Genomic DNA, 221,314 nt, shown 5'->3' with positions numbered 1-221,314 from the left:
CCTGGATGAAGCGGCGCTTGCTCTCGCTGTTGTCCGGTTGCAGCGGCGGTACCTGGGCAGGTTTACGCTGGTCATCCACCGCGACCATGGTGAAGAAGCAGCTGTTGGTGTGGCGCACCGAACGCTCGCGAATGTTCTCGGTCACCACTTTGATGCCCACCTCCATGGAAGTGTTGCCGGTGTAGTTGACCGAGGCGAGAAAGGTCACCAGTTCGCCGACATGGATCGGCTCTCGGAAAATGACCTGGTCCACCGACAGGGTCACCACATATCGGCCGGCATAACGGCTGGCGCAGGCGTAGGCCACTTCGTCGAGGTACTTGAGCAGGGTGCCACCGTGAACATTGCCAGAGAAGTTGGCCATGTCTGGGGTCATCAATACCGTCATCGACAGCTGGGCGTTTCCGGGTTCCATAGCATTCTCACGGGTCAAGGCCAGGTTTGAGGGATGCACCTCTGCGGGTGCCTCGGCGGTTTTTTCAAACCAACAGTTATCGGGACGCCGGGTGCGGAGTCGCCGTCACGCCGGATCGATCTGTTTCCATATATTGCACCGCCTTTCTGCCAGAAGTCGCGGTGTTACCCTGCAAAAAGCCCGGAGACAGGGGTATTTCCTACGCGCAAAGCAGACTTTTGCTCGGCTTGATCAGACCATTCCTGCGTCTGTGAGTCGGGCAACTTCAATCAGGGAGCCGCTCGCCATGCATGCCATCAGTTTCATTCAGGATCTGGCAGTGATCATGTTGATCGCAGGTGTGGTGACCGTGGTTTTTCATCGCCTGAAACAACCGGTGGTGCTGGGCTACATCGTCGCCGGTTTCATCATCGGCCCGCACACCCCGCCATTCGGCCTGATCCATGACGAAGAAACCATCAAGACCCTGGCCGAACTCGGGGTGATATTCCTGATGTTCTGCCTGGGCCTGGAGTTCAGCCTGCGCAAGTTGTTCAAGGTCGGTGCCACGGCCTTCATCGCGGCATTCCTGGAAATCGTGCTGATGATCTGGATCGGCTACGAGATCGGTCGCTGGTTTGACTGGAACACCATGGATTCACTGTTCCTCGGCGCGATCCTGGCGATTTCCTCAACCACCATCATCGTCAAGGCACTCAATGATCTGAAGTTGAAGAACGAGCGGTTTGCGCAGTTGATATTCGGTGTGCTGATCGTCGAAGACATTCTGGGCATCGGCATCATCGCGCTTCTGTCCAGCATCGCCGTCAGTGGTACGGTCAGCTCCGGCGAAGTGTTTTCTACAGTGGGCAAACTGTCGCTGTTCATGATCGTCGCATTAGTCATCGGCATTCTGTTGGTGCCGCGGTTGCTGGCCTACGTGGCGAGGTTCGAGAGCAACGAAATGCTGCTGATTACCGTGCTGGGCCTGTGTTTCGGCTTCTGCCTGCTGGTGGTCAGGCTTGAATACAGCATGGTCCTCGGCGCGTTCCTGATCGGCGCGATCATGGCTGAATCCCGGCAACTGCTGAAAATCGAGCGCTTGATTGAACCGGTTCGAGATCTTTTCAGCGCGATTTTCTTTGTCGCCATCGGGCTGATGCTCGATCCGGCGATCTTGCTTCAGTACGCCTGGCCAATCGCCGTAATCACCGTAGCCGTGGTGCTCGGCAAGATGTTGTCCTGCGGTCTTGGTGCATTTATCGCCGGTAATGACGGACGCACCTCGCTGCGGGTCGGGATGGGTCTTTCACAGATTGGCGAGTTCTCCTTCATCATTGCTGCGCTGGGCATGACGTTGCAGGTCACCAGTAACTTTTTATACCCGGTGGCTGTAGCGGTGTCGGTGATCACGACCTTGCTGACGCCTTATCTGATTCGCGCGGCTGATCCATTGTCGATCAAGCTCGCGGGCGTCATGCCGGAGCGTCTGGGACGGGTGTTGGGGATGTACGGCGAATGGCTGCGCAGCATCCAGCCACAGGGCGAGGGGGCGTTGCTGGCGTCGATGATCAGGAGGATTTTGCTGCAGGTCGGGGTCAACCTGGCATTGGTGATCGCGATTTTCTTCTCGGGCGCGTACTTCGCCGAGCGCATGTCGGCTTACGTGCAAGGCTGGATCAGCGATCCGAGCTGGCAGAAGGCATTGATCTGGGGTGGGGCGCTATTGTTGTCGCTGCCTTTTTTGATTGCGGCATACCGCAAGCTCAAAGCCCTGTCGATGTTGCTGGCGGAAATGGGCGTCAAGCCAGAGATGGCCGGGCGCCATACGCAGCGAGTGCGCAGGGTGATCGCCGAAGTGATCCCGATCCTGTCGCTGCTGGTGATCTTTTTGCTGTTGGCAGCCTTGTCGGCCAGTATTCTGCCGACCAACAAGTTGCTGGTACTGATTGCCGTGGTCGCGGCCGCCGTGGCGGCGCTGCTGTGGCGCTGGTTCATTCGTGTGCATACGCGGATGCAGGTGGCGTTGCTGGAAACCCTTGAAAATCACAAGGAGTCGTCCGGGCATTGACCACCCAGCGGCGTTGACGGGATCAGCTTTCCAGCCAGACGTCCCGCGCCCAGTGCCACACCGACTCCCAGGTTTCTTCGGCGATCAGCTCCTCTTCGGCCTGCCAAAGCACCACGGTGCCGTCCTCTTCGACGCAGTAGTAGTCGTCACCGTCCTGGCAGATTGGGATCAGGCTGCGATCGACACCGGCGTCCCAGGCGTTGGCGGCAACGTCGGGCAGGTAGGTGTGGGATTGCGGGTCAGTCACGGTGACCGGTTCCAGGCTACCGTAGACCACGTCGCTGACGGTCAGCAGAAACTCTCTGAAGACGAATGGAATGTCGATGAACAGTTGTTCTTCGATTTCGACCAGCAGGTCTTCGTCAGGCAATTCCAAGGGGACCGGTACCGGTTCGTTGGCTTCACGCAGTTGTTCGATGATTTCTTCCACGTCCGGGATCCTCTTGCTTGTATGGCGCGGTTTATATGGGGCGGTTTATACAGTAGCTTGCTATAGATGCAACCGCGAAATAGAAAACCCCAGCCAGGGCTGGGGTTTTCTTTTCAGCAAGTGAAGCTCGGTGCGGGATCAGCCGTTCTGGCGGATACCTGCCACCAGCCAAGGCTGGTTTTCGCCCTGTGCACGTTCCATGTTCCAGCTTTCGCTGAAGACTTCGCCCTGGTCGAAACGCGAGGTCTTCGACACGCCGGTGAAGGTCAGGGTGGCAATGGTCTTGTCGGCGCGATCATCCACACCGTCCAGCTGTACATTGAGGTTATCAATGTAGGTGGACTGGAAACCGTCGCCCAGGTCGGCACGCTCACGCTTGAGGAACTCCAGCATTTGCGGGGTCACGAACTCGGCGATCTTGTCCATTTCATTGGCGTCCCAGTGCTGTTGCAGGGACTGGAAGTGATTGCGCGCTGCTTCGACGAAGTTTCTTTCGTTGAACCAGGCTGGAGCGTTGATCACTGGACGAGCGGCAGCAGGCGCTGGCGAACCACCGAAAATCGAACCGCCGGCAGGCTTTTGTTCGAACGCTTCACGTTGCATCGGTGCGTGGCCGGCCGGAGCGTAATGCTCCTGCTGCTTGCGACGACGGGCGGCGATAAAGCGGAAGACCAGGAATGCAATGACAGCCATGATCAGGATGTCGAGGATCTGCATGCCCTGGAAGCCGTCGCCCATGAACATGGAGGCCAGCAGGCCGCCGGCCGCGATACCGGCCAGAGGGCCGAGCCAGCGCGAAGCGCCACCGGCCTTGGCAGCGGCGCCAGCGGCACCGGCAGCACCAGCGGTCGCCGCAGCGCCGCCCATGCCTGGAGAAGAAGGAGCCATCTGGCTGGTCTGGTGCGTCGGCGCAGCGCCTGCGCTTTTGCCACCACCGAAGCGCTTGGCGGCATTGACGTCGAGACTCATCGTCAGGCCGATGCACAACGCCATGGCGATGCTAAGAAAACGTTTCATAAAGGGAATTCCCATTTGTGGAAGGCACGCGCGCCATGTTGCACAGCTGAAGTGTTACTGGCTAGCGGCAGAGTGTTTCGGGCTTTTGCCTGACAGGTTTTATTCAGCTTCAATCAGTGCAATAGGGCCTTTTGACTTTGGTCTGTCAGATGAGTGGATAAGTTCTGTAGGACGTTCGCTTAGCGACGTAATGCCAACATGACGACTCCGGCCGTGATCAGACCAATTGCGCCCCATTGGCGCAGGTCGAGTTTTTCACCCAGCAGGACTACGCCAAGTACGGCCACCAACACCACGCTGAGTTTGTCCACCGGGGCAACCAGTGACGCCGGACCTGCCTTGAGTGCACGGAAATAGCAGATCCACGACGCACCGGTGGCCAGGCCCGACAACAGCAGGAACAGGTAGCTCTTTGCCGAGATCGATCCTAATGACTGATATTGGCCCGTGGCGTACAAAATCAAGGCCAGGCTAACCAATACCACGATCGTACGCAGCAGCGTAGCGAAGTCGGAATTGACGTTTTCGATGCCGACTTTCGCGAAAATGGCGGTCATTGCCGCGAACGCCGCCGATAACAGGGCCCAGAATGTCCAGGAGGAAAAGAAGCCTGAGCCCATGTCCATCGCACCTTTAAATTCAGATATCGGCCTGGAACCTACCTACAACCTGTGGGAGCGAGCTTGCTCGCGATGACGGACTGACAACCAGAAATAATGTCGACTGATCTACCGCTATCGCGAGCAAGCTCGCTCCCACAGAAAAGCTAGATCGCTTCCAGCTTGGCGTAACCCAGCATCAGCCACTTGCTGCCTTCGCTGAAGTTCACCTGCACCCGGGCCTGAGCACCGGCGCCCTCGAAGTTGAGGATCACGCCGTCACCGAAGATCGAATGGCGTACGGTCTGACCCAGACTGAAGCCGGTTTCCGGAATTTCGCTGCCGCTGAACAGGTTGCTGCCACTCATCGACTGGTTGCCACCGAACGGCCGGCTGACGCTGTTGGACAAACGTACTTCCTGAATAAGGCCTTTGGGCACTTCGCGTACGAAGCGCGACACCTTGTTGTAGGTCTCGCTGCCATAAAGGCGTCGGGTTTCAGCGTAGGTCATCACCAGGTTCTGCATCGCCCGTGTAATGCCGACGTAGGCCAGACGACGTTCTTCCTCAAGGCGGCCGGGCTCTTCCAGGCTCATCTTGTGCGGAAACAGGCCTTCTTCCATGCCCACCAGGAACACGTAAGGGAATTCCAGGCCCTTGGCGCTGTGCAGGGTCATCAGTTGAATGCTGTCTTCGTGCTCGTCGGCCTGGGTATCGCCGGCCTCCAGCGAGGCATGGCCGAGGAACGCTGCCAATGGCGTCAGGTCTTCGTCTTCTTCGCTGTTTTCGAAGTTGCGTGCGGCGCTGACCAGTTCCTCAAGGTTTTCCACCCGGGCCTGGCCTTTCTCACCTTTTTCCGCTTCGTGATAGGCGATCAGCCCCGATTGCTCGATGACGGTCTGGGTCATCAGGTGCAGCGGCATTTCCATGCACTTGGCGGCGAGGTTCTCGATCAACTCGATAAACGCGCCAAGGGCGCCGGCCGCACGACCGGTCAGGCCTTTGTTGGCCACCAGTTGGCGCATCGCTTCCCACATCGACACATCGCTGTGGCGCGCATGGTCACGGATCGCTTCGACGGTTTTCTCGCCGATGCCGCGGGCCGGCACGTTGATCACCCGTTCCAGCGCGGCGTCGTTGCCTCGCCCTTCGAGCAATCGCAGGTAAGCCATGGCGTTCTTGATTTCGGCGCGCTCGAAGAAGCGCTGGCCGCCATAGATGCGGTACGGAATGCGTTCACGCAGCAGCGCTTCTTCCAAAACCCGCGATTGGGCGTTGGAGCGGTACAGAATCGCGATATCGCTGCGAGACAGGCCGGTTTTCAGCGCGCTTTCTATGGTTTCGACAACGTAGCGTGCTTCGTCGTGTTCGTTGAAGGCGGCATACAGATTGATTGCCTCACCGTCGCCACCGTCGGTCCACAGTTCTTTGCCCAGGCGTCCGGTGTTGTTGGCGATCAAGGCGTTGGCGGCCTTCAGGATGCCGGCGGTGGAACGATAGTTCTGTTCCAGGCGAATGGTTTCGGCGTCCGGGAAGTCTTCGGAATACTGGTAGATGTTCTCGATTTTCGCGCCACGCCAGCCGTAGATCGACTGGTCGTCATCGCCCACCACCATCAGGCTGTCGCCACCCTTGGCCAGCAGGCGCAACCAGGCGTACTGCACGGCGTTGGTGTCCTGGAACTCGTCCACGAGGATGTGCCGGAAGCGCTTTTGATAGTGAGCGAGCAGGCCTGGGTGATCGCGCCACAGATCGAGGGCGCGCAGCAGAAGTTCGGAGAAGTCGATGACACCGGCGCGCAGGCACGCGGCCTCGTAGGCCTCATAGATGCCGCGCATGGTCGCCAGGAACAGATCGCCACTGGCTTGAATGTGCTGCGGGCGCAGACCTTCGTCTTTCTGCCCATTGATGAACCATTGGGCCTGACGGGCCGGCCAGCGTTGCTCGTCCAGACCGAGTTCGCGGATCACCCGCTTGACCAGCCGTTGCTGGTCATCGCTGTCGAGAATCTGGAAAGTCTGGCTCAAGCCTGCTTCTTGCCAGTGCGCCCGCAGCAAGCGGTGCGCCAGGCCGTGGAAGGTGCCGACCCACATGCCGGCCGGGTTGATGCCCATCAGTTGCTCGATGCGCTGGCGCATCTCGGCAGCAGCCTTGTTGGTGAAGGTCACCGACAGGATGGAGTGGGGTGAGGCGTTTTCGACCTGGATCAACCAGGCGATACGGTGCACCAGCACTCGGGTTTTACCGGAGCCAGCACCGGCCAGGACCAACTGACGACCCACGGGGGCCGCTACGGCCTGGCGTTGGGCATCGTTGAGGGAGTTCAGCAGAAGGGAGAGATCATCGCGCATCGGGGCATTCTAGGGGGCTGCGACACACCGGGCAAACTCCGCTTCGCATTAACCGATGAAAGTTACGCGAGGGACGACCGGTCAGTCATCGGCTGCAGGCGTTGGCGGGGCGTGCCTTTAGGGTTTTCAGGGTGGGGCGGCGGCTGAAAAAATTGGCGATTTATTGATCAACAGCAGTTTGGTCCGGGCAATTGCTTGTGTATGCTCCGAGCAGTTTCGGGCCCATGCTCATCATTATAAGAACAAGAACATCGCCTATGACCCTCAGCTTCGACCTGTCGGGCCCCACTGTGGAGCCCCGGGTTATCAGAAAGCAATACGCCATGGAAATGGCGGTCGAACGCACGCGCCTGTTGTATCAGGGCTCGCTGCTGCCCACATTGTTCATGCTGATCAATGGCCTGGTCTGTGCCGGTTTGCTCTGGAGCCCGCAGCGCTATTTCCTGGTCAGTGTCTGGCTGGTGTGGTTGTTGTCCTTGGTGGCATTGCGGGTGATTCAGGTCGCAGCCTTCGATTCGGCCATCCCCAATCGTCAAGCCCAGCCCATTTGGCGACGGATGTTTTTGCTGGGTTCCGGCCTCACCGGTCTGACCCTGGCCGGTGCCGGTATTGCCCTGGTTCCCGCCGATAACTTCATTCAGCAAGCCTGGGTCTTCGGCCTCATCGGTGCCGCAGCGCTTTCGGCCAGCGTGGCTTATGCCGTCAGTTTGCCGGCCTTTCTGTCTTTCACCTTGCCCTGCCTGCTACCGGCCATTGCCTATATGTTTTGGGGCGGTGACGAACAGCAGCAGGGCTGGGGCTGGTTCGGGCTGATTCTGCTCGGTGCATTGAGTGTGGTTGCCTGGCAGGTCAATCGATTGATCGATCGGGGCTTGATGCGACGCTTTCAGAACCAGGCACTGATCGAGCATCTACAGCAGGCGCAAAGCTGCAGTGACCAGCTCAATCAAAAGCTGGCCAAGGAGATCGAACAGCGTCGACGCGCCGAGAACGAATTGCGAGAGATCCAGGTCGACCTGGAAAACCGCGTCGCTCAGCGCAGCCTGGAGCTGGACGCCGCCAACCAGGCGCTGAGCAAGAGCGAAGCCCGCCTGGCGCTGGCATTGAAGGCCAGCGAGTTGGGGTTGTGGGACTGGAATCTGCAAACCGACGAAGTCCATCACACGCAGATTCAGGAACTGTTCGGCCTGGAGCCGGACCAGGTCACGGCAATACTGCGTCACCTCAAACCGCGTCTTCACCCCGAGGACCTTCCAGCGCTGAAAAGGGCGCTGGTCGAGCATCTGAAGGGCCGCACCGAGGACTATCAAATCGAGTATCGCGTGCGCCATGGCGATGGCCACTGGGTCTGGATCGAGGACCGTGGGCGGGCGGTCGAGCGTGCCGAGAACGGACGGGTTTTGCGCATGGTCGGCACTCGGCGCGACATCAGTGTCAGCAAAAACCTGGAAGAGCAGCGGCAACTGGCGGCGACCGTATTTGAGGCGGCCAGCGAAGGGATTGTGATTTTCGACCCGAACTATGCCCTGATCGCAATCAATCAAGCCTTCAGTCGGGTGACCGGCTATGCCATCGAAGACATGATCGGGCGCAATGTCGTTGAGTTGCCATGCAGTCGCGATGCGCGTCGGCATTACGCCGCGATCCATCAGGCGCTGGAGCAGCAAGGCAGCTGGCAGGGTGAATTGGTGGAAACCCGCAAGAACGGCGAGATGTACCCGCAATGGCTGCAATTGAATGCCGTGCGCGATAGCCGGGGAAATGTCAGCCATATCGTGGGCTTCTTCGCGGATCTTTCTGCCCGCCGGGAATCCGAAGAGCGAATGCGCTATCTGACCCATTACGACGAACTCACGGGGCTGGCCAACCGCGCGATGTTCCGCGAGCGCCTCAGCGAGGCTCATCAACGGGTACGACAGGGCGGTTATCGCAGCCTGGCCTTGCTGCACATCAATCTCGACCGGTTCAAGCAACTCAACGACAGCCTGGGGCATGAAGTCGCCGACCAGTTGTTGCAGAAAATGGCCCGACGACTGGTGAATGCATTGCCTGAAGCAGACACCATCGCGCGCCTCTCGGGCGATGAGTTTGCCGTGCTGTTCAACTCCTACGGCAACCTTTCGAGCCTGGCCCGGGTGGCGACTCGCCTGGCGAGCAAGTTGCGTTTGCCGGTGACCATTGACGGGCATGAGTTGGTGGTCAGTGCGTCAATGGGCATCAGTCTGTTGCCGGATAGCGCCCGGGAAATTTCCGCGTTGGTCAGTCAATCGAACATGGCCATGCAGCACGCAAAGCATTTGGGTGGCAACAACTTCCAGTTCTACACCGACAGCCTGCAAGCCAGCACGCTGGAGCGTTTGCAGCTGGAAAACCACTTGCGCAAAGCCATCGGAGAGAAGCAGTTGAAGGTGTTCTACCAACCCAAGCTGTGCCTGGCCACGGGCAAGCTGAATGCTGCCGAGGCGCTGGTGCGTTGGGATCATCCGACCATGGGCCGCGTGCCGCCGGGGGATTTCATCGGTCTGGCTGAAGAAACCGGATTGATCGGCCCGATCGGTGAGTTCGTGCTGCGTCAGGCCTGCTGGCAAGCCTGTGAGTGGCAGCGGCAGGGGCTTGAGCCGATTCGGGTGTCGGTCAACTTGTCGGTGCATCAGTTGCGTCAGGGCAAGCTGGTCAGTCTGGTGCGACAGGTGCTGGAAGAGACCGGGTTGGCGCCGCACTACCTGGAGCTGGAGCTTACCGAAAGCCAGTTGCTGGACAGCGTCGAGCACATCATCGCAACCTTCCAGCAGTTGCGTGATCTGGGCGTGAAGCTGGCGATCGATGATTTCGGTACGGGCTATTCGTCGCTGAGCTACCTCAAGCGTATTCCGGTGGATTACGTGAAGATCGATCAGGCGTTCATTCGCGGCTTGGGCGAGGGCAGCGAAGATGCGGCGATTACCCGGGCGATCATCGCCATGGCGCACGGCCTGTCGTTGAAGGTAGTGGCGGAAGGCGTGGAGCGGACGGAGCAGCTCGAATTCCTCAAGAATGAGCGCTGCGATGAGGTGCAAGGCTATCTCATCAGCCGGCCGATTGAAGCGCAGGGATTGGCACGGCTGCTACGAGAGCAGCGCGCAGGTTGAAAGGGAGTTCCCGCTGGACTTTGCAGGTGGCGGGAACTCCTGGTACTAATTGTTCTTAGTGTGTGATCAACACTTTATCAATGGTGGTCACTAACACGTCGTCATGGTAAATACTTACTCCGGTAACATTGGAGTCGCCCAGTTTCTTGTATTCAACAAATTTGTCTGTCAGAACCTGTGCCGAAGGATCAAGAGAAGGAAGAAGATGCAATTCCAACCGAAGATTATTGGATTTATCCTGGATCGGACTTTCTGTTAGTAATACGCTAACGCCGCTGTTTTCAACGGTTACGGTACCGTAAGTGCGAAAAGATGCTGCGCCCGTCATACGATCGATTTGAGCAATCCAACCACTGGTTTCAAACTTCATAATATATTCCTTTAAGTTAAAGTTAATTGCGTCCTGCATGGGCAATATACGTCGAAATACTTGTTTGTGGTTTGGGGGGATAGAGTGTATTTGTAAGGTTGTATGTGTGGTCTTTGTATTGATGATTAATTAAGTCATCAGGTCTTATTTATGAGTTTTGTTTCTTGTTGGTGTGATGGTGGTGGCGTCGCATTGGGTTTTTTACCGCTACATCACGTCCGCACACCCAAAAATCGAGGGATCCGGTTACGCATTGAGCAGGCAAAAAGCCGATTCATGTAGTATAACTACAAGCGTGCTACATCCCCGGCACCTGCCAATAACAAAGAGTCCAGCCCTTTGAATCTGCTGCAACACATCGCCCAGTCTCGTCACCTGTTACGCAAGTCGGAGCTCAAGGTCGCCGACCACGTGCTGCTTGATCCGGCGGCCGTGATGCACAGCTCCATGGCCGACCTGGCCCACAGCGTGGGCATCAGTGAACCGACCATCGTGCGTTTTTGCCGTGCCATCGGCTGTTCCGGCTTTCAGGACCTGAAGCTGAAGCTGGCCCAGAGCCTGGCGGCCGGTGCGAGTTTTGGCCAGTTTGCGATCCACGAAGACGATTCGGTCGCCGACTACAGCCTGAAAATCTTCGACACCACCCTGCATACCCTGATGGAGGTTCGCGAGAAACTCGATCCGCTGGAGTTGCAGAGGGCTGTGACGCTGATGTCCCAGGCCCAGCGCGTCGAGTTCTATGGTTTTGGCGCCTCTGGTGCGGTCGCGGCGGATGCGCAGCACAAATTCTTCCGGTTGCTGCTTACCGCAGCGGCGTACTCCGACCCGCACATGCAGGCGATGTCGGCCGTGACATTGAAGCCGACTGACGTGGCCATCTGCATTTCCCAGTCGGGTCGTTCCAAGGACCTGCTGATCACCGCCAACCTGGTGCGCGAAAGCGGCGCTTCGTTGATCACGTTGTGCCCAAGCCAGACGCCATTGGCCGAGTTGTCGACGGTCAACCTGGCAATCGATGTGCACGAGGACACTGAAATCTATACGCCGCTGACCTCGCGTATCGCCCACCTGGTGGTGATCGATGTGCTGGCGATGGGCGTGGCCATGGCCCGCGGCCCGAGCCTGGTCAATCACCTCAAGAGCGTTAAACGCAGTTTGCGCAGTTTGCGGTTGTCACCCAAGTCGGTGAAAGCGCTGGACGACTGACGTCGTCGTAAGGTCGTTCCGACCTTAATCGCGAGCAGGCTCGCTCCCACAGGAGATCGCGGTCAAAGGTGGGAGCGAGCCTGCTCGCGATGGCGTCCTCGAATACGCCGCAATTTTCATCAGTCTGTAACACCCGAGCCGCCAAACCGTCATCCCTCGCGCCTATCTTGAAACTCCCGTACTCGCCTTGGGAGACTCGAAATGGCCATGCCCTACGAAGAACGCAACAGCGCTGTCAAAACCCGTCGTCAGCAGGAAGACCAGCGCCGCATGGAATTCCGTCGCGCTATCGAAGATCGCTGCGAACGCCGTCAGCTTCTGGCCGAAATTGGCGATTTTCCGGAGTTGGAACTCAACTTCTGGCAGGCATCTCCCTCGACTTCCCGTCGAAACGCTCAACCAGCGCGCTGATCTGGATCCGTTCACTGCGGATAAACGCCAGGAAGGCGTGAGCCACCGGTGACAGGCGTTTCGCCTTGGCCTGCACCAGGCACCAACTGCGGAACAGTGGCAGCTCTTCGATGGGTAGCTCGATCAACCCGCCGGTTGCCAGCTCAAGGTTCAGGGCGTGGCGCGTCAACAGCGCAACGCCCAGGCCTGCCAGTACACATTCTCGCTGAGCTTCGGCAGACGAGACTTCCTGAGTCTGGTTGAAGTGCACACGCTTCTCTTTGAAGTATTCTTCGCACGCCAGCCGCGTCCCGGAACCTGGCTCACGCAGCAACAGTGTGTAGGGCTCGAGATCCTGCAAGCGCAGCGGCCCCATGTGACACAGCGGGTGATCCGGTGGCGCCACGGCGACGATCGGGTTGTTCAGGAACGGCAGGAACTCCAGGCCCATGTCCTGAGGCACCATGGACATGATCACCAGGTCGTCGCGGTTGTCCGACAGACGCCGAATCACCTGGCCGCGATTGACTACCGTCAGTTGCAGGTTCACCTCCGGGTGCTGGCGTTTGAATGCGGCAAACAGATGCGGCACGAAATATTTGGCGCTGGATTCGACCGCCAGTTTCAGTTGCCCCTGCAACGAGCCCTGCATGTCCGACAGCTGCATGTCGAGGTTTTCCAGGCGTCCGAAAATATCCCGGCTGGCTCGCTGTAACGCTTCAGCTGCTTCGGTCATGTAGAGCTTTTTGCCGACGTAATCGAACAAAGGCTGGCCAATCAGCTCTTCGAGCTGACGAATCTGCAGGCTGACAGCAGGTTGTGTGAGCGACATTTCGTCGGCCGCGCGGCTGTAAGAGCGCAAATCACAGACCTCATTGAAGATCTGCAATTGCCGCAAAGTCATACGCATCAATGACTTACGCATTATCCGGTCACTCTGGTCGCTGGCTGGTGAATCAACTATAAGTCTTTACTTATGCACGACCCAATTTTTATTCATTTTTGTTAATCCCTTGTGGGCGCTAGTGTGGACCTGCGACCAATTTGAAACATTTGGTCACTCGTCGACCTGGTGTCTAGCAGGTTGTAGGTACCACCGGCTCAAGGGAAACTCCAAGTGATAACAAAGATCCTGATCGCCAACCGTGGTGAGATTGCCGTACGAATCGTACGTGCCTGTGCCGAAATGGGCATTCGCTCGGTCGCGATCTATTCCGACGCCGACCGCCATGCCTTGCATGTGAAGCGTGCGGACGAGGCCCACAGCATCGGTGCCGAACCGCTGGCCGGTTACCTGAACCCGCGCAAGCTGGTGAACCTGGCTGTGGAAACCGGTTGCGATGCACTGCACCCCGGTTACGGTTTCCTGTCGGAAAACGCCGAACTGGCGGAAATCTGCGCTGAGCGCGGGATCAAATTCATTGGTCCATCGGCTGAAGTCATTCGCCGCATGGGCGACAAGACCGAAGCGCGCCGCAGCATGATCAAGGCCGGCGTGCCGGTCACTCCGGGCACCGAAGGCAACGTGTCGGGCATCGAAGAAGCCCTCACCGAAGGCGATCGCATTGGCTACCCGGTGATGCTCAAGGCCACATCCGGTGGTGGTGGTCGGGGTATTCGTCGCTGCAACAGCCGTGAAGAACTCGAACAGGCTTTCCCTCGGGTCATTTCCGAAGCCACCAAGGCATTCGGTTCGGCGGAAGTGTTCCTGGAAAAATGCATCGTCAATCCCAAGCATATTGAAGCGCAGATCCTTGGCGACAGCTTCGGCAACGTGGTGCACCTGTTCGAGCGTGACTGCTCGATCCAGCGCCGCAACCAGAAGCTGATCGAGATCGCCCCGAGTCCGCAACTGACCCCGGAACAGCGCGCCTACATCGGCGACCTGTCGGTGCGTGCAGCCAAGGCCGTGGGCTACGAGAACGCCGGCACCGTGGAGTTCCTGCTCGCCGAGGGCGAGGTGTACTTCATGGAGATGAACACCCGGGTGCAGGTGGAACACACCATCACCGAAGAAATCACTGGCATCGACATTGTCCGCGAGCAGATTCGCATTGCCTCCGGCTTGCCGCTTTCGGTGAAACAGGAAGACATCCAGCACCGTGGTTTCGCCCTGCAATTCCGGATCAACGCCGAAGACCCGAAGAACAACTTCCTGCCGAGCTTCGGCAAGATCACCCGTTACTACGCACCCGGCGGTCCCGGTGTGCGGACGGACACGGCGATCTACACCGGCTACACCATTCCACCGTTCTACGACTCCATGTGCCTGAAACTGGTGGTGTGGGCGCTGACCTGGGAAGAGGCGATGGACCGTGGTCTGCGCGCCCTCGATGACATGCGTCTGCAAGGGGTCAAGACCACTGCCGCGTACTACCAGGAAATTCTGCGTAACCCGGAATTCCGTAGCGGCCAGTTCAACACCAGCTTCGTTGAAAGCCACCCTGAACTGACCAACTACTCGATCAAGCGCAAACCCGAAGAGCTGGCCCTGGCCATCGCCGCCGCCATCGCCGCCCACGCAGGCCTGTGAGGAATAGAACAATGAGCAAACAAATCCACGTTACCGACACTATCCTGCGCGACGCCCACCAATCGCTGCTCGCCACCCGCATGCGCACCGAAGACATGCTGCCCATCTGCGACAAGCTCGACAAAGTCGGCTACTGGTCGCTGGAATGCTGGGGCGGCGCGACCTTCGACGCCTGCGTACGTTTCCTGAAGGAAGACCCGTGGGAGCGTCTGCGCCAACTGCGCGCCGCACTGCCTAACACCCGCCTGCAAATGCTGTTGCGCGGCCAGAACCTGCTGGGCTACCGCCACTACAGCGACGACGTAGTCAAAGCCTTCGTCGCCAAGGCCGCGGTCAATGGCATCGACGTGTTCCGTATCTTCGACGCCATGAACGACGTGCGTAACTTGCGCGTGGCCATCGAAGCAGTGAAAGCCGCCGGCAAACACGCCCAGGGCACCATCGCCTACACCACCAGCCCGGTGCACACCATCGAAGCCTTCGTGAACCAGGCCAAGCAAATGGAAGCCATGGGTTGCGACTCGGTGGCGATCAAGGACATGGCCGGTTTGCTGACCCCGTACGCTACTGGCGAACTGGTCAAGGCTCTGAAAGCCGAGCAATCGCTACCCGTGTTCATCCACTCGCACGACACCGCTGGCCTGGCCGCGATGTGCCAGATGAAGGCAATCGAAAACGGCGCTGACCATATCGACACCGCGATCTCCAGCTTCGCCTGGGGCACCAGCCACCCGGGCACCGAGTCGATGGTCGCGGCCCTCAAGGGCAGCGAGTTCGACACCGGCCTGAACCTGGAATTGCTGCAAGAGATCGGCCTGTACTTCTACGCCGTGCGCAAGAAGTACCACCAGTTCGAAAGCGAATTCACCGCCGTCGACACCCGTGTGCAAGTCAACCAGGTACCGGGCGGGATGATTTCCAACCTGGCCAACCAGTTGAAAGAGCAGGGCGCGCTGAATCGCATGAGCGAAGTGCTGGCCGAAATCCCGCGAGTTCGCGAAGACCTCGGCTTCCCGCCGCTGGTGACCCCGACCTCGCAGATCGTCGGCACCCAGGCGTTCTTCAACGTGCTGGCCGGCGAGCGCTACAAGACCATCACCAACGAAGTGAAGCTGTACCTGCAAGGCGGCTACGGCAAGGCGCCGGGCACCGTCAACGAACAATTGCGGCGCCAGGCCATCGGCAGCGAAGAAGTGATCGACGTGCGCCCAGCCGATCTGCTCAAGCCGGAAATGGCCAAGCTGCGCGCCGATATCGGTGCTCTGGCCAAGTCTGAAGAAGACGTGCTGACCTTCGCGATGTTCCCGGACATCGGTCGCAAGTTCCTCGAAGAGCGTGCGGCCGGAACCCTGACACCTGAAGTGCTGTTGCCGATTCCGGAAGCCGGCAAGGTGGCTTCGGCGGGCGGTGAAGGCGTACCGACCGAGTTCGTCATCGACGTTCACGGCGAAACCTACCGCGTCGACATCACCGGTGTCGGCGTCAAGGCTGAAGGCAAGCGTCACTTCTACCTGTCCATCGACGGCATGCCGGAAGAAGTGGTGTTCGAACCGCTCAACGAATTCGTCGGCGGCGGTAGCAGCAAGCGCAAGCAAGCCACCGCACCAGGCCATGTCAGCACCACCATGCCGGGCAACATCGTCGATGTGCTGGTCAAGGAAGGCGACACCGTCAAGGCGGGCCAGGCCGTGCTGATCACCGAAGCGATGAAGATGGAAACCGAAGTCCAGGCAGCCATCGCCGGTAAAGTCACCGCCATTCACGTGGCCAAGGGCGACCGGGTGAACCCGGGCGAGATCCTGATCGAGATCGAAGGCTGAGTTAACAGCCTCGATACAACGCTTTAAACCTCGGGGGGGCATGTGCTCCCCTTTTTTTATCCATGGCAAAGCAAGAGTTTGTGGGCGTCAGCGCGCCTTGGATGCGTTGGGTTGGAGGCTTTTGAAGATCAAAGGATCGCAGCCTTCGGCAGCTCCTACACACCAACCCTGTAGGAGCTGCCGAAGGCTCGGTCCGCGCTCGGGCGATCTTTTGCTTTTGATGCTTTTAGCCGCGGCACTCAACGAGGCTTTTCAACTGCCCCGACCCCGTCTGGTTCTCATCACTCAACCACTTCTCAAACCCGGCCCCAATCGCCGGCCATTCCGAATCCAGGATCGAGTACCACGCCGTATCGCGGTTCTGCCCCTTGACCACCATATGCTGGCGAAACACACCCTCAAAACTGAAACCCAAACGCTCAGCCGCATATTTGGAGCGGGCGTTGGCGTTGTTGCATTTCCATTCCAGGCGACGGTAGCCGAGGGCGAAGGATTCCTTGGCCAGCAGGTAAACCGCCTCGGTGCTTTTCGGCGAGCGCTGCATCGGCGCGCCGAAGGTGACGTGGCCGATTTCGATGCGGCCCTGGGCCGGGACGATGGACATCAGGCTGAGGATGCCCTGGACCTCGCCGCTGGCGCGATCGATCACGCTGAAGAAGTACGGGTCGCTATTGGCTGCGTGGTTGTTCAGCCAGTCATTGAAGGCACTGCGCTCCGGGAAGGGACCGTATGGCAGATAGTCCCAAAGCTTTGGGTCGGCGCCCGGGCCTTGCAGCGCTTTGAACAGGTCGTCGCCGTGGCGCGCCGGGTCGAGTTTTTCCAGGCGGATGAAGCGTCCTTCGATCAGTTGCGTCGTGGGGGCCGGGACGCCTTTCCAGTTGGCGAGTGAAGTCGACATGTTGTTCTCCTTGAACCTTAAATGGCTTTGCGAAACTGGATGAAACCGGGGCGTTCTGCAAGGCGCTCGTAGAGCTGGATCGCGGTAGCGTTGGTTTCGTGGGTCAGCCAGTGCACCTTGTTGCAGCCGTCGGCCTTGGCCGTGGCGTAGACGAACTCGATCAATTGCCGGCCGACGCCGGTGCCTCGGGTCTCCGGAACCACCAGCAAGTCTTGCAGGTAGCAGGCGTTTTCGATGGCCCAGTTCGAACGATGGTAGATGAAGTGCACCATGCCCACCGCTTTGCCATCGGCCCAGGCGAGGGCGGCGTGGGTCGGTTCGTTCGGGTCGAGCATGCGTTGCCAGGTGCTTTGGGTGACGGCTTGTGGCAATTCGGTTTTGTAGAAGTGCAGGTAGGCTTGCCACAGCGGCAACCAGACCGCGTGATCACCGGCGGTGACTTGGCGAATGTCGATTTGACTCATGGTGATTTCCTTAGCGCATCAATTGGGCGAGGGTCTGGTCGTTGACGTCGGGGCTGGCGGCCAGGCCTTCGCGTACGCCGGCGATGTCGGCGGGGCTGCGGTTCTGGCTGAGCTTGCGCTTGCCTTCCAGGCGGTCGATGGGAATGGCGAAACCGACGATGGCCTTGAGCATGCCGTCGATGTAATCGGCGGGGGCGTCGGCCACTGACCACGGTTGGGCGCGGCCAGCTTCATGACGGTCGGTGAGGGTGCTGACGATGTCGAGCAGTCGCCCGCCATCGCTAAAGGTTTCGGCTCGGCCATAGGCGTGTACGGCGACGTAGTTCCAGGTTGGCACGACTTTGCCGTGTTCGGCCTTGCTCGGGTAGAAGCCGGGGCTGACGTAGGCGTCGGCACCGGCAAAAATCAGCAGGGCCTCGGCACCGTCGCGCAGGTCTTTCCACTGTGGATTGGCTTTGGCCAGATGCCCGTACAACGTGCCGTTCAAGCCTTGTTCGCAATGCAGCAGCACCGGCACATGACTGGCTTGCAGGCCGCTTTCGCCGTGGGTCACCAATATGGCGAGACGGGTGGCGAGGATCAGTTCATGCAGTTGGGACAACTCGTCGATGGCAAAAGCGCGCGGCGTATACATGGAGATATTTTCCTTGGCGAATGTCTTCATCCTAGGCAGGCTATTGGTCTGTTGTAAGAGCCATTAATGACCAATTTCATAGGTCCATTGTCATGACGGATGCGCCGCTTTCCCTGTCGTTCAACCCGGCCGGTATCGAACTCGACCGTCGCCAGGGGTTGAGTCGACAGCTCTATCAGGCCTTGCGCCTGCGCGTCCTCGACGGACGATTGGCCAGTGGAACGCGTCTGCCGGCCAGTCGTGACCTGGCCGCAGCGCTGGCGATTTCCCGCAACAGCGTGGTGCGTGCCTACGATCAGTTGTACGCCGAAGGCTTCATTGAGGGGCGAGTCGGGGACGGCACTTATGTCGCGCAACTGCCTCAGGCGGCGTTGCCGGCAAAAAAACTATCCACAAAAGTATCCACAGACTTTTCAACAGGGTTATCAACAACCTTATCCACAAATTGGCTCGATTTACCTGTGGATCCATCCAGCAAAGTTATCCACAACGATCCGTTGGCTCGGGTAAAAAACAACCATTTACCCAGTCCGCCGAGCGGACCGCCGCGGGCATTTCGGGTCGGTATTCCGGCGTTCGATCTGTTTCCATTCGAGGTCTGGGCCAAGCTGAATGCGGCTTTCTGGCGCAAGCCGGATTTGCAGCAGCTGTGCTATGGCGACCCGGCTGGCGATGCGCGCTTGCGCGGGATGATTGCTGCGTATTTGCGCAGTTCCCGTGGCATGCAATGCACGGCTGAACAAATTGTGATCACCAGTGGCGCGCAGCAGGGGATCAGCCTTTGTGCACAGCTGTTGGTGGAGCCCGGTGATGGGGTAGCGCTTGAAAATCCCGGGTATCGGGCGGCCGGTCATGCGTTCGCCGTGGCAGGTGCGAAGTTGCATGGGGTGGCAGTGGATGGCGAGGGCATCGACTGCGCTGAACTGGCACAGCTGCGTGATTGCCGTTTGACCTACGTCACCCCGTCCCATCAGTACCCCACCGGCGTGGTGATGAGCCTGGCTCGCCGCCTGGAGTTGCTGGCCTGGGCCGAGCGCACCCAGGGCTGGATCGTCGAGGATGACTACGACGGCGAGTACCGCTACAGCGGTGCGCCACTGGCGCCTTTGGCGGCACTGGATCGGCAAGGCCGGGTGCTCTACGTCGGCACGTTCGGCAAAGTGGCGTTTCCGGCGTTGCGCCTGGGTTACCTGGTGTTACCGACAGGGCTGGTGCAGGCTTTTGCCCAACGCCGTGCCGTGGACGTACGCCACTCCGAGGTCAGTACCCAGGCGGTGATGGCCGAGTTCATGGCGGCCGGGCATTTCCAGCGGCATATCCGCCGCATGCGCCGTGCGGCGTTGAGTCGCCGTAACACATTGCTCAATGGCTGGCTGCGGGAGATTCCCGGGGTCGGACCATTACCCACCGTCGCCGCCGGGCTGCACATGACCGTCCCCGTCGATAGCGTGGCGCGTGAACGTGAATTGATCGAGTTGGCGCAAAGCGTCGATGTCGAGATCAACGGCTTGAGCAGCTATTGGTTGCCCGACTCCACGACACCGATGGATCAGCGAGCGGGGCTGGTACTGGGCTTCGCCGCCGTGCCCGAAAAATCGATTGAGTCTGCGCTGGAGCGATTGCGGGCGGTGTGGCGTGCTGGCTGAAACGCGGGTAAAAAAAGACCTGCGTAAATGCAGGTCTTGATGATTACGGGAACGACGCGGTTGTCAGGTACCGGACTTGATCTTGGTCCAGGCCCGGGTCCGCGCACGTTCGGCATCGCGCGGCAGCGGTTGCAGGGTGTAGAGCGTGCTCATTGCCGCTTCGGTCGGGTACAGGTTCGGGTTGTTGCGGATCGCCGGATCGACCATTTCCGTGGCGTCCTTGTTCGGGTTCGGGTAGCCGACGAAGTCACTGACCGGGGCAATCACCTGGGGTTGCAGCAGGTAGTTGATGAAGGTGTAGGCGTCTTCCGGATTCTTCGCGCCCTTGGGTATTGCGAGCATGTCGAACCAGATCGGTGCGCCTTCCTTCGGCAAGCGCATGTCGACGATCACACCGTTCTTGGCTTCCTTGGCGCGGTTGGCGGCTTGCGAGAAGCTGCCGGAATAACCGACCGCGACGCAGATGTCACCGTTGGCAATGTCGGCCATGTACTTGGACGAGTGGAAGTAGGTGATGTACGGGCGGATCTTCATCAGCAGCGCTTCAGCCTTGTCGTAGTCCGCAGGCTTTTTGCTGTTGGGATCGAGGCCGAGGTGTTGCAGGGCCAGTGGCAAGATCTCCGAGGGCGAGTCGAGCAGGGCGACGCCGCACTGCTTGAGCTTGCTGATGTTCTCTTCCTTGAAGATCAGGTCCCAGCTGTCCACTGGCGCGTTGTCGCCGAGCACGGCCTTGACCTTGTCCGGGTTGAAGCCGATCAGGATGGTCCCGTACATGTAAGGCACGGCGAATTTGTTGCCCGGGTCGTTGGCTTCGATCAGCTTCATCAGCTTGGGATCGAGGTGGTTCCAGTTCGGCAATTTGCTGCGGTCCAGTGGCTGGAACACGCCGGCTTCGATCTGCTTGGCGAGGAACACGTTGGACGGCACCACCACGTCGTAGCCGGAGTTTCCGGTCAGCAACTTGGCTTCCAGTGCTTCGTTGGTGTCGAAAATGTCGTAGACCAGCTTGGTCTGGCTGTTCTGGGCCTTGAAGTCTTCCAGAGCCTTGGGGGTGATGTAGTCGAACCAGTTGTAGACGCGCAACGTTCGTTCTTCAGCATGGGCAACGCCACTGAGCACCAGGGCGCCCAGGGCTGGAACGATCAAACGCTTGAGTCTTGTCATTGTTCTAATCCTCATTGGGCGCTTTCGAAACCTTCGAGAACGTTCACGGCGTTGATGCCGATTTCTTCTACCGCGTAGCCGCCTTCCATCACGAACAGCGTCGGTTTGCCGAGAGCCGCAATGCGCTTGCCCATGGCCAGGTAATCCGGGCTGTCGAGTTTGAATTGCGAGATCGGATCGTCCTTGAATGTGTCGACGCCCAAGGAGACCACGACGATGTCGGCGCCGTAGCTTTCGATCTCTTTGCAGGCCTGTTCCAGCGCCGCGCTCCAGGTGTCCCAGCCTGAACCTGCGGCCAGAGGATAGTTGAAGTTGAAGCCCTCGCCGGGGCCCTCGCCCAATTCGTCTTCATAGCCGAGGAAGAACGGAAACTCGGCTTCCGGGTGGCCATGGATCGAGGTGAACAGCACGTCGCTGCGTTCGTAGAAGATCGACTGGGTGCCGTTGCCATGGTGGTAATCGACGTCGAGGATCGCGACCTTTTTGTGGCCCTGATCGAGGAACGCCTGGGCGGCGATGGCGGCGTTGTTGAGGTAGCAATAACCCCCCATCAAATCGCTGGCGGCGTGGTGTCCCGGTGGGCGGCACAGGGCGAAGGCCGAACGGGCGCCGCGCTGGATTTCCGCCTGGGCGGTGAGGGCGACTTGCGCTGCGCTATACGCCGCCTGCCAGGTACCGGCGGTGATCGGGGCGCCGCCATCGAAGCTGTAATAACCGAGTTCGCCATGCAGGCTGGCGGGTTTTATCCGGCGCAGGGTACGGGCTGGCCAGGTGTAAGGCAGCAAGTCACCGTCGGTGTTGAACTCGGTCCAGCGTGCCCAGGCGCCCTTGAAGAAGTCGAGGTAGTCGCGGCTGTGAATGCGTTCGATCGGTCCGAGGCCGAAATCCTTCGGCGCTTCGACAGGGCCGAGATTTTGATTTTGCACCCGTGCCAGCACGTGGTCGGCACGCGAAGGCATTTCGAAGCAGGGCTTGAGTTGCCCGTCTATCAATTCACAACGGCCGTGGTGCAGGTGGTGATCGTTCGAGTAGATCGTCAGCATTTTGTTGTTCTCCGCAGGCTGATTCGGTTGAACACAGTCTTGCGGCACGGACGATTTCGGAGAACGGCAGGAAAGGCCAAAAGGGGATCGATATGGCCAAAACATTTGACCGAAATTCGCCCCTTGCTCACGGCTGAGTTCCGGGTGAGTGCATCAAATGCTAAACCTGTGGGAGCGGGCTTGCCCGCGAAAGCGGTCAGCCAATGGAGATGTATTTGTTGTACCGGCCTCTTCGCGGGCAAGCCCGCTCCCACAGGGTTATCCGTGTGGCCGAAACTGACTGGGCGCCACACCGCTCCAGCGCACGAACGCATGGCGAAAACTCGCGGTCTCGCTGAAGCCCAGCGCCTCGGCAATCTGGTAGATCGGCAATTGATCCTCACACAGCATTTGCTTGGCCTGCTCGAAGCGCAGTTCGTCGAGCAACTCCTGATAGCTGCAGCCCATGTCCTTGAGATGCCGACGCAAGGTCCGCGCCGAGCAATTCATCTGCTCGGCCAGGCCCTCCAGCCCCGGCGCCGCATTCAATTGCGCGCTGAGCAATTGGCGGATCCGTCCGAGCCATGCCTGACGCCCGGTGAACTCGATGTTCTGTTTGCGGCAGCGCTCGGCCATGGCTTGATGGGTGATGACATCGGCCAGCGGCAACGGCTGGTCGAGCCAGCGTTTGTCGAAGGCGAAGGCATTGTTGCGCGCGCCGAAATCCAGCGGGCAGTTGAAGTGTTCGGCGTAGCTCGGTTCGTAGTCGGGCGCGGCATGTTCGAAGCGTGCGCCGAGCAAGGGCAGGGAATGACCAAGCAGGTCGTCGCAGGTGACTTTCAGCGATACGAGGCAGAACTCGGCGTTGAACACCGCCATGGCCGGGCTCTCGCGATAATCGGCGGCGGCGAACCAGATGCGCTCGCCGTCGTCCTCCAGGCTCAGTTCGAAAAGTGTTCCCAGCAGCGCCGGATAGCGTATCGCCAGCCGCAATGCGTCACCGAAGGTGGCACTGGTGAGCAGGGCGTAACCGAGCATGCCGTAGCAGGAAACGTGCATCCGCCGACCCAGTTCCAGGCCGATGTCGCGCTTGAGGGCAACGGCGTTGGCACAGACCTGCATTTCTTGATTGGTGGTGATGCGCGTGTCGGCCCGGTTCAGATCCGCCGCACTGATGCCGCTGCCGGCCAGCAGCGCTTCGCTGGACAAGCCTTGTGCCTTGAAGGCATCGAGCACCAGGGAGACGGCATTGAGGGTGGTGAGGTGGGAGTGGAGCATGAGGACTTCCAGCCTTGGGATGCTGGAATGCGGAGCAAGTTGTGTGCCGACGACTCCTGTGGGAGCGGGCTTGCTCGCGAAAGCGGTCGGCCTGTCACATCAATGCTGGATGTGCCGTCGCCTTCGCGAGCAAGCCCGCTCCCACAGGTTTTGTGTTTTGTCAGCTCAGTTCGCCGCAAAGGTCGAGTTCGACAAGCCGACGGACTTCGTCCGTTTCAAGCCCCGCCCCCAACAACCCATGCAACTTGCCGAACGCCGCCTCACGGGGCATGCCGCCACCGGACAGCACACCGACACCGCGCAAGCGACTGCCTGCCTCATAGACGTCCAGTTCAACCCCGCCTTCGTGGCATTGCGTCACCGCGACCACTACCACGCCGTTATCCCGAGCACGGCCGAGGCTGGCGAGGAACTCCGGGTTGTCGCTCGGCCCGGTGCCGCTGCCGTAGCACTCCAGCACCAGACCTTGAATGCCGCTGTCGAGCAGGCCATCGAGGATCTCGGCACCGATGCCGGGGAACAGCGGCAACACGGCAACCTTCGCCAGTTGTTTTGCCTGGTTGTAGTTCAACGCTGTTGGCAGCGAAGAGGCTTTCACACCACCGCCCTGACGCTCCAGGCGCTTGAACGGATGACGGCCAAAACTGCGAACCTTGGCGCACCGGGTCGGGTCCAGCAGTTCGCCGTGGAAGTACAGATGCACACCCGGCGCGAGGCCCTTGCCCAGTGCAACCAGCGCGCCGCCGAGGTTCTCCCAGGCGTCGCTATCGGTGACACCGGCCGGCAGCATGGAACCGGTAAAACACACGCGGGCATGCAGGCCGAGCAACTGGAAGCTCATGGCGGCGGCACTGTAGGCCAGCGTGTCGGTGCCATGCAGGATCAGCACGCTGTCGCAGCCCTGAACATCCACCGCATCGACCACCGCTTCACGCAACTGCTGCCAGTACGCCGGGGTCATGTTGGCGCTGTCGATCAGCGGCGACATCTCGCGAAAACGCCACTGCGGCACGACAAGTTCGGGCTGGCTGTGCAGGTATTCGCGCATCCGCGCTTCAAAACCGGACGCCGGCGCAAGGCCGTTGGCGCTGGCTTGCATGCCAATGGTACCGCCGGTGTAGAGCACCATGACGTGCTGGGCGGCAGGGTAGGTCGACGAATTCATGGAGGTGCTCCGAGAACGGTGAGTTCCTGTGGGAGCGAGCCTGCTCGCGAAAGCGGTGTGTCAGTCGACATCAATTTCGAATGTCAGTCCGCATTCGCGAGCAGGCTCGCTCCCACAAGGGATTGTGCACTTTAACCGATCAGCGTTGCGCTGCGGTCACGCCTTGCGGCTCAGCCTGATTCTGCGCGGCGGCTGGCGGGTTGGCCGGCCATGCCTGGCGATCCAGGTCCAGGTCCGGGAACTTCGCGGAGTCGAACACAGGGGTCTTGATGCCGGCGGCGCGCTGGTCATCGTAGTCACGCAGGATGCGCATGCCGACCTTGAACAGCAGGAACAGCGCGATCAGGTTGACGAACGCGAGCATGGTCATGGTGATGTCGGCGAAGGCAAATACGGTACCGAGGTTTTCGATGGCGCCCCAGAAGATCAGCACCAGTACCAGCGCGCGATAGCCCATCAGCGCCTTGCGGTTTTCACCGATCAGAAAGCGCAGGTTGTTCTCGCCCAGGTAGTAGTTGTAGAGGATCGAGGTGAATACGAACAACGCCAGGGCCACGGAGATGAACATCCGACCCCAGTCACCAACCACGGCGGCCAGCGAGTTCTGGGTCAGGGCAATGCCGTCGCCTTCGAAGCCCGGGGTGTAGAAACCCGAAAGCAGGATCAGCAGCGCGGTGCAGGTGCAGATCACGAAGGTGTCGAGGAACACGCTGAACGCTTGAACCACGCCTTGCGCCACCGGGTGCTCGACCGCCGCCACAGCCGCCACGTTCGGCGCGCTGCCCAGGCCTGCTTCGTTGGCGAACACACCACGTTTCACACCCATGACGATGGCGCTGCCGATCAGGCCGCCGAAGGCCTGATCCAGACCGAAGGCGCTCTTGACGATAGTGATCAGCATGCCCGGTACCTGGTCGAACTGCAGCACGATCACGTAGATGGTCACGCCGATATACACCAGGGTTTTCACCGGCACCAACAGGTCGGCAACCTTGGCGATACGCTTGATCCCGCCGATGAATACCAGACCCAGCAGCACGGCCAGACCGATGCCGGTGTAAGTGGTATCGAGGCCGAACGCGTTGTTCAGCGAATGGGTCACGGCGTGGGCTTGCAAACCGTTGAAGGCGAAGCCGAACGTCACCAGCAACAGGAACGCCATGAGCATGCCCAGCCAGCGTTTCTGCAGACCGTGCTGGATGTAGTAGGACGGGCCGCCCCGGAAGGTGCCGTCGGAGTCAGTGCGCTTGTACAGCTGACCGAGGGAACATTCGAAGAAGCTGCTGGACATGCCGACCAGTGCGGTCACCCACATCCAGAACACCGCGCCAGGCCCGCCGAGTGTCACGGCAATGCCGACACCGGCAATGTTGCCCGCACCGACGCGGCCGGCGAGGCTGAGCATCAGGGCCTGGAATGAACTGAGTTGCCCCGCGCTGCTTTTGAGGCTGTCGCGGAACACCGCGAACATGTGGAAGAAGTGACGCAATTGAACGAAACGCGAGCGGATCGTGAAGTAGCTACCGAGCCCGACAATGAGCACGATCAGTACTTTCCCTGAGAGGAAGTCGTTAATGACTTCGAGCATGGATTATTCCTCGCTGTTTTTTGTGTTGGCAAATGCTTGCCGGGCAGACACATCGAGTTACACCGGTGGGCGCACGGCACAACGGGCGGTTCGAAGTTCGTCCCGGTTTCCATATCGCGGGTTTGTTATTAGTTCGGGTTTCGCATGGGTTGTGGTCTCGCTACCGACGACCGCTCACGCGAAGAGGGGCGGCACTATACCGATGACAGTGCCGTCCGTCTGCACGGTTGTGGTGCATGCGGTGAAACGAAGCCCTTGAAACACCTGACATTTTTGCTGTCAGGCTATGTGGGAGCTGCTCTGGGTGGGAGCGAGCCTGCTCGCGAAAGCGGTGTATCAGACACATCATTGTTGAATGTGCCGCCGCCTTCGCGAGCAAGCCCGCTCCCACATTGGTCAGTCCCCAGACATACGGTTTTCACTGGCAAACGGTTAAAAAAAGGGCCTGGAGAATGATCTCCAAGCCCTCAAAAGGTGAGAGGTGTCTAGTCCCTCGACCTGGTGAGCGGTGCTACAAGTAACGCGTCGGGTTAGGCCTTCAGGGGCACCAGACGCGGAGCAATCATGTTTTCCGGGCGCAGGATGTCGGCGAGCATGGCTTCGTCGAGCAGACCTTCTTCGCGCACCAGTTCCAGCACGCCGCGGCCGCTTTCGAGGGCGATACGGGCGATGCGGGTGGCGTTTTTGTAGCCGATGTACGGGTTCAGTGCGGTGACCAGACCGATCGAGTGTTCGACCAGTTCACGGCAGCGGGCTTCGTTGGCGGTGATGCCGACGATGCAGTGCTCGCGCAGCATGTCCATGGCGCGTTGCAGCAGGCGGATCGAGTCGAGGATCTTGAAAGCGATCAGCGGTTCCATCACGTTCAGTTGCAGCTGGCCGCCTTCGGCCGCCATGGTCAGCGCCAGATCGTTACCGATGACCTGGAAGGCCACCTGGTTAACGGCTTCCGGAATAACCGGGTTGACCTTGCCTGGCATGATCGAGCTGCCTGGCTGACGCGCTGGCAGGTTGATCTCGTTGATGCCGGTGCGTGGGCCGCTGGACAGCAGGCGCAGGTCGTTGCAGATCTTCGACAGCTTGACCGCAGTACGCTTGAGCATGCCGGAGAACAGCACGAAGGCGCCCATGTCGGAGGTAGCTTCGATCAGGTCGGCTGCCGGAACCAGCGGCTGACCGCTGATCAGGGCGAGGCGCTGTACAGCCAAGGCCTGATAGCGCGGGTCGGCGTTGATGCCGGTGCCGATCGCGGTGCCGCCCAGGTTCACTTCAGTCAGCAGTTCCGGGGCCAGTGTCTTCAGACGGGCCAGGTCTTCGCCCATGGTGGTGGCGAAAGCACGGAACTCTTGACCCAGGGTCATCGGTACGGCGTCTTGCAGTTGGGTACGACCCATCTTCAGGACGTGGTTGAATTCTTCACCCTTGGCTGCGAACGCCTGAATCAGGCTGTCGAGGCTGGCGAGCAGGGAGTCGTGACCGAGCAACAGACCCAGACGGATCGCCGTCGGGTAGGCGTCGTTGGTCGACTGCGCCATGTTCACGTCGTCGTTCGGGTGCAGGTACTGATATTCGCCTTTCTGGTGACCCATGGCCTCCAGCGCGATGTTGGCGATCACTTCGTTGGCATTCATGTTGGTCGAAGTGCCAGCGCCGCCTTGAATCATGTCCACCACGAACTCTTCGTGGAAGTCGCCGCGGATCAGACGTGCACAGGCTTCGCTGATGGCAGCGTGCTTGGCTTCGCTCAGGTGACCCAGCTCACGGTTGGCGTCAGCAGCGGCCTGTTTGACCATAGCCAGACCGACAACCAGTTTCGGGTAGTGCGAAATCGGAACGCCCGAAAGGCGGAAGTTGTTCACCGCTCGCAGGGTCTGGATACCGTAATACGCTTGAGCCGGTACTTCGAGGGCGCCAAGCAGGTCATTTTCTGTGCGGAATGATGCAGCGGAGGACATGATAGAAATCATCTCAATATGGACCCGGGCTGTGCCGGAACGCTGTGAATGCTAGGCTTGTGCAGAATTTTGGGCCAATGCTGTTAAGCACTAGCCTATGCACATTCGGCATAATGCCGGTGTGACGCCGGCTTGGCGGCGAGCGTGTGACCTAAATTGGTGCGTGTCCGGGAGGGCGTGATGAATCTGGAAAGCAAATGGCTGGAGGACTTTAGTGCCCTGGCTGCCACCCGCAGCTTCTCCCAGGCAGCCGAACGGCGCTTCGTGACGCAACCGGCGTTCAGCCGGCGAATCCGCAGCCTGGAGGCGGCGTTGGGGCTGACCCTGGTCAATCGCTCGCGCACGCCGATCGAACTGACGGCGGCGGGACAATTGTTTCTGGTCACGGCACGCACCGTGGTCGAGCAGCTCGGCGAAGTATTGCGCCATCTGCACCATCTGGAAGGCGGGCAGGGCGAAGTGATGCAGGTAGCGGCCGCACACTCCCTGGCGCTCGGTTTCTTTCCGCGGTGGATTGCGCAGTTGCGCAACGAAGGCTTGAACATCGCGACGCGACTGGTGGCAACCAACGTCGGCGACGCGGTGCATGCCTTGCGCGAAGGTGGTTGCGATCTGATGCTGGCTTTCTACGATCCGGACGCTGCGATGCAGATGGACCCGGAAATCTTCCCCTCCCTGCACCTTGGCCACACCGAAATGCTGCCGGTTTGCGCGGCAGACGCCGACGGCAAGCCGTTGTTCGATCTGGAAGGCGAAGCCAGCGTACCGCTGCTGGCTTATAGTGCCGGGGCATTTCTCGGCCGCTCGGTGAACATGCTGCTGCGCCAACGGGCGCTGCGCTTCACCACCATCTATGAAACCGCCATGGCCGACAGCCTGAAAAGCATGGCCCTGGAAGGCCTGGGCATTGCCTGGGTGCCACAGCTCAGCGTGCGCGCCGAACTGGCGCGCGGTGAACTGGTGGTCTGCGGCGGCCCGCAATGGCATGTGCCGCTGGAAATTCGCCTGTATCGCTGTGCGTTGGTACGCAAGGCCAACGTGCGGTTGCTCTGGCGCAAACTCGAAGGTGGCGCGGCGCAGGGCATGACCGGTTCCTGAGGTCGATGAAGATCCAGTGTGGGAGCGAGCCTGCTCGCGAAAGCGTCAGGACAGTCAATGTCGATGTCGACTGCACCACCGCATTCGCGAGCAGGCTCGCTCCCACAAGGGATTCGCGGTGTGTTCCATTGACCTCAGAGTCAATAAAACCGCCGCTTTGCGGCAGATGACAGATGGTCGCAACAGGGGCTGTTTATTGGCTTCATTGAGGTATACTGCGCGGCCTTCGGCCGGTTACGACTGGCCATAATTCGTACAATCAAGCCACGCATCCTGCGTGGCTTGTTGTTTTTTGATGCGCCTGCGGGCGCCCAGAGAGAAGAGGCACGACGATGAGTGCACTGGTTGGCGTGATCATGGGCTCCAAGTCCGATTGGTCCACCCTTAGCCACACCGCCGATATGCTGGAAAAGCTCGGCATCCCTTACGAGGTGAAAGTGGTTTCTGCCCACCGCACCCCGGACCTGCTGTTCCAGTACGCCGAAGAGGCCGAAGCACGGGGCATCGAGGTGATCATCGCCGGTGCCGGTGGCGCGGCCCACTTGCCAGGCATGTGTGCAGCCAAGACCCACTTGCCAGTGCTGGGCGTACCCGTTCAGTCCGCAATGCTGTCGGGCGTTGATTCGCTGCTTTCCATTGTGCAGATGCCAGCAGGCATTCCGGTTGCCACCCTGGCCATCGGCAAGGCCGGTGCGATCAACGCAGCGCTGCTGTCGGCGAGTATCCTTGGCGCCAAGCACCCGCAGTTCCATGCGGTGCTGAAAACCTTCCGTGCTGAGCAGACAGACAGCGTCCTGGAAAATCCAGACCCACGCATCGCCTGAGGTTGTTGACGATGAAGATCGGTGTAATCGGTGGCGGCCAGTTGGGTCGCATGTTGGCGTTGGCGGGCACTCCGCTGGGCATGAACTTCGCTTTCCTGGACCCGGCGCCGGATGCTTGCGCAGCCGCGTTGGGCGAACACCTGCGAGCCGATTACGGCGATCAGGATCACCTGCGCCAGCTGGCCGATGAAGTCGATCTGGTGACTTTCGAGTTCGAAAGCGTTCCGGCGGAAACCGTCGCGTTCCTCTCGCAATTCGTCCCGGTCTACCCGAGCGCCGAAGCCCTGCGCATCGCCCGCGACCGCTGGTTCGAGAAGAGCATGTTCAAGGACCTGGGGATTCCTACCCCGGCGTTCGCCGACATCCAGTCCCAGGTCGACCTGGACGCCGCTGTGGCCTCCATCGGCCTGCCGGCGGTGCTCAAGACCCGTACCCTGGGTTACGACGGCAAGGGCCAGAAAGTCCTGCGTACCCCTGAAGATGTGGTCGGCACCTTCGCCGAACTGGGTAGCGTGGCCTGCCTGCTGGAAGGCTTCGTGCCGTTCACCGGTGAAGTCTCGCTGATCGCCGTGCGTGCCCGCAACGGTGAAACCCGCTTCTACCCGTTGGTGCACAACACCCACGAAAGCGGCATCCTCAAGCTGTCTGTGGCCAGCACCGATCACCCGTTGCAAGCTCTGGCCGAAGACTACTCCAGCCGTGTGCTCAAGCAGCTGGATTACGTCGGCGTGATGGCGTTCGAGTTCTTCGAAGTCGACGGTGGCCTCAAGGCCAACGAAATCGCCCCGCGCGTGCACAACTCCGGGCACTGGACCACCGAAGGCGCCGAGTGCAGCCAGTTCGAAAACCACCTGCGGGCCGTTGCCGGTCTGCCGTTGGGTTCGACGGCCAAGGTCGGCGAAAGCGCGATGATCAACTTCATCGGCACAGTGCCAGAGACCGAGAAGGTCCTGACCATCGCCGACTGCCATCTGCATCACTATGGCAAGGCGTTCAAGGTCGGCCGCAAGGTCGGTCACGCCAACCTTCGTTGTGCAGACCGCGAGACGCTGGCTGCGCAGATCCTCAAGGTCGAAGCGCTCATCGCCGAATAGTTTCATGTGGCAGCGGCGGAACCATTCAGGGGCCGCCGTTCTCTCATGGCAGGATGCCAAAGTCTGGCTAGGCTATAGCCAATCAATCAGAGGGAAATGCCATGGGATTTATCGGAACCATCTTTATCGGCTTGATCGTCGGTCTGCTGGCTCGGTTCCTGAAACCGGGCGATGACAGCATGGGCTGGATCATGACGATCCTGCTCGGTATCGGCGGTTCGCTGGCGGCCACCTATGGCGGCCAAGCCCTGGGTATCTATCAGGCTGGCCAAGGTGCAGGCTTCATCGGGGCGCTGGTGGGCGCCGTTGTGTTGCTGGTGGTCTTCGGACTGATCAAAAAGAACTGATCCAGACGATAAAGCCCTCTCCGCCAAGCCGGTCGGGAGGGCTAGAATGTTCGGCGTTTCCTGCTCTTCCCATTGCCGAGCACTTTCATGCGCCGTCTTTTGCTGACTCTTGTTTTACTGGGTACGGGCCTTGCCCATGCCGGCGAACTGCCGGAGACCGATTGGCTCGAACTGATGCCCAAGTCGGACCAGAAGGCCCTCGAGGCCATGCCCGAAATCGACCACGACTCCCCTGAAGCCAATGGCACCTTCACCGACAAGGGCGGGATGAAGCAGGCCAAAGGCTTGCCGGCGGTGATGTACTCGACCAAGACCGTTGCTTCGATGAACGACAAGAGCATCCGCATTGGTGGTTACCCGGTGCCTCTGGAGTCAGACGCCCAAGGCCGCAGTACGTTGTTCTTCCTGGTGCCGTACCCGGGTGCCTGCATCCATGTGCCGCCACCGCCTCCAAACCAACTGGTGCTGGTGCGCTATCCCAAGGGTTTGAAGCTGGATGATATCTACACGCCGCTGTGGGTCACCGGTACGCTGAAAATCGAAAAGGTCAGCAATGACCTGGCGGATGCGGCGTATGCGCTGGATGCGCAGAAGGTGCGGATGGTGAAAGAGTCAGACTTGTAGAAATGTAAATGTGGGAGCGGGCTTGCTCGCGAAGAGGGAGTGTCAGTCGCCATCAATGCTGACTGATACACCGCTTTCGCGAGCAAGCCCGCTCCCACATTGGTTTCAGGTGTTACTTAGAGCGGCGCGCTACCGATGCTGACACCCAAGGTGTGGCTAGCACCTGCTGCGAGCGTCACCACATCACCCAACACGTTCGCCGTCTCGATGCACAACATGCGCTGCCAGCCGTCGTCGGCCATGTCGCTGAACGCAGCGGCGCGGTCGATCCACGGGTTCCAGATCACTGCCGTGCGCGATCCGCTGCTGGTCAGTACGATGCGCCGTTCCCAGGCTGGATCGACGATGCTCAACTGTGGCGGGGCGTCGAGGTAGATGCGGTCGGTCTCGCCGGTAAAATGCAGATCACCGGTCTGGGTGACGGTTTTCCAGTTATCCAGGGTTTCGATGTAGTTGAGGCCGTCCACACCTTCGACGCGCACATCACGCACATCGCTGACGGCAAAGTAGCTGTGCAGCGCCTGGCTGATGCTGACGGTATCAGTGCCCCGGTTGTGGCTGGTCAGCTGGATGTGCAATTGCTCATCGAGGCGAATGGTCATAGTCAAATCCACCTGGTGCGGCCAGCCGGGAAAGCCGCCTTCGGGGTAGGGCAGGAGGAATTCGACCTTCAGACTTTCGCCTTCGGCTTCGATGCCACCCAGTTCCCAATCCATCGCTCGCACGAAGCCGTGAGCCGATGGCGCTTCATTACTGATGCGCATCGCCTGCACGCTTTGCGGGTTGCGCGCAAAGTTACCGAACCACGGCCAGCACACCGGTACGCCGGCGCGGATGCCCTTGCCGGTCTTGAATACGGCCTCGTCGTTGAGCCAGATCAGCGGCGGCTGGCCGGCCAGCTGATAGCTGAGGATGTGCGCACCTTGCTGGGCCACCAGTAATTCGGCTTGACCGTGGCGGATGCGCCAGCAGTTCAGTTCATCCAGTTTTACGGCTTCAACATTGGGCGTGCTCATGGGACAGCTCTCGATCAGTAACGTGGACGACTATCGACCGCAAAACGGCTACCAGGTTTAGAAACTCTTTATCGAGCCCTGGGCGGAACCGAGCGGGTACGACCGCTGCCGTCGATGGCAACGAACACAAACACCGCTTCGGTTACTTTACGCCACTCGCTGGACAGTGGATCGTCGCTCCAGACCTCGACCATCATCTTGATCGAGCTGCGGCCGATTTCCAGGGCCTGGGTATAAAAGGACAGCTGAGCGCCCACCGCCACCGGAACCAGAAATGCCATGCGGTCGATTGCAACGGTGGCAACGCGCCCGCCAGCGACCTTGCTGGCCATCGCAGTGCCTGCCAAATCCATCTGCGCCACCAGCCAGCCGCCGAAAATGTCGCCAAAGCCGTTGGTTTCGCGAGGGAGCGCGGTGATTTGCAGGGCCAGGTCGCCTTGCGGGATCGGATCTTCTTGTTCGAGCTCTATCATGCCGGGGGTGCCTCTGACCCGTGACTCTTCGTTGGTATTGCTGGTGGTAGCCGTCTTCGGGAAAAACGATTCAGCACCGAACATACTGCGTTCGTCACGTTTTCCATAAGGCGCCTAAAGGGAAACTCTGCGAAATCGCCTATGAACCTGACAGGCGTTTTCGCACAGCAACCCTCAAAAACCGGAGCAAGGCTACGAGTATATCGGTCGGTAGACTCCGCGACGACCGTCCGGTTCTCATTTTGACCGTCAAAAACGCACCTCTATGTGCCTTTTCGAACAATTTGCTATCGTGCCGGACCTGCCCAGACCTCAACCAGCGTTGTTGAGGTTGCAGATCCGACTATAAGAGAAGCCCTTGCCATGACCACAGCGCCCTCGAGCATCGCGCAGCCAGAACAACCCGCACGTCCGCTGACCCGCAACGACTACAAGACTCTATCGCTGTCTGCCCTGGGCGGTGCGCTGGAGTTCTACGACTTCATCATCTTCGTGTTCTTTGCCACGGTGGTGGGCAAGCTGTTCTTCCCGGTGGACATGCCTGAGTGGCTACGCCTGATGCAAACCTTCGGCATCTTCGCCGCCGGCTATCTGGCACGGCCGCTGGGCGGCATCGTGATGGCGCATTTCGGCGACCTGCTGGGCCGCAAGAAAATGTTCACCCTGAGCATTTTCATGATGGCCGTGCCGACCCTGATCATGGGGTTGTTGCCGACCTATGCGCAGATCGGCATGTGGGCACCGATCCTGTTGCTGCTGATGCGGGTGATCCAGGGCGCGGCCATTGGCGGTGAGGTGCCGGGGGCGTGGGTCTTCGTTTCCGAACACGTGCCGCAGCGTCATATCGGCTACGCCTGTGGCACCCTGACCAGCGGTCTGACGGCGGGCATCCTGCTCGGCTCGCTGGTCGCCACGGCGATCAACAGCCTCTATACCCCGGTGGAAGTGTCGGATTACGCCTGGCGGATCCCGTTCCTGCTGGGCGGCGTGTTCGGACTGTTCTCGGTGTACCTGCGTCGCTGGCTGCACGAAACCCCGGTGTTCGCCGAGCTGCAACAGCGCAAGGCCCTGGCCGAAGAGGTGCCGCTGCGCGCGGTGCTGCGTGACCATCGTGGCGCCATCGCCATTTCGATGCTGCTCACCTGGCTGCTGTCTGCCGCCATCGTGGTGTTGATCCTGATGACCCCGACTGTGTTGCAGACGGTCTATCACTTCTCGCCAACCACGTCCTTGCAGGCGAACAGCCTGGCGATCGTCTTCCTGAGCTTTGGCTGCATCATCGCCGGCGCGCTGGCGGATCGCTTCGGCGCAGGGCGAGTCTTCGTCCTGGGCTGCGCTGCGTTGCTGGCCGGCTCCTGGACCTTCTACCACAGCCTGGCTGACCATCCGGACTGGCTGTTCCCGCTGTATGCGCTGACCGGTCTGCTGGTCGGCACCATCGGCGCGGTGCCCTACGTGATGGTCAAGGCTTTCCCGCCGGTAGTGCGTTTCAGCGGCTTGTCGTTCTCCTACAACGTGGCCTACGCCATTTTCGGTGGCCTGACGCCGATGATCGTCAGCCTGCTGCTCAAGGAAAGCCCGATGGGGCCTGCTTATTATGTGGCGGTGCTGTGTGGGGTCGGGATTGCGGTGGGGGCATATCTCTGGAAAAAAGGGCGCTAAGCGACCTTTCTCAGCGACTGCACTGACGCCTTCGCGAGCAAGCCCGCTCCCACATTCGATCGCATTTCTCCTGGAGGAGCGCGGTCAACTGTGTGCGGGCTTGTGCGCGAAGGCAGGCGACGCGAATCATCCTGCAAAAAATCCAAATACTGGCCTTTCATCCAATTGTCATATTTCAGCCATAGAGTGTTCACACGGCCTGCTGATACTTGGCCCCGACTTAACACACCCTATCTGCTAGGAGTAAGGCATGAAACTGAAGCGTTTGATGGCGGCAATGACTTTTGTCGCTGCTGGCGTTGCGACTGCCAACGCGGTTGCCGCTGTTGACCCTGCTATCCCGAGCTACACCAAGACCACTGGTGTGTCGGGCAACCTGTCCAGCGTCGGCTCCGATACCCTGGCCAACCTCATGACCCTCTGGGCTGAGAACTACAAGAAAGAATACCCGAACGTAAACATCCAGATTCAGGCCGCCGGTTCTTCTACCGCGCCACCTGCGCTGACAGAAGGCACCGCTAACCTGGGCCCGATGAGCCGCAAGATGAAGGACAACGAGCTGCAAGCCTTCGAAACCAAGTATGGCTACAAGCCGACCGCAATTCCGGTTGCCGTGGACGCCTTGGCCGTATTCGTGCACAAGGACAACCCTATCAAGGGTCTGACCATGGCTCAGGTCGACGCGATTTTCTCCTCGACTCGTCTGTGCGGCGCCAAGACCGATGTCAAAACCTGGGGTGACCTGGGCGTGACCGGTGACCTGGCCAACAAGCCAGTTCAACTGTTTGGTCGTAACTCGGTATCCGGTACCTACGGCTACTTCAAGGAAGAAGCCCTGTGCAAAGGCGACTTCAAGCCAAACGTCAACGAACAGCCAGGTTCGGCTTCGGTTGTGCAGTCGATCAGCAGCTCGCTGAACGGCGTCGGCTACTCGGGCATTGGGTACAAGACTGCCAGCGTGAAAACCGTTGCCCTGGCCAAGAAAGATGGCGGTGAATTCATCGAAGACACCGAAGAAAACGCCCTGAACGGCAAGTACCCGCTGTCCCGCTTCCTGTACGTATACGTCAACAAAGCCCCGAACAAGCCTCTGGCCCCGCTGGAAGCCGAGTTCGTGAAACTGGTTCTGTCGAAACAGGGCCAGGAAGTTGTAGTGAAAGACGGTTACATCCCACTGCCGGCCAAGGTTGCTGCAAAAGCTCTGGCTGACCTGGGTCTCGCGGAAGGCGGCGCTGAAGTCGCAAAAAAGTAACAAATTGAGTCCGAGGTGAACCCCTCGGACTCACATGGGGGCGGCAGGAGTCGCCCCCATACACCTCTAATTCTCTATCCACTGCTGGTTACCGCCAGCGGCGGATTTGTTGCGTCACTGCATTGTCATCTTTCTGTCATACAGGATCGCTAGGGTGTGCGCATGAATGATCTGGCCAATTCCAACATGACTACTAATCCCCCCAAGCGAATTGACTTCAATACGCCTGAGCTACAACGCAAGCGTCGCATCCGCGCGCTCAAGGATCGCTTCACCCGCTGGTACGTCCTTATCGGCGGCCTGGCGGTGCTGGCAGCCATCACATTGATCTTTTTCTTCCTTGCCTACGTTGTCGCGCCCCTGTTCCAGGGTGCCAGCCTGACCGCCAAGGACGCTATTACGCCAGTCTGGATGCAAGACGCCGGCAAGCCGCTGATGATCTCCCTGGAAGAGCAGAACCAGGTGGCGATGCGGGTTTCCGACAAGGGCCAGGCATTGTTCTTCGACATCGACAGTGGCGCCGAACTCAAGCGCGTCGATTTGCCGGTTCCGGCCGGCACCACCGTGACCTCCATCGGTGAAGACCAGCCAGGCCACCCGCTGGTGGCGGTGGGTCTGTCCAACGGTCAGGCACTGGTGTTCCGTCACACCTATAAGGTCAGCTACCCGGAAGGCAAGAAGACCATTACCCCGGCCGTCGAGTACCCGTATGGCGAAGCGCCAATCTCGGTGAACGAAGCCGGAGGTGCGCTGGAGCACGTCAGCCTCAACGCCAACGATTCGACCCTGATGCTGGTGGGCTCCACCGGTTCGCAACTCAATGTTCTGTCGCTGACCAGCGAAGAGAACATGATGACCGGCGAAGTCACCAACGAGCAGAAGCGCATCGATCTGCCGCAGATGACCGAGCCGGTGAAGAGCATCTTCGTCGACCCGCGTCAGCAGTGGCTGTACGTGATCAACGGGCGTGCCCAGGCTGACGTGTTCAGCTTGCGCGACAAGAGCCTCAACGGTCGCTACAAACTGCTTGAAGACGGTGAAGCGCAAGTCACCGCCAGCACCCAGCTGGTGGGAGGCATCTCGCTGATCATCGGTGATTCCAGAGGTGGTCTGGCCCAGTGGTTCATGGCCCGCGATCCCGATGGCGAACAACGCCTGAAGCAGATCCGCACCTTCCAGATGGGCACTACGCCGATCGTTGAAATCACCGCCGAAGAGCGCCGCAAGGGCTTCGTTGCCTTGGACGCTTCCGGCAAGCTTGGCGTGTTCCACAGCACCGCCCACCGCACTTTGCTGGTGGAACCAGTCGCTGAGGGCCAGGGCGTTTTCGGTCTGTCGCCTCGCGCCAACCGCGTAATCGTTGAAGCCGGCGGCAAGCTGCATCCGCTGCTGCTCGACAACCCGCACCCGGAAGTGTCGTGGAGCGCGTTGTGGAGCAAGGTCTGGTACGAGAACTACGACGAGCCTAAATACGTCTGGCAATCGACCGCCGCCAACACCGACTTCGAACCCAAGCTGAGCCTGTCACCGCTGACCTTCGGTACCCTGAAAGCCGCGTTTTACGCCATGTTGCTGGCCGCTCCACTGGCCGTTGCCGCTGCGATCTACACCGCGTACTTCATGGCCCCGGGCATGCGCCGCAAGGTCAAGCCGGTGATCGAATTGATGGAAGCGATGCCGACGGTGATCCTCGGCTTCTTCGCCGGCCTGTTCCTCGCACCCTATGTGGAAGGGCACTTGCCGGGCATCTTCAGCCTGCTGATGTTGCTGCCGATCGGCATTCTGGTCGCCGGTTTCACCTTCAGCCGCCTGCCTGAGTCGATCCGCCTGAAAGTCCCGGACGGATGGGAAAGTGCGCTGCTGATTCCGGTGATCCTGTTTGTGGGCTGGCTGTCGCTGTACATGAGCCCGTTCATGGAGAACTGGTTCTTCGGCGGCGACATGCGCATGTGGATCTCCCACGACCTTGGCATCACCTACGACCAGCGCAACGCCCTGGTGGTCGGCCTGGCCATGGGCTTCGCGGTCATCCCGAACATCTACTCCATCGCCGAAGACGCCGTGTTCAGCGTGCCTCGCGGCCTGACCCTGGGCTCCCTGGCCCTCGGTGCCACGCCGTGGCAGACCATGACTCGCGTGGTGATCCTCACCGCGAGCCCGGGCATCTTCTCGGCACTGATGATCGGCATGGGCCGTGCGGTCGGTGAAACCATGATCGTGCTGATGGCCACCGGTAACACCCCGGTCATGGAAATGAACCTGTTCGAAGGCCTGCGCACGCTGGCCGCCAACGTCGCGGTGGAAATGCCGGAGTCGGAAGTCGGCGGCAGCCACTACCGCGTGCTGTTCCTCTCGGCGCTGGTGCTGCTGTTGTTCACCTTCGTCATGAACACCCTCGCAGAACTGATTCGTCAGCGTCTGCGCAAGAAATACTCGTCGCTTTAAGAAAGGTAGAAGTCTGTGAAACAGAACTCCCTGAAAGGATGGTTCAAGAGCGGCGCCCCCGGCGTCTGGATCAGCGGTGGCGCGGTGTCCATCGCGGTCATCATGACCATTGGCCTGCTGGCAGTGATTGCCGTGCGCGGCCTGGGTCACTTCTGGCCGGCGGATCTGATCCACGCCAGCTACGACGTACCGGGCCAGGGCCAGCACCTGGTGATCGGCGAAATCGTACAGAAGGAAGAAGTGCCACGTGCCCGTCTGAAGAGCGCCGGCCTGCCGGTGCCTGACGAAGGCCCTGAGTTCATGACTCGCGAGCTGATCAAGGTCGGCAACCGTGACCTGAACGGCAACGACTTTACCTGGGTCGTCGGCGAGTGGCTGACCAACCAGACGACGCCGCCGGAGCTGATGGCGATCGAGCGGCGTGAGTGGGGCAACTTCTACGGTTACCTGGTCAACGTCAAACAGGATGGCAAGGTCATCGCTGAAGGCGAAGCCGCATGGCCTGAGTTGCAAGCCCGTGTCGATCGCGTGAACAAGCTGGCCGCACAGCTCAAGAGCCTGGAAAAAACCGACATCGGCGCGATCAACGCCGGTCTCGAGCGCGTTCGCCTGCACGGTCGCAAGCTGGAGCTGGACGGCAAGCTCGACGCCGCCGCACAAGCGGACATGGAATCGGAGCGCGCCGAACTCAATGCCCGCTATCAGGATGTTGAAGCGCGCCTGAACGATCTGCATGCGCAGTTCAACCGCGACAGCCTGACCGCCCGTGATGCGAACGGTAAGGAAATCGAAATCGGCATCGGCAAGGTGGTTCACGCCTACCAGCCGAACGCCATGAGCACGACCACCAAGATCGGCTTCTACTTCAGCAAGGTCTGGGAGTTCCTGAGCGACGACCCGCGTGAAGCGAACACCGAGGGCGGTATCTTCCCGGCGATTTTCGGCACCGTGATGATGACCCTGATCATGGCGATGATCGTGACCCCGTTCGGCGTGCTGGCGGCGGTGTACCTGCGTGAGTACGCCAAGCAGAACACCCTGACCCGTGTGATCCGCATCGCGGTGAACAACCTGGCCGGTGTTCCGGCCATCGTTTACGGGGTGTTCGGCCTGGGTTTCTTCGTCTATGTGCTGGGCGGCTCGCTCGACCGTCTGTTCTTCCCGGAAGCCTTGCCGGCGCCGACCTTTGGCACGCCGGGCCTGCTCTGGGCTTCGCTGACCCTGGCGCTGCTGGCAGTGCCGGTGGTGATCGTGGCCACTGAAGAAGGCCTGGCGCGGATTCCTCGCACCGTGCGTGAAGGCTCGTTGGCCCTCGGCGCGACCAAGGCTGAAACCTTGTGGAAGATCGTATTGCCGATGGCCAGCCCGGCAATGATGACCGGCATGATCCTCGCCGTGGCTCGTGCCGCGGGTGAAGTGGCGCCGCTGATGCTGGTGGGTGTGGTGAAACTGGCTCCGTCGTTGCCGGTGGACGGTAACTACCCGTATCTGCACCTGGACCAGAAGATCATGCACCTGGGCTTCCACATCTATGACGTCGGCTTCCAGAGCCCGAACGTCGAAGCCGCACGACCGCTGGTGTACGCCACGGCGCTGTTGCTGGTGCTGGTGATCGCGACGCTGAACCTGTCGGCGGTGTACATCCGCAACCACCTGCGCGAGAAGTACAAGGCGCTGGACAGCTGATTTGCAGCACTGATTTCTATGTGGGAGCGAGCCTGCTCGCGAAGGCATCACCGCGGTTTCAGAGTCAAACCGCAGTGCCTGAATCGCGAGCAGGCTCGCTCCCACAAAAAACGAACCGAATTTGTTAGCACAGGGAGCCTCCCATGCAGCACGAAGCACATACCCACGGCATCAACATGTCGGCACTGGGTCGCGATAAACAGAGCCTGAGCCTCGAACAGGAAACCGTAGCCATCGAAGTACCTGGCCTGAGCCTGTTCTACGGTGAGAAGCAAGCGCTGTACGACGTCAGCATGAACATTCCGAAACAGCGCGTGACCGCCTTCATCGGCCCGTCCGGCTGTGGCAAGTCGACGCTACTGCGCACCTTCAACCGCATGAACGACTTGGTGGATGGCTGCCGCGTCGAGGGCGAGATCAACCTGTACGGCAACAACATCTACCGCAAGGGCGAAGACGTGGCCGAACTGCGTCGTCGCGTCGGCATGGTGTTCCAGAAGCCCAACCCGTTTCCGAAAACCATCTACGAAAACGTGGTTTACGGCCTGCGCATTCAGGGCATCAACAAGAAGCGCGTGCTCGACGAAGCCGTCGAGTGGGCACTCAAGGGCGCGGCGCTGTGGGACGAAGTCAAAGATCGCCTGCACGAGTCGGCACTGGGCCTGTCCGGTGGTCAGCAGCAGCGTCTGGTGATCGCCCGCACCATTGCTGTTGAGCCGGAAGTGTTGCTGCTCGACGAACCCTGCTCGGCACTCGACCCGATCTCCACGCTGAAAGTCGAAGAGTTGATCTACGAACTGAAATCCAAGTTCACCATCGTGATCGTGACCCACAACATGCAGCAGGCGGCGCGGGTTTCCGACTACACCGCGTTCATGTACATGGGCAAACTGGTGGAATTTGGCGACACCGACACCCTGTTCACCAATCCGGCGAAGAAGCAGACCGAAGACTACATCACCGGTCGCTATGGCTAGCAGCAGCTACGAGCCGCAAGCTTCAAGCGGCAAGTCAGGGTAGTTCGGGTACAACACATCAGCTTGCAGCTTGTAGCTTGCAGCTCACAGCTTTTGCGGAGCAGACAACATGATTTCTAAGGAAGGCCTTACACACCACATCTCCCAGCAGTTCAACGCCGAACTGGAGGAAGTGCGCAGCCACCTCCTGGCCATGGGCGGGCTGGTCGAGAAGCAGGTCAACGACGCGGTCACCGCGCTGATTGAGGCCGACTCCGGCCTGGCCCAGCAGGTGCGCGAGATCGACGACCAGATCAACCAGATGGAACGCAACATCGACGAAGAATGCCTGCGCATTCTGGCTCGTCGTCAGCCGGCAGCGTCCGACCTGCGACTGATCATCAGCATTTCCAAATCGGTGATCGACCTGGAGCGCATCGGTGACGAAGCGACCAAGATCGCCCGTCGCGCCATTCAGCTATGCGAGGAAGGCGAGGCACCGCGCGGTTACGTCGAAGTGCGCCACATCGGTGACCAGGTGCGCAACATGGTCCGTGATGCATTGGACGCCTTTGCCCGTTTCGATGCCGAGCTGGCCTTGTCGGTGGCGCAGTACGACAAGATCATCGACCGCGAATACAAGACCGCCCTGCGTGAGCTGGCGACCTACATGATGGAAGATCCGCGTTCTATCTCGCGGGTTCTGAGCATTATCTGGGTACTGCGTTCGCTGGAGCGTATCGGCGACCACGCGCGCAATATCTCGGAACTGGTGATCTACCTGGTACGCGGCACCGACGTGCGGCACCTGGGGCTCAAGCGCATGAAGGAAGAAGTCGAAGGAACAACCGGTGAAACCGCTAATGTTCCGGGCAAAACTGACGATAAGTAAGGTTGCCCAAGTAAAGCGCCCGGCCTGTTGGCCGGGCGTTTTTGTTTGTGGCCTACGTATTCGAAAAGCAGCACCCGTGAACGAAAAGTCCGGCGTGACTGAAGGTTTTTTGGCAATGTGCCATCAGCAAGGCAGTATGCTGGCCGGGATTTTTTAAAGGGGTGGTGGATGAGTAAGGTCAGTGTGTTGGTCGTGGACGACGCGTCGTTCATTCGTGACTTGGTGAAAAAGTGCCTGCGCAATTATTTCCCGGGCATGCGGATCGAAGACGCGATCAACGGCAGAAAGGCCCAAGCCATGCTGGCCAAGGAAGCATTCGATCTGGTCCTGTGCGACTGGGAAATGCCGGAAATGTCCGGCCTGGAACTGCTGACCTGGTGTCGTGAGCAAGACAGCCTCAAAGCCATGCCCTTCGTGATGGTGACCAGCCGTGGCGACAAGGAGAACGTCGTCCAGGCGATCCAGGCCGGGGTATCCGGTTATGTCAGCAAGCCGTTCACCAACGAACAACTGATCACCAAGGTCAAGCAGGCGCTGCACAAGGTCGGCAAACTCGATGCCTTGATCAACGTCGCCGCGACCAAAACCAGCCCTGCATTCGCCAACGACTCCCTGGCCGCCCTGACCGCTGGCAAGGCGCCCGTCACCACGCCAACAGCCGCACCCGCACCGTCCAAAGGCTTGCTCAACAGCCCGCCGATCAAGGCGCCTGCGGCCTCTTCAGCACCCGCCAGCGGCCGTGGCCAGGGTCAACTGCGTTTGCCGAACGGCATCCAGCAGTGCGTGATCAAGGCCCTGAGCCTCAAGGAAGCCCTGTTGGTGGTCAAGCGCACCGAGACCCTGCCGCAGATCCTCGACAGCGCCGTGCTGGACCTGGAGCAAGGCGACAATGCCGAAATCGCCCGCCTCAACGGCTATCTGCATGCTGTCGTGGCCCACGAACCGAAGCCCGACAGCGACTGGCTGCAACTGACCTTCCGCTTTGTCGATCAGGATGCGCAGAAGCTCGATTACATCTCGCGCCTGATTGCACGGGGGACGGCGCAGAAGCACTTCATTCCTGGCGCTTGATATAGGGTCGCCTGACAGTCCGCTTTCGCGAGCAGGCTCGCTTGTATGGTAGGACTTGAAGGGAGGAGGAGGGACAAGGCTCGATTCTGACTGTTGACGCAGTACAGACCGTGGGAGATATCGCCCCTCCTCCTTTCACCCAAGCGCCGATAAAGAATGCATCTGGCTAGACCGACGATAGGAACAAGCCTGCGCCTCTGGGTGAGCCCTTCAAGTGCTCAAACCTTATCCCGGAGGAAATCCTGTGGCAATGCCGGTCTCTCTATCAAAACCGATCGTGGGTGTGGATGTCGCCAAGAATGAACTGGTGATTTATCAGTCTGATGGTGATTTGCTTGAAGAGATTGCCAACACCAAAACATCCATCAAGCAGTGGCTGAAGGCGTTGTCGGGGACGGTGGCTATTGCCATTGAGGCGACCAACATCTACCACTTGGACTTCGCTGATCTGGCCTATGAGGCCGGTTGCACGATTTACATGGTGGGAGGCTATGAACTCAAACATTATCGCGAAGGCGTGAAAATCCGCGCCAAAACCGACGCACTGGATGCCAAGCTACTGGCTCGTTACCTGAAGAACGAAGCCGAGGAGTTGCGTCCTTGGACCCCGCCCTCACCGCTGTACCGCCAGCTCCTGAGCCTTTTCCGCCGTCGCGCAGCCTTGGTCCAGGCCAGGGTCGGCCTGGTGCAGAGCTGGTCGAATGAGCCGCTGCTCAAGGCGGCTTTTGCCGAGCAAGTGAAGTCCATGCAGCAGCTTGAGACGCTGATCGAAAAGACGATCAACGATCAGCTCAAAGAAGCCGGTTTGCTCGGTCAATTGAAGCGCTGCCTGAAAGTTGAGGGTATTGGTTTTTTGACTGGGGCCCGCTTGATAACCGCATTTCAGCGAGGGGATTTTAGAAACGCGGATGCATTTATCGCCTTCCTGGGCATGGATTTACGGGTGGCGAAATCAGGACAGAAGGACGCTCGCCGCAGTTTGACCAAGCGCGGTGACCCCGAGGCCCGCCGACTTCTGCACAATGCAGCGATGTCGGCTAGCCGTACGAAAGCCTGGAAAGGGTATTACGAAGAACAAAGAACTCGGGGGTTCAGCACCACTCAGGCGTTGGTGATGCTGGCTCGCAAGCTTGCTCGGGTGGTATTCGCCTTGCTGAAAGGGCAAAGCGAATATCAGCCAAAAGCCAGTTGAGGGCTTTCCCTCAACCATAGAATCTCCCACATTTGTAATGCGTTCTCATGTGGGAGCGAGCCTGCTCGCGAAGGGGCCGACACTGTTACCGCAAATCTGCTGAACACCTTTTCTGAAACATCTGCCGACTACCCGAGTCCATAGCAGCTGCTAGGCTCCATCTCAGTTCCCACTCGACAGAATCTTTGCCCATGTTCACGCGCCTGCTGTTTTTCTGTGGCCTGTTCATGGTCGCCACCTCGGCCGTGGCCATGACCATCTACAAGTCCAAAGACGCCAATGGCGTTGTTTCCTACAGCGACCGCCCCAGCAAAGGCGCCCATGTGTTCGTTTTCCGCGATGGCATGGTCGAGCACCTTGAGCGTCAGGTGCGCCTCATCATCATGAAGAAGAGCGGCGTGCACAGCGTGTATGTGCGCAATGACCTGTATGCGCCGGTAGAGGTCGAATTGAGTTTTGCCGGGGTGAAGAACGCCAGTGGTGTGCCGGGCAGGACGATTCGGCGCGTGATACCGATGCGCAGCAGCGTTCGCCTGGCGCAGCTCACGGCGGCCAAAGGTGGAAGGCCGCTGGCGTACGTCCCGAAGTTCAAGTATTCCCTGGGCGACCCCTCAGGACCCACGGTGGGCTATCGGTACCCGTTGCCCTGGCGTGGCGGCCCGTTCCGGATAAGTCAGGGCGCCAATGGCCCCTATAGCCACTTTGGCCCCAAGAGCCGTTACGCCATAGACATCGCGATGCCCGAGGGCACGCCGATCATTGCCGCGCGAGGCGGGGTGGTGAAGACCGAGAACAGACAGAGCGGGCGCGGCACCGATGCCTCCGGCAATTTCGTGCGGGTGCTGCACGATGACGGGACCATGGGGGTTTACCTGCACCTGAAGAAGGGCTCGGTCCGCGTTCGGGAAGGTCAGCGGGTAACGGTAGGGAGTGCTTTGGCGTTGTCCGGCAACACCGGCAACAGCACCGGGCCGCATTTGCACTTCGTGGTGCAGCGCAATACCGGGCTGGGGCTGGTGTCGATTCCGTATCAGTTCAACCAGCCGGTGGGTGCTTTGCCCAACTTTGCGTTGGGCGGGAAGTGAGGCGTTTCCTGGTCTGACGCCTTCGCGGGCAAGTCGGATCGCCGCACCGCCGCTCCCACAGGATCGCCACTGTACCTGTGGGAGCGGGCTTGCCCGCGATGGGAGCGCTGCGAATCCGGAAAGCCAGTTAATCCAGCATCAACACCTTGGCCAGGACAATCTTCGGCCCCTTCATCTTCTTGATGATGATCCGCAGGCCTTCGACTTCCAGCACCTCTTCCTCTTCCGGAACGCGCTTGAGGCTCTCATAGACCAGCCCGGCAAGGGTTTCGGCTTCGACGTGGTCGAGGTCGATGCCCAGCAGTCGTTCAACCTTGAACAGCGGTGTATCGCCCCGCACCAGCAACTTGCCCGGCTGGTACGCGAGGATCCCGCGCTCGGCCTTGCGGTGTTCGTCCTGGATGTCGCCCACCAGCACTTCCAGCACGTCTTCCATGGTCAGGTAGCCGATGATGTTGCCGTCGGCCTCTTCGACCACGGCAAAGTGCGAACCGCCCTTGCGGAACTGCTCCAGCAACTGCGACAGCGGCATGTGCCGCGACACGCGCTCCAGCGGGCGGGTCAGTTCGGCGAGGTTGAACGACTCGGGAATGTGGTCCAGCGCCGCCAGTTCCAGCAGCAGATCCTTGATGTGCAGCAGGCCGACGAACTCCTGGCGTTCGCTGTCGTACACCGGATAGCGGCTGAACTTGTGGCGACGGAACATCGCCAGGATCTGCTTGAGCGGTGCGTTGAACTCCAGGGTTACCAGGTCTTCGCGGGAGTTGGCCCAGTCGACCACTTCCAGTTCACCCATCTCCACTGCCGAGGCCAGCACGCGCATGCCTTGGTCGCTCGGGTCCTGGCCACGGCTGGAGTGCAGGATCAGTTTCAGCTCTTCACGGCTGTAGTGATGCTCGTGATGCGGGCCGGGCTCACCTTGCCCTGCAATGCGCAGGATGGTGTTGGCGCTGGCGTTGAGCAGGTAGATGGCCGGGTACATGGCCCAATAGAACAGGTACAGCGGCACGGCGGTCCACAGCGACAGCAATTCGGGTTTGCGGATCGCCCAGGATTTGGGGGCCAGTTCGCCGACCACAATGTGCAGGTACGAAATGATGAAGAACGCGGTGAAGAACGAGATGCCTTTGACCACTTCGGCCGATTCAACGCCGACCGCGCTCAACACCGGCTCAAGAATGTGGGCAAACGCGGGCTCACCGACCCAGCCCAGACCCAGGGAGGCGAGGGTGATACCGAGCTGACAAGCCGAGAGGTACGCATCGAGCTGACTGTGCACGGTGCGCAGGATGTGCCCGCGCCAGCCGTTTTTATCAGCGATGGCCTCGACTCGTGTCGAGCGCAGCTTGACCATGGCAAATTCCGCCGCAACGAAAAAGCCGTTGAGCAAAACCAGGATCAGAGCAAAAAGAATCATGCCGAAGTCGGCGAAAACTGTAGCGAGGGTCAAGCCAGGGGAAGGGTCCATGATGGAGTTTTGCGGGTTCCGTGTATTCGAGAGGGAAGAAAAATCCGCGCCTGAAGGGCAGGCGCAAGTCAGCCAATGTAGCGGCTGACCGGCCAGTTGCCTAGTGGCGCGTGCTGACCGGTATCAGTCGGCGGTGCTGATAACCCGTGATTTGGTGACCTGGGCCGGGGCAAAGTGGCAGGTAAAGGTACTGCCGTGACCCGGTACGCTGCTGATTTCCATCCGTGCCCGATGACGTAACAAAACGTGTTTGACGATCGCCAGCCCCAGGCCGGTGCCACCGGTATTGGAGTTGCGGCTGGAGTCGACGCGATAGAAGCGTTCGGTCAGGCGTGGCAGGTGTTTGGTATCGATGCCGATCCCGGAATCCTGCACGCTCAGGTGCGCCCCCTGGTCATCGCCCCACCAGCGAATGCGGATGTTGCCTTCGGCCGGGGTGTATTTCACCGCGTTGAACACCAGGTTGGAAAACGCGCTGCGCAACTCCGCCTCGCTGCCCTTGAGCAGAATCGTCGGGTCGGCTTCCAGGGTGATTTTCTGGTTTTTCTGGCCGGACAACTGCTGCGCATCGCTCTTGATCGATTGCAGCAAGCCATCGATCGGCACCGGCTGGTTGTCCGATGGGTAATCGGTGGCTTCCAGCTTGGCCAGCAACAACAGGTCGTTGAGCAGGGTCTGCATGCGCCCGCCTTGTTGCTGCATCTGCTGCAAGGCACGGCCCCAGCGCGGGTTCACCTCGTCGACGTTATCGAGCAGGGTTTCCAGGTAGCCGCAGATCACCGTCAACGGTGTGCGCAGTTCATGGGAAACGTTGGCGATGAAGTCTTTGCGCATTTGCTCAAGCTGATGGATGCGCGTTACATCACGCACCAGCATCAAGTGCTCGTTGTTGCCGTAACGGGTGATGTACAGCTGGATGCGCACGCGGTCGTTGGTCGGCGAAGGAATTTCCAGCGGCTCGGCGTAGCTGTCTTGCTCGAAGTATTCCTTGAAGCGCGGATGGCGCACCAGGTTGGTCACCGGTTGGCCGCTGTCCTGCGGGGTCTTGAGGCCCAGCAGGGTTTCGGCGGCGCGGTTCCACCATTCCAGGTTGCCGTCGGTGTCGAGCATGATCACCGCATCCTTGAGTGCGGCGGTGGATTCCTGAACCCGGTCGATCACCGCTTGCAAGCGTCCGCGTACCCGTTGGTCGCGGCGTTGCAGGTGGTAGATGCTGTCGAACACCTCGCCCCACAGGCCGTAGCCGTCGGGCGGCGCTTCATCGGGTTTGTGCAGGCGCAGCCACTCGTGCAGATGCAGCAATTGCTTGAGGGTCCAGGCCAGGTAAAGACCCAGGCCTGCGGCGAGGCTCCAGCCGTAATAGCCGGTGATCAGGCCGATCACCAGGCAGGCGGTGACCAGTAGCAGCATGTGGCGAATCAGGGTGCCATGCCAGTTTTGGTTCACTTGACGCGCGTCCTTGTCAGCTTGTCGGGCGGTAAGGGTCCGGGTCAGGCTTTGGTAGAAAAGCGGTAACCGGTGCCGCGCACGGTTTGTACCAGATTTTCGTAAGCATCGCCGAGGGCTTTGCGCAGGCGCCGAATGTGCACGTCGACGGTACGCTCTTCGACATAGACGTTGCCGCCCCAGACCTGATCCAGCAACTGGCCACGGGTGTAGGCGCGCTCCTGGTGAGTCATGAAGAATTGCAGCAGGCGGTATTCGGTTGGGCCCATCTCGGCGGGACGACCGTCGATGGTCACGCGGTGGCTGATCGGGTCCAGCAGCAGGCCGCCGACTTCGATTGGCGCCTCGCCATCGGTCGGGCCGGTACGGCGTAGTACCGCCTTCAGGCGCGCCACCAGCTCACGGGGGGAAAACGGCTTGGTGATGTAGTCGTCGGCGCCGACTTCCAGGCCCTGGATCTTGTTGTCCTCTTCACCCTTGGCGGTGAGCATGATGATCGGGATGTCCCCGGTCAGCTCATCACGTTTGAGGCGACGGGCCAGCTCGATGCCGGAGGTGCCGGGCAGCATCCAGTCGAGCAGGATCAGGTCCGGTTTGCGGTCGACGATAATGGCGTGGGCCTGCTGGGAGTTTTCCGCCTCCAGACAGTCATAGCCGGCCATTTCCAACGCAACGGCGATCATTTCGCGAATAGGCGCTTCGTCGTCGACGATCAGAATGCTCCTGCCAACCATGCCCTTAATCCTCTTGTCATTTAACTGTCTTGCGCCGCATTAGATAACGGAATTATTGCAGTCGTGTGACAGTATTTTAGTCGGTCGGCGATTGGCTGGATCCTGGGCTAAGCTCTAAGTCCGGATCCTGACAACCACAAGAGGAAGGTTTCCATGAACTGCATTGCTCAATCCTGGAAGGCGTTGCTGGTCACGGTTGCGTTAACGCTGCCGACACTGGCCTTTGCCGCCGACCCGGCGATGATGAAAGACGGCATGATGGTCGACCATAAGGGCATGACTTTGTACACGTTCGACAAGGACACTGGCGGCAAGTCGGTGTGCACCGGCGAGTGTGCAGAGTACTGGCCGCCGCTCAAGGCAGAGGCGGGTGCCAAGGCTGAAGGTAAATGGACCGTTATCAAGCGTGACGACGGGACCATGCAATGGGCCTTTGACGGAAAACCGCTGTACTACTTCCAGAAGGACAAGGCACCTGGAGAAATGAAGGGTGACAAGATGAAGGACGTCTGGCACGTCGTTCGCGAGCATATGTAACAATGCAAAAAGATCGCAGCCTGCGGCAGCTCCTACCGCAGGCTGCGATCTTTTCAACGCAACGCGTAATCCAGCACAATCCCGACGAAAATCGCCAAGCCCGCCCAGTGATTGTGCAAAAACGCCTTGAAACAACGCATCCGGTCTTTGTCGCGGGTGTACCAGAACTCCCACGCAAAACAGCCCGCCGCCACCAGTAATCCGAGGTGGAACCAGCCACCCAGGTCGAACTTCGAACCCGCCAGCAACAGGCAGCCCAGCGCCAGCCCTTGCAGGGTCAGGATGATCGCCCGGTCCGCATCGCCGAATAGAATCGCCGTGGATTTCACGCCGATCTTCAGGTCGTCATCGCGGTCGGTCATCGCGTAATACGTGTCGTAACCCACGGTCCACATCAGGTTGGCGATCCACAGCAGCCACGCAGCGGCCGGGAGTCCTCCGGTTTCGGCGGTAAAGGCCATCGGCATGCCCCAGGAGAACGCCGCGCCCAGCACCACTTGTGGGTAATAGGTGTAGCGCTTCATGAAGGGGTAACTGAACGCCAACGCCAGGCCGCCCAGCGACAACCACACGGTCGCGGCGTTGGTGCACAGCACCAGCAGGAAGCTCACGCCCATCAGCAATGCGAAGAACACCAGCGCCTCTTTCGAGCTGATCTTGCCGCTCACCAGCGGGCGCTGCTCGGTACGCTTCACATGACCATCGACCTTGCGGTCCGCCCAGTCGTTGATCACGCAGCCACCGGCGCGGGTCAGCACTACGCCCAGGACGAAAATCACAATGTTGGCCAGGGACGGCGAACCCTTGCCGGCAATCCACAGCGCCCACAGCGTCGGCCAGAGCAGCAGGTAAATGCCGATCGGCTTGTCCATCCGCGTCAGCTGAATGAAGTCCCAGGCCCTAGGGTTCAAGCGGTTCAAGGACTTGAGCAGGCTTTGGTACATCAGAGGTTCTCCGATCGGGCGCGTGCGGCGTCCCACAGGGAAGGCAGGAAGATTTCGGCCACCAGTACACTCAGCGCGCCGCGGTCAAAACGTGAACGGCGGCCCCATAGATCCGGTGCCCGCACCTCGCCCGGCAGCCATTCTTGAGGGTAATGACAAACCTCGATGGCCCGACGCTGAAACGCCTGGTCGCAGAACAGCAATTCACCCAGGGAGCGGCTGCCCAATTCGTCCATGTGCAAGCCGTCGCCTTGCAATGCACTGCGTGCCGCGACACTGCGGGCGAACACCCAGGCTTCACCATGACCGCGCAGATACACCTCGCGCACCCAACCTTCACTGCCGTCGGCCAGGTCCAGCGCTGCGCATTCGTCGGCGCGCAGGGTTTGCCAGCCTTCGAACATCGGCGAGACGCTGAAGGCATCATTCGACAGATGAATCAGGCGCCTGGTGAGCGAGCCTTCGTCGAACAGCCAGTCCAGGATGGAAGCATCGGGGAGGGGCGCCAGTTCGCTGCGCGAGAGCCAGAGAGGAGCTGGAGAGGGGGATTCTGTGTGTTGCACAATGAGTCATTATTGGCAGCAAATGAGGCGGCGAGCTTAACATGTCAGCCGCCGATATCGATTGAATTGGCCTGCCGTTGCGCCGAACAGGCTTGCATCCGGCGGCACCGATCAGTACAAAACGCGCTGAGTTGGACGGCAGTGCTACAACCATCGACCGTTCTGCCGGCAAAACGCCTGAACCCCTGAGGAAGTACCTGATGAAAAAGTGGCAATGTATCGTCTGCGGCCTGATCTACAACGAAGCCGACGGTTGGCCGGATGACGGCATTGCGCCGGGCACCCGTTGGGAAGACGTGCCGGAAGACTGGCTGTGCCCGGACTGCGGTGTGGGCAAAATGGATTTTGAAATGATCGAAATCGCTGCCTGAATAATTGAGGAGTAAGGAATGAACGCACCTGTCGTCATCATTGGCACCGGTCTGGCTGGCTACAACGTCGCCCGCGAGTTTCGCAAGCTCGACAGCGAAACCCCGCTGCTTTTGATTACCGCCGATGACGGGCGCTCCTACTCCAAGCCGATGCTCTCCACCGGCTTCGGCAAAAACAAGGATGCCGACGGCCTGAGCATGGCTGAACCCGGCGCCATGGCCGAACAACTCAAGGCCGAAATACGCACCCACACGCGCATCAGCGGCATTGACCCGGGCCACAAGCGCCTGTGGATCGGTGAAGAGGCGGTGATGTACCGCGACCTGATCCTGGCCTGGGGCGCCGAAACAGTGCGCGTGCCCATTGAAGGTGACGCGGCGGATTGCGTATTCCCCATCAACGACCTGGAAGATTACGCACGTTTCCGTGCGGCAGCTGCTGGCAAGCGCCGCGTGCTGCTGCTCGGCGCCGGCCTGATCGGCTGCGAGTTCGCCAACGATCTGACCCTGGGCGGCTACGAAGTGCAACTGGTTGCGCCGTGCGAACAGGTCATGCCGACCCTGTTGCACCCGGCGGCCGCGGCAGCGGTGCAGGCTGGCCTGGAAAGCCTCGGCGCACGTTTCCACCTCGGGCCGGTGCTCAACCGCCTGCAACGCGTGTCGGACGGTCTCGAAGCACACCTGTCCGATGGCCAGGTGATCTCGTGTGACGTGGTGGTCTCGGCCATTGGCCTGCGCCCGCGCGTCGACCTCGCGGCAGCGGCCGGTTTGCAGGTCAACCGCGGCATCATGGTCGACCGGCACCTGAAGACCTCCCATGCCAACATCTACGCCCTCGGCGATTGTGCTGAGGTCGACGGGCTGAATCTGCTGTACGTGATGCCCCTGATGAGCTGCGCGCGAGCGCTGGCGCAAACCCTGGCCGGCAACCCGACCGCCGTCACCTATGGCCCTATGCCGATCACCGTCAAAACCCCGGTGTGCCCGCTGGTGGTATCCCCGCCGCCACGGGGTGCAGAAGGCATCTGGACCGTCGAAGGTCAGGGCGCCGACATCAAGGTTTTATGCCGCGATGCCGCAGGCAAACTGCTCGGTTATGCCCTCACCGGTGCCGCCGTGATGGAAAAACTGGCCCTGAACAAAGAGCTTCCAGCCCTGTTGGCATAAATACCGGTCGTTCTGTCGGAATCACCCCCCTTTTGCCCTAACAATGGCCGCGCCGATACTGGCGCGGGGCCTCACTGCGTGCCATCCTCACTCCCGTCTGCCGCAGAGTAGAGCACCTGCGGCGCTTTTGGCGCTGCTCCGCAGAGAGCAGCACGGACATAACAACAACAAACCGTCAAAGGGGCTTCACTCACATGCGTAAACCAGACCTCGCTGCAGCCATTGCTGAAAAAGCAGACCTCACCAAAGAACAAGCCAACCGCGTTCTCAACGCCGTTCTTGAAGAAATCACCGGTGCCCTGCACCGCAAAGACAGCGTGACGCTGGTGGGCTTCGGCACCTTCCTGCAACGCCATCGCGGTGCCCGCACCGGCAAAAACCCGCAAACCGGTGAACCCGTCAAAATCAAGGCCAGCAACACCGTTGCGTTCAAGCCAGGCAAGTCGTTGAAAGACAGCGTTAATCCGTAAGCCGTTTTCGCCTCTCGCGTAGCGGGGGGTGGAATAAAAAATGGGCACGCCAACCAGGGTTGGGTGCCCATTTTTTGTACCTGAAATACCGCGCCCTCTAGGAGCCCGGCAAGCCGGCTCCTATGTATGTGTTTCTTCAGGTGCAGAAGTGGCGTGTGGAGTGGCTGGAGTGATGTGTTGATAATTGTGACTTAGTAGTCATCGTGCAGGTAATGGTAATGATCTTCTCCTAAAGCAGCTGGATACTGGCGTTATCCTCTGAAGCCGTTAAACTGCCCAAGCCGTTCATTTTTCTTCTGAGGCTGTGCGCATGAAATTTCGTTTTCTGCTGTGGATGCTGGGTTTTTTGATGGGTAAGGCCAGCCGGACCAATCCGGCGTTTCAGCAGCAGTTGGGTGACAAGGACCTGGTGTTCCAGCTGCAGACCCTGGACGGGAAAGTGGCGCGGCATTTCCGCGTGAAGGACCAGCGCATCACCAGCCAATCGGGTGTTCATGCCGAGCCTGCGTTTGCGATTGCCTTTAAAGATGCCGCGTATGGCTTTACCACGATGCAGGCGAAGAACAAGCAACTGGCGTTCATGACCGGGATTCAGGACAAATCGATTCAGATCAAGGGCAACCCGGCGCTGGTGATCTGGTTCCAGGGGCTGACCAAGTATTTGAAGCCGAAGAAAAAGCCTGTAGCTGTTCAAGGACAGCCATAAAGGTTGTTGTTTCGGACTAATCTCCGTCGATTTTAGTTCGAAGAAGACTAAATGACTGTCATTCCTGACAGGTCACAGTTGCGGTTGTTGCGTGCTCCACTGTGCTGAACATTGGGTAGTTCACCCTTACTACACACGTGGAGTGCGATCATGAGCCAGATGCAGAGTGAAACAGTGACAGCAGGAACACTTGACCCGTCCTTTGGTAAAAATGGTGTAGTGGAAATAGAAGAGTGGAGGGCTGTTTTATATTCGGTTCTTCCGATGAATGGAAAGCTGGTTTGTGCCGATAAATACCAGCGTGATGGTGTCGTGTCGATGAGGCTAAGGCGAATGGATGATCGTGGAGTCTTCGACACTTCTTTTGGTGACAATGGGTCGACGATCTTGCCAATTCACTGGAGCGTAGCCCCTAGATGTGGACTATTTCCATACTCGGAGGGCAAATTCCTTGTGAAAGGTACGTACCTTGATGAAATGGGGCAGCGAGATATGGTTGTTGCTCGGCTGAATAAGGATGGCCAGCTGGATACTGATTTTGGAGAGGAGGGTTATAAAAAAATAGACCCCTATAGACTGTTCTCTCGTGACGCAGCGTCATTACGCTCCCGGAAGTCATTCCCCCCCCGAAAAAATGTCGACAATACAAGTGAAGCAAAAAGTTTAACCATGGCAGCCGGATATATTGGCGGTTCTGTGTGCGTGCAGAAAGATGGCAGGATTCTTGTCGCGCACAGTGGGATTTACGGCCAGGACAATGGTCGATACTGGGTACGTGGATTGCTGATTCGACTTACGCCAGACGGCAAATATGACACGACCTTTGGTGATGGCGGTAAATTATTGATCAACCTTGATGGCCTTGATCATGAAGTCATCAGCATTGCGCTAACGGATGAAGAAAAAATTCTGGTGTTTGGTAGTTATCTTGAGGATGACTCTGAAAATGCAGCCTTAAACGCTTTTGTCATTCGTTTGGAAAAGGATGGGAAGAGAGATCGCAGCTTCAATGGTCAGAAGTTCGTTATTAAGAATGACGAACTAAAGCATATTAGGGCCGGGACAATTTCAGTCAGGAACAGCGATGGTGCGATTGTAGTGGCTGGCTCCGCTGCCAAGACTCATGATTTTGGTTTGCCATCTACCCCCTGGATTGCAGTTCTAAACGCCAACGGGTCTCCCAATCTTGGGTTTAATGCTGGCAAGCCATTGTTCTCCAGCATATTGCCCGATGGGGGGTTTTGGCAAAACTGTGCCTGGCAAGAGAATAACAACACAATCCTGGTTGCAAGATCAGTGGCAGCACGCTATTTGCCCACTGGTCAGCTTGATACTTCGTTCAACGGTAAGGGTTGGTTCCACCATAAAAGCACTTATCACCACATGGCGCTGACAGAGGACAGCAAGTTGGTTCTTATCGGGAACGAGGGGGGGTATCCGTTTGTTTTGCGTAGCCTGTTATAAAATCCAAAAGTGAAGTCGGTTCTGTCGCGGGCTTGCCCGCGATGCTTTCAGCCTTGGGTGAATTGCGATGCCAGTTCGCGCAGCAGCACTTCAGCTTCCAGCACTTTGCTAACCACGTCGTCGGCCTTGGCGCGGCTCAGACCGAGGCGTTCAAGAAGTGCGTCGGGGATGCCTTCGTCGGGGCCGGAGCCGATGCCTCGGCTGCGCAGCAGGCGCACCGACAGGCAGACCAGGTTCGGGTATTCGGCGTAGGTGCCGTCGTAGGCCGGGTCGTGCTGGAAGCGCAGCGCGGTCGACAGCTCTTCGGGCATGTCCCAGTAGCGCATCAGCCACGAGCCGATCTGTTCACGGCTGATGCCCAGCAGGTGTTGTTCCACGAAGCTGTGGCACAGGTGCGGGTTGACCTCCAGGTGGCGGCAGATCAGTGAGAAGTGTGGCGGGAACACGTGGGCCAGCAGCAGGTAGCCGAAGTTGTGCAGCAGGCCGGCCAGGTAGGTCAGGCCTGCTTCCGGGCGCTGGGTGCGCGGCATGGCGCGGGTAAGGCCTTCGATGACGGCGGCGGTGTAGATGGATTGCTGCCAGTACGGCGTGGTTTGTTGCGGGTGGTCCTTGGGCAGGCTCAGGGTTTTACCCAGAGCCAGGCCAAGCGCCAGGTTGATCACCAGGTCGAAGCCCAGCACGCGCACGATGGCGTCTTCCACGGAACGGATCTTGCCCGGCGAGGCGTAGTACGGCGACGCTGCCCAGCTCACGACTTGCGCGGCCAGCGCCGGGTCGGTTTCGACCACGCCGGTGATGTCGTCGATAGTGGCGTTGGGGTCGACACGCAGCTTGATGATCTTTTGCGCGGTTTCAGCCAGCGGCGGAATCTCGATGGTCTCTTCCAGACGCTGCTGGATGCGCCGCGCGGTAAACGCCTGGACGGCCTGGGTGATTTCCTTGCGGTCGTCATCGGGACGGTCGAGGTTCGGTCGGATGCTGGTCAGGTTTTCGCCAAAGTTGGCGGCGCTGGCCTTGGTCAGCATGGTCCTGAAGTCTTCGCTGGAGACTTCCAGCAGCACGCCCGGCTCACCAGAGTTGATCAACAACTTTGGCTCACGCAGCAGGCCTTCGTCGTACAGGCAGGGTGAACTGGTCAGCGCCGGCAGGCCCGGCAGCAAGCTGAGGTTGTGCTTGCCGAGCATTTTTGTCAGGCGCTCGATCGGTACGGCGGTGAGGCGGCGACCGGTGAGTTCAGTGAGGCGATTGAGGTCCAGCAACTGGCTCTGCGGGAACAACACCATCAACGCGCCGACGCTGTCATCGAGCAGAACGGCCTGCACTTTGCGTGCGGCATTGAGGCCGTGATGCTCCAGCACTTCTTCGTAGGCAATGCCCAACTTGCCCAGCATCAGCCGAATAACCGACGGAGCGTGCGGGGTATCGGGTGCGAAGGCAACGTCGGTCATGGTCTGTATCCGTGATTAAACAATTGCTGGAGTATAACCAGCTTGCCTAAGGCCACGCCCCAGAAACTGTGACGGTTGTCACACTTGGCCGTATTGTTGGCCATGACGCAGCCAACGGTCGAGTAGCGGGCTGACATGGGTCGGCCAGCGTTCGAGCAATGCCTGGGCGGCATCTCGCACGGCGGGCAGTAAATCGGCATCGCGCATCAGGTCGGCGACCTTGAATTGAAGTAGGCCGGTCTGGCGGGTGCCGAGCATTTCGCCGGGGCCGCGCAATTCCAGGTCCTTTTCGGCGATGACAAAACCATCGTTGGTTTCGCGCATGATGCCCAGGCGCTGACGGCCGATCTGTGACAGCGGAGGATGGTAGAGCAGCACGCAATGGCTGACGGCGCTGCCCCGACCGACGCGGCCGCGCAACTGGTGCAGTTGCGCCAGGCCCAGGCGCTCGGGGTTCTCGATGATCATCAGGCTGGCATTGGGCACGTCGACGCCCACTTCGATCACTGTGGTCGCGACCAGCAGTTGCAGGTTGCCGGCCTTGAACTCGGCCATTACCGCGGCTTTTTCCGCAGGTTTCATGCGGCCGTGGATCAGCCCGACCTTCAGCTCGCCGAGGGCGGCGGTGAGGTCTTCATATGTGGTTTCGGCGGCCTGGCAGGTCAGCTCTTCTGACTCTTCGATCAGCGTGCATACCCAATAGGCCTGACGCCCTTCGGCGCAAGCGCTGCGCACCCGCTCGATGACTTCGACCCGCCGGGTGTCGGTGATCAGCACTGTGTTGACCGGGGTTCGGCCGGGGGGCAGTTCGTCGAGGATCGAGGTGTCGAGGTCGGCGTAGGCGCTCATGGCCAGCGTGCGCGGAATCGGCGTGGCGGTCATGATCAGCTGATGCGGACACATGCGTCCGCCGACGCCTTTCTGCCGCAGGGCCAGACGCTGCTGAACGCCGAAACGGTGCTGTTCGTCGATGATCACCAGCGCCAGGTTCTTGAATTGCACTTCGTCCTGGAACAGCGCGTGAGTGCCGACCACCATAGGTGTGCCGCTGGCGATTTGCTCCAGCGCGGCGGTGCGGTTCTTGCCCTTGAGCTTGCCGGCGAGCCATGCGACTTCAATGCCCAGCGGCTCGAGCCAGCGCTTGAAGGTGATGAAGTGCTGCTCGGCGAGAATCTCGGTGGGCGCCATCAGTGCGACCTGATAACCGGCCTCCAGCGCTTGCAGCGCGGCAAGGGCGGCAACCACGGTTTTGCCGGCGCCGACGTCGCCCTGGATCAGCCGCAGCATCGGTTCGTGCTGGCTGAGGTCGTAGGCGATTTCGTTGCCGACCCGATGCTGGGCGCCCGTCGGGTTGAAGCCGAGATTGGCCAGGTATTTGGCCGGCAGCCGGGTGGCTTTGGGCATCGCGGGCGCACGCAGGGCGCGCATGCTTTCACGAAGGCGCTGTTGCGACAGTTGATGGGTCAGCAGTTCTTCGAAAGCCAGGCGGTGTTGTGCCCAGTGATGGCCGAGGGCGAGTTCATCGACGTCGGCATCGGCGGGCGGGTTGTGCAGGTAGCGGATTGCATCGGCCAGCGGCGCCAATTGGTAGTCGCGGGCCAGCTCGTTGGGCAACCAGTCGGGCAGGCTGCTGGGGCCGAGCAGGGTGAGGGTCTGCATGCACAACTGGCGCAGGCGCTGTTGGGTCAGGCCTTCGGTGAGCGGGTAGACCGGAGTCAGGGTTTCATCCACCGGCGGTGGTTCGTCGCCAGTGATAGCGCGATATTCCGGGTGGTAGATTTCCAGCCCCGAAGCACCGGGCCGTGCCTCGCCGTAGCAGCGAATCCGCGTGCCGCGTTTGAGGCCTTCCTTCTGTGCATTGCTGAAATGGTAGAAACGCAGGCTGAGTCCGCCGGTGCCGTCCTGCAAGCGCACCACGAGGCTGCGCCGACGGCCCATGACCACATCGGCACCGCTGACCGTGCCTTCGATGACCGCATCCTGCCCGGGTCGCAGCGCGCCAATCGGGACCACGCGGGTGCGGTCCTGATAGCGCAGGGGCAAGTGAAACAACACGTCCTGGAGGTTTTCCAGGCCGACCTTGGCCAGTTTCTCGGCCATGGCTTCACCGACACCCTTGAGTGCCGTAACCGACACTTGCGACAACTCGCTCATGACCGTCGCTTAGCCCGCAGCAACCTGCGCCGCTGGCTTGGCCACCGAGCACAGGCGAATGGAGTCGGCGAGGATTTCAATCGCCTTCGGACGCGGGAAGCTCGCGCGCCAGGCAATGGCCACGGTGCGGAACGGTACGGGTGCCGACAAAGGACGCACCTCGATCACGCCGGGGGCGTAGTGGTGGCTGTCGACTGCCGACAACGGCAGGATCGAAATCCCGAGGCCGGAGGCGACCATGTGGCGAATGGTTTCCAGGGAACTGGATTCCACCGTGGTGTGCTTGGCGCCGTCGTTGCCTTTGGTCAGGGTCGGGCAGGCTTCCAGTACCTGATCGCGGAAGCAGTGGCCTTCGCCGAGCAGCAGCAGGCTCTTGTCGTTGAGCAGACTGGCATCGATGGACTCTTTTTGCGTCCACGGGTGCTGCGCCGGCATCAGCACGTAGAACGGCTCGTCGTAGAGCTGCAGGGTCAGCACGTCGGCTTCGCTGAACGGCAGGGCGATGATGATCGCGTCGAGTTCGCCGTTGCGCAGTTTGTCGCGCAGCACATGGGTGAAGTTTTCTTCGATGTACAACGGCATCTGCGGGGCGACCCGGTGCAGTTGTGGAATCAGGTGCGGGAACAGGTACGGCCCGACAGTGTAGATCGCGCCGACTTTGAGCGGGGCAGTCAGCTGGTTCTTGCCGGCCTGGGCCAGTTCGCGGATGCCCTGAGCCTGTTCCAGCACCTTTTGAGCCTGGGCCACGATGCCTTCGCCGACAGGCGTCAGGCGCACGGCGCTTTTGCTGCGCTCGAAAATCAGCACACCGAGTTCGTCTTCAAGCTTTTTCACGCCCACCGAAAGGGTCGGCTGGCTGACGTGGCAACGCTCGGCCGCGTGGCCGAAGTGCTGCTCTTGGGCGAGGGTAACGATGTAGCGTAATTCTGTGAGGGTCATAGCAAGCGTCCATGAAGTTGCGGGCCAAGCATACCGGCTGCAATCGATAGACGCACGTTATCAGACTGAACGTGTCCGGTGACACTGGGCAATGCCGGTTTGCCGCTGGCAGATAAGAGAAAGGCACCTTTCGGTGCCTTTTTGGCTTGGAACGCGACCTTCCTGTTGGCAGAAATCTCTGTGGGAGCGAGCTTGCTCGCGATGAGGGCCCAACATTCGACATCTACGTTGAATGTTAGACCGCTATCGCGAGTAAGCTCGCTCCCACATGGGGCGGTGGTGCGTTTACCGACGGCGTTTTTCCAGCGAATACACAAAGGGTGCAACGATTTCGATGGAGCCATTGGTCAGCATGTCGGCCGGCGGCTTGGGCAGCGGCTGAGCGCGGCGGATCATTTCCAGGGTGGCCCGGTCCAGATCGGCAGTGCCCGAGGCGCCTACCAGCTCAAACGACAACACATTGCCTTCGGCATCCACGACGAAACGCAGGCGGTTCATGCCTTCCTTGCCCCGTGCCTGTGCACTGGCAGGGTACTTTTTGTACTTCTGCAGGTGCGCCAGCAGCGTGCCTTGCCAACTGGCCTTGGCCGCCAGTTGAGCCGGCGAAGGACCCGGTGCAGGCTGAGCGGATTTCTCCGTAGGCGCCTGGGTCTGTTGCGTTTCTGCCGGTTTCTCCTCGGCCGGTTTTTCCTTCGGCGGTTCGGGTTTCTTCTCTACCGGCTTGGGCGGTTGTGGCTTTGGCTTCGGCTTGACGGGCTTGGGCACGGCAATCTCGGCTTTCGGCGCTTCGGCGAGCTTGGGGATCGGCAGTTCTTCAACCGGAGCCGGTGGCTGCGGTGGGGTGACGACCTTCGGCGGAGCAGGCGGTGGCGGGGCGGGGACCGGTGCCAGTTCGACCATCATTGCCTGAGGAGGCAATTCGATGGGCGGACGGGCGGACCAGTTCAGCGCCAGCGCGATGGCCAGCGCGTGAACGCCCAGCACCACGGCCAGGCTACCGCTGTAACGCGTCAGCTTATGGCGCGTCGTGATCATTTCTTGGCTGCCGTCTCGAGTCCGACCAGGCCGACCTTCAGGTAACCGGCTGAGCGCAGGTTGTCCATCACGCTCATCAGGTCGCCGTAATCCACGCCTTTGTCGGCCTGGAAGAAGATCGTCGTGTCTTTTTTGCCCTGGGTCCTGGCGTCGAGCGTAGCGCCGAGTGCTTCGGCCTTCACTTCGTCTTCACCGAGGAACAGGCGCTGGTCAGCCTTGACGCTGAGGAACACCGGTTTCTCTGGCCGCGGCGCCGGTTTGGCGGTGGAAGCGGGCAGGTCGACCTTGATGTCCACGGTGGCCAGCGGGGCCGCCACCATGAAGATGATCAACAGCACCAGCATCACGTCGATGAACGGCGTGACGTTGATTTCGTGGTTTTCGGACAGATCGTCGTCTGCCCCTTCTTTCAAATGCAGGCCCATGGCCGATTACCCCACTTTCACCATGTGCGGTTGCGAGCTGCGCTCAGGCTGGTGGTCGAGGTCGCGGCTGACCAGCAGCAGGACCTGTGCTGACGCATCGGACACCTGAGCCTTGTAGCCGGCGATGGAGCGGGCGAAGACGTTGTAGATCACGACCGCAGGGATCGCTGCAACCAGGCCCAGTGCGGTGGCCAGCAGGGCTTCGGCGATACCGGGAGCGACGACAGCGAGGTTGGTGGTCTGGGTTTTGGCGATGCCGATGAAGCTGTTCATGATGCCCCACACGGTGCCGAACAGGCCGACGAAGGGCGCGGTGGAACCGATGGTCGCCAGCACGCCGGTGCCGCTGCTCATGTTACGACCGCAGGCCGCGACAAGGCGCTCAAGGCGGAAGCTGACGCGTTCCTTGATGCCTTCTTTCTCACGGCTGTTGACCGACAGGCGCATCTCTTCGAGAGCATCGTGCACCAGCAGGTTGGCGAGGGTGCCTTCCTTCGCCGCCGTGGCGCTGGCTTCCTTGAGGGAGGTGGATTTTTTCAGTTGGGCGATTTCACCGCGCAGGCGACGCTTGGCGCCCATCAGCTCAAGACCCTTGGCGATCCAGATGGTCCAGGTGATGATCGAGGCGATGGCCAGGCCGATCATCACGATTTTCACGATGATGTCGGCATTCTTGTACATGCCCCACGGCGACAGGTCATGGGCCATGCCCAGAGTGTTGTCGGCTTCGAGGACTTCAGGAACGTCTTCACCCAGGTTCTCTGCCGGTGCTGCCTGGGCAGGATCGGTCGCGGCAGGAGCAACGGCCGGGGCGGCGTGATCAGCCGGTGCAGGGGCTGCGGCGGCGGCCGGAGTAGCTGGCGCCTGGGCATCGGCGAAAGCCGCGACTGGCGCGAGCATCAGGCTGAGGAGCAGGGCGGCCACCGCGCTCCAGGCGCGAGGTCGTTTGGTTGGCGAAGCGGAGAGTTGATTACGTGTCATGCTGGCCGGACCTGAGAGAAAAAACGGGTGAAGTTCTTCCAGGCCTCGAAGGGCCGAGAACAAAAGTGGGGCGTATTATTGCAAGTAATTCTTGTTAACAGAAGTAATAGCGTCTCTTTTTTTCCTGCATTGCTAGCCGCCTGTCTGTTGCCGGCGCTAGTCTGTGGCTTTGCGATAGGAGTTTTCTGATGTCTGCGCCTACTGTTTTGATCGCCGGTTGCGGTGATGTTGGCAGCCGCCTGGCCACACAGCTGCTGGCGGCGGGATGGGAGGTTCATGGCCTGCGGCGGGATGTTTCACGCCTGCCCGCGGGCGTCATCGGCGTTGCCGGTGATTTGTTCAACAAAGACTGCCCGGCCACTTGGCCGATCGGTGCCGTGGATTACCTGGTGTATTGCGCGGCAGCCACCGATCACGACGAAGCCGGCTACCGTGCAGCCTATGTCCAGGGGCTGGAACATGTGTTGGAGTGGTTGAACGACTACGGTCAGGTGCCCAATCGCCTGTTGTTTGTGTCCAGCAGCAGTGTTTACGGGCAGCAGGATGGCGAGTGGGTCGATGAGCGTTCGTCTACGGTGGCGTCCGGTTATTCTGGGCGTGTGATGCTCGAGGCCGAGCAGATCGCGCTCAAGAGCGGTATCCCGGCCAGTGTCGTGCGCCTGACCGGCATCTACGGCCCGGGGCGTGAGTGGTTGCTGACTCAGGTCCGCCTGGGTTATCGCGTGGCGGTCGAACCACCGTTGTATGCCAACCGAATCCATGCGGACGATGCCGCAGGGTTGATGGCGTGCCTGCTTGAGGCGGACCGGCGAGGCGTGGCGCTGGAGGATGTCTACATCGGCGTCGATGACGAGCCGGCAGCACTGGCCGATGTGGTGGGCTGGTTGCGCGGGTATCTGGGCGTGACTGAGTGGGACGACGATTCAAGCGTGCGGCGCACCGGCAGCAAGCGTTGCAGTAATGCGCGGGCGAAGGCTTTGGGCTGGGAGCCGAAGTACCCGAGTTTTCGCGAAGGTTATGTGGCGATTCTTGAAGGGCGCTGCTGATTTTCGGTCACAGTAAACCAAATGTGGGAGCGGGCTTGCTCGCGAAGGGTTCGTAACATTCAACATCTCTGTTGGCTGTTATACCGCTTTCGCGAGCAAGCCCGCTCCCACAGGGGGTAATGCGTTGCTTATTGCTTTTCCAGCAACCACTTGCGATCGCCGGGCGTGTACTGAGGCATCTCGTCCGCCTGCGCCGTGTTCACGGTCTGGAAAATCTCCAGCTCTTTGCCCTTGCGTGCAAAGATCCAGGCGTTTCCTTGGCCATTGAGTTGCAGCCACATGTTGTCATTGCCGCCGCTCATGGAGGCGCAATCGCCAGCCAGGCACAGCGCATAACGGTCAGTACCCGGCAGGCCGGTCACCTGGCCGTCGGCCTGGAACTGCACGGTGTCGCCTTCGCCGGGGCCGCTGACGACTTTCCAGCTACCGCCCATGTAGGCCGAATACAGCGCGCGTTCGAAGCTGGCGCCAAGCGGTGCGCCATCCGGTACCGGGATCAATGCCCGGTCGAAGACCTGGGCTGATTCGTTTTCGGTCGCGGTCTGGCTCAATTGTTTGCCGTCGTGCCTCAGTTCACTACCGGAGCTGCCATAAAAGTCGACTTTCCAGAGGCCGGATTCTTCACCCTGCAGCTTGCCTTCGACGTTTTCAAAGCCATTGGTGTAGCGGGCCTGGCCGGCCTTGGTGTTGATGTCCCATTCCAGGTTCGGACCATAGGCCTGGAGCGCTTCACGCAGGGGGACACCTTTGGCGGCAGCATCGATCGCCACCTGATTGATCCAGGTGCCGCTGATATCACGATCGGCAGGGTTGCTGGCACATCCGCCCAGAAGCAGAGCGAGCAGCGAGAGAGCAAGCGCATTGCGCATGGTGGAATCCTTTCAGACTTTCTTTACAGCAGGGCAGTCGGCGCAGCCCCGGGCTGCGCCGTGCACATTACTCGATGACCAGGATGGCATCCATTTCAACCTGCGAACCCTTTGGCAGGGCTGCAACGCCGATGGCGGCGCGGGCTGGGTAAGGCTGGTCGAAATACTTGCCCATGATCTCATTGACCTTGGCGAAGTGGCTCAGGTCGGTGAGGAAGATGTTCAGCTTGACGATGTCCTTGAACGAACCACCGGCTGCTTCGGCTACGGCCTTGAGGTTCTCGAACACCTGGATGGTCTGGGCTTCGAAGCCTTCAACCAGTTCCATGGTTTTTGGGTCCAGGGGAATCTGACCCGACATGTAAACGGTGTTGCCAGCCTTGATCGCCTGGGAGTAAGTACCGATAGCGGCCGGGGCCTTGTCGCTGGTGATAACAGTCTTGGTCATTGATGACTCCTTGTAAGAGGTGGCTACGTTTGCGAGCTATGCACGCATTCGGGTGATGCGGATCACCCCGGTCAAGGCGCGCAGTTTTTTGATCACGCGGGCCAGGTGCACGCGGTCGTGCACGCTGACCACCAACTGGACCACGCTGATGCGACCATCGCGTTCGTCCATGCTGATTTTCTCGATGTTGCCGTCGGCGGCGTTGACGCTGCTGGCCAACAGGGCAATCAGGCCGCGCTGGTGTTCCAGTTCGACGCGCAGTTCGACGTTGAATTCGCCGGTGACATCCTTGGCCCACGAGAGCTGGATGCACTTTTCCGGGTTGTGGCGGATTTCGCTGATGTTGCGGCAGTTGTCCAGGTGCACGACCATGCCTTTGCCCGCGGACAGGTGGCCGACAATCGGGTCGCCCGGGATCGGCGTGCAGCACTTGGCGTAGCTGAGTACCAGGCCTTCGGTGCCGCGAATCGCCAGCGGACCTTCCGGGCTTGGCAGCTGTTCGCCTTCGCCGAGCAGTCGGCGAGCCACTACATAGGCCATGCGATTGCCCAGGCCGATATCCTCGAGCAAATCCTCGATCAGTTCGAGGCGGTACTCGGCGAGCATCGCCTTGACGCGTTCGGCCGGGATTTTCTCCAGCGAGCTGTCGAATCCGTTGAGGACCTTGTTCAGCAGGCGTTCGCCCAAGCTGATGGATTCGGAGCGGCGTTGCAGTTTCAGCGCATGGCGGATGTGCGTGCGCGCCTTGCCGGTGACCACGAAGTTGAGCCATGCCGGGTTCGGCCGTGCGCCGGGTGCGCTGACGATCTCGACCGTGGAGCCGCTTTGCAGCGGTTCGGACAGTGGTGCGAGACGACGGTTGATCCGGCAGGCAATGCAGCTGTTGCCCACGTCGGTATGCACTGCGTAAGCGAAGTCGACCGCCGTGGAACCCTTGGGCAGCTCCATGATCCGGCCCTTGGGCGTGAACACGTAGACCTCGTCCGGGAACAGGTCGATCTTCACGCTCTCGATGAATTCCAGCGAGTTGCCGGCGCGTTGCTGCATTTCCAGCACGCCCTTGACCCACTGGCGGGCGCGGGCGTGAGTGCCTTTCGGCTGTTCGTCGCCGCTGGACTTGTACAGCCAATGGGCGGCGATGCCGTTGTTGGCCATCTCTTCCATTTCACGGGTGCGGATCTGGATCTCGATCGGAACACCGTGCATGCCAAACAGCGTGGTGTGCAGCGACTGATAGCCGTTGGCCTTGGGGATCGCGATGTAATCCTTGAAGCGCCCCGGCAGTGGTTTGTATAAGTTATGTACGGCGCCCAGCACGCGGTAGCAGGTATCGACCTTGTCGACGATGATCCGGAACGCGTAGACGTCCATGATCTCGTTGAAGGCCCGACGCTTGCCGCGCATTTTCGTGTAGATGCCGTAGAGGTGTTTCTGGCGACCGCTGACCTCGCCCTGGATGCCGTCGATGGCCAGGCAGTGGCTTAAGGATTCTTCGATCTTGTTGACGATTTCCTTGCGGTTGCCCCGGGCGCGCTTGACGGCCTGGTAGATCCGCGCGGAACGCATCGGGTGCATGGCCTTGAAGCCGAGGTCTTCGAATTCTACGCGGATGGCGTGCATGCCCAGCCGGTTGGCGATGGGCGCATAGATTTCCAGGGTTTCCTTGGCGATGCGTCGGCGTTTTTCACCGGACAGCACTTCCAGGGTGCGCATGTTGTGCAGGCGGTCGGCCAGCTTGACCAGGATCACGCGAATATCGCGGGCCATGGCCATGGCCATTTTCTGGAAGTTTTCGGCTTGTGCCTCGGCCTTGGTCTCGAAGTTCATCTGGGTCAGTTTGCTGACCCCGTCGACCAGTTCGGCCACAGTCTCGCCGAACTGCGCTTGCAGCGCTTCCTTGGCAATACCGGTGTCTTCGATCACGTCATGCAGCATTGCGGCCATCAGGCTCTGATGGTCCATGTGCATGTCGGCAAGAATATTCGCCACCGCGAGTGGGTGCGTGACGTACGCCTCGCCGCTACGGCGGCGTTGGCCGTCGTGGGCTTGTTCGGCGTAGAAATACGCTCGGCGGACCAGATTGACCTGGTCCTTGCCGAGGTAGGTCGATAAGCGATCGGCGAGGGCGTCTATGCTCGGCATGATGTCTCCTGCCGTAGGCTGTGATCCCGCGCCGTGCTACGTCGACCAGGCATAGGCTTAGACGGCCTCGTTGGACTCGTCCTCGAATGCAGCAAAAAGCGGTTCATCTTCAACGATTTCGGCTTCGGCGATAGCTGCGTAGTCGATCAGGCCTTCAGCGATTTCGCGCAGGGCGACGACGGTAGGCTTGTCGTTTTCCCATGCTACTTTCGGCTCTTTGCCGCCGGTGGCCAGTTGACGGGCACGCTTGGTAGAGAGCATGACCAGCTCAAAGCGGTTATCCACGTGTTCTAGGCAGTCTTCAACGGTTACGCGGGCCATGGTCTTCCTCGTAGCAAATGCAATATGCGCGCTGCCCGGATGGGCGAGCGGACTCAACAGTTTAAAAAATCACCAGCGATTAGGGAAGCGCTGATTTTTTGACCAAGCCCTTCAACGCGCTGCAAGTGCCAATGTAAAGCCCTTGCAGCGGTTTTGGGAAGAGCTGATTAACCGAGTAATTCAGCCAGCAATTTGCCGTGACGCTGCTGCTGACGCTTCTGAATCAGCTGATTGGCGCGGAAAATCGCCTTCAGGTCGTGCAGTGCGTGGGCAAAATCGTCGTTGATGATCAGGTAATCGTAGTCGACGTAATGGCTCATTTCGCTGACGGCTTCGCGCATCCGGCCGTCAATGATCTCGTCGCTGTCCTGGCCGCGATTGGTCAGGCGCTGGTGCAGGGCTTGCAGTGACGGCGGCAGGATGAAAATCGAGCGGGCCTGCGGCATCAGCTTGCGTACTTGCTCGGCACCTTGCCAGTCGATTTCCAGGATCAGGTCGTGGCCTTCGTCAAGGGTCTGCTGCAGGTGGCTTTGCGAGGTGCCATAGAGATTGCCGAACACTTCGGCGCGCTCGAGGAAATCGCCGTGCTCGATCATCTTCACGAACTCGCTGCGGTCGACGAAGTGATAGTTCACGCCATTCACTTCACCCGGGCGCATGGCGCGGGTGGTGTGGGAGACCGAGACGCGGATCTCCGGGTCGGCATCGGTCAGGGCCTTGACCAGGCTGCTCTTGCCCGCGCCCGAAGGGGCGGAAATGATGTAAAGGGTGCCAGTGCTGTGGGTCATGTCGGGGTAGCCTTACTCAATATTCTGCACTTGTTCGCGCATCTGCTCGATCAACACCTTGAGGTTGACCGCAGCCTGGGTGCTGCGCGGGTCGAAGGCTTTGGAGCCCAGTGTGTTGGCTTCGCGATTGAGTTCCTGCATCAGGAAGTCCAGGCGCCGACCGGCAGCGCCGCCGGATTTGAGTACCCGGCGAACTTCGATGATGTGAGTGCTCAGTCGATCCAGTTCTTCGGCGACGTCGCTTTTTTGCGCGAGCATGACCATTTCCTGTTCCAGGCGCTGCGGATCCATCTCGGCCTTCATGTCGGCGAAACGGTCGAGGACTTTCTGGCGCTGGGTGGCGAGCATCTGCGGGACCAATTCGCGCAGGGTCACCACGTCTTCTTCGATGGAGGTCAGGCGCTCGTTGATCAACCGTGCCAGCTCCGCACCTTCGCGCTCGCGACCGGCCTTGAGTTCCTTGAGGCCCTGGTTGAACAGTGCCAGCGCTTCGGCGTTCAAGGCTTGCGGGTCGGTGGCGTCGCCAACCAGTACGCCGGGCCAGGCCAGGACTTCCAGCGGATTCAGCGCGGCCGGGTTCTTGATTAGGCCGGCGATGGTCTCGGCGGCGGCGACCAGTTGCGCGGCGCGCTCCTGATCGATCTGCAGCGCTTTGCCGGTGTTTTCTTCGGTGAAGCGCAGGGTGCATTCGAGCTTGCCCCGCGATACGCCTTGGCGCAGGGCTTCACGTACCGCGCCTTCGAGGTCGCGAAAGGACTCCGGCAGGCGCAGGTGGGGTTCCAGGTAGCGGCTGTTGACCGACCGCAGTTCCCAGCTCAGGGTGCCCTGGACGCCGGCTTTTTCGACGCGGGCGAAGGCGGTCATGCTGTGCACCATGGCGGTACCTCGCAAGGCAGATCGGCGCAGAACCTTGGTTCCGGGAGTCCGATATCAATGAATTAAAGCCGACTGGCAGCAAAGGCGCAGGATTGTAGCGCAGTGGCGCGGATGCGCCCAAACACAGGGTGTGACAAAGAGCGGCAGGCCTGCGCCGGCGTGCAGTGCAGAGCCTTCGGTCGTCGGCGGATTTTTTTAGAAGTGCCCAGGGGCGGCCGTCGGCTCTATAATGCTCCGCAGTTTTCCGTCCCCAGTACAGGTATTCCCTATGATACGTCCAAGTGGTCGCGCTGCCGATCAGCTCCGCTCGATCCGCATCACCCGCAACTACACCAAACACGCCGAGGGTTCTGTGCTGGTCGAGTTCGGTGATACCAAGGTCATCTGCACCGTCAGCGTTGAACCGGGCGTACCGCGTTTCCTGAAAGGCCAGGGCCAGGGCTGGCTGACCGCCGAGTACGGCATGCTGCCACGGGCCACTGGCGAGCGTAACCAGCGTGAAGCCAGCCGTGGCAAGCAAGGCGGCCGTACGCTGGAAATCCAGCGTCTGATCGGCCGTTCCCTGCGCGCTGCGCTGGACATGACCAAGCTGGGCGACGTCACCCTGTACGTCGACTGCGACGTGATCCAGGCAGACGGTGGCACCCGTACTGCGTCGATCACCGGTTCCATGGTCGCGCTGATCGATGCCTTGAAAGTGATCAAGAAGCGTGGCGGCCTGAAAGGCGGCGACCCGGTCAAGCAGATGATCGCCGCTGTTTCCGTGGGCATGTACAAGGGCGAGCCTGTGCTCGACCTCGACTACCTGGAAGACTCGGCCGCCGAAACCGACCTGAACGTGGTGATGACCAGTGCTGGCGGTTTCATTGAAGTACAGGGCACTGCCGAAGGCGCGCCGTTCCAGCCTGAAGAGCTGAACGCCATGCTGGAACTGGCGAAGAAAGGCATGAACGAGATCTTCGAACTGCAAAAGGCCGCATTGGCCGACTGACCGGACCGCTCCAGGCAAGGAGGACACCATGAGTGACGAACAACTGCCGCTGCCCACGCCGAGCCAGGAGGTGCGTCAGTGGGCGATGTTCTGTCACCTGTCCGCCTTGCTGGGGATCTGGATTCCGTTCGGCACGCTGATCGGCCCGCTGATTCTCTGGCAAATGAAGCGTGAGATGGACCCGTTCATCGACGCCCAGGGCAAGGAGGCATTGAACTTCCAGATCACCGTCGCCATTGCCTCGGCTATCTGCTTCCTGTTGATGGTGGTGATTATCGGGTTCTTCCTGTTCGGACTGGTGGCGATAGGTGCGCTGGTGTTGACGATCATTGCCGGGGTGAAGGCCAATGAAGGGCAGCCTTACCGGTATCCGTTCACATGGCGATTGATCAAATAACGATCGAATACCCCCTTTGTAGGAGCGAGCCTGCTCGCGATGGTCGTTAATGATGACATTGGATACCTGACACCCAGCGGTGCTCTTTCGTCCATCGCGAGCAGGCTCGCTCCTACAGAGGGCGGCAATCACCGTCCACAAAAATGTATGGTCAGCCCGTCTCCTGCAACCTCTTTGGCTGTTTTCGGTAAAGCTGGCTTGCGCTAATGTATTCGGGCTCGTTGTGAGCGTTGCTGTAACAACGCTCGGCCCTCGATGAGTAGCCGCTCCCGACTGTCCTGAAAAAACCGTCAGCCTCTAAAGCTGATTTTTGTGCCAGGTTCTCAGTCGGGCCATATGCCGTTTACTGTCATCAGTCAGTGACGTCGCAAAAGCCGGTGGTAAAGCTGTAGGTTCAAACGTTCGGATCGTGGGGCGTACGTGGCCGCCTTTGGCCAGTACCGCCCACACGATTCGCGCCAGTTTGTTCGCCAGCGCGCAGGCGACAACATTGGCGTGTCGACGCGTTAGCAGTTCTCGAACCCAAGGCCCAAGGGCATCTTCCCGCTTATCGATATGCTGCATGAGGGCCCGCGCGCCCTGCACCAGCAGTTGGCGTATGTGCTTGTCGCCACGTTTGCTGATCCCCTGCAGCACCGTCTTGCCACCCGTTGAGTACTGTTTCGGCACCAGCCCTAGTGAAGCGGCAAAATCACGACCACTTCGATAGTTCGACGCATCGCCCACATCGGCCAATACCGCGCTGGCGGTGATGGGACCAATACCTGGAATACTCTGCAGACGACTCCCGGCATCATCTTCTTTCAACTGCTGTTTCAGGTCGGACTCGATGTCCTTGATTTCATCATTGAGCTGTTGAATTTGACGATGAAGACGCATCACCACACCCTTCAGGCGTACTGGAACGGGGTGTTGTGGATCGTCCAGCAGCGCTGGCACGCGGTGCAACGCAGTGACTCCAATAGGCAGGCTGATCCCGAACTCCAGCAGAAAGCCATGAATCTGGTTGGTCGCCACTGTGCGATGGCCAATCAATGATTCACGGACCCGATGCAGGGCTGAAAGCGTTTGCTGCTCTGCGGTTTTGATCGAGCAGAAGCGCATGGCGGGGCGGCTCGCCGCCTCGCAAATCGCTTCGGCATCAATGAAGTCGTTTTTGTTGCCTTTGACGAATGGTTTGACGTACTGCGGGGCGATCAGCTTCACCTCGTGGCCCAACGCACCGATCTGTCGAGCCAGCCAGTGGGCGCCGCCGCACGACTCCATCACCACCGTGCAGGCCGGTAGCTGGGCCAATGTACTGAGCAATTGGCCGCGGTTGGTTTTTTTGCGCAAGACCTGGTGGCCTTTAGAGTCCTGGCCATGCAAGTGGAAACTGTGTTTGCCGATGTCGATACCGAGAAGCGTCATCGTGTTCATGAGAGATCCTCCGGCCGAAAACGAGAAAAGCCCTGCAAGCGTAAACCTGCAGGGCTTCTCGGTCAGGCTGACCATCTCATTAAGCCGACATTGCTGTCGGCTTTTTTGTATCTGCAAAACGACGCTCAGATGGTCAGCGTCCAGTCGTAGTCCACGATCAGCGGCGCGTGTTGCGAGAACCGCGGCTGGCGTGGCAAGCGTGCGCTGCGTACGAAGCGGCGCAGGCCCGGGGTCAGCAGTTGATAGTCGAAGCGCCAACCAAGGTTGAGCATCTCCGCCTGTTCGTTATCCGGCCACCAGCTGTACTGGTCGCCTTCCCGGCTGACTTCGCGCAGGGCGTCGACATAGCCCATGTTGCCGACAATCTCGTCCATCCAGGCGCGTTCAGGCGCCAGGAAACCCGGAGATTGCTGGCTATCGCGCCAGTTCTTGATATCCAGCTTCTGTTGCGCCACGTACAGCGAGCCACAATAGATGTACTCGCGACGTTTGCGCCGCTGTTTATCCAGATAACGGGCGAAGTCGTCCATTAGCTTGAACTTCTGGTTCAAGTCTTCATCGCCGTTCTGCCCCGAAGGGAGCAGCAAGGTCGCGATGCTGACCTTGTCGAAATCGGCTTGCAGGTAGCGCCCGTAGCGGTCGGCCGTCTCGAAACCGAGACCGCTGATGACAGCCTTCGGTTGCAGCCGCGAATACAAAGCCACGCCACCTTGGGCGGGGACTTCGGCATCGCAGGCATAAAGGAAGTATCCATCCAGTTGGAAGGCTGGATCGTCCAGTTCAAAGGCGGAGGCGCGGGTGTCCTGCAGGCAGATGACGTCGGCATTCTGTGCCTGCAGCCAACTGAGCAAACCACGCTCGACTGCAGCCTGAATACCATTGACGTTCACACTGATGATCCGCATAAATGGCCCCAAAAATCGCGTGCGTGTATGATACACGGCGTCAAGCTAATTAGCTAAATCCGTGGTATTTGGGGTTTTTCATGCAAGCGTATCAGCGCGATTTCATCCGTTTTGCCATCGATCGCGGCGTTTTGCGCTTCGGTGAGTTCACCCTGAAGTCCGGGCGCACCAGTCCTTACTTCTTCAATGCGGGGCTCTTCAACTCGGGTTCGGCCCTGGCGCAGCTGGGTCGTTTCTACGCCGCTGCCATTGCCGAAAGCGGCATTGCGTTCGACGTACTGTTTGGCCCCGCCTACAAGGGCATCCCGTTGGCGGCGACTACTGCCGTGGCCCTGGCCGAGCATCACAACCGTGACCTGCCATGGTGCTTCAACCGCAAGGAAGCCAAGGCCCACGGCGAAGGCGGCAGCCTGGTGGGCGCACCTTTGACCGGCGAAGTGCTGATCATCGACGACGTGATCACCGCCGGTACAGCCATCCGTGAAGTGATGCAGATCATCGCCTCCCAGGACGGCGCCAAGGCCGCCGGCGTGCTGATTGCCCTGAATCGCCAGGAGCGCGGCAATGGCGAGTTGTCGGCGATCCAGGAAGTCGAGCGTGACTTCGGCATCCCGGTCATCAGCATCGTTTCGCTGAACCAGGTGCTGGAATTCCTGGCGGATGATCCGCAGCTCAAGCAGCACTTGCCAGCAGTGGAAGCCTACCGCGCCCAGTTCGGCGTTTAACCGCAATTCCCTTGTAGGAGCGAGCTTGCTCGCGATGCGCGTCAGAGCGCCGCTTTTCGCCGGGCACCCTGCGTTATCGTTGACGTTTTTCGCGAGCAAGCTCGCTCCTACAGGAAATGCGGCAAAAAAAGACCCCGCTCAGCCAGGCTGAGCGGGGTCTTTTGTTTGCGGGCTATCGCTTAAGGACGCTTGCGATTGCTGATCAAGGTGCCCACGCCGGTATCGGTGAAGATTTCCAGCAGGATCGCGTTCGGCACGCGGCCGTCGATGATCAGCGAGCTGCCCACGCCGCCTTGGACCGCTTCCAGTGCGCAACGGATCTTCGGCAGCATGCCGCCGTAGATGGTGCCGTCGGCGATCAGTTCGTCGACCTGTTGAGTCGTCAGACCGGTCAGGACCTTGCCCGACTTGTCCATCAGGCCGGCGATGTTGGTCAGCAGCATCAGCTTCTCGGCCTTCAACGCCTCGGCGACTTTACCGGCCACCAGGTCGGCGTTGATGTTGTACGACTCACCGTTGGCGCCGACGCCGATTGGCGCGATAACCGGGATGAAATCGCCTTTGACCAGCAGGTTCAGCAAATCGGTATTGATCCCGACCACTTCGCCCACATGGCCGATGTCGATGATTTCCGGGGTGGTCATCTCCGGAGTCTGGCGGGTGACGGTGAGCTTCTTCGCACGAATCAGCTCGGCGTCTTTACCGGTCAGGCCGATGGCGCTGCCACCGTGGCGGTTGATCAGGTTGACGATGTCCTTGTTGACCTGGCCGCCGAGGACCATTTCCACCACGTCCATGGTCGCGGCGTCGGTGACGCGCATGCCGTCGACGAAATGACTCTCGATCGACAGGCGCTTGAGCAGGTCACCGATTTGCGGGCCGCCGCCGTGAACCACCACCGGGTTGATGCCCACGGCCTTCATCAGCACGATGTCGCGGGCGAAGCCGGTTTTCAGCTCCTCGCTTTCCATCGCGTTGCCGCCGTATTTGATCACCAGTGTCTTGCCGACGTATCGGCGGATATAAGGCAACGCTTCGGACAGGACCTTGGCGGTGTTGGCGGCGGCTTCGCGTTCGAGGGTCATTCAGGGCTCCGGGTGAATCAGAACGGTAGTTGGAGATCAGGTGCAACGCGCTTCAACTGGACTTTGAAAACGTCCTTGATGCGCTGCAATTCAGCCTCGTCATCGGCCTCGAAACGCAGCACCAGCACCGGTGTGGTGTTGGATGCGCGTACCAGGCCCCAGCCTTTGGCGTAGTCGACTCGCACGCCGTCAATGGTGGTCAGGTCGGCGCCTGCGCCCCACTGTGCGTCGTGCAGTGCATCAATGATGCTGAATTTGCTCTCTTCGGTCACATGGATATTGATCTCCGGCGTAGAAATATCGTTCGGGAAGGTCGAAAACAGCTCTTCGGCCGAGGATTTTTCCTTGCTGAGGATCTCCAGCAACCGCGCGGCGCTGTAAATGCCGTCGTCGAAACCGAACCAGCGCTCCTTGAAGAAGATGTGCCCGCTCATTTCGCCGGCCAGCAAGGCGCCGGATTGTTTCATTTTCTTTTTGATCAACGAGTGACCGGTCTTCCACATTAACGACCGGCCGCCGTATTCCTTGATCAGCGGGATCAGGCGTCGGGTGCATTTGACGTCGAAAATGATCTCGGCGCCCGGGTTACGCGCTACGACGTCGCGGGCGAACAGCATCAGCAGGCGGTCCGGATAGACGATACTGCCGGTGTTGGTCACCACGCCGACGCGGTCTCCGTCGCCGTCGAAGGCCAGGCCGATGTCAGCGTTGGTTTCCTTGACCTTGGCGATCAGGTCGACGAGGTTTTCAGGCTTGCCCGGGTCCGGGTGGTGGTTCGGGAAGTTGCCGTCGACTTCGCAGAACAGCGGGATGACTTCGCAGTTCAGCGCTTCGATCAGCTGCGGGGCAATCACGCCGGCCGCGCCGTTGCCGCAATCGACGACCACTTTCAGGCGACGGGCCAGCTTGATGTCCTGGACGATTTCGGTGGTGTAGCGGTCGAGGATTTCGACCTGGGTGATGCTGCCCTGGCCGCTGCTCAGGTTGTTGGTCTTGAGGCGGTCGTGCAGGGCCTGGATCTGTTCGTTGGCCAGTGTGTCGCCGGCAATGACGATCTTGAAGCCGTTGTAGTTCGACGGGTTGTGGCTGCCGGTGAGCATCACACCGGATTTGCCGGCCAGCACGTTGGCGGCGTAGTACAGCGCCGGCGTCGGGACCAGGCCGACATCGCTGACGTGGCAGCCGCTGTCGGCGATGCCTTTGATCAATTGCGCGACCAGCTCCGGGCCGGACAAGCGACCGTCGCGACCGACGGACACATTTGGCTCGCCCTGGGCCAGGCTTTGGGAGCCGACGGCGCGGCCAATCCAGTAAGCGGTCTCGGCGTTCAGGAATTCCGGGACGGTGCCGCGGATGTCGTAGGCGCGGAAGATGCTGTCAGGGAACTTGGGTGCAATTTTGGCCGGGGTGTTCATCTGTGGAAGTGCTCCATCTCGAAAGTGGCTGGACAGGCCGCCGAGTCATTCGGCGACAGGTTCAATCTGAAGGGTATGACGGCGTTTTCCACAGAGAGTTCGTGGTGTGAAAGGGCCATGACGCCCCTGACGGCAAGGGTTTGGCCGGGCAATGCCTTGATTTTCGGTGCTAAACGTTACAGATGACAATTTGAATTTAGTGGCGAGAGAGCTTGCTCCCTCGCCACGATGGATCTCTATCAACGGGTACCGGTATGGCCGAAACCGCCAGTGCCGCGCTCGGTTTCAACAAACTCTTCAACCATCTCGAAGTGAGCCTGTACCACCGGCACCAGCACCAGCTGCGCCAGGCGCTCGCCGACCGGCATGGTGAATTCGGTCTGGCCACGGTTCCAGCAGGAGACCATCAGCGGGCCCTGGTAATCGGAGTCGATCAGGCCGACCAGATTGCCCAGCACGATGCCGTGCTTATGGCCCATCCCCGAGCGCGGCAGAATCAGCGCCGCCAGGTTCGGGTCGCCGATATAGACCGACAGGCCGGTAGGGATCAGCACGGTTTCACCCGGCTTGATCACAGTGTCCTGCTCCAGCATGGCCCGCAGGTCGAGGCCGGCGGAGCCCGGTGTGGCGTATTGCGGCAGCGGGAATTCGGTACCGATGCGGGGGTCGAGGATCTTGGCTTGCAAAGCGTGCATGTAAATTAAACCTGGTTCAGACGTTCGGCGATAAAGGTGATCAGCTGGCGAGCAATCTTGCTCTTGCTGGTCTGGGCGAAAAGAGTGGCGTGAAGCTCGCGATCGATGACGCTGCAGGCGTTTTCTTCGCTGTTGAAGCCAATGCTCGGGTTGGCGACGTCGTTGGCGACGATCAAATCGAGGTTCTTGTCTTTCAACTTGCGCGCAGCGTAATCGAGCAGGTGTTCGGTCTCGGCGGCGAAACCGACACTGAACGGGCGGTCGGGGCGAGTGGCGATGGTGGCCAGGATGTCCGGATTACGCACCATTTGTAGCAACAAGCCGTCGCCGTTCGTAGGATCTTTCTTGAGTTTCTGTGGGGCGACGACTTCGGGGCGGTAGTCCGCGACGGCTGCCGAAGCGATGAACAGGTCGCAAGGGATGGCTGCTTCGCAGGCGGCGAGCATGTCGCGGGCACTGACCACGTCGATGCGAGTGGCGCGATCCGGGGTCGGCAGATGCACGGGGCCGGTGATCAGGGTCACGCGGGCACCGGCTTCCACGGCGGCTTCGGCCAGGGCGAAGCCCATTTTCCCGGAGCTGTGGTTGGTGATGTAGCGCACCGGGTCGATGTTTTCCTGAGTCGGGCCGGCTGTGATCAGCACGTGTTTGCCGGTCAGGGCCTGACGCTGGAAGCAGTCTGCCGCGCACTGGGCCAGCTCAAGGGCTTCGAGCATGCGCCCCAGGCCGACGTCGCCGCAGGCCTGGCTGCCGGAGGCTGGGCCGAAGACCTTGATGTCGCGGCTTTCGAGGGTTTGCAGGTTGGCCTGGGTCGCCGGATCGCGCCACATGGCCTGGTTCATGGCCGGGGCAACGGCGACCACCGCGTCGGTGGCCAGCACCAGCGTGGTCAGCAGGTCATCGGCAATGCCCTGGGCCAGGCGGGCAATCAGATCCGCCGTGGCGGGGGCGATCAGCACCAGGTCGGCCCATTTCGCCAGTTCGATGTGGCCCATGGCTGCTTCGGCCGCCGGGTCCAGCAGGTCCAGGTGGACCGGGTGCCCGGACAGGGCCTGCATGGTCAGCGGGGTGATGAACTCTGCGCCGCCACGGGTCATGACCACGCGCACTTCGGCGCCCTGGTCGATCAGGCGGCGAACCAGGTCGGCGCTCTTGTAGGCAGCGATACCGCCGCCGACGCCCAGAACAATGCGTTTCCGATACAGCCGCTGCATAGGCCTGCCTTTCAATTCGTTGGTGACATACGTGGCGAAACCCCCTCCCCAGGGTGAATTCGCCCGCAAAAAAGATGGGCTACGATATCACAGCGACCGCTACGGAACAGCGGCGCCCATAGACAGGGAGGTGTTATGAGTATTCGCGATTGGCCGGCGGCAGAGCGGCCGCGGGAGAGGCTGCTTGAACAGGGCTCGGGAAGCCTTTCGGACGCCGAATTGCTGGCGATATTTTTACGGACAGGCGTGGTCGGTAAAAGCGCCGTGGATTTGGCCCGACACCTGTTGAATCAGTTTGGCAGCCTGCGTTTGCTGCTTGAGGCCGATCAGGAAACGTTCAGCAAGGAGTTGGGGCTGGGGCCGGCGAAATTTGCACAGTTGCAGGCTGCGCAAGAAATGAGCAGGCGCCATCTGGCCGAGCGTGCGCGCCAGAAACCGGCACTTGAGAGCCCGCAGGCGGTTCGCGAGTACCTGAAATCAATGCTGCGCCATGAGCCACACGAGGTGTTTGGTTGCCTGTTTCTCGATTCCAGGCATCAGGTACTGGCGTTTGAGACGCTGTTTCGCGGCTCCATTGACAACACCAGCGTTCATCCGCGAGAGGTGGTCAAGCGTGCCTTGGCCAACAACGCAGCGGCATTGATCCTCTGCCACAACCATCCATCGGGCAACAGTGACCCCAGTCAGTCCGACCGGGTGCTGACCAAGCGTCTGCAAAAGGCGCTGGAGTTGATTGATGTGCGGGTGCTCGACCATTTCATCATTGGCGATGGCGATCCGCTGTCGATGGCTGAGTATGGGTGGATGTAGGGCGTAGCCCCCTGTAGGAGCGAGCTTGCTCGCGATAAACCCGAGAACGCTGCGGGGTGTCTGGCTTCCCGCGTTATCGTTGACGACCATCGCGAGCAAGCTCGCTCCTACAGGCTCCTATGTCGATTATTTGAGATTGACCTTGGAGTAATCCTGCCGCCCGAACGGGCTGACCGAATACCCCTCGACATCCTTGCGCGTCAGCGCGAAGGCCGTCGGGTGGGCCAGGGGCAACCACAGCGCCTGTTGCTGGATCTGCGTCTGCGCCTGTTCGTAGAGCTTGGTGCGCACGCCTTGCTCGCCGGTGGTCTTGCCGGCGCTGATCAGCTTGTCCAGGTCCGCATTGCAGTAGCGGGCGAAGTTGGTGCCGGACTTGATCGCGGCACAGGAAAACTGCGGCGTGAGGAAGTTGTCCGGATCGCCGTTGTCACCGGCCCAACCCATGAACAGCAAGTCGTGTTCACCGGCCTTGGCGCGGCGGATCAGCTCGCCCCATTCGATCACCCGGATTTCGGCCTGAATGCCGATTTCCGCCAGATCGGATTGCAGCAGTTGAGCGCCGAGGCTCGGGTTGGGGTTCAGGAGGCTGCCGGAAGGGCGGGTCCAGATGGTGGTCCGGAAGCCTTCCTTGAGCCCGGCCTTGGCCATCAGCGCTTTGGCCTTCTCGACGTCATGCGGATACCCCGGAAGGCTTTTCGCATAGCTCCAGGTGTTCGGCGGGTACGGACCATTGGCCGCTTCGGCGGTGTCTTCGAACACGGCTTTGATGTAGTTGGCCTTGTCGAAGGCAAGGTTGATGGCCTGACGCACTTCTGGCTTGTCCAGCGGTGGATGCTGGCTGTTGATGCCGACGAATGCGGTCATGAACGCGTCAGTCTTTTCGACTTTCAGGGTCGGCTCTTTCAGCGCTTCCTGTACGTCCAGAGGCTTGGGCGACAGGGCGATCTGGCATTCATTGCGACGCAATTTCTGCAAGCGGACGTTGGCGTCCGGTGTGATGGCAAAGATCAGCGGATCGACAGAGGGTTTGCCGGCGAAGTAGTCGGGGTTGGCTTTATAGCGAACCGAAGCATCCTTCTGGAAGCGCGTGAATACGAACGGACCCGTGCCGATCGGCTGGCTGTTGAGTTTTTCAGGCGTGCCGACCTTCATCAGCTTGTCCGCGTACTCGGCCGAATAGATCGAGGCGAACCCCATGCTCAGGGTCGCCAGGAAGGTCGAATCCGCGTGGTCGAGGGTGAAGCGCACGGTCTGCGGGTCGAGGGCGTCGATTTTCTTGATCAGCGCCGGCAACTGCATCGATTGCGCATGCGGGAAGCCGCTCTGGGCGACTTTGTGCCACGCATTGGCCGGGTCGAGCATGCGGTCGAAGCTGAAAATCACGTCCTCGGCATTCAGGTCGCGCGTTGGGGTGAAGTATTCGGTGCGATGGAATTTTACCTGCGGGTGCAACTTGAAGACGTAGATCAGGCCGTCGGGGCTGACTTCCCAGCTGTCGGCGAGACTGGCGACCACTTTGCCACTGGCCGTGTCGAATTCCACCAGGCGGTTCATCAGCACGTCGGCCGAGGCGTTGGTGGTGGTCAACGAGTTGTACTGCACCACATCGAACCCTTCAGGGCTGGCCTCGGTGCAGACGCTCAGGGCGGCGGCAAAGGCTTGTGGACTCAGCAGAAGCGGGGCGAGCAACAGCGGTAGGGCAGCGAGGCGCATGGTCGGCTTCCTTTACAGATCGAAGGCCCATCTGCAAGTGCAGTCTGGAAAAGACTTACCCTAGTGGGCTCTTTTGCAAATGACTATCCCCTTTTTCATTTTGAGAGGACTATAGGCGACTGATTTTGCTGTGCAGCGGTTGAGAAACCCCCTTGGTTGGCCCAATGCCCGATTCTCTGCGACGAGCGGTCGCCATCGACGATAGCCTTTGTCCAAAGCGCTCGGAGCCCGGAAAACGGGGTTTTTGTGAATTCAACGCACACTGAATGTTGTTGCTCTCAAGTCTTTCTGGTATAAAGCAGCGCTCTTTTCTAGGGGCCCGGTTCCTTCACTGTAGGTGTAGCCGGTAAGACCTCTAAAGAAACGCGGCGCCTGGCGCCAAATGACTGAGAGATTAAGCGGCCAACCCATGCCGGGTTGGGCATGTGGTTTTAGAGGGCTGAGGCATGTCTAGAGTATGTCAAGTTACCGGTAAGGGTCCGGTAACCGGGAATAACATTTCCCACGCAAACAACAAAACCCGTCGTCGTTTCCTGCCGAACCTGCAGCATCACCGCTTCTGGGTTGAAGAAGAGAAACGTTTTGTGCGTCTGCGCGTATCTGCCAAAGGCATGCGTATCATCGACAAGCGTGGCATCACTGTCGTGCTGGCCGAACTTCGCCGCGATGGCAAGGTTTAAGGGAGCTAATCATGCGTGAATTGATTCGTTTGATTTCGAGCGCCGGTACTGGTCACTTCTACACTACCGACAAGAACAAGCGTACTACCCCGGACAAAATCGAGATCAAGAAATATGATCCGGTTGTTCGCAAGCACGTGATCTACAAAGAAGGCAAAATCAAGTAATTGATTTTTCTCTCTTACGAAAAAGGCCCGTATCGCGAGATGCGGGCCTTTTTTGTTGTCTAATGGTTATGCGCTGCCTGTCAGGGCCTCATCGCGAGCAGGCTCGCTCCCACAGGTTTGTGGTCACCACAGATCCCTGTGGGAGCGAGCTTGCTCGCGATAGCGTCGGCCCGGACAGCGATATTCTTCAGGCCTTCTGTTCAAACGCCACGTAGATCTTGCGGCACGCCTCCAGCACCTCCCAGGTACCGCGAAAACCCGCCGGGATCACGAAGCGATCGCCTGCACGCAGGGTCTTGGCATTGCCGTCGCTGTCACGCAGCACCGAAACCCCTTGCAGGATCTCGCAGTACTCGTGCTCGGTGAAATTCACCGTCCACTGTCCGACTTCACCTTCCCACACGCCAGCATTCAACTGACCACAAGGACTGTTGTAGTGGTTGTACACCGCTTGTTCCGGGTCGCCCTTGAGCACTTTGGCCGGATCCGGGCGGTAACGCTCGGCGGCGGTGGTGGCCTGGCTGAAGTCGACGACGTTCTGGATGTTCATTGTTGTTATCTCCCCGTGATTGCGGCGCGGTTGCTTGATGTGCCCAAAGTCTATGTTTATTAAAATGAACATCGCAAGGCCGTTTGCCGGCGTTATGTCAAATATATTGAAACTTCATGTGCGGCTGGTTTAGGGTGGTGGATGCCTTGGGCCGAAAAGCAGGCTGGCCGGGCAGAATTCCTGACAGCGCCCGCGAAGAACGCGGGTGTCGTATCAATAAGAGGAGGACACTCGCATGACCACCCTGACCCGTGCCGACTGGGAACAACGTGCCCGCGATCTGAAAATCGAAGGCCGCGCCTATATCAATGGCGAATACACCGACGCCGTTTCCGCCGAGACCTTCGAGTGCATCAGCCCGGTCGATGGCCGTCTGCTGGGCAGGATTGCCAGCTGTGACGCCGCCGATGCCCAGCGCGCCGTGGAAAACGCCCGCGCCACGTTCAATTCCGGTGTTTGGTCGCGCCTGGCGCCGACCAAGCGCAAAGCCACCATGATCCGTTTCGCCGGCCTGCTCAAACAGCACGCCGAAGAGCTGGCGCTGCTTGAAACCCTGGACATGGGCAAGCCAATCAGCGACTCCCTGTACATCGACGTCCCTGGCGCGGCGCAAGCCCTGAGCTGGAGCGGCGAAGCCATCGACAAGATCTACGACGAAGTAGCCGCCACCCCGCATGATCAGTTGGGTCTGGTAACTCGTGAGCCGGTCGGTGTGGTCGGGGCCATCGTGCCGTGGAACTTCCCGCTGATGATGGCGTGCTGGAAACTGGGTCCGGCGCTGTCCACCGGTAACTCGGTGATCCTCAAGCCGTCGGAAAAATCGCCACTGACTGCCATCCGCATCGCAGCTCTGGCTGTCGAAGCCGGCATTCCGAAAGGCGTGCTGAACGTACTGCCAGGTTACGGCCACACCGTCGGCAAGGCTCTGGCACTGCATAACGACGTCGACACCCTGGTGTTCACCGGCTCTACCAAAATCGCCAAGCAACTGCTGATCTACTCCGGCGAGTCGAACATGAAGCGCGTCTGGCTCGAAGCCGGCGGCAAGAGCCCGAACATCGTCTTCGCCGATGCGCCGAACCTGCAGGAAGCTGCCGAAGCCGCTGCTGGCGCAATCGCCTTCAACCAGGGCGAAGTCTGCACCGCCGGTTCGCGTCTGCTGGTGGAGCGTTCGATCAAGGATAAATTCCTGCCGCTGGTGATCGAGGCGCTGAAAACCTGGAAGCCGGGCAACCCGCTGGATCCGGCGACCAATGTTGGCGCGCTGGTCGATACCCAGCAGATGAACACCGTGCTGTCCTACATCGAGTCCGGCCATGCCGACGGCGCCAAACTGGTGGCCGGTGGCAAGCGTACCCTCCAGGAAACTGGCGGCACTTACGTTGAGCCGACGATTTTCGACGGCGTGAGCAATGCGATGAAAATAGCTCAGGAAGAAATTTTCGGCCCGGTACTGTCGGTTATCGCATTCGACAACGCCGAAGAGGCCATCGCGATCGCCAACGACACGCCGTACGGTCTGGCCGCTGCGGTCTGGACAGCCGACATTTCCAAGGCTCACCTCACCGCCCGCGCACTGCGTGCCGGTAGCGTGTGGGTCAACCAGTACGATGGCGGCGACATGACCGCTCCGTTCGGTGGCTTCAAGCAGTCCGGCAACGGTCGCGACAAGTCCCTGCACGCGTTCGACAAGTACACCGAGCTGAAGGCGACCTGGATCAAGCTGTAAGTCTTTAAGGGAGGCCTGTTGTAGAACCGGCCTCCCGAAACGACGCAGATCCCTTGTGGGAGCGAGCCTGCTCGCGATAACGGTGTGACAGTCGACGAAAATGTTGAATGTTGCTCCGTCATCGCGAGCAGGCTCGCTCCCACAGTGTTTTGTGTTGTCTGTAAAAACAATAAATCCACAGGAGCGTGGAACATGCGTTGGGCGACTTATTTCGCCGTCTTGGCATCTGTCCTGAGTGTCGGCCTGGCCCTGGGCGTCAGCATGCCGCTGGTGTCGTTTCGGCTGGAGAGCTGGGGCTACGGCTCGTTTGCTATTGGTGTCATGGCCGCGATGCCCGCCATTGGCGTCCTGTTGGGGGCGAAAATCTCCAGCCATCTGGCGGCACGATTCGGCACCGCCAATCTGATGCGCCTGTGCCTGTGGGCCGGGGCGGTTTCGATCGGATTGCTGGCGCTGTTGCCGAGTTATCCGGTCTGGCTGGTGCTGCGGTTGATGATTGGGGTGATCCTGACCCTCGTATTCATTATCGGTGAAAGCTGGATCAATCAATTGGTGGTCGAGGAGTGGCGCGGGCGGCTGGTGGCGCTGTATGGCAGCAGCTATGCGCTGAGTCAGCTGGCAGGCCCGGTGTTGCTGGGGTTTCTCGGTACCGAACACGATTATGGTTTTTGGGTGGGTGTCGGTTTGCTGATGGCGGCTCCGTTCCTGTTGCTGGGCCGCAGTGGTGCACCGAGCAGCGAAGCCAGCAGCGTGACCTTGAGTGATTTGCTCGCTTTCTGTCGTGGCCTGCCGGCGATTGCCTGGGCGGTGTCGCTGTTCGCTGCGTTCGAGGCGATGATTTTGACTCTGTTGCCGGTCTATTGTCTGCGCCAGGGCTTCACCACGGAGATCGCACTGGCGATGGTCAGTACGGTGGTGGTCGGCGATGCGGTGCTGCAATTGCCGATTGGTGCGTTGGCCGATCGCTTGTCGCGTCGGGCGTTGTTTACCGGCTGCGCAGTCATCTTGCTGGTGTCTAGCCTGGCGATTCCGATGCTGATCGATACGCTGCTGATCTGGCCGCTGTGGGTCCTGTTTGGCGCCAGTGCCGGCGGCTTGTTCACCTTGTCGCTGATCCTCATCGGCGAGCGTTATCGCGACGATGCGCTGGTGCGGGCCAACGCACACATCGCTCAGTTGTGGGGCATCGGTTGTCTGATCGGGCCGCTGTTGGCGGGCGCCGGCAGCCAGTGGATCAGCGGCCATGCGTTACCGTTGCTGATGGCGGTCGGGGCCTTGGGCGTGTTGATTGTGGTGTCGCGGCAAGGGGCGTTTGGTGCGGTGCAACCGGCTTAGCTCAAAAGATCAAAAGATAGCAGCCTTCGGCAGCTCCTACAGGGCTGCGATCTTTTGAGGGAGCTACAACATCCGCTCCAGCCCAACCATGTTGCTCAGCCACGCATTGAAACGACGCCACCAGCTCCCTGGCTCCTTGGTCAGGGTGTGCATTTTTCCGTCGTCTTCCGTGCTCCAGACAATCTGACCGTTCTCCAGCTCCACTTGATAGCTCAGGGCTGGCGCCATGCCCTGCAGCGCCAGTTCGCGGACCCGTGCAGCCAATTCCGGGCTGTCCACCAACACGCCGACCTCGGTGTTCCACAGCACTGAGCGCGGATCGAAATTGAACGAGCCGATAAAGGATTTCTGCTGGTCGAAGATCATCGCCTTGCTGTGCAGGCTGGAGTCAGAGCCGCGATAGGAGCTGCTGGAAAACAGATGCGGCCCGCTACCGCTGCCGCCTCCCTCGCCGGGTTGGCGACGCAATTCGTACAGCTTCACGCCGTGTTCCAGCAATGCCCTGCGATAGGGTGCGTATCCGCCGTGAACCGCGGGAACGTCCGTGGCTTCAAGTGAATTGGTCAGCAACCTCACCGAAACGCCGGCATCGGCGCGTCCGGTCAGGTACACGAGCCCCGGTTGGCCGGGTACAAAGTAGGCCGAGACCATGATCAGCTCTTTGCGGACGCCGTCGAGTTCAGGCGCAAATTGCGTGGTCAGCAGCAACTGCGGGTCGGGCTCGCCCTTGGCCAGTACCTTGCTCGGCGCATCCCACAATGCCTGGTTCCAGGCCCAGATCAGTTCGCGGCGCCAGATGTCCAGGCGCGGATGGGTGGTGAAGGTCATCAAGTGTTTGTAGAGCGCGTGATCCTGCCTGCGGGTTTCCGCCAGGGACTCTTCCAGTCGGGAGCGGGTGTTTTCCAGGTCGCGCAGGGTGGGTTTGCTCGACAGGAATTCGTCGATCGGCTTGCTCAGGGCGCTGTTCCAGTATTGGTCGAAACTGTGCCCGAGTTGCTCGGCAACCGGGCCGACACCGAGCAAGTCGATGTCGGTGAAATTCATGTTGGGCTCGGCATCGTAATACTCATCCCCCAGATTTCGCCCGCCGACGATGGCCATGCTGCTGTCCGCCAGCCACAACTTGTTATGCATGCGTCGATGCTGTTGCGACAGGTTGAGCAGCCGGCCTACGGTACGTGTCACCCCCGTACTGCGGCCCAGGTTCAGCGGATTGAACACGCGGATCTGGATTTTCGGGTGCGCGGCGAGGGTGGCAATGACGCGGTCCAGGCCGTCGCTGGTCATGTCATCAAGCAGTACCCGCACCCGCACGCCCCGGTCGGCGGCCTTGAGCAATTCCTCGATCAACATGCGCGTGCTGATGCCGTCGTGCACGATGTAGTACTGCAAATCGAGGCTGCTTTGGGCATTGCGGATCAGTTCGGCACGGGCGGTGAAGGCCTCGGTGCTGTCCGATAGCAGGCGGAAGCCCGATTGTCCCTTGTAAGGTGCGGCCTGTGCCTGGACTGAGCGGCCGAATGCGGAGTCTGAAGCCGGCAGCGCCTGGCTCGGTACACGCTGTACGTCGAGGCTGGCGCAACCGCCCAGGAACGAGGCGAGTAGCACAAGAGCAAGCAGGGGCTGTCTGACTCTCACGTAGGGACGTTCCGTTTGGCGGCATAGTCAGGCATATGGACGCTGATTCACCAATAAAAGTCAGTCGCTGAGCTGATCGGTTTCCGCCAGCAGTTTGATCGCTGTCGCACCGACCTTGCGCACCGCCTCTTCGATCTGCGGTGTTGGCTTGGCAGCGTAGTTCATGCGCAGGCAATTGCGGTACTTGCCCGAGGCGGAAAAAATACTGCCCACTGCAATCTGTACGCCCTGGTCGTGCAAGGCGCGATTCAGTTTCAGGGTGTCGAAGCCTTCCGGCAGTTCGACCCACAGCATGAAGCTGCCTTGTGGGCGACTGGCGCGGGTGCCGGCCGGGAAATAGCGGGTCACCCAATCGATCATCATGTCGCGATTGCGCTGGTATTGCGTGCGCATCCGCCGCAAATGCGGTTCGAAATGGCCGCCCTTGAGAAATTCGGCAATGGCGATCTGCGGTTGCGGCGCGGTGGAGCCGGTGCTGATGTATTTCATGTGCAGCACCCGTTCCAGATAGCGGCCGGGCGCGACCCAGCCGATGCGCAGGCCCGGTGCCAGGGTCTTGGAAAACGAACTGCACAACAGGACGCGACCGTCCTCGTCGAAGGACTTGATCGTGCGCGGGCGTGGATAGGTGTAGGCCAGTTCGCCATACACATCGTCCTCGATGATCGCCACGTCATAGCGCTGGGCAAGCGTCAACAGCGAGCGTTTGCGCGACTCCGGCATGATGTAGCCCAACGGGTTGTTGCAGTTGGGGGTCAACTGTATGACCTTGATCGGCCACTGCTCCAGGGCCAGCTCCAGCGCTTCGAGGCTGATGCCGGTCAACGGATCGGTGGGGATTTCCAGAGCCTTCATGCCCAGGCCCTTGAGGGTCTGCATCGCACCGTGAAAACTCGGCGAGTCCACCGCCACAATGTCTCCCGGTTCGCAGATCGCGCGAATGCTGGTGGACAGCGCTTCGTGGCAACCGGTGGTTACTACCAGGTCGCTGGCGCCCAACTGGCAGCCGGAATCGAGCATCAGGCGGGCGATCTGTTCGCGCAGTTCGAGGTTGCCGTGGATGTTGTCGTAATACAGGCCGGGCATGTCCTGTCGCCGGCTGATCCGTGCCAGGTCGCGCAACAGTGGCTTCATGGTTGGACTGGTGATGTCCGGCATGCCGCGGCCCAGTTGCACCACGTCTTTGCGCGGCACGGCGCGAATCAACTCCAGCACCTGATCCCATTGGGAGATGTCCACCGGCCGTTGGGCCGGGCGGCCGACTGCCGGCAAATCCGGCAGTTCGCGGCTGGCCGGGACAAAGTACCCGGATTTGGGACGCGGCGTGGCCAGCCCGCTGTCTTCCAGCACCCGATAGGCCTGCTGCACTGTGCTCAGGCTGACGCCGTGCTCGACGCTCAGCGCCCGTACCGAGGGCAGCCGGTCACCGGGGCGATAGAAGCCCTGTTCGATACGCGTGCCGAGCAATTCGGCCAGGTTGACGTAAAGGGTCATGGTGCAGCCTCGATAGGGATGATTCGGTTAACCAGTACAGATCAGACGAAAAAACGGGATTCAGTGACGGAATCGGCAAAACTGTATGGAGTTAATACAGTTGCTTTGAATCTGTAATGCTTTTTCCCGCCCGCGCATCATGGAACCTCTGGCTACCCAAGTAAACAGGAGCATCCAAGATGAACGGTTTGAGCGATGTGCGGCTGACATTACACAGTCAGGAACTGGCGACAGGGCAGAACAACGGCGCGCGGGAGGCGGGCATGCACAATGCGTCGTCCGGCCTGAGTCGTTGGGATCAGTTCTGGCGTCGGCTGCACACGCGCAAGGCGTTGCTGGCGCTGACACCGGATCAGCTCAAGGATATCGGGCTGACGCGGGAGCAGGCGTTGGAGGAGGGGCTGAAGCCTTTCTGGCGGATCTGAATGTTGCAGTTTTCTTCAGGGCCTCATCGCGGGCAAGCCCGCTCCCACAAGGACCGGCGGTGAGCGCAAATTTTGTGAACACCATCATTCCCTGTGGGAGCGAGCTTGCTCGCGATAACGTCGGCACAGACACCGCCAATCCTTCAGACCAACTCTTTGAGCCGATGCCACAACATCCCCAACGCCAGCAACGGTGAGCGCAAATGCTTGCCGCCGGGGAAGGTGATGTGCGGCACCCTGGCGAACAGATCGAAGCCGCCGCTGTGCTGGCCGCTGATGGCTTCGGCCAGCAGCTTGCCGGCCAGGTGCGTGGCATTCACGCCATGACCGGAATAGGCCTGGGCGTAATACACATTCGGCTGGTCCTTGAGCCGCCCGATCTGCGGCAGGCGGTTGGCGCCGATGCCGATCATGCCGCCCCATTGGTACTCGATCTTCACTGCGCTCAGCTGCGGGAAAACCTCGAGCATTTTCGGACGCATGTACGCGGCGATGTCTTTCGGGTCGCGGCCGGAGTAATGGCAAGCGCCGCCAAACAGCAGGCGCCGGTCCGCCGAGAGCCGGTAGTAGTCCAGCGCCACCCGTTGGTCACAGACCGCCATGTTCTGCGGCAGCAGGGCGTGGGCCTGTTCTTCGCCCAGTGGTTCGGTGGCGATGATGTAGCTGCCGGCGGGCAGGACTTTACCGCTGAGTTCCGGGTTGAGGTTGTTGAGGTAGGCGTTGCAGCCCAGCACCAGGGTCTTGGCTCGCACCGAGCCCTCGGCGGTATGGACCTTGACCTCGGGGCCATAGTCGATGCGGGTCACGGCCGACTGCTCGAACAGTCGGACCCCCAGTCGTTGCGCAGCCGCCGCTTCGCCCAAGGCCAGGTTCAGTGGATGCAGGTGCCCCGAGCCCATATCGATCAGGCCACCGACGTACCGTGTGGAGCCGACCACGGTGTGCATCTCATTGGCTTGCAGCAAACGGGTCTCGTAGCGATACCCGAGGCTGCGCAGTTCTTCGGCATCCTCGGCGAACCCTTCAAGGTCACGGGGCTTGTTGGCGAGGTCGCAGTAACCCCAGGTCAGGTCGCAGGGGATCTGGAAGCGCTCGACCCGTTGCCGGACGATTTCCACGGCTTCCAGGCCCATGAGTTTCATTTGCCGCACGCCATCGGCACCGATGACGTTGGCGAACTGATCGAGGCCGTGGCCGACGCCGCGAATCAGTTGCCCGCCATTGCGTCCACTGGCGCCCCAACCGATTCTGTGGGCTTCAAGCAACACCACGCTGAGGCCGCGTTCGGCCAGCTCAAGCGCCGTGTTCAACCCCGAAAAACCGCCGCCCACCACGCAGACATCGGCCCGCACTTCGCCTTTGAGCACCGGAAGTTCGGGCTGCGGCAGGCTGGTGGCGGCGTAGTAGGACGCGGTGTGGTTCAGAGCAGGCTGTTGAGCACGGGGGGTCATGTGCGTGTTCCTGATTCTTGCGTTTAGAAAATTTGACGGAGCATATGCCGGACCTTCCCGGACGGGCAACATTGGTCGGCTGGTGCTGTCTGGATCGGGGATTTTGCGTCAGAATCGCGCTCTATTCCGCTTTGGGTCACCGCTGCAATGAGCTGCAACAGCCAGACAATCCGCACATTGCGCCAACAGATTCCCTCGTTCGAGTGCGTGCCCGGCTGCCATGACTGCTGCGGGCCGGTGACCACCTCGCCGGAAGAAATGTCGCGCCTGCCGCGCAAGACGCGCGCCGAGCAGGATGCCGCCATGGAAGAGCTCAACTGTGTGCATCTGGGGCCCAATGGCTGCACTGTGTATGACGAACGGCCGCTGATCTGCCGGTTGTTCGGCACCACCAAGACCTTGCCATGCCCCAATGGGCGCGGGCCAGTGGAGTTGATTCATCCGCGGGTGGAGAAGCAGGTGTTCGAGTACATGGCCAGCACCCGGCAAGTGCTGGTCTAGATAGACCGAGTCGCTGCCTTCGCGAGCAAGCCCGCTCTCACATTGGATCTTCAGTGGCCACAGATTTGTGTACGGCTGCGATCAACTGTGGGAGCGGGCTTGCTCGCGAAAGCGGCTGAACAGACTCCGCCAATCTCAATCCGGAATCGGCAGGGTCAAACTCTCCTTCACCTCTTCCATCACGATATAGCTCTTGGACTCCCGCACATGGGGCAGCTTGAGCAGGATGTCGCCCAGCAATTTGCGGTACGAGGCCATCTCGGAAATCCGCGCCTTCACCAGGTAGTCGAAATCCCCTGACACCAGATGACACTCCAGTACATGGGGCAATTTCAGCACCGCGCGTCGGAACTCTTCGAAAGTGTCGCCGGATTTGTAATCCAGGCTGATCTCGACGAACACCAGCAGACTACCCTTCAGATGTTGCGGGTTTAGCCTGGCGTTGTAGCCCATGATGATCCCCTCGCGCTCCAGTCGCCGGACCCGCTCAGTACAGGGCGTGGTCGAGAGCCCGACCTTTTCCCCAAGCTCGGTAAAGGAAATCCGCCCGTCCGCTTGCAGGATCCGCAGGATGTTGCGATCGATCTTGTCCAGCTCACGTTTGGTCTGAGTGTTGGTCCGCATAGGGGATGCGCCTCCGTGAAAAGGGTTTTTGCCGAGAATTGTCGCCAAATATAGGCGCTTATATAGTGAAAAGCACTGGCAAATCTTTTTTACACTGCGCGCATCTAAAGCTCTGAACAACAAACGTCAGCGGTTAGCCGCGATGAGGGATATGAAAATGCGCGTCATGGTCTTGGGCAGCGGCGTCATCGGTACCACCAGTGCTTATTATCTGGCCCGTGCCGGGTTTGAAGTGGTGGTCGTCGACCGGCAGCCGGCTGCTGCCATGGAGACCAGTTTCGCCAACGCCGGGCAGGTCTCGCCGGGTTATGCCTCGCCGTGGGCTGCACCGGGTGTGCCGCTCAAGGCCATCAAGTGGCTGTTGCAGCGCCACGCGCCCCTGGCAATCAAGGCCACTGCCGACATCGACCAGTACCTGTGGATGGCACAGATGCTGCGCAACTGCACCGCCAGCCGTTATGCGGTGAACAAGGAGCGCATGGTCCGTCTGTCCGAGTACAGCCGTGACTGCCTCGATGAACTGCGCGCTGAAACCGGCATCGCCTACGAAGGCCGCAGCCTTGGTACGACCCAACTGTTCCGCACCCAGGCCCAGCTGGACGGCGCTGCGAAAGACATCGCAGTGCTGAAAGAGTCCGGCGTGCCGTTCGAACTGCTCGACCGCGAAGGCATCGCTCGCGTTGAACCGGCGCTGGCCAGCGTGACTGACATCCTCGCCGGTGCCCTGCGCCTGCCGAACGACCAGACTGGCGACTGCCAGATGTTCACCACCAAGCTCGCAGAAATGGCCGCGAACCTCGGCGTGCAATTCCGCTTCGGCCAGGACATTCAGCGCCTGGACTTCGCCGGTGACCGCATCAATGGCGTGTGGATCGACGGCAAGCTGGAAACCGCCGACCGCTACGTGCTGGCTCTCGGCAGCTACTCGCCGCAACTGCTCAAGCCGCTGGGGATCAAGGCGCCGGTGTACCCGCTCAAGGGCTACTCCCTGACTGTGCCGATCACCAACTCGGCGATGGCCCCGACCTCGACCATTCTCGACGAGACCTACAAGGTCGCGATCACCCGTTTCGACAACCGCATCCGCGTCGGCGGCATGGCCGAGATTGCCGGTTTTGACCTGTCGCTGAACCCGCGTCGCCGGGAAACCCTGGAGATGATCGTCAACGATCTTTATCCTCAGGGCGGCGATCTGGCCCAGGCCAGCTTCTGGACCGGTCTGCGTCCGACCACTCCGGACGGCACGCCGATCGTTGGCGCCACCCCGTTCAAGAACCTGTTCCTGAACACCGGTCACGGCACGCTCGGCTGGACCATGGCCTGTGGCTCCGGCCGTTTGCTGGCGGACCTGATGGCGAAGAAAAAGCCGCAGATCAGCGCCGAAGGCCTCGATATTTCCCGTTATGGCAACAAAACCCAGGAGTCTGCAAAGCATGTCAGTCCAGCGCCAGCTCACCAATGAGCGCATGAGTCAGATCGTCACCCATAACGGCACGGTTTACCTGGCCGGACAGGTAGGCGACGACATGAACGCCGGGATTGAACAGCAGACCCGTGAAACCCTCGCCAACATCGAGCGTTTGCTCGATCTGGCCGGCACCGACAAGCACAACCTGCTGTCGGTGACGATTTACCTGAAAGACATCGATGCGCATTTCGAAGGCATGAACGCGGTGTGGGACAACTGGCTGCCAAAAGGCGTCGCCCCGGCCCGTGCCACCGTTGAAGCGAAATTGTGCGAACCGGAAATCCTGGTCGAGCTGTCGGTTGTAGCCGCTCTGCCATAAGCTTTCAGACAGATCCCTCTCCCGGTGCTGTTGGTGGTTCACGCTGTCAGTCAGCGCCGGTTTTTCTTCCCGATAACCCGACCAGAAGTCTGCCGCCATGCGTCCTGCCCGTGCCCTGATCGACCTTCAAGCCCTGCGCAACAACTACCGAATCGCCCGTGAGCTCACGGGGGCCAAAGCCCTCGCGGTGATCAAGGCCGATGCCTATGGCCATGGCGCGGTGCGTTGCGCCCAAGCGCTGGAAGCCGAGGCGGACGGGTTTGCCGTGGCCTGCATCGAAGAGGCGCTGGAGCTGCGGGCGGCGGGCATTCGTGCACCGGTCCTGCTGCTGGAAGGTTTTTTCGAAGCCGATGAACTGGCACTGATCGTCGAGCATGATTTCTGGTGCGTGGTGCATTCGCTGTGGCAACTCGAAGCCATCGAGAAAGCGGCGTTGAGCAAGCCGATCATCGTGTGGCTGAAACTCGATTCGGGCATGCACCGTGTGGGGCTGCATCCGGCGGATTATCAGGCGGCCTACCAACGGCTGCTGGCCAGCGGCAAGGTCGCGAAAGTAGTGCTGATGACCCACTTTGCGCGTGCCGATGAACTGCACGAACAAGCCAGTGCCGATCAGGTGGCGGTATTTGAAGCGGCGCGCAAGGGCTTGTCCGCCGAGGTCAGCCTGCGCAACTCGCCGGCGGTGCTCGGTTGGCCGCAGATTCCGAGCGATTGGGTGCGTCCCGGCATCATGCTCTATGGCGCCACGCCGTTCGAAGAGGCCAACGAAGTTGCCTCACGCCTGCAACCCGTGATGACCCTGGAATCGAAAGTCATCAGTGTCCGCGAACTGCCGGCTGGCGAGCCAGTCGGTTATGGCGCCAGATTCGTCACGCCCAAACCGATGCGCATTGGTGTGGTGGCCATGGGTTACGCCGACGGGTACCCGCGTCTGGCACCGACCGGCACCCCGGTGCTGGTTGCCGGGCAGCGCAGCCAGTTGATCGGCCGGGTGTCGATGGACATGCTCTGCATCGACCTGACCGATGTTCCGCAGGCCGGTCTCGGTTCGACCGTCGAGTTGTGGGGCAAAAACATCCTTGCCAGCGATGTAGCCATGGCAGCCGGGACGATTCCTTACCAGATTTTCTGCAACCTGCGCCGGGTGCCACTGCTCTATTCCGGGGCTTAGTGCGTAAGGCTCCAGACCGGAAGTCGCCTCGCTGAGCAGGATTCAGGTCAAGGTGTTGTAAATACTGAACGCTGTCGCCATGATAACGTCCACTATTCCAACAATTTTGAATCCTGGAGGCGCAAGCTTTGGACGTCGGTGAACGACTGCAATCCATCCGTAGGCTCAAAGGCCTTTCCCAGCGTGAGCTCGCCAAACGGGCGGGCGTCACCAACAGCACCATTTCGATGATCGAAAAGAACAGCGTGAGCCCTTCGATCAGTTCGTTGCGCAAGGTGTTGGGCGGGATTCCCATGTCCATGGTCGAGTTCTTTTCCGAAGAAATCCTGCAGGAAAAGCCGAGCCAGATCGTCTACAAGGCCAACGAGCTGATCGATATTTCCGATGGTGCCGTGACCATGAAACTGGTCGGCCGGGCCCACCCGAGCCGGGCTATCGCGTTCCTCAATGAAATCTATCCGCCAGGTGCCGACACCGGTGAGGAGATGCTCACCCATGAGGGCGAGGAAACCGGCATCCTGGTCGAAGGAAAACTGGAGCTGGTGGTCGGTCTCGAAACTTTTGTCCTCGAAGCCGGTGATAGCTACTACTTTGAAAGTACCAAGCCACACCGTTTCCGGAATCCGTTCGATGCGCCTGCGCGACTAATCAGCGCAGCCACACCGGCGAATTTCTAAGAAAAGAGGCGTCCTGCCAGCATTGCAGAGGCGCCCGGGCCGTTTTTCCGCCGCCGCCTAAGACCCTTGCGACTTTGGGGTTGTTTCAGTGCGACGGGCTTACCGCTATACTTGCGCCCGCCTGCGAACCGTGGCCGTAGGCGTGACTAGCCACCATTGAGGGTGAACGCGTGAACCTAATTATGAAAATGCTGGCTGCACCAGCAACCGTATTGGCCCTATGGGCTGTCAGTGTCAGCGCTCAGGCTGCGACCAACGACGATATCGCCAAACGCCTTGAGCCAGTCGGCCAGGTCTGTGTTCAGGGTAAAGAGTGCAAGGGCATGGAAGTGGCCGCTTCCGCCGGCGGCGGTGGTGGTGCAAAAACCCCGGATGAAGTGATTGCAAAACATTGCAACGCTTGCCACGGTTCAGGCCTGTTGGGCGCACCGAAAGTCGGTGATGCTGCCGCTTGGGGCGAGCGCGCCAAGAAAGAAGGTGGTATTGACGGTCTGCTTGCCAAAGCGATCTCCGGTATCAACGCGATGCCGCCAAAAGGCACCTGCGCCGATTGCGCAGACGCCGAACTCAAAGGCGCCATCCAGAAGATGTCCGGCTTGAAATAAGCGCCAGATCTTCCGCAAAAAAACCGTCTTCGGACGGTTTTTTGTGCCCCCATTCCCTGTAGGAGCGAGCTTGCTCGCGATGAATTCGAAGGCGCCGTGGGGTGTCAGGCTTGCCGCGTTATCGTTGACGACCATCGCGAGCGAGCTCGCTCCTACAAGGTATTTGTGTCGGGCGGTTGGCCGATACAGGCTGTTCATTGCAGCAAAGACCCGGCAATCTCGGTCCAAACCCAAGTCATGGAACTTGAGGGAGGATCCGATGGTTCAGCTGTGCTCTATCGAACAGGCAGTCGATGACGTCCTGGCAAGGTTGCCGGCGCATATCCACATGGGCTTGCCTCTGGGGTTGGGCAAGCCCAATCACTTCGTCAACGCGCTGTATCGACGAATCGCACAGTTGCCCGAGCGGCGGCTGACGATCTACACCGCGTTGTGTCTGGGCCGCCCGCCCTTGGGCGACGGATTGCAAAAGCGCTTCCTCGAGCCCTTTATCGAACGGGTTTTCGGCGATTATCCGGAGCTGGATTTCCTCGCCGACCTGCGTCGCGATCAACTCCCGGGCAACATCCACATCCAGCAGTTTTTCATGCAGCCCGGCAGCCTGCTCAACAGTGCCACGGCGCAGCAGGATTACGTCAGCAGCAACTACAGCCATGCGGCGCGGGACATCAATGCCGCCGGGCTGAACCTGGTGGCGCAACTGGTGGCCAGCCATGCCGAGCATCCCGACCGCTTGAGCCTGAGCTGCAACCCCGACATCACCCTCGACCTGTTGCCGATGATCGCCAAGCGCCGCGCCGCCGGAGAAACCATCCTGATGGTCGGCCAGGTGCACGACGATCTGCCTTACATGCCCGGCGATGCGGAACTGGGCATCGACACCTTTGACCTGCTGATCGATGAGAAAGACCACACCACGCTGTTTTCCACGCCGAACATGCCGGTGGGGTGTCAGGACCATTTCATCGGCTTGCATGCCAGCACCCTGGTGCGTGACGGCGGTACGTTGCAGATCGGCATCGGCGCCATGGGCGATGCGCTGACGGCGGCGCTGCTGGCGCGGCAAGCGGACAACGACGCTTACAAGGCGTTGCTGGCCGACGTAAACCTCAGCCACTGGGCGCAACTGATCGAGCGCGAGGGCGGCGCCGATCCCTTCGCCAAAGGCCTGTATGGCTGTAGCGAAATGTTCGTCAATGGCTTGTTGGTACTGGCTGATGCCGGGATCGTGCGGCGCAAGGTTTATCCGGACCTGGCGACCCAACAGCAGGCGAATGCCGGCACCCTCGACGAGGCTGCGCAAACCGATGGCATCTCGGTGCACGGTGGTTTCTTCCTCGGTCCGCGCAGCTACTACGAACGCCTGCGCGAGTTGCCACAAAACAAGCGGCTCGAATTCAACATGACCCGCATCAGCTACATCAATGAGCTTTACGGGCAGGAAGAACTCAAGCGCTTGCAGCGCCTGAATGCGCGGTTCATCAACACCGCGTTCACCGTGACCTTGCTCGGTGCCGCGGTGGCGGATCAGCTCGAGGACGGACGTGTGCTCAGCGGCGTAGGCGGGCAATACAACTTCGTGGCTCAGGGTCATGCACTGCAGGGCGCGCGCTCGGTGCTGCTGCTGCGCAGCTGGCGTGAGTCTGGCGGTGACGTCAGCTCGAACATCGTCTGGGAGTATGGCCACTGCACGATTCCCCGGCACTTGCGGGACATGGTGGTCACCGAATATGGCATCGCCGATCTTCGTGGCAAAACCGATGCTGCAGTGATCGAGGCCTTGCTCAATATCAGCGACTCGCGTTTTCAGTCGGGGTTGATTGAACAGGCGCAGAAGGTCGGCAAATTGCCCAAGGACTTCTGTCTCGATCCGCGCTTTGCTGATAACACTCCGCAACGGTTGCAGGAGATCCAGGCGCGGCATCCGCTGCTTTTTCCAGAGTATCCACTGGGCTGTGATTTCACCGAGATCGAGCAAGATGTATTGCGGGCACTGAACTGGCTCAAGAGCAAGTTCAAGCTGAGCGAGGTGCTGGAGTTGGGCAAGGCAGCGCTGGATGCGCCGGAAGCAACAGCGTTCCCGGAGCATCTGGAGCGCATGCAGCTGGCCAGCCCGGAGGGGCTGAAGGAGGAGTTGTATCAGCGGTTGCTGCTAACCGGCCTCAAGGCCACCGCGCAATAACAACCCGTGCATAACAAATGTGGGAGCGGGCTTGCTCGCGAAGGCGGTGTATCAGTCAAAAACCAGTCGACTGACACACCGCCTTCGCGAGCAAGCCCCGCTCCCACAGGGGAATTGCGGTGTGGCGGCTTACTCGATAAAGGTCACGACACCATCGGCCAGCGACTTCACGCGAGCCAACGACTCCACGCGATAACCCTGCGAATCCAGCTCCGCACGGCCGCCCTGGAACGACTTCTCGATCACGATGCCCAGGCCCGCCACGGTAGCGCCGGCCTGTTTGATGATCGAAATCAGCGCCTGGGACGCCTTACCGTTGGCCAAAAAGTCATCGATGATCAGCACGCGGTCGCTACTGGTCAGGTGGCGCGGGGAGATGGCCACAGTGCTTTCGGTCTGCTTGGTGAACGAGTACACGGTCGCCGACAGCAGGTTTTCGGTGAGGGTCAGGGACTGGTGCTTGCGGGCGAAGATCACCGGCACGCCGAGGTTCAGACCGGTCATGATCGCCGGGGCGATGCCCGAGGCTTCGATGGTGACGATCTTGGTGATGCCCGAGTCCTTGAACAGCGTGGCGAATTCGTCGCCGATCAGCTTCATCAGGGCCGGGTCGATCTGGTGGTTCAAAAAGGCGTCGACTTTCAGGACCTGGTCGGAAAGCACAATGCCTTGTTCGCGAATTTTCTGGTGCAGGGCTTCCATGAAGCTGTCCTCTTTTGGCGCCTGTGCGCCGAAGGTCATATAAAAGTGGTCAATTCTAGCGCTTTAACATCGCGCGTATATCTGCCAATGCGTTGTTGCCCCGCACGGCTTTGACTTCGGTCGGTGTGTCGTCGTTGCCTTCCCAGGCCAGATCGTCCGGTGGCAACTCATCGAGGAAGCGGCTCGGCGCGCAATCGATGATCTCTCCGTACTGCTTGCGCTTGGCCGCGAAGGTGAAGGCCAGGGTCTGGCGCGCGCGGGTAATGCCAACGTAGGCCAGGCGACGTTCTTCTTCGATGGTGTCGGCTTCGATGCTGGAACGGTGCGGGAGGATTTCCTCCTCCATGCCCATGATGAACACATAGGGGAATTCCAGGCCCTTGGACGCATGCAAGGTCATCATCTGCACGCCTTCGGCGCCGTCTTCCTCTTCCTGCTGACGCTCGAGCATGTCACGCAGGACGAGTTTGCCGATGGCGTCCTCGACGGTCATTTCGCCTTCTTCGTCTTTTTCCAGGGTGTTCTTCAGCGCCTCGATCAGGAACCAGACATTACCCATGCGGTAATCGGCGGCCTTGTCGCTGGAGCTGTTGGTGCGCAGCCAGTTCTCGTAGTCGATGTCCATGACCATGCTGCGCAGGGCCGAGATCGGGTCTTCGCCGGCGCACTGCTCGCGCACCCTGTCCATGAAGCGCTTGAAGCGCGACAGGCGATCGGTGAAGCGGCTGTCCAGATGCTCGCCCAGGCCGATTTCGTCGGTGGCGGCGTACATCGAGATCTTGCGCTCGGTGGCGTAGTTACCGAGCTTCTCCAGAGTGGTCGAACCGATCTCGCGGCGCGGCACGTTGATCACCCGCAGGAAGGCGTTGTCGTCATCCGGGTTCACGATCAGGCGGAAGTAGGCCATCAGGTCTTTCACTTCCTGACGGCCAAAAAAGCTGTTGCCGCCGGACAGGCGATACGGCACTTGGTGGTGCTGCAATTTCAGCTCGATCAGCTTGGCCTGGTAGTTGCCGCGATACAGGATCGCGAAATCGCTGTACGGCCGGTCGGTGCGCAAGTGCAGGCTGAGGATTTCCATGGCCACACGCTCGGCCTCGGCGTCCTCGTTGCGGCAGCGGATCACGCGGATCTCGTCGCCGTGACCCATTTCACTCCACAGCTGTTTTTCGAATTCGTGGGGGTTGTTCGAGATCAGCACGTTGGCGCAGCGCAGGATGCGGCTGGTGGAGCGGTAGTTCTGCTCCAGCATCACCACTTTCAAGGACGGGTAGTCCTCCTTGAGCAGCATCAGGTTTTCCGGGCGGGCACCGCGCCAGGCGTAGATCGACTGGTCATCGTCGCCCACCACGGTGAACTGGTTGCGTTTGCCGATGAGCATTTTCACCAGCAAATACTGGCTGGCGTTGGTGTCCTGGTATTCGTCCACCAGCAGGTAGCGCACCTTGTTCTGCCACTTTTCCAGGATGTCGGCGTGTTCTTCGAACAGCTTCACCGGCAGCAGGATCAGGTCGTCGAAGTCCACTGCGTTGAACGCCTTGAGCGTGCGCTGGTAGTGGGTGTAGACGATGGCGGCGGTCTGCTCCTTGGGATTGCGCGCGTTTTCCAGGGCCTGGGCCGGCAGGATCAGGTCGTTTTTCCAGGCGCCGATCATGTTCTTGATCTCGTCGACACCGTCGTCGCCCGAGTATTCCTTCTGCATGATGTCGGTCATCAGGGCTTTGACGTCAGTCTCGTCGAAGATCGAGAAGCCCGGTTTGTAGCCCAGCCGCACGTGTTCCTTGCGGATGATGTTCAGGCCCAGGTTGTGGAAGGTGCAAACCGTCAGCCCGCGACCTTCACCGGCACGCAGCAGGGTGCCGACCCGTTCCTTCATCTCGCGGGCAGCCTTGTTGGTAAAGGTCATGGCGACGATGTACTGGGCGCGGATGCCGCAGTTCTGGATCAGGTGCGCGATTTTGCGCGTGATCACACTGGTCTTGCCGGAGCCTGCACCGGCGAGCACCAAAAGAGGGCCGCCGACGTAGCTCACGGCTTCTTGCTGCCGGGGATTGAGTCGGGACATAGGTAATTTCAGGAGTCAGTCACGAAATGGGCCGGCATTTTAACAGGCTCAGCGATTTGTGCTGCTCTGTCCGACTTGTGACGTACCGCGCTATCTGTAATTGCCGGTTTTGTTACTTTCACGCAGGATGCGCAACGAATTTGCGGCTAATGTTCGTAATTCCGGATACAAAGGGCTCGTTTTGATAACTGATGTCATTGTCATTGGTCATCGGGACGGCATAATGCCCGTCGCCTACATCTTTGCAGAGTCTAGGGAGCTAGCTTGTCTACGCCTGTCGAACCCTTGCGTTTGCTGCTACTGGCCGAAGAGCCAGCGTGGGCAGCGTTGTTGCGCGAGTGTCTGGCTCCGATGGGGAGCTCGGCCGTGCTCATCAGCGCGCCGAGTTGGGAGTCGGTCAGCAGCCTGTTCGATGACAACCGCAGCGCGGTGTTATTGACCATCCCGCAACTTCAACCGGCGCCGGGCCGTTGCAGCCTGCCGACGGTGTTGCTGCTCGACCATGAGCCGCTGACCCCGCCCGACGGTGTAAGTGACTGGCTGGTGCGCGATCATCTCGATCCGGGCATGTTGCGCCGCTGCCTGCGCCATGTGCGAGAACGTGGCGTGCTGGAAAACACCCTGCAACGCCTGGCCGAGCAAGATCCGCTCACCGGCATCGCCAATCGCCAGGGCTTCCAGACCCTGTTGACGGCGCGCCTGGCGGAAAACGACGGTCGCGGCCTGGCCCTCGGTCATCTCGACCTCGACAATTTCCGTTACGCCAACGACGCCCTTGGCCATCAGGCCGGTGACCGCCTGATCCTGCAGGTGGTGGCGCGGCTCAAGAGCCAGCTTGAAGCCGGCGATCAACTCGCGCGCCTGGGCAGTGATGAATTCGCGCTGCTGATCGACACCCGTCGCGCACCCCAGCGTGCCGAGTGGATGGCCGAGCGCATCAGCGAAGCGCTGGCCGAACCCTACTGGGTCGACGGCGAAAGCTTGTTGATCGGCTCCAGCCTGGGCATCGCTTACGCCCGGGCCCAGGCCGGCGCGGACCCGCTGATGTGGCACGCGCACATTGCCATGCAGCAGGCCAAAAGCACCCAAGGTTGCACCTTTCACATTTTCAACGAACGCATCAATCGCAATGCCCGCAGCATCGCCGACCTCGAAACCGAACTGCGTCGGGCACTGCGCCGCGATGAGCTGGAGTTGCACTACCAGCCACGGCTGAACCTTGAAGACGGACAGATCGTCGGCCTCGAAGCGTTGGTGCGCTGGCGCCATGCCGAGCGCGGCTTGCTGCCACCGAGCGAATTCGTGCCGCTGGCCGAGCAAAGCGGCCTGATCGTGCCGCTGGGCTACTGGGTGATTTCCCGGGCCTTGCGCGACATGCAGGCGCTGCTTGAGCTGGGTTTGCCGCCGTTGCACATGGCGATCAACCTGTCGTTCCGGCAATTCCAGGACAGCCAGTTGCTGTCGACCCTGAGTCGCCTGATTGCCGAGCGCGGCGTCGAGGCGCAGTGGCTGGAGTTCGAACTGACCGAAACGGCCGTGATGCGCCGCAGCGACCTGGTCAAGCAGACCATGGACGCCCTCGGGCGCCTCGGTGTGCGCTTCTCTCTCGACGACTTTGGCACCGGCTTCTCGTCGTTCGTGCACCTCAACAGCCTGCCGATCACTTTGCTGAAGATCGACAAGAGCTTTGTCGGCGGCATGGAGCAGCGTGAGGAAAACCGCAAACTGGTCCACGCGATGATCAACCTGGCGCACAACCTCAACCTTGAAGTGGTCGCAGAAGGTGTGGAGACACCGGAGCAACTGGATCTGCTGCGTGGGTTCGAATGCGATCAGGTGCAGGGGTATTTGATCAGCAGGCCATTGCCGCTGGCCGAGTTGGTGGAATATCTGATGTTTGGCTCCAGCCAGCAGCCGGCGCAGGAAGTCGTAAGCTGATCACGAGTAATTGTTTGCCACGGAACCCTGTAGGAGCGAGCTTGCTCGCGATGGTCGTCAACGATAACGCTGGTTGGCAGGTGCCCCGCGGCGTTCTCGTGTTTATCGCGAGCGGGCTCGCTCCTACAAGGGATCTCAGTCAGGCTGAGCGACTTCGAAGCGCTGCTCTGACGTCGTTTCGCGCTTGATCATCCGCTTCATCTTCCACTCAAACCCTAGCGTCAGACTCACCGCCGCACACGCCAGCCCCAGCGCCAGGCCCCACCAGACACCCGTCGGCCCCCAGTCCAGGTGGAACGCCATCCACCACGCGGCCGGAGCGCCAATCAGCCAATAGCACCCCAGGCCCACCAGGAACGTGGTCTTGGCATCCTTGAGCCCGCGAATGCAGCCCATGGCGATGGTTTGCGTGCCGTCGAACAGCTCGAACCATGCCGCCACCGCCAGCAGGCTCACGGCGAGGTTGATGACATCGCGGAACGCCGGGTCGTTGTGGTCGAGAAACAAACCGACCAACTGATTCGGCAACAGCCAGAAAACCATGGCGAAACACAGCATCGCCGCCGCCCCGAACGCAATGCCGACCCGCCCGGCCAGCCGCGCATCCAGCAGTTGCCCGGCGCCGTAATGCTGACCGATGCGCATGGTGATCGCATAGGAAATCCCCGCCGGCACCATGAACGCCACCGAGACGATTTGCAGGGCGATCTGGTGTGCACCCAGTTGCGTGCTGCCCATGGTGCCCATGCACAGCGCGGCGAAGGCAAACAACCCGACTTCCACTGCGTAGGTGCCGCCAATCGGCAGGCCCAGACGCCAGAGCTCCTTCAGGTACTGGCGGTTCAGCCGCGACAGACCCTGACGCAGCGGATAGGCCTCATAAGCCGGATGCCGGCGAATGTGCCACGCCAGCGCCAGGGCCATCAGGTTGGCGACAATCGCCGTGACCAGCCCGATGCCCATCAGCCCCAGCTTCGGCAGGCCGAACATGCCGGTAATCAGCGCATAGTTGAGCAGGAAGTTGGCCACGGTCCCGCCCAGGCTGATAACCATCACCGGTGTCGCGCGGCCAATGGCGCTGGTGAACCCGCGCAGGGCCATGAAGCTCAGGTAGCCGGGCAGGGCGAACGGCAGGAAGATCAAAAACTGCCCGGCCATCTGGACATTGCTTTCGGTCTGGCCGAACAGCAGCAGCACCGGTTTGAGGTTCCACAGCAGCAAACCGGCGACCAGCGCCATCAGCCATGCCAGCCACAACCCGGCCTGGGTCAGCCGGGTCGCCCCGAGAATGCCGCCGGCCCCCTGACGGATCGCGACCAGAGTGCCGACGGCAGCAATCACGCCGATGCAGAAAATCGACACGAACGAATAGGTCGCCGCGCCGAGTCCGCCACCGGCCAGAGCCTCGGGACTCAGGCGCGCCATCATCAGGGTGTCGGTGAGGACCATCAGCATGTGCGCCAACTGCGAGGCAATCAGCGGCCCCGCCAGCCGCAGGATGGCCCAGAGTTCAGTACGTGCTGGATGCTGCATGGTCATCACGCTCGATTCTGGAAGTGGACAGGAAAGCGTCGATTCTCGGCGCTCTGCGGCGTTTGCACAAAGGGATAAAAAGGATGGGTAGCATGATTCAAACTCATGCAGGATAGTTTCTGCTAGGGTATCCAAAAACCGCTGTAGGAGCTTTCCTGATGTCGCGTCGTCTCCCTCCCTTATATGCCCTGCGCGCATTTGAAGCGGCGGCGCGACACACGTCGTTTACCCGGGCCGCGGAAGAACTGTCGATTACCCAAAGTGCGGTCAGCCGACATATTCGTACGCTCGAAGAACATTTTGCCTGCCGCTTGTTTCATCGCAGTGGCCGCAACCTGCAACTGACCGAGTCGGCCCGTTTGTTGTTGCCGGGTATTCGCGAGGGCTTCACCGCCCTGGAGCGCGCCTGCAATACCTTGCGCGCCGAAGACGACATCCTGCGCATGAAAGCCCCGTCGACCTTGACCATGCGTTGGTTGCTGGCGCGCCTCAGTCGTTTCCGCCATCTGCAACCGGGTAACGAAGTGCAGCTGACCAGTGCGTGGATGGACGTCGACTCCGTGGATTTCAACGACGAGCCGTTCGACTGTGCAGTGCTGTTAAGCAACGGACATTTCCCTCCGGACTGGGAGGCGAGTTACCTGTTCCCCGAGGAGTTGATCCCGGTCGGCGCGCCCAACCTGCGGGGCGATCAGCCCTGGGATGTCGAGCGCCTGAGCAACACCGAGTTGCTGCACCCGACGCCGGACCGCCGCGACTGGCGCAATTGGCTGGAGCGCATGGGCCTGGCCGAGCAGGTGTCGCTCAAGGGTGGGCAGGTGTTTGACACCCTGGAACTGGGCATGATCGCCGCCGCCCGAGGCTATGGCGTGTCCATGGGCGATCTGCTGATGGTCGCGGAGGACGTGGCTCAGGGACGCTTGAGTCTGCCGTGGCCGACAGCGGTTGCCAGCGGCTTGTGTTACTACCTCGTGTGGCCGAAAACCCGTCCCGGCGGCGAACGCATGCGCCGGCTCAGCGACTTTCTGCAAAACGAAGTCCGATCCATGGAATTGCCGGATGTCGTGCACCTGAGCTGAACGATGTCTCCGCTTTCTCCCCTCATCGCCGTTCCCTGTGGGAGCGAGCCTGCTCGCGATGGGGGCGACGCGGTGCCTGCACTCACTGCGTGGCCGGCCGATACTGCAACGCCTCCGCCAAATGCTCACGGCTGATCGCATCAACCTGTTCCAGATCCGCCAGCGTCCGCGCCACCTTGAGCAACCGATGCGCCGAACGCAGTGACAGGGTCAGTCGTTCACAGGCGGATTCCAGCCAGTGCTCGTCGGCTGTGGATAACTCGCAGTGCCGGCGCAGGCCCGGCAGATCGAGAAACGCGTTGGCACAACCCTGGCGCTTCTGCTGGCGCTCACGAGCCTGGGCGACAAGCACCGCAGCACTGGCGCTGTTCTCGTCTGGCTTCACTTTGGGATTCAACGCCGTGGCTTCCCGGGCGACAGTCAGGTGCAGGTCGATGCGATCGAGCAGCGGCCCCGACAGCTTGTTGCGATAACGCTGCACCATGTCCGGCGTGCAGGAGCAGCGCCCGCTTGGCTCGCCAAGATATCCACAGGGGCACGGATTCATCGCCGCCACCAACTGGAAGCGTGCCGGAAAGCGCACGCGATCTTTCGCCCGCGAGATGACGATATGCCCGGACTCCATCGGCTCCCTCAGGACTTCCAATACCCTGCGTTCAAACTCGGGAAGCTCATCAAGAAACAAGACGCCGTGGTGGGCGAGGGTGATTTCACCCGGCTGCGGTTTCGAGCCGCCACCCACTAACGCGGGGCCAGAGGCGGAGTGATGGGGCTGGCGAAAGGGGCGCTGTGGCCAGTGACGCAAGGGCACACAACTGGTGACCGATTGAATCGCCGCCACTTCCAGCGCCTCGCTTTCGGTCAGCGGCGGCAGCAGCCCTGGCAAGCGACTCGCCAGCAAGGTTTTTCCGGTCCCCGGGGGACCACTGAGTAACAGGTTGTGAGCGCCTGCAGCCGCAATCAGCAGCGCGCGCTTGGCCGCAAGCTGCCCTTGTACTTCATTCAGGTCGGGATAAGGTTTGCTGGCGCAGAGCAGTCCATCGGAAGCATAAGGCTCGATCGGTGTATGCCCGTTGAAGTGCGCGACGGCCTCCAGCAAGTGGTCAACAGCAATCACTTTCAGTCCCGACGCCAGGCACGCTTCCTCAGCGTTCGCCCGTGGCACCATCAGCCAGCGCCCGGCCTTGCGCGCCGCCAACGCCGCCGGCAACACCCCTCGAACTGCCCGCACCGCACCTGACAGGGCCAACTCCCCCAAACACTCTACGTCATCCAGTGTCAGCGTCGGCACTTGCACGCTGGCCGAAAGAATCCCCAGGGCAATCGCCAGATCGAAGCGCCCGCCATCCTTGGGCAAATCCGCCGGTGCCAGATTCAGCGTGATCCGCCGCGCCGGAAATTGCAGCCCCGAATTGATGATCGCACTGCGCACCCGGTCCTTGCTTTCCTTCACCGCCGCCTCGGGCAGGCCGACCATGGTCAGGGATGGCAGGCCGTTGGCCAGATGAACTTCTACGGTGACGGCAGGCGCCTCCACGCCGACCTGGGCGCGGCTGTGGACGATGGAGAGGGACATGGTCGTTCCTTGAGTTGAAGAGCACCGCTTCCTGCGGGTTTGTGAAGGGTAGTTGTGTGTTGGCGTTTTCGCGTGACGGCAGGGGGAGGGAAACTATCGCAGGATATTGCCTGCGCTGGAGTGCGGTTTGATCAATGAAGGCTTCGTGGAGTCGAGCAGGTAGTCCTTTTCCTAAAATGTTGAAAGGTCACTGAGAGTCACTCCCTCTTGGTTGCATTTGGCGAGTCAGCTTATACACTCAAGATTAATGCATAACGTTAAGCTTTAAATTATGATCGTTAGCTTTAAGTGTTCTGAGACCGAGTACCTGTTTCGCAACGGTAAGACCCGTATGTGGTCAGCCATTCTGAGCGTCGTGGAACGAAAGCTGACGATGCTTGATGCTGCTGCCGTGTTGATAGACCTTCGATCCCCGCCGGGTAATCGCCTGGAGGCGCTGGAGGGGAATCGAAAAGGTCAGTACAGCATCCGTATCAACGCTCAATGGCGTATTTGCTTCATTTGGGGTCCTAACGGACCAGAGAATGTCGAAATCGTCGATTATCACTGAGGTGAGTAATGACTAAGAATGGTATGCGCCCGGTTCACCCTGGCGAGATCCTCAAAGAGGAATACCTTGAGCCTCTGAGCCTTACGGCTGCCGCTCTGGCAAGAGCATTGAATGTGTCGACACCTACGGTGAACGACATCGTGCTCCAGCGTCGGGGTGTCAGTGCTGATATGGCTCTAAGGTTATCTATTTGTCTGGACACTACCCCGGAATTTTGGCTGAACCTGCAATCAACTTACGATTTGCGTAAAGCCGAGATTGAACGAGGGGCTGCGATTCGGGATCAGGTTGAGCGGCTTGCACACTGTGCCTGATTGTTGTCTTGGATTTTCTGAACCCCACGCCAAAAGCGTGGGGTTTTTATTCAAAGTGCGTGAAGAATCTTCGCGGCTCTTTTCCACCAAGGCGCACTGAAAGCAGGCCTTGAAGTCTCCTGATCAGGCAGCATCTGCGGCACATCCTGCAACCGAATCCACGGCTGGTTATTCCAGTGCAGCAAGCTCAACGACATTTCCGGCCAGTTGAGCAGGCTCAGTTGTGGGCGTTCGGTTGTGGTGGGGTGTTGGGCGTCTCGCAGGGCAGGGACGACTTCGTGGGTGAGCCATTCACGCAAGGCTCGGTATTCGGGGCAGTAGTGGTAGACGAGCATGGCGTAGACACCGGATTCGCTGATCAGCAGGGTGTTTTCGATGCGGCCGTAGATGAGGGTTTGGGTGGTTTGGTATTGGTCGGGATCGAGTTTTTGGACTTGGCGGTCGTTGAGGTGGATGCGTAGTAATCGGCCGAGGTCGCGGGCGCAGAACCAGGGTTGGTTTTGCAGGAGTAGGGCGTGGAGGTGGAGTTTGTGGCGGGTGAAGATGTGGGGGATTAGGTAGTTATCGTCCATAGAGCAGTATCCAAGTTCGCTTGATAGATAACTGCCATTTATCGTCGCCAAACAATAAGGGTGGCAGCTGCATGCGGGTTGGCGAACCGGCCAAGCGAATACCGGCAGACCCTAAGGTCTCCCACACACAGCCGCCATAATTCAAATCGGGAGAGAACACCCGATATTGGATGATTGCAGTGCATTGCTTGGTTCCAGGTCGCCAAACCCAGTGCTGAATGTTCAGCCGGGATGAGCTTAGGAACCGGGGCTTAGCGACGCAATCGGACGGCGGTGTGATGTTTGTAGGACGTTGCCGGGATTTTTGCGGGGCTTGGGATCAAAAGATCGCAGCCTTCGGCAGCTCCTACAGGGGGCTGTGTTTCAAAGCGGGATTGATGGGTTACTCGGTTGGCGGATTGAGCTTCGCTTCCATCTCCGCGACCTTCGTTTCAAGAGCCTCCAGCCGCGCCCGCGTGCGCGCCAGTACAACCATCTGGCTATCGAACTCTTCCCGACTCACCAGATCCAGCTTGCTGAAGCCGCTCTGCAGCAACATTTTGAACTGGCTTTCGATTTCGGCTTTCGGCAGCGGCGTGTCACCGCTGAAGAGGCGGGAGGCGGTGCCGGTCAGGGCGTCGAGGAAGTCTTTTGGCGCGAGCATGGGCAATGTCCTGGAAACAATGACGGGCAGTGTATCACGCAGTGTCTATAGTCATTTGCGCGGGCAAAGGGTGCACGGTTTTCGCGCATCGGGATGGACGGCGTCGCACCGTTGTTGTGCGTAACGTGCCGGGTGTTGTCGCGAAGTATCCGCCATCCACCGGTAAAGGCTTGAAAACAGTCAGTTTTGTGGAGATGGCAAGCTTTCTGCTTAGATGCTGGTGACCCATGCACTGATGCAGTCGCTGTGACGAATGCAGTGCGCCAGGCGAATCACGGGGAGTGCTTCGCAAGGAGCGGTTAGCTGGCGTCGGACGGGCAGGTAAGGCCGACGATGCGTTACAAAGCCAGGCACTGCGCTTAGACTTGAGACGGGTTTGTTTTCCTGGGGCAAGTCCACCAATTCGGGAGAGAGTTTTCATGAAGCTAGTCACTGCCATCATCAAGCCGTTCAAACTGGACGACGTACGCGAGTCGCTGTCCGAGATCGGCGTGCAGGGCATTACCGTCACTGAAGTCAAAGGCTTTGGTCGGCAGAAGGGTCACACCGAGCTGTATCGCGGCGCGGAATACGTGGTCGATTTCCTGCCCAAGGTGAAGATCGATGTCGCCATCGACGACAAGGATCTGGACCGGGTAATCGAGGCCATCACCAAGGCTGCCAACACCGGCAAGATCGGTGACGGCAAGATCTTCGTGGTCAATCTGGAACAGGCGATTCGCATCCGTACCGGCGAAACCGATACCGACGCTATCTAAGCCGCCACAAACCCAACGCCCCAGGAGAAAACAATATGACTCTGCGTAAATTCGCAGGGCTAGGAGCCCTGTTGTCCATCGTAATGCCCAGCCTTGCTTTGGCGGCAGACGAAGTGGCGGCCCCGGTCCTCAACTCTGGCGACACTGCCTGGATGTTGACCTCTACAGCCTTGGTGCTGTTCATGACCATTCCCGGCCTCGCGCTGTTCTACGGCGGCATGGTGCGGTCGAAAAACATTCTTTCCGTGATGATGCAGTGCTTCGCCATTACCGGTCTGATCAGCGTCCTGTGGGTCATTTATGGCTACAGCATCGCGTTCGACACCACCGGCATGGAGCAGGGCGTCGTCAACTTCAACTCGTTCTTCGGTGGCATGGGCAAGGCATTCCTTGCCGGTGTCACGCCATCCAGTCTGACCGGTCCTGCGGCGCTGTTCCCTGAAGCGGTGTTCATCACCTTCCAGATGACCTTCGCCATCATCACGCCGGCGCTGATCGTCGGTGCCTTCGCCGAGCGGATGAAGTTCTCCGCGATGCTCGTGTTCATGGGCATCTGGTTCACCCTGGTTTACGCGCCGATTGCGCACATGGTCTGGTCCGGTAACGGCGGCCTGATGTGGGACTGGGGCGTTCTGGACTTCGCCGGCGGCACCGTGGTGCACATCAACGCCGGTGTGGCCGGTCTGGTTGCCTGCCTGGTGCTGGGCAAGCGCAAAGGCTTCCCGACCACGCCGATGGCACCGCACAACCTCGGTTATACCCTGATGGGCGCGGCCATGCTGTGGGTCGGCTGGTTCGGTTTCAACGCCGGTTCCGCCGCTGCGGCCAACGGTACCGCCGGTATGGCGATGCTGGTGACGCAAATCGCGACTGCCGCTGCTGCGCTGGGCTGGATGTTTGCCGAGTGGGTCACCCATGGCAAACCTAGCGCACTGGGCATCGCTTCGGGCGTGGTTGCTGGCCTGGTGGCAATTACCCCGGCTGCCGGCACCGTTGGCCCGATGGGCGCGCTGGTCATCGGTCTGGCGGCTGGCGTGGTGTGCTTCTTCTGCGCGACCACCCTGAAACGCAAACTCGGCTATGACGATTCCCTGGACGCCTTCGGCGTACACGGGATCGGCGGTATCCTCGGCGCAATCCTGACCGGTGTGTTCGCCGCGCCGTCCCTGGGTGGCTTCGGCACCGTGACCGACATTGCCGCACAAGTGTGGATTCAGTGCAAAGGCGTAGGTTTCACGGTGATCTACACCGCGATCGCCACGTACATCATCCTCAAGGTGCTGGATGCGGTCATGGGTCTGCGCATCAATGAAGAAGAAGAGGCGGTCGGCATCGATCTGGCGCTTCACAACGAACGCGGCTACAACTTGTAAGCACGCGCATAAAAAACTTGCCCGGCTTGCCGGGCATTTTTTTGTCTGTAATTTGTCATTGAAGGGTGAGCTGAAAGGTTTTTTCCTACAGGTTTCAGGATGTTTACGTCGGGTGTTTTTGTGCGGTCGAAGGCTTACATGATTGCAGGAATATTAGGGCCTTTGTTTTTTCCCAGAGCGCGCTAGAATGCGCCCCGAACGTGCGGAGAACTGTATGTGGCAACAGACTCTGATTACCTTGCGGGCGAGGCCCCGGGGCTTTCACCTGGTAACGGACGAGTTACTCGCCGGCCTGCCTGAACTCAAGGCGTGTCGGGTCGGTCTGTTGCATTTGTGGCTGCAGCATACCTCGGCGTCGTTGACCATCAACGAGAACGCCGATCCGGCGGTACGTCGCGACTTCGAACGGTTTTTCAATCGTCTGATCCCACAAGGAGCAGACGGCTATGAGCATAACGACGAAGGCCAGGACGACCTCCCGGCGCACTTCAAGGCCAGCGTGCTTGGCTGTCAGCTCTGTTTGCCGATTTCGGCAGGCCGGCTGGCGTTGGGAACCTGGCAAGGCGTTTACCTGGGCGAGCACCGCGATCATGGCGGTGCCCGTAAAGTCCTCGCCACCGTGCACGGTGAAGAGGCATAACCGCTGGTCAGCAGCGGTTGTTGATTTTTTTCCGGCAGCCTTCGACAGGGGGCAAAGCTGGGCTATAACTAATCTGCTTTTCGCAAGTCATGAGGTAGAACATGAGCGACGATGATCTGGAAAACGACGACCTCGAAGTAGGCGACGAAGACGAGGCTGAAGAAGGCTTGGAAGCGGCAGCGGAAGACGTTGCTGACGACGACGGCGGTGATGCGCCGGTTCCGGCCGCCAAAGGCAAGGCCAAGGCAGCGGTATCGGTCGATGAGCTGCCGAGTGTCGAAGCCAAGAACAAGGAACGCGACGCCCTGGCCAAGGCCATGGAAGAGTTCCTGGCCCGTGGTGGCAAGGTGCAGGAAGTGGAGGCCAATGTGGTCGCCGATCCTCCCAAGAAGCCGGATAACAAGTACGGCAGCCGGCCTATCTGAGGCCTGCTACCCGCTTGCTGAAAAAGCCCGCCGTCGCTGCGGGCTTTTTCATGCCTGGAACAAAATTTTCTGGTTGAACACAATTTACTGTGGGAGCGGGCTTGCTCGCGAAGGCGTCCTGTCAGCCAACATCAATGTCGACTGGTACACCGCATTCGCGAGCAAGCCCGCTCCCACAGGTTTTGTGTCAGGCCGAAGGCGAATTCCACCGCGCCAACAACGCCGGCAATTCGGTCAGGCTGCAAATTTCGGCATCCGGCAACCGTTCCGCTTCCCAGATCTTGCCTGCCGGGTTGAACCAGATCGCCCGCATCCCCGCTTGTTGCGCACCGGCAATGTCATCGCCCGGATGATCGCCAATATGCACCGCCGTATCAGCCGTCGCGCCGCCGCGTTGCAAGGCTTCATGGAACAGCCGCGCATCCGGTTTGGCGATGCCGATGTCTTCGGCGCACAACGCAAACTTGAAGTAGTCCGCCAGCCCCAGCCGACGCACATCGGCGTTGCCATTGGTGACCACGCCGAGGGCGTAATGGTTGGCCAGCAACTCCAGGGTCGGTTGCACCTCCGGAAATATTTCCAGCTGATGCCGGGCGTGCAGAAACACTTCGAAACTCTGATCGGCCAGGTCCGACGCTTCAGCATGGGGATATCCGGCTTCTTCCAGGGCCTGGAACAACACGCGCCGGCGCAAGGCGCTGATGCGGTGCTTGAGGTTCGGCTCGATGCTCAGGATGCGTTCGCGTATCGTCCACAAATGCTCCACCGGCACCGCCCCCAGGTTGGGCGCATGTTCGGTCAGCCATGCACGCAATATGGCTTCGGCGCTGACGATGACGGGGGCGGTGTCCCACAGGGTGTCGTCGAGGTCGAAGGTGATCAACTGAATGCTCATGAATCGTCGCCCTTAATGCGTTTGGCCCTTGGGTGGGCGCTGTCGTAGACCGTGGCCAGGTGCTGGAAGTCCAGGTGGGTGTAGATCTGCGTGGTCTTGATGTCCGAGTGCCCGAGCAGTTCCTGCACCGCGCGCAGGTCCTGGGAGGATTCCAGCAGATGGCTGGCGAAGGAGTGCCGCAGCATGTGCGGATGCAGGTTCTGTCCCAGCTCGCGCTCGCCGGCAGCCTTGACCCGCACCTGGATCGCCCGAGGGCCGAGACGTCGCCCCTGTTGGCTGACGAACACCGCATCGTCCGCCGGGTTGGCCATGGCCCGCAGTGGCAGCCACTGCTCCAGCGCTTCGCGGGCTTTTTTTCCTACCGGCAGCAGGCGGGTCTTGCTGCCTTTGCCGAGCACCTGGACCATGCCGTCGGCGAGATCGAGTTGATCGAGATTGAGTCCTGTCAGCTCCGACAGCCGCAGCCCGGAAGAGTAGAACAACTCCAGAATCGCCTGGTCCCGACGTGCCAGAAAGTCATCCTCCACGCCACCTTCCAGCAGTTGCAGGGCGCGGTCGGTGTCGAGGGTTTTCGGCAGGCGGCGTTCACCTTTCGGTGGCGCCAGGCCGTTGGCCGGATCGTGGTCGCACAGGCCTTCGCGATTGAGGTAGTGATAGAGCCCGCGAACGGCCGACAGTAATCGCGCCAGGCTGCGGGATGATTGCCCTTGGGCGTGCAGGCGGGCAATCAGGCTGCGCAGGCGCTGGATGTCCAGTGCCGCCCAACTGCCGATGTTCTGTTTGACGCACCAGCCCAGCACTTTATCGAGGTCGCGGCGGTAGGCCGACAGCGTATGCGGCGACACCTGCCGCTCACTGCGCAGGTGTTCGCAGTAAGCGTCCAGTTGTCGTTCCATGTTCAGCGTACCGAGCGCAGGGAATTGTTGACCCGCGGCAGCACGCGACCCATGACTTCAGCGATGTAGCTCAGGAACAAGGTCCCCACCGAACTTTTGTAGTGCTGCGGATCACGGCTGGCGATGGCCAGGATGCCGTGGATGCCCTGGTGGCTGATGGCGACGACCGCGGTGGAGCCGATCTGCTTGCGTTGCTCTTCGCCGAACAGGAAGTCCAGTTCATGCTCGCGCAGGCTGCCGCTGACGCTTTTGTCTTCCGAGAGCAAACCGCCGATGGCCACTTGAGCTTCGGCGTGAGTGACCCAGCGGCCCACCGGCATGGCGTTGTCGCCGAGCAGGATGAGGCTGACGAAGGGCACCTGGAATTCCTGGCGCAGGCTGTCTTCGACGCACATCACCACGTCTTCCAGGCTGGCGGCGTCCATCAGCGCGAGGATCAGGCGACGGGTCTTTTCGAACAACCGGTCGTTGTCCCGGGCCACGTCCATCAAATGCGACAGGCGATGACGCAGTTCAATGTTGCGGTCGCGCAGGATGGTCATCTGACGCTCCACCAGCGACACGGTATCGCCGCGTCGATGGGGAATACGCAGGGACGGGAGCAGCTCTTCGTGCTCGACGAAGAAGTCCGGATGAGCCTCCAGGTACGCGGCAACAGCCGCCGCCTCCAGGCTTTCGGACGGTGATTCGTCAGCTTGTCGTGCGGGTACCTGAGGCTTGTCGGTCATAGGTTTCGCTCACTCAAAGACGCACTTGTCCTTCGTATACGCGCACTGCCGGTCCGGTCATCATCACCGGCTGGCCAGGGCCCGCCCATTCGATGGACAAGCGCCCGCCAGGCAGGTCGATCAATAGCGGCGAATCCATCCACCCCTGGCTGATCGCGGCCACTGCGGCGGCACAGGCGCCGGTTCCGCAAGCCTGGGTTTCCCCGGCTCCACGCTCCCAGACGCGCAGCTGCGCGCGGCTCCGGTCGATGACCTGGAGAAAGCCGACATTGACCCGTGCCGGGAAGCGCGGGTGATGTTCGATTTTCGGTCCCAGTTCATGCACCGGCGCATTGTTGATATCGCTGACCCGCACCACGGCATGGGGGTTGCCCATGGACACGGCGGCCAGATCGACCGGGGTGCCGTCGACGTCGACCTGATAACTCTTGGCCTGCTCCGGTGCCTGGAACGGAATATCCGCCGGCACCAGGCGCGGGGCGCCCATGTTCACGCTGATCTGGCCGTCGTTACGCACGTCCAGTTCTATAATGCCGCTTTTGGTCTCGACCCGAATCAGCCGCTTTGCGGTCAGGCGCTTGTCGAGCACGAAACGGGCGAAGCAGCGTGCACCGTTGCCGCACTGTTCCACTTCGGAACCGTCGGAGTTGAAGATCCGGTAGCGGAAATCCACATCCGGATTGCTCGGTGCCTCGACGATCAGCAACTGGTCGAAACCGATGCCGGTGTGCCGGTCGCCCCATTGCTTGGCATGCTTGGGCAGGATGTGCGCGTGCTGGCTGACCAGGTCGAGGACCATGAAGTCATTGCCCAGGCCGTGCATCTTGGTAAAACGCAGCAGCATGGTTTTACTCCGGCAGCAGGCTTTCGCCAGCAAACAACTCGGCTACCGTTTCACGGCGACGCACTTCAAATGCCTGATCACCGTCCACCAACACTTCAGCGGTACGGCCGCGGGTGTTGTAGTTGGAACTCATGACAAACCCGTAGGCACCGGCCGAATGCACGGCCAGCAGGTCGCCTTCTTCCAGGGCCAGCTGACGATCCTTGGCCAGGAAGTCGCCGGTCTCGCAGATCGGGCCGACGATGTCGTAGGCGCGGGCCGCGGATTGACGCGGGCGCACGGCCGTGACGTCCATCCAGGCCTGGTACAGCGCCGGGCGGATCAGGTCGTTCATGGCGGCGTCGACGATGGCGAAGTCTTTATGCTCGGTGTGCTTGAGGTATTCGACCTGGGTCAGCAATACACCGGCGTTGGCGACGATGAAGCGGCCCGGCTCGAACACCAGCGCCAGGTCGCGACCATCGAGGCGTTCACGCACGGCCTTGATGTAGTCGCCGGCCAGTGGCGGCTCCTCGTCCTTGTATCGCACGCCCAGGCCACCACCGAGATCGATGTGGCGCAGGTAGATGCCGCAATCGCCAAGGCGGTCGACCAGGCCCAGCAGGCGGTCGAGAGCGTCGATGAACGGCGGCAGGGTGGTCAGTTGCGAGCCGATGTGGCAATCGACGCCGACCACTTCCAGGTTCGGCAGTTGCGCGGCACGCACGTACACGTCTTCGGCGTCGGCGATGGCGATGCCGAACTTGTTCTCTTTCAGACCGGTGGAAATGTACGGGTGGGTGCCGGCATCGACGTCCGGGTTGACGCGCAACGAAATCGGCGCGCGAACGCCCAGTTCGGCAGCGACCACTTGCAGGCGTTCGAGCTCGTCGGTGGATTCGACGTTGAAGCAGTGCACGCCGACTTCCAGGGCGCGACGCATGTCGTCACGGGTCTTGCCGACGCCGGAAAACACGATCTTGTCGGCGCTGCCGCCAGCGGCCAGGACACGTTCCAGTTCACCACGGGAGACGATGTCGAAACCGGCGCCCAGGCGCGCCAGGACATTCAGGACGCCCAGGTTGGAGTTGGCCTTGACTGCGAAGCACACCAGGTGCGGCGTGCCAGTCAGTGCATCGGCATAAGCCAGGTACTGGGCTTCGATGTGTGCGCGCGAGTAAACGTAGGTCGGTGTTCCAAAGCGCTCGGCGATGGCAGACAGGGCAACACCTTCCGCGAACAGTTCACCGTCACGGTAGTTAAAAGCGTCCATGAGGTTCCCTTATTATTGGTAGACGTCGTGCTTGTGTGCTTTGGAGGCAGGCTGCTGCTGCGACGACTTGGCTTGCTCGACAGGGTCCTGGTCTTCATCGGGCAGGTACAGCGGGCCTTTTTGACCGCAGGCCGACACAAGGCAGGCAACCGCGAGGAGCGCAGCAAGGGAAGAGATCAGGCGCTTCATGGCGAAATCCTTGAAAATGCATTAATTGCGCCGGAGTATACCGGCCACCCGGCAGCTTGCCTATGCAACGGACCGCCCGTCCGGCGGGGGTTGGGCCGATGTCCGTAACATAAGTGCAATCCATTGTGGGAGCGGGCTTGCTCGCGAAAGCGCTGCATCAGTCAATGCGGATGTCGACTGACACACCGCATTCGCGAGCAAGCCCGCTCCCACAGGTACAGCACTTGACCTATTGATATCGGCCCGCGGTCGTTATTCTTTGCATTCAACAGGGCTCGGTCGTATCTTGCGGCGCTTGAGCCTGATCAGACACTTTTTGAGGTTGCCGTAATGAGTTTGTCCGAAGCGCGTTTCCACGACCTGGTCGATGCCACCCAGCAAACCCTGGAGGACATCTTTGACGACAGCGACCTGGATATCGACCTCGAAAGCTCGGCCGGTGTGCTGACCGTCAAGTTCGAGAACGGCAGTCAGTTGATCTTCAGTCGCCAGGAGCCGCTGCGTCAGCTGTGGCTGGCGGCGGTGTCCGGTGGTTTCCACTTCGACTACGACGAAGAAAGCGAGCGCTGGATGTGTGACAAGAGCGAAGAGCAGTTGGGTGAAATGCTTGAGCGTATCGTCCAGCAGCAGGCCGGTGTCGAGCTCGATTTCGAAGGCCTGTGAGATCGTGACCCAGCCTGCGTCTGTCCGCCCACCGAAGCCGCTCTACAGCAATGTCAGCCCGGCGGTGCCATCGCCGTGCAGCGGTGTGTGTCGACTGGACGAGCAGAAAGTCTGCCTGGGCTGTTTCCGCCATGTCGAAGACATCCGCGAATGGCGCTCGGCGGACGATGATCGCCGCCGTGTCATTTGCGCCCAGGCCTCTGAGCGCAAAGCCACCGCCCTGTAGGAACTGCCGAAGGCTGCGATCTTTTGGCCGCTCTGAAGATTGCCGAAGAGCAAGATCAAAAGATCGCAGCCTGCGGCAGCTCCTACGCCGCCGGGTGGCGGCTTGTATATTTTTTGAGCTGTGATAGTGTCCGGTAACGCCTCAACCCACCGAGGCTTGTGAAAACCCCGCCTTTTTCTGGCGGGGTTTTGCTTTTTTCGTGCAGAAGAAAGGAGTCTGCCCAAATCATGACCGCACCTTCCATCACCCTTACCCGTCTGGACGTCCAGCGTCTGGAGCGCCTGATCGACAGCCTGGACGACACGCTGCCGGGCGTTATTGCGCTGCAAACCGAACTGGATCGCGCCGATACCGTGGTCGGCCACGATGAAGTGCCGGCGGATGTCGTGACCATGAATTCCCGTGTGCATTGCCGGGAAGAAGGCAGTGGCAAGGATTACCACCTGACCCTGGTGTACCCCAAGGATGCGAATGCCGACGAAGGCAAGGTCTCGATCCTGGCGCCGGTGGGCAGTGCGCTGCTCGGCCTGAAGGTTGGCCAGCATATCGATTGGCCGGCTCCGGGCGGCAAGACCCTGAAGCTGACGCTGCTGGAAGTCGAATCGCAGCCGGCCAATGGCGGCGCGTTCCCGGAGTGACATCCCCTCAGACCTGATCGAGCGCCTCGTTCAATGCCTGCTCCAGGTCTGCTTTGTATCGCAGGTAAAGATGGGTGGAACTCTGCCCTTCGCCGAGCAGGCCTGAAAGGTCGAGGTCGGTGATGTAGCAGCGATAGCGTTCGGTTTCCCGGCGCTGCCCGACGATTTCCCGGGCGACCACGCTGAACAGCTGGTCGCCATGCTCCAGTTCGGAAAACTCCCGTTGATTGCAATACAACGTCACCTGCACCTGACCCGGTGCAGCTTTGCCGACGATCGCCTGCACGTCGTAAAACGGTTTGTTCACTGGCGTCTGTGGCACCGGCCGGGCTTCAATGCGACGCGCCCGGCCAGGGCCTGACGGCAACAGTTGGCAATACAGGGTGTCGAGGTTCAAGGGGTGGGCAGCGTCCATTGGCAACAGGGCATCGCGACGGTACTGGATCGATTGCAGGAAGCGCTGCAGCGGCACCAGCAGGCTTTGCTCGTCGTGCCAGGGCAGGCGTTGCTGCCACAGGGCATTGAACTCATCGAGTACGTACAGATCAGCCTGATCTTCGTTGACCCGATAGAACACTTGGATGCAGTCCGGCTGACCCGTTGGCAGGAACAGCGCAAGGTCGTGCTCTTGTAGTGCGTTTGGATCCAGGTGAAGCGGGCTGTAGCTCGCCATTTCTTCACCCAGGTAGTCGATCAACGCCGGCAGGGTGGCCAGTGCGATGTGCTGGACCTGTCCCGGCACCAGCTCCAGCACGTGGTAGTGCTGCTGGACCTGGATCAGGTAGCGGTGATTGAGTCGGCTCAGCAGCAGGTTCTGCGCGGTGTCGAGGATGTCTTCCACCCGTTGGGCGATGAACTGCGCGCGGTTATGGCAGAAACAGCGCACCCTCAGCTTCGGCTGTTGCGGCCCGGCGGGCAGGTTGTTGAGGTAATCGCGAATGCAGTCGAGCAGGGCGTGGGGGCCGTCGTAGCGAGCCACCAGCACTTCGTTCCAGCTATTGAGCGTGACCTGGTCCAGCGTCAGCACCAGGTTTTCCCGAACCCCGGCGTAGCTCAGGGAGTCGGTGCGCTCAGTGGTCATCAGGATGTTCAGGTCGCGATGGTGCTTGAGCGGATCGATGCCGACATTCACCAGAATCAGCACTTCACTCGGCACGCTGGCGCGCAACAGAGGTTCTTCGGCGACGGTGGGCAAGGGCAGGGCGATAGTCTGTTGCAGGCTGCCGAGCAGGTTGAACAGCTCGAACTCGCTCAAGTCGCTGGTGCCAGGGTGCAGGGCCAGGCGGGTACTGCTGTCGATCACGCCATTGCGGTGGCACCAGGTCAGCAGCTCGAGCAAGTGACGGCTGCTTTTGATCGGCGCGAAATGTTCCCACTCCAGCGCCGTCAGGCTGCCGTTGTACAAACCCCACTGGCTTTGTCCTGGTTCATTCCTGTTCGGCGCGTGCACCAGCGTCAGGGTGTCTTCAGCCAAGTCCGGGGCGATACCGGGGTTGATGAATTCGACTTTGCCGGCCTTGCGCTCGAAAGCGGCGTATAGCCGACGTCCGAGGACGCTCAGGTCGCGCTTGTTGATGCGGCTGACCGTTTGCTCCTGTCGGGCAAACTGAGTGAGGAAGCGGTAGCTGTAGTTCAGTTCATTGACCAGCGCCCGCCGTTCGGAGCCGACCTGGCGGACTTTCCACTGGCTGCGGCTATCGAGCAGGGCCAGTTGGCGCTGGTCCCAGCGCCATTCATGGGCCAGACGCTCAAGCAAAGAGCGTTGCCAGCTCTGGGTACGGCTGCTGCCGGTCAGTTTGCGATTGACCTTCAAGTACAGCGCGCGACGCACCAGTTCCAGCCGTTCCGGTTCGTTGCGGGCGATCAGGTATTCCTCGATGCGCCGGTACACCACGACGTACGGGTCCAGTTCGTCGAGGTCGAGCCGGTTGGCGAACACCGCTTGCTTGAAACGCAGGCTCAGGCAATGGACCCTGGGGTGTTCACTGGCATATACCTCGGTCAGCAGCAGTTTGAGTACCGACTTGTAGGGCGACTCGATGCCCTTGAACAACTGCCAGAGCCCGGCGCCGATAAATTCGCCGGGCGGGATAAAGGCCAGGTTGCCGAGGTCGAGGGTTTCATCGGCGCGGATAAAGCGCTTGGAAATCAAGGTATGGGTGTAGCGGTCGTAGCTCGATTCTTCGTAGACCGGCACCAACCACCAGATCGGCGTACGCCCGGCCAGCCAGATTGCGGTGCGGTAAAACTCGTCCAGCAACAGGTAGTGCTGGGTGGTGCCGCAATCCTCCGAACTCAACTGGGTATCGCGCTCGCCACGGACGAAACGGGTCGGTTCGATCAGGAAAAAGTGCGCTTCGGCGCCCTGGCTGGTGGCCCAGGCTTCCAGCAGCTGGCATTTTTTGCGCAGTTCGGCGAGTTCGTTCTCGGTCAGGTCCGGCCCATGGCAGACCCACACATCCATGTCGCTCTGGTCGGCCTGGGCCAGGGTGCCGAGGCTACCCATCAGGAACAGTCCGTGAATCGGTCTCGGCGGGTTGCTGCCGTGACGAGGCTTGTAGGAAAACGAGCGGGTCAGGCGCTGGGCTTCTGCGAGGACATGGGCCTCCGGTTCGAAATTCGACAGACCCGCCGGCGTACTGCCGGAAACGTAGCCGGGCAATAGCGGATGATTAACGTGGAAAAACAGCGGCAGCAAGGTCAGAACCCCTTGCTGGCGGGTCGACAAGCCTTCCATGGCGCGAGCCATGCGCCCTTCGTTAAGTTTCAGAAAACGTGCGCGCAGCTGGCTGAGAACCTTGCGGTCGATTCCCTCGTCCAGATCGGGGCGGATTTCATGGTTGCGGGTCATGTCAGCTCAAACCGGCTCGCAGGGCACGGACGTGGGGCTCTTCGGATGAGGGGCAGTTTAGCGCCTTGAGACGTGGACTTTTAAGCTGATTTGTTTTTCTGGCGTCAGATTTCTATCGGTGAAGACTGAAATCAGTGGGGGATATGCCCGCGGAAATCCCTGGATCGGGGTCTCCGTGGGCGATGCGGCAGAATTCAGGCTGTTACTTCGGCGTTAAGAATAGTCAGCACGCTTTGCACATTTTGCGCGGCATCACGACCCAGGCTGGTCAGGTAACCGCCATCAGGCTGGTCGGTCAGTTCTTTTTCGAAGAGGCGTTTGGCGGCGGCAATGTGTTTCGGGGCAGCAGTCTGATGAATTTTCAGACCTTCCTGGGAACTGTCCAGGTTGAAGAGTGCGAGGACTTCCAGTTCGGCAACCAGCTCAGGGGTAAGCGACATAAGGACTCCAGACTTTCTAGGAATTGGACGACAGCGCTCCTAAGGTGAGCTCACTTGCGCGGCATGTCCAGTGCTCGCGACAGGGTTTTTTTCCTTTGTAGGAGCGAGCTTGCTCGCGATGGTCTTCAACGATGACGCTGGAAACCTGACGCCCCGCGGCGCTCTCGGGTTTTTCGCGAGCAAGCTCGCTCCTACAGGGGGGGGCGTGGGCCTACTGCTTTTGCGGCGGCAACTCGGGCAATGCGCGCAGCGCGGCTTCGTACCATTCGGTATTGAACGCGCGGTCTTCTTCGAGTATCGCGTCGATTTCTACCGCCAAAACGTGAGCCATCAGGTTGAGAATCTCTTCCCTCTCGTAGCCCACCAGGGTCAGCTTGTTGAAGGTCGCCTTGGCCGCTGGCGGGTTGTCGCTTTCGATCTGGTTTTCGATGGCTTCGATCAAGGTATTTTCGGCGAATTCTTCTTCGTCGTCTTCGATATCGATTGGCTCGCTCATGGCAGGCTCCTCAGGGAAAGGCGGCCAGTTTACCCGTATTCATTGGCGTGATGCTGCTGGCAAGAAACCCTCGAGCGTTCTATAAACAGGCACTGCCCACCCCGCACGGCCTGGAGGCTTTGTGATGATCAAGCTTTATGGATTCTCCGTCAGTAACTACTACAACATGGTCAAACTGGCGCTGCTGGAAAAAGGACTGCCTTTCGAAGAAGTACCGTTTTACGGTGGCACCACCCCCGAAGCACTGGCCATCAGCCCGCGAGGAAAGGTCCCGGTACTGCACGTAGAGCAGGGGTTCATCAATGAAACCAGCATAATCCTCGAGTACCTCGAGCAAAAACAGAACGGCACGCCGCTGCTGCCAAGCGACCCGTTCGAGCGCGCGCAGGTACTGGCACTGGCCAGGGAAATCGAACTGTATATCGAACTGCCAGCGCGAGCCTGCTACGCCGAAGCGTTTTTCGGCATGACCCTGCCAGATGCGATCAAGGAAAAAACCAAGGCCGAACTGTTGCTGGGGATGGCTGCGCTGGGCCGGCACGGCAAATTCAGCCCTTACGTCGCTGGCGACAGCTTGAGCGTGGCGGATCTGTATTTCCTGTTCAGCGTGCCACTGGCGTGTGGCGTGGCGCACAAGTTGTTCGGCATTGATTTGTTGGCTGAGATGCCGAAGGCCAGGGCGTTGCTGGAGTTTTTGGGGGGTAATCCGAATGTACAGCGTGTGGCGGCGGACCGGGAGGCCGCGATGCCGGCGTTCTTGGCGATGGTCGCGTCGAAGAAGTAAATTTTGTAGCGTTTGGAAGTAGGTCATCGCGAGCAGGCTCGCTCCCACATTGGATTGGGTTCACACATCAAACCCTGTGGGAGCGAGCCTGCTCGCGATGCTTTTAGCGGCTGGCGAGCAACGCCTGACCGCGAGCCACTGCAGCCTTCACCTGCGCCGGCGCGGTGCCGCCGATGTGGTTGCGGGCATTGACCGAGCCTTCGAGGGTCAGCACGGCGAACACGTCCTGATCGATCTGGTCGCTGAACTTGCGCAGTTCTTCCAGGCTCATTTCCGCCAGGTCCTTGCCGCTGTCCACGCCGTACTTGACGGCGTGACCGACGATTTCGTGGCAATCACGGAATGGCAGGCCGCGACGCACCAGGTAGTCGGCCAGGTCGGTGGCGGTGGAGAAGCCGCGCAGGGCTGCTTCACGCATCATCGCGTGCTTGGGCTTGATCGCCGGCACCATGTCGGCAAAGGCCCGCAGCGAGTCGCGCAGGGTGTCGGCGGCGTCGAACAGCGGCTCCTTGTCTTCCTGGTTGTCCTTGTTGTAGGCCAGGGGCTGGCCTTTCATCAGGGTCAGCAGGCCCATCAGCGCGCCGAATACGCGACCGGTCTTGCCGCGAACCAGCTCCGGAACGTCCGGGTTTTTCTTTTGCGGCATGATCGAGCTGCCGGTGCAGAAGCGGTCGGGCAGGTCGATGAACTGGAATTGCGCGCTGGTCCACAGCACCAGCTCTTCGGAGAAGCGCGACAGGTGCATCATCGCGATGCTGGCGGCCGAGCAGAATTCGATGGCGAAATCGCGATCGGAGACGTTATCCAGCGAATTGCCGCCAACCGCGTCGAAACCCAGCAGTTGGGCGGTGTATTCACGATCGATCGGGTAGGTGGTGCCGGCCAGTGCCGCACTGCCCAGCGGCATGCGGTTGGTACGCTTGCGGCAGTCGACCAGGCGCTCGTAGTCACGGCTGAGCATCTCGAACCAGGCCAGCATGTGGTGCCCGAAGGTCACTGGCTGGGCGGTCTGCAGGTGGGTGAACCCCGGCATGATGCTGGCGGCTTCGCGCTCTGCCTGCTCCAGCAGGCCTTTTTGCAGGCGAGTGATTTCGGCCAGGATCAGGTCGATTTCGTCACGCAACCACAGGCGGATATCGGTGGCGACCTGATCGTTACGGCTGCGGCCGGTGTGCAGTTTTTTACCGGTCACGCCGATGCGGTCGGTCAGCCGCGCCTCGATGTTCATGTGGACGTCTTCAAGGTCGATGCGCCAGTCGAACTGGCCGGCCTCGATTTCACCCTGGATGGTCTTCAGGCCATCGATGATGCTGTCGCGCTCGGCATCGGTCAGCACGCCGACCTTGGCCAGCATGGTGGCGTGGGCGATCGAACCCATGATGTCGTGGCGATACAGGCGCTGGTCGAAAGTGACGGAGGCGGTGAAGCGGGCGACGAAGGCGTCGACGGGTTCACTGAAGCGGCCGCCCCAGGACTGATTGGTCTTGTCAGTGCTCATGAATTCGCTCGTATCGGCTTGAAGAAAGAAGGCGTGGAACGCTGGCGCGGATAATAACAGGGTTGCCAACCCTGTCGCTGACACTGGTCGATACGTTTTTTTGTGTAGGAGCGAGCTTGCTCGCGATGGGCGTTAACGATAACGCATACTTTCTGGATAAACGCGTCGGCGCCAGGTTCATCGCGAGCAAGCTCGCTCCTGCATAAGCGCAACGATATTTTTCATTTGAGCAATAACGTCCCGGCAAACGTCTACAGTTGGACAGTAGGATCAGCGCACTTCTCGGTGCAGCCGCTGACCACAAGTAGAGGGGGGGTGTTCATATTGCATATCAGCAAACCCTGTGGCGATGTGTCGCCAATGCGGGCCTGGGCCGCCAATCGCCCGGCAGATGAAAATTTAGCCGCCGGACCAGCGGCACTTTTTGACGCTCGGGCTAGTCTTAGCGTGGATCGCGGTGACGGACGTCACTTCACCTGTCTACGCTATCCTTGTGCGAGACTCACGCAGGAATCCAGCGCAATATGAATGTCCTGATCGTTGATGACGAACCCTTGGCCCGCGAGCGCCTGTGCCGAATGGTTGGCGAACTCGAGGGATACAGTGTCCTGGAGCCTAATGCCACGAATGGCGAAGAGGCGTTGGCACTGATCGACAGCCACAAGCCGGATATCGTGCTGCTTGATATCCGCATGCCCGGCCTCGATGGCCTGCAAGTGGCTGCACGGTTATGCGAACGCGAAACTCCGCCCGCCGTGGTGTTCTGCGCCGGGCCCGATGAATTTGCCGTGGAAGCCTTACAGGCCAGCGCCGTAGGCTATCTGGTGAAACCTGTGAGAACTGAACAGTTACATGACGCATTAAAGAGAGCCGAGCGCCCCAATCGTGCCCAGCTCGCCGCCCTGACCCGCCCTGCTGCCGAAAGCGGCAGCGGACCGCGCAGCCATATCAGCGCCCGAACCCGAAAAGGGATCGAGTTGATTCCGCTGGATCAGGTGGTGTACTTCATTGCCGACCACAAATACGTAACCTTGCGTCACGAAAGCGGTGAAGTACTGCTCGATGAGCCGCTCAAGGCCCTCGAGGACGAGTTCGGTGACCGTTTCGTGCGTATCCATCGCAACGCACTGGTCGCCCGTGAGCGTATCGAGCGACTGCAACGCACACCCCTGGGGCATTTCCAGCTGTTCCTCAAAGGCCTCAATGGTGATGCGCTGATCGTCAGCCGGCGCCATGTGGCTGGCGTGCGCAAGATGATGCAACAGCTTTAAACAGCTGTTCGCAGGCGAATTTCACACCCGATTGCCGGACATCCGGGGCCAGGGAGGCCGGGTAGTATCTGATACAAGTCAAAGTGGATTTGGCTGAGCTGTTATTATCCGCCGTATCTATTCAGTACGGATTGATCCATGTCCTCTCGCCAAATCCGCATCGCCACCCGCAAAAGCGCACTCGCCCTGTGGCAGGCCGAATACGTCAAAGCCCGCCTTGAAGCGGCTCACCCGGGCCTGCTGGTGACTCTCGTCCCCATGGTCAGCCGTGGTGACAAGCTGCTTGACTCTCCGCTCTCGAAAATCGGTGGCAAAGGCCTGTTCGTCAAGGAACTCGAAACCGCGCTGTTGGACAATGAAGCCGACATCGCCGTGCACTCCATGAAGGACGTGCCGATGGACTTCCCCGAAGGCCTCGGCCTGTACTGCATTTGCGAGCGGGAAGACCCGCGCGACGCCTTCGTTTCCAACACATTCACCAGCCTGGATGAGTTGCCTCAGGGCAGTATCGTCGGCACCTCCAGCCTGCGCCGCCAGGCGCAATTGCTGACCCGTCGCCCTGATCTGGAAATCCGTTTCCTGCGCGGCAACGTCAACACGCGCCTGGCCAAGCTCGATGCCGGTGAATACGACGCCATCATCCTTGCCGCTGCCGGTCTGATCCGGCTGGGTTTTGAAGATCGCATCACTTCGGCCATCAGTGTCGACGACAGCCTTCCGGCCGGTGGGCAGGGCGCGGTGGGTATCGAATGCCGCAGCGCCGATAATGAAATCCATGCGCTGCTGGCGCCCCTGCATCACCAGGACACCGCCAGCCGCGTGACCGCCGAACGTGCCCTCAACAAGCACCTCAATGGCGGTTGCCAGGTACCGATTGCCTGCTACGCCGTGCTGGAGGGTGAACAGCTCTGGTTGCGCGGACTGGTGGGCGATCCTGCCGGTGGCCTGCTGCTCAGCGCACAAGCCCGTGCCCCTCGCGGCGATGCCGAGGCACTGGGTGTGAGTGTCGCTGAAGACCTTCTGAGCCAAGGTGCCGACGCCATTCTCAAAGCGGTCTATGGCGAGGCAGGTCACGAGTGATCGGCTGGCGCTTGCTGCTGACGCGTCCCGCCGATGAGGCGGCGGCGCTGGGCAGCTTTTTGGCCGGACAGGGGATTTTCAGCAGCAGTCTGCCGCTTTTGGACATCGTGCCGATTGCGGCGACTGACACAATGCGCCAGGTGATTCAGACGCTGGAAAAGTTCTGCGCAATCATCGTGGTCAGCAAGCCGGCCGCCCGGATCGGCGTCGAACTGCTCGAGCGGTTTCGGCCCGCGCCGCCCGCTGTGAAGTGGTTCAGCGTCGGCGCGGCGACAGCGCAGATCCTCCAGTCTCACGGATTGGATGTGAGCTTCCCGGCAGAAGGCGATGACAGTGAGGCCTTGCTCGAACTTTCCCGCCTGCGCGAGGCTATCGCACAACCCGATGGGCGAGTACTGATCCTGCGCGGGGAGGGTGGGCGCGAATTGCTGGCTGAGCGTTTGCGTGAGCTTGGTGCTAGTGTCGAGTATCTGGAGCTGTACCGCCGGGCAATGCCGATTTACCCGCCGCAAGTGCTACCGCAACGGATCCGGGCGGAACGCCTGAACGGGCTGGTGGTCAGCAGTGGACAAGGTTTTGAGCACCTGCATCAATTGGCCGGCGATGCCTGGCCGCAATTGGCGCGGTTGCCGTTGTTTGTACCAAGCCCCAGGGTTGCCGAGCTGGCGCGTGTCGCCGGGGCCAAAACAGTTGTGGATTGTCGCGGCGCGAGTGCCGCGGCCTTGCTGACGGCGTTACGGGAGCAACCCGTACCCGTTTTCTGATGCAAAGGATGGATACGTGAGCGAAACAGCCTTGCCTAAAGATGACTCGCGACCGGTGCTTGATGCACCTGTTGATGCTCCTGTAGATGAAATGCCGCCACCACCACCAGCTGCCGAGCAGCGTCGAGGCAATGGTCTGGCAATCCTCGCGCTGATGTTGGGTGCGGCCGGTGTAGCGGTGGGCGGTTGGGGTGTCTGGCAGGTGCGTCACCTGCAAGCCAATAGTCAGCAGCAACTGAGCCAGGTACAGGCGTTGAATGACCAGGCGCAAAACCTCAAGCTCAATGAGGAGCGCCTGAGTGCACGCCTGGCGCAATTGCCCCCCGCCGATGAGCTGGAAGCACGCAGTCGCCTGGTGATCCAGCTGCAAGGTGATCAGCAGCGTTTGAACCAGCGTCTGGAAACCGTACTTGGCGCCAGTCGCAAGGACTGGCGCCTGGCCGAGGCCGAGCACTTGCTGCGTCTGGCCAGTCTGCGACTGTCTGCCTTGCAGGACATCAGCAGCGCCCAAGCGCTGGTCCAGGGTGCCGACGAGATACTGCGTGAGCAGAACGATCCGGGCGCCTTTGCCGCGCGCGAGCAGGTGGCCAAGACCCTGATAGCCCTGCGCAGTACCGAGCAACCGGACCGCACCGGGCTGTTTCTGCGGCTGGGCGCACTTCGTGATCAAGTGGCCAGCCTCACCGAGCTGGCACCGGAGTACAAGGACCGTGGCGATTCGCTGCTGGGCCTGACTGCCGATGGCGATGGTGCCAGTCGCTGGGCGCAATGGTGGGATCAGATTTCGCGTTACATCCGTATCGATTTCAATGCCGATAAAAACGTTCGCCCATTGCTGGCCGGCCAGAGCCTGATTCAGGTGCGCCTGGCCCTGAGCCTGGCGCTGGAGCAGGCACAGTGGGCGGCACTCAATGGCCAGGCTGCGGTGTACTCTCAAGTGCTGGACGAAGCGCGGGACATACTCAAGGGCAACTTCAACCCGGACAACTCGCAAAGCAAAGTCATGCTTGAGCAGGTAGCCGAGCTGAGCAGACAACCTGTCACCGTAGTCACCCCGGACATGACCGGCACCCTGAGCGCGGTGCAGGGATACCTGGAGCGGCGCAACGTCAACGCCGAAGATTCGGTCAAGCCAATGGCCAGGCCTGCTGCGAACACCGCGCCGGAGGCCACGCCATGAAGCGCCTCTATGTGATCGCGTTCCTCGTGATTGCTGCTGCCGCTGCGCTGGGGCTGGCGATTGCCGAACATTCCGGTTACGTGCTGATTGCCTACAAGACCTTCCGTTACGAGTCGAGCCTGTGGGCTACTTTGGCGCTGGTGGCTGTGCTGTGGCTGCTGATCTGGGGTATCAAGGCGCTGATCGAACTGGTGATGGCTTCCAGCGGGGTGGTCAACCCGTGGTCCCGGCGTAATCGCAGCCGTCGGGTGCAGGTGGCGATCGAGCACGGTCAACTGGACCTGGCCGAGGGGCGCTGGGCCAGCGCGCAACGACACTTGCATCGGGCTGCCGAGGCCGAGCGCCAGCCGTTGCTTTACTACCTCGGTGCAGCCCGCGCCGCAAACGAACAAGGCAATTACGAAGAAAGCGACAACTTGCTGGAGCGCGCTCTGGAGCGTCAGCCTCAGGCCGAGTTGGCTATCGCCTTGAACCACGCCCAGTTGCAGACCGACCGCGGTGATACCGACGGTGCCCTCGCCACCCTGCAAGCCATGCGTGAGCGCCATCCTCATAACGCACAGACCCTGCGTCAGTTGCAGCGCCTGCTTCAACAACGTGGTGACTGGTCGTCAGTCATTCGCCTGCTGCCGGAGCTGCGCAAGGACAAAGTTCTGCCGGCGGCCGAACTTACCGAGCTGGAGCGTCGGGCCTGGGGGGCGAACCTGTCTCTGGCGGCACAACGGGAAGAAGACGGAGCGGTGGGCAAGCAAGCGCTCGAGCGTGCCTGGCAGCAACTGACCTCGGCGCAACGCCAGGAGCCGCAACTGGTGCTCGCCTATGCCGAGCAACTGCGGCAATTGGGGGCTCAGGTCGAAGCCGAGGAGGTTCTGCGCACCGCGCTCAAGCGCAGCTACGATAGTCATCTGGCTCGTCTCTACGGGCTGGTGCGCGGCAATGATCCGGCCCGCCAGTTGCAGGCCGCTGAAGGCTGGCTCAAGGACCATCCGACCGATCCTGGCCTGCTGCTGACACTGGGTCGTCTGTGCCTGCAAAACAGTTTGTGGGGCAAGGCCCGGGACTATCTGGAAAGCAGCCTGCGTGTACAGCGCAATCCGGAAGCCTGTGCGGAACTGGCGCGGCTGTTGGCGCAAATGGGCGATACCGAACGCAGCAACCAGCTGTTTCAGGAAGGCCTGGGATTGCTGGATGAACGCTTGCTTGCTGCCCCTCTGCCAGTGCCAGTGCGCGCTTGACCCATTCGCTGGCGCCAGGCTCCGGCGTCTGTGTGATGAACTGCGGCGAGGAAGCAATCGTCCTCGTCGCAGTGAGATGATTCGCTGAAACTCGGTTACCCATTCTCGTCGCAGGCAAAGTCCTACAGAGGACTACTTTTTATCCTCTCGTCTGCGTCGGGATTTCCCTACACTTCTGCTGAAGTCTCCGTGGGCGCCTGCCTTGAAAGGCCGCCGCGCTTTCCTCTACCGTAACGGCCTGTCACTACTTTTACGGATAAGCCATGTCTTTGGCCTGCTCACGCTCCTTGTTTTTCATGGCTTTCATTGCGGGTGCCCTGGCGTTGGGCGTTTCCTACTACCTGGAGTATGCGGTCGGCCTGCGGCCTTGCGGCTTGTGTCTGGTGCAGCGGTTTTGTCTGGCGCTCCTGACCGGTGTCTGCCTGATGGCTTCGGTCCATGGTCCAGGTCGCATCGGAACCGTTCTGTATTGGCTGCTCTGTCTTGGTTCCAGCCTGGCCGGCACTGTCACGGCGTGGCGACAGGTTTTGCTGCAAACCCTTCCGATGGAGCAGGCAGCGGCGTGCTCGACCCATCTGGCGGATCTGTTCGCCGGTTCTGCGCTGCTCTCCGTCCTGCAGCAAGTGTTCAAGGGCGCTGTCGATTGTGTGGAAATTTCCTGGACGCTGTTCGACCTGAGTCTCACGGAGTGGAGTCTTCTGTTCTTCGTCGCGATGATGATTCTGGCTGTTTACCAGTCGTTGCGATTGGTCTGGATCAGCTATCAGCGACCACTCAGCGACGAGTCGTCGCACCGGGCCTTTGCCGGCGATTAAACACTTGTATGAACTTTATCGCCTGCGTACCTTGAAGCCAGTGTCGTGCGGGCATAATCTGGCCCGCACGTGTCATTGGAATTATGTTGCTCGATGACGCTCTGCCTGACCGCCCACCGATGTTACAAGAGGCGAGCGGGCTTAGAGCAGCTGACCCACAAGGGAAGAGAGATCACCATGCTCGAAAGTTGTCAGAATGCTCAGGAACGCTGGGGTGGAGTGCACCTGCTGATCGATCGCTGGTTGCAGGAACGACACGAACTGATCGGGGCCTATGACGCTCTTGGCGCAAAGCCTGAGGCGCTGGGTGAGAACCGCAAGCCTTTGCAGGAGTTCTGCGGGGTGCTGGTCGATTATGTATCGGCCGGGCACTTCGAGATCTACGAGCAACTGACGGGGGAGGCCAAGGCCTTCAATGACACGCGTGGCCTGGAGCTCGCCGAGACGATCTACCCGCGAATCGACGTCATCACCGAGAAGCTGCTCGCGTTCAATGATCTGTGCGATGAAGGCAAATGCGTCGCCGAGAAATTCAAGGAACTGGGTGGCCTGCTGCATGAACGCTTCGAGCTGGAAGACTGCCTGATCGAAGTGTTGCACACGGCCCACAAGGAAGCCGATTCGGTTCAGGCCTGAAGCGCTTTCTGCAAGATCTCGAAACGGCGTGCCAAGGCACGCCGTTTTTCGTTTGTGTCGTCAGCCGGTGGCACCGCGCAACTCGACTTCAAACACCAGCGGTGTGAACGGTGCGATCACGTCACCGGCACCCTCGGCGCCATAGGCCTGGGCCGATGGAATCACCAGTCGCCATTTCGCCCCGACCGGCATGTTTTGCAAGGCGCTGCGCCATCCGGCGATCACGCTGTCGAGACTGAACCATTGAGGCTGACTGTTCTGATCGAACACCGTGCCATCGGGCAGGCGACCGATATACAGCACCTGCACCTTGCCGTTGGGTCCTGCCTTGGCGCCTGCGCCCGGCGTCAGCTCGGTCAGCAGCACGCCGTCAGCCAGTTCGCGCACGCCGGGCCTGGCTTTCTCGGCGGCGAGAAAACGCTGTTCCTTTTCCTGTGCCAATTCGCTTTGCGGCTCGGCTGACTGCATGGCAATCCGCGCTTCATGCTCGGTCAATATCTGCTGTATCTGCTCGTCTTTCAGCGCAAGCGGCTTGCCCTGATAGGCTTGTTGCAATCCATCGACCAGTGCCTGGAGTTGCAGATCGGGAGCTTCCTGGCGCAAGCGTTCGCCAAGGCTCGCACCCAGGCTGTAAGCGAGATCGTGGGCTTCATTTTCCTGTGTTTTTTCGGCGGCCTGGGCGACCGAAAAAAACACGCACAGCGATAAAAAAAGGTGGCGCGACATGGGCACTCTCCGACCTGAATTGCGGGCGATTATGCCAGTGAGAATGCGCGCAACGGTGAACTGCTTTCACGCCGACGCAGAAGTTTTTCAGTCCTTTGCAACGCAACGCTTTCGATAGTGTCAACATGCCCTAGCGGCGGTTGCTACAGAGGTCTAGTATGAGCCGCACTCACTTCAGCCAGGAGGTAAACCATGTCGGCCACCAAGAAGCCAGTAAGCACTCCATTGCACCTGCTCCAACAACTCTCGGGCAGCCTGCTCGAGCATCTGGAAACCGCTTGTTCCGAAGCCTTGGCTGATGCTGAAAAACTGCTCGCCAAACTGGAAAAGCAGCGCGGAAAAGCGCAAGAAAAACTGCACAAGTCCCGCACCAAATTGCAGGACGCTGCGGCGGCCGGAAAAGCCAAGGCGCAAGCCAAGGCCAAGGGCGCAGTGACCGATCTTGAGGCGCTGCTCGATGCACTCAAGGATCGTCAATCGGAAACCCGCGGCTACATTCTGCAACTCAAGCGCGATGCCCAGGAAAGCCTGAAACTGGCCCAGGGCGTCGGTCGTGTACAAGAGGCTGTCGGCAAGGTGTTGTCCCTGCGTGCGGCCAAGCCTGCTGCGGCACCTGCGAAGAAAGCCGCTGCCAAACCGGCGGCTGCAAAAGCACCGGCCAAGCCTGCTGCTGCAAAACCGGCAGCTGCCAAACCGGTAGCTAAAACCGCTGCTGCAAAACCAGCGGCAAAACCTGCAGCGAGAAAACCGGCCGCTGCCAGCGCCGCAAAACCGGCTGCTAAAACCACGGCTGCCAAACCTGCCGCTGCACGTCCTGCTGCTGCAAAAACCGCTGCTGCAAAACCAGCGGCAAAACCGGCTGCTAAACCAGCTGCCCGCACCGCTGCTGCGAAACCTGCTGCCAAGCCGGCTGCAAAACCTGTCGCTGCAAAACCGGCCGCTAAACCAGCAGCCAAGCCAGCGGCAAAACCTGCTGCAAAAGCGGCTGCCAAACCTGCTGCTAAACCAGCCGCAAAACCAGCTGCAGCGAAACCAGTCGTTGCCGCCAAGCCAGCCGCTGCCAAGCCAGTTGCCGCCAAGCCGGCTGCTGCAAAGCCTGCTGCAAAACCCGCAGCCAAACCTGCAGTGAAGAAGCCGGTTGCTGCCAAGCCAGCCACCGCGCCAGTTGCCAAGCCAGCCAACCCGGCTCCGGCAGCAACGTCTGCTTTAGCTGCAGCCACCTCGACAGCCACGCCAGCGCCAACGCCGGCCGCCGCATCGATCGCAGCATCCACCCCAACCAGCGCTTCCTAAGTGCCGGTTACCGCGACGCGCAGCTGATGCAGCGCGTCGCGGTGCAGGTGGGCGGCCTCGGCCGCCGCACCTTCCAGCCAGGCCGCCAGATCGGTCTCGGCATTTTGCGGCCAACTCTGCGCCGCTCTCTCCAGCCGCAACAACAGATGCCGTTCGGCTTCCAGTTCGAGTCCCTTCACTTGTTCACGCAAGGTATGCAAGTCGGCGTCTTCCGTAGCCGCGGCTTTCCACTGTGTGCGCAAGATGCGCAACGGCCGAACGACATCGATGTCCCACGAGGTGGCCACACCGCGCAGCTGCTGCAAGCGCTGCTCATCGAAAGCCACGCCTCGTTGTCCCAGCCACGCACCAGACAGCAGCAGACACACATTGACCCCCGCCGATTGCAATTGCAGGCATGCCTGCTCAACACCGGGGCGGGCGTAAGTGGTCAGGGAAAAGCTCCACAGGTCAGAGGACATAGTGCTACTCGCGCCAGTTGCGAGCGAAGCTGGTAGACTCCGCCGCCATTATGATTCGACTTCAGAACCTGACTTTACAGCGTGGCCCGCAACGTCTGCTAGAAGACGCCGAGCTGACCCTGCACGCCGGCCAGAAAGCCGGCCTCATCGGTGCCAATGGCGCCGGCAAATCGAGCCTGTTCGCCTTGCTTCGGGGCGAACTGCACCCGGACTCGGGTGATTGCTTCCTGCCGGCCGACTGGCGTATCGCCCACATGCGCCAGGAGGTCGACACCCTCGAACGCCTGGCGGTTGACTACGTGCTCGATGGCGACCTGCGCCTGCGCCAGGTGCAACACGACCTGGCGGCAGCCGAAGCGGCCCATGATGGTGCCGCACAGGCCCGCCTGCATTCGGAACTCGACAGCGCCGACGGTTACACCGCCGACGCCAGGGCGCGCAAGTTGCTGGCCGGTCTTGGGTTCACCAACGAGCAGATGGATCGCCAGGTCGGGGATTTCTCCGGTGGCTGGCGGATGCGTCTGAACCTGGCGCAGGCCTTGATGTGCCCATCGGACCTGCTGCTGCTCGACGAACCGACCAACCACCTGGACCTCGACGCCATCATCTGGCTTGAGGAGTGGCTCAAGAGCTATCCGGGCACCCTGATGCTGATCTCCCACGATCGGGACTTCCTCGATGCCGTGGTTGACCACGTGGCCCACGTCGATCAGCGCAAGATCACCCTGTACCGCGGTGGCTACAGCGCCTTCGAGCGCGCCCGTGCCGAACGCCTGGCCCAGCAACAGCAAGCCTACGAGAAGCAGCAGGCGCAACGTGCGCATATGGAAAGCTACATCGCCCGCTTCAAGGCCCAGGCCACCAAGGCCCGTCAGGCTCAGAGCCGGATCAAGGCCCTGGAGCGGATGGAAGAGCTGACCGCTGCCCACGTCGATTCGCCGTTCGACTTCGTCTTCCGCGAATCGCAGAAGATTTCCAGCCCGCTGATCGACCTGTCCGATGCCCGCCTGGGTTACGGTGACAAAGCCGTGCTGGAGAAGGTCAAGCTGCAACTGACCCCGGGTGCGCGAATCGGTCTGCTAGGCCCTAACGGTGCCGGTAAATCGACCCTGATCAAGAACCTCGCCGGTGAACTCTCGCCATTGGCCGGTCGCCTGACCCGTGGCGAGAACACCGTGGTCGGTTACTTCGCCCAGCATCAGCTCGACTCTCTGGATTCCAAGGCCAGCCCGTTGCTGCACTTGCAGCGCCTGGCACCGACCGAGCGCGAACAGACCCTGCGCGACTTCCTCGGCGGTTTCGACTTCCGTGGCGCGCGGATCGACGAGCCGGTGCTGAATTTTTCCGGTGGTGAAAAAGCGCGCCTGGCCCTGGCATTGATTGCCTGGGACCGGCCGAACCTGTTGCTGCTCGACGAACCGACCAACCACCTGGACCTGGAAATGCGCCTGGCGCTGACCATGGCCCTGCAGGAGTTCAGTGGTGCGGTACTGGTGGTCTCTCACGATCGTCATCTGCTCAAAAGCACCACTGACAATTTCTATCTGGTGGCGGATGGCAAGGTCGAGGAGTTCGACGGCGACCTGGAGGACTACACCCGCTGGCTGGTGGAGTATCGCCAGCGCAATGCCCCGGTCAGCAGCACCCCGGTCAATCCGGACAAGACCGACAAGAAAGCCCAGCGTCAGGCCGCAGCGGCATTGCGTCAGCAACTGGCCCCACACAAGCGTGAGGCTGACAAGCTCGAAGCCGAACTGGGCAAGCTCCACGAAAAACTGGCGAAGGTCGATACCAGCCTCGGCGACAGCGACATTTACGAGCCGGCGCGCAAGAACGAATTGCGCGATCTGCTGGCCGAGCAGGCCAGGCTGAAAGTGCGTGAAGCGGAGCTGGAAGAGGCGTGGATGGAGGCCCTGGAATTGCTGGAAAGCATGCAGGCGGAGCTGGAGGCGCTGTCCTGATGGACGCCTTCAAACTGCCGTTGCCGGCGGTGTGGGTCGAGCCGATCTGGCTTGGCGTGCAAATCCTGCTGATCCTGATCGCCGGCTACTTCACCCAGCGCTTCGTCGCCAAAGGCCTCACCCGTCTTGGTGAGCGTTACCCGTTTCCGCCGCAACTGATCATGCCGCTGCGGGGCGGCTTGCGCTGGCTGATCATGGGCAGTGCGCTGATTTTCGTGCTGGAGCGACTTGGTGTATCGGCCACGGTGCTCTGGACCGCGTTGTCCGGTTTCGTCGCGGTCGCGGCGGTGGCGTTTTTCGCCATGTGGAGCGTGCTCTCGAACCTGCTGTGCGCGATCCTGATCTTTACCGTCGGCCCGTTCCGCATAGGTGACGTGGTCGAGTTGGTGGACACCACCGACAAGCCCGGCGTCAAAGGCCGGGTGGTGGCGATCAATCTTCTTTACACCACGTTGCTCGAGGCCGAAGAACTTGGCACTGGCAGCGCCATGGTGCAGGTGCCCAACAGTTTGTTCTTCCAGCGTTCGGTGCGGCGCTGGCGCGGGACGGATGTGTTTCCTTCCAGCGGGTTTGAAAAGTAAACCTTCTGCTGCCTGATACACCGCTTTCGCGAGCAAGCCCGCTCCCACAGGTGATCGCGTTCTTATTAGCGACATCGGTCTGATGTGGGAGCGGGCTTGCTCGCGAAGGGGCCCTCAAGCACTGAGCGCTGGTCGGCCGTCGCCATGTCCTACAAAAAATCGGTAGTCATCCAATCAAAGCCGCATTAGCTTAGACATCTGTCACGAGTTCAAGTCGAGGTGTGCAATGGAGCTTCAAACATGGCTGGCGTTTTTTGCCGCCTGCTGGGTGATCAGCCTGTCCCCCGGTGCCGGCGCCATTGCGTCGATGTCCAGCGGCCTGCAATACGGCTTCTGGCGCGGCTATTGGAACGCCTTGGGCCTGCAACTGGGCCTGGCTTTGCAGATCGCCATCGTCGGTGCCGGTGTCGGCGCCATTCTCACCGCGTCGGCCACGGCCTTCTACGCCATCAAATGGTTTGGCGTGGCGTACCTGGTCTACCTCGCGATCAAGCAATGGCGTGCGCTGCCCAGCGATATGAGCGATGACGCCTCAATGCGCCAGATCGGCAAGCCGATGGCCCTGGTGTTCCGTGGTTTTCTGGTGAACATCAGTAACCCCAAGGCGCTGGTGTTCATGCTGGCGGTGCTGCCGCAGTTCATCGATCCCCATGCTCCGCTGCTGATTCAGTATCTGGTGATCGGCGTGACCATGGTCTGCGTCGACCTGATCGTCATGGCCGGCTACACCGGTCTGGCGTCCAAGGTGCTGCGTCTGTTACGCACACCGAAACAGCAAAAACGCATGAACCGGACCTTTGCCGGGCTGTTCATTGGGGCGGCGGCGTTTATGGCGACGTTGCGCAGGGCCGCCGTGTAAAACGACGACTGACAAAAAAGGCGACCCTGGTCGCCTTTTTCGTTTGAGGAGCCGTTCCCGAAACCGATGCAATTACGAAGAAGTATCAACAAAGCTTGAGCGAAAGCCGTTGGGCGATAACAATATGTAACTTCGTTTTTCAAATTGAGATTCATTCATGATTTCCCCCTCCCGTTTCCTGGCCTGGCTGTTGCTGCCGCTGTTGGCTGCGTGCAGCTTTCAACTGCTGGCCGCCTCCGCCGAAGGTACGCCGCAGGCGCTGCACTTGCTCGACTACATCGGCGCGGATTACCCGGGCACGGTGCAGGCGGGCAGCATCACGGACCCGTCCGGATTTCGCGCGCAGCAAGAGTCGGTCAGGACACTGGGAAGTCTGATTGCAGCCATGCCGGCCAAGCCGGAAAAAGCCGCGCTGGAGCAAAGCCTGGCCGCGCTGGGAAATTCCATTGATGCCCATCAGGACGGTGCCGAAGTTGCACGCCAGGCCCGGCAACTGGGTGCGAAGCTGGCCGTGGCCTATGAAGTCAGCCAGGCCCCGGTCATTACGCCGGACCCGGTGCGTGGCGCACCGCTGTACGCTCAGCATTGTTCGGTCTGCCATGGCGATACAGGGGCCGGCGACGGCCCGGCGGGTGTCGGCATGACGCCAGCGCCGACCGATCTGCGTGATGCTTCACGGCTGGACCGCCTGAGTCTCTACGCGATCTACAGCACCCTCGGTCAAGGCATTGAAGGCACTGACATGCCGGCCTTCGCCGACCAGCTGGATGATCGTCAGCGTTGGGATCTGGCCACCTATATCGCCAGCTTCAGCAGCACCCCGGCGACGGCCAGTGCTGACAAAACCTACAACATTGCCGACCTGGCCCGTCAGACTCCGGCCGAAGTACAGGCTGTCGAAGGCCCGCAAGCCGCCGCGACGTTCCGTGCCCAGCGGGCGCAACCGCCCCAGGTCAAGCGTGGCCCGGCACAACTGCTTGACTACACGGCGGCCACCCTGGACAAGAGCATCGCGGCGTATCGTGCCGGTGAGCATGATCAGGCTTATGACTTATCGGTAGCCGCGTATCTGGAAGGCTTCGAGCTGGTCGAAAGCTCGCTGGATAACATTGACGCCAACGTGCGTAAAGACACGGAAAAATCCCTGATGGCCTACCGTCAGTCGTTGCAGGACGGCTTGTCGGTGAGCGAGGTCGAGCAGCGCCTGGACGCGGCCAAGGACAAGTTGAAGGCCTCGGCCGACTTGCTGGGTAGCGACGGTTTGAGCTGGTCGCTGAGTTACATTTCCGGCTTGCTGATTCTGCTGCGCGAAGGTCTGGAGGCGATCCTGGTGCTGGCCGCGATCCTTGCCTTCCTGCGAAACACGGGCCAACAGGCGGCGGTGCGCAGCGTCAACGTCGGTTGGGGGCTGGCGTTTCTGGCCGGGTTGGGCACCTGGGCGCTGGCAGCCTATGTGATTGATGTCAGCGGTTCGCAACGCGAGTTGCTGGAAGGCGCGACGGCGTTGTTTGCCAGTGTCATGGTGCTGTGGCTGGGTGTGTGGATGCATGACCGTCGTCACGCGGCGGCCTGGCAGGATTACATCAAGACCAGCCTGGTGGGTGGCGGTGGGCGTTTCGGCTTTGCGACCCTGGCGTTTTTCTCGGTGTATCGCGAACTGTTCGAAGTGATTCTGTTCTACGAAACCCTGTGGTTGCAGGCAGGTCCCGCAGGGCACAACGCCGTGTTGGCCGGTGGGGCCACGGCGGTGGTGCTGCTGGTCGGCCTGGCCTGGGTGATTTTGCGCGGTTCGGCGAAGTTGCCGCTGGCGCTGTTCTTCAGCATCAACGCGGGTCTGCTGTGCGCCTTGTCGGTGGTGTTTGCCGGGCACGGTGTGAAAGCGCTGCAGGAAGCCGGGATTTTCGGCACGCGGCCGGTGCCGTTCTTTGACTTTGACTGGCTGGGGATCCATGCCGATGCCTACTCGCTGAGTGCTCAGGCCGTGGCAATCATTGCGATTGTCGTGTTGTATGGGCGTAGTCGGGTGGTTGAGAGGCAGCGGGTGCAGGCCTCCTAAAAAGCATTCGCTGCGCTCATTTTCGCGAGCAGGCTCGCTCCCACAGGATTAGGGTTAACCTTGTGGGAGCGAGCCTGCTCGCGATGCTTTTTCAGAAGGGATAAAAACATGCGTGTATGGATCGATGCCGATGCCTGTCCGCGGGCGGCCAAGGATCTGGTGGTGAAGTTCGCCCTCAAGCGCCAGTTCGAAGTGGTGCTGGTGGCCGGGCAACCGCAGACCAAGCCGGGGCTGGCGCTGGTCAAGCTGATCGTGGTGCCGAGCGGCCCGGATGCGGCGGACGATTACCTGGTGGAGCACGCGGTGCCTGGTGAACTGGTGATCTGTAGCGATGTGCCGCTGGCCGATCGTCTGGTGAAGAAGGGCGTGGCAGCGCTCGACCCGCGGGGCAAGGAATTTGACGCGCAGAACATGGGGGAGCGGCTGGCGGTGCGCAACCTGTTCACCGATTTGCGCGAACAGGGGCAGATGGGGGGGGGCCAGCGCCGTTTGGCGAGCGTGAGAAACAGGCGTTCGCCAATGCGCTGGACCGGATCCTCACCCGGCTGGCCCGCAATTCTTAAGACCTGCGGCGAACCCTGTGGGAGCGAGCTTGCTCGCGATAGCGGACTTACAGACAACATCAAAGTTGAATGTGTTGGCCCCATCGCGAGCAAGCTCGCTCCCACATTTTTGAAGGGTGTCAGGCGTCGTTTTCGTGGGTCAGTTCCAGTACCCGGTCTACCAGCTTGTTGATCCCCGACGCCACTTCACTGATCGATTGCGCCAGCATGTAGGCCGGGGTGCTCACCAGTTTACGTGCCTTGTCTTCGACGATGTCACTGACCGCGCAATCGGTATGGGTCGCGCCCATCTTGTTCATCGCGGCAGCGGTGTCGGTGTCATTGCCAATGGTGCAGGTGACGCCGGGACCGTAGATCTTGGCCGCCAGGGCAGGGGAAATGCACATCAACCCCACCGGTTTGCCGGCCTCGGCAAAGGCTTCGGTCAGGGCCAGGACATCCGGTTGAACGGTGCAGCCGGCGCCTTCGATGGCGAAGTTGGACAGGTTCTTGGCTGAGCCGAAGCCGCCGGGCACGATCAACGCGTCGAAGTCATCGACGTTCGCGTCACGGATGTCCTGGATGTTGCCCCGGGCAATTCGCGCCGATTCGACCAGCACGTTGCGCGATTCGGGCATTTCTTCGCCGGTCAGGTGATTGATTACATGCAACTGCGCGATGTTCGGTGCGAAGCACTGCACCTGCGCCCCGCGTTGATCCAGGCGCAACAGGGTGATGACGCTCTCGTGGAGCTCGGCGCCGTCGTACACGCCACAACCGGAAAGGATCACTGCAACTTTTTTGCTCATGGGCTTTTCTCCAGATTCATGGCGTTAAATGTCCACTAATTTGTCACTCGTTGCCATAGGGTTAATTCGTAGTTACACATAGCATTTATCCTCAGGATTCCGACCAGGGCGCGTCATGGACTTCATTCTGTACGCGGTGCCGTTCTTCTTTGTGCTGATCGCCCTTGAGCTGCTGGCCGACCGTCGGCGCGGGGTGAGCAACTATCGGCTGGCTGACGCGATCAACAGCATCAGCACCGGCGTGCTGTCGACCACCACGGGACTGCTGACCAAAGGCATTGGGCTGGTGACCTACGCGTTCGCCTTCAAGCATCTGGCGCTGTTCGAGTTGTCGGCCGACAGCGTCTGGACCTGGGTGTTTGCCTTCGTCTTCTACGATTTCTGCTACTACTGGCTGCATCGCCTGGGCCACGAGCGCAACATTCTCTGGGCCGCGCATTCGGTGCATCACCAGAGCGAGGACTACAACCTGTCCACGGCGTTGCGCCAGACCAGTACCGGATTCCTCCTGGGCTGGATCTTCTATCTGCCAATGGCGGTGTTTGGTGTGCCGCTGCTGGTGTTCGTCAGTGTCGCGGCGCTGAACCTGCTGTATCAGTTCTGGGTGCATACGCGGCACATTCCCAAGCTTGGCTGGTTCGAATGGTTTTTTGTCACGCCATCCAATCATCGGGCTCACCATGCACAGAACGCTCTCTACATGGATCGCAACTACGGCGGCGTGTTCATTATTTGGGACCGTCTGTTCGGCTCGTTCCAGGAAGAAGACGACAACGAGCCGGTGATCTTCGGCGTGACCACGCCGCTGGCGAGCTGGAATCCCCTGTGGGCGAACGTGCAGTTCTACGCGCAGTTGTGGGCCGATGCGCGGCGTGCCGAAAGCACCTGGGACAAGCTGCGGATCTGGTTCATGCGCACGGGCTGGCGCCCGGCGGACGTGGCGGCCAGATACCCGATGAACAAGCCGGACCTGAACCAGTTCCGCAAATTCGAGGTGCCGCTGGAAGGGCGTCAGCAGCTCTACGTCGTGTTGCAGTTCTGCGTCTATATCGCACTGGGCAGCTACTTGATGAATCTCGAACCGAAGCTGTCAGTCGCCGCCCTGGTGCTGGGCTGGGGGGCGGGGGCGTTCGGTCTGTTTGTGCTGGGCGTGGCCCTGGAGAATCGCCCATGGGCGTTGAAGCTGGAGCTGGTACGGCTGGCGTCGAATCTGCCATTGGCATGGCTGGCCCCGATGGTGGGGCTGTGGCCGGCCAGCGCCGTGGGCTGGGTCGGCCTGCTCAGTTACAGCCTGTTGAGCGGCATCGGCCTCTACTGTTGCAGAAACCGCATCACTCGGTTGGCGTCGTAGGGCCTTCGGTATTGGACCGCGCAGCTTTCAGGGCCTGCTCGTCGGCATAGACCTGCTTGGCCAGGCGGGCATTCTTGAAGCGCCGGCGCAGCCACAGCACGAGGCCCAGGACCAGCAGGGCGCCGAGCACCCAAAGTTCGTACTTTTTCACACTGCCGAGCATGCCTTCGAGCACTGCGCCGAAATGGTAAGCGGCCGCCGCCAGGGCTGCGGCCCAGATCGCCGCGCCAATGCCATTGAGCAGCAGGTAACGGCCCGGCGGATAGCCCGACAGCCCGATGGCCACCGGCATGACCGTACGCAAACCGTAAACGAAGCGGAAGCTCAGTACCCAGATGTCCGGATGCTTGCGAATGTGCTCCAGCGCCCGGTCACCCATCATCTGCCAGCGCGGCTTGCGCGCCAGCAGTTTTCGACCGTGCTTGCGTCCCAGGAAATACCACAGTTGGTCGCCGGCATAGCTGCCGAAGAAGGCCACGACCACCACCAGGTTGATGTCCATGTATCCACGGAACGCGAGGAAGCCCGCGAGTACCAGGATGGTTTCGCCTTCGAAGAACGTGCCTAGAAAAAGGGCAAAGTAGCCGAAGTCATGCAGAAATTGTTGGAGCATTGTCTGGGTGCTGGCGAAATGAACGCGCAGCCTAACCCTTCGGACACATTCAGGAAAGTGTCCAAATGTGTCTCGACGTGAACATTTCCTACAACGACAATGGAATGCGGCTACACGTCGCAGGGTGCACATAACTGTCATACGTTCGTCATAATGGGCACTTATAACTGTCACGCTCGCCCGTCTGCGCGGGCTCAGGAGTCTGCCGTGAGCTTTACCCCCGCCAACCGTCTGTTCCCTGCAACCCGCCTGCGCCGCAACCGTCGTGACGACTTCTCGCGTCGACTGGTCCGTGAAAACGTCCTGACCGTCGATGACCTGATCCTGCCGGTGTTCGTTCTGGACGGTGAAAACCGTCGCGAAGCGGTGGCTTCGATGCCAGGCGTCGAACGCCTGACCATCGACCTGTTGCTGGAAGAGGCGGCCAAGTGGGTCGAACTGGGGATTCCGGCGCTGGCGCTGTTCCCGGTGACGCCTTCGCAACTCAAGTCTCTGGATGCTGAGGAGGCCTGGAACCCGGAGGGCATCGCCCAGCGCGCCACCCGTGCGCTGCGTGCGCAATTCCCTGAGCTGGGCGTGATCACCGACGTCGCCCTGGATCCGTTCACCACCCACGGTCAGGACGGCATTCTTGATGAAGCAGGCTACGTGCAGAACGACATCACCGTCGACGCACTGGTCAGGCAAGCCCTGTCCCACGCCGAAGCCGGCGCTCAGGTCGTGGCCCCATCGGACATGATGGACGGTCGCATCCAGGCGATCCGCGAAGCCCTTGAAGTGGCCGGTCACGTCAATGTACGGATCATGGCCTACTCGGCCAAGTACGCCAGCGCCTACTACGGCCCGTTCCGCGATGCGGTCGGTTCGGCGCTGAACCTGGGCAAGGCCAACAAGGCCTCCTATCAGATGGACCCGGCCAACAGCAACGAAGCCCTGCACGAAGTCGCGGCGGACTTGTCAGAAGGCGCGGACATGGTCATGGTCAAGCCAGGCATGCCGTACCTCGACATCCTGTGCCGGGTCAAAGAAGAATTCAAAGTGCCGACGTTTGTCTATCAAGTCAGCGGCGAATACGCCATGCACATGGCGGCGATCCAGAATGGCTGGTTGAGCGAAGGGGTTATCCTCGAGTCGCTGACCGCTTTCAAACGTGCAGGCGCCGATGGCATCCTGACGTACTTTGCCGTTCGTGCCGCTCAATTGTTACGAGAGCAAAAATAGCCCTCCCAGGAACATTCGATGAATACCGAAGTACTCACTGAAGTTGCCGTAAAAGACGCTCAACCGGTGGTGGAGCAAGTCGACGAGACCCCGCCGGAGCTGGAGCCAGCTCCGCCCGCAGCGGTCGTCGAACCCGCTGCGACAGCACCGGCGGTGGCCATTCCCGGTCTGGATGACAGTAGCCTGTACATCCACCGCGAACTGTCGCAACTGCAGTTCAACATCCGCGTGCTGGAGCAGGCGCTGGACGAGTCCTACCCATTGCTGGAGCGGCTGAAGTTTCTGCTGATCTTCTCCAGCAACCTGGACGAGTTCTTCGAAATTCGCGTTGCCGGCCTGAAGAAGCAGATCACCTTCGCACGTGAACAGGCAGGCGCCGATGGTCTGCAACCGCATCAGGCATTGGCGCGCATCAGCGAACTGGTACACGGTCACGTCGACCGTCAGTACGCGATCCTCAACGACATTCTGTTGCCGGAGCTGGAGAAACATCAGGTCCGCTTCATACGTCGCCGCAATTGGACGACCAAGCTCAAGACCTGGGTGCGCCGCTATTTCCGCGACGAGATTGCACCGATCATCACCCCTATCGGCCTCGACCCTACGCACCCGTTCCCCTTGCTGGTGAACAAGAGCCTGAACTTCATCGTCGAGCTCGAAGGTATCGACGCTTTCGGTCGCGACTCCGGTTTGGCGATCATCCCGGCACCGCGCCTGCTGCCGCGCATCATCAAGGTGCCGGAAGAAGTCGGCGGCGCTGGCGACAACTATGTATTCCTGTCGTCGATGATCCACGCTCACGCCGATGACCTGTTCCAGGGCATGAAGGTCAAGGGTTGCTACCAGTTCCGCCTGACCCGCAACGCCGACCTCGCGCTGGACTCCGAAGACGTCGAAGACCTGGCCCGCGCCTTGCGCGGCGAGCTGTTCTCCCGTCGCTACGGTGACGCAGTACGCCTGGAAGTGGCCGACACTTGCCCGAAACACCTGTCCGACTACCTGCTCAAGCAGTTCAACCTGAGCGAGACCGAGTTGTACCAGGTCAACGGTCCGGTGAACCTGACGCGGCTGTTCAGCATCACCGGCCTGGACAGCCAGCGCGAGTTGCAATACCTGCCGTTCACCCCGCAGATCCCGAAACTGCTGCAGAACAGCGAGAACATTTTCAGCGTGATCAGCAAGCAGGACATCCTGCTGCTGCACCCATTCGAGTCGTTCACCCCGGTGGTCGACCTGCTGCGCCAGGCCGCCAAGGATCCACACGTACTGGCGGTGCGCCAGACGCTGTACCGCTCCGGCGCGAACTCAGAAATCGTCGATGCGCTGGTGGATGCGGCGCGTAACGGCAAGGAAGTCACGGCGGTGATCGAACTGCGTGCGCGGTTCGACGAAGAATCCAACCTGCAACTGGCCAGCCGACTGCAAGCGGCCGGTGCGGTGGTGATCTACGGCGTAGTCGGCTTCAAGACCCACGCCAAGATGATGCTGATCCTGCGTCGCGAAGCGGGCGAGATCGTGCGTTATGCGCACCTCGGCACTGGCAACTACCACGCCGGCAACGCCCGCCTGTACACCGACTACAGCCTGCTGACCTCCGACGACGCCTTGTGCGAAGACGTCGGCAAACTGTTCAGCCAGTTGATCGGCATGGGTAAGACGCTGCGCATGAAGAAGCTGCTGCACGCGCCGTTCACCCTGAAAAAGGGCATGCTGGACATGATTGCCCGGGAAACCCAGTTCGCCCTCGACGGCAAACCGGCGCACATCATCGCCAAGTTCAACTCGCTGACCGATCCGAAGATCATCCGCGCGCTGTACAAGGCCAGCCAGTCAGGCGTGCGCATCGATCTGGTGGTGCGTGGCATGTGCTGCCTGCGGCCGGGCATCGCCGGGGTTTCCCACAACATCCATGTGCGGTCGATCATCGGCCGTTTCCTGGAGCACACCCGGGTCTTCTACTTCCTCAACGGCGGCGATGAGCAGATGTTCCTCTCCAGTGCCGACTGGATGGAGCGCAACCTCGACAAGCGCGTCGAGACTTGCTTCCCGGTGGAAGGCAAGAAACTGATCATGCGGGTCAAGAAAGAGCTGGAGCTGTATCTGACCGATAACACCCACAGCTGGAGCCTGCAGCCGGACGGTCGTTACGTCCGTAACACACCGACCGGTAACCAGAACCCGCGCAGCGCCCAAGCGACATTGCTGGAGCGTTTGGGCAGTCCGATTCTGGCGGTGCGGTAACGGGACAAGCGGGTGAAAAAAGGGCGATCCATGTGGATCGCCCTTTTTTGTATCGGCTGTCCGTTCCCTGTAGGAGCGAGCTTGCTCGCGATGGACGTGAACGATGATGCGTACTGCCTGGATAAACGCGTTGCCTTCAGGTTTTTCGCGAGCAAGCTCGCTCCTACAGGGGCGGCGGTTTAGCGAGCGGTCAACACGATGTCGACCCGGGTCAGCCATTGCGCTTCAATTTCAAAGTCGGCCTGGGTCAGCTGGTTTTCGTCCAGCCAGTTCTCCGGGAACACCACTTCCAGGCTGTTGCCATAGGCGTTCAGTTCCACCTGGGGCATTTGCTGGGTGCCGCGGATGTGGTGGAACAGGATCGCAAAGCGCAGCAGCACGCACAGACGAATCAATTTGACGCCGTCGTCGCCGAAATCGGCGAACTTGTCCTTGGGAATGTTGCGCCGGTGGCCGCGTACCAGCAGCGCGAGCATCAACTGGTCTTCGCGGGAGAACCCGGCGAGGTCCGAGTGCTCGATCAGGTAGGCGCCGTGCTTGTGGTACTGGTAGTGAGCGATGTCCAGGCCCACTTCATGGACCTTGGCCGCCCAGCCCAGCAGTTCGCGCCAGACGCCGTCTTCCAGGTCCCAGTCTTCGGCTACCTGGTCAAACGCATGCAGCGCCTTGCGCTCGACCCTTGCCGCCTGATCCTGATCGACGTGGTAGCGCTCCATCAACGAAGTGAGGGTACGTTCGCGCACGTCCTCGTGATGATGGCGGCCCAGCAAGTCATAGAGCACGCCTTCGCGCAGGGCGCCTTCGCAGTGATCCATGCGTTGCAGTTCGAGGGAGTCGAAGATCGCTTCGAGGATCGCCAGGCCCGCCGGGAAGATCGCCCGGCGATCCGGCTTGATACCTTCGAAATCGATTTTCTCGACATCGCCCAGCTTGATCAATTTGCGCTTGAGCCAGACCAGGCCTTCGGCGTTGACCTCGCCGGTGCCGTGGCCACCAGCCTTCAGCGCCAGACCGATGGCGCGGATGGTGCCCGAGGAACCGATGGCTTCATCCCAGGTCAGGCGGTGCAGGGCGTGTTCGATGCTCATGATCTCCAGCCGCGCCGCCGTGTACGCCTGGGCGTAACGGGCCGGGGTGATCTTGCCGTCCTTGAAATAGCGCTGGGTGTAGCTGACGCAACCCATCTGCAGGCTTTCGCGCAGCAGCGGTTCGAAGCGCTGGCCAATGATGAATTCGGTACTGCCGCCGCCGATGTCGGCCACCAGGCGCTTGCCTGGGGTGTCGGCGAGGGTGTGGGACACGCCGAGGTAGATCAGGCGCGCTTCTTCACGGCCGGAAATGACTTCCACCGGGTGGCCGAGAATTTCTTCGGCGCGATGGATGAATTCGGCGCGGTTGCGGGCTTCACGCAGGGCGTTGGTGCCGACGATGCGCACGGCACCCGTGGGCATACCGCTGATCAGTTGGGCGAAGCGCTTGAGGCAATCGAGCCCGCGTTGCATCGATTCTTCGTTGAGATGGCGCTCTTCGTCGATGCCGGCGGCCAGCTGAACTTTCTCCCCGAGACGCTCGAGAATACGGATTTCGCCGTTCTGGGCCTTGGCCACGACCATGTGAAAGCTGTTGGAGCCCAGGTCGATTGCGGCGATCAGGGACAGATTCTTGGCTTGGGATTGCGGCATGGTCGGGGGTCTCGGTCGATAACCTCGACATCGTGCCACGATCAAAGGCTGCCGCCAACGCGTAGGAGCTGCCGAAGGCTGCGATCTTTTACCACGGGGCTCTAGTGGCGCGGCCACTGGCCTCTTCGCGGGCAAGCCCGCTCCCACAGGTTTTTGCAGCGAATACGCAATCGTATTTCAGCACAAGACCCTGTGGGAGCGGGCTTGCCCGCGAAGACGGCGTCAATAGCACCGCAGATCTTCAGACCGCCGCTTCAACCATCCCAATGAAGTTCGCCAGCTCCGCCGTCTGCGGATTGGCGAACAAAACTTTCGGATCCCCCACCTCATGCACCTTGCCCTGGTGCATGAACACCAACTTGTCCCCAACCTCCCGGGCGAAGCGCATTTCGTGAGTGACCATGATCAGTGTCATGCCTTCCCTGGCCAGTTGCCGGACCACGCTCAGCACTTCGTTGACCAGCTCCGGGTCCAGGGCCGAGGTGATTTCATCGCACAGCAACACTTTCGGCGACATCGCCAGGGCGCGGGCAATCGCCACCCGCTGTTGCTGGCCGCCGGACAGTCGATCCGGAAAGGCATCGAACTTTTCGCCCAGGCCGACCCGCTCCAGCATCTGTCGCGCCAATTCGGCAGCCTTGGCCTTTGGCACCTTCTGCACCACTTGCGGCGCCAGCATGACGTTCTCACCTACGGTCAGGTGCGGGAACAGGTTGAACTGCTGGAACACCATGCCGACTTTCTGTCGCAAGCTGCGCAGGTCGGCGCGGGCGGCGTCGAGGTATTCGCCGTCGACTTCGATCACACCGTCATTGATCGACTCCAGGCCGTTGAGGGTGCGCAGCAAGGTGGATTTGCCCGAGCCACTGCGGCCGATGATCGCCACCACCTGGCCTTCCTCGATGCTCAGATCGATGCCTTTGAGCACATGATGGTCACCGTAGTATTTATGCAGGGCGGAAATTCTAAGCAGAGGCATGCAGTCTCCTTTCCAGGTAGCGCGCACTGAGCGACAGGGGGTAGCAGAGCAGGAAATAGCCAAGGGCGACGAGGCCATAGACCATGAAGGGTTCGAAGGTCGCGTTGGCGAGCATGCCGCCGGTCTTGGTCAGTTCGGTAAAGCCGATGATCGAGGTGACGGCGGTGCCCTTGACCACTTGGACCGAGAAGCCCACGGTCGGCGCCACGGCGATGCGCAGGGCTTGTGGCAGGATGACGTAGCGCAGTTGCTCCAGCGGATTGAGCGCCAGGCTCGCCGAGGCTTCCCACTGGCCGTCGGAGATCGACTCGACGCAGCCGCGCCAGATCTCCGCCAGATAGGCGCTGGTGAACAGCGTCAGGGCAATCGCCGCTGCCATCCACGGCGAGATTTCCACCCCGGCCAGGGCCACGCCGAAAAACACCAGGAACAGCTGCATCAGCAGCGGCGTGCCCTGGAACAGTTCGATGTAGGTGCGGGCAAAGCTGCGCGGCAGGGATTTACCCGAGATGCGCATGACCATGATCAGCAGGCCGATCAGCCCGCCGCCAACGAACGCCACCAGCGACAGCGCCAGCGTCCATTGCAGACCGGTGAGCAGGTTGCGCACGATGTCCCAGAAGGTGAAATCACTCATCGGCTGCTCCTTGCGATGAACCGTTGGCCGATCCAGTTCAGCAACTGGCGGATCAGGAGCGCCATGCACAGATAGAGCAAGGTCGTCAGGGCGTAGGTTTCAAAGGCGCGGAAGTTGCGCGACTGAATGAAGTTGGCGGCGAAGCTCAGCTCTTCAGTGGCGATCTGCGAGCACACCGCCGAGCCGAGCATGACGATGATGATCTGGCTGCTCAGGGCCGGCCAGACTTTACCCAGTGCCGGCAGCAGCACCACATGGCGGAACGCTTCGAAGCGCGTCATCGCCAACGCCGCCGCGGCTTCCAGCTGACCCCGGGGGATCGCCTGGATGCCGGCGCGGATGATCTCGGTCGAATAGGCGCCGAGATTGATCACCATCGCCAGCACCGCCGCCTGCCATTCGGAAATCTGCACGCCCAGGGACGGCAAGCCGAAGAAGATGAAAAACAGTTGCACCAGGAAGGGCGTGTTGCGGATCAACTCGACGTAGACCGCGAAAATCCCCGCGAAAGGCCGGATGTTCCACGCCCGCACCAGCGCCCCGACGATGCCCAGCCCCACGCCGAGCACAGCGCCGATGGCGGTCAGCTCAAGGGTAAACAACGCACCGCGCAGCAACAGATCGGTGTTGTTCACCACCGGCAAGAAGTCGAACTGATAAGCCATAACGTCTCTCCTGCACGCGAGATCAGAGGTCGGCCGGCAGTGGTTCTTTCAGCCAGGTCAGGGCGTTTTTCTCCAGTGCACCGTCGCTCTTGGCGGTGATGAGAATCTGGTTGACCTTGTCCAGCAGCGCCGGCTCGTTCTTGTTCACACCGACGTAGACCGGCGAATCCTTGAGCTTCACTTTCAGCGCCGGCACGCGTTTCGGGCTTTTCTCGCTGATCGCGACCATCACCACGTTGCCGCTGGCGATCAGGTCGACCTGGCCCGCCAGGTACGCGGCGATGGTCGAGTTGTTGTCTTCGAAGCGCTTGATGGTCACGCCTTCGGGGGCGACCTTGGTCAGCTCGATGTCTTCGATGGCGCCGCGGGTGACGCTGATGGTCTTGCCCTTGAGGTCGTCCAGGGTCTTGATGTCGGCGTCTGGCGGACCGAATACGGCGAGGTAGAAGGGCGCGTAGGCGCGGGAGAAGTCGATGACCTTCTCGCGCTCCGGGTTCTTGCCGAGGCTGGAAATCACCAGGTCGACCTTGCCGGTGGTGAGAAACGGGATGCGGTTGGTGCTGTTGACCGGGGTCAGTTCGAGTTTGACCTTGAGCTGGTCGGCCAGCAGTTTCGCGGTGTCGATATCGAGGCCACGGGGCTTCATATCCGGCCCGACCGAGCCGAAGGGCGGGAAGTCCTGGGGCACGGCCACCTTGAGGACGCCGCGCTTGACCACATCCTCCAGACCGTCGGCGTGGGCGGGTGCCTGGGTCAGCATCAGACTGGCAAACAGGGCTGCGAGGAGGGCGCTGAAACGCTGGGTCATGGCAAATCTCCAAATCGGCAAGAAGTGATTTCTGCCGATCGATAGAGCATGGGCCATGCCAACATAGGGTCTTGGGGGCGCCAGAGCGCGGTTTTGCTGGTGCCGAACGGTCTTACTGGTCTGAACAGTCAAGTTGTGTTTCGCACCCCGATGGCGCAGCCGGGGAAATCGCCGAACCCCCATGGGGCACGACTTGCCGGGCGTCGCGAATAGCTTTACAACTGAGCGCACATTGGCCTGGTTCGTCTGGAAAACCATGAACTCGATCTCCCGCGCCGTACCCGAAGTGGCGCTGCAAGCCATCCGCAAACTGATTACCGAACAGGGCTTCGGGCCGGGGGATGCCTTGCCCTCGCAACGGGACCTGGCGGTACAGCTGGGCGTAAGCCGGGCTTCTTTGCGCGAGGCGTTGTCGTCCCTGAGTGCGCTGGGTGTCATCAGCATCCAGCCGGGCAAAGGCGTGTTCGTACAGGCGCCGGTGGAGTTGCCGCGAGGCGAGGCCGCACCGGTCTGGCCGTTTGCGGCGCAGGCTTCGCCGCTGGATATCTTCCAGTTGCGCTACGCGCTGGAGGGGTTTGCCGCGGGGCTGGCGGCCGTGACCTTGAGCACCGAGGAACTCGATGCACTGGAAGACAATGTCGCCGCCATGCGCAACGAACTCAAAGCCGCTGATTTTGAAGCGGCGGCGCGCCTGGACTTCGAATTCCACCGGCGCATCCTGCTGGCCAGCGGCAATCAGGCAATGTTGAGTATCCTCACCGCCAGCGCCGATATCTTCCTGGAAAGCCAGAAGCTACCGTTCATCCGGGCCGAGCGGGCCATGGAAACCTGGCAGGAGCACCGCAAGATCCTGCGCGCGCTGGCTCGCCGTGCCTCTGGCGCCGCGCAAAAAGCCATGCACGAGCATGTGCGTAACGCGGCGTTGCGCACCGGAATCGCCTTCATCGCTCCCGCTACGGTGTGACCCGGGCTATACCCAAACTCATGGAACACCATAGCGAGACTCAATCAACTGCACCTTCCTGAACGAGGGAAGGGCAGCTATGATGGGCCACGTTTTTTTGCTTACAACCCTGGAGAATTCCATGAGCAGCGATCTTATCAAACACGTTAGCGACGCTAGCTTCGAGGCCGACGTACTCAAGGCTGAAGGCGCTGTACTGGTCGATTACTGGGCTGAGTGGTGCGGCCCTTGCAAAATGATCGCTCCTGTTCTGGACGAAATTGCCGAGACCTACAAAGGCAAGCTGACCGTCGCCAAACTGAACATCGACGAAAACCAGGAAACCCCTGCCAAGCATGGCGTGCGTGGTATCCCGACCCTGATGCTGTTCAAGAACGGCAACGTTGAAGCGACCAAGGTCGGCGCTCTGTCGAAGTCGCAACTGGCTGCCTTCCTCGACGCCAACATCTAAGCGTCGTTGCAAAGTGTCCTGAAAAAGCCTCGCAAATAGCGGGGCTTTTTGCGTATTCAGGGCTAGACGCTCCCAAACTCAGGTGGTACATTCGGCCCCGCACTGGTTTCTCCATTGCCCCCTGCTAGCCGTCGCCGACGCACTCCTTTTCGAATAAGTACGCGATCCTGTCGCCTTCTCTGCGGCGCGGCCTCATTAAGCCAAAAGCTTAATTTCCCCCCTCCATAAATGATTACGTCATTCCTATATGAATCTGACTGAACTCAAGCAAAAGCCGATTACCGAACTGCTCGAATTGGCCGAACAGATGGGCATAGAAAATATGGCCCGTTCGCGCAAGCAGGACGTGATTTTCTCCCTGCTCAAGAAGCACGCGAAAAGCGGTGAGGAAATCTCCGGTGATGGCGTGCTGGAGATTCTCCAGGACGGCTTCGGCTTCCTGCGCTCCGCTGACGCTTCCTATCTCGCCGGTCCAGACGATATCTACGTCTCGCCGAGCCAGATCCGTCGTTTCAACTTGCGCACCGGTGACACCATCGTTGGCAAGATCCGCCCTCCAAAGGAAGGCGAGCGTTATTTCGCGCTGCTCAAGGTCGACACGATCAACTTCGACCGTCCGGAAAACGCGAAAAACAAGATTCTCTTCGAGAACCTGACCCCGCTGTTCCCGACCGTGCGCATGAAGATGGAAGCCGGTAACGGTTCCACCGAAGACCTGACCGGTCGTGTCATCGACCTGTGCGCCCCGATCGGCAAAGGCCAGCGCGGTCTGATCGTTGCTCCGCCGAAAGCGGGCAAGACGATCATGCTGCAGAACATTGCCGCGAACATCGCGCGTAACAACCCTGAAGTTCACCTGATCGTGCTGCTGATCGATGAACGTCCGGAAGAAGTAACCGAAATGCAGCGCACCGTGCGCGGCGAAGTGGTTGCCTCGACGTTCGACGAGCCGCCAACCCGCCACGTGCAGGTTGCCGAAATGGTGATCGAGAAGGCCAAGCGCCTGGTCGAGCACAAGAAAGACGTGGTGATCCTGCTCGACTCCATCACCCGTCTGGCTCGTGCCTACAACACCGTGATCCCGAGCTCCGGCAAGGTACTGACCGGTGGTGTCGATGCCCACGCCCTGGAAAAACCGAAACGTTTCTTTGGCGCCGCGCGGAACATCGAAGAAGGCGGCTCGCTGACCATCATCGCCACCGCGCTGGTTGAAACCGGCTCGAAGATGGACGAAGTGATCTACGAGGAATTCAAAGGCACCGGCAACATGGAGCTGCCTCTGGATCGCCGCATCGCTGAAAAGCGCGTGTTCCCGGCCATCAACATCAACCGTTCCGGCACCCGCCGCGAAGAGTTGCTGACCGCCGACGACGAGCTGCAGCGCATGTGGATCTTGCGCAAGCTGCTGCATCCGATGGATGAAGTGGCTGCCATCGAGTTCCTGGTCGACAAGCTGAAAACGACCAAGACCAACGATGAGTTCTTCCTGTCGATGAAACGCAAGTAAGTCGAGCAGGCACAAAAAGCCGGGGAAACCCGGCTTTTTGCTATCCGATTTTTGATCAGGTGGCAGTTCGTGGTTCTGAACCGAAGGGTTCGGCGCTAAACTGCCTGCCCCGAACGCCACGGCCAAACACGAGGCTTACGCATGCAGTATCGCGACTTGCGCGACTTTATCAGCGGGCTGGAACAGCGCGGCGAACTCAAGCGCATTCAGGTTCCGGTGTCCCCAGTACTGGAAATGACCGAGATCTGCGACCGCACCTTGCGCGCCAAAGGCCCGGCCCTGCTTTTCGAAAAGCCCACGGGTTTTGACATTCCTGTGCTCGGCAACCTGTTCGGTACACCTGAGCGCGTAGCACTGGGCATGGGCGCGGAAGCGGTGAGTGAACTGCGCGAGATCGGCAAACTGCTGGCGTTCCTCAAGGAGCCCGAGCCGCCGAAAGGCCTGAAGGATGCCTGGTCCAAGCTGCCGATCTTCCGCAAGATCATCTCGATGGCGCCCAAGGTGGTCAAAGACGCGATCTGCCAGGAAGTGGTCATCGAAGGCGACGACGTCGACCTCGCGAAGTTGCCGGTGCAGACCTGCTGGCCAGGCGACGTCGCGCCGCTGATCACCTGGGGCCTGACCGTCACCAAGGGGCCGAACAAGGACCGACAGAACCTCGGTATCTACCGTCAACAGGTGATTGGCCGCAATAAAGTCATCATGCGCTGGCTGAGCCACCGTGGCGGTGCACTGGATTATCGCGAGTGGTGCGAAAAGCATCCGGGCCAACCCTTTCCTGTTGCCGTTGCATTGGGCGCAGACCCGGCGACCATCCTCGGCGCCGTGACCCCGGTGCCCGACAGCCTTTCCGAATACGCCTTCGCCGGCCTGTTGCGCGGTAACCGCACTGAGCTGGTGAAATGCCGCGGCAACGACCTGCAAGTGCCGGCCACCGCCGAAATCATCCTTGAAGGCGTGATCCATCCGGGCGAGATGGCCGATGAAGGCCCGTACGGCGACCACACCGGTTACTACAACGAAGTCGACAGCTTCCCGGTGTTCACCGTCGAGCGCATCACCCACCGGATCAAGCCGATCTACCACAGCACCTACACCGGCCGCCCGCCGGATGAGCCGGCGATCCTCGGCGTCGCGCTGAACGAAGTGTTCGTGCCGATCCTGCAGAAGCAGTTCCCGGAGATCACCGATTTCTACCTGCCGCCCGAAGGTTGCTCGTACCGCATGGCCATCGTGACCATGAAGAAGTCGTATCCGGGCCATGCCAAGCGGGTAATGCTGGGTGTCTGGTCGTTTTTGCGACAGTTCATGTACACCAAGTTCGTTATCGTCACCGACGACGATATCAACGCCCGGGACTGGAACGACGTGATCTGGGCCATCACCACGCGCATGGACCCCAAGCGCGACACGGTGATGATCGACAACACGCCGATCGACTACCTGGACTTCGCCTCGCCGGTGTCCGGCCTGGGGTCGAAAATGGGCCTTGATGCCACGCATAAATGGCCGGGCGAAACCACCCGTGAGTGGGGCCGTGTCATCGTCAAGGACGATGCGGTGACCCAGCGGATCGATGCCATCTGGAATCAGTTAGGAATAGATTGATGCGTGTAACCTTGCAGCCCTCCGGAGCAGTGCTTGAGATATTGCCCGGCGAGCGGATTCTCGATGGCGCGCGACGACTGGGCTACGAATGCCCGCAAAGTTGCCGCAACGGCAATTGCCACGTGTGCGCGGCGCTGCTGGTGGAAGGTCGGGTCGAGCAGGCCGGCAATGTGCGTGATCATGGCGAGTTCTACACTTGCATAGCGGAGCCGCTGGAAGACTGCATCGTGCTGTGGGATGGCGTGCTCGCCTTGGGAGAACTGCCGGTGCGCAGCGTGTCGTGTCAGGTCATTGAGTGCAAGGACGTGGGCGGCGATACCTGGCGCGTGCGTCTGCGGGCTCCGGCCGGCAAACCGCCGCGCTACCACGCCGGGCAGTACCTGATGATCGAGCGCGAGAACGGCGAAAAGTCCGCCTTTTCCCTCGCCTCGGCACCGCATGCTGGGCGCGACCTGGAAATCCACGTACTGGCGCGCGAATCCAGTGCGCTGAGCCTGATCGAGCAGCTTCAGCGCAACAGCATGGTGCGGGTCGAGTTGCCGTTTGGCGATACCCACCTGGAAGAGTTGCCGGACGGCCCTCTCGTGCTGATTGCCGCCGGTACCGGCATGGGCCAGGTTCACGGCCTGATCGAACATTGCCGGGCCACGGGTTTCAAGCATCCGGTGCATTTGTATTGGGGCGTGCGTCGTCCGGAAGACTTTTATCAAGTCGAGCACTGGAACGAATGGCTGAAACTACCCAACCTGTTCCTGCACAAGGTCGTCAGCGATCAATGCGGTTGGGAAGGGCGCTGCGGCATGTTGCATGAAGCGGTCTGTGAAGACTTTCCCGATCTCAAGGCCCTGCATGTCTACGCCAGTGGCTCGCCGGCCATGGTCTACGGCACCCTGGATGCGTTGGTCGAGGCGGGGATGGACGCCCATCAGATGCGCGCCGATGTGTTTGCCTACGCACCGCGCTCCTGATCCTGCCCGCCTGTAGGAGCGAGCTTGCTCGCGATGGGCTCAAGAACACCGCGAGTAGCCTGACCTCCCGCGTAATCGTTAACGACCATCGCGAGCAAGCTCGCTCCTACAGGTTTATAACTCTCTATATAGCCTATCGGTATTTATAAACTTATATAAATTCCGGTAGGTTATATTTCATTCAAGCAATTAATTAAGAACTGTGCCATGGCATTCAAATTGCCTTAAAACATATGTGCCTTATTGTTACAGCTGTGCGTTCTATTAAGTAATTCTTCACCCGCGGGGAGCTGAACGCTATTCGCCATGAGCGCCATCGAATCTGCTTTTTTGAATCTGGCTTACCCTCCGCGGCTCGATCTGGGGCCGCAGCTCACTCACGAACAATTGCTCAGCTCGATGCAGTCGACCATGGCCCGTCACAAGGGTGGGCCGGTGTGGCTGTTTGCCTATGGCTCGCTGATCTGGCGGCCTGAATGCACGGCGGTTGAACGGGTTCGCGGCCGGGTGCATGGCTACCATCGCGGGTTGTACCTGTGGTCCCACGAACATCGCGGCACCCCGGAAATGCCCGGCCTGGTGTTCGGCCTGGATCGCGGTGGCTCTTGCAGCGGTTTCGCCTATCGCTTGCCCGAAGAGCAACTCGAAGCGTCGCTGTACGCGCTTTGGCAGCGCGAGATGCCATTTCCTTCCTACCGCCCGCACTGGCTTAACTGCCGACTCGAAGATGGCAGCCAGGTTCAGGCCTTGGGGTTTGTGCTGGAGCGACATCTGCCCAGCTATGCCGGCAACCTGCCGGACCATGTGCTGAGCCATGTGTTCGAAAACGCTTGCGGGCGTTACGGCACCACTCGCGATTATGTCGAGCAGACCGCGCACGCCCTGCGTAGCCACGCCATGCCAGACCGGAATCTGGAGGCGCGGCTCAAGCGCTGTAAATCAAAGGCCGATCAAGCGAGTGCTTCGCGGCCCTGACTGGCGACTTGTTTGTGACGTAGCGTCGGGGCGAGGAAGGCCATCGCCAGCAGGCAGGCGCCCACCAGTAGCACGAAACCGCCGTCCCAACCGAAATGGTCCACGGTGTAGCCCATCGCTGCACTGGCCGCGACCGAACCGCCCAGGTAACCGAACAGGCCGGTGAAGCCCGCCGCCGTACCGGCCGCTTTCTTCGGTGCCAGCTCCAGCGCCTGCAGGCCGATGAGCATGACCGGGCCGTAGATCAGGAAGCCGATGGAAAGCAGCGCAATCATGTCGATCATCGGGTTACCGGCCGGGTTGAGCCAGTAAACCAGCGTCGCGACCGTCACCAGCGCCATGAACACCATGCCGGTCAGGCCGCGGTTGCCGCGGAAGATCTTGTCCGACATCCAGCCGCACAGCAGGGTGCCTGGGATACCTGCCCACTCGTAGAAGAAATACGCCCACGAGGTTTTGTCCACGGTGAAACCCTTGGCTTCCTTGAGGTAGGTTGGTGCCCAGTCCAGCACGCCGTAGCGCAGCAGATAGACAAAGACGTTGGCCAGGGCGATGTACCAGAGCATTTTGTTGCGCAGCACGTATTTGACGAAGATTTCCTTGGCGCTGAATTCCTCTTCGTGGCTGGCATCGTAGCCTTCCGGGTAGTCGTTCTTGTACTGCTCAATCGGTGGCAGGCCAACCGATTGCGGGGTGTCGCGCATGGTTACAAAGGCAAACACCGCTACCGCCAGTGCCACCGCTGCCGGCACGTAGAACGCCGCATGCCAGTCATTGAACAGGCCCATGCCGATCAGGAAAAGCGGGCCGATCAGGCCGCCGCCGACGTTGTGTGCCACGTTCCACACGGACACCACGCCGCCACGTTCCTTCTGCGACCACCAGTGCACCATTGTCCGGCCACTCGGCGGCCAACCCATGCCCTGCGCCCAGCCGTTGATGAACAGCAGAATGAACATCATGGTCACGCTGGACGTCGCCCATGGCGCGAAACCGAAAATGAACATCACGCCAGCCGACACCAACAGGCCGAACGGCAGGAAGAAACGCGGGTTGGAACGGTCGGACACCAGGCCCATGAGGAACTTCGACAGGCCGTAGGCAATCGCGATGGCGGACATCGCCAGCCCCAGCTGACCGCGGGAGTAACCCTCGTCGATCAGGTACGGCATGGCCAGGGAGAAGTTCTTGCGCAGCAGGTAGTAACCGGCATAGCCAATGAAGATGCCGGCGAAAATCTGCCAGCGCAGGCGTCGGTAAGTGCTGTCTATTTTTTCTTCAGGCAATGGAGCCTGATGTGCGGCAGGACGAAAGAAAGCAAACATTCAAGAGCTCCAGATTTCTTGTTTTGACTGCGGTTGCGAATGTTACAGTTTCGTTACCGAAAATAGCACCGGTTCTCATCGGCAAAACAGCGGAAATGTTGGATATCGCGCATTCCTTTATGAACATGTCGCTCAGGTGAAAGTGAAGGGCGTTGTAGGAAGCGTTACCCACCCATGATTTACGCGACTGATTCGTCCCGGGTAGGGCAATTCTTTGGGAAATGTCCTGCTCTGTTACCGGAAGCCGTGACCTTCAGTGCAGCACCCTTGAGCTTTAACCTTTGCCGTACAGCCAGTTGTGGCGTTTCAGGTGCGAGGGAGAGGAGGATGCGGTGGTTTTTGTTTGTGGTGCTGTTGTTTGTTGTGTCTGTTGAAAGCAGCGCAGGGGAGGTGTTCCTGATACCGGAAAACAACCCCAAGCCGATTTACCCACCGGCGCTGCATCGGGCTGGAGTCACCGGTAATGTCCGGGTCAGGTTCATGGCACATGCCAACGGCTCGGTCAGCAAGGTGAGCATTTTGCAAAGCGATCACCCTGATTTCGCCGAGGCGACCAGGGTCGCCATAGCGCAGTGGCGGTTCAAGCCATGGGCCGTTGAGGGTGACAAGCCTGAGGAGCAGGAAGTCGTTGCTCCGATGATGTTCAGGTTCGATGTGCATCTACCGCTGCATCTCAACCAGTGGCTCAAGGCATTGAGATGCCGCGATCTCAATGCGGCGCTGGCGCGTGCCCCGGAGCACGAGTGGATTGATTCCACCGCCTTCCATTACATCCGGGCTTATCTGTCGAACGCGTTTTCCACGGCAACACTGCCGACCGAACGGCGTCTGGCATTGATCGCCGATATGAACAGAAAGGTGCCGATCATTATCAGGCAATGCTCGAACAACCCGGGATCCAGGTATGTAAGGTTTTTGCCGGAAGACATCCGCCAGTTACTGTAGGGAAAGAGCCTGGACTCAGAGGTCCGGGCCCTTTGCCGGATTCAGCGAACCTGCACCACCACTTTCCCGACTGCTTTACGCTGGCCAAGATCGTTGATCGCCTGCGCCGCATTGCCCAGTGGATACACCTGCGACACCAGCGGCTTCAGCTTGCCTTCGGCAAACCAGCCAAACAGCTGCTGGAAGTTCGCCGCGTTGTCCTGCGGCTGGCGTTGGGCGAATGAGCCCCAGAACACACCGAGCACTGCTGCGCCTTTGAGCAGCGCCAGGTTGACCGGCAATTCGGGGATTCGCCCGCTGGCGAAGCCGACCACCAAAAGGCGACCGTTCCAGGCGATGGCGCGGATGGCCTGGTCGAACAGGTCGCCGCCCACCGGGTCGTAGATCACGTCGGCGCCCTGGCCATCGGTCAGGCGCTTGATTTCGTCCTTGAGGCTGGTTTCGCTGTAGTTGATCAGTTCATCGGCGCCGGCGGCCTTGGCCACGGCGAGTTTTTCCGCGCTGCTGGCCGCGGCAATCACCCGGGCGCCCATGGCTTTGCCGATTTCCACCGCCGCCAGGCCGACACCGCCGGAGGCACCCAGCACCAGCAGGGTTTCGCCCGGTTGCAGGTTGCCGCGCTGCTTGAGGGCGTGCATCGAGGTGCCGTAGGTCATGCTGAAGGCGGCGGCGGTGTTGAAGTCCATGGATGGCGGAATGGGTAACACGTTGTAGCCCGGCACGGCGACCTGTTCGGCAAAGCTGCCCCAGCCGGTCAGGGCCATGACCCGGTCACCGACTTTCAGGTGGCTGACCTTCTCGCCGACTTCGCGGACCACGCCGGCCGCTTCGCCACCCGGAGAAAACGGGAAGGGCGGCTTGAACTGGTACTTGCCCTCGATGATCAGCGTGTCGGGGAAATTGACCCCGGCGGCGTGCACGTCCAGCAGGATTTCATTCTTCTTCGCGACAGGACTGGCGACGTCTTCCAGCACCAGCGATTCGGCAGGGCCGAAGGCTTTGCACAGCACGGCTTTCATCAGGGCTATTCCTTTGGGAGTGATGGCCGATAAGTGTAGGTGTGTGGGTCGAAGGGTCAACGAGCATGCCCGGCCCTGATAGTCAGCCATAAGCTTGTGCTTGCATGGCGGGTCGTTATGCTAGGCCGCAAACCGGATAAGGAGTGAATTGTGAAAGCGTGGATCATGTTGTTGCTGGCCCTGTCCCTGCCTGTGGCAGCGCTGGCCGAAGAAGCCAAAGAAGATACCGCTCCGAAGGTCAGCTACATCACCCTGAGCCCGCCGTTCGTGGGCAACTACGGCCTGGACGGCACGCCGAAACTGAAAGTCTACAAGGCTGATGTGGCGTTGCGGGTGACCGGTGACGAGGCTGCCAAGGCGGTGAAGGCCAATGAACCGTTGATTCGCAATCAATTGGTCGCGCTGTTCGCCCAGCAGACCACCGAGACGATGAACAATGTCGAGGCCAAGGAAAAGCTGCGTCAGGAAGCCCTGAAACAGACCCAGCAGGTGATGAGCGACGAAACCGGCAAGCCGGTGGTTGAGGATTTGTTGTTCAACAACCTGATCATTCAATAAGTCTTTTGCTGCTCTTGCGGGCCTCATCGCGAGCAGGCTCGCTCCCACAGGAGATCTTCAGTGTATGCAGATCCACTGTGGGAGCGAGCCTGCTCGCGATGGCATTCTGATTGACACCGCAAAACTTAAGGCTTGAGTGCAATCACCGCCGCCCACTGCTCCGGCGTCACCGGCATCACCGACAGCCGCGAGCCTTTCTGCACCAGTGGCATCTCGGCCAGCGCCGTCTGCTGCTTCAGGTAATCCAGCTTCAGCACCCTGGCAAACGTCTCGACATGGGCGACATCGATCGCGCTCCAGGCGTTTTTCTCCGCCGTTGCCTTTGGGTCGTAGTAATGACTTTCAGGTTCCAACGCCGTCGGGTCCGGATACGCGGCTTCGACAATCTTGCCGATACCGGCGATGCCCGGCTCCGGGCAGCTGGAATGATAGAAAAAGAACTCATCCCCCACCGCCATGGCCCGCAGGAAGTTGCGTGCCTGATAGTTGCGAACCCCGTCCCAGCGCGCTTTGCCGAGCTTTTCCAGTCCTTTGATCGAGAGTTCGTCGGGCTCGGATTTCATCAGCCAATAGGCCATGTCTTTTGCTCCTTGCGTGGTGATTGAGCAGCTTTTCGGCAATTTTATGACAAACCGACAGTCGGTTGACGTCAGCATTTGCGCAGCGGTTCACGTTGTCGCAAAATGCCGGCCTTTAAAGCTTGACGCTGCTGCACGGCCTACAAACGGAAACCGCTGCTGTCATCGTGTAGATCTGCCTTTGGGGGGCAATCGATGAAACGCAAACCGGATTTACTATGGATTTTGGTCATTTTATTTGGCCTTGGCGTCGTGACCACCGGCTATGCCCAAAGCCTGTGGGCCAGCAAGACCGATGCACCGGTCGGGCTCGCCCAATTGCAGCAACAGTCGACCGCCTTCAAGCGCTGATCCTGTTGTCCCGGCGTCGCTGATCGAAGTGGCGCCTAACCTGCGTAATACCAGGCCTTGTCTGTGACCGTTCCCTGCAGCGGCACATCCCAGCTCGCCTGAGCCAATCGCTCCACCTTCTGACACTCATGGGCCAGCCCCAACAGCGTCGGCTTGCGCCAGTCATTGCGGCGCGCCAGATAGGCCAGGCTCCGATCGTAGAAGCCGCCGCCCATCCCCAGGCGTCCGCCAACATCGTCAAACCCCACCAATGGCAACAACACCAGGTCCAGCGCCCAGATTCTGCGTTGCCGGGCGAGGTTGGCCCGAGGTTCGAGAATGCGGAAGCGGTTGGGTTTGAGTTTTTCCCCTGGCCGGATGCGCTGGAATACCATTTTGGTTCGCGGCCAGGCACTCAGCACCGGCAGATAGGTGGCCTTGCCCCGGCGCTGTGCGGCACGCAGCAACAGGCGCGGATCAATTTCACCGTCGGTCGGAAGATAGAGCGAGATGTGTCTGGCGCGGCGGAACAGCGGTTGCTGGGCCAATTGCTTGTACAGCCCGCGAGCGGCCTGGCGCTGCTGACTGGGTGTCAGTGCGCGACGGGCCTTGCGCAGCATGCGTCGAAGTTGCGGGCGGGGAAGCAGCGCAGGTTCGGTCATGGATTCGGACTTCGGCAGGACGGATACACAAAGCGTACCCGCAAAAACGCCAATGCCGGTATTTAAACCGGCATTGGACTGGAATCAGGCTCCCCGAATGTGTCGCTGTCGACTTAGCCCTTGAACCCGAAAGTTCAAGGTGGAAGATGCAGTAGGCTTTAAGGCTTTCCGTCTAGCGGACATGCACACCAGCCCAACGTGCAACCTCCAGGGTATAGCAAATCGGCTCAGGGACATCGCCAACTGGCAAACACCCCAGGGAGTGAGTGCAGTATACCGCAAGCGGCGACGCGAATCAGCCTTTGGTGACGTCCGGATCGGTCGCCAGGACCAGATCGACGCGATCGAGCAGGTCGCGAACCTGCTCACGGGTCGAGCCGCTGACCTGAACGTCCGGGCGATCTTCCTTGTGCAGCAGGTCGTGGGTGATGTTCAGCGCAGCCATCACGGCGATACGGTCGGCGCCGATGACTTTGCCGCTGCTGCGAATCTCGCGCATCTTGCCGTCCAGATAACGGGCGGCGCTGATCAGGTTACTGCGCTCTTCCTGAGGGCAGATGATCGAATACTCTTTGTCGAGAATCTGCACGGTGACGCTATTGCTTGAACTCATGAGTCTTGCTCCAGGGCCTTGAGGCGCGAAATCATCGACTCGACCTTACGCCGGGCGATTTCGTTTTTTTCAATGAGATGCGCGCGTTCCTCGCGCCAGGTCTTTTCCTGAGCTAGTAAGAGTCCGTTTTGACTCTTAAGTTGCTCGACTCGGGTAATCAGCAATTCGAGTCTGGCCATCAGCGCTTGCAGGTCGGTGTCTTCCATTGTCTTCACTGTCTGATGGGTGTTGGACTGCAGGAGCGAGCTTGCTCGCGATGGTCGCCAACGATAACGCTGGGTCCCTGACAACCCGCGGCGTTCTCGGGTTCATCGCGAGCAAGCTCGCTCCTACAGGGGTAGTCGATGTAGGATACAAGGCCTTCATTCTAGACATAGCGCCGTCTGGCGCCTAGCTGCCCATGACCATTCAGAATTCCCCGTACCAAGGCTTCGCCACCCTGCTGACTTCCAGCGGTTACAACGTCTCGCCTGCTGAACTGCACGGCCTGTTGCTCGGCCGCAGCTGCGCCGGCGCCGGTTTCGACGCCGAAGGCTGGCTGATCGACGCCGCCGAATTGCTCGAAAGCGAGCCGCAGGACAACGTTCGCAACGCCCTGATCGGCCTGCAAGAGATGGTAAAAGGCGAGCTCACCGGCGATGACGTGACCGTCGTTCTGCTGTTGCCGACAGACGACGCCCCGCTCACCGAGCGTGCCGCCGCCCTGGGCCAATGGTGCCAGGGTTTCCTCAGCGGTTTCGGATTGAACTGCCGTGACAGCAGCGCCCTGAGCACCGAGGCCACCGAAGTGCTGCAGGATCTGGCGGCCATCTCCCAGGTGCAAGATGCGCTGGAAGAGTCCGACGACGGCGAAAACGACTATATGGAGGTCATGGAGTACCTGCGCGTCGCGCCGCTGCTGCTGTTCTCCGAGACCAAGAAAGACGTGCCGGCCGCCGCCAAACCGTCGCTGCACTAATCGTTTGCCAGGGAACGCCATCTGCCCATGATCCACATCCCGAAATCGGAATACAGCCGTCGCCGCAAGGCCCTGATGGCGCAGATGGAACCCAACAGCATCGCCATCCTGCCCGCCGCCGCGGTGGCCATTCGTAACCGCGACGTCGAGCACGTCTACCGCCAGGACAGCGACTTCCAGTACCTCAGCGGCTTCCCTGAACCTCAGGCGGTATTGGTGCTGATGCCGGGGCGTGTGCATGGCGAATACATCCTGTTCTGCCGCGAGCGCAACGCCGAGCGCGAATTGTGGGATGGCCTGCGTGCCGGACAGGAAGGTGCGATTCGCGACTTCGGCGCCGACGACGCCTTTCCCATCACCGATATCGACGACATCCTGCCGGGCCTGATCGAAGGCCGTGACCGGGTGTACTCGGCCATGGGCAGCAACCCCGAATTCGACCGCCACCTGATGGAATGGATCAACGTGATCCGCTCCAAGGCCAACCTCGGTGCCCAGCCGCCGAACGAATTCGTTGCCCTGGATCATCTGCTGCACGACATGCGCCTGTATAAATCGGCGGCAGAAGTGAAAGTGATGCGCGAGGCGGCGCGGATTTCCGCCCAGGCGCACGTACGGGCAATGCAGGCCTGCCGCGCCGGGTTGCACGAATTCAGCCTGGAAGCCGAGCTCGATTACGAATTCCGCAAGGGCGGGGCGAAGATGCCGGCCTACGGGTCGATCGTCGCGGCGGGGCGCAACAGCTGCATCCTGCATTACCAGCAGAATGACGCGCTGCTCAAGGACGGTGACCTGGTGCTGATCGACGCCGGGTGCGAGATCGACTGCTACGCCAGCGACATCACCCGGACCTTTCCGGTCAGCGGCAAGTATTCAGCGGAACAGAAAGCGATTTACGAATTGGTGCTGGCCTCCCAGGAAGCCGCCTTTGCCGAAATCGCCCCGAACAAACACTGGAACCAGGCGCACGAGGCCACGGTCCGGGTCATCACGGCCGGGCTGGTCAAGCTGGGGTTGCTCCAGGGTGACGTTGACGAACTGATCGCCAGCGAAGCCTACAAGGCGTTTTACATGCACCGCGCCGGCCATTGGCTGGGCATGGATGTGCACGATGTCGGCGAATACAAGGTCGGCGGCGAGTGGCGCGTACTGGAGGTCGGCATGGCGTTGACCGTGGAGCCGGGGATCTACATTGCTCCGGACAACCAGAGCGTGGCGAAGAAATGGCGCGGCATTGGCGTGCGCATCGAGGACGACGTAGTGGTCACCAGAACCGGCTGTGAAATATTGACGGGCGGCGTGCCGAAAACCGTCAGCGAAATCGAGGCCCTGATGGCGCAAGCACGGACACAAGCGGCATGAGTCGAGTCAACCTGGCAATCATTGGTGGCGGGCTGGTCGGTGCGAGTCTGGCGCTGGCCTTGCAGGCTGGCGCCAAGGCCCGAGGCTGGAAGATCGTGCTGATCGAGCCGTTCGCCCCGGGGGACACCTGGCAACCGAGTTACGACGCCCGCTCTTCGGCGCTGTCCTTTGGCTCGCGACAGATTTACCAACGCCTGGGCGTCTGGCAGGAAGTCTCCCGCCGCGCCGAGCCGATCAAGCAGATTCATGTTTCCGACCGTGGTCGATTCTCGACGGCGCGGTTGTCGGCGATGGAAGAGGGTGTTCCAGCGCTGGGTTATGTCGTTGAAAACGCCTGGCTCGGCCAATGCCTGTGGCAAGGCCTGGACAAGGACGTGATCAGCTGGCGTTGCCCGGCGGAAGTCACCCGCATGGAGCCGCTGACCGATGGCTATCGCCTGACCCTCAATGATGAAACCACCCTTGAGTGCGACCTCGCGGTGCTCGCTGACGGCGGCCGCTCCGGCCTGCGCGAGCAACTGGGGATCGGCATCCGCAAGCGTCCGTACAACCAGAGCGCGCTGATCGCCAACATCACCCCGAGCGAGGCCCACAGCGGCATGGCCTTCGAGCGTTTCACCGACGAAGGCCCGATGGCGTTACTGCCGCTGCCGGAAAACCGCTGTGCACTGGTCTGGACCCGTCTGGGCATGGACGCGCAACGCCTGGCAGCCCTCGATGAGCGCAGTTTCCTCAGTGAATTGCAGGGTGTCTTCGGTTATCGCCTCGGTACGTTGAAGCAGGTCGGTGCACGACATCTGTATCCGCTGACACTGGTCGAGGCCGAAGAACAGGTGCGCCCGCATCTGGCGGTGCTCGGCAACGCGGCGCACAGCCTGCATCCGATTGCCGGCCAGGGGTTCAACCTGTCCCTGCGCGATGCCCAGGCCCTGGCCGATGCCTTGCTCGCCAGCGAAAAACCCTTGGGCGACTTTGCCACCTTGCAGGCCTATCGCGAGCATCAGCGTCTCGACCAGGACCTCACCGTGGGCTTCTCCGATCAGGTCACGCGCCTGTTCGGCAGTACCCAGCCGCTGGTGTCCCTGGGTCGCAACATCGGCTTGCTCGGCCTCGACCTGCTGCCACCGGCCAAACGCTGGTTTGCCCGACAGGCGATGGGGCTGGGGACGCGACCGGATGCCTAGCTGGTTGAACCGCCGATTTGGCAAGGCACGATTGATAAAAAACCTGCCGCACTTGCAGGTCGACATTCATGACGGCGTCGGCCACCTGGTGGCGCGGGTCGGGAAAACCCTTTACGTGCGGCTCAAGCCGCAAGAGAGACAGGCTTAAAGCATGGAAATGCGCGCAGATCTGCTGATTGTCGGGGCCGGAATGGTCGGCAGCGCCCTGGCGCTGGCGTTGCAGAACAGCGGGCTGGAAGTCCTGCTGCTGGACGGCAGCCCCATGAGTGTCAAACCCTTCAACGCTCAGGCCGCTTTTGAGCCGCGGGTGAGCGCCTTGTCGGCTGCGAGCCAACGGATCCTCGAACGCCTTGGCGTCTGGGACGGCATCGCCGGGCGGCGCAGCAGCCCCTACACCGACATGCAGGTCTGGGATGGCAGCGGCACCGGGCAAATTCACTTCTCGGCGGCCAGCGTGCATGCCGAGGTGCTGGGGCATATCGTCGAAAACCGAGTGGTCCAGGATGCCTTGCTCGAGCGCCTGCACGACTGTGACCTGGGGTTGTTGGCCAATGCACGGCTGGAACAGATGCGCCGCTCGGGCGATGACTGGCTGCTGACCCTGGCCGATGGCCGCACCCTGCGCGCACCGCTGGTGATCGCAGCGGATGGCGCCAACTCGGCCGTGCGGCGCCTGGCCGGGGTCGCGACCCGCGAATGGGATTATCTGCACCATGCCATCGTCACCAGCGTGCGTTGCGCCAAGCCGCATCAGATGACGGCCTGGCAGCGCTTCACCGACAACGGTCCGTTGGCGTTTCTGCCACTGGAGCGCGACGGCGAACAGGATTGGTGCTCGATCGTCTGGTCGACCACACCCGGCGAAGCCGAACGCTTGATGGCGATGGATGATCAGGGTTTCTGCAAGGAACTGGAGCGAGCCTTTGAGGGGCGGCTCGGTGAAGTGCTCAGCGCCGACCCGCGCCTGTGTGTGCCTCTGCGCCAGCGGCATGCCAAGCGTTATGTGGCCGAAGGCCTGGCGTTGATCGGCGACGCGGCCCACACCATTCACCCGTTGGCCGGGCAGGGTGTGAACCTCGGATTCCTCGATGCCGCCGTGCTGGCCGAAGTGTTGCTGCAAGCGGCAACCCGTGGCGAACGCCTGGCGGATGTGAAAGTCCTCAGCCGTTACGAGCGTCGGCGCATGCCCCATAACCTGGCACTGATGGCGGCGATGGAGGGCTTCGAGCGCTTGTTCCAGGCGGATCCGTTACCGGTGCGCTGGTTGCGTAATACCGGGTTGAAAATGGTTGAGAAGATGCCCGAGGCCAAGGCCTTGTTCGTGCGTGAAGCGCTGGGGTTGACCGGGGATTTGCCGGCGCTGGCCAAGCCCTGAGTTCTGCATAGAGGCTACTGGCCTCTTCGCGGGCAAGCCCGCTCCCACAGGTATCGCTTTGGGCACGGGATTTGTGAACGACACCGGCCACTGTGGGAGCGGGCTTGCCCGCGAAGGCGTCAGCACAAGCACCAAAAATTCCAGGCGTCGCAACATCCAGTAACGCCTCCGCGATCAGCTTCGATTGAGAAGCTAAATGTGAGTCCTTATCATTTGATCTCATTTTCCAATCGAGAGACCGCTCCCATGTTGGCACCGAAGCGTCTACTGACTGCACTGGCCCTGACCCTGATCGGCAGCACCGCCGCCCAGGCTGCTGACGAGGTGGTGGTCTACTCCTCGCGTATCGACGAGCTGATCAAGCCAGTATTCGATGCCTACACCGCCAAGACCGGCGTGAAGGTGAAGTTCATCACCGACAAGGAAGCGCCGCTGATGCAGCGGCTCAAGGCCGAGGGCGCGAATACGCCGGCCGACCTGCTGCTGACCGTCGATGCCGGCAACCTCTGGCAAGCCGAGCAGATGGGCATCCTCCAGCCGTTCACCTCGAAAACCATCGACGCCAACATTCCGCTGCAGTACCGGGCAGCCTCCCACGCCTGGACCGGCTTGAGCCTGCGGGCGCGGACCATTGCCTACTCCACTGACCGTGTGAAGCCGGGCGAACTGACCACCTACGAAGCACTGGCCGACAAGCAATGGGAAGGCCGCCTGTGCCTGCGTTCGGCGAAGAAGGTTTACAACCAGTCCCTGACCGCGACCATGATCGAAGTGCACGGCGCCGGCAAGACCGAGGAAATCCTCAAGGGCTGGGTCAAGAACCTGTCTACTGACGTATTCTCCGACGACACCGCGGTGCTTGAAGCGATCAATGCCGGCCAGTGCGATGTTGGCATCGTCAACACCTACTATTACGGCCGCCTGCACAAGCAGAAGCCGGATCTGCCGGTGAAACTGTTCTGGCCGAACCAGGCCGACCGTGGCGTACACATCAACCTGTCGGGTATCGGCCTGACCCAACACGCGCCACACCCAGAAGCGGCCAAGGCCCTGGTGGAGTGGATGACCACGCCTGAAGCGCAGAAAATCTTTGCCGACGTGAACCAGGAGTTCCCGGCCAACCCGGCCGTGCAGCCATCGGCTGAAGTCGCCGCATGGGGCAAGTTCATCGCTGATACCTTGCCTGTGGAAATCGCCGGCAAGCGCCAGGCTGAGGCGATTCGCCTGATGGACAAGGCTGGCTGGAACTAAATCGACCGTTATACTGCGCCCCGCCCATGCGGGGCGTTTTGTTTAAGTGCCCCGTGCTTTTGACTCCGTAGGAGCGAGCTTGCTTGCGATGAGCGTCAGGGCACCGCGGACCGTCAGGCTCCCTGCGTTATCGTTGACGTTTTTCGCGAGCAAGCTCGCTCCTACAGTGTCGATTTCACCCATTAATAGTAGAGAACCAAGCCTGTGGCCCACCCCGCCCAACGCCGCTGGTATCCCGTCGTCTTCGCCATCGCTGCGCTGGTCCTGTTGCCCCTGAGCGTCTTGCTGCTTTCCTGGCAAACCATCGACGTTCAAATCTGGTCCCACCTGTGGGATACGCAGATGCCGCGCTTGCTGGGCAACACGCTGACGCTAGTGTTCGGCGTTGGTGTGGGTGTCACCCTGCTGGGTGTCAGCCTTGCCTGGCTTACCAGCCTTTGCGAATTCCCCGGCCGGCGCTGGCTGGACTGGGCGCTGATGCTGCCCTTCGCGATTCCGGCCTATGTGCTGGCCTTCGTCTTCGTCGGCCTGCTGGATTTTGCCGGGCCCGTGCAAACCCTGCTGCGCGAATGGTTCGGCAGCGGTCTGCGGCTGCCGCGCGTGCGCTCCACGGGGGGCGTGATTGTGGTGCTGGTGCTGGTTTTCTATCCCTATGTGTATCTGCTGGCCCGCACGGCCTTCCTCGCCCAGGGCAAAGGCCTGATGGAAGCGGCGCGGGTCCTTGGTCAATCGCCCTGGCAAGCGTTCTGGCGTGTGGCATTGCCCATGGCGCGGCCGGCCATCGGTGCGGGCGTGGCATTGGCGCTGATGGAAACCCTGGCGGATTTCGGCGCAGTGTCGGTGTTTAACTTCGATACCTTCACCACGGCCATCTACAAGACCTGGTACGGTTTTTTCAGCCTGTCTTCCGCCGCGCAACTGGCCAGCTTGTTGCTGCTGGTGGTGATGCTCGTACTCTACGGCGAACGGCGTGCTCGCGGGGCCAACCGGGCGGGCAACGAGCGGCCACGGGTCAAGGCGCTGTACCACCTGCGGGGCTTGAAGGCTCTGGCGGCCTCGACCTGGTGCGGTCTGGTGTTTGCCTGCGCTTTCGTTATCCCGATGTTGCAATTGGCGGTGTGGTTCTGGCAGCGCGGGCGCTTCGATCTCGACGAGCGCTACACCGGGTTGATCGTCCATACCTTGTACCTGGGGGCGATGGCGGCGTTGATCACCGTCAGCGTCGCCTTGTTGCTGGCGTTTGCCCGACGCCTGGCACCCACCCGGGTCATTCGCACCGGGGTCAGTCTGGCCAATCTGGGTTACGCCTTGCCGGGCTCGGTGCTGGCGGTGTCGATCATGCTGGCGTTCAGTTACCTGGATCGCGAGCTGGTGATCCCGCTCTCGAGCTGGCTCGGTGGCGCGGGCAAGCCGCTGCTGCTGGGCAGTCTGTCAGCGTTGTTGCTGGCCTATCTGGTGCGCTTCATTGCGGTGGCCTACGGACCACTGGAAAGCAGTCTGGCGCGTATACGGCCATCTTTGCCCGAAGCGGCACGTAGCCTTGGCGTCAGTGGGCCGCGACTGTTTTTCAAAGTGTATCTACCGTTGTTGTTGCCCGGCACCTTGAGCGCGGCGCTGCTGGTGTTCGTCGACGTGCTCAAGGAAATGCCCGCGACCCTGCTGATGCGCCCGTTTGGCTGGGACACGCTGGCGGTGCGGATCTTTGAAATGACCAGCGAAGGAGAATGGGCGAGGGCATCTTTGCCAGCGTTGACCCTGGTGCTGGTCGGGCTGCTGCCGGTCATCGGATTGATCCGGCGCTCTGCGCATCGAAACAGCTAGGTGTCAGTCCTACACCTTGCGGCTACAATGCGCGGCATTCGGTGCGGTCCGTCTGACAGACTAGGTAGCTGAAATCGGCTAAAGGCCTTTTGTTTCAAGGCATTCAGTCCGTGCAGCACTTGCCCGCACCTTCGCCACGCCCGGAAGGAGAAACCCATGGGACAGCGTACGCCTCTGTATGACCTTCATCTCGCGCTCGGCGCAAAGATGGTCGATTTTGGCGGTTGGGACATGCCTCTGCATTATGGATCGCAGGTCGAGGAACACCATCAGGTGCGCCGCGATTGCGGTGTCTTCGATGTATCCCACATGACCGTTATCGACGTCGGCGGCCCCCAGGCCAAAGCCTGGCTTCAGCATTTGCTGGCCAATGATGTCGAACGCCTGCACAGCTCCGGCCGTGCGTTATACAGCACCATGCTCAACGAGCAAGGCGGCATCGTCGACGACATGATCGTCTACCGTCTCGACGAGGGCTATCGCCTGGTGGTCAATGCCTCCACTCGCGATCAGGACATGGCCTGGATGCAAGCGCGTCTCGACGGTTTCGACGTGCAGCTTCGCGAGCGTTCCGAGTTGGCGATGCTGGCCATCCAGGGGCCTCACGCCCGACAAAAAATTGCCGAGCTGGTCAACCAGTCTCGCGGCAACCTGATCCAGCTCCTCAAGCCCTTCGAAGGCCTGCCCGATGGTGACTGGTTCATCGCGCGCACCGGTTATACCGGCGAAGACGGCCTGGAAATCATTCTGCCGGCGGATCAGGCACCCGGGTTCTTCAACGATCTGGTCGGTGCCGGGATTTCTCCCATCGGTCTTGGCGCGCGGGATACCTTGCGGGTCGAAGCCGGCATGAACCTTTACGGTCAGGATATCCAGCAAGATGTTTCACCCCTGGCCTCCAATATGGCCTGGACCATCGCCTGGGAACCTGCCACCCGGCAGTTCATCGGGCGCAAGGCCCTGGAAACCGAGCAAGCCGCTGGTGTACAGCACAAACTGGTCGGTCTGGTCCTTGAGGAACGCGGTGTTTTACGCGCTCATCAGGTCGTGCGCATCGCCGATGTTGGCGAAGGGGAGATCACCAGTGGTAGTTTCTCTCCTACGCTTAGCAAGTCGATAGCACTGGCGCGCGTGCCGATGGCAACTGCCGACCGCGCTGAAGTGGAAATTCGTGGCAAGTGGTACCCGGTCCGGGTGGTCAAACCGACCTTCGTACGCCACGGCAAAACCTTGATCTAATCTTTTCCAGCGGTTAACGACCGCTGACAATTTCCTGAGGACACAGAACATGAGCAATATCCCTGCCGACCTGCGTTTTGCCGAAAGTCACGAATGGGCACGTCTGGAAGCCGATGGCACCGTCACCGTGGGCATCAGCGATCACGCGCAGGAAGCGCTGGGTGATGTGGTGTTCGTCGAGCTGACCGAAGTCGGCAACGTGTTTGCCGCTGAAGATCAGGCGGGTGTCGTTGAATCGGTTAAAGCCGCTTCCGATATCTACTCCCCGATTGCCGGTGAAGTGATCGCGGTCAATGAAGACCTGAGCGCTTCGCCGGAACTGCTCAACAGCGACCCGTACGGCGCGTGGATCTTCAAGCTCAAGCCAAGCAACACCGCCGATCTGGAAAAACTGCTGGATGCCGCCGGCTACAAGGCCGCCATCGGCGAGTAATACTCGCCCCCCCGTAGGAATTGCCGCAGGCTGCGATCTTTTGCCTTTGTTTTTAAAATCAAAGTCAAAAGATCGCAGCCTGCGGCAGCTCCTACAGTCAAGACCGCAAGACGGCTTTGCTCATCGCCGTGAACATGCCCTCCTTAAAACCGCGCTCGCGGTAAAGGCTCAACAGGTGAATCGGTGGGTAGTGATAGCCGATCCCGATCCAGACCCCCAATGCCTGCATCTGCGCCATGAAAGTCGCCCGTGCCTGGGCCGCATCCTTTGCGCGTCACCGGGTCTATGTCGGCAAACACCGGGGTGGCGGAGCCGGATTGGCTGACGACGCCACGCCATCCACGCGAAGATCGACTGCTATGCTGGTTTGACCGTGTTGCATCGACGCTGAGCGCCAGTCAAGAGAGAGCCCGTCATGTCCCAGTTGCCGTCCCTGAGCCAGTTACACGACCCCAATGCCTTTCTGCGCCGCCACCTAGGACCCGATGCCGCCGAGCAACAGGCGATGCTCGACAGCCTTGGCCTGGGCAGCCGGGTCGAATTGATCGAGCAAACCGTGCCGCCAGGCATCCGCCTCAACCGGGCGCTGGACCTGCCCCCGGCGCTCGATGAAGAGGCCGCCCTGGCCAAGCTGCGTGGTTATGCCGAGCAGAACCAGATATGGACCAGCCTGATCGGCATGGGCTACCACGGTACCCTCACACCGGCGGTCATTCTGCGTAACGTACTGGAAAATCCCGGCTGGTACACCGCGTACACACCCTATCAACCGGAGATCGCCCAAGGGCGGCTCGAAGCGCTGCTGAACTTCCAGCAAATGACCATCGATCTGACCGGTCTGGAACTGGCCAACGCCTCGCTGCTCGATGAGGCCACCGCCGCGGCGGAAGCCATGGCCCTGGCCAAGCGGGTCGCCAAGTCCAAAAGCAATCTGTTCTTTGTCGACGAAAACTGCCACCCGCAAACCATTTCCGTGGTGCAGACCCGCGCCGAAGGTTTCGGCTTCGAGCTGATCGTCGACGCTGTGGATAACTTGAAGCAGCACCAGGTGTTCGGCGCGCTGCTGCAATACCCTGACACCCACGGCGAGATCCACGACCTGCGGCCGCTGATCGATCACCTGCACGCGCAACAGGCCCTGGCCTGTGTCGCCACGGATTTGCTGAGCCTGTTGCTGCTGACCCCGCCGGGTGAACTGGGCGCCGATGTGGTGTTCGGCTCGTCCCAGCGATTTGGCGTGCCCATGGGCTACGGCGGGCCACATGCGGCATTTTTTGCCAGTCGCGATGAGTACAAACGGGCGATTCCCGGGCGCATCATCGGTGTTTCGAAAGATGCGCGAGGCAACACCGCCCTGCGCATGGCCCTGCAAACCCGCGAGCAGCACATTCGCCGGGAGAAGGCCAACTCCAACATCTGCACGGCCCAGGTGCTGCTGGCCAATATCGCCAGTTTCTATGCGGTCTACCACGGCCCGGAAGGGCTCAAGCGGATCGCCCAGCGGGTTCACCGGCTGACCTGCATCCTGGCCGCCGGGCTTGAGCGCAAGGGTATCACCCGGGTCAATCGGCACTTCTTCGACACCCTGACGCTGGAAGTCGGCGGAACCCAGACCGCGATCATCGAAAGTGCCCGGGCCGCGCAGATCAACCTGCGCATTCTCGGGCGCGGCGAACTGGGCTTGAGTCTCGACGAGACCTGCGACGAAACCACCGTGGCGAAGCTGTTCGACGTGTTTCTGGGGGCCGATCACGGGCTCAGTATCGAGGACCTGGATGCCGAAGTCCTGCCTGGCGGAATTCCCCAAGGGTTGGTGCGAACTTCGCCTTATCTGCGCCATCCGGTATTCAGCGCCCATCACAGCGAAACCGAGATGCTGCGCTACCTCAAGCAACTGGAAAACAAGGACCTGGCGCTCAATCAATCGATGATCCCGCTGGGCTCCTGCACCATGAAGCTCAACGCCACCAGCGAGATGATCCCGATCACCTGGCCGCAGTTTGCCAACCTGCACCCGTTCGTGCCGAAAGAGCAGGCCGCCGGATACGGGCTGATGATCGAGGAGCTGGAGCGCTGGTTGTGCGCGATCACCGGTTTCGATGCAATCTGCATGCAGCCCAACTCCGGTGCCCAAGGCGAATACGCCGGCCTGCTGGCGATTCGCAAATACCATGAGAGCCGGCAACAGGGCGGCCGCGATATCTGCCTGATTCCTTCGTCGGCGCACGGCACCAATCCCGCGTCGGCGCAAATGGCCGGGATGCGCGTGGTGATCGTCGAGTGTGACGAGGCGGGCAACGTCGACCTGGATGACCTCAAGGAAAAAGCCGCGCAGGCCGCCGACAAACTCGCCTGCCTGATGGCGACCTATCCTTCGACCCATGGCGTGTATGAGGAAGGCATCAGCGAAATCTGTGAAGTGATCCACCAGCATGGCGGTCAGGTGTACATGGATGGCGCCAACCTCAACGCCCAGGTCGGGCTGGCGCGGCCGGCGGATATTGGCGCCGATGTCTCGCACATGAACCTGCACAAGACCTTCTGCATTCCCCATGGTGGCGGCGGTCCGGGCATGGGGCCGATCGGAGTACGGGCGCATCTGGCGCCGTTCGTGGCCAACCATCCGGTGGTGCCGATCGACGGGCCGCAGCCGCAGAATGGCGCCGTCAGTGCGGCGCCCTGGGGCAGTGCAAGCATTCTGCCGATCAGCTGGATGTACATCGCCATGATGGGGCCGCAACTGGCGGACGCCAGCGAAGTGGCGATCCTTGCTGCGAATTACCTGGCGCGGCATTTGTCCGGTGCCTTTCCGGTGCTCTACACCGGGCGTAATGAACGGGTAGCCCACGAATGCATCCTCGACCTGCGACCGCTCAAGGCGTTGACCGGCATCACCGAAGAGGACGTCGCCAAGCGCCTGATGGACTACGGCTTCCACGCCCCGACCATGTCGTTCCCGGTGCCGGGGACGCTGATGGTCGAACCGACCGAAAGTGAATCGAAGGCGGAGCTGGACAGGTTTATCGGGGCGATGCTGAGCATCCGCGCGGAAATCAACGAGGTGCAGAACGGTAACTGGCCGGCAGAAGAAAACCCGTTGAAAGGTGCGCCGCATACGCTGGCCGATATCACCGGCGTGTGGGAGCGGCCGTACAGCATCGAGCAAGCCGTCACGCCGGACGCGCATACCAAGGCTCACAAATACTGGCCGGTGGTGAACCGGGTGGACAATGTGTATGGAGATCGGAACCTGTTTTGTGCGTGTGTGCCGGTTGACGACTACCGCTGACATTTGCGGCTGTACATAACCCCTGTGGGAGCGAGCCTGCTCGCGAATGCGGTGTGACAGTCAATGAAGTTTTTACTGATCCACCGCTTTCGCGAGCAGGCTCGCTCCCACAGGGGCATCAGTGAACGTGGGAATTGTGTTCGCCGGGCAAAAAAAATGCCGCTCAAATGAGCGGCATTTTTCATTCGCAACGCTTATTCAGACGCCACGGCATTCTTCGCCAGGATCGCGTTCGCCAACTCCATGTCCGTGGCTTGCAGGCCCGGGTTGTCGGCGCGGACTTTCTGCATGGCCGCTTCCAGGTACGGGCCGCGGATACCGCCATCGCTGGCGACGAAGCTGCTGGCATCGTCCTGGGCGGCGACCACCAGCTTGTGATCCCTGGATGTCAGATAGCTCGAACCGGTGGTTGCACCGGACGTAAGAACGTTACGCCAAAAAGTATCGGCCATCGCCGAACCGACAGGCAGGGACAACAGCGCGACGGTAGCGACAGCAAGTTTGAAACGCATGACAGGGTGACTCCACTGGGTTGACTACGCGGTTGGATTGCCAACCCCCAATCGAGTTCCGTGGCTGCCTATTCCGTCGTTTCGACCAGCAGGATCGCGCCTTGCTGGCCGACCACTCGCACGCGGCTGCCAATGGCAGCGTCCGGCCCGCGGGCCATCCACACGCCGTCGGCCACCTTGATTTTGCCGCGACCGTCGACAATTGCTTCATGCACCACGAAGGTCTTGCCGATCAGTTCCTGGCCACGCAAGTTCAGGTGCGGCTGATCGCTCAGGCGAGTCGCTGTGTGCTGACGTCGCCACCAGTACAAGGCGGTGGCGATCGACAACAGGCCGAACAACAGGAACTGCCATTCCCACGACAGGCCCGGCAGGAAGAAGGTCAGGACGCCCACGGCAGCTGCTGCCATACCGATCCACAGCAGGTAGCCGCCGGCGCCGAACACTTCAAGAATCAACAACACCGTGCCCAGCGCCAACCAGTCCCAGAACGAAAGATGCTGCAAAAATGCCCACATGGCGCGCCTCAGGCTTTCTTGTTATCGAAAGTGGCTTTGACGATTTCGCCAATGCCGCCCACCGCGCCGATCATCGAACTGGCTTCCAGCGGCATCAGGATCACTTTGCTGTTGTTGGCCGAAGCCAGGTTGCCCAGCGCGTCGATGTACTTCTGCGCCACGAAGTAGTTGACCGCTTGCACGTTACCGCTGGCAATCGCTTCGGATACCACCTTGGTGGCCTGGGCTTCTGCCTGGGCTTGCCGCTCCCGGGCTTCGGCCTCCAGGAAGGCCGCCTGCCGACTGCCTTCGGCTTCGAGGATCTGCGCCTGCTTCTTGCCTTCGGCGGTCAGGATCGCTGCGGCACGCAGGCCTTCGGCTTCGAGGATCTGTGCACGCTTGATTCGTTCGGCTTTCATCTGCCCACTCATCGCCGCCATCAGGTCGGCGGGTGGGCTGATGTCCTTGATCTCGATCCGGGTGATCTTGATGCCCCACGGCGCGGTCGCTTCATCGACGGTGCGCAGCAGTTTTTCGTTGATGCCGTCGCGCTGGCTGAGCATGGCGTCGAGTTCCATCGAGCCGAGCACCGTGCGGATGTTGGTTTGTAACAGGTTACGAATGGCGTGCTCGAGGTTGTTGACCTCGTAGGCAGCCTGGGCCGTGTTGACCACCTGGAAGAAGCACACGGCGTCGATTTGCACCGTGGCGTTGTCGGCGGTGATGACTTCCTGCGGCGGAATATCCAGGACGCTTTCCATCACATTCATCTTGCGTCCGATGCGGTCCATGACCGGAACGATGACGTTCAGTCCCGGCTTGAGCGTGTTGGTGTAGCGCCCGAAACGCTCGACGGTCCATTCAAAACCCTGGGGCACGACCTTGAAGCCCATGAACAGAATGGCGACCACCAGGCCGACAAAAAGCAAAAGCACACTACCGATCTGCATAACGATTCCTTGTTGATGTGTGGATCTGTGGAGTAGCAATCGTTGGAGTGTAGCGGTGCCGATGGCGGATAAGAACAGCCGGGCTCAGTTCTGCTCGCTCTGGGGCGTCACGCGCAGAACCTCCTCGATGGTCGTCATCCCGGCGGCGACCTTTTGCGCCCCTGACAGTCTCAGGCTGCGCATGCCTTCCTTGAATGCCTGGCGCCGCACGGCCAGCAGATCGGTATCAGGACTGACCAACGCCTTGATGCCATCGCTCAGTTGCATGATTTCGTAGACTCCGGCACGGCCGCGATAACCGGTATCGCGGCATTCCACGCAACCGACGGCGCGCTGGGCATTGCCTGGCAGCGGTGCCTGCCAGGGACGGGTCAGGGTTTGCCAGTCGTCTTCGCCCAGCGTCAGCGGCGCCTTGCAGTGCGGGCACAGGGTTCGCACCAGTCGCTGGGCCATGACGCCAAGCACTGTGGCCTTGATCAGGTAATGCGGCACGCCGAGTTCCAGCAGGCGGCTGATGGCGCCGGGTGCATCGTTGGTGTGCAGGGTCGACAGCACCAGGTGCCCGGTGAGCGCCGCCTGGATCGCCATTTCCGCGGTTTCGAGGTCGCGGATTTCGCCGATCATGATGATGTCCGGGTCTTGCCGCATCAGCGCGCGCACGCCGGCTGCAAAGCTCAGGTCGATGTTGTGCTGGACCTGCATCTGGTTGAAGGCCGGCTCGACCATTTCAATCGGGTCTTCGATGGTGCAGAGGTTGACCTCAGGCGTCGCCAGTTTTTTCAGGGTGGTGTAGAGGGTGGTGGTCTTGCCCGACCCCGTCGGCCCGGTGACGAGGATGATGCCGTGGGGCTGGCGGGTCATGTCCTGCCAGCGGCGCAGGTCGTCGGTGGAGAAACCGAGCTGGTCGAAGTCCTTGAGCAGGACGTCCGGGTCGAAGATCCGCATGACCATTTTTTCGCCGAAGGCGGTGGGCAGTGTCGACAAACGCAGTTCAACTTCGCCGCCGTCCGGAGTCTTGGTTTTCACCCGACCGTCCTGGGGTTTGCGTTTCTCCGCGACGTTCATGCGCCCCAGGGTTTTCAGGCGACTGACGATGGCCATGGTGACCTGGGGCGGGAATTGGTAGACGTTGTGCAGCACGCCGTCGATGCGAAAGCGCACCGTGCCCTGCTCGCGACGGGGCTCGATGTGGATGTCGCTGGCGCGTTGCTGGAACGCGTACTGGAACAGCCAGTCGACGATGTTGACGATGTGGGCATCGTTGGCGTCCGGCTCCTGGTCGCTGGCGCCGAGGTTGAGCAACTGTTCGAAATTGCCGAGGGTGCTGACGTGCGGGTCGGCGCTGTTGGCCCCGGTGACCGATTTGGCCAGACGGAAAAATTCGACGCTCAAGCGCTGGATGTCCACCGGGTTGGCCACCACGCGCTTGATCGGCAATTTGAGCACGTGGGTCAGGTCAGCCTCCCAGCCGCTGACATAAGGCTGGGCGCTAGCCACGGTCACCGCATCACGGTCGATCGCTACCGCGAGGATCTTGTGGCGCTGGGCGAAGGCATAGGACATCAGCGGGGTCACGGCCGCGACGTTGATTTTCAACGGATCGATGCGCAGATAAGGCTGTCCGGCCTGCCGGGACAGCCACAGGGTCAGGCTTTCCAGGTCCAGCAGTTTGCCGGGGCGGCTGAGGTCGCCCAACTGTTGGCTGGCAATGAACTCCAGCGGATGCATTTGGCCATGGGTGGCGTTGCGGCGGCGGGCATTGAGCGCGTGTTCGGCCGAATCCTGGCTGATAAAGCCCTGCGCGACCAGTTCGCGCAGCACATCATTGAGATCCAGCCAGCGGTCCTGAAAGGCGAGTTGTACGGACATGCGGGCTCCTTTTGAACGACGGTGCGCAAAGGATAGCCGTGGCCCGGCTGACCGCTGGGCCACTACCCGACGAAGCCGTTTCGGCGTTTTTCAGCCCGCGGCCTGTAGCGTTTCGGCCCAGGCAGAGTCAGCTTCCTGCAGCTCAACCGAGCAGACGCAGATCAGGTTACGAAGTTTTTCCGCTATCACTTGCGCGCGGTGCCAGCTCAAACCGTCGATGACGATATCGATAGTCAGCCAGTCGTCCTGGCGCTGCACGTTGACCTGTTCCGGCGTGAGCAATTGCAAGGCGAACAGATTGAGGGCGCGACACAGCAGGTCCGGTTCGGCCTCGGCCAGCATTTGATAGTGAACACGGCAATGGGCATTGCTGACGTTCCAGACATCGGCGCGGGCAGGTGGGGTGTTCACGGCTTCGAGATACGGCATGGTCAGGCTCCAGAATTACTGGAGAAATATTTACATCCTGTGCCGGGTATTTCTTCTCTATGATTGACCAGATGGCAGGAACACAGACTTAATCAATTCACATATCAAGAGATTGAAGGTTTTTTTATGCAAAGCGAACTGGACAGCTACGACCGCAAGATCCTCGCCTTGCTGCAAGAGGACGCTTCGCTCTCCAGCGCGCAGATCGCCGAGCAGGTGGGGCTCTCGCAATCGCCTTGCTGGCGACGTATTCAGCGGATGAAGGAGGAGGGCATCATTCGCGGCCAGGTGACCTTGCTCGACCGCAAGAAAATCGGCCTGAACACGCAGATCTTCGCGGAGGTGAAACTCAATGCCCACGGGCGCTCGAACTTCACCGAATTCACCGAGGCGATTCGCGGCTTTCCGGAGGTGCTGGAGTGTTATGTGCTGATGGGGGCGGTGGATTTTCTGCTGCGGATTGTCACGGCGGACATCGAGGCGTACGAGCGCTTCTTCTTCGAGAAGTTGTCGATGGTGCCGGGGATTCAGGAGGTCAACTCGATCGTGGCGTTGTCGGAGATCAAGTCCACGACGAGTTTGCCGGTCTGATGTTTTGTGGTGAATGTACGGGCCTCTTCGCGGGCAAGCCCGCTCCCACAGGGGATTTGTGTCGATCACAGATCCAGTGTGGGAGCGGGCTTGCTCGCGAAGGCGGTATTACAGACGCAGCAACATCTTCCAGGCACGGTTCTGATATACCGCAATCGCCTGCTGCTTGCGCGCATCCAGGACTTCGTCGGTGATCGATTCGTTGGCCAGTTGCGCCAGTTTGTTCAGCTCGCCGTACAGGCGATCCATTTCCGGGATCTCCAGTACGTTACGCGCATGGTGCAGCCAGACCTGGATGCGTTCGATGCGCGGCAGTTGCTCGGCCAGGTCTTCCGGCTGTTGCTGGTAACGCTGCAGCTGCAACGAAGTGGCTTCTTCACCCAACAGGCGTGGCAACCAGCTGCCCAGTTGCGCAGCACCCTGGCGATTGCCACGGGTGTTGCGGTCGGCAGCCCAGGTGCGGGCCAGCAGCCAGCGTGAGGTCGTCAGTGAGAACAGGCCCCAGCGCGGGTCTTCGAGTTCTTCAAGGAACTGCTCGGGCGCGGCTTTGCGCACGTCTTCATCGTCCAGGCCGGCCTGGACCAGCGGGCGCCAGTCTTCCAGCAAGGCATCAAGGGCGATGCGCAGATCGTGAGTTGACTGACGTGGTGCGGCTTGACCAAGGCTGCTGATCAGCGCGCGCATTTCGGCCAGGCACTCGACCCAGTCCTGCAACAGGCGCCAGTGACCGTTGAAGCGATATTGCTCGGCCAGGCGCTGGCTGCTGCCGAGCAAGTGCCAGCTCAGCGCGGCGAACGCGTCGTCCAGCGGCGTTTCGGCCGTGATCTGCGGCGCCGGCAGGCTCAACGAATAGCTGTGGGCGTCATACAGGCGATAACCGCGCTCGGCCTTGCTGATATCGCATGGCATCAGCGCCAGTTTCTCGGCCAGCTCGGCGGCCAGCTCCAGCAATGCGGCCGGCTCGCCTTCACGCAGCTCCAGCTCCAGCTCGCAGATTTCTTCTTTCTGCTTGCCGACCACTACGTGACCAAGGTCCAGGGCGGCTTCGATGACCACTTTGGTCTTGCCGCGGCCCCAGGCGATTTCCGCGCGTTCGCGGACGAAGTCGGTGGTGAAGATCGGCTTCAGGGTTTTCTTGTCCAGTGTGGCCAGTTCCTCGGGCCAGCATTCGCCATCGAGTTTCTTCAGGTCGAGCTTGGCTTTGGGCAGGTTCCAGTCGTACTCGTTACGCACCGACAGGCCGGCGACACTCTGGCCGCGGGTCTTGAGGGTCTGGATCACTTCTTCGCCATCCTTGCGCAGGCGCAGGGCGACTTTGGCCTGGGCCAGATCGCGCTCTGGGGTGTCGAAGTACTGATTCATCAACTCACGGCGTTCCCAGCCACTTTTGTTGCGTTTTTTCAGTAAGGGGTGCTCGCGCAGGGCGGCGAGGGTTTCGCGGCTGACGCGGAGTTTGATTTCGGTTTCTTTCTGCATGGCCGGAAAATCCAGGATCGGGAGCGCAGCCGGGGGAATGTGTGGCTGCCAAGGTCGTGCAGTGTACAGGACTCAAGGTTAGTACGCGCCGAGACGGTTTATTCCTGTCATCGGTTGGTTCTATGATGAACCTCAATTCGGGTGCCGGGAGTCAGCGATGCCATTGCCGTCGATGAAAGAACAGTTCGCTGCGCTGATCGCCGCGCCGTCCGTCAGTTGTACCCAACCCAGACTCGATCAAAGCAACCGCCCGGTCATCGATCTGCTGGCGACGTGGCTCGGTGAGCTGGGTTTTACCTGCGAGATCCAGCAGGTCAACCCCGGCAAGTTCAACCTGCTGGCCAGTTTCGGTTCCGGCCCCGGCGGGCTGGTGCTGGCCGGACACAGCGACACCGTGCCGTTCGACGGTGCGCTGTGGCAAACCGACCCGCTGAAGCTGACGGAGGTCGACGGTCGTTGGGTCGGTCTGGGCAGTTGTGACATGAAGGGTTTTTTCGCCCTGGCGATCGAGGCGGTCATCCCGCTGCTCGATCAGCCGTTCAAACAGCCGTTGCTGATTCTCGCCACCTGCGATGAAGAAAGCTCGATGTCCGGTGCCCGCGCGCTGGCCGAAGCGGGGCGGCCGCTGGGGCGGGCGGCGGTGATCGGCGAGCCGACCGGACTCAAGCCGATCCGCATGCACAAAGGCATCATGATGGAACGCATCGACATCCTCGGGCAGAGCGGTCACTCTTCCGACCCGCGCCTGGGCCACAGCGCCCTTGAGGCCATGCACGATGCCATCGGCGAACTGCGTGGTCTGCGCTTGTTATGGCAGCGCGAATTCCGCAATCCACAGTTTGGCGTGCCGATGCCAACGATGAACTTCGGCTGCATCCATGGCGGCGACAATCCCAACCGCATCTGCGGCCAGTGTTCGCTGGAATTCGATTTGCGACCGTTGCCCGGCATGGACCCCAAGGTCCTGCGCGCCGAGATCCTGCAGAAGCTCAAGCCGGTTGCCGAGCGGCATGAGGTCAAGATCGATTACGCGCCGTTGTTCCCCGACGTGCCGTCGTTCGAACAGGCCGAGGACGCAGAACTGGTGCGTATTGCCGAAAAGCTCACCGGTCACAGCGCCGAAGCAGTGGCGTTTGGCACCGAAGCACCTTATCTTCAGCGCCTTGGCTGTGAAACGCTGGTGCTTGGCCCGGGTGATATCGCTTGCGCCCATCAGCCGGGGGAATACCTCGAAATGTCACGTTTGCAGCCTACGGTGCATCTATTAAGGCAACTGATCGAACACTATTGCCTGACACCGGCCCAAACCGCGGTGCCAGTCAATTGAACACAATCCATGTGGGAGCGAGCCTGCTCGCGAAAAGGGAGTGTCAATTGATACTTTTGTGTCTGACACACCGTATTCGCGAGCAGGCTCGCTCCCACAGGTTCCGTGCCATAACGCACAAAGCCGTATAAATTGCCGGTACCCAAACCCGTATTCATGAGGAGAGCGCGCGTGTTGCCAAGCCTGTTCCGACGATAACCATCAGCCCGCTGTGCGTTTTCAGTTTCGCCCTTTTTTCGGCTGCTATTTATTACAGGCCCAGGTTCATGCCCGAATACGTCAATTGGCTTCGTCACGCTTCGCCTTACATCAACGCCCACCGCGATTGCACCTTTGTCGTCATGCTGCCCGGCGACGGCGTTGAACACCCGAACTTCGGCAATATCGTCCACGACCTGGTGCTGTTGCACAGCCTGGGCGTGCGCCTGGTGCTGGTTCACGGCTCCCGGCCGCAAATCGAAGCGCGCCTCGCGGCCCGTGGCCTGACCCCGCATTACCATCACGGCATGCGCATCACCGATGCCGCGACCCTGGAGTGCGTGATCGACGCGGTCGGCCAGTTGCGCATTGCCATTGAGGCTCGCCTGTCGATGGACATGGCTTCGTCGCCAATGCAGGGCTCGCGCCTGCGGGTGGCCAGCGGCAACCTGGTGACGGCACGGCCGATCGGCGTGCTTGAGGGCGTCGACTATCACCACACCGGCGAAGTGCGCCGGGTCGACCGCAAGGGCATCAACCGTCTGCTGGACGAGCGCTCCATCGTGTTGTTGTCGCCGCTGGGCTATTCACCGACCGGTGAGATTTTCAACCTGGCCTGCGAAGACGTCGCCACCCGCGCGGCCATCGACCTGGGCGCGGACAAGCTGCTGCTGTTCGGTGCCGACCTGGGCTTGATCGACGAACACGGGCGCCTGGTGCGCGAACTGCGTCCGCAGCAAGTGCCTGCGCATTTGCAACGGTTGGGCAGCAACTATCAGGCAGAATTGCTGGATGCCGCGGCCGAAGCTTGCCGTGGCGGCGTGGCCCGCAGCCATATCGTCAGTTACGCCGAAGACGGTGCGTTGCTGACCGAGCTGTTCACCCGCGACGGTGGCGGCACTCTTGTGGCCCAGGAACAGTTTGAAGTGGTACGCGAAGCGGCCATTGAAGACGTCGGTGGTTTGCTGGATCTGATCAGTCCGCTGGAAGAGCAGGGCATCCTGGTGCGCCGTTCCCGCGAGGTGCTGGAGCGCGAAATCGAGCAGTTCAGTGTGGTTGAACGCGAAGGCATGATCATCGCCTGTGCGGCGCTGTATCAGATTGCCGATTCGGACGCGGGTGAGCTCGCGTGTCTGGCAGTGAATCCGGAGTACCGCCATGGCGGTCGCGGTGATGAGCTGCTGGAGCGTATTGAAACCCGCGCGCGGGCTCAGGGATTGAAAACCTTGTTCGTCCTCACCACGCGCACCGCGCACTGGTTCCGCGAGCGTGGTTTCGAACCCAGCAGTGTCGACCGGCTGCCGTCGGCGCGGGCGTCACTGTACAACTATCAGCGTAATTCGAAGATCTTCGAAAAAGCCCTTTGATCAGGATGCGGTCCCTGTAGGAGCGAGCTCGCTCGCGAAAATCGTGAACGATAACGCGTAAAACCAGATGTCCCGTGGCGTCCTTGGGTTTTTCGCGAGCAAGCTCGCTCCTACAGAGGTCGGTGGTGTTACTCAGTGACAAACTTCGCGCTGACATACGGCGAATAATCCGGCAGCACCGTCTCCACTTTCTCTTGCTCCTTCAAGAATTTCGCCGTCTCGCCAATGGCCTTGGCCGTGCCGCCGTCCAGCAGCGCGGTGCTCTGTTGCGCCTTGGCATCGGGGAATGCGGAACCGGCCAATAGCTCCGGCACATCGGCGGCGTTGGCACCGGTCAGTTTGGCGATTTTCTGGACGGGCTCCGAGTCGACTGTCCAGTTGGCTTTATGCGCTGCGTAATCAGCAAAGGAGTCGAGGGTGACCTTGGCGAATTTGGCCACCACATCTGGGTGCTTCTCTGCGTAATCCTTGCGCGCCACCCAGACCTCAAAGGTTGGCGCGCCCCATTGGCCGACCTGCGCTGCGTCGGTCAGGGTCTTGCCAGTCTTGCGGATTTCCCCCAGTGCGGGCGACCAGACAAACGCGCCGTCAATATCTCCACGCTTCCAGGCTGCCGCGATTTCCGCCGGCTGCAGGTTCACCACTTTGACTTTCGAACCGTCCAGGCCCCAGTGCTTCAGCACACCGAGCAGGCTGTAGTGGGAGGTTGAAACGAAAGGCGTGGCGATGGTCTTTCCGATCAGATCTTGCGGTTTTTCGATGCCGCTGCCGTTACGTACCACCAGCGCTTCGGCGGCATTGATCTGGGCCGAGACGATGAACGCGACAATCGGCAGGTTGCGCGAGGCGGCAGCGGCCAGCGGACTGGAGCCGAGATTGCCGATTTGCACATCGCCCGAGGCAATCGCCGTGACCACTTCCGGTCCGCTGTTGAAGCGCCGCCAGTCGATGGGCTGGCCGATGGTTTTTTCATAAAGGCCATCGGCCTGGGGGACTTTGCTGGGGTCGATTCCGGTTTGATAACCGACGGTGAGGTTCGCCGCCTGAGCGGTGAAAGAAAATGCGAGAGATACACAAGCTGTAACAATTGATCCGGATAGTGCGCGTTTGGTCGTCATGGGGCCGCCTTTCGGTAAAGGATTTGTTTCCGAATTGCGTCAAAAACTAAACGATATAAAAAAGTAAAAATAAATACCGATTAGGAATTAGCTTATGAGCCAAACCCTCTATTCAGGGGGTTTCTCAAAATTGGGAGCTAAATTCCTAAACGGTATTAGAAAAGAATCGAGTAATTCTTTTCAGGTTCATGACAAGTTCATGACCCTGCAGGGACCAAAAAACCGGGGGTTAGACTATGGTCGTAGACACACATGGTTACGATTGACTTGTGGGTCACGGTCTGGCGCTAATCGCGCATCTTAGGATTTCGGGCGACGACTCGAGACCAGGAATACAAGAATTAGAATCGAGAGGAGCTTCACAATGAACAAGTCCACCTTGGCTTTGGCCGTGGCCGTAGGGGTAGTGGCGCAGCAGGCAGGCGCCGCAGGTTTCCTGGAAGACAGCAAGGCGTCCATCAGTTCCCGGACCATGTATTACAACAACGATAACCGTGAAGGCGGTGCGGATCAGAGAGAGTCCGCAGAAGGCCTGAAATTCGATTATCTGTCCGGTTTCACCCAAGGCACCGTCGGTTTCGGTATCGACGCCCAGGCACTGCTGGGTATCCACCTGGACGGTGGCAAGGGTCACCACCCAGACAACAACACCTTCTTCCCAAGCGACAGCGATGGTTCGGCCGTGTCCGAGTGGAGCCGTGCAGCCGCTAACGTCAAGGCGCGCTTCTCGAAGACCGAGGCCCACCTGGGTGGCGCCCTGGCACCCAACTTGCCGATCCTGGTCGCGAACGACAGCCGTCTGCTGCCACAGACCTTTGACGGTGGCACCATCACTTCGAAAGAAATCGACAACGTGACCTTCAACGCAGGTCAGTTGGAGCATTCGGCAGGTCGCGCCTCCTCGAACTCCACCGGCCTGGCCGTGGCTGGCGGTACAGAGGGCAGCAACAAGTTCTACTACGGTGGTGCTGACTGGAAGGTCACCAAGGACCTGACCCTGCAGTACTACCACTCGAATCTGAAGGACTACTACAAGCAGGATTTCCTGGGCTTGATCCACGTGCTACCGATCAGCGCCAACCAGTCCTTCAAGACGGATATTCGTTACTTCGACAGCAGCTCCGACGGCAGGAACGGTGATCCGGGTTTCCGTTTCAACAACAACAACGGTTTCGCCAAGAATCCGGGCGAGGTCGATAACAAGACCTGGAGCGCCATGTTCACCTACACCCTGGGTGGCAACGCTTTCCTGCTCGGTCATCAGCGCGTCAGCGATGACGGTGGTTTTGTCTACCTGAACCAGGGCAACGTGGTCGATGGCAATGGCCGTCCGGAAGGGAACGGCGGCGCCAGCTTCTACCTGTTCACCGACTCCATGATCAACGGATTTGTTCGTGCCGGTGAAAACACCACTTTCGGCCAGTACTCCTATGACTTCGCAGCGCTGGGTGTGCCGGGCCTGAAAACTTCGATCGCCTACCTGCACGGCGATGACATCAAGGCGACCAACGGCAGTGGTCCTGACAGCTCCGAGTGGGAGCGCGACATGCGGATCGACTACACCATCCAGCAGGGTGCTCTCAAAGGTTTCGGCGTAACGCTGCGTAATGGCGTCTACCGTGGCAGTGAAGTTTCCAACAACCCTGATGTTGACCAGACTCGTGTGATCTTCAACTACACCTACAGCTTCCTGTAACAAGCCTTGTGAAAAAGCCTCGCCGGTTGGCGGGGTTTTTTTGTGCTGATTTTTATATTCCATAATGATCTTTGTTGATTATTTATTATTCTTTTTGGTTTTTATCCATCCCGCTTAAAGTGCGTCTGTCCGACACTCATCCCTGAGCTCGGATTCGCAATTTCGTCCCTCGACAATCAGTTTCAGGAATCGGCCTTGCCGCCGATACCTCGATTCTGCCGTGGGAAGCCATATTCCACAGTGCTATTAAAAACACTTAAACAATTCTTTCTGGCTTTAAGGCCATGTATCCTGCGGCCCGCCAAACGACCGGCCTAGACGGTTTGCCGCGAATTTATGCATTCAGGATCCCGGGCAATCGATTCGGGACCAGGAACATCAGAACTAGAAACGAGAGGAGCGAAACATGAACAAATCCACCTTGGCCATGGCTGTGGCCGTCGGGGTATTGGCCCAGCAGGCAAACGCCGCGGGTTTCATCGAAGACAGCAAGGCAACGTTGGGGCTGCGTAACTTCTACATCAACACCGACTACCGCGACGGTACCGGTCCCAACAAAAACGAAGAGTGGGGCCAAGGCTTCGACCTGCGTTTCATTTCCGGTTACACCCAGGGCACCGTCGGTTTCGGTATCGATGCGATCGGCCTGTTGGGCGTCAAGCTGGATTCGGGCGGCGGTACCAACGGCGCCACGGCGACTTCTTACGGCGGCACGGTTTTCCCGAGCAAATCCAATGGCGAGGCGGTAGATGATTTCTCCAGCCTGGGCCTGACCGCCAAAGCCAAGGTTTCCCAGACTGAACTGAAACTGGGCACCCTGCAGCCGAAAAACCCGGTGATCGTGACCAACGATGGTCGTCTGCTGCCGCAAACCTGGCAGGGTGGCCAGATCACTTCCGCCGAGATCAAGGACCTGTCGCTGGTCGGTGGTCAGATCGAAGCCGTTAAAGGCCGTAACTCCAGCAGCAACGATCAAATGTCGATTTCCGGTGCGAACACTCGCGGTACCAAGTTCCGCGACAGCAACAAGTTCATCTATGCCGGTGGCGACTACAAGATCACCAAGGACCTGACAGCCCAGTACTACTACGGCAAGCTGGAAGAGTTCTACAAGCAACACTTCCTGGGCCTGGTTCACAACTGGGCAATCGGCCCGGGCGTGTTGAAGTCGGATTTCCGTTATTTCAACAGCTCTGATGATGGTGCCAACGGTCACGACCCGCTGTACTACACCACTGGCAACTACAACGCGCCAAACGGTAAAGGCAAGGTCGACAACAACCTGTACAGCGGCCTGTTCCTGTATTCGGTTGCCGGTCATACCTTCGGTGGCGGTTATCAGGTCAGCAACGGCAGCAGCGACTTCCCTTGGCTGAACCAGGGTGACGGTTCGTCGAACTACACCATCACCGATTCGCAAATCCAGAAGTTCGGCCGTGCCGGCGAGAAAACCTGGCAAGCACGTTACTCGTTCGACTTCGCCAAGGTTGGCGTACCTGGCCTGACCGCGGGTCTGGTGTACCTGCACGGCGACAACATCGATACCGTCAACGCCAAGGGTGGCCAGGCGGCCAACGGTGCTTCCGAGTGGGAACGTGACCTGAGTGTTGCCTACGTGGTGCAGGAAGGTCCGTTGAAGAACCTGGGCCTGGCGTGGAAAAACGCTACCTGGCGCACCGACCTGCCGAACACCCGTTCGCAGGACGAAAATCGCCTGATCGTCAGCTACTCGATCCCGCTGTTGTAATAGCGTTCGCGTAACCGATGCAAAAAAGCCCCGCCCGGTATTGCACCGGGCGGGGCTTTTACATGTTCAGGACGGGTTCACCCCCGTAATCCCGTCCTGAAGTTCCCTCTTTGCAGCAACTCAAGGCCTTCTCGAACCTCGGGGCCGATGTTCGGCGGGTTGCGCGTGCACGTCCAGTGAACAGATCTTTAATATTTCTTAATGATCTAAATAAATCGATATTTATTCTTTTTAATAGATAAAAAACACAGGCACAGTTGAACCCATCAAGCACTCACAAGGAGCAGCACCATGGGTCTCAGACTTGGCGATATCGCCCCCGATTTCGAACAGAACTCCAGCGCCGGCATCATCCGTTTCCACCAGTGGCTGGGCGATAGCTGGGGCGTGCTGTTTTCCCATCCGGCGGATTTCACGCCGGTATGCACCACCGAACTGGGTTTCACCGCCAGGCTCAAGGATGAGTTCGCGGCACGCGGTGTCAAGGCAATCGCACTGTCCGTGGACCCTGTGGAGTCGCATCACAGATGGATCGAGGACATCAATGAGACGCAGAGTACCGTGGTCAACTTTCCGATCCTGGACGACGCCGACCGCAAGGTCTCGGACCTCTACGACCTGATCCATCCCAACGCCAACGACACCCTGACCGTGCGTTCGCTGTTCGTGATCGATCCGAACAAAAAGGTTCGGTTGACGATTACCTACCCGGCGAGCACCGGGCGCAATTTCAACGAAATCCTGCGGGTGATCGACTCGCTGCAACTCACCGACAACTACAAGGTGGCCACACCGGCCAACTGGCAGGACGGTGATGAAGTGGTGATCGTGCCGTCGCTCAAGGATGAAGAGGAAATCAAACAGCGCTTTCCCAAGGGCTATCGGGCGGTCAAGCCTTACTTGCGCCTGACGCCACAGCCGAACAGGTAAGTCTTTGGCATTCGCGGTGTGGCTGATACCGCCATCGCGAGCAAGCTCGCTCCCACAGTTGACCGCGTACCCCCTGTGGGAGCGAGCTTGCTCGCGATAGCGGCCGATCACACGCAGCAGAATTCAAAGTTTGCATCCACAAAGCAGGGGATTTCAGGCCGTTTCGACGGCCTGTTTTTTTGCCTGGAAGAAGTGAGCTTGCATATCTCTTAAACGAATAACCAAATGAATAAATATGATTTATGGATATATGAATCAGCTGTTAAGGTCACTCCATCGAAGCGAGATCGCAAACCGCGAATCGCCAACACCGCTCAAGGAATCGTCTGAATGTTGGTCGTCTCACTCGGAGGTAGTCCCAGTCAGCGCTCCCGTTCCGGGGTGCTGCTGGACCGCTCCAAGCGTTGGTTGCAAGAACAGGGCGTGGAGGTGGTGAGTTATCAGGTACGGGACTTCCCGGCCGAAGACTTGTTGCATGCACGCTTCGACAGCCCGAAGGTCATTGACCTGCTGCAACAGATTGAAAACGCCGATGGCCTGCTGATCGCTACGCCGGTGTACAAGGCTTCGTTCTCCGGCGCATTGAAAACCGTGCTGGATCTGCTGCCCGAACGCGCCCTGAGCCACAAGGTGGTGTTGCCGATGGCAACCGGCGGCAGCATCGCCCACATGCTGGCGGTGGACTACGCGCTCAAGCCGGTGCTGTCGGCGTTGAAAGCCCAGGAAATGCTCCACGGGATTTTCGCCGTCGACAGCCAGATCGCCTACGGCGAAGGCAGCGCCCTGGCGCAGTTGGCACCCGAGCTGGAACAGCGCCTGGACGAATCGCTGGAGCTGTTTCTCAGCGCCATGGCACGACGGCCCAAGCCGCTCGATCCGAACCTGTTGAATGAACGTTTGTTGAGTGCTCGCTGGAGCATATGAGCTCCACTGAACATTAGTCCCACCCGAAAATTGAAGTACTGGCCTTACTCGCCCGTCAACGGGCAAGCAGGTGCAGCCAAAACCCAACTGCAAAAAGGAGAGCGCCATGCGCCCTGTCATTTTGCGTCGTGGTCTGGTCGCTCTGTTTGCTGCGGCTGTCACCTTCGGCGCCATTACTCAAGCCCAGGCCGAGACGTTACGAATCGGCTATCAGAAATACGGAACCCTGGTGCTGCTCAAAGCCAAGGGCACCCTGGAAAAACGCCTCGCCGCCCGAGGCGTGGACGTGCAATGGACTGAATTCCCCGGTGGCCCGCAACTGCTTGAAGGCTTGAACGTCGGCTCCATCGACTTCGGCGTTACCGGCGAAACCCCTCCCGTGTTCGCCCAAGCGGCCGGCGCTGATCTGCTTTACGTCGCCTATGAACCGCCAGCGCCGCACAGTGAAGCGATCCTGGTGCCGAAGGACTCGCCAATCAAGTCGGTGGCAGAGCTCAAGGGCAAGAAGGTCGTGCTCAACAAGGGCTCCAACGTGCACTACCTGCTGGTGCGTGCGCTGGAAGACGCCGGCCTCAAATACACCGATATCCAGACCGTATTCCTGCCGCCGGCCGATGCCCGCGCTGCGTTCGAGCGTGGCAGTGTCGACGCCTGGGTCATCTGGGACCCATACCAGGCCGCCGCCGAACAACAGCTGCAAGCTCGCACCCTGCGCGATGGCCAGGGCATCGTCGACAACCATCAGTTCTACCTGGCGACCAAACCCTACGCACAAAAAAATCCCGAGGTGATCAAGACCCTGGTGGAAGAAGTGCGCGCAGTGGGCGAGTGGTCCAGGGCCAATCCTGAGGACGTGACCCAGCAAGTCTCGCCACTGCTCGGCCTGTCGGCAGACATCACCCGCACTTCGGTGAAACGCCAGGGCTACGGAGCCTTGTTCCTGACTCCGGAAGTGGTCGCGGCGCAGCAGAAAATCGCCGACACCTTCTACCAGCTCAAGCTGATTCCAAAGCAATTGAGCATCAAAGACGTGATCTGGACGCCGCCGGCCGCCGTTGCGAAAGCCCAATAATTCGATCCCCCAAGGAGACCACTCCATGAGCCTCAATATCTTCTGGTTCCTGCCTACCCACGGCGACGGCCATTACCTTGGCACCGCCGAAGGCGCACGCGCCGTTGACCACGGTTACCTGCAACAAGTCGCGCAAGCGGCGGACCGACTGGGTTTCGGCGGCGTGCTGATTCCCACCGGCCGCTCCTGCGAAGACTCCTGGTTGGTGGCAGCGTCGCTGATTCCGGTGACCCAGCGCTTGAAGTTTCTGGTTGCCCTGCGCCCCGGGATCATTTCCCCGACGGTGGCGGCGCGTCAGGCTGCGACCCTGGATCGGCTGTCCGGCGGTCGTGCGCTGTTCAACCTGGTGACGGGCGGTGATCCGGAAGAGTTGGCGGGCGATGGTCTGTTCCTCAGCCACGAAGAGCGCTACCAGGCTTCTGTGGAGTTCACCCGTATCTGGCGTCGCGTGCTGGAAGGTGAAACCGTTGATTACGACGGCCAGCACATCAGCGTGAAGGGCGCGAAACTGCTCTATCCACCCATCCAGCAGCCGCGCCCGCCGCTGTACTTCGGCGGCTCTTCGGATGCCGCGCAAGACCTGGCTGCCGAACAGGTGGAAATGGTCCTGACCTGGGGCGAGCCGCCGGCCGCCGTGGCGGAAAAAATCGAACAGGTCCGCGCCAAGGCCGCGAAGCTCGGACGCACCGTGCGCTTTGGCATTCGCCTGCACGTGATTGTGCGCGAAACCAACGATGAAGCCTGGAAAGCCGCGGATCGACTGATCTCCCATCTCGACGACGACACCATCGCTCGTGCCCAGGCGTCGTTGGCGCGCTTCGATTCGGTCGGTCAGCAGCGCATGGCCGCATTGCATGGCGGCAGCCGCGACAACCTGGAAGTCAGCCCGAACCTGTGGGCCGGTGTCGGCCTGGTGCGTGGCGGTGCCGGTACGGCGCTGGTGGGCGATGGCCCAACCGTGGCCGCACGCGTGAAGGAGTACGCGGACCTCGGCATCGACACCTTTATTTTCTCCGGTTATCCACACCTGGAAGAGTCATACCGAGTCGCCGAACTGCTGTTCCCGCACCTCGATGTCGAGCGTCCTGAACTGCCGAAAAGTGCGGGTTACGTGAGTCCGTTCGGCGAGATGGTCGCCAACGACATTCTGCCCAAAGCCGCGTCCCAGAGCTGAGGCGCGGTCATGAAGAAAATCATCCACAGTCTCGCGCCCTGGGCGTTGCCGGTGTTGTTGCTGGCGGTGTGGCAGTTGAGTGTGTCGGCGGGCTGGTTGTCGACACGGATTCTGCCCGCGCCGGTTGCCGTGATCGAAGCTGGCGTGAGCCTGGTGCGCAGCGGCGAAATCTGGACGCACCTGGCGATCAGTGGCTGGCGTGCCGCGCTGGGCTTCACTATCGGCGGCGGCATCGGCCTGACGCTCGGCTTCATCACCGGCCTGTCGAAGTGGGGCGAACGCCTGCTCGACAGTTCGGTGCAGATGATCCGCAACGTGCCGCACCTGGCGCTGATTCCGCTGGTGATCCTGTGGTTCGGCATCGACGAGTCGGCGAAGATTTTCCTGGTGGCGCTGGGCACGTTGTTCCCGATTTACCTCAACACCTATCACGGCATCCGCAACGTCGACCCGGCATTGGTGGAGATGGCGCGCAGCTATGGCCTGGCGGGTTTCAGCCTGTTCTGGCAGGTGATCCTGCCGGGGGCGCTGCCTTCGATTCTGGTTGGCGTGCGCTTCGCCCTGGGCTTCATGTGGTTGACGTTGATCGTCGCGGAAACCATCTCCGCCAGTTCCGGTATCGGTTATCTGGCGATGAATGCCCGGGAGTTCTTGCAGACCGACGTGGTGGTGCTGGCGATTCTGCTGTACGCGGTGCTCGGCAAACTGGCCGACCTCGCGGCCCGTGGACTTGAGCGTGTGTGGCTGCGCTGGCACCCGGCGTATCAGGTTGCCAAGGGAGGTGCGGCATGATCGCGGAACAACCTCCACGCCTGCTGCGCGGCATTCCGCTGGCGGTGCGCAAGCTGCAAAAAACCTTTGGCTCGCGGCAGGTGCTGCGCGAAATCGACCTGCACATTCCGGCGGGCCAGTTTGTCGCCGTGGTGGGGCGTAGCGGTTGCGGCAAAAGTACCTTGCTGCGATTGCTCGCCGGCCTTGACCGGCCCACCGGTGGTGAATTGCTCGCCGGTGCCGCCCCATTGAGCGATGCGCGGGAAGACACGCGGCTGATGTTCCAGGAAGCGCGTTTGCTGCCCTGGAAAAAGATCATCGACAACGTCGGTCTGGGCCTCAAGGGCAACTGGCGACCGCAAGCGCTTGAAGCCTTGGAAGCGGTGGGCCTGGCCGACCGCGCCAACGAATGGCCGGCAGCGTTGTCCGGTGGACAGAAGCAACGCGTGGCTTTGGCCCGTGCGTTGATTCATCAGCCGCGCCTGCTGTTGCTCGACGAACCCCTGGGCGCTCTGGATGCCCTGACCCGAATTGAAATGCAGCAACTGATCGAACGGCTCTGGCAGCAGCACGGCTTCACGGTGTTGCTGGTGACCCATGACGTCAGTGAAGCGGTGGCGATTGCCGATCGGGTGATCCTGATCGAAGACGGTGAAGTCGGCCTCGACCTGCACGTGGAACTGCCGCGCCCTCGAGTGCGCGGCTCCCACCGGCTGGCGGCGCTGGAAACCGAAGTCCTCAATCGCGTGCTGGCGCTACCCGGCCAGCCGCCGGAACCGGAACCTGTTTCACCCTTGCCTACGCAATTGCGCTGGGCTCAATAACTCAAGTCTTACCCAACGACAGGAATCAACATCATGACTATCAAGGCCATCAACGTTCGCAACCAGTTCAAAGGCTCCATCAAGGAAATCGTCCTCGGCGACGTGCTGTCGGAAATCGACGTGCAGACCGCTTCCGGCATCGTCACTTCGGTGATCACCACGCGCTCGGTGAAAGAGCTGGAACTGGCGGTGGGCAGTGAAGTGATCGCGTTTGTGAAATCCACCGAGGTGTCGATCGCCAAGTTGTGATCGCGTGCGGCACAAGCGACCCCGGAGGGTATTAGCCCTTCGGGTTTAATGAGATGGTCAGCCTGACCGAGAAGCCCTGCAGGTTTACGCTTGCAGGGCTTTTCTCGTTTTCGGCGGAGGATCTCTCATGAATACGATGACGCTTCTCGGTATCGACATTGGCAAACACAGTTTCCACCTGCATGGCCAGGATGCCAAAGGTCATCAGGTATTGCGCAAGAAAACCAACCGCGGCCAATTGCTCAGCACATTGGCGCAGGTACCGTCCTGTACGGTGGTAATGGAGTCCTGCGGCGGCGCCCATTGGCTGGCTCGACAGATTGGTGCATTGGGCCACGAGGTGAAGCTGATCGCCCCGCAGTACGTCAAACCATTCGTCAAAGGCAACAAAAACGACTTCATTGATGCCGAAGCGATTTGCGAGGCGGCGAGCCGCCCCGCGATGCGCTTCTGCTCGATCAAAACCGCAGAGCAACAAACGCTTTCAGCCCTGCATCGTGTCCGTAAATCTTTGATTGGCCAGCGAACCGTCGCAACCAACCAGATTCATGGCTTTCTGCTGGAGTTCGGGATCAGCCTGCCTATAGGTGCCGCTGCGTTGCACCGCGTGCCGGCGCTGTTGGACGACCCGCAGCACCCGGTTCCGTTGCGCCTAAAGGGCGTAGTGATGCGTCTCCATCATCAAATTCAACAGCTGAATGATGAAATCAAGGACATCGAGTCCGATCTGAAGCAGCAGCTGAAAGAAGACGATGCCGGGAGTCGTTTGCAGAGTATTCCTGGCATCGGCCCGATCACCGCCAGCGCGGTATTGGCGGATGTGGGCGATGCGTCGAACTATCGAAGTGGACGCGATTTTGCCGCTTCGCTAGGGCTGGTGCCGAGGCAGTATTCGACGGGCGGAAAAACAGTACTACTGGGGATCAGCAAGCGCGGCGACAAGCACATCCGCCAACTGCTGGTGCAGGGCGCGCGATCCATCATGCAGCATATCGATAAGCGGGAAGACGCCTTGGGGCCCTGGGTTCGAGAGCTGCTGACGCGTCGCCACTCCAATGTTGTCGCGTGCGCGCTGGCGAACAAACTGGCGCGCATCGTGTGGGCGGTACTGGCCAAAGGCGGCCAGTACGACCCACATCCGAACGCTTGAACAGCTTTACCACCGGCTTTTGCGACGTCACTGACTGATGACAGTAAACGGCAAACGGCCCGACTGAGAACCTGCCATAAAAATCAGCTTTAGAGGCTGAGGGTTTTTTCAGGACAGTCGGGAGCGGCTACTCATCGAGGGTCGAGCGTTGTTGCAGCAACGCTCACAATGAGCCCGGATACATTAGCGCAAGCCAGCTTTACCGAAAACAGCCCATGAGGTTGCAGGAGATGGGCTGACCATACATTTTTTGTGCGTGTGATTCACCAGGGTCGGTGGTGCGGCCTTCGCGAGCAAGCTCGCCCCACAGGGGAATGCTTTTCAAATGTGGGAGCGAGCCTGCTCGCGAAGAGGCCAGTAAGGCCATTCAAGAAATCAGGATGGAATGCTGCGCTTGGGCAAATACGGCGGCAGATAAAGCCCCACATAAGCATCAAACACCCGCATCCCTTCCTCGGCCATGCGCGGCGTAATCTGCCCGTGCTGCTGCACCGAGCGCGCATACACCCGGTCGCCAAGCTCCATGGCCAGGGCGAACACATCGACATCATCCGGCAGCGTCGGCAGCTCGAAGTGGTGATCGAACAGCTTGTGCATCAGCTCGCCCAGTTCGAGGTCGTGCTGGCGGTCAGCCTGGGTGACTTCGGTCAGGCCGTGCTGGGCCAGAATGAGTTGGCGCGCAGCAGCGTCCTCTGCGTAGATGTCCAGCATGCGTTGTTCCACCAGGCGCGACAGATCGCGCCAGCTGCCGAGGGCGTGATGATTGATGGGTGCTTGCAGGCACGCGCGGAAGGCCGCATGGACGTCAGCGGTCAGGGCTTCGAGCAGGGCCGGGACGCTGGCGAAAAAGTGGTAGACCGAGGAGGGCGGAATCTCCGCGCGCTCGGCGACGCTGTAGATCGACAGACTGGCCACGCCCTCGGCCGCCAGCAATGTGCGGGCCGCATCGAGTATCGAATCGATCCGCGCCTGGCTGCGGGCACGGGGTTTGCGGGGGGTGGCTACGCGTGTCATTGAAGTCTCCTGCGGGGCAGCGGGCATTGTACGAGGCGGGTAGCACCTTGTCTGTATGGGCACCGCTGCCCAAATCCGGCGATCAGGATCGCTTAACCACCGACGTGCACACTCCGGCCGTTCAAGGGTTGAACCGGGCGTGCATTCATCGGATACAGCGCCTGGAACGCCTCCAGTTGCGCTCGGGATAATTGCACTGGCGTGGTCAGTACATTCCAGCGCACGCCTTCGGTACAAGGAGGTGTTGTCAGAGACCCCATGTAGAAATAGGCGTTGAGGTTCGCAGGTAGTAGCTGTGCAACGTTTACCCTGTCCAGATGCGCAATACCGCCCGTGTGCTTTGGCATGGCTGTCAGGATTGGTTCCAGGGCCGGGTTGTGTGCGCCTTCTTCAAACAACAGGGCCACCACGGCCAGTTCGCCTGCGGCGTTGCGGTGAACCAGATGCGCGTCCAGTGGAAAGGTACGGCCTTGGATCATTTCTTCGCTTGGCGTATGGAAGTGCATTTGTACGAACGAGTAGCGGCCGGAGTCCAGGGTGATCCCTCCAGCGTCGACCGGTGTTACCTGAATCGTATGACCGTTATTCGACACCGTGACTTTGCTTGGCTGATAAGCAACGTTCAGAGGTTCAATGTCAGTCTTGATCGCGTCACGGATATCGATAGGCGATTGTGTTTTGCCAGATGAGCAGAGGCTGTACTCGCTTTTCAGTTCGCCCCAGTTTTGCGGACCGTTGGGGGCCGAATAGCTCCATGCGGCCGTATCGTCGGCACCCGCCCAGGCGGTTGTGCACAAACCGGCGACGATCAGAGTGATGGTTGCGCCCAATAGCTGTTTTTTCATGGTCGTTCTCACACGTAGGTAGGAAAACGGGAAGTCTCCCGGCGGCCGGAGTGTGAGGTTGTGGTGAGGATGTAGCTGTAGTCAGGATCTGGTTGGTGTGTAGGAAATTTCATTGGTTCCGACAGTAAGCATTCCACAACAAATCGCGAGTAAAAAAAACGCCGCAGGCTGTGGGGCCGGCGGCGTTGTGTTTACTGCAATCGCTTACACGGTATGCAGGTACCAGTTGTACTCGAGGTCGGAGATGGAGTGTTCGAACTCCTCCAGCTCGCTCTCTTTACAGGCCACGAAGATATCGATGTATTTCGGATCGATGTACTTGGCCATGACTTCGCTGTCGTCCAGCTCGCGCAGCGCATCACGCAGGTTGTTCGGCAGGCTTTGCTCGTTTTGCTCGTAGCTGTTGCCTTCGACCGGAGCGCCAGGCTCGATCTTGTTGACCAGACCGTGGTGCACGCCTGCCAGGACCGAAGCCATCAGCAGGTACGGGTTGGCATCGGCGCCGGCCACACGGTGTTCGATGCGCACGGCATCGGCAGAACCGGTCGGCACGCGAATCGCTACGGTACGGTTGTCCAGGCCCCAGCACGGCGAGTTCGGCACGTAGAACTGTGCGCCGAAACGACGGTAGGAGTTGACGTTCGGGCAGAGGAAAGCCATCTGCGCCGGTAGGGTCTCGAGCACACCGCCGATCGCGTGACGCAGTGCGGCGTTCTGCTCGGGATCCTCACTGGCAAAAATGTTCTTGCCGTCTTTGTCGAGAATCGAGATGTGGACGTGCAGACCATTACCCGCCTGGCCTGGGTAAGGCTTGGCCATGAAGGTAGTGTCCATTTCATGGTCGTAGGCGATGTTCTTGATCAGGCGCTTGAGCAGGACCGCGTAGTCGCAGGCCTTGATCGGATCGGCCACGTGGTGCAGGTTCACTTCGAACTGCGCCGGGGCACTTTCCTTGACGATGGCGTCGGCTGGAATGCCTTGCTCTTTGGCACCTTCCAGAATGTCCTGGAGGCAGTCGACGTATTCGTCGAGGTCGTCGATCAGGTAGACCTGGGTCGAGTGCGGACGTTTGCCGGAAACCGGCGAACGAGGTGGTTGCGGACGACCGTTCACGTTCTCCTGGTCGATCAGGTAGAACTCCAGTTCGAACGCGGCGCAGATGGTCAGGCCCATTTCGTCGAACTTGCGCACCACATTGGCCAGAACTTCACGCGGGTCGGCGAAGAATGGCTCGCCTTCGAGTTCGTGCATGGTCATCAACAGTTGCGCGGTCGGGCGCTTCTGCCATGGCTCGTTGCACAGGGTATCGGGGATTGGATAGCAGATTCGGTCAGCATCACCGATGTCCAGGCCCAGGCCGGTGCTTTCCACCGTCGAGCCGTTGATATCCAGAGCAAATAGAGAGGCCGGCAGGTTGATGCCTTTCTCGTAAACCTTGTGGAGGCTGGTGCGTTCGATGCGCTTGCCGCGCACCACACCATTCATATCCGCAATCAGAAGGTCAACGTACAGAACCTCAGGATGTTCCTTAAGGAACGCGTTCGCTTCGTTAAGCTGAACGGCACGCGGGGGTACCGACATGATGCAACACCTTTGTTGTTAAAAATATCAATCATTGATCTTTTCTGGTTTCAGTCAACCCGAACGGCATGCCGAAGTCAAGCGAGGCCTTTTTTGCCCTAAAAAAGCGCTCGTGTGGCTTTTTTGAGGCACTTTGGGGCGATTTTACTCCGCTGGACGTATTGGCGGCCGCGAGCTTGAGCGGGCCGTGTTGTATTTTTTACGGGGGTGTTGTGTAAAAAAATGAACAAGGCTAAGCTCGAATCAAACCCATAACAGCAATAATACCGGGGTGCTTCATGTCTCGCCTGCCGATAATCGGCGTCACCGACTGCTCAAGACAGCTCGGTCGGCATGTTTATCACATCAGTGATGACACGACCGTCCGTTCCGTGGTCTCGGCGCTTGCGGTGATCCTCCCATCCGCGACGGTTCAACCGTCCCCGTCCGATATTCTGGACGGTCGCGATGGCACCCCCATTACGGTTACTCCATTCAATATAGAACCGATTCACAATAGCGGCCTGACCATCGTTCGGGGCATCGCTCGTGATTCTGCACGCTCGGCTTCTGCGGCAGTGTTGGCAAACACCATAATCTGCCGCAGAAACGCTCTACAACGCGACGCCGATGCGTCAAACAACGCCTGACCTTGAAAGGGTCAGACAACTCAAGCCTAGAGGCATTTATGAGTAACAACCTCGACCAGCTCACCGATTGGTTGAAAAACCACAAGATCACAGAAGTCGAATGCATGATCGCCGACTTGACCGGGATTACCCGGGGCAAGATTTCGCCGACCAACAAATTCATCGCCGAAAAAGGCATGCGCCTGCCAGAAAGCGTTCTGCTGCAGACCGTGACCGGCGATTACGTCGAAGACGACATCTATTACGAACTGCTCGATCCGGCTGACATCGACATGGTCTGCAAGCCGGACGCCGACGCCGTCTACGTGGTGCCATGGGCTATCGAGCCGACCGCCATCGTTATCCACGATACCTACGACAAGCAAGGCAACCCGATCGAGCTGTCGCCGCGCAACGTACTCAAGAAAGTCCTGAAACTCTATTCCGACAAAGGCTGGCAGCCCATCGTGGCGCCGGAAATGGAGTTTTATCTGACCAAGCGCAGTGACGACCCGGATTACCCGCTGCAGCCGCCGATCGGCCGCTCTGGTCGCCCGGAAACCGGTCGCCAGTCGTTCTCCATTGAAGCTGCGAACGAATTCGATCCGCTGTTCGAAGACGTCTACGACTGGTGCGAACTGCAGGACCTGGACCTCGACACGCTGATCCACGAGGACGGCACGGCGCAGATGGAAATCAACTTCCGTCACGGCGATGCCCTGTCCCTGGCCGACCAGATCCTGGTGTTCAAGCGCACCATGCGCGAAGCCGCGCTCAAGCACGACGTGGCCGCGACCTTCATGGCCAAGCCGATGACCGGCGAGCCGGGCAGTGCCATGCACTTGCACCAGAGCATCATCGACATCGAGACCGGCAAGAACATCTTCTCCAATGAAGACGGGACCATGAGCCAGTTGTTCCTGCACCACATCGGTGGCTTGCAGAAACTCATTCCCGAACTGTTGCCGCTGTTCGCTCCGAACGTCAACTCGTTCCGCCGCTTCCTGCCCGATACCTCGGCGCCGGTGAACGTGGAGTGGGGCGAAGAGAACCGCACCGTGGGCCTGCGGGTTCCGGATGCCGGGCCGCAGAACCGTCGGGTGGAAAACCGCCTGCCGGGCGCCGATGCCAACCCGTACCTGGCGATTGCCGCGAGCCTGCTCTGCGGGTACATCGGCATGGTCGAAGGCCTGAATCCGAGTGCGCCTGTGGTAGGGCGTGGCTATGAACGCCGTAACCTGCGCCTGCCCCTGACCATCGAAGACGCGCTGGAACGCATGGAAAACAGCGCGACCATCGAGCGTTACCTTGGCAAAAATTTCATCACTGGCTACGTCGCGGTCAAGCGGGCCGAGCATGAAAACTTCAAGCGCGTGATCAGTTCGTGGGAAAGGGAATTCCTGCTCTTTGCCGTCTGATGCGCCGGGCGCCGCCGCAGTCGAGCGGCGCCTTCACCTGATTTTTTTTAGGAGATTCACATGACCAGCAACAACCCGCAAACCCGTGAATGGCAAACCCTGAGCAACGATCACCACCTGGCTCCGTTCAGCGACTTCAAGCAGCTGAAAGAGAAAGGCCCGCGGATCATCACCAACGCCAAGGGCGTTTACCTCTGGGACAGCGAAGGCAACAAGATCCTCGACGGCATGGCCGGCCTGTGGTGTGTCGCAATTGGTTATGGTCGCGATGAACTGGCCGATGCCGCCAGCAAACAGATGCGCGAGCTGCCTTACTACAACCTGTTCTTCCAGACGGCGCACCCGCCGGTACTGGAACTGGCCAAAGCCATCGCCGACATCGCGCCGCAAGGCATGAACCATGTGTTCTTCACCGGTTCCGGCTCTGAAGGCAACGACACCATGCTGCGCATGGTTCGTCACTATTGGGCGATCAAGGGCCAGCCGAACAAGAAAGTCATCATCAGCCGCAAGAACGGCTATCACGGTTCCACCGTGGCCGGCGCGAGCCTGGGTGGCATGACGTACATGCATGAACAGGGCGACTTGCCGATCCCGGGCATCGTCCACATTGCCCAGCCGTACTGGTTCGCCGAAGGCGGCGACATGACCCCGGAAGAATTCGGTGTGTGGGCGGCCAATCAGCTGGAAGAAAAGATTCTGGAAGTCGGTGTCGACAATGTCGGAGCCTTTATAGCCGAGCCGATCCAGGGTGCCGGTGGCGTGATCATTCCGCCAGACACCTACTGGCCGCGCATCAAGGAAATCCTCGCCAAGTACGACATCCTGTTCGTGGCTGACGAAGTGATTTGCGGTTTCGGTCGTACCGGCGAGTGGTTCGGCAGCGATTTCTACGGCCTCAAGCCAGACATGATGACCATCGCCAAAGGCCTGACCTCGGGCTACATCCCGATGGGCGGCCTGATCGTGCGTGACGAAGTGGTGGAAGTCCTGAACGAAGGCGGTGATTTCAACCACGGCTTCACTTACTCCGGTCACCCGGTGGCAGCTGCGGTGGCGCTGGAAAACATCCGCATCATGCGCGACGAGAAAATTATCGAGCGCGTTCATGCAGAAACGGCACCGTATTTGCAAAAGCGCCTGCGGGAACTGAACGATCACCCGCTGGTGGGTGAAGTTCGCGGGGTGGGTTTGTTGGGGGCCATCGAACTGGTCCAGGACAAGGCCACGCGCAAGCGTTACGAGGGCAAGGGCGTCGGCATGATCTGCCGCCAGTTCTGCTTCGACAACGGCCTGATCATGCGCGCCGTCGGCGACACCATGATCATCGCTCCGCCACTGGTGATTACACCGGCGGAAATCGATGAACTGGTGACCAAGGCTCGCAAGTGTCTTGACCTGACCCTGAGTGCATTGCAGGGCTAAGTGCTAGGCTCTGAGCGGAAGTCCGAAGTTCTGCATATGAAGTTGGAACTTTCGCTCAGAACTGTCAGAAAGCATGACCGTTTCCTTGAAAGACCGATGTGGATCTTGCCAGACTAGCCGCGGTTCCAGTTGCCCGGGTTCGGCCGCTGAACAAGTGGTTCAAAAAAGAAAAATTTGGAGCATTACGCATGAAGGCACTAGGTAAAAAGCTCGCTGGCAAGACTCTGCTTGCCATGTCCGTGATGGGTTTGATGGCGGGCGCGGTTCAGGCCGATGACAAAGTACTGCACGTGTACAACTGGTCCGACTACATCGCACCGGACACCGTCAAGAAGTTTGAAGACGAGTCGGGCATCAAGGTTGTCTATGACGTCTTCGACAGCAACGAAACCCTGGAAGCCAAGTTGCTGGCAGGCAAGTCCGGTTACGACATCGTTGTACCGTCGAACAACTTCCTGGCCAAGCAGATCAAGGCTGGCGTCTACCAGAAGCTGGACAAGTCCAAGCTGCCTAACTGGAAGAACCTGAACACCGACCTGCTCAAGGCCGTTTCCGTGAGCGACCCGGGCAACGAGCACGCCTTCCCGTACATGTGGGGTTCGATCGGTATCGGCTTCAACGCCGAGAAGGTCAAGGCAGCACTGGGTGCCGACGCACCGACCAACTCCTGGGACCTGCTGTTCAAACCTGAAAACGCCGCGAAGTTGAAATCCTGCGGTATCAGTTTCCTCGATTCGCCAACCGAGATGATCCCGGTGGCGTTGCACTATCTGGGCTATCCAACCGACAGCCAGGACAAGAAACAACTGGCCGAAGCCGAAGCGCTGTTCCTGAAAATCCGTCCTTCGGTAGGTTACTTCCATTCGTCCAAGTACATCTCTGACCTTGCCAACGGCAACATCTGTGTGGCCGTGGGTTACTCGGGTGACATCTACCAGGCCAAGTCCCGCGCGGAAGAAGCCGGTGACAAGGTGAAAGTCAGCTACAACATTCCGAAAGAAGGTGCCGGCAGCTTCTACGACATGGTCGCCATCCCTAAAGATGCCGAAAACGTCGAAGGCGCCTACAAGTTCATGACCTTCCTGCAGAAGCCGGAAATCATGGCTGAAATCACCAACGCCGTACGCTTCCCGAACGGTAACGCGGCCGCCACGCCGTTGGTTGATAAAGAAATCACTGCTGACCCAGGTATCTACCCGCCAGCGGACGTGCTGGCCAAGCTGTACGCGATTGCCGACTTGCCGGCCGCGACCCAGCGGATCATGACCCGCAGCTGGACCAAGATCAAATCCGGCAAGTGAGTAAAACCCTGTAGGAGCGAGCCTGCTCGCGATGGTCGTCAACGATAACGCTGGGTGCCTGACACCCCGCGGTGCTCTCAGGCTCATCGCGAGCAAGCTCGCTCCTACAGGTATCTGTACAAAAGTTTTGCTGGAACGGTTTTTCGAGGGTAAGTTGCGCGCCGGTTTTGTTGCCGGGCAACCACGGTTGTCATGTAGCGCGGGGCAACTTGGGCCCAACTAATTTCAGAGGACCTCCACTTGCCTATTTTTTCTTTGTTACGCAATGCCATGCTGGTGGGCGCCGGGCTGACGATGGCCGTCAGTGTCCAGGCCGCCGGTACCGTGCATATTTATAACTGGTCGGACTACATCGGCGAGACCACTCTGGCAGACTTCCAGAAAGAGACCGGGATCAAGCCGGTTTATGACGTTTTCGATTCCAACGAAACCCTGGAAGGCAAGTTGCTGGCCGGGCGTACCGGCTACGACGTGGTCGTGCCGTCCAATCACTTCCTCGGCAAGCAGATCAAGGCCGGAGCTTTCCAGAAGCTAGACAAGTCGCAGCTGCCGAACTATTCGAACCTCGACCCGGTGCTGCTCAAGCGTCTGGAGCAGAACGATCCGGGCAATCTGTACGCCGTGCCGTACCTGTGGGGCACCAACGGCATCGGCTACAACGTCGACAAGGTCAAGGCTGTGCTGGGCGTCGATACGATTGATTCGTGGGGCGTGCTGTTCGAGCCGGAGAACATCAAGAAGCTGCAAAGCTGTGGCGTCGCGTTCCTCGATTCCGCCGATGAAATGATGCCGACAGTGCTCAACTACATGGGCCTGAACGCTAACAGCACTGATCCCAAGGATTACGAAAAGGCCACCGCCAAGTTGCTTGCCGTGCGCCCTTACGTGACCTACTTCCACTCATCCAAGTACATCGCGGATCTGGCCAACGGCGATATCTGCGTGGCGATCGGTTTCTCCGGCGACATCTTCCAGGCCAAAAACCGCGCCGAAGAAGCCAAGAAAGGTGTGAACATCGCCTACTCGATCCCGAAAGAAGGCGGCGCGCTCTGGTTCGACATGCTGGCGATTCCGAAGGACTCGGCCAACGTCAAGCAGGCTCACGCCTTCATCAACTATTTGCTCAAGCCTGAGGTCATCGCTCAGGTCAGTGACTACGTCGGCTACGCCAACCCGAACCCCGGGTCGGACAAACTGATGGAACAGTCCATTCGCACCGATGAAGCGGTTTATCCACCGCAAGCGGTGCTCGACAAGACCTACGTGTCGGTCGAGTTACCGCCGAACATTCAACGTTTGATGACCCGCAGCTGGACCAAGGTCAAGTCGGGTAAATAGCTTCAAGGCTCAAACTATCCAAGGTTGGCTCACCTTGAGCGAACTGCACTCTTTTTTTGGGAGTTTCGTAAATGGCAGTTGCCTCCGGCGCCTATAAGAAAGCCCTCGAGGGCGACCAGCAACCTAAACAGGTGCTGGTCAAAATCGACCGGGTCACGAAGAAGTTCGACGAGACGATTGCCGTGGACGACGTGTCCCTGGAAATCAAGAAGGGTGAGATCTTCGCCCTGCTCGGCGGCTCGGGATCGGGCAAGTCCACATTGCTGCGCATGCTTGCAGGTTTCGAACGGCCCACGGAGGGGCGCATTTTCCTCGATGGCGTAGACATCACTGACATGCCGCCCTACGAGCGGCCGATCAACATGATGTTCCAGTCCTATGCCCTGTTCCCGCACATGACCGTGGCGCAGAACATCGCCTTCGGCCTCAAGCAGGACAAGATTCCGAACGCTGAAATCGACGCCCGCGTCGCCGAAATGCTCAAGCTGGTACAGATGAGCCAGTACGCCAAGCGCAAGCCGCATCAGTTGTCCGGTGGGCAGCGTCAGCGTGTGGCCCTGGCCCGTTCTCTGGCCAAGCGACCGAAGCTGTTGCTGCTCGACGAGCCGATGGGCGCACTGGACAAGAAACTGCGCTCGCAAATGCAGCTGGAGCTGGTGGAGATCATCGAGCGCGTCGGCGTAACCTGCGTCATGGTGACCCACGACCAGGAAGAGGCCATGACCATGGCCGAGCGTATCGCGATCATGCACCTGGGCTGGATCGCCCAGATCGGCAGCCCGATCGACATCTACGAAACCCCGACCAGCCGCCTGGTCTGTGAATTCATCGGTAACGTGAACATCTTCGAAGGCGAAGTGATCGACGATGCCGAAGGTCACGCGATCATTACCTGCAAAGACCTGGATCGTCAGATCTACGTCGGCCACGGCATCAGCACTTCGGTGCAGGACAAGTCGGTCACCTACGCGATCCGTCCGGAAAAACTGCTGGTCACCGCCGACATGCCGACCTGCCAGTACAACTGGTCCAGCGGCAAGGTGCACGACATCGCCTACCTGGGCGGGCACTCGGTGTTCTACGTCGAACTGCCAAGCGGCAAGCTGGTGCAGTCGTTCGTGGCCAACGCCGAACGTCGCGGGCAGCGTCCGACCTGGGGTGATCAGGTCTACGTGTACTGGGAAGACGATAGCGGCGTGGTGCTTCGCTCATGAACATGCGCAAATTCAAGCGTCGACTCAATCGAATAATTCCCGGTGGCCGTCAGATGGTCATCGGGGTTCCCTTCATCTGGCTGTTCCTGTTCTTCATGCTGCCGTTCTTCATCGTTTTGAAGATCAGCTTCGCCGAAGCGGACGTGGCCATTCCGCCCTACACCGAAATCTACAGCTACGCCGAGCAGAAGCTGCAGTTGCTGCTTAACCTGGGCAACTACGCGATGCTGGCCGGTGACGAGCTGTACATCGCCGCTTACCTCGGCTCGTTGAAGATGGCGCTGTTCAGCACCATCCTCTGCCTGCTGATCGGCTACCCGATGGCCTACGGCATCTCCGTTGCCCGCAAGGAAGTGCAGACGGTGCTGGTGCTGCTGATCATGATGCCGACCTGGACCGCGATCCTGATCCGCGTGTATGCGTGGATGGGCATCCTCAGCAACAACGGCCTGCTCAACGGTTTCCTGATGAGCATGGGCTTGATCGACGAGCCGCTGCAGATCCTCAACACCAACCTGGCGGTCTACATCGGTGTGGTTTATTCCTACCTGCCGTTCATGATCCTGCCGCTGTACGCCAACCTGGTGAAGCACGACCAGAGCCTGCTGGAAGCTGCGTCCGACCTGGGTTCGAGCACCTTCAACAGCTTCTGGAAAATCACCGTGCCGCTGTCGAAAAACGGCATCATCGCCGGCTGCATGCTGGTGTTCATCCCGGTGGTGGGTGAGTTCGTGATTCCGGAACTGCTTGGCGGCCCGGAAACCCTGATGATCGGTAAAGTGCTCTGGCAAGAGTTCTTCAACAACCGTGACTGGCCGGTGGCGTCTGCCCTGGCGGTGGTGATGCTGGCGATCCTGATTGTGCCGATCATCCTGTTCAACCGCAGTCAGGCCAAGGAAATGGAGGGTAAAGAATGAAGCGCTTCCGTTTCTCCAGCCTGATGCTGGTAGTGGGTCTGTTGTTCATCTACCTGCCGATGCTTATCCTGGTGATCTACTCGTTCAACGCCTCGAAACTGGTGACGGTGTGGGGCGGCTGGTCGATCAAGTGGTACGTCGGCCTGCTCGACAACTCGCAACTGATGGGGTCGGTGGTGCGCTCGCTGGAAATCGCCTGCTACACGGCGGTGGCGGCGGTGGCGCTGGGTACCCTGGCGGCGTTCGTGCTGACGCGTATTACCCGCTTCAAGGGCCGTACCCTGTTCGGTGGCCTGGTCACCGCGCCGCTGGTGATGCCTGAGGTGATCACCGGTCTGTCGCTGTTGTTGCTGTTCGTGGCCATGGCGCAGATGATCGGCTGGCCGCAGGAGCGCGGCATCGTCACCATCTGGATCGCCCACACCACGTTCTGTGCGGCCTATGTGGCGGTGGTGGTCTCGGCACGCTTGCGCGAGCTGGACCTGTCCATCGAAGAAGCGGCCATGGACCTGGGCGCGAAACCGTGGAAGGTGTTCTTCCTGATCACCATCCCGATGATCGCGCCGTCATTGGCGGCCGGCGGCATGATGTCGTTCGCCCTGTCGCTGGATGACCTGGTGCTGGCGAGCTTCGTGTCGGGCCCGGGGTCCACGACCCTGCCGATGGAAGTGTTCTCGGCGGTACGTCTGGGGGTTAAGCCCGAGATCAACGCCGTGGCCAGTCTGATCCTGTTGGCGGTGTCGATCGTGACCTTCCTGGTCTGGTTCTTCAGCCGTCGCGCCGAAGAAAGCCGCAAGCGTGCGATCCAGCAAGCGATCGAAGAGGCGGCCGCCGATTCGTGGAAGCAACCGGACGTGCGTCGCGCGCAGGCACCGGAAGCGGCTTGAGCCTGATGCCGGGTTGACCACAACACTGCGGTCAACCCGACCCCCTGTGGGAGCGAGCTTGCTCGCGATAGCGGACTGACATTCAACATCGATGTTGACTGTGATGCCGCCATCGCGAGCAAGCTCGCTCCCACAGGTTCTTTGGCGGTCAGGAAATCCACGGAGATCGGCGAATGACCTCGACGAAATTCATCGGCTTGAATCCCGGTTCCTGATCCACCAGCACATCCGTCTTCACATTCCCGAACGTAGTCTGTGGACGATGACGCAAGCCATCGGCAAACGCGCAGATGATGCACTCCTTGAACCCCTCGCCCCGTGGATGCGCATGCACCACCGCTTCACGCTGCACGGTGGAGAACGCCGCGTAGTCCATGCCCAGCACGTCCATCTCGACTCCAGCCGTTACCAGTGCCACGGTGGGCCGCAAGTGCTGAGGAACGCCCGGTGTGGTGTGCAGGGCAATCGATAGCCAGACCTGTTCGATATCGTCGTCGCTCAGCCCGTAAGGCTTGAGAAATGCGGCTGCCGCATTGGCGCCATCGACTTCGAAGCGCTCGTTGTCGCTGCGGTACCCCTCCACCAGGCCCAGGTCATGGAACATCGCGCCGACGTACAGTAACTCCGGGTTGTAGGCCAATTGCTTGCGCTCACCGCTCAGGGCGCCGAACAGGAATACCCGACGCGAGTGGTGGTAGAGCAGGTCCGATTCGATGTCACGGATGTATTCGGTGGTGGCCTTGGTCAGCGCGCTGTCGGGGATCCTGATGCCGGCGATGGTGGTGCTCATGGAGTTTTCCTCGTCGTGAACGCCTGGGTGGCGCTGAGGGTTTCAGTCTGTTCCGCCCCTCGAAACCGGACAATCGCGCCATGGCTGCGATCCCGGCCAATGAGCATGCATATCGCGCCAACCTCGCTTGTTGCGCCTGGATTGGCTAGGGTGCATGCAGCCCCTGTAGGAGCGAGCCTGCTCGCGATGGCGTTCAACGATGACGCTGGCTGCCTGAATGAACGCGGTGTCCTCACGTCCATCGCGAGCAAGCTCGCTCCTACAAAGGGACGGTGCAATCAGATCCAAAGGAGGCGATTCACGTCATGAGTAAAACCATCGCCATCGTGGTCTTCGCCGGCGTCCAGTCGCTGGATGTCACCGGGCCCATGGATGTGTTTTCCGAGGCCAATCGATTCCTTGCCCCGCAGGATCACTATCGGCTGGAGGTGATCGGCGTCGAGCACGGGATGATGGCGTGCTCCAACGGTTTGGCACTCAATGCCCATCGGCATTTCAGCGAAGCGCTCGAGGCGTACGACTTGTTGTTGGTGGCTGGCGGGCCGCAATTGCCGTTCATGAGTTTCGGCGTGGCGTTCGACACCTGGCTGCGCGGGGCCTGCGGGCGGGCGCAACGGTTTGGCTCGATCTGCAACGGCGCCTTCATGCTCGCACGGGCGGGGTTGCTGGAGGGGCGCACGGTCACCACGCATTGGCAGGACGCATCGGATCTGGCGGCGCTGTGCCCCTCGTCCCGCGTGGAAGCGGATCGACTGTACGTTGAGGACGGCGACCTGTTCACCTCGGCCGGGGTTACAGCGGGGATCGATCTGTCGTTGTATCTGTTGGGCCGGGATCACGGACCGGAAGTGGCGCTGAATGTCGCCAAGCGGCTCGTGGTGTTCACCCAGCGTTCGGGCGGGCAGTCGCAGTTCAGCCCGTTCCTCACGCCCCACGCCGAACCGGACTCGGCGGTGGCGATGGTCCAGCATTACGTGCTGGCCAACCTGACGGGCGATTTGGCCATCGCCGACCTGGCCAATGCGGCCAACATGAGCGCGCGCAATTTTTCCCGGGTGTTTGCCAGGGAAGCGAAAATCACCCCGGCCGAGTTCGTCGAGCGCGCGCGGGTCGATGCGGCGCGGGTGATGCTCGAAAGCACCCGGGCACCGCTCAAGACTGTGGCCTATCAATGTGGATTTCGCGATGCCCAGCACATGCGCAGTGTGTTCAATCGCAGATTGGGGGTGACGCCGCAGCAGTTCAGGTTGAATTTTGCGGCGATGGTTTGAGCTGAACTTGTGGGTGTCTGTCAGGGCCTCATCGCGAGCAGGCTCGCTCCCACAGGGATCCTTGCTGAACACAAATTTTGTGAACACCAGCAAAACCTGTGGGAGCGAGCCTGCTCGCGAAGGGGCCGGTCCAGCCAATGCAAAATTACTGAGCCGCCCGCGCCGGCAACAGCTTCAACGTACTGCGCGTATTGGCCGTGACTTCTTCATCATTGAGATGCGCCTGGAAATACATCCCTTCGATGTAGGCCTCGGCTTGATCATCATAGTGATTGTCGAACACTACACCGCTCTGGCCAACCGGGTTGACGGTCAGGCTGTGGGCCGGGTCGGCGAAGTCGATCAGGCGCCGGGTCGAAGGGCCGTAGGTGACGGGCCAGGGTGCCGGGCCGATTTTCGCCGATAGATTGTTCGGCACTTCATGACTGCCGGGTGCGGCGAAGGGGCCGACGTTGAAGACCAGGTCCAGCGGCTTTTGTTGCCCCAGCGGATGACCATGGGTCAAGGTGTGCGCGCGACCCCACTGCCATTGCGAGGCGTCTGCGCCGAGGGTGCTCCTGAGGTGTGCGAGACTGGCTTGCCAGGCGGCCTTCACCGTGTCGGCACGGGTTTCCTTGCCGAGGGTGCTGCGGTTGTCCCACCACGGTGAATCGGCGCTGGCAGCCAGGCGGGGGAGCGCGGCGTCGATCACCCGTGTCGAGAGCAGTGTTTCGAAAAAGTCGTTACCCAGTTCGTCATGCATCGTCGCGTCAGCCAGGTTGAACAGCAACTGGTTGAACAGCGTGGCGCTGGTGGAATCGAGCGGGTAGTCGCCTTTCCACTGGGCCAGTTGCTCCACCAGTTTGAGTTCGGCGGGGTCGCTCAGCACTTCGCGCAACACCGGCAGCAGCGGCGCCAACAAGCGCGGGCCGTAGGCGGTGGTAGTGCCCAGCTGCAGTTTCTGGCTGTTTTCCAGGTCCCATTTCACGGCTTTGTCGCCGAGCTGGCGATTGAGCTGCTGACCACGATCGGCAAGGTTGTAATAGCCGGGAATCTCCATGCCGGTCGGCGACACCGGCTGGAAGTTGGCCGATACGATGTAGCCCCGCGCCGGGTTTTCTTCCTGAGGGTTGGCGCTGAACGGGTAGAAGCCATCCTTGTCGGCCTCGGCGGTGCTGCCGTCGAGGATGAACCATGGGCGTACACCCTCCGGGCGTTTCGGCAGTTGCGCCGCCGCCCACCAGCCGATGTCACCCTTGGCATTGGCCCATACAACGTTCAGGCCCGGTGCCTGGATTTTTGCTGCGGCACTGCGGGCCTTGGCCAGGGTGTCGGCGCGGTTGAGCTGGTAGAAACCGTCCAGGATCGGGTTCTGGCTTTCGAGAAACGCCCACCACATGGCAATCGGTGTCTTGCCGACGCCGCTGCCCAAGGCATCGTTGACGATTGGGCCGTGGGGCGATTGACGCAGTACCAGCGTCACCGGTTCCTGGCCCTTGACCGCAATCTTCTGTTCGCTGGTGACCATGTCCACCCACTTGCCGCGATACCAGACCTGATTGGGGTTGTCCGGGTTGACCTTCTCGGCGATCAGGTCGAGGTCGTCGTTCTGGAACATGGTGATGCTCCAGCCGAAGTCGTTGTTCATGCCCAGAGAGGCGAACGGCATCAAGGCCTGGTAATGCCCGTAGAGTTCAAAGCCCGGCGCGGAGAGTTGGGCTTCGTACCACACCGACGGCGCGGAGAAACGGATATGCGGATCACCCGCCAGCAGAGGCTTGCCGCTTTGGGTCCGGCTGCCCGCGACGACCCAGGCGTTACTGCCCTCGAACTGGGGCAGGCCGTTGTCAGCCAAGGCCTGTTCGCTCAGGCGGGCGAGGGCGTTGAGGTCTTTCCAGTCGGCGCTGGCCAGGGAAGGTGCGGTCCCGTCGAGCACGCCTTTGGACTGCCAGTCGAGATCGAAAACGCTCAGGTAGTCAGGGCCCAGTTGATCGCGCACGAATGTCAGCAAGGGTTCGGTACGAAATGCTGCCGCAAAACTGTAGGCCATGTAACCGGCGATGCTGATGGTGTCCTGGGCGGTGAACGGGCGTTTTGGAATGCCCAGCACATCGAACTCCACGGGTTTGGCGTGGCTGTCCTGATACTGGTTAATGCCGTCCAGATAGGCCTGCATGGCGATGAAAGAGGGTGACTGTTTGTCGAGATTGGCGAAGTAGGTTTCGGCGCGTTCGCGAATGCGCAGACTGCGCATCAGTTTGTCGGTGTCGAGCAGCTTCGGTCCGAGCACCTCGGCCAGTTCGCCACGGGCCAGACGACGCAGGACTTCCATCTGGAACAAGCGGTCCTGGGCATGTACGTAGCCGAGTGCGCGATACAGGTCGGTTTCGTTGTCGGCGCGAATATGCGGAACGCCGCGCTCGTCGTAGCGCACAGTGACTGAGCCTTGCAGGTGTTGCAGTTCCACCATGCCCTGGCGTGACGGCTGCTTACTGTAGAGGTACCAGCCGGCTCCGGCGGCCAGCACGACGATCAACAGCGCGAGAGCGGTCAGGCTGCGTTTCATAAGAGTCCGTTCCATGTTGTTAGAATTATTGGGAGGGAAGTTTATGGTCTTTATCTTGTCGATAGTAGTGCTTTGAGAATTAATAACACAGTATTTTGCGAATAGGAAATTTCCTTCGAGCTTCTAGGAGTTGCACTACAGAAGTGGTGTTGCAAGGTTTTGCAGCTACAACCTATAAAGAGGTCTCAGAGTGTCAGGTGCACTCGGTGTGACTGGCAATGGTTTATTTATTTGGCGATAAATATATATTGCATCTGTCGCGAACCAATACATTAATTTGATGCTAAGGCAGACTAAAGTTCAGCTGCGTTAGTGAATGCGTCAGTTAGGCGGTCAATGTAACTCTGTATTTTTAATCGCGAAATCATGAAGTGACAAGGGCTCAGCATGTAGCCCTGCTGGGCTGTTTGTAAAATCTGATTGAGCTCAGGGAGCTGTCAGAAACGTACTTATACGTTATTAACAATGAAGAAGCTGACATGGATAAGTCATATGAATGATGCTGAGAAATATTTAGGATTCCATAGAAAGATAGGGCCAGGTTCATTCGAAATTGGCCCTGTATATATCAACGAAAAGGAACCATTGCGACAGGATATCGGTGGTTATTTCAAAGGGTCTTGGGGACCGTATGAGGGCCCCCATAGAGGCACCAGTGCTGGTTCTGGGAAGCTACGTCCGATTACTCCCTTCATATGGGATGACCTAATGCTGGAGCAGAGGGTGAATCAGGAATACATCGACAGTGAATACGTAGAGGTTTTCAACAGACTTACAGAAACGACTATCAGAGAAATAGAGCATGAAAAACAAGCAACCAAGATGGGGCGCGCGCTCTCGTTAGCGGAAGCAGCCAGGATAGATCAGGAAACAACTATTAAGGCGATCCATTCAAAAGCATCAGAGTACCGAGCCCAAAACGAGATCACGCACTCGCTTTACGGTCAAAATCCATTTTTTTTGATGAAGGAGTTATCCTTCAAAAAACTCCATGAAAGCCTGGACTTGAATCATCCAAATTTCGTGGGTGCCTATGATTCTATAGACAAGGCATATCGTGCAGCGCTAGAGCTTAAACGTCTTTCGTTGGGGATGCATGTTCTGGCCAATCAGCTCCCAGAACTGTCTATGAGAAAAGACCAGGCAAATGCCGTTGTTCCGGCCAGCAGAGAAGGCGAGAGGCATCTTGCGGCTGAAAGACTTTCAGTGGTTAACCTGGAAACTAACATCCGGTTTCAACTGTTGCCTGTATTTCTCGCTGAGAAAGTTGTTGCAGTGGCAGGTTCGACAGAGGGGCGTAGCCTATCTCAATCGCTTATCCATTATAAAATGGCAACAGATCAGATATTTAATTCTGAGTGGGCTGCTGTCCGCCCTTACGTAAAGGCTAACCCAAAAATTAATGCGCCATTGAGCAAGCCTGAACTCGAGGCGCTAAATAATCTGGTGGACTTGCAGGCTAATACGAACATTGGAACACGCTGGCAAGATTACCATGTAACACTTCTTCACTCAGAAAATCTTCGATATTTGTGGGAGACAACAAATGCCTTTTCGGGGCTAATCGCTCGTGCCCAGGAAGCGGAACGCTTGGAAGAGCAATTACGTATTGCAGCAGAGCAGGAGGTTCGTTATCTACAAGAGCAAGCTCGTATTGCGGTGGAGGCAGAGGCAACGCGTATAGCAGCTGAACAAGCTCGTATTGCGGCGGAAGCGGAGGCAAGGCGTATAGCGGCTGAACAAGTTCGTATTGCGGCAGAAACGGAGGCAAGGCGTGCAGCTGCTGAGCAGGCTCGTATTGCGGCAGAAGCTGAAGCCAGGCGTGTAGCTGCTGAACAAGCTCGTAGAGCAGCAGAAGCTGAAGCCAAGCGTATTGCTGATGAGCAGGCGCGTGCAGCGGCAGAGGCTCTTCGAAGCGCCAACGCGTTCCATGCAACAGGCGCTGCATCAGCGGCAGGACCGTTGTTTATGACCTCAGCGGGAACTGTTGCTGTTGTTGAGGCAGCTTCGGTCACTCTGCAAGCTGCTATCCGTACGGCAATTTCGGCTTTGGGAGGTCTTGTCGCAAGTGTTGGGGCCGGGGCTGTTGTAGGTGTTTCAGCACTGTTCTACTCATCGAGCCTGAGTAACGGCGAATTGCCGAAGCGTTATGCTTTCAGTACACCTCTCTCGGATCTTGCATCAGAAATTGGGCAAAATTTAAACACCGTCGCTGCCGCTGGCGGGACTGTTGACTTGCCTTATCGCGTTAGTTCAAAGACTACCGCGGATGGACAATCAGAGCTATTTGTCGTCATGACGGATGGTCTGACTGTCCCTTCGAGAGTTGGCGTAGTTGCTGCCACTTATAACGCTGAACAGAACGTCTATACCGCGACCACTGCGGATGTACCACCTCGAACCTTGACGTGGACCCCTGTCGTCAACCCCGGGAGCAGTTCGACGACCTCGCCTGCCGAACAGCCAGTGCCACCGCTCTACACTGGGGCAACGGTGATACCGGTTGAGGGACGGATCGATACATTCCCTTCGGTTTCCGAAGCCAGTTTTGATGATTTTATTACGGTCTTCCCGGTGGAATCTGGCCTGCCACCGGTCTATACGATGTTTCGGGACCGGAGGGAAGATCCGGGTGTTGCAACAGGCGTTGGTCAGCCTGTGTCAGGGATCTGGTTGGGGGCGGCGTCGCAAGGCGAAGGCGCCCCCGTTCCGTCGCAAATTGCCGATCAGTTGAGGGGCAGGGAATTTAAAAATTTCAGGGCGTTTCGAAAGGCATTTTGGGAGGCAGTTGCTGATGACCCTGAACTGGCTAAGCAGTTTAATAAACAAAACCTCGCTGCAATGGCAAATGGAAAAGCTCCTTTTGCTCCAAAAGCAGAGTGGGCAGGAGAAACTAGAAAATTTGAATTTCATCACAAAATATATGTATCGAAAAACGGTAGCGTTTATGGTGTCGAAAATATGAGTTTGGTTACTCCTAAGCGACATAAAGCAATCCACAGGGAGAAGAAATAAAATGAAGAGCAAACTGATTTCAGATTATACAGAGAAAGAATTTTTGGATTTCGTAGTTGCAATTTGTGACGCGAGCGCTCGAACGGAAGAGGAAGATGTGAAGTTGGTTTTAGAATTTGAGCGTCTAACGGAGCATCCGGATGGGGCGGACTTGATTTACTATCCACGAGACGACAGAGAAGATAGTCCCGAGGGAATTGTAAAGGAAGTCAAGGAATGGCGAGCCGCTAACGGTAAGCCGGGGTTTAAGGTGGTTTAAATTCTGTGATTTTTAGTGAGGCTCTTGCCGTTAACTGACGGCAAGACCATTTATTTTATCGGCTGGCGTGCGACTGGCTTATTCATTGCTGATCCACGGGCAGTAACACCCCACAGCCAGTGTGTGCGTGGCACTCACCGCACGGCCTTCATCCAGCGCTTGCAGGATGGGTTCGATAAAGCTGTTGCCGGAGTTGCAGGTCAGGCCTTCGCTGTAGGGGCCGAAGTAGGCCAGTTTGCCGCTGCGGTCCCAGATCGCCACGGCCGGGCTGGCGGGGATCTGTTCGGATCCGGGCAGGACGTCGATGGTTTTCAGGCGGCTCAAGGTGCCCGGTAACTGGCCATGGCTACCGGGTTTTTGCACGGCGTAGAATTCCACACCATGGGGTACATAGCGCTCGACCAGTTCGGTCAGGTGTTGCTGATTGCCGACGTTGCATGGGCAGGCCGGGTCCCAGAAATGCACCAGGCGGATGGCGCCAGGGCCTGCGAGGTCATCGGGAAGACGCAGCGGATCACCCGAAAACATCGCCGTGTGCTCGCTGAACGCCCGCAGGTAACGCCCCTGGAACCAGTCGTAGGCCGCCCACAATACGCCGGTACACACCACGGCGAGCAGGCTGGCAAACAGGGTGGCGCGAAGGGGCGGGTGCATCGGTTCAGTCCTCGAAGGTCGGCTAGCTTGCCATGCTTGCCGCGACAGAAGAATATCGCAGGCCTATAAAGTCCGTTTCACGCTCTGGAATCGTCCATGCCGGCCACTTTCGACCCCGATCTTCTACGTGCAAGCTTGCTGCCACTGGCGGCCGGACAGCCGTTATCGGCGCAGGCGAAGGCCTACCAGCAGTTCTACGGGCTGGATTTTGCGCCGCGTCAGTTGCGCAGCGGTCTTGGGCGCTTCGAGGTCGATGGATACGAGCTGGTCAGCCAGTTCTGGTGGCCCGAGCGGGCGAAGGCGACGTTGTTTGTCATCCACGGTTTCTACGACCACACCGGGCTGTACCGGCATGTGATCGAATGGGCGCTGGACCAGGGCTTTGCGGTGATTGCCTGCGACCTGCCGGGGCATGGCTTGTCCAGTGGCGAGCGGGCGAGCATCAAGGATTTCGCCGAGTACCAGGACACGCTGCAGGGGTTGTTCAGCGAGGCGCAATCCCTCGATTTGCCGCAACCGTGGCACCTGTGCGGGCAAAGTACAGGTGGGGCGATCGTGATCGATCATGTGTTGAATGCGGGGGCGAGCAGCCCGGCCCAGGGTCAGGTGATCCTGTTGGCACCGTTGGTGCGGCCGCGGGCGTGGGGTTGGTCGCAACTGAGCTATTACTTGCTCAGGCCTTTCGTCAAAGCCATCGCCCGGCGCTTCAGCGAGAACTCCAGCGACCCGGCCTTTCTGCCGTTCCTGCAAGCCGATCCATTGCAGCCGCTGCGTCTGCCGACAGCCTGGGTGGGCGCGCTGGCACGCTGGATCAAACGCGTTGAAGCGGCGCCGGTCAGCACCAGGCGGCCGCTGATCGTGCAGGGGCAGGCGGACATGACCGTGGATTGGGAACATAACCTTGAAGTGTTGCGGGGCAAGTTTGATAGGCCGCAGGTCCTGATGTTGCCTGAGGCGCGGCATCATCTGGCGAATGAAACACTGGTGATGCGGCAGGAGTATTTAGGGTTTTTGACCAAGCGGATCAAGGGTCGGAATCCTTAGCGACAGTGATGGCCCCATCGCGGGCAAGCCCGCTCCCACAGGTTTCGCGGTGATCACAAAATAGTGGGTTGACTCAAAACACTGTGGGAGCGGGCTTGCCCGCGATAGCGATCTGTCAGGCGCCGATAATCATTGGCTCAGGTTCGAATTGCTCTGCCCCACCGCCAACCCCGCGCGAATCGCCGCCAGTGCTGCCTGATAGTAAGCCTGGCCTTGCGTCGATTCGGCAAAGGTCGCGAACTCTTCCAGCTCGTCGTCCGACAGGTCGCGATAGACATACAGCAGCGTGTTGTTCAGGTCGCTGCCAATCTGGTCCATCAGGCGCTGGCGCTGGCCGTTGAGCATGCCCTGGGCCTGACCGGCACCGAGCAATCCCGGGATCATCGAACTCAGGCTGTCGGCGGCCACACCGGCAATCGCCAGGCTGACTTCCGCGCCGGCCTCGCGAGCAGGCAGCGCTTGTGCCAGATGGCCGATGATCAGCAGGCGGCTGTCGCTGGCCTGCATCTTTGGCAAGCCCTTGGCATTTTTCGCCAGTTGGTCACGACGGGTCGCCAGCAACTCGGCAGCGACGATTTTCTTGCCCAGAGGCGACTGGAAAAACGTCAGTGCTGGTTTTGGATCGGCGAGGTTCTTGCGCAATTGCGCTTCGGCGCGCTGGTCCATGGCCTGGGCGGAAAATCGCTGATTGCTGTTATTGACCAGAGCCTGATACACCGCCGGAGGCAGGCTGCCCTGATAGCGTTGCTGGGCAGCCGAGAGGGCGTCGTTGAAGTGCGCGCGTTGTTCCGGCCAGCCGGCGACCTTGTACAACTGGTCGTGGCCGTCTGCCCAGGCGGGCAAAACGCAGAACATCAGCAGTGATAAAAGCAAACGGCGCATAGGGACTCCAGTCAGCAGGCGACTATTCTCCGTGTGGCATCCGTACTTGTCGAGAATTCGTATCAACCCGCTGCGCGGCTCTGTCGGATTTTCGGGCACAGGAATACTATGCGCGGCATGCAAATATCCTCTGATCACCCGCTGCTGTTACGAATCGTCGACGACCTGGCCGAGCACGGCTGGTCGCAGCAGAATATTTTCCTGCCTCAGGACCTGACCCGAGCGCTGGCGGCCGAGTGTCGCAAACGTGCTGCCGAGGGTGAACTGGCTCCGGCCGCCGTGGGTCGAGGGCCGTCGTCGGAGATCCGCGAAGGGATTCGTGGCGACCATATCCAATGGATCGACCCCGGCCAGGCCGAGGCTTGCGACAGCTATCTGAGTTTGATGGACAGCCTGCGCGAGGCGATCAATCGTGGTCTGTTTCTCGGCCTGGAGGATTTCGAAAGCCATTTTGCGATGTACCCGCCCGGGGCGTTCTACCTCAAGCATGTCGATCGCTTTCGCGATGACGACCGGCGCATGGTTTCAGCGGTGGTTTACCTCAATGATGGCTGGCTTCCCGAGCACGGCGGCTCGTTGCGCATGTACCTAGACAACGATCGCGTCCACGACGTGCAGCCTACCGGCGGCTGCCTGGTGGTGTTTCTTTCCGGAGAGGTTCCCCACGAAGTCCTGCCCGCGACCCGCGATCGTCTGTCGCTGACGGGCTGGTTCCGGCGGCGCGGCAACGAGCCGTTCTGATCATGCAGAAAATTCTCGTCAGCCGCTGCCTGTTGGGCCACCGCGTTCGTTACGACGGCGGGGCCAGTGGGCCGTTCGATCAGCTTCAGCAATGGCTCGACGAAGGTCGGATCGTACCGTTGTGCCCGGAGGTCGCCGGTGGCTTGCCAACGCCTCGGGCGGCAGCGGAAATTCCAGGCGGGCAGGGCGCGCAAGTCCTCGATCGCCAGGCCGCGGTGATCACCACCGAGGGCGAGGATGTCAGTGCGCAGTTTTTGTCGGGGGCGTATCAGGCACTGGAACTGGTGCAAAATCACGGCATCCGCATTGCCGTCCTCAAGGCCAACAGCCCGTCCTGCGGCAACCTGCTGACCTATGACGGGACGTTCAGCGGGGTGAAGGTCGATGGCGAGGGCGTGACGGCGGCGCTGCTCAAGCGTCATGGCGTGCAGGTGTTCAGTGAGTTGGAGTTGCCGCAGGCGGCTCAGGCGTTGGCAGCACTCGATTAACGAGCGACAAAAGACACTGTGGGAGCGAGCTTGCTCGCGATGGCGGCCTGACATTCAACATCAATGTTGACTGGACTGGCCTCATCGCGAGCAAGCTCGCTCCCACAGGTTCTGCATTCACTTCAGTTCTGCAGTTTCGGCACCACATCCGCCCCCAACCACTTCTGCTCCAGCGCGTGCATTCGTCCAT

General features: G+C 60.1%; 208 protein-coding genes, 1 other RNA gene and 6 pseudogenes (2 of these 215 cut by a window edge). 120 read left to right on the top strand and 95 right to left on the bottom strand.

The window, feature by feature from the left end:
• Positions 1–415 carry the 5' portion of an acyl-CoA thioesterase gene (locus PPUTUW4_RS27345; protein WP_007971685.1) on the bottom strand. 68 nt of this gene lie to the left of the window's left edge, so only the first 415 of its 483 coding nucleotides appear in the window; it begins with the start codon at positions 413–415; its stop codon lies beyond the left edge, outside the window.
• A 286-nt stretch (positions 416–701) separates the two neighbouring features.
• Between PPUTUW4_RS27345 and PPUTUW4_RS27340 the strand changes: the two genes are divergently transcribed.
• The gene (locus PPUTUW4_RS27340) at positions 702–2,465 is read left to right on the top strand and encodes a cation:proton antiporter (RefSeq protein ID WP_015097415.1); all 1,764 of its coding nucleotides are present in this window, start codon (positions 702–704) and stop codon (positions 2,463–2,465) included.
• A gap of 22 nt (positions 2,466–2,487) precedes the next feature.
• Here PPUTUW4_RS27340 and PPUTUW4_RS27335 read toward each other — a convergent pair whose 3' ends face one another.
• The 4 genes from PPUTUW4_RS27335 to uvrD all read right to left on the bottom strand — a co-directional run bounded on the left by PPUTUW4_RS27335 (position 2,488) and on the right by uvrD (position 6,862).
• A complete protein-coding gene (locus PPUTUW4_RS27335) occupies positions 2,488–2,895 on the bottom strand; it encodes an SMI1/KNR4 family protein (protein WP_003187120.1) in 408 nt (135 codons plus the stop codon).
• 138 nt (positions 2,896–3,033) lie between these two features.
• Positions 3,034–3,912, bottom strand: a complete 879-nt coding sequence (locus PPUTUW4_RS27330; RefSeq protein WP_015097414.1) for a Tim44 domain-containing protein — start codon at positions 3,910–3,912, stop codon at positions 3,034–3,036.
• Between the two features lie 179 nt (positions 3,913–4,091).
• Entirely contained in the window at positions 4,092–4,532 is a 441-nt protein-coding gene (locus tag PPUTUW4_RS27325) for an EamA family transporter (protein ID WP_015097413.1), read from the bottom strand.
• A 146-nt stretch (positions 4,533–4,678) separates the two neighbouring features.
• Positions 4,679–6,862, bottom strand: coding sequence for a DNA helicase II (gene uvrD / locus PPUTUW4_RS27320; protein WP_007971693.1), 2,184 nt, complete (start codon positions 6,860–6,862; stop codon positions 4,679–4,681).
• Between the two features lie 257 nt (positions 6,863–7,119).
• Between uvrD and PPUTUW4_RS27315 the strand changes: the two genes are divergently transcribed.
• Complete coding sequence (locus tag PPUTUW4_RS27315) at positions 7,120–9,990, top strand: EAL domain-containing protein (protein ID WP_015097412.1); 2,871 nt, start codon at positions 7,120–7,122, stop codon at positions 9,988–9,990.
• 55 nt (positions 9,991–10,045) lie between these two features.
• Here the strand turns inward: PPUTUW4_RS27315 and PPUTUW4_RS27310 are convergent, their stop codons facing one another.
• A complete protein-coding gene (locus tag PPUTUW4_RS27310) occupies positions 10,046–10,360 on the bottom strand; it encodes a hypothetical protein (RefSeq protein ID WP_015097411.1) in 315 nt (104 codons plus the stop codon).
• Positions 10,361–10,699: 339 nt separating this feature from the next.
• Here PPUTUW4_RS27310 and hexR point away from each other — a divergent pair, with 339 nt between their 5' ends.
• The gene (hexR, locus tag PPUTUW4_RS27305) at positions 10,700–11,566 is read left to right on the top strand and encodes a transcriptional regulator HexR (protein WP_007954250.1); all 867 of its coding nucleotides are present in this window, start codon (positions 10,700–10,702) and stop codon (positions 11,564–11,566) included.
• A 201-nt stretch (positions 11,567–11,767) separates the two neighbouring features.
• Positions 11,768–11,977, top strand: a complete 210-nt coding sequence (locus PPUTUW4_RS28555) for a hypothetical protein (protein ID WP_007971698.1) — start codon at positions 11,768–11,770, stop codon at positions 11,975–11,977.
• Here PPUTUW4_RS28555 and PPUTUW4_RS27300 read toward each other — a convergent pair.
• A complete protein-coding gene (locus PPUTUW4_RS27300; RefSeq protein WP_007971700.1) occupies positions 11,919–12,881 on the bottom strand; it encodes a LysR family transcriptional regulator in 963 nt (320 codons plus the stop codon). The two genes, PPUTUW4_RS28555 and PPUTUW4_RS27300, sit on opposite strands and share 59 nt — an antisense overlap.
• Positions 12,882–13,073: 192 nt before the next feature.
• Here PPUTUW4_RS27300 and PPUTUW4_RS27295 point away from each other — a divergent pair, with 192 nt between their 5' ends.
• Positions 13,074–14,489: an acetyl-CoA carboxylase biotin carboxylase subunit gene (locus PPUTUW4_RS27295; RefSeq protein ID WP_007971702.1), complete on the top strand. Its 1,416-nt coding sequence runs from the start codon at positions 13,074–13,076 to the stop codon at positions 14,487–14,489.
• 11 nt (positions 14,490–14,500) lie between these two features.
• Positions 14,501–16,309: a sodium-extruding oxaloacetate decarboxylase subunit alpha gene (gene oadA / locus PPUTUW4_RS27290; RefSeq protein WP_015097410.1), complete on the top strand. Its 1,809-nt coding sequence runs from the start codon at positions 14,501–14,503 to the stop codon at positions 16,307–16,309.
• Between the two features lie 226 nt (positions 16,310–16,535).
• Here the strand turns inward: oadA and PPUTUW4_RS27285 are convergent, their stop codons facing one another.
• From PPUTUW4_RS27285 to PPUTUW4_RS27275, 3 genes are read right to left on the bottom strand one after another with little or no spacing between them, the layout of a single operon-like run.
• The gene (locus PPUTUW4_RS27285) at positions 16,536–17,207 is read right to left on the bottom strand and encodes a GNAT family protein (RefSeq protein ID WP_015097409.1); all 672 of its coding nucleotides are present in this window, start codon (positions 17,205–17,207) and stop codon (positions 16,536–16,538) included.
• A 17-nt stretch (positions 17,208–17,224) separates the two neighbouring features.
• A complete protein-coding gene (locus tag PPUTUW4_RS27280) occupies positions 17,225–17,671 on the bottom strand; it encodes a GNAT family N-acetyltransferase (protein ID WP_015097408.1) in 447 nt (148 codons plus the stop codon).
• Between the two features lie 10 nt (positions 17,672–17,681).
• Complete coding sequence (locus PPUTUW4_RS27275; protein ID WP_007971713.1) at positions 17,682–18,305, bottom strand: FMN-binding negative transcriptional regulator; 624 nt, start codon at positions 18,303–18,305, stop codon at positions 17,682–17,684.
• 92 nt (positions 18,306–18,397) lie between these two features.
• Here PPUTUW4_RS27275 and PPUTUW4_RS27270 point away from each other — a divergent pair, with 92 nt between their 5' ends.
• On the top strand, positions 18,398–19,951 hold the full coding sequence (locus tag PPUTUW4_RS27270; protein ID WP_015097406.1) for a PLP-dependent aminotransferase family protein: 1,554 nt from the start codon (positions 18,398–18,400) through the stop codon (positions 19,949–19,951).
• Between the two features lie 63 nt (positions 19,952–20,014).
• Here the strand turns inward: PPUTUW4_RS27270 and PPUTUW4_RS27265 are convergent, their stop codons facing one another.
• The 6 genes from PPUTUW4_RS27265 to aspA form a co-directional block, all read right to left on the bottom strand.
• Positions 20,015–21,115, bottom strand: a complete 1,101-nt coding sequence (locus PPUTUW4_RS27265; protein WP_015097405.1) for a polyamine ABC transporter substrate-binding protein — start codon at positions 21,113–21,115, stop codon at positions 20,015–20,017.
• 11 nt (positions 21,116–21,126) lie between these two features.
• Positions 21,127–22,158: a histone deacetylase family protein gene (locus PPUTUW4_RS27260; RefSeq protein WP_007971719.1), complete on the bottom strand. Its 1,032-nt coding sequence runs from the start codon at positions 22,156–22,158 to the stop codon at positions 21,127–21,129.
• 258 nt (positions 22,159–22,416) lie between these two features.
• Positions 22,417–23,415: an AraC family transcriptional regulator gene (locus PPUTUW4_RS27255; protein ID WP_015097404.1), complete on the bottom strand. Its 999-nt coding sequence runs from the start codon at positions 23,413–23,415 to the stop codon at positions 22,417–22,419.
• Positions 23,416–23,575: 160 nt separating this feature from the next.
• Positions 23,576–24,580 carry an asparaginase gene (locus PPUTUW4_RS27250; protein ID WP_015097403.1) on the bottom strand — a complete coding sequence of 335 codons (1,005 nt, stop codon included), beginning with the start codon at positions 24,578–24,580 and terminating at the stop codon, positions 23,576–23,578.
• Positions 24,581–24,719: 139 nt separating this feature from the next.
• Positions 24,720–26,168, bottom strand: coding sequence for an alanine/glycine:cation symporter family protein (locus PPUTUW4_RS27245; RefSeq protein ID WP_015097402.1), 1,449 nt, complete (start codon positions 26,166–26,168; stop codon positions 24,720–24,722).
• Between the two features lie 530 nt (positions 26,169–26,698).
• The gene (gene aspA / locus PPUTUW4_RS27240; RefSeq protein WP_041474969.1) at positions 26,699–28,123 is read right to left on the bottom strand and encodes an aspartate ammonia-lyase; all 1,425 of its coding nucleotides are present in this window, start codon (positions 28,121–28,123) and stop codon (positions 26,699–26,701) included.
• Positions 28,124–28,303: 180 nt separating this feature from the next.
• On the opposite strand from aspA, the gene PPUTUW4_RS27235 reads away from it, so the two are divergent.
• The 5 genes from PPUTUW4_RS27235 (at position 28,304) to PPUTUW4_RS27215 (ending at position 32,110) form a co-directional block, all read left to right on the top strand.
• Positions 28,304–29,221, top strand: a complete 918-nt coding sequence (locus tag PPUTUW4_RS27235) for a LysR substrate-binding domain-containing protein (RefSeq protein ID WP_015097400.1) — start codon at positions 28,304–28,306, stop codon at positions 29,219–29,221.
• Positions 29,222–29,553: 332 nt separating this feature from the next.
• The gene (gene purE / locus PPUTUW4_RS27230) at positions 29,554–30,045 is read left to right on the top strand and encodes a 5-(carboxyamino)imidazole ribonucleotide mutase (RefSeq protein ID WP_007971731.1); all 492 of its coding nucleotides are present in this window, start codon (positions 29,554–29,556) and stop codon (positions 30,043–30,045) included.
• 11 nt (positions 30,046–30,056) lie between these two features.
• Entirely contained in the window at positions 30,057–31,139 is a 1,083-nt protein-coding gene (locus tag PPUTUW4_RS27225; RefSeq protein WP_015097399.1) for a 5-(carboxyamino)imidazole ribonucleotide synthase, read from the top strand.
• Between the two features lie 101 nt (positions 31,140–31,240).
• Positions 31,241–31,486 (top strand): GlsB/YeaQ/YmgE family stress response membrane protein, encoded by a 246-nt coding sequence (locus PPUTUW4_RS27220; protein WP_015097398.1) that lies wholly within the window; start codon positions 31,241–31,243, stop codon positions 31,484–31,486.
• Positions 31,487–31,573: 87 nt separating this feature from the next.
• Positions 31,574–32,110, top strand: coding sequence for a DUF3299 domain-containing protein (locus PPUTUW4_RS27215; RefSeq protein ID WP_015097397.1), 537 nt, complete (start codon positions 31,574–31,576; stop codon positions 32,108–32,110).
• 116 nt (positions 32,111–32,226) lie between these two features.
• On the opposite strand, the gene PPUTUW4_RS27210 is transcribed toward PPUTUW4_RS27215, so the two are convergent.
• Entirely contained in the window at positions 32,227–33,126 is a 900-nt protein-coding gene (locus PPUTUW4_RS27210; protein ID WP_015097396.1) for a D-hexose-6-phosphate mutarotase, read from the bottom strand.
• A gap of 68 nt (positions 33,127–33,194) precedes the next feature.
• Positions 33,195–33,599, bottom strand: a complete 405-nt coding sequence (locus PPUTUW4_RS27205) for a hotdog domain-containing protein (RefSeq protein ID WP_007942704.1) — start codon at positions 33,597–33,599, stop codon at positions 33,195–33,197.
• 363 nt (positions 33,600–33,962) lie between these two features.
• Here PPUTUW4_RS27205 and PPUTUW4_RS27200 point away from each other — a divergent pair, with 363 nt between their 5' ends.
• The 9 genes from PPUTUW4_RS27200 (at position 33,963) to PPUTUW4_RS27160 (ending at position 45,840) form a co-directional block, all read left to right on the top strand.
• Complete coding sequence (locus PPUTUW4_RS27200) at positions 33,963–35,261, top strand: MFS transporter (RefSeq protein WP_015097394.1); 1,299 nt, start codon at positions 33,963–33,965, stop codon at positions 35,259–35,261.
• A 250-nt stretch (positions 35,262–35,511) separates the two neighbouring features.
• Positions 35,512–36,513, top strand: coding sequence for a phosphate ABC transporter substrate-binding protein PstS (locus PPUTUW4_RS27195; protein WP_015097393.1), 1,002 nt, complete (start codon positions 35,512–35,514; stop codon positions 36,511–36,513).
• A gap of 411 nt (positions 36,514–36,924) precedes the next feature.
• Complete coding sequence (locus PPUTUW4_RS27190) at positions 36,925–38,958, top strand: ABC transporter permease subunit (RefSeq protein ID WP_177325129.1); 2,034 nt, start codon at positions 36,925–36,927, stop codon at positions 38,956–38,958.
• A 15-nt stretch (positions 38,959–38,973) separates the two neighbouring features.
• Complete coding sequence (gene pstA / locus PPUTUW4_RS27185) at positions 38,974–40,644, top strand: phosphate ABC transporter permease PstA (RefSeq protein WP_015097391.1); 1,671 nt, start codon at positions 38,974–38,976, stop codon at positions 40,642–40,644.
• A 143-nt stretch (positions 40,645–40,787) separates the two neighbouring features.
• Complete coding sequence (gene pstB / locus PPUTUW4_RS27180; RefSeq protein WP_015097390.1) at positions 40,788–41,621, top strand: phosphate ABC transporter ATP-binding protein PstB; 834 nt, start codon at positions 40,788–40,790, stop codon at positions 41,619–41,621.
• A 109-nt stretch (positions 41,622–41,730) separates the two neighbouring features.
• Entirely contained in the window at positions 41,731–42,492 is a 762-nt protein-coding gene (gene phoU, locus PPUTUW4_RS27175) for a phosphate signaling complex protein PhoU (protein WP_015097389.1), read from the top strand.
• Between the two features lie 168 nt (positions 42,493–42,660).
• Entirely contained in the window at positions 42,661–43,563 is a 903-nt protein-coding gene (locus PPUTUW4_RS27170; RefSeq protein ID WP_015097388.1) for a response regulator, read from the top strand.
• 250 nt (positions 43,564–43,813) lie between these two features.
• Complete coding sequence (locus tag PPUTUW4_RS27165) at positions 43,814–44,755, top strand: IS110 family transposase (RefSeq protein WP_015093239.1); 942 nt, start codon at positions 43,814–43,816, stop codon at positions 44,753–44,755.
• A gap of 191 nt (positions 44,756–44,946) precedes the next feature.
• Positions 44,947–45,840, top strand: coding sequence for a peptidoglycan DD-metalloendopeptidase family protein (locus PPUTUW4_RS27160; protein WP_015097387.1), 894 nt, complete (start codon positions 44,947–44,949; stop codon positions 45,838–45,840).
• 127 nt (positions 45,841–45,967) lie between these two features.
• Here PPUTUW4_RS27160 and PPUTUW4_RS27155 read toward each other — a convergent pair whose 3' ends face one another.
• The 3 genes from PPUTUW4_RS27155 to phoB all read right to left on the bottom strand — a co-directional run bounded on the left by PPUTUW4_RS27155 (position 45,968) and on the right by phoB (position 49,488).
• Positions 45,968–47,308 carry a hemolysin family protein gene (locus tag PPUTUW4_RS27155; RefSeq protein ID WP_015097386.1) on the bottom strand — a complete coding sequence of 447 codons (1,341 nt, stop codon included), beginning with the start codon at positions 47,306–47,308 and terminating at the stop codon, positions 45,968–45,970.
• 123 nt (positions 47,309–47,431) lie between these two features.
• The gene (gene phoR / locus PPUTUW4_RS27150; RefSeq protein ID WP_265102323.1) at positions 47,432–48,718 is read right to left on the bottom strand and encodes a phosphate regulon sensor histidine kinase PhoR; all 1,287 of its coding nucleotides are present in this window, start codon (positions 48,716–48,718) and stop codon (positions 47,432–47,434) included.
• An 80-nt stretch (positions 48,719–48,798) separates the two neighbouring features.
• Positions 48,799–49,488, bottom strand: coding sequence for a phosphate regulon transcriptional regulator PhoB (phoB, locus tag PPUTUW4_RS27145; RefSeq protein WP_015097384.1), 690 nt, complete (start codon positions 49,486–49,488; stop codon positions 48,799–48,801).
• Between the two features lie 153 nt (positions 49,489–49,641).
• Between phoB and PPUTUW4_RS27140 the strand changes: the two genes are divergently transcribed.
• Positions 49,642–50,025 (top strand): hypothetical protein, encoded by a 384-nt coding sequence (locus tag PPUTUW4_RS27140; RefSeq protein WP_015097383.1) that lies wholly within the window; start codon positions 49,642–49,644, stop codon positions 50,023–50,025.
• Positions 50,026–50,078: 53 nt separating this feature from the next.
• Here PPUTUW4_RS27140 and ubiA read toward each other — a convergent pair whose 3' ends face one another.
• A complete protein-coding gene (gene ubiA, locus PPUTUW4_RS27135) occupies positions 50,079–50,969 on the bottom strand; it encodes a 4-hydroxybenzoate octaprenyltransferase (protein WP_015097382.1) in 891 nt (296 codons plus the stop codon).
• Positions 50,969–51,532 (bottom strand): chorismate lyase, encoded by a 564-nt coding sequence (locus PPUTUW4_RS27130; protein WP_015097381.1) that lies wholly within the window; start codon positions 51,530–51,532, stop codon positions 50,969–50,971. The genes ubiA and PPUTUW4_RS27130 overlap by 1 nt, the downstream gene beginning before the upstream one ends.
• A 200-nt stretch (positions 51,533–51,732) precedes the next feature.
• Between PPUTUW4_RS27130 and PPUTUW4_RS27125 the strand changes: the two genes are divergently transcribed.
• The 5 genes from PPUTUW4_RS27125 to PPUTUW4_RS27105 all read left to right on the top strand — a co-directional run bounded on the left by PPUTUW4_RS27125 (position 51,733) and on the right by PPUTUW4_RS27105 (position 55,710).
• Positions 51,733–51,903 (top strand): rubredoxin, encoded by a 171-nt coding sequence (locus PPUTUW4_RS27125; protein WP_007975200.1) that lies wholly within the window; start codon positions 51,733–51,735, stop codon positions 51,901–51,903.
• 18 nt (positions 51,904–51,921) lie between these two features.
• Complete coding sequence (locus PPUTUW4_RS27120) at positions 51,922–53,070, top strand: FAD-dependent oxidoreductase (protein WP_015097380.1); 1,149 nt, start codon at positions 51,922–51,924, stop codon at positions 53,068–53,070.
• Positions 53,071–53,264: 194 nt separating this feature from the next.
• Positions 53,265–53,540 (top strand): HU family DNA-binding protein, encoded by a 276-nt coding sequence (locus tag PPUTUW4_RS27115; RefSeq protein WP_003195589.1) that lies wholly within the window; start codon positions 53,265–53,267, stop codon positions 53,538–53,540.
• A 310-nt stretch (positions 53,541–53,850) separates the two neighbouring features.
• Positions 53,851–54,246: a hypothetical protein gene (locus tag PPUTUW4_RS27110; protein WP_015097379.1), complete on the top strand. Its 396-nt coding sequence runs from the start codon at positions 53,851–53,853 to the stop codon at positions 54,244–54,246.
• Between the two features lie 150 nt (positions 54,247–54,396).
• Positions 54,397–55,710 carry a delta-60 repeat domain-containing protein gene (locus PPUTUW4_RS27105; protein ID WP_015097378.1) on the top strand — a complete coding sequence of 438 codons (1,314 nt, stop codon included), beginning with the start codon at positions 54,397–54,399 and terminating at the stop codon, positions 55,708–55,710.
• A gap of 47 nt (positions 55,711–55,757) precedes the next feature.
• Here PPUTUW4_RS27105 and PPUTUW4_RS27100 read toward each other — a convergent pair whose 3' ends face one another.
• The 6 genes from PPUTUW4_RS27100 to exbB form a co-directional block, all read right to left on the bottom strand.
• On the bottom strand, positions 55,758–57,158 hold the full coding sequence (locus tag PPUTUW4_RS27100; protein WP_015097377.1) for an aminoacyl-tRNA deacylase and HDOD domain-containing protein: 1,401 nt from the start codon (positions 57,156–57,158) through the stop codon (positions 55,758–55,760).
• A gap of 78 nt (positions 57,159–57,236) precedes the next feature.
• Positions 57,237–59,312 carry an ATP-dependent DNA helicase RecG gene (gene recG, locus PPUTUW4_RS27095; protein WP_015097376.1) on the bottom strand — a complete coding sequence of 692 codons (2,076 nt, stop codon included), beginning with the start codon at positions 59,310–59,312 and terminating at the stop codon, positions 57,237–57,239.
• A 9-nt stretch (positions 59,313–59,321) separates the two neighbouring features.
• Positions 59,322–60,251: a hydrogen peroxide-inducible genes activator gene (locus tag PPUTUW4_RS27090; RefSeq protein WP_007975189.1), complete on the bottom strand. Its 930-nt coding sequence runs from the start codon at positions 60,249–60,251 to the stop codon at positions 59,322–59,324.
• A gap of 285 nt (positions 60,252–60,536) precedes the next feature.
• On the bottom strand, positions 60,537–61,286 hold the full coding sequence (locus tag PPUTUW4_RS27085; protein WP_015097375.1) for an energy transducer TonB: 750 nt from the start codon (positions 61,284–61,286) through the stop codon (positions 60,537–60,539).
• Positions 61,283–61,711 carry a TonB system transport protein ExbD gene (gene exbD, locus PPUTUW4_RS27080; protein ID WP_007975187.1) on the bottom strand — a complete coding sequence of 143 codons (429 nt, stop codon included), beginning with the start codon at positions 61,709–61,711 and terminating at the stop codon, positions 61,283–61,285. The genes PPUTUW4_RS27085 and exbD overlap by 4 nt, the downstream gene beginning before the upstream one ends.
• Before the next feature lie 6 nt (positions 61,712–61,717).
• Positions 61,718–62,692: a tonB-system energizer ExbB gene (exbB, locus tag PPUTUW4_RS27075; RefSeq protein ID WP_015097374.1), complete on the bottom strand. Its 975-nt coding sequence runs from the start codon at positions 62,690–62,692 to the stop codon at positions 61,718–61,720.
• A 188-nt stretch (positions 62,693–62,880) separates the two neighbouring features.
• Here exbB and PPUTUW4_RS27070 point away from each other — a divergent pair, with 188 nt between their 5' ends.
• Entirely contained in the window at positions 62,881–63,738 is an 858-nt protein-coding gene (locus tag PPUTUW4_RS27070) for an SDR family oxidoreductase (protein WP_015097373.1), read from the top strand.
• A 128-nt stretch (positions 63,739–63,866) separates the two neighbouring features.
• Here the strand turns inward: PPUTUW4_RS27070 and PPUTUW4_RS27065 are convergent, their stop codons facing one another.
• From PPUTUW4_RS27065 to PPUTUW4_RS27040, 6 genes are all read right to left on the bottom strand, one after another.
• Positions 63,867–64,607, bottom strand: a complete 741-nt coding sequence (locus PPUTUW4_RS27065) for a hypothetical protein (RefSeq protein ID WP_015097372.1) — start codon at positions 64,605–64,607, stop codon at positions 63,867–63,869.
• 67 nt (positions 64,608–64,674) lie between these two features.
• Positions 64,675–65,055, bottom strand: coding sequence for a RidA family protein (locus PPUTUW4_RS27060; protein WP_015097371.1), 381 nt, complete (start codon positions 65,053–65,055; stop codon positions 64,675–64,677).
• Positions 65,056–65,091: 36 nt separating this feature from the next.
• Entirely contained in the window at positions 65,092–67,197 is a 2,106-nt protein-coding gene (gene spoT / locus PPUTUW4_RS27055; RefSeq protein ID WP_015097370.1) for a bifunctional GTP diphosphokinase/guanosine-3',5'-bis pyrophosphate 3'-pyrophosphohydrolase, read from the bottom strand.
• Between the two features lie 57 nt (positions 67,198–67,254).
• Positions 67,255–67,518, bottom strand: coding sequence for a DNA-directed RNA polymerase subunit omega (gene rpoZ, locus PPUTUW4_RS27050; RefSeq protein ID WP_007921129.1), 264 nt, complete (start codon positions 67,516–67,518; stop codon positions 67,255–67,257).
• 167 nt (positions 67,519–67,685) lie between these two features.
• Positions 67,686–68,306 carry a guanylate kinase gene (gene gmk / locus PPUTUW4_RS27045; protein ID WP_007975181.1) on the bottom strand — a complete coding sequence of 207 codons (621 nt, stop codon included), beginning with the start codon at positions 68,304–68,306 and terminating at the stop codon, positions 67,686–67,688.
• Between the two features lie 12 nt (positions 68,307–68,318).
• A complete protein-coding gene (locus PPUTUW4_RS27040; protein WP_007975180.1) occupies positions 68,319–69,182 on the bottom strand; it encodes a YicC/YloC family endoribonuclease in 864 nt (287 codons plus the stop codon).
• 268 nt (positions 69,183–69,450) lie between these two features.
• Between PPUTUW4_RS27040 and rph the strand changes: the two genes are divergently transcribed.
• The gene (gene rph, locus PPUTUW4_RS27035; RefSeq protein WP_007975179.1) at positions 69,451–70,173 is read left to right on the top strand and encodes a ribonuclease PH; all 723 of its coding nucleotides are present in this window, start codon (positions 69,451–69,453) and stop codon (positions 70,171–70,173) included.
• A 28-nt stretch (positions 70,174–70,201) separates the two neighbouring features.
• Positions 70,202–70,570 carry a DUF4870 domain-containing protein gene (locus PPUTUW4_RS27030; protein WP_015097368.1) on the top strand — a complete coding sequence of 123 codons (369 nt, stop codon included), beginning with the start codon at positions 70,202–70,204 and terminating at the stop codon, positions 70,568–70,570.
• A gap of 429 nt (positions 70,571–70,999) precedes the next feature.
• On the opposite strand, the pseudogene PPUTUW4_RS27025 reads toward PPUTUW4_RS27030, so the two are convergent.
• Positions 71,000–71,989, bottom strand: a pseudogene (locus PPUTUW4_RS27025) (IS110 family transposase); the annotation flags it as partial.
• A gap of 125 nt (positions 71,990–72,114) precedes the next feature.
• Positions 72,115–72,894, bottom strand: a complete 780-nt coding sequence (locus PPUTUW4_RS27020) for an exodeoxyribonuclease III (RefSeq protein WP_003176915.1) — start codon at positions 72,892–72,894, stop codon at positions 72,115–72,117.
• An 80-nt stretch (positions 72,895–72,974) separates the two neighbouring features.
• On the opposite strand from PPUTUW4_RS27020, the gene pyrE reads away from it, so the two are divergent.
• Positions 72,975–73,619, top strand: coding sequence for an orotate phosphoribosyltransferase (gene pyrE, locus PPUTUW4_RS27015; RefSeq protein WP_007975175.1), 645 nt, complete (start codon positions 72,975–72,977; stop codon positions 73,617–73,619).
• A 179-nt stretch (positions 73,620–73,798) separates the two neighbouring features.
• Here pyrE and argB read toward each other — a convergent pair whose 3' ends face one another.
• The 4 genes and pseudogenes from argB to coaBC form a co-directional block, all read right to left on the bottom strand.
• Complete coding sequence (gene argB, locus PPUTUW4_RS27010) at positions 73,799–74,704, bottom strand: acetylglutamate kinase (protein WP_015097366.1); 906 nt, start codon at positions 74,702–74,704, stop codon at positions 73,799–73,801.
• A 17-nt stretch (positions 74,705–74,721) separates the two neighbouring features.
• Positions 74,722–76,125: pseudogene (locus tag PPUTUW4_RS27005) on the bottom strand (phosphomannomutase/phosphoglucomutase); the annotation flags it as partial.
• A gap of 233 nt (positions 76,126–76,358) precedes the next feature.
• Positions 76,359–76,814, bottom strand: coding sequence for a dUTP diphosphatase (gene dut / locus PPUTUW4_RS27000; protein WP_007975171.1), 456 nt, complete (start codon positions 76,812–76,814; stop codon positions 76,359–76,361).
• A gap of 5 nt (positions 76,815–76,819) precedes the next feature.
• Positions 76,820–78,028: a bifunctional phosphopantothenoylcysteine decarboxylase/phosphopantothenate--cysteine ligase CoaBC gene (coaBC, locus tag PPUTUW4_RS26995; RefSeq protein ID WP_015097364.1), complete on the bottom strand. Its 1,209-nt coding sequence runs from the start codon at positions 78,026–78,028 to the stop codon at positions 76,820–76,822.
• Between the two features lie 135 nt (positions 78,029–78,163).
• Between coaBC and radC the strand changes: the two genes are divergently transcribed.
• Positions 78,164–78,838 carry a DNA repair protein RadC gene (gene radC, locus PPUTUW4_RS26990; RefSeq protein WP_015097363.1) on the top strand — a complete coding sequence of 225 codons (675 nt, stop codon included), beginning with the start codon at positions 78,164–78,166 and terminating at the stop codon, positions 78,836–78,838.
• 126 nt (positions 78,839–78,964) lie between these two features.
• Here radC and PPUTUW4_RS26985 read toward each other — a convergent pair whose 3' ends face one another.
• Positions 78,965–80,551, bottom strand: coding sequence for an ABC transporter substrate-binding protein (locus tag PPUTUW4_RS26985; protein ID WP_015097362.1), 1,587 nt, complete (start codon positions 80,549–80,551; stop codon positions 78,965–78,967).
• A 446-nt stretch (positions 80,552–80,997) separates the two neighbouring features.
• Between PPUTUW4_RS26985 and rpmB the strand changes: the two genes are divergently transcribed.
• Positions 80,998–81,231: a 50S ribosomal protein L28 gene (rpmB, locus tag PPUTUW4_RS26980; protein ID WP_007975166.1), complete on the top strand. Its 234-nt coding sequence runs from the start codon at positions 80,998–81,000 to the stop codon at positions 81,229–81,231.
• An 11-nt stretch (positions 81,232–81,242) separates the two neighbouring features.
• Positions 81,243–81,398 (top strand): 50S ribosomal protein L33, encoded by a 156-nt coding sequence (gene rpmG, locus PPUTUW4_RS26975; protein WP_003177274.1) that lies wholly within the window; start codon positions 81,243–81,245, stop codon positions 81,396–81,398.
• A gap of 187 nt (positions 81,399–81,585) precedes the next feature.
• On the opposite strand, the gene PPUTUW4_RS26970 is transcribed toward rpmG, so the two are convergent.
• Complete coding sequence (locus PPUTUW4_RS26970) at positions 81,586–81,948, bottom strand: cupin domain-containing protein (RefSeq protein ID WP_015097361.1); 363 nt, start codon at positions 81,946–81,948, stop codon at positions 81,586–81,588.
• Positions 81,949–82,183: 235 nt separating this feature from the next.
• Between PPUTUW4_RS26970 and PPUTUW4_RS26965 the strand changes: the two genes are divergently transcribed.
• Both PPUTUW4_RS26965 and PPUTUW4_RS26960 read left to right on the top strand, forming a co-directional pair.
• Positions 82,184–83,677, top strand: a complete 1,494-nt coding sequence (locus PPUTUW4_RS26965) for an aldehyde dehydrogenase (protein ID WP_015097360.1) — start codon at positions 82,184–82,186, stop codon at positions 83,675–83,677.
• Between the two features lie 192 nt (positions 83,678–83,869).
• Positions 83,870–85,012, top strand: a complete 1,143-nt coding sequence (locus tag PPUTUW4_RS26960; RefSeq protein WP_015097359.1) for an MFS transporter — start codon at positions 83,870–83,872, stop codon at positions 85,010–85,012.
• A 63-nt stretch (positions 85,013–85,075) separates the two neighbouring features.
• On the opposite strand, the gene PPUTUW4_RS26955 is transcribed toward PPUTUW4_RS26960, so the two are convergent.
• Together PPUTUW4_RS26955 and PPUTUW4_RS26950 are read right to left on the bottom strand one after the other, a co-directional pair.
• Positions 85,076–86,650: a phospholipase D family protein gene (locus PPUTUW4_RS26955; RefSeq protein WP_015097358.1), complete on the bottom strand. Its 1,575-nt coding sequence runs from the start codon at positions 86,648–86,650 to the stop codon at positions 85,076–85,078.
• A 60-nt stretch (positions 86,651–86,710) separates the two neighbouring features.
• A complete protein-coding gene (locus tag PPUTUW4_RS26950) occupies positions 86,711–88,144 on the bottom strand; it encodes a PLP-dependent aminotransferase family protein (RefSeq protein ID WP_015097357.1) in 1,434 nt (477 codons plus the stop codon).
• A gap of 179 nt (positions 88,145–88,323) precedes the next feature.
• On the opposite strand from PPUTUW4_RS26950, the gene PPUTUW4_RS26945 reads away from it, so the two are divergent.
• A complete protein-coding gene (locus tag PPUTUW4_RS26945) occupies positions 88,324–88,569 on the top strand; it encodes a DUF1127 domain-containing protein (protein ID WP_015097356.1) in 246 nt (81 codons plus the stop codon).
• A 143-nt stretch (positions 88,570–88,712) separates the two neighbouring features.
• Here PPUTUW4_RS26945 and PPUTUW4_RS26940 read toward each other — a convergent pair whose 3' ends face one another.
• Positions 88,713–90,020, bottom strand: a complete 1,308-nt coding sequence (locus PPUTUW4_RS26940) for an FAD-binding oxidoreductase (RefSeq protein WP_015097355.1) — start codon at positions 90,018–90,020, stop codon at positions 88,713–88,715.
• Between the two features lie 147 nt (positions 90,021–90,167).
• Here PPUTUW4_RS26940 and PPUTUW4_RS26935 point away from each other — a divergent pair, with 147 nt between their 5' ends.
• Complete coding sequence (locus tag PPUTUW4_RS26935) at positions 90,168–90,521, top strand: YkgJ family cysteine cluster protein (RefSeq protein ID WP_007975156.1); 354 nt, start codon at positions 90,168–90,170, stop codon at positions 90,519–90,521.
• A gap of 135 nt (positions 90,522–90,656) precedes the next feature.
• Here the strand turns inward: PPUTUW4_RS26935 and PPUTUW4_RS26930 are convergent, their stop codons facing one another.
• Positions 90,657–91,145 (bottom strand): Lrp/AsnC ligand binding domain-containing protein, encoded by a 489-nt coding sequence (locus PPUTUW4_RS26930; protein ID WP_007975155.1) that lies wholly within the window; start codon positions 91,143–91,145, stop codon positions 90,657–90,659.
• Between the two features lie 157 nt (positions 91,146–91,302).
• Between PPUTUW4_RS26930 and dadA the strand changes: the two genes are divergently transcribed.
• The 6 genes from dadA (at position 91,303) to PPUTUW4_RS26900 (ending at position 97,567) form a co-directional block, all read left to right on the top strand.
• Positions 91,303–92,607: a D-amino acid dehydrogenase gene (dadA, locus tag PPUTUW4_RS26925; RefSeq protein WP_007975154.1), complete on the top strand. Its 1,305-nt coding sequence runs from the start codon at positions 91,303–91,305 to the stop codon at positions 92,605–92,607.
• A complete protein-coding gene (locus PPUTUW4_RS26920) occupies positions 92,579–92,932 on the top strand; it encodes a RidA family protein (protein WP_007975152.1) in 354 nt (117 codons plus the stop codon). The genes dadA and PPUTUW4_RS26920 overlap by 29 nt, the downstream gene beginning before the upstream one ends.
• A 97-nt stretch (positions 92,933–93,029) precedes the next feature.
• The gene (alr, locus tag PPUTUW4_RS26915) at positions 93,030–94,103 is read left to right on the top strand and encodes an alanine racemase (protein ID WP_015097354.1); all 1,074 of its coding nucleotides are present in this window, start codon (positions 93,030–93,032) and stop codon (positions 94,101–94,103) included.
• 128 nt (positions 94,104–94,231) lie between these two features.
• Positions 94,232–94,780, top strand: a complete 549-nt coding sequence (locus PPUTUW4_RS26910; RefSeq protein WP_015097353.1) for a cupin domain-containing protein — start codon at positions 94,232–94,234, stop codon at positions 94,778–94,780.
• 182 nt (positions 94,781–94,962) lie between these two features.
• Positions 94,963–95,385 (top strand): c-type cytochrome, encoded by a 423-nt coding sequence (locus PPUTUW4_RS26905; protein ID WP_015097352.1) that lies wholly within the window; start codon positions 94,963–94,965, stop codon positions 95,383–95,385.
• A 259-nt stretch (positions 95,386–95,644) separates the two neighbouring features.
• Positions 95,645–97,567 (top strand): acetyl-CoA hydrolase/transferase C-terminal domain-containing protein, encoded by a 1,923-nt coding sequence (locus tag PPUTUW4_RS26900; protein ID WP_015097351.1) that lies wholly within the window; start codon positions 95,645–95,647, stop codon positions 97,565–97,567.
• Positions 97,568–97,696: 129 nt separating this feature from the next.
• Here PPUTUW4_RS26900 and PPUTUW4_RS26895 read toward each other — a convergent pair whose 3' ends face one another.
• Together PPUTUW4_RS26895 and rep are read right to left on the bottom strand one after the other, a co-directional pair.
• Complete coding sequence (locus PPUTUW4_RS26895; RefSeq protein WP_007975145.1) at positions 97,697–98,269, bottom strand: xanthine phosphoribosyltransferase; 573 nt, start codon at positions 98,267–98,269, stop codon at positions 97,697–97,699.
• Positions 98,270–98,324: 55 nt separating this feature from the next.
• Positions 98,325–100,334, bottom strand: coding sequence for a DNA helicase Rep (rep, locus tag PPUTUW4_RS26890; protein ID WP_007975144.1), 2,010 nt, complete (start codon positions 100,332–100,334; stop codon positions 98,325–98,327).
• Between the two features lie 264 nt (positions 100,335–100,598).
• On the opposite strand from rep, the gene PPUTUW4_RS26885 reads away from it, so the two are divergent.
• Complete coding sequence (locus PPUTUW4_RS26885) at positions 100,599–102,272, top strand: bifunctional diguanylate cyclase/phosphodiesterase (RefSeq protein ID WP_015097350.1); 1,674 nt, start codon at positions 100,599–100,601, stop codon at positions 102,270–102,272.
• A gap of 135 nt (positions 102,273–102,407) precedes the next feature.
• On the opposite strand, the gene PPUTUW4_RS26880 is transcribed toward PPUTUW4_RS26885, so the two are convergent.
• Positions 102,408–103,805 (bottom strand): NorM family multidrug efflux MATE transporter, encoded by a 1,398-nt coding sequence (locus PPUTUW4_RS26880; protein ID WP_015097349.1) that lies wholly within the window; start codon positions 103,803–103,805, stop codon positions 102,408–102,410.
• 158 nt (positions 103,806–103,963) lie between these two features.
• On the opposite strand from PPUTUW4_RS26880, the gene PPUTUW4_RS26875 reads away from it, so the two are divergent.
• Positions 103,964–104,884 carry a LysR substrate-binding domain-containing protein gene (locus PPUTUW4_RS26875; protein ID WP_015097348.1) on the top strand — a complete coding sequence of 307 codons (921 nt, stop codon included), beginning with the start codon at positions 103,964–103,966 and terminating at the stop codon, positions 104,882–104,884.
• A gap of 82 nt (positions 104,885–104,966) precedes the next feature.
• Here the strand turns inward: PPUTUW4_RS26875 and PPUTUW4_RS26870 are convergent, their stop codons facing one another.
• Complete coding sequence (locus PPUTUW4_RS26870) at positions 104,967–106,460, bottom strand: YifB family Mg chelatase-like AAA ATPase (protein ID WP_015097347.1); 1,494 nt, start codon at positions 106,458–106,460, stop codon at positions 104,967–104,969.
• A gap of 271 nt (positions 106,461–106,731) precedes the next feature.
• Between PPUTUW4_RS26870 and PPUTUW4_RS26865 the strand changes: the two genes are divergently transcribed.
• Both PPUTUW4_RS26865 and PPUTUW4_RS26860 read left to right on the top strand, forming a co-directional pair.
• Positions 106,732–107,010, top strand: a complete 279-nt coding sequence (locus PPUTUW4_RS26865; RefSeq protein ID WP_007980828.1) for a type II toxin-antitoxin system RelE/ParE family toxin — start codon at positions 106,732–106,734, stop codon at positions 107,008–107,010.
• An 8-nt stretch (positions 107,011–107,018) separates the two neighbouring features.
• Positions 107,019–107,324, top strand: a complete 306-nt coding sequence (locus PPUTUW4_RS26860) for a HigA family addiction module antitoxin (RefSeq protein WP_007980826.1) — start codon at positions 107,019–107,021, stop codon at positions 107,322–107,324.
• A 50-nt stretch (positions 107,325–107,374) separates the two neighbouring features.
• On the opposite strand, the gene PPUTUW4_RS26855 is transcribed toward PPUTUW4_RS26860, so the two are convergent.
• Positions 107,375–107,896 (bottom strand): Bro-N domain-containing protein, encoded by a 522-nt coding sequence (locus tag PPUTUW4_RS26855; RefSeq protein ID WP_015097346.1) that lies wholly within the window; start codon positions 107,894–107,896, stop codon positions 107,375–107,377.
• A 382-nt stretch (positions 107,897–108,278) separates the two neighbouring features.
• Positions 108,279–108,539: an accessory factor UbiK family protein gene (locus tag PPUTUW4_RS26850; RefSeq protein WP_007980822.1), complete on the bottom strand. Its 261-nt coding sequence runs from the start codon at positions 108,537–108,539 to the stop codon at positions 108,279–108,281.
• Between the two features lie 419 nt (positions 108,540–108,958).
• Here PPUTUW4_RS26850 and glnK point away from each other — a divergent pair, with 419 nt between their 5' ends.
• The 5 genes and pseudogenes from glnK to PPUTUW4_RS30460 all read left to right on the top strand — a co-directional run.
• A complete protein-coding gene (glnK, locus tag PPUTUW4_RS26845) occupies positions 108,959–109,297 on the top strand; it encodes a P-II family nitrogen regulator (RefSeq protein ID WP_002555808.1) in 339 nt (112 codons plus the stop codon).
• A 35-nt stretch (positions 109,298–109,332) separates the two neighbouring features.
• Positions 109,333–110,670, top strand: a complete 1,338-nt coding sequence (locus tag PPUTUW4_RS26840; RefSeq protein WP_015097345.1) for an ammonium transporter — start codon at positions 109,333–109,335, stop codon at positions 110,668–110,670.
• Positions 110,671–110,884: 214 nt separating this feature from the next.
• A complete protein-coding gene (locus PPUTUW4_RS26835) occupies positions 110,885–111,310 on the top strand; it encodes a secondary thiamine-phosphate synthase enzyme YjbQ (RefSeq protein WP_015097344.1) in 426 nt (141 codons plus the stop codon).
• Positions 111,311–111,411: 101 nt separating this feature from the next.
• On the top strand, positions 111,412–111,735 hold the full coding sequence (gene sutA, locus PPUTUW4_RS26830; protein ID WP_015097343.1) for a transcriptional regulator SutA: 324 nt from the start codon (positions 111,412–111,414) through the stop codon (positions 111,733–111,735).
• A gap of 89 nt (positions 111,736–111,824) precedes the next feature.
• A pseudogene (locus PPUTUW4_RS30460) lies at positions 111,825–111,917 on the top strand (metal ABC transporter ATP-binding protein); the annotation flags it as partial.
• Positions 111,918–111,922: 5 nt separating this feature from the next.
• Here PPUTUW4_RS30460 and PPUTUW4_RS26825 read toward each other — a convergent pair.
• The 6 genes from PPUTUW4_RS26825 to PPUTUW4_RS28550 are packed head-to-tail and all read right to left on the bottom strand — an operon-like array spanning position 111,923 to position 116,539.
• On the bottom strand, positions 111,923–112,630 hold the full coding sequence (locus tag PPUTUW4_RS26825; RefSeq protein ID WP_015097342.1) for an HAD-IA family hydrolase: 708 nt from the start codon (positions 112,628–112,630) through the stop codon (positions 111,923–111,925).
• Entirely contained in the window at positions 112,627–113,526 is a 900-nt protein-coding gene (xerC, locus tag PPUTUW4_RS26820; RefSeq protein ID WP_015097341.1) for a tyrosine recombinase XerC, read from the bottom strand. The genes PPUTUW4_RS26825 and xerC overlap by 4 nt, the downstream gene beginning before the upstream one ends.
• A 2-nt stretch (positions 113,527–113,528) precedes the next feature.
• Positions 113,529–114,254, bottom strand: a complete 726-nt coding sequence (locus PPUTUW4_RS26815; RefSeq protein ID WP_015097340.1) for a DUF484 family protein — start codon at positions 114,252–114,254, stop codon at positions 113,529–113,531.
• A 13-nt stretch (positions 114,255–114,267) separates the two neighbouring features.
• Positions 114,268–115,098: a diaminopimelate epimerase gene (gene dapF, locus PPUTUW4_RS26810; protein WP_015097339.1), complete on the bottom strand. Its 831-nt coding sequence runs from the start codon at positions 115,096–115,098 to the stop codon at positions 114,268–114,270.
• A gap of 4 nt (positions 115,099–115,102) precedes the next feature.
• Entirely contained in the window at positions 115,103–116,350 is a 1,248-nt protein-coding gene (gene lysA, locus PPUTUW4_RS26805) for a diaminopimelate decarboxylase (RefSeq protein ID WP_015097338.1), read from the bottom strand.
• Positions 116,351–116,362: 12 nt separating this feature from the next.
• Positions 116,363–116,539 (bottom strand): lipoprotein, encoded by a 177-nt coding sequence (locus PPUTUW4_RS28550; protein WP_007980804.1) that lies wholly within the window; start codon positions 116,537–116,539, stop codon positions 116,363–116,365.
• Between the two features lie 330 nt (positions 116,540–116,869).
• Here PPUTUW4_RS28550 and cyaY point away from each other — a divergent pair, with 330 nt between their 5' ends.
• The 3 genes from cyaY to rnk all read left to right on the top strand — a co-directional run bounded on the left by cyaY (position 116,870) and on the right by rnk (position 118,066).
• Complete coding sequence (gene cyaY, locus PPUTUW4_RS26795; RefSeq protein WP_007980802.1) at positions 116,870–117,202, top strand: iron donor protein CyaY; 333 nt, start codon at positions 116,870–116,872, stop codon at positions 117,200–117,202.
• 4 nt (positions 117,203–117,206) lie between these two features.
• Positions 117,207–117,428, top strand: coding sequence for a DUF1289 domain-containing protein (locus PPUTUW4_RS26790; RefSeq protein ID WP_015097337.1), 222 nt, complete (start codon positions 117,207–117,209; stop codon positions 117,426–117,428).
• Positions 117,429–117,655: 227 nt separating this feature from the next.
• Positions 117,656–118,066: a nucleoside diphosphate kinase regulator gene (gene rnk / locus PPUTUW4_RS26785; protein WP_007980800.1), complete on the top strand. Its 411-nt coding sequence runs from the start codon at positions 117,656–117,658 to the stop codon at positions 118,064–118,066.
• Positions 118,067–118,073: 7 nt separating this feature from the next.
• Here the strand turns inward: rnk and PPUTUW4_RS26780 are convergent, their stop codons facing one another.
• Positions 118,074–120,917 (bottom strand): class I adenylate cyclase, encoded by a 2,844-nt coding sequence (locus PPUTUW4_RS26780; protein WP_015097336.1) that lies wholly within the window; start codon positions 120,915–120,917, stop codon positions 118,074–118,076.
• A 194-nt stretch (positions 120,918–121,111) separates the two neighbouring features.
• Positions 121,112–121,357: a TIGR02647 family protein gene (locus tag PPUTUW4_RS26775; RefSeq protein WP_007980796.1), complete on the bottom strand. Its 246-nt coding sequence runs from the start codon at positions 121,355–121,357 to the stop codon at positions 121,112–121,114.
• Positions 121,358–121,475: 118 nt separating this feature from the next.
• On the opposite strand from PPUTUW4_RS26775, the pseudogene PPUTUW4_RS30455 reads away from it, so the two are divergent.
• A pseudogene (locus PPUTUW4_RS30455) lies at positions 121,476–121,553 on the top strand (outer membrane lipoprotein carrier protein LolA); the annotation flags it as partial.
• A 15-nt stretch (positions 121,554–121,568) separates the two neighbouring features.
• On the opposite strand, the gene PPUTUW4_RS26770 reads toward PPUTUW4_RS30455, so the two are convergent.
• Positions 121,569–121,853: a hypothetical protein gene (locus PPUTUW4_RS26770; protein ID WP_007978820.1), complete on the bottom strand. Its 285-nt coding sequence runs from the start codon at positions 121,851–121,853 to the stop codon at positions 121,569–121,571.
• 124 nt (positions 121,854–121,977) lie between these two features.
• Here PPUTUW4_RS26770 and PPUTUW4_RS26765 point away from each other — a divergent pair, with 124 nt between their 5' ends.
• Positions 121,978–122,637 (top strand): glutathione S-transferase, encoded by a 660-nt coding sequence (locus tag PPUTUW4_RS26765; RefSeq protein ID WP_015097335.1) that lies wholly within the window; start codon positions 121,978–121,980, stop codon positions 122,635–122,637.
• Positions 122,638–122,740: 103 nt separating this feature from the next.
• Here PPUTUW4_RS26765 and argH read toward each other — a convergent pair whose 3' ends face one another.
• On the bottom strand, positions 122,741–124,135 hold the full coding sequence (argH, locus tag PPUTUW4_RS26760; protein WP_007978825.1) for an argininosuccinate lyase: 1,395 nt from the start codon (positions 124,133–124,135) through the stop codon (positions 122,741–122,743).
• Positions 124,136–124,659: 524 nt separating this feature from the next.
• Between argH and PPUTUW4_RS26755 the strand changes: the two genes are divergently transcribed.
• The 7 genes from PPUTUW4_RS26755 to PPUTUW4_RS26725 all read left to right on the top strand — a co-directional run bounded on the left by PPUTUW4_RS26755 (position 124,660) and on the right by PPUTUW4_RS26725 (position 131,116).
• Positions 124,660–125,406 (top strand): LytTR family DNA-binding domain-containing protein, encoded by a 747-nt coding sequence (locus tag PPUTUW4_RS26755; RefSeq protein WP_015097334.1) that lies wholly within the window; start codon positions 124,660–124,662, stop codon positions 125,404–125,406.
• A gap of 138 nt (positions 125,407–125,544) precedes the next feature.
• Positions 125,545–126,486, top strand: coding sequence for a hydroxymethylbilane synthase (gene hemC / locus PPUTUW4_RS26750; RefSeq protein ID WP_015097333.1), 942 nt, complete (start codon positions 125,545–125,547; stop codon positions 126,484–126,486).
• On the top strand, positions 126,483–127,250 hold the full coding sequence (locus PPUTUW4_RS26745) for a uroporphyrinogen-III synthase (RefSeq protein ID WP_015097332.1): 768 nt from the start codon (positions 126,483–126,485) through the stop codon (positions 127,248–127,250). Before hemC ends, PPUTUW4_RS26745 begins: the two co-directional genes overlap by 4 nt.
• Before the next feature lie 16 nt (positions 127,251–127,266).
• Positions 127,267–128,430, top strand: coding sequence for a uroporphyrinogen-III C-methyltransferase (locus PPUTUW4_RS26740; RefSeq protein ID WP_015097331.1), 1,164 nt, complete (start codon positions 127,267–127,269; stop codon positions 128,428–128,430).
• A complete protein-coding gene (locus tag PPUTUW4_RS26735) occupies positions 128,427–129,665 on the top strand; it encodes a heme biosynthesis HemY N-terminal domain-containing protein (RefSeq protein ID WP_015097330.1) in 1,239 nt (412 codons plus the stop codon). The genes PPUTUW4_RS26740 and PPUTUW4_RS26735 overlap by 4 nt, the downstream gene beginning before the upstream one ends.
• Before the next feature lie 263 nt (positions 129,666–129,928).
• Positions 129,929–130,480, top strand: coding sequence for a disulfide bond formation protein B (locus PPUTUW4_RS26730; RefSeq protein WP_015097329.1), 552 nt, complete (start codon positions 129,929–129,931; stop codon positions 130,478–130,480).
• 177 nt (positions 130,481–130,657) lie between these two features.
• Positions 130,658–131,116 carry an Rsd/AlgQ family anti-sigma factor gene (locus PPUTUW4_RS26725; RefSeq protein ID WP_015097328.1) on the top strand — a complete coding sequence of 153 codons (459 nt, stop codon included), beginning with the start codon at positions 130,658–130,660 and terminating at the stop codon, positions 131,114–131,116.
• A 60-nt stretch (positions 131,117–131,176) separates the two neighbouring features.
• Here PPUTUW4_RS26725 and PPUTUW4_RS26720 read toward each other — a convergent pair whose 3' ends face one another.
• On the bottom strand, positions 131,177–131,842 hold the full coding sequence (locus PPUTUW4_RS26720; protein WP_015097327.1) for an FKBP-type peptidyl-prolyl cis-trans isomerase: 666 nt from the start codon (positions 131,840–131,842) through the stop codon (positions 131,177–131,179).
• Positions 131,843–132,034: 192 nt separating this feature from the next.
• On the opposite strand from PPUTUW4_RS26720, the gene PPUTUW4_RS28545 reads away from it, so the two are divergent.
• Complete coding sequence (locus PPUTUW4_RS28545) at positions 132,035–133,135, top strand: AlgP family protein (RefSeq protein ID WP_015097326.1); 1,101 nt, start codon at positions 132,035–132,037, stop codon at positions 133,133–133,135.
• On the opposite strand, the gene PPUTUW4_RS26710 is transcribed toward PPUTUW4_RS28545, so the two are convergent.
• Complete coding sequence (locus PPUTUW4_RS26710; protein WP_015097325.1) at positions 133,132–133,596, bottom strand: TIGR02444 family protein; 465 nt, start codon at positions 133,594–133,596, stop codon at positions 133,132–133,134. The two genes, PPUTUW4_RS28545 and PPUTUW4_RS26710, sit on opposite strands and share 4 nt — an antisense overlap.
• A gap of 50 nt (positions 133,597–133,646) precedes the next feature.
• Between PPUTUW4_RS26710 and PPUTUW4_RS26705 the strand changes: the two genes are divergently transcribed.
• The 5 genes and pseudogenes from PPUTUW4_RS26705 to PPUTUW4_RS26685 all read left to right on the top strand — a co-directional run bounded on the left by PPUTUW4_RS26705 (position 133,647) and on the right by PPUTUW4_RS26685 (position 139,616).
• On the top strand, positions 133,647–135,557 hold the full coding sequence (locus PPUTUW4_RS26705; RefSeq protein ID WP_015097324.1) for an ATP-binding cassette domain-containing protein: 1,911 nt from the start codon (positions 133,647–133,649) through the stop codon (positions 135,555–135,557).
• Complete coding sequence (locus PPUTUW4_RS26700; RefSeq protein WP_015097323.1) at positions 135,557–136,138, top strand: mechanosensitive ion channel family protein; 582 nt, start codon at positions 135,557–135,559, stop codon at positions 136,136–136,138. Before PPUTUW4_RS26705 ends, PPUTUW4_RS26700 begins: the two co-directional genes overlap by 1 nt.
• A gap of 226 nt (positions 136,139–136,364) precedes the next feature.
• Positions 136,365–136,997: a homoserine/homoserine lactone efflux protein gene (gene rhtB, locus PPUTUW4_RS26695; protein ID WP_015097322.1), complete on the top strand. Its 633-nt coding sequence runs from the start codon at positions 136,365–136,367 to the stop codon at positions 136,995–136,997.
• Positions 136,998–137,154: 157 nt separating this feature from the next.
• Positions 137,155–139,053, top strand: a complete 1,899-nt coding sequence (locus tag PPUTUW4_RS26690; protein WP_015097321.1) for an FTR1 family protein — start codon at positions 137,155–137,157, stop codon at positions 139,051–139,053.
• 108 nt (positions 139,054–139,161) lie between these two features.
• Positions 139,162–139,616: pseudogene (locus PPUTUW4_RS26685) on the top strand (YaiI/YqxD family protein).
• A gap of 119 nt (positions 139,617–139,735) precedes the next feature.
• On the opposite strand, the gene elbB reads toward PPUTUW4_RS26685, so the two are convergent.
• Positions 139,736–140,404, bottom strand: coding sequence for an isoprenoid biosynthesis glyoxalase ElbB (elbB, locus tag PPUTUW4_RS26680; RefSeq protein WP_007978857.1), 669 nt, complete (start codon positions 140,402–140,404; stop codon positions 139,736–139,738).
• A 115-nt stretch (positions 140,405–140,519) separates the two neighbouring features.
• On the opposite strand from elbB, the gene PPUTUW4_RS26675 reads away from it, so the two are divergent.
• Positions 140,520–141,755, top strand: coding sequence for a sterol desaturase family protein (locus tag PPUTUW4_RS26675; protein WP_015097319.1), 1,236 nt, complete (start codon positions 140,520–140,522; stop codon positions 141,753–141,755).
• Here PPUTUW4_RS26675 and PPUTUW4_RS26670 read toward each other — a convergent pair.
• Positions 141,736–142,368, bottom strand: a complete 633-nt coding sequence (locus tag PPUTUW4_RS26670) for a DedA family protein (RefSeq protein WP_015097318.1) — start codon at positions 142,366–142,368, stop codon at positions 141,736–141,738. The genes PPUTUW4_RS26675 and PPUTUW4_RS26670 overlap by 20 nt on opposite strands.
• 207 nt (positions 142,369–142,575) lie before the next feature.
• Between PPUTUW4_RS26670 and hemB the strand changes: the two genes are divergently transcribed.
• Entirely contained in the window at positions 142,576–143,589 is a 1,014-nt protein-coding gene (gene hemB / locus PPUTUW4_RS26665) for a porphobilinogen synthase (protein ID WP_015097317.1), read from the top strand.
• An 18-nt stretch (positions 143,590–143,607) separates the two neighbouring features.
• Entirely contained in the window at positions 143,608–145,830 is a 2,223-nt protein-coding gene (gene ppk1 / locus PPUTUW4_RS26660; protein ID WP_015097316.1) for a polyphosphate kinase 1, read from the top strand.
• A gap of 179 nt (positions 145,831–146,009) precedes the next feature.
• Here the strand turns inward: ppk1 and ppx are convergent, their stop codons facing one another.
• The 5 genes from ppx to PPUTUW4_RS26635 form a co-directional block, all read right to left on the bottom strand.
• The gene (gene ppx, locus PPUTUW4_RS26655) at positions 146,010–147,512 is read right to left on the bottom strand and encodes an exopolyphosphatase (protein ID WP_015097315.1); all 1,503 of its coding nucleotides are present in this window, start codon (positions 147,510–147,512) and stop codon (positions 146,010–146,012) included.
• Between the two features lie 241 nt (positions 147,513–147,753).
• A complete protein-coding gene (locus PPUTUW4_RS26650) occupies positions 147,754–148,491 on the bottom strand; it encodes an amino acid ABC transporter ATP-binding protein (protein WP_007978870.1) in 738 nt (245 codons plus the stop codon).
• Positions 148,478–149,128, bottom strand: a complete 651-nt coding sequence (locus PPUTUW4_RS26645) for an amino acid ABC transporter permease (RefSeq protein WP_015097314.1) — start codon at positions 149,126–149,128, stop codon at positions 148,478–148,480. The genes PPUTUW4_RS26650 and PPUTUW4_RS26645 overlap by 14 nt, the downstream gene beginning before the upstream one ends.
• Complete coding sequence (locus tag PPUTUW4_RS26640; RefSeq protein ID WP_007978873.1) at positions 149,125–149,793, bottom strand: amino acid ABC transporter permease; 669 nt, start codon at positions 149,791–149,793, stop codon at positions 149,125–149,127. The genes PPUTUW4_RS26645 and PPUTUW4_RS26640 overlap by 4 nt, the downstream gene beginning before the upstream one ends.
• Before the next feature lie 22 nt (positions 149,794–149,815).
• On the bottom strand, positions 149,816–150,601 hold the full coding sequence (locus PPUTUW4_RS26635; protein ID WP_015097313.1) for a transporter substrate-binding domain-containing protein: 786 nt from the start codon (positions 150,599–150,601) through the stop codon (positions 149,816–149,818).
• 256 nt (positions 150,602–150,857) lie between these two features.
• Between PPUTUW4_RS26635 and PPUTUW4_RS26630 the strand changes: the two genes are divergently transcribed.
• From PPUTUW4_RS26630 to PPUTUW4_RS26605, 6 genes are all read left to right on the top strand, one after another.
• Positions 150,858–151,565, top strand: a complete 708-nt coding sequence (locus PPUTUW4_RS26630; RefSeq protein ID WP_015097312.1) for a FadR/GntR family transcriptional regulator — start codon at positions 150,858–150,860, stop codon at positions 151,563–151,565.
• Positions 151,566–151,686: 121 nt separating this feature from the next.
• The gene (trxA, locus tag PPUTUW4_RS26625) at positions 151,687–152,016 is read left to right on the top strand and encodes a thioredoxin TrxA (RefSeq protein WP_003206727.1); all 330 of its coding nucleotides are present in this window, start codon (positions 151,687–151,689) and stop codon (positions 152,014–152,016) included.
• A 247-nt stretch (positions 152,017–152,263) separates the two neighbouring features.
• Positions 152,264–153,523 carry a transcription termination factor Rho gene (gene rho, locus PPUTUW4_RS26620; protein WP_003206716.1) on the top strand — a complete coding sequence of 420 codons (1,260 nt, stop codon included), beginning with the start codon at positions 152,264–152,266 and terminating at the stop codon, positions 153,521–153,523.
• 141 nt (positions 153,524–153,664) lie between these two features.
• Positions 153,665–155,131 carry a 4-hydroxy-3-polyprenylbenzoate decarboxylase gene (gene ubiD / locus PPUTUW4_RS26615; protein ID WP_015097311.1) on the top strand — a complete coding sequence of 489 codons (1,467 nt, stop codon included), beginning with the start codon at positions 153,665–153,667 and terminating at the stop codon, positions 155,129–155,131.
• The gene (locus tag PPUTUW4_RS26610) at positions 155,131–156,099 is read left to right on the top strand and encodes a CDP-6-deoxy-delta-3,4-glucoseen reductase (RefSeq protein WP_015097310.1); all 969 of its coding nucleotides are present in this window, start codon (positions 155,131–155,133) and stop codon (positions 156,097–156,099) included. The genes ubiD and PPUTUW4_RS26610 overlap by 1 nt, the downstream gene beginning before the upstream one ends.
• A gap of 306 nt (positions 156,100–156,405) precedes the next feature.
• Complete coding sequence (locus tag PPUTUW4_RS26605) at positions 156,406–157,074, top strand: gamma-glutamylcyclotransferase (protein ID WP_007978886.1); 669 nt, start codon at positions 156,406–156,408, stop codon at positions 157,072–157,074.
• Here the strand turns inward: PPUTUW4_RS26605 and glpT are convergent.
• Positions 157,050–158,399, bottom strand: coding sequence for a glycerol-3-phosphate transporter (gene glpT, locus PPUTUW4_RS26600; RefSeq protein WP_015097309.1), 1,350 nt, complete (start codon positions 158,397–158,399; stop codon positions 157,050–157,052). The genes PPUTUW4_RS26605 and glpT overlap by 25 nt on opposite strands.
• Before the next feature lie 327 nt (positions 158,400–158,726).
• Between glpT and PPUTUW4_RS26595 the strand changes: the two genes are divergently transcribed.
• Positions 158,727–159,344: an energy transducer TonB gene (locus tag PPUTUW4_RS26595; RefSeq protein ID WP_015097308.1), complete on the top strand. Its 618-nt coding sequence runs from the start codon at positions 158,727–158,729 to the stop codon at positions 159,342–159,344.
• Positions 159,345–159,385: 41 nt separating this feature from the next.
• On the opposite strand, the gene PPUTUW4_RS26590 is transcribed toward PPUTUW4_RS26595, so the two are convergent.
• Positions 159,386–160,363: an NADPH:quinone oxidoreductase family protein gene (locus PPUTUW4_RS26590; RefSeq protein ID WP_007978892.1), complete on the bottom strand. Its 978-nt coding sequence runs from the start codon at positions 160,361–160,363 to the stop codon at positions 159,386–159,388.
• 150 nt (positions 160,364–160,513) lie between these two features.
• Between PPUTUW4_RS26590 and PPUTUW4_RS26585 the strand changes: the two genes are divergently transcribed.
• Positions 160,514–160,921 (top strand): flagellar basal body-associated protein FliL, encoded by a 408-nt coding sequence (locus PPUTUW4_RS26585; protein ID WP_015097307.1) that lies wholly within the window; start codon positions 160,514–160,516, stop codon positions 160,919–160,921.
• A 125-nt stretch (positions 160,922–161,046) separates the two neighbouring features.
• Here the strand turns inward: PPUTUW4_RS26585 and PPUTUW4_RS26580 are convergent, their stop codons facing one another.
• Complete coding sequence (locus PPUTUW4_RS26580) at positions 161,047–161,499, bottom strand: EVE domain-containing protein (protein ID WP_015097306.1); 453 nt, start codon at positions 161,497–161,499, stop codon at positions 161,047–161,049.
• 195 nt (positions 161,500–161,694) lie between these two features.
• Between PPUTUW4_RS26580 and PPUTUW4_RS30085 the strand changes: the two genes are divergently transcribed.
• On the top strand, positions 161,695–161,850 hold the full coding sequence (locus PPUTUW4_RS30085; protein ID WP_015097305.1) for a hypothetical protein: 156 nt from the start codon (positions 161,695–161,697) through the stop codon (positions 161,848–161,850).
• A 35-nt stretch (positions 161,851–161,885) separates the two neighbouring features.
• Here the strand turns inward: PPUTUW4_RS30085 and PPUTUW4_RS26575 are convergent, their stop codons facing one another.
• The 4 genes from PPUTUW4_RS26575 to PPUTUW4_RS26565 all read right to left on the bottom strand — a co-directional run bounded on the left by PPUTUW4_RS26575 (position 161,886) and on the right by PPUTUW4_RS26565 (position 163,310).
• Positions 161,886–162,491 carry a 5-formyltetrahydrofolate cyclo-ligase gene (locus PPUTUW4_RS26575; protein WP_007978899.1) on the bottom strand — a complete coding sequence of 202 codons (606 nt, stop codon included), beginning with the start codon at positions 162,489–162,491 and terminating at the stop codon, positions 161,886–161,888.
• Positions 162,492–162,577: 86 nt separating this feature from the next.
• A non-coding RNA gene (gene ssrS / locus PPUTUW4_RS28540) (6S RNA) lies at positions 162,578–162,756 on the bottom strand.
• Between the two features lie 30 nt (positions 162,757–162,786).
• Entirely contained in the window at positions 162,787–163,104 is a 318-nt protein-coding gene (locus PPUTUW4_RS26570; RefSeq protein ID WP_015097304.1) for a cell division protein ZapA, read from the bottom strand.
• Complete coding sequence (locus PPUTUW4_RS26565) at positions 163,101–163,310, bottom strand: TIGR02449 family protein (protein ID WP_007982902.1); 210 nt, start codon at positions 163,308–163,310, stop codon at positions 163,101–163,103. The genes PPUTUW4_RS26570 and PPUTUW4_RS26565 overlap by 4 nt, the downstream gene beginning before the upstream one ends.
• Positions 163,311–163,504: 194 nt before the next feature.
• Here PPUTUW4_RS26565 and PPUTUW4_RS26555 point away from each other — a divergent pair, with 194 nt between their 5' ends.
• The 9 genes and pseudogenes from PPUTUW4_RS26555 to gcvH all read left to right on the top strand — a co-directional run bounded on the left by PPUTUW4_RS26555 (position 163,505) and on the right by gcvH (position 172,727).
• On the top strand, positions 163,505–164,062 hold the full coding sequence (locus PPUTUW4_RS26555) for a YecA family protein (RefSeq protein ID WP_015097303.1): 558 nt from the start codon (positions 163,505–163,507) through the stop codon (positions 164,060–164,062).
• A 27-nt stretch (positions 164,063–164,089) separates the two neighbouring features.
• Positions 164,090–165,424, top strand: coding sequence for a Xaa-Pro aminopeptidase (pepP, locus tag PPUTUW4_RS26550; RefSeq protein ID WP_015097302.1), 1,335 nt, complete (start codon positions 164,090–164,092; stop codon positions 165,422–165,424).
• The gene (gene ubiH / locus PPUTUW4_RS26545) at positions 165,421–166,608 is read left to right on the top strand and encodes a 2-octaprenyl-6-methoxyphenyl hydroxylase (RefSeq protein WP_015097301.1); all 1,188 of its coding nucleotides are present in this window, start codon (positions 165,421–165,423) and stop codon (positions 166,606–166,608) included. Before pepP ends, ubiH begins: the two co-directional genes overlap by 4 nt.
• A 37-nt stretch (positions 166,609–166,645) precedes the next feature.
• A pseudogene (locus PPUTUW4_RS28535) lies at positions 166,646–166,756 on the top strand (tetrameric acyl-CoA thioesterase); the annotation flags it as partial.
• 9 nt (positions 166,757–166,765) lie between these two features.
• Positions 166,766–167,983, top strand: coding sequence for a 2-octaprenyl-3-methyl-6-methoxy-1,4-benzoquinol hydroxylase (locus PPUTUW4_RS26540; protein ID WP_177325128.1), 1,218 nt, complete (start codon positions 166,766–166,768; stop codon positions 167,981–167,983).
• Between the two features lie 246 nt (positions 167,984–168,229).
• Positions 168,230–169,234 (top strand): extracellular solute-binding protein, encoded by a 1,005-nt coding sequence (locus tag PPUTUW4_RS26535; RefSeq protein ID WP_015097299.1) that lies wholly within the window; start codon positions 168,230–168,232, stop codon positions 169,232–169,234.
• A gap of 204 nt (positions 169,235–169,438) precedes the next feature.
• Positions 169,439–171,055 (top strand): iron ABC transporter permease, encoded by a 1,617-nt coding sequence (locus tag PPUTUW4_RS26530; RefSeq protein ID WP_015097298.1) that lies wholly within the window; start codon positions 169,439–169,441, stop codon positions 171,053–171,055.
• A gap of 156 nt (positions 171,056–171,211) precedes the next feature.
• Positions 171,212–172,294, top strand: coding sequence for a glycine cleavage system aminomethyltransferase GcvT (gcvT, locus tag PPUTUW4_RS26525; protein ID WP_015097297.1), 1,083 nt, complete (start codon positions 171,212–171,214; stop codon positions 172,292–172,294).
• A 49-nt stretch (positions 172,295–172,343) separates the two neighbouring features.
• Entirely contained in the window at positions 172,344–172,727 is a 384-nt protein-coding gene (gcvH, locus tag PPUTUW4_RS26520) for a glycine cleavage system protein GcvH (protein ID WP_007978918.1), read from the top strand.
• A gap of 97 nt (positions 172,728–172,824) precedes the next feature.
• Here gcvH and PPUTUW4_RS29955 read toward each other — a convergent pair whose 3' ends face one another.
• Entirely contained in the window at positions 172,825–172,965 is a 141-nt protein-coding gene (locus PPUTUW4_RS29955) for a hypothetical protein (protein WP_158467559.1), read from the bottom strand.
• 177 nt (positions 172,966–173,142) lie between these two features.
• Here PPUTUW4_RS29955 and gcvP point away from each other — a divergent pair, with 177 nt between their 5' ends.
• The gene (gene gcvP, locus PPUTUW4_RS26515; protein WP_015097296.1) at positions 173,143–176,016 is read left to right on the top strand and encodes an aminomethyl-transferring glycine dehydrogenase; all 2,874 of its coding nucleotides are present in this window, start codon (positions 173,143–173,145) and stop codon (positions 176,014–176,016) included.
• A 194-nt stretch (positions 176,017–176,210) separates the two neighbouring features.
• Here the strand turns inward: gcvP and PPUTUW4_RS26510 are convergent, their stop codons facing one another.
• The 5 genes from PPUTUW4_RS26510 to PPUTUW4_RS26490 form a co-directional block, all read right to left on the bottom strand.
• Positions 176,211–176,528 carry a DUF2388 domain-containing protein gene (locus tag PPUTUW4_RS26510; protein ID WP_015097295.1) on the bottom strand — a complete coding sequence of 106 codons (318 nt, stop codon included), beginning with the start codon at positions 176,526–176,528 and terminating at the stop codon, positions 176,211–176,213.
• Positions 176,529–176,596: 68 nt separating this feature from the next.
• Positions 176,597–177,046 carry an NfeD family protein gene (locus PPUTUW4_RS26505; protein ID WP_015097294.1) on the bottom strand — a complete coding sequence of 150 codons (450 nt, stop codon included), beginning with the start codon at positions 177,044–177,046 and terminating at the stop codon, positions 176,597–176,599.
• 8 nt (positions 177,047–177,054) lie between these two features.
• The gene (locus tag PPUTUW4_RS26500) at positions 177,055–177,975 is read right to left on the bottom strand and encodes an SPFH domain-containing protein (RefSeq protein ID WP_015097293.1); all 921 of its coding nucleotides are present in this window, start codon (positions 177,973–177,975) and stop codon (positions 177,055–177,057) included.
• Between the two features lie 84 nt (positions 177,976–178,059).
• Positions 178,060–179,844: a GspE/PulE family protein gene (locus PPUTUW4_RS26495; RefSeq protein WP_015097292.1), complete on the bottom strand. Its 1,785-nt coding sequence runs from the start codon at positions 179,842–179,844 to the stop codon at positions 178,060–178,062.
• Between the two features lie 90 nt (positions 179,845–179,934).
• Positions 179,935–180,273: a hypothetical protein gene (locus tag PPUTUW4_RS26490; protein WP_015097291.1), complete on the bottom strand. Its 339-nt coding sequence runs from the start codon at positions 180,271–180,273 to the stop codon at positions 179,935–179,937.
• A 126-nt stretch (positions 180,274–180,399) separates the two neighbouring features.
• On the opposite strand from PPUTUW4_RS26490, the gene PPUTUW4_RS26485 reads away from it, so the two are divergent.
• Positions 180,400–180,864: an Lrp/AsnC family transcriptional regulator gene (locus tag PPUTUW4_RS26485; protein ID WP_008015415.1), complete on the top strand. Its 465-nt coding sequence runs from the start codon at positions 180,400–180,402 to the stop codon at positions 180,862–180,864.
• Between the two features lie 108 nt (positions 180,865–180,972).
• Here PPUTUW4_RS26485 and PPUTUW4_RS26480 read toward each other — a convergent pair whose 3' ends face one another.
• Positions 180,973–182,340: a CYTH domain-containing protein gene (locus tag PPUTUW4_RS26480; protein ID WP_015097290.1), complete on the bottom strand. Its 1,368-nt coding sequence runs from the start codon at positions 182,338–182,340 to the stop codon at positions 180,973–180,975.
• Positions 182,341–182,497: 157 nt separating this feature from the next.
• Here PPUTUW4_RS26480 and argE point away from each other — a divergent pair, with 157 nt between their 5' ends.
• Together argE and argA are read left to right on the top strand one after the other, a co-directional pair.
• Positions 182,498–183,667 (top strand): acetylornithine deacetylase, encoded by a 1,170-nt coding sequence (gene argE / locus PPUTUW4_RS26475; RefSeq protein WP_015097289.1) that lies wholly within the window; start codon positions 182,498–182,500, stop codon positions 183,665–183,667.
• 266 nt (positions 183,668–183,933) lie between these two features.
• Positions 183,934–185,232: an amino-acid N-acetyltransferase gene (gene argA / locus PPUTUW4_RS26470; RefSeq protein ID WP_007978929.1), complete on the top strand. Its 1,299-nt coding sequence runs from the start codon at positions 183,934–183,936 to the stop codon at positions 185,230–185,232.
• A gap of 128 nt (positions 185,233–185,360) precedes the next feature.
• On the opposite strand, the gene tauA is transcribed toward argA, so the two are convergent.
• Positions 185,361–186,350 carry a taurine ABC transporter substrate-binding protein gene (tauA, locus tag PPUTUW4_RS26465; RefSeq protein ID WP_015097288.1) on the bottom strand — a complete coding sequence of 330 codons (990 nt, stop codon included), beginning with the start codon at positions 186,348–186,350 and terminating at the stop codon, positions 185,361–185,363.
• Positions 186,351–186,714: 364 nt separating this feature from the next.
• Between tauA and PPUTUW4_RS26460 the strand changes: the two genes are divergently transcribed.
• The 10 genes from PPUTUW4_RS26460 (at position 186,715) to PPUTUW4_RS26415 (ending at position 196,887) form a co-directional block, all read left to right on the top strand.
• Positions 186,715–188,046, top strand: coding sequence for an OprD family porin (locus PPUTUW4_RS26460; protein WP_015097287.1), 1,332 nt, complete (start codon positions 186,715–186,717; stop codon positions 188,044–188,046).
• Between the two features lie 406 nt (positions 188,047–188,452).
• Positions 188,453–189,793, top strand: a complete 1,341-nt coding sequence (locus PPUTUW4_RS26455) for an OprD family porin (protein WP_015097286.1) — start codon at positions 188,453–188,455, stop codon at positions 189,791–189,793.
• 291 nt (positions 189,794–190,084) lie between these two features.
• Positions 190,085–190,723, top strand: coding sequence for a peroxiredoxin (locus PPUTUW4_RS26450; RefSeq protein ID WP_015097285.1), 639 nt, complete (start codon positions 190,085–190,087; stop codon positions 190,721–190,723).
• A 330-nt stretch (positions 190,724–191,053) separates the two neighbouring features.
• Positions 191,054–191,647, top strand: a complete 594-nt coding sequence (gene ssuE, locus PPUTUW4_RS26445) for an NADPH-dependent FMN reductase (RefSeq protein ID WP_015097283.1) — start codon at positions 191,054–191,056, stop codon at positions 191,645–191,647.
• Positions 191,648–191,753: 106 nt separating this feature from the next.
• Positions 191,754–192,719: a sulfonate ABC transporter substrate-binding protein gene (locus PPUTUW4_RS26440; RefSeq protein ID WP_015097282.1), complete on the top strand. Its 966-nt coding sequence runs from the start codon at positions 191,754–191,756 to the stop codon at positions 192,717–192,719.
• A 25-nt stretch (positions 192,720–192,744) separates the two neighbouring features.
• Positions 192,745–193,893, top strand: a complete 1,149-nt coding sequence (gene ssuD / locus PPUTUW4_RS26435; RefSeq protein ID WP_015097281.1) for an FMNH2-dependent alkanesulfonate monooxygenase — start codon at positions 192,745–192,747, stop codon at positions 193,891–193,893.
• Between the two features lie 9 nt (positions 193,894–193,902).
• Positions 193,903–194,685, top strand: coding sequence for an aliphatic sulfonate ABC transporter permease SsuC (gene ssuC, locus PPUTUW4_RS26430; protein ID WP_015097280.1), 783 nt, complete (start codon positions 193,903–193,905; stop codon positions 194,683–194,685).
• Entirely contained in the window at positions 194,682–195,488 is an 807-nt protein-coding gene (gene ssuB, locus PPUTUW4_RS26425; RefSeq protein ID WP_015097279.1) for an aliphatic sulfonates ABC transporter ATP-binding protein, read from the top strand. Before ssuC ends, ssuB begins: the two co-directional genes overlap by 4 nt.
• A gap of 33 nt (positions 195,489–195,521) precedes the next feature.
• Positions 195,522–195,737 carry a TOBE domain-containing protein gene (locus PPUTUW4_RS26420; protein WP_007967989.1) on the top strand — a complete coding sequence of 72 codons (216 nt, stop codon included), beginning with the start codon at positions 195,522–195,524 and terminating at the stop codon, positions 195,735–195,737.
• A 127-nt stretch (positions 195,738–195,864) separates the two neighbouring features.
• Complete coding sequence (locus PPUTUW4_RS26415) at positions 195,865–196,887, top strand: IS110 family transposase (protein WP_015093115.1); 1,023 nt, start codon at positions 195,865–195,867, stop codon at positions 196,885–196,887.
• A gap of 375 nt (positions 196,888–197,262) precedes the next feature.
• On the opposite strand, the gene PPUTUW4_RS26410 is transcribed toward PPUTUW4_RS26415, so the two are convergent.
• The 3 genes from PPUTUW4_RS26410 to PPUTUW4_RS26400 form a co-directional block, all read right to left on the bottom strand.
• The gene (locus PPUTUW4_RS26410) at positions 197,263–197,901 is read right to left on the bottom strand and encodes a TetR/AcrR family transcriptional regulator (protein WP_015097277.1); all 639 of its coding nucleotides are present in this window, start codon (positions 197,899–197,901) and stop codon (positions 197,263–197,265) included.
• 92 nt (positions 197,902–197,993) lie between these two features.
• Complete coding sequence (locus tag PPUTUW4_RS26405; RefSeq protein WP_015097276.1) at positions 197,994–198,746, bottom strand: carbonic anhydrase family protein; 753 nt, start codon at positions 198,744–198,746, stop codon at positions 197,994–197,996.
• A 204-nt stretch (positions 198,747–198,950) separates the two neighbouring features.
• Positions 198,951–200,327: a glutamine synthetase family protein gene (locus PPUTUW4_RS26400; protein ID WP_015097275.1), complete on the bottom strand. Its 1,377-nt coding sequence runs from the start codon at positions 200,325–200,327 to the stop codon at positions 198,951–198,953.
• A 278-nt stretch (positions 200,328–200,605) separates the two neighbouring features.
• On the opposite strand from PPUTUW4_RS26400, the gene PPUTUW4_RS28525 reads away from it, so the two are divergent.
• The 8 genes from PPUTUW4_RS28525 (at position 200,606) to PPUTUW4_RS26365 (ending at position 209,435) form a co-directional block, all read left to right on the top strand.
• Positions 200,606–200,956: a hypothetical protein gene (locus tag PPUTUW4_RS28525; RefSeq protein ID WP_083884603.1), complete on the top strand. Its 351-nt coding sequence runs from the start codon at positions 200,606–200,608 to the stop codon at positions 200,954–200,956.
• Between the two features lie 38 nt (positions 200,957–200,994).
• Positions 200,995–202,353 carry a glutamine synthetase family protein gene (locus tag PPUTUW4_RS26395; RefSeq protein WP_015097274.1) on the top strand — a complete coding sequence of 453 codons (1,359 nt, stop codon included), beginning with the start codon at positions 200,995–200,997 and terminating at the stop codon, positions 202,351–202,353.
• Between the two features lie 60 nt (positions 202,354–202,413).
• Entirely contained in the window at positions 202,414–203,778 is a 1,365-nt protein-coding gene (locus tag PPUTUW4_RS26390) for an aspartate aminotransferase family protein (RefSeq protein WP_015097273.1), read from the top strand.
• A gap of 188 nt (positions 203,779–203,966) precedes the next feature.
• The gene (locus tag PPUTUW4_RS26385) at positions 203,967–205,079 is read left to right on the top strand and encodes a polyamine ABC transporter substrate-binding protein (protein ID WP_015097272.1); all 1,113 of its coding nucleotides are present in this window, start codon (positions 203,967–203,969) and stop codon (positions 205,077–205,079) included.
• Positions 205,080–205,319: 240 nt separating this feature from the next.
• The gene (locus PPUTUW4_RS26380) at positions 205,320–206,417 is read left to right on the top strand and encodes a polyamine ABC transporter substrate-binding protein (protein WP_015097271.1); all 1,098 of its coding nucleotides are present in this window, start codon (positions 205,320–205,322) and stop codon (positions 206,415–206,417) included.
• A 71-nt stretch (positions 206,418–206,488) separates the two neighbouring features.
• Entirely contained in the window at positions 206,489–207,631 is a 1,143-nt protein-coding gene (gene potA / locus PPUTUW4_RS26375; RefSeq protein ID WP_015097270.1) for a polyamine ABC transporter ATP-binding protein, read from the top strand.
• Positions 207,628–208,548, top strand: a complete 921-nt coding sequence (locus tag PPUTUW4_RS26370; RefSeq protein ID WP_015097269.1) for an ABC transporter permease subunit — start codon at positions 207,628–207,630, stop codon at positions 208,546–208,548. Before potA ends, PPUTUW4_RS26370 begins: the two co-directional genes overlap by 4 nt.
• A complete protein-coding gene (locus PPUTUW4_RS26365; protein ID WP_015097268.1) occupies positions 208,545–209,435 on the top strand; it encodes an ABC transporter permease subunit in 891 nt (296 codons plus the stop codon). Before PPUTUW4_RS26370 ends, PPUTUW4_RS26365 begins: the two co-directional genes overlap by 4 nt.
• A 148-nt stretch (positions 209,436–209,583) precedes the next feature.
• Here PPUTUW4_RS26365 and PPUTUW4_RS26360 read toward each other — a convergent pair whose 3' ends face one another.
• The gene (locus PPUTUW4_RS26360; RefSeq protein ID WP_015097267.1) at positions 209,584–210,225 is read right to left on the bottom strand and encodes an HD domain-containing protein; all 642 of its coding nucleotides are present in this window, start codon (positions 210,223–210,225) and stop codon (positions 209,584–209,586) included.
• Between the two features lie 305 nt (positions 210,226–210,530).
• Here PPUTUW4_RS26360 and PPUTUW4_RS26355 point away from each other — a divergent pair, with 305 nt between their 5' ends.
• Positions 210,531–211,496: a GlxA family transcriptional regulator gene (locus PPUTUW4_RS26355; RefSeq protein WP_015097266.1), complete on the top strand. Its 966-nt coding sequence runs from the start codon at positions 210,531–210,533 to the stop codon at positions 211,494–211,496.
• 145 nt (positions 211,497–211,641) lie between these two features.
• Here the strand turns inward: PPUTUW4_RS26355 and PPUTUW4_RS26350 are convergent, their stop codons facing one another.
• Complete coding sequence (locus PPUTUW4_RS26350; protein ID WP_015097265.1) at positions 211,642–214,041, bottom strand: penicillin acylase family protein; 2,400 nt, start codon at positions 214,039–214,041, stop codon at positions 211,642–211,644.
• A 492-nt stretch (positions 214,042–214,533) separates the two neighbouring features.
• On the opposite strand from PPUTUW4_RS26350, the gene PPUTUW4_RS26345 reads away from it, so the two are divergent.
• Both PPUTUW4_RS26345 and PPUTUW4_RS26340 read left to right on the top strand, forming a co-directional pair.
• Positions 214,534–217,056 (top strand): S-type pyocin domain-containing protein, encoded by a 2,523-nt coding sequence (locus PPUTUW4_RS26345; protein WP_015097264.1) that lies wholly within the window; start codon positions 214,534–214,536, stop codon positions 217,054–217,056.
• A gap of 1 nt (position 217,057) precedes the next feature.
• Positions 217,058–217,315, top strand: coding sequence for a bacteriocin immunity protein (locus tag PPUTUW4_RS26340; RefSeq protein WP_015097263.1), 258 nt, complete (start codon positions 217,058–217,060; stop codon positions 217,313–217,315).
• Between the two features lie 78 nt (positions 217,316–217,393).
• Here PPUTUW4_RS26340 and PPUTUW4_RS26335 read toward each other — a convergent pair whose 3' ends face one another.
• Complete coding sequence (locus PPUTUW4_RS26335) at positions 217,394–217,969, bottom strand: DUF6436 domain-containing protein (protein ID WP_015097262.1); 576 nt, start codon at positions 217,967–217,969, stop codon at positions 217,394–217,396.
• A 96-nt stretch (positions 217,970–218,065) separates the two neighbouring features.
• Here PPUTUW4_RS26335 and PPUTUW4_RS26330 point away from each other — a divergent pair, with 96 nt between their 5' ends.
• Positions 218,066–219,013 (top strand): alpha/beta hydrolase, encoded by a 948-nt coding sequence (locus tag PPUTUW4_RS26330; RefSeq protein WP_015097261.1) that lies wholly within the window; start codon positions 218,066–218,068, stop codon positions 219,011–219,013.
• 129 nt (positions 219,014–219,142) lie between these two features.
• On the opposite strand, the gene PPUTUW4_RS26325 is transcribed toward PPUTUW4_RS26330, so the two are convergent.
• Positions 219,143–219,895 (bottom strand): DUF2059 domain-containing protein, encoded by a 753-nt coding sequence (locus PPUTUW4_RS26325; RefSeq protein WP_015097260.1) that lies wholly within the window; start codon positions 219,893–219,895, stop codon positions 219,143–219,145.
• 108 nt (positions 219,896–220,003) lie between these two features.
• Between PPUTUW4_RS26325 and PPUTUW4_RS26320 the strand changes: the two genes are divergently transcribed.
• Both PPUTUW4_RS26320 and PPUTUW4_RS26315 read left to right on the top strand, forming a co-directional pair.
• The gene (locus tag PPUTUW4_RS26320; protein WP_007976386.1) at positions 220,004–220,636 is read left to right on the top strand and encodes a 2OG-Fe(II) oxygenase; all 633 of its coding nucleotides are present in this window, start codon (positions 220,004–220,006) and stop codon (positions 220,634–220,636) included.
• A 2-nt stretch (positions 220,637–220,638) separates the two neighbouring features.
• The gene (locus tag PPUTUW4_RS26315) at positions 220,639–221,124 is read left to right on the top strand and encodes a DUF523 domain-containing protein (protein WP_015097259.1); all 486 of its coding nucleotides are present in this window, start codon (positions 220,639–220,641) and stop codon (positions 221,122–221,124) included.
• 122 nt (positions 221,125–221,246) lie between these two features.
• Here the strand turns inward: PPUTUW4_RS26315 and PPUTUW4_RS26310 are convergent, their stop codons facing one another.
• On the bottom strand, positions 221,247–221,314 hold the 3' portion of the coding sequence (locus PPUTUW4_RS26310; protein WP_015097258.1) for a transporter substrate-binding domain-containing protein. 517 nt of this gene lie beyond the right edge of the window; 68 of the gene's 585 nt are visible here — the last part of the coding sequence; its start codon lies off the right edge, out of view; it ends in the stop codon at positions 221,247–221,249.

Source organism: Pseudomonas sp. UW4 (genome assembly GCF_000316175.1).
Lineage (GTDB): Bacteria > Pseudomonadota > Gammaproteobacteria > Pseudomonadales > Pseudomonadaceae > Aquipseudomonas > Aquipseudomonas laurylsulfatiphila.
The sequence above is the reverse complement of the archived record's forward strand: the minus strand, read 5'-3'. Positions and strand labels throughout refer to the sequence as shown.

What these genes read in the sequence shown, in the direction of transcription:
- PPUTUW4_RS26330 (WP_015097261.1), top strand. Translation starts at nt 218,066, where the DNA reads ATGCCGGCCACTTTCGACCCCGATCTTCTACGTGCAAGCTTGCTGCCA.
- PPUTUW4_RS26770 (WP_007978820.1), bottom strand. Translation starts at nt 121,853, where the DNA reads ATGAGCGAGCCAATCGATATCGAAGACGACGAAGAAGAATTCGCCGAA.
- PPUTUW4_RS26320 (WP_007976386.1), top strand. Translation starts at nt 220,004, where the DNA reads ATGCGCGGCATGCAAATATCCTCTGATCACCCGCTGCTGTTACGAATC.
- PPUTUW4_RS27285 (WP_015097409.1), bottom strand. Translation starts at nt 17,207, where the DNA reads ATGTCGACTTCACTCGCCAACTGGAAAGGCGTCCCGGCCCCCACGACG.
- trxA (WP_003206727.1), top strand. Translation starts at nt 151,687, where the DNA reads ATGAGCAGCGATCTTATCAAACACGTTAGCGACGCTAGCTTCGAGGCC.
- PPUTUW4_RS26595 (WP_015097308.1), top strand. Translation starts at nt 158,727, where the DNA reads ATGCGGTGGTTTTTGTTTGTGGTGCTGTTGTTTGTTGTGTCTGTTGAA.
- PPUTUW4_RS26360 (WP_015097267.1), bottom strand. Translation starts at nt 210,225, where the DNA reads ATGAGCACCACCATCGCCGGCATCAGGATCCCCGACAGCGCGCTGACC.
- PPUTUW4_RS26670 (WP_015097318.1), bottom strand. Translation starts at nt 142,368, where the DNA reads ATGCTCCAACAATTTCTGCATGACTTCGGCTACTTTGCCCTTTTTCTA.
- rho (WP_003206716.1), top strand. Translation starts at nt 152,264, where the DNA reads ATGAATCTGACTGAACTCAAGCAAAAGCCGATTACCGAACTGCTCGAA.
- PPUTUW4_RS27165 (WP_015093239.1), top strand. Translation starts at nt 43,814, where the DNA reads ATGCCGGTCTCTCTATCAAAACCGATCGTGGGTGTGGATGTCGCCAAG.
- PPUTUW4_RS26350 (WP_015097265.1), bottom strand. Translation starts at nt 214,041, where the DNA reads ATGAAACGCAGCCTGACCGCTCTCGCGCTGTTGATCGTCGTGCTGGCC.
- PPUTUW4_RS26630 (WP_015097312.1), top strand. Translation starts at nt 150,858, where the DNA reads ATGAACTCGATCTCCCGCGCCGTACCCGAAGTGGCGCTGCAAGCCATC.
- PPUTUW4_RS27205 (WP_007942704.1), bottom strand. Translation starts at nt 33,599, where the DNA reads ATGATAGAGCTCGAACAAGAAGATCCGATCCCGCAAGGCGACCTGGCC.
- PPUTUW4_RS26930 (WP_007975155.1), bottom strand. Translation starts at nt 91,145, where the DNA reads ATGCGGACCAACACTCAGACCAAACGTGAGCTGGACAAGATCGATCGC.
- PPUTUW4_RS27110 (WP_015097379.1), top strand. Translation starts at nt 53,851, where the DNA reads ATGAAATTTCGTTTTCTGCTGTGGATGCTGGGTTTTTTGATGGGTAAG.
- PPUTUW4_RS28550 (WP_007980804.1), bottom strand. Translation starts at nt 116,539, where the DNA reads ATGAAGCGCCTGATCTCTTCCCTTGCTGCGCTCCTCGCGGTTGCCTGC.
- PPUTUW4_RS26645 (WP_015097314.1), bottom strand. Translation starts at nt 149,128, where the DNA reads ATGAGTGATTTCACCTTCTGGGACATCGTGCGCAACCTGCTCACCGGT.
- PPUTUW4_RS26605 (WP_007978886.1), top strand. Translation starts at nt 156,406, where the DNA reads ATGAGCGCCATCGAATCTGCTTTTTTGAATCTGGCTTACCCTCCGCGG.
- exbB (WP_015097374.1), bottom strand. Translation starts at nt 62,692, where the DNA reads ATGACACGTAATCAACTCTCCGCTTCGCCAACCAAACGACCTCGCGCC.
- PPUTUW4_RS26370 (WP_015097269.1), top strand. Translation starts at nt 207,628, where the DNA reads ATGAACATGCGCAAATTCAAGCGTCGACTCAATCGAATAATTCCCGGT.
- PPUTUW4_RS26945 (WP_015097356.1), top strand. Translation starts at nt 88,324, where the DNA reads ATGAACGGTTTGAGCGATGTGCGGCTGACATTACACAGTCAGGAACTG.
- PPUTUW4_RS26640 (WP_007978873.1), bottom strand. Translation starts at nt 149,793, where the DNA reads ATGGCTTATCAGTTCGACTTCTTGCCGGTGGTGAACAACACCGATCTG.
- PPUTUW4_RS27325 (WP_015097413.1), bottom strand. Translation starts at nt 4,532, where the DNA reads ATGGGCTCAGGCTTCTTTTCCTCCTGGACATTCTGGGCCCTGTTATCG.
- PPUTUW4_RS27300 (WP_007971700.1), bottom strand. Translation starts at nt 12,881, where the DNA reads ATGCGTAAGTCATTGATGCGTATGACTTTGCGGCAATTGCAGATCTTC.
- ubiD (WP_015097311.1), top strand. Translation starts at nt 153,665, where the DNA reads ATGCAGTATCGCGACTTGCGCGACTTTATCAGCGGGCTGGAACAGCGC.
- PPUTUW4_RS26315 (WP_015097259.1), top strand. Translation starts at nt 220,639, where the DNA reads ATGCAGAAAATTCTCGTCAGCCGCTGCCTGTTGGGCCACCGCGTTCGT.
- PPUTUW4_RS26850 (WP_007980822.1), bottom strand. Translation starts at nt 108,539, where the DNA reads ATGCTCGCGCCAAAAGACTTCCTCGACGCCCTGACCGGCACCGCCTCC.
- PPUTUW4_RS26725 (WP_015097328.1), top strand. Translation starts at nt 130,658, where the DNA reads ATGCTCGAAAGTTGTCAGAATGCTCAGGAACGCTGGGGTGGAGTGCAC.
- PPUTUW4_RS27310 (WP_015097411.1), bottom strand. Translation starts at nt 10,360, where the DNA reads ATGAAGTTTGAAACCAGTGGTTGGATTGCTCAAATCGATCGTATGACG.
- PPUTUW4_RS27255 (WP_015097404.1), bottom strand. Translation starts at nt 23,415, where the DNA reads ATGCTCCACTCCCACCTCACCACCCTCAATGCCGTCTCCCTGGTGCTC.
- tauA (WP_015097288.1), bottom strand. Translation starts at nt 186,350, where the DNA reads ATGACGACCAAACGCGCACTATCCGGATCAATTGTTACAGCTTGTGTA.
- recG (WP_015097376.1), bottom strand. Translation starts at nt 59,312, where the DNA reads ATGAGCGAGTTGTCGCAAGTGTCGGTTACGGCACTCAAGGGTGTCGGT.
- PPUTUW4_RS26415 (WP_015093115.1), top strand. Translation starts at nt 195,865, where the DNA reads ATGAATACGATGACGCTTCTCGGTATCGACATTGGCAAACACAGTTTC.
- PPUTUW4_RS26390 (WP_015097273.1), top strand. Translation starts at nt 202,414, where the DNA reads ATGACCAGCAACAACCCGCAAACCCGTGAATGGCAAACCCTGAGCAAC.
- PPUTUW4_RS26905 (WP_015097352.1), top strand. Translation starts at nt 94,963, where the DNA reads ATGAAAATGCTGGCTGCACCAGCAACCGTATTGGCCCTATGGGCTGTC.
- alr (WP_015097354.1), top strand. Translation starts at nt 93,030, where the DNA reads ATGCGTCCTGCCCGTGCCCTGATCGACCTTCAAGCCCTGCGCAACAAC.
- phoR (WP_265102323.1), bottom strand. Translation starts at nt 48,718, where the DNA reads ATGCTGCTACTGGTCACCGCCTGCCTGGTGATCGGCCTGATCACCGGC.
- PPUTUW4_RS26495 (WP_015097292.1), bottom strand. Translation starts at nt 179,844, where the DNA reads ATGTCCGTACAACTCGCCTTTCAGGACCGCTGGCTGGATCTCAATGAT.
- PPUTUW4_RS28555 (WP_007971698.1), top strand. Translation starts at nt 11,768, where the DNA reads ATGGCCATGCCCTACGAAGAACGCAACAGCGCTGTCAAAACCCGTCGT.
- dut (WP_007975171.1), bottom strand. Translation starts at nt 76,814, where the DNA reads ATGCACGCTTTGCAAGCCAAGATCCTCGACCCCCGCATCGGTACCGAA.
- PPUTUW4_RS26985 (WP_015097362.1), bottom strand. Translation starts at nt 80,551, where the DNA reads ATGCGCCTCGCTGCCCTACCGCTGTTGCTCGCCCCGCTTCTGCTGAGT.
- PPUTUW4_RS26405 (WP_015097276.1), bottom strand. Translation starts at nt 198,746, where the DNA reads ATGAAAAAACAGCTATTGGGCGCAACCATCACTCTGATCGTCGCCGGT.
- rpmB (WP_007975166.1), top strand. Translation starts at nt 80,998, where the DNA reads ATGTCTAGAGTATGTCAAGTTACCGGTAAGGGTCCGGTAACCGGGAAT.
- PPUTUW4_RS26455 (WP_015097286.1), top strand. Translation starts at nt 188,453, where the DNA reads ATGAACAAATCCACCTTGGCCATGGCTGTGGCCGTCGGGGTATTGGCC.
- ubiA (WP_015097382.1), bottom strand. Translation starts at nt 50,969, where the DNA reads ATGTACCAAAGCCTGCTCAAGTCCTTGAACCGCTTGAACCCTAGGGCC.
- PPUTUW4_RS26935 (WP_007975156.1), top strand. Translation starts at nt 90,168, where the DNA reads ATGAGCTGCAACAGCCAGACAATCCGCACATTGCGCCAACAGATTCCC.
- ppk1 (WP_015097316.1), top strand. Translation starts at nt 143,608, where the DNA reads ATGAATACCGAAGTACTCACTGAAGTTGCCGTAAAAGACGCTCAACCG.
- PPUTUW4_RS27260 (WP_007971719.1), bottom strand. Translation starts at nt 22,158, where the DNA reads ATGCTGACGATCTACTCGAACGATCACCACCTGCACCACGGCCGTTGT.
- PPUTUW4_RS30085 (WP_015097305.1), top strand. Translation starts at nt 161,695, where the DNA reads ATGAAACGCAAACCGGATTTACTATGGATTTTGGTCATTTTATTTGGC.
- PPUTUW4_RS27125 (WP_007975200.1), top strand. Translation starts at nt 51,733, where the DNA reads ATGAAAAAGTGGCAATGTATCGTCTGCGGCCTGATCTACAACGAAGCC.
- PPUTUW4_RS26450 (WP_015097285.1), top strand. Translation starts at nt 190,085, where the DNA reads ATGGGTCTCAGACTTGGCGATATCGCCCCCGATTTCGAACAGAACTCC.
- PPUTUW4_RS27270 (WP_015097406.1), top strand. Translation starts at nt 18,398, where the DNA reads ATGACGGATGCGCCGCTTTCCCTGTCGTTCAACCCGGCCGGTATCGAA.
- PPUTUW4_RS27215 (WP_015097397.1), top strand. Translation starts at nt 31,574, where the DNA reads ATGCGCCGTCTTTTGCTGACTCTTGTTTTACTGGGTACGGGCCTTGCC.
- PPUTUW4_RS29955 (WP_158467559.1), bottom strand. Translation starts at nt 172,965, where the DNA reads ATGGCGCAGATGCAGGCATTGGGGGTCTGGATCGGGATCGGCTATCAC.
- argA (WP_007978929.1), top strand. Translation starts at nt 183,934, where the DNA reads ATGCCCGAATACGTCAATTGGCTTCGTCACGCTTCGCCTTACATCAAC.
- PPUTUW4_RS26555 (WP_015097303.1), top strand. Translation starts at nt 163,505, where the DNA reads ATGACCATTCAGAATTCCCCGTACCAAGGCTTCGCCACCCTGCTGACT.
- PPUTUW4_RS26400 (WP_015097275.1), bottom strand. Translation starts at nt 200,327, where the DNA reads ATGTCGGTACCCCCGCGTGCCGTTCAGCTTAACGAAGCGAACGCGTTC.
- PPUTUW4_RS26705 (WP_015097324.1), top strand. Translation starts at nt 133,647, where the DNA reads ATGATTCGACTTCAGAACCTGACTTTACAGCGTGGCCCGCAACGTCTG.
- potA (WP_015097270.1), top strand. Translation starts at nt 206,489, where the DNA reads ATGGCAGTTGCCTCCGGCGCCTATAAGAAAGCCCTCGAGGGCGACCAG.
- PPUTUW4_RS27040 (WP_007975180.1), bottom strand. Translation starts at nt 69,182, where the DNA reads ATGGTGCACAGCATGACCGCCTTCGCCCGCGTCGAAAAAGCCGGCGTC.
- PPUTUW4_RS26880 (WP_015097349.1), bottom strand. Translation starts at nt 103,805, where the DNA reads ATGCAGCATCCAGCACGTACTGAACTCTGGGCCATCCTGCGGCTGGCG.
- exbD (WP_007975187.1), bottom strand. Translation starts at nt 61,711, where the DNA reads ATGGGCCTGCATTTGAAAGAAGGGGCAGACGACGATCTGTCCGAAAAC.
- PPUTUW4_RS27170 (WP_015097388.1), top strand. Translation starts at nt 42,661, where the DNA reads ATGAGTAAGGTCAGTGTGTTGGTCGTGGACGACGCGTCGTTCATTCGT.
- PPUTUW4_RS26460 (WP_015097287.1), top strand. Translation starts at nt 186,715, where the DNA reads ATGAACAAGTCCACCTTGGCTTTGGCCGTGGCCGTAGGGGTAGTGGCG.
- PPUTUW4_RS26950 (WP_015097357.1), bottom strand. Translation starts at nt 88,144, where the DNA reads ATGACCCTTTACGTCAACCTGGCCGAATTGCTCGGCACGCGTATCGAA.
- uvrD (WP_007971693.1), bottom strand. Translation starts at nt 6,862, where the DNA reads ATGCGCGATGATCTCTCCCTTCTGCTGAACTCCCTCAACGATGCCCAA.
- PPUTUW4_RS26855 (WP_015097346.1), bottom strand. Translation starts at nt 107,896, where the DNA reads ATGGACGATAACTACCTAATCCCCCACATCTTCACCCGCCACAAACTC.
- PPUTUW4_RS26920 (WP_007975152.1), top strand. Translation starts at nt 92,579, where the DNA reads ATGTCAGTCCAGCGCCAGCTCACCAATGAGCGCATGAGTCAGATCGTC.
- gcvP (WP_015097296.1), top strand. Translation starts at nt 173,143, where the DNA reads ATGTCCCAGTTGCCGTCCCTGAGCCAGTTACACGACCCCAATGCCTTT.
- oadA (WP_015097410.1), top strand. Translation starts at nt 14,501, where the DNA reads ATGAGCAAACAAATCCACGTTACCGACACTATCCTGCGCGACGCCCAC.
- hemC (WP_015097333.1), top strand. Translation starts at nt 125,545, where the DNA reads ATGTCCTCTCGCCAAATCCGCATCGCCACCCGCAAAAGCGCACTCGCC.
- PPUTUW4_RS26940 (WP_015097355.1), bottom strand. Translation starts at nt 90,020, where the DNA reads ATGACCCCCCGTGCTCAACAGCCTGCTCTGAACCACACCGCGTCCTAC.
- PPUTUW4_RS26505 (WP_015097294.1), bottom strand. Translation starts at nt 177,046, where the DNA reads ATGTGGGCATTTTTGCAGCATCTTTCGTTCTGGGACTGGTTGGCGCTG.
- PPUTUW4_RS27220 (WP_015097398.1), top strand. Translation starts at nt 31,241, where the DNA reads ATGGGATTTATCGGAACCATCTTTATCGGCTTGATCGTCGGTCTGCTG.
- PPUTUW4_RS26700 (WP_015097323.1), top strand. Translation starts at nt 135,557, where the DNA reads ATGGACGCCTTCAAACTGCCGTTGCCGGCGGTGTGGGTCGAGCCGATC.
- rpoZ (WP_007921129.1), bottom strand. Translation starts at nt 67,518, where the DNA reads ATGGCCCGCGTAACCGTTGAAGACTGCCTAGAACACGTGGATAACCGC.
- PPUTUW4_RS27225 (WP_015097399.1), top strand. Translation starts at nt 30,057, where the DNA reads ATGAAGATCGGTGTAATCGGTGGCGGCCAGTTGGGTCGCATGTTGGCG.
- PPUTUW4_RS26635 (WP_015097313.1), bottom strand. Translation starts at nt 150,601, where the DNA reads ATGACCCAGCGTTTCAGCGCCCTCCTCGCAGCCCTGTTTGCCAGTCTG.
- coaBC (WP_015097364.1), bottom strand. Translation starts at nt 78,028, where the DNA reads ATGCAGCGGCTGTATCGGAAACGCATTGTTCTGGGCGTCGGCGGCGGT.
- PPUTUW4_RS27245 (WP_015097402.1), bottom strand. Translation starts at nt 26,168, where the DNA reads ATGCTCGAAGTCATTAACGACTTCCTCTCAGGGAAAGTACTGATCGTG.
- phoB (WP_015097384.1), bottom strand. Translation starts at nt 49,488, where the DNA reads ATGGTTGGCAGGAGCATTCTGATCGTCGACGACGAAGCGCCTATTCGC.
- PPUTUW4_RS26580 (WP_015097306.1), bottom strand. Translation starts at nt 161,499, where the DNA reads ATGGCCTATTGGCTGATGAAATCCGAGCCCGACGAACTCTCGATCAAA.
- PPUTUW4_RS26875 (WP_015097348.1), top strand. Translation starts at nt 103,964, where the DNA reads ATGTCGCGTCGTCTCCCTCCCTTATATGCCCTGCGCGCATTTGAAGCG.
- ppx (WP_015097315.1), bottom strand. Translation starts at nt 147,512, where the DNA reads ATGCCGCAATCCCAAGCCAAGAATCTGTCCCTGATCGCCGCAATCGAC.
- radC (WP_015097363.1), top strand. Translation starts at nt 78,164, where the DNA reads ATGAGTATTCGCGATTGGCCGGCGGCAGAGCGGCCGCGGGAGAGGCTG.
- dapF (WP_015097339.1), bottom strand. Translation starts at nt 115,098, where the DNA reads ATGCTGCTGCGTTTTACCAAGATGCACGGCCTGGGCAATGACTTCATG.
- PPUTUW4_RS26365 (WP_015097268.1), top strand. Translation starts at nt 208,545, where the DNA reads ATGAAGCGCTTCCGTTTCTCCAGCCTGATGCTGGTAGTGGGTCTGTTG.
- PPUTUW4_RS27020 (WP_003176915.1), bottom strand. Translation starts at nt 72,894, where the DNA reads ATGCGGATCATCAGTGTGAACGTCAATGGTATTCAGGCTGCAGTCGAG.
- PPUTUW4_RS27140 (WP_015097383.1), top strand. Translation starts at nt 49,642, where the DNA reads ATGAACTGCATTGCTCAATCCTGGAAGGCGTTGCTGGTCACGGTTGCG.
- PPUTUW4_RS26610 (WP_015097310.1), top strand. Translation starts at nt 155,131, where the DNA reads ATGCGTGTAACCTTGCAGCCCTCCGGAGCAGTGCTTGAGATATTGCCC.
- PPUTUW4_RS28545 (WP_015097326.1), top strand. Translation starts at nt 132,035, where the DNA reads ATGTCGGCCACCAAGAAGCCAGTAAGCACTCCATTGCACCTGCTCCAA.
- argH (WP_007978825.1), bottom strand. Translation starts at nt 124,135, where the DNA reads ATGAGCACTGACAAGACCAATCAGTCCTGGGGCGGCCGCTTCAGTGAA.
- PPUTUW4_RS26570 (WP_015097304.1), bottom strand. Translation starts at nt 163,104, where the DNA reads ATGAGTTCAAGCAATAGCGTCACCGTGCAGATTCTCGACAAAGAGTAT.
- PPUTUW4_RS27195 (WP_015097393.1), top strand. Translation starts at nt 35,512, where the DNA reads ATGAAACTGAAGCGTTTGATGGCGGCAATGACTTTTGTCGCTGCTGGC.
- PPUTUW4_RS26500 (WP_015097293.1), bottom strand. Translation starts at nt 177,975, where the DNA reads ATGCAGATCGGTAGTGTGCTTTTGCTTTTTGTCGGCCTGGTGGTCGCC.
- PPUTUW4_RS27155 (WP_015097386.1), bottom strand. Translation starts at nt 47,308, where the DNA reads ATGGACCCTTCCCCTGGCTTGACCCTCGCTACAGTTTTCGCCGACTTC.
- PPUTUW4_RS26815 (WP_015097340.1), bottom strand. Translation starts at nt 114,254, where the DNA reads ATGACCGACAAGCCTCAGGTACCCGCACGACAAGCTGACGAATCACCG.
- PPUTUW4_RS26755 (WP_015097334.1), top strand. Translation starts at nt 124,660, where the DNA reads ATGAATGTCCTGATCGTTGATGACGAACCCTTGGCCCGCGAGCGCCTG.
- PPUTUW4_RS26420 (WP_007967989.1), top strand. Translation starts at nt 195,522, where the DNA reads ATGACTATCAAGGCCATCAACGTTCGCAACCAGTTCAAAGGCTCCATC.
- PPUTUW4_RS27160 (WP_015097387.1), top strand. Translation starts at nt 44,947, where the DNA reads ATGTTCACGCGCCTGCTGTTTTTCTGTGGCCTGTTCATGGTCGCCACC.
- PPUTUW4_RS26870 (WP_015097347.1), bottom strand. Translation starts at nt 106,460, where the DNA reads ATGTCCCTCTCCATCGTCCACAGCCGCGCCCAGGTCGGCGTGGAGGCG.
- rhtB (WP_015097322.1), top strand. Translation starts at nt 136,365, where the DNA reads ATGGAGCTTCAAACATGGCTGGCGTTTTTTGCCGCCTGCTGGGTGATC.
- ssuB (WP_015097279.1), top strand. Translation starts at nt 194,682, where the DNA reads ATGATCGCGGAACAACCTCCACGCCTGCTGCGCGGCATTCCGCTGGCG.
- pyrE (WP_007975175.1), top strand. Translation starts at nt 72,975, where the DNA reads ATGCAAGCGTATCAGCGCGATTTCATCCGTTTTGCCATCGATCGCGGC.
- PPUTUW4_RS27085 (WP_015097375.1), bottom strand. Translation starts at nt 61,286, where the DNA reads ATGATCACGACGCGCCATAAGCTGACGCGTTACAGCGGTAGCCTGGCC.
- dadA (WP_007975154.1), top strand. Translation starts at nt 91,303, where the DNA reads ATGCGCGTCATGGTCTTGGGCAGCGGCGTCATCGGTACCACCAGTGCT.
- PPUTUW4_RS27200 (WP_015097394.1), top strand. Translation starts at nt 33,963, where the DNA reads ATGACCACAGCGCCCTCGAGCATCGCGCAGCCAGAACAACCCGCACGT.
- PPUTUW4_RS27190 (WP_177325129.1), top strand. Translation starts at nt 36,925, where the DNA reads ATGCAAGACGCCGGCAAGCCGCTGATGATCTCCCTGGAAGAGCAGAAC.
- PPUTUW4_RS26860 (WP_007980826.1), top strand. Translation starts at nt 107,019, where the DNA reads ATGACTAAGAATGGTATGCGCCCGGTTCACCCTGGCGAGATCCTCAAA.
- PPUTUW4_RS26835 (WP_015097344.1), top strand. Translation starts at nt 110,885, where the DNA reads ATGTGGCAACAGACTCTGATTACCTTGCGGGCGAGGCCCCGGGGCTTT.
- PPUTUW4_RS26865 (WP_007980828.1), top strand. Translation starts at nt 106,732, where the DNA reads ATGATCGTTAGCTTTAAGTGTTCTGAGACCGAGTACCTGTTTCGCAAC.
- PPUTUW4_RS26565 (WP_007982902.1), bottom strand. Translation starts at nt 163,310, where the DNA reads ATGGAAGACACCGACCTGCAAGCGCTGATGGCCAGACTCGAATTGCTG.
- PPUTUW4_RS26965 (WP_015097360.1), top strand. Translation starts at nt 82,184, where the DNA reads ATGACCACCCTGACCCGTGCCGACTGGGAACAACGTGCCCGCGATCTG.
- PPUTUW4_RS27065 (WP_015097372.1), bottom strand. Translation starts at nt 64,607, where the DNA reads ATGCGCAATGCGCTTGCTCTCTCGCTGCTCGCTCTGCTTCTGGGCGGA.
- PPUTUW4_RS27030 (WP_015097368.1), top strand. Translation starts at nt 70,202, where the DNA reads ATGAGTGACGAACAACTGCCGCTGCCCACGCCGAGCCAGGAGGTGCGT.
- PPUTUW4_RS26900 (WP_015097351.1), top strand. Translation starts at nt 95,645, where the DNA reads ATGGTTCAGCTGTGCTCTATCGAACAGGCAGTCGATGACGTCCTGGCA.
- rpmG (WP_003177274.1), top strand. Translation starts at nt 81,243, where the DNA reads ATGCGTGAATTGATTCGTTTGATTTCGAGCGCCGGTACTGGTCACTTC.
- PPUTUW4_RS27100 (WP_015097377.1), bottom strand. Translation starts at nt 57,158, where the DNA reads ATGACCGACGTTGCCTTCGCACCCGATACCCCGCACGCTCCGTCGGTT.
- xerC (WP_015097341.1), bottom strand. Translation starts at nt 113,526, where the DNA reads ATGGAACGACAACTGGACGCTTACTGCGAACACCTGCGCAGTGAGCGG.
- PPUTUW4_RS27340 (WP_015097415.1), top strand. Translation starts at nt 702, where the DNA reads ATGCATGCCATCAGTTTCATTCAGGATCTGGCAGTGATCATGTTGATC.
- glnK (WP_002555808.1), top strand. Translation starts at nt 108,959, where the DNA reads ATGAAGCTAGTCACTGCCATCATCAAGCCGTTCAAACTGGACGACGTA.
- PPUTUW4_RS27265 (WP_015097405.1), bottom strand. Translation starts at nt 21,115, where the DNA reads ATGACAAGACTCAAGCGTTTGATCGTTCCAGCCCTGGGCGCCCTGGTG.
- PPUTUW4_RS26970 (WP_015097361.1), bottom strand. Translation starts at nt 81,948, where the DNA reads ATGAACATCCAGAACGTCGTCGACTTCAGCCAGGCCACCACCGCCGCC.
- PPUTUW4_RS26510 (WP_015097295.1), bottom strand. Translation starts at nt 176,528, where the DNA reads ATGCGTTTCAAACTTGCTGTCGCTACCGTCGCGCTGTTGTCCCTGCCT.
- aspA (WP_041474969.1), bottom strand. Translation starts at nt 28,123, where the DNA reads ATGTCCTCCGCTGCATCATTCCGCACAGAAAATGACCTGCTTGGCGCC.
- PPUTUW4_RS27275 (WP_007971713.1), bottom strand. Translation starts at nt 18,305, where the DNA reads ATGTATACGCCGCGCGCTTTTGCCATCGACGAGTTGTCCCAACTGCAT.
- PPUTUW4_RS26540 (WP_177325128.1), top strand. Translation starts at nt 166,766, where the DNA reads ATGCGCGCAGATCTGCTGATTGTCGGGGCCGGAATGGTCGGCAGCGCC.
- PPUTUW4_RS26480 (WP_015097290.1), bottom strand. Translation starts at nt 182,340, where the DNA reads ATGCAGAAAGAAACCGAAATCAAACTCCGCGTCAGCCGCGAAACCCTC.
- PPUTUW4_RS26485 (WP_008015415.1), top strand. Translation starts at nt 180,400, where the DNA reads ATGCAAAGCGAACTGGACAGCTACGACCGCAAGATCCTCGCCTTGCTG.
- PPUTUW4_RS26385 (WP_015097272.1), top strand. Translation starts at nt 203,967, where the DNA reads ATGAAGGCACTAGGTAAAAAGCTCGCTGGCAAGACTCTGCTTGCCATG.
- cyaY (WP_007980802.1), top strand. Translation starts at nt 116,870, where the DNA reads ATGAGTTTGTCCGAAGCGCGTTTCCACGACCTGGTCGATGCCACCCAG.
- gmk (WP_007975181.1), bottom strand. Translation starts at nt 68,306, where the DNA reads ATGACCCACAGCACTGGCACCCTTTACATCATTTCCGCCCCTTCGGGC.
- rph (WP_007975179.1), top strand. Translation starts at nt 69,451, where the DNA reads ATGATACGTCCAAGTGGTCGCGCTGCCGATCAGCTCCGCTCGATCCGC.
- PPUTUW4_RS26735 (WP_015097330.1), top strand. Translation starts at nt 128,427, where the DNA reads ATGAAGCGCCTCTATGTGATCGCGTTCCTCGTGATTGCTGCTGCCGCT.
- glpT (WP_015097309.1), bottom strand. Translation starts at nt 158,399, where the DNA reads ATGTTTGCTTTCTTTCGTCCTGCCGCACATCAGGCTCCATTGCCTGAA.
- elbB (WP_007978857.1), bottom strand. Translation starts at nt 140,404, where the DNA reads ATGAGCAAAAAAGTTGCAGTGATCCTTTCCGGTTGTGGCGTGTACGAC.
- PPUTUW4_RS26710 (WP_015097325.1), bottom strand. Translation starts at nt 133,596, where the DNA reads ATGTCCTCTGACCTGTGGAGCTTTTCCCTGACCACTTACGCCCGCCCC.
- PPUTUW4_RS27280 (WP_015097408.1), bottom strand. Translation starts at nt 17,671, where the DNA reads ATGAGTCAAATCGACATTCGCCAAGTCACCGCCGGTGATCACGCGGTC.
- PPUTUW4_RS26895 (WP_007975145.1), bottom strand. Translation starts at nt 98,269, where the DNA reads ATGGAAGCCCTGCACCAGAAAATTCGCGAACAAGGCATTGTGCTTTCC.
- phoU (WP_015097389.1), top strand. Translation starts at nt 41,731, where the DNA reads ATGATTTCTAAGGAAGGCCTTACACACCACATCTCCCAGCAGTTCAAC.
- PPUTUW4_RS26825 (WP_015097342.1), bottom strand. Translation starts at nt 112,630, where the DNA reads ATGAGCATTCAGTTGATCACCTTCGACCTCGACGACACCCTGTGGGAC.
- PPUTUW4_RS26780 (WP_015097336.1), bottom strand. Translation starts at nt 120,917, where the DNA reads ATGACCCGCAACCATGAAATCCGCCCCGATCTGGACGAGGGAATCGAC.
- sutA (WP_015097343.1), top strand. Translation starts at nt 111,412, where the DNA reads ATGAGCGACGATGATCTGGAAAACGACGACCTCGAAGTAGGCGACGAA.
- rnk (WP_007980800.1), top strand. Translation starts at nt 117,656, where the DNA reads ATGACCGCACCTTCCATCACCCTTACCCGTCTGGACGTCCAGCGTCTG.
- PPUTUW4_RS27235 (WP_015097400.1), top strand. Translation starts at nt 28,304, where the DNA reads ATGAATCTGGAAAGCAAATGGCTGGAGGACTTTAGTGCCCTGGCTGCC.
- PPUTUW4_RS27315 (WP_015097412.1), top strand. Translation starts at nt 7,120, where the DNA reads ATGACCCTCAGCTTCGACCTGTCGGGCCCCACTGTGGAGCCCCGGGTT.
- PPUTUW4_RS26325 (WP_015097260.1), bottom strand. Translation starts at nt 219,895, where the DNA reads ATGCGCCGTTTGCTTTTATCACTGCTGATGTTCTGCGTTTTGCCCGCC.
- PPUTUW4_RS26355 (WP_015097266.1), top strand. Translation starts at nt 210,531, where the DNA reads ATGAGTAAAACCATCGCCATCGTGGTCTTCGCCGGCGTCCAGTCGCTG.
- PPUTUW4_RS26410 (WP_015097277.1), bottom strand. Translation starts at nt 197,901, where the DNA reads ATGACACGCGTAGCCACCCCCCGCAAACCCCGTGCCCGCAGCCAGGCG.
- PPUTUW4_RS26340 (WP_015097263.1), top strand. Translation starts at nt 217,058, where the DNA reads ATGAAGAGCAAACTGATTTCAGATTATACAGAGAAAGAATTTTTGGAT.
- gcvT (WP_015097297.1), top strand. Translation starts at nt 171,212, where the DNA reads ATGGGACAGCGTACGCCTCTGTATGACCTTCATCTCGCGCTCGGCGCA.
- argB (WP_015097366.1), bottom strand. Translation starts at nt 74,704, where the DNA reads ATGACCCTCGAACGCGAAGCCGCCGCCAACACCGCCAAGGTCCTGTCC.
- PPUTUW4_RS26765 (WP_015097335.1), top strand. Translation starts at nt 121,978, where the DNA reads ATGATCAAGCTTTATGGATTCTCCGTCAGTAACTACTACAACATGGTC.
- PPUTUW4_RS26535 (WP_015097299.1), top strand. Translation starts at nt 168,230, where the DNA reads ATGTTGGCACCGAAGCGTCTACTGACTGCACTGGCCCTGACCCTGATC.
- PPUTUW4_RS27060 (WP_015097371.1), bottom strand. Translation starts at nt 65,055, where the DNA reads ATGACCAAGACTGTTATCACCAGCGACAAGGCCCCGGCCGCTATCGGT.
- ssuE (WP_015097283.1), top strand. Translation starts at nt 191,054, where the DNA reads ATGTTGGTCGTCTCACTCGGAGGTAGTCCCAGTCAGCGCTCCCGTTCC.
- spoT (WP_015097370.1), bottom strand. Translation starts at nt 67,197, where the DNA reads ATGCCGAGCATAGACGCCCTCGCCGATCGCTTATCGACCTACCTCGGC.
- ssuD (WP_015097281.1), top strand. Translation starts at nt 192,745, where the DNA reads ATGAGCCTCAATATCTTCTGGTTCCTGCCTACCCACGGCGACGGCCAT.
- PPUTUW4_RS26590 (WP_007978892.1), bottom strand. Translation starts at nt 160,363, where the DNA reads ATGAAAGCCGTGCTGTGCAAAGCCTTCGGCCCTGCCGAATCGCTGGTG.
- PPUTUW4_RS26720 (WP_015097327.1), bottom strand. Translation starts at nt 131,842, where the DNA reads ATGTCGCGCCACCTTTTTTTATCGCTGTGCGTGTTTTTTTCGGTCGCC.
- pstB (WP_015097390.1), top strand. Translation starts at nt 40,788, where the DNA reads ATGCAGCACGAAGCACATACCCACGGCATCAACATGTCGGCACTGGGT.
- PPUTUW4_RS26490 (WP_015097291.1), bottom strand. Translation starts at nt 180,273, where the DNA reads ATGCCGTATCTCGAAGCCGTGAACACCCCACCTGCCCGCGCCGATGTC.
- PPUTUW4_RS26575 (WP_007978899.1), bottom strand. Translation starts at nt 162,491, where the DNA reads ATGACCGAACCTGCGCTGCTTCCCCGCCCGCAACTTCGACGCATGCTG.
- lysA (WP_015097338.1), bottom strand. Translation starts at nt 116,350, where the DNA reads ATGGACGCTTTTAACTACCGTGACGGTGAACTGTTCGCGGAAGGTGTT.
- purE (WP_007971731.1), top strand. Translation starts at nt 29,554, where the DNA reads ATGAGTGCACTGGTTGGCGTGATCATGGGCTCCAAGTCCGATTGGTCC.
- PPUTUW4_RS26730 (WP_015097329.1), top strand. Translation starts at nt 129,929, where the DNA reads ATGTCTTTGGCCTGCTCACGCTCCTTGTTTTTCATGGCTTTCATTGCG.
- PPUTUW4_RS26960 (WP_015097359.1), top strand. Translation starts at nt 83,870, where the DNA reads ATGCGTTGGGCGACTTATTTCGCCGTCTTGGCATCTGTCCTGAGTGTC.
- PPUTUW4_RS26675 (WP_015097319.1), top strand. Translation starts at nt 140,520, where the DNA reads ATGGACTTCATTCTGTACGCGGTGCCGTTCTTCTTTGTGCTGATCGCC.
- PPUTUW4_RS26840 (WP_015097345.1), top strand. Translation starts at nt 109,333, where the DNA reads ATGACTCTGCGTAAATTCGCAGGGCTAGGAGCCCTGTTGTCCATCGTA.
- argE (WP_015097289.1), top strand. Translation starts at nt 182,498, where the DNA reads ATGCCATTGCCGTCGATGAAAGAACAGTTCGCTGCGCTGATCGCCGCG.
- PPUTUW4_RS27090 (WP_007975189.1), bottom strand. Translation starts at nt 60,251, where the DNA reads ATGACCCTCACAGAATTACGCTACATCGTTACCCTCGCCCAAGAGCAG.
- PPUTUW4_RS27105 (WP_015097378.1), top strand. Translation starts at nt 54,397, where the DNA reads ATGAGCCAGATGCAGAGTGAAACAGTGACAGCAGGAACACTTGACCCG.
- PPUTUW4_RS27210 (WP_015097396.1), bottom strand. Translation starts at nt 33,126, where the DNA reads ATGAGCACGCCCAATGTTGAAGCCGTAAAACTGGATGAACTGAACTGC.
- ubiH (WP_015097301.1), top strand. Translation starts at nt 165,421, where the DNA reads ATGAGTCGAGTCAACCTGGCAATCATTGGTGGCGGGCTGGTCGGTGCG.
- pepP (WP_015097302.1), top strand. Translation starts at nt 164,090, where the DNA reads ATGATCCACATCCCGAAATCGGAATACAGCCGTCGCCGCAAGGCCCTG.
- PPUTUW4_RS26395 (WP_015097274.1), top strand. Translation starts at nt 200,995, where the DNA reads ATGAGTAACAACCTCGACCAGCTCACCGATTGGTTGAAAAACCACAAG.
- PPUTUW4_RS28525 (WP_083884603.1), top strand. Translation starts at nt 200,606, where the DNA reads ATGTCTCGCCTGCCGATAATCGGCGTCACCGACTGCTCAAGACAGCTC.
- PPUTUW4_RS27120 (WP_015097380.1), top strand. Translation starts at nt 51,922, where the DNA reads ATGAACGCACCTGTCGTCATCATTGGCACCGGTCTGGCTGGCTACAAC.
- PPUTUW4_RS27250 (WP_015097403.1), bottom strand. Translation starts at nt 24,580, where the DNA reads ATGAATTCGTCGACCTACCCTGCCGCCCAGCACGTCATGGTGCTCTAC.
- PPUTUW4_RS26335 (WP_015097262.1), bottom strand. Translation starts at nt 217,969, where the DNA reads ATGCACCCGCCCCTTCGCGCCACCCTGTTTGCCAGCCTGCTCGCCGTG.
- PPUTUW4_RS26440 (WP_015097282.1), top strand. Translation starts at nt 191,754, where the DNA reads ATGCGCCCTGTCATTTTGCGTCGTGGTCTGGTCGCTCTGTTTGCTGCG.
- gcvH (WP_007978918.1), top strand. Translation starts at nt 172,344, where the DNA reads ATGAGCAATATCCCTGCCGACCTGCGTTTTGCCGAAAGTCACGAATGG.
- PPUTUW4_RS26690 (WP_015097321.1), top strand. Translation starts at nt 137,155, where the DNA reads ATGATTTCCCCCTCCCGTTTCCTGGCCTGGCTGTTGCTGCCGCTGTTG.
- PPUTUW4_RS27330 (WP_015097414.1), bottom strand. Translation starts at nt 3,912, where the DNA reads ATGAAACGTTTTCTTAGCATCGCCATGGCGTTGTGCATCGGCCTGACG.
- PPUTUW4_RS26775 (WP_007980796.1), bottom strand. Translation starts at nt 121,357, where the DNA reads ATGTCGCTTACCCCTGAGCTGGTTGCCGAACTGGAAGTCCTCGCACTC.
- PPUTUW4_RS27070 (WP_015097373.1), top strand. Translation starts at nt 62,881, where the DNA reads ATGTCTGCGCCTACTGTTTTGATCGCCGGTTGCGGTGATGTTGGCAGC.
- PPUTUW4_RS27115 (WP_003195589.1), top strand. Translation starts at nt 53,265, where the DNA reads ATGCGTAAACCAGACCTCGCTGCAGCCATTGCTGAAAAAGCAGACCTC.
- PPUTUW4_RS26650 (WP_007978870.1), bottom strand. Translation starts at nt 148,491, where the DNA reads ATGCCTCTGCTTAGAATTTCCGCCCTGCATAAATACTACGGTGACCAT.
- ssuC (WP_015097280.1), top strand. Translation starts at nt 193,903, where the DNA reads ATGAAGAAAATCATCCACAGTCTCGCGCCCTGGGCGTTGCCGGTGTTG.
- PPUTUW4_RS26345 (WP_015097264.1), top strand. Translation starts at nt 214,534, where the DNA reads ATGAATGATGCTGAGAAATATTTAGGATTCCATAGAAAGATAGGGCCA.
- rep (WP_007975144.1), bottom strand. Translation starts at nt 100,334, where the DNA reads ATGTCCCGACTCAATCCCCGGCAGCAAGAAGCCGTGAGCTACGTCGGC.